Below are 228783 nucleotides of genomic sequence, written 5' to 3'. Positions count from 1 at the left end.
TCGACGTGCAGGAGCGCCCCGATGTCGTGCAGCGCCCGGTGGAGGCCGTCCGCGGGGCCGACGGAGGACGAGCCGCACACGATCGTGAGGTCGTTGCCGGCCGGTACGGACGTCAGGGCCGTGGCGAGCGCATCGCTCGGGTGGTCCGGTACGCGCCGGAGTTCGGGCCGCCGCGCGCCCCAGGCCGTCAGCAGGCCGGTCAGGAGCGGGCCGACGGCGTCGCGGACCTTCCCTCGCTCCGGAGATCCGCTGGTGACGATCTCGTCGCCGGTGATCAGGATCCGTACCGCCGGCGGCCGGTGGACGGTGACGGTGTCGACGCCGGCCCCGGCGGCGAGCCCGATCCCGGCCGGGGTGAGCAGGTGGCCGGCGGGCAGCAGCTCGTCGCCGGTCGTCACGTATTCGCCGCGGCGGCGCAGGTGGCGCCGGGGGCCGGGATCCGCGGAGACGACGTCGCCGATGCGGGTGGTGACCTCGTATTCGACGACCCGGTCGGTGCCCGCCGGCACGGGAGCGCCGGTGGCGATCTCCGCCGCCTCGCCCGGGGCCAGCTGGACGGCCGGCCACTGCCCGGCCAGCACCCGGTCGACGACGCGCCACGGGCCGGGTCCGCGGGTGGCGTAGCCGTCCATGGCGGCGTTGTCGAAGCCCGGCAGCGTGGTGGCGGCGCGCAGCGGCAGCGCGAGCGTGCGCCCGGCGGCGTGCTCCACGGGCAGCCGCTGTTTCCCGGTCGGGTGCGGGAGGCGGTGCGCCAGCGCCCGTGCCTCGTGCCACGGCATCGCGGCGGCCGGGTGGGCGCACCCCTGGCGAGCTTGCACGGCGATGCCGGTCACGTGCCGCCGCCCGCGCGCGTCCCGCCGCGGTACTCACGCATGGGCGGCCTCGTTCATCGGGCGCCGGCCGGTCCGGGCGACCGAGAGGACGGTCAGCAGGAGGGCGGCGAACGCCACCAGGCCGAGCAGCGCCAGGCCGAGCGTGTAGGAGTGGTAGTAGCCGTAGATGCTGCCCATCACCAGCGGCGGGACGAAGCCGCCGAGGCCGCCCGCCGCACCGACGACGCCGGTGACCGCTCCCACCTGGTTCGCCGGGGCGAGCTGGGCCACGAGCGCGAACGTGGCGCCGCTGCCGGCTCCCAGGGCGGCGGCCATGGACAGGAACGCGGCGGTGCCGAGCGGCGCGAGGCCGGGCGTGAACGCCTGGACCGCCGCGCTGGCGACGATCACGACGAGGGCGGCGCCGAGCACCCGGCCGGGCGTGAGGCGGTCGGAGAGCCAGCCGCCGATCGGGCGCATCAGCACGGCGAGCACGACGAACCCGGCCATGCGGTTCGCGGCGTCGGCCTGGGTGAGCCCGTAGGCGGTCTTCAGGTAGGCCGGCAGGTACACGGAGAAGGCGACGTAGCCGCCGAACACGACCGCGTACAGGGCCGCGGCCTGCAGGGTGACGCGCAGGCGCAGCGCGGCGCCGAGGCGGCCGGCGAACGAGCCGGCCGGCCCGGTCGGCACGGTGCGGTTGGGGGCGTCGCGCAGCACGAGCCAGGCGACGAGCGCGTAGGCCGCGAGCACGATCGCGGTGATCACGAACGGGGTCCGCGTGCCGTGCGCGGTGACCAGTTTGACCGTGGTCAGGGCGCTGATCGCGGTGCCGCCCATGCCCATGCCGAAGATGCCGACCGCGAAGCCGCGGCGCTGCGGCGGGAACCAGGCGTTGACGAACGGGACGCCGACGGCGAAGGCGGTGCCGCCGATGCCCAGGAAGAATCCGCCGATCAGCAGTCCGGCGAGCGAGTCGTGGCCGGCCAGGCCGAGGTACAGCACCGGAACGATGGTCGCCAGGGACACCAGGGGGAACATGATCCGGCCGCCGAACCGGTCGGTCAGGGCCCCGACCGGGATGCGCCCGACCGAGCCGACCACGACCGGGACGGCGACCAGCAGGGCCTGCTGGAACGCGCTGAGGTGCAGGGCGGTCTGGAACTTCACGGCGAGCGGGCTGAGCAGTGCCCAGGCCCAGAAGTTGACGGCGAACCCGATGGTGGCCAGGGCGAGCATCACGCTGCGCCGGGTCTGCATTGTGCTCATGGCGTCTCCACTGTCTGTGGTCGTGAAATCGGGTCTCAGCGGCCGGACGGCACCGATTGCCGGCCGGTGTCGCGGACCGCGGCGGGCGCGGGCGGTGGCACGGGTGCCGGGCCGCGGCGGGCGCGGTAGACGACGTACGGGCGCCACAGGTAGGCGATCGGCGCGGACCAGACGTGGACGAGCCGGGTGAAGGGCCAGAGCGCCAGGAAGAGGAACCCGCCGATCGCGTGGAGCTGGTAGACCAGCGGCGCCCCGGTCATCAGTGCGGTGTGCGGCCGGAACCAGAAGATGCCGCGGAACCACACGGCGACCGTCTCCCGGTAGTCGTAGCCGTCGCCGAGCAGGTTGGTGGCCACCGTGGCCGTCATCCCCAGGGTCACCATCACCGCCAGCGCGGCGTAGAGAACCTTGTCCATGCCGGTGGTGACGCGGCGGATCCGGCCGCTGACGAGGCGCCGGGCGATCAGCAGCGCGAGGCCGGCGACGAGCGCGGCACCGGTGACGGTGCCGCCCCAGACGGCGGTCTGGTGGTACACGTGCTCGCTGATGCCGATGCGTCCGGTCAGCGACGCGGGAACCAGCAGGCCCATCGCGTGGCCGCCGATGACCCCGAAGGCGCCCAGGTGGAACAGCGGCGAGCCCAGGCGCAGCAGCCGGTGCTCCAGCAGCTGGCTGGTGTGCGTGGTCCAGCCGAACTGGTCGTGGCGCCAGCGCCAGACGTGCCCGGCGGCGAACACCGCCAGGCAGGCGTACGGCAGGACGATCCAGACGAGGGTGTTCATCGCGACGCCTCCGGCACGGAGCAGGTGGGGTACGGGGCGAGGGCCGCGACCGGATCGGGCCCGTGGCCGATGGTGTCGAGGCCGACGGACTCGGTGGGCGGGCCGTCGACGGCCAGCGCGGCGACGGCGGCGCGGTCGGCGTCCGTGAGCTCGGGAAGCAGGGCGCAGACGAGGTCGAGCAGCAGCCGGTAGGGCGTGCCCGACTCGGCCAGCGCGGTACGCAGCAACTCCAGGCCCTGCCGATGCTGGCGCAGCGGCGCCTCGCCGTCGCCGGGACCGGCCGCAGCGGCGAACTCCAGGACCACGGGCAGCAGGTCGGGCAGTTCGCCGTCGGCGAGCCGGAGGCCGTGTGCCCGGTACCGCTGCTTGAGCATGAGCAGCGCCATGCCGCGCTTGCGGGTGTCGCCGTGCAGGTAGTAGGTGAGGTAGAGCCCGCAGCGGCGGCGCAGGTCGAAGGTCTGCACGTAGTGCCGTTCGACCTCGATCGGCGTGGTGCCGAGCAGCCAGTCCAGGAACTCGCCGGTCTGTTGCCGGGCGGTCTCGTCCTCGAGCCGGGCCGCGGCCGCGCGCAGCTCGTCCCCCGCGCCGAGCAGCTCGGCGTCGGGATAGGTGAGCAGCAGCGAAATCAATGAGAAAAGGTCGGCGCGGGCGGTCATGCGCCCTCCGCTTCGCTCCGGCCGCACGACCTTCGAACTGAGCCCATGATGACCGGCCCCTCCGCTCCGCTCCGGACCGGTCATGGCCGGCTCCGCAGCGGGTTGAGGGTGAGGCCGCGCCGGCCGTCGGTCATGCCCGGCCCGCCCGCGCGGTCCAGCGCGCAGCCGTCGTGGGCGGCGGCCTGCGCCTCCAGCGCCGCGGCGTCCTCGCGGTGCGCGGCGGGGATGACGTACCGCTCGTCGTACTTCGCGATGGCCAGCAGCCGGTACATCGACTCCACCTGGGCGGCGGTCATCCCGATGCCGGCGAGCAGGTCCTCGGCGACGGTGCCGTCCAGGGAGCGGGCCCGCATGTAGGAGCGCATCACGGCCAGCTTCATCAGCACCCCGGCGGCGGCGTCGGCGTCGCCGGCGGTGAACAGCTCGGCCAGGTACTCGACCGGGATGCGCAGCTCGCGGATGGTGTGGAAGACGTCGTCGGCGTCGGTGTCGTCGCGACCCGCGGCGCCGGCGGCGTCCAGGACCGGCGACAGCGGCGGCACGTACCAGACCATCGGCAGCGTGCGGTACTCCGGGTGCAGCGGAAGGGCGATCTTGTACTCGGCGATCAGCCGCCACACCGGGGACCGCTGGGCCGCCTCGATCCACTCGGGCGGCATCCCGGCGTCCCGGGCGGCCTGCCGCACCGCGGGGTCCGCCGGGTCGAGGAACACGCCGCGCTGGGCGTCCAGCAGGTCACGCTCGTCCGGGACCGACGCCGCGGCCAGCACCGCGTCCTCGTCGTAGAGGACGATGCCCAGGTACCGCAGCCGGCCGACGCAGGTCTCCGAGCAGATGGTCGGCAGTCCCGCCTCGATCCGCGGGAAGCAGAGGGTGCACTTCTCCGCCTTGCCGGTGGCGTGGTTGACGTACACCTTCTTGTACGGGCACGCCGAGACGCACATCCGCCAGCCCCGGCAGCGGTCCTGATCGACCAGGACGATGCCGTCCTCGGCGCGCTTGTACATGGCGCCGGACGGGCACGCCGACACGCACGCCGGGTTGAGGCAGTGCTCGCAGATGCGCGGCAGGTGGAACATGAACGTCTTCTCGAACTCGAACTTGACCCTGGCCGCCGCCTCGGCCGGCATGCGGGCGATGTTCGGGTCCGCACCGGCGTGCTCGTGCGCACCGCCGAGGCTGTCCTCCCAGTTGGCGCCCCACGTGACGGCCATCGGTTCGCCCGTCAGCGCGGAGTGCGGGCGCTTGACCGGCGTGTCGCTCAGCCCGGCCGGCGCGTTGACCAGGATGTCCTTGTCGAAGATGGCGGGTTCGTAGTAGTCGTCGATGGACGGCAGGTCCGGGTTGGCGAACAGCCGGGTGAGCCGCTGCACACGCCCGCCCGAGCGCAGCCTGAGCCGCCCCTTGCCGTCCAGCTGCCAGCCGCCGTGCCAGCGGTCCTGGTCCTCGTAGTGCTTGGGGTAGCCGATGCCGGGCTTGGTCTCGACGTTGTTGAACCAGACGTACTCGGTGCCGTCGCGGTTGGTCCAGGTCTGCTTGCACGTCACCGAACAGGTGTGGCAGCCGATGCACTTGTCCAGGTTCATCACCATGGCGACCTGCGCGCGGATCCGCATCAGTACTCCACCTCCTGCGCACGGCGGCGGATCACGGTGATCTCGTCGCGCTGGCTGCCGATCGGGCCGTAGTAGTTGAAGGCGTAGGTGAACTGGGCGTGCCCGCCGGCCAGGTGGGTCGGCTTCACCAGCAGGCGGGTCATCGAGTTGTGGTAGCCGCCGCGGCGCTTGGACCGCTCCGCCTTGGGCACGTTCACCGTGCGCTCCGGCGAGTGGTACTGGAAGACGGTGCCCTCCGGCATCCGGTGGCTGACCACGGCCCGGGCCACCACGACGCCGTTGCGGTTGTGGGCCTCGATCCAGTCGTTGTCGCGCACGGCGATCTTGGCGGCGTCCTCGACGCTCATCCAGATCACCGGGCCGCCGCGGGACAGGGCCAGCATCAGCTCGTTGTCGTGGTACATCGAGTGGATCGACCACTTGGCGTGCGGGGTGAGGAACCGCACCGTCACACCGCCGTCGACCGGCTCGCCCGGCCGGCCGAAGTGGCGGGCCATGTTCAGCGGTGGCCGGAACGCGGGAAGCTGCTCGCCGAGCTCGGCCACCCAGTCGTGCTCGACGAAGAAGTGCTGCCGGCCGGTGAGGGTGTGCCATGGCTTGAGCCGCTCCACGTTGAGCGTGAACGGTGAGTAGCGCCGCCCACCCTTCTCCGAGCCCGACCACTCCGGGCTGGTGAACACCGGCTGCGGGGCGTCCTGGGTCTGCGGATACGTGACCCGGTCGTCCTCGTGGCCGGCGATCAGGTCGGCGAACGGCCTGCCGGTGCGCTGCTCCAGCGCCGCGAAGCCGGCCGCGGCCACCCGGCCGTTGGTCGTTCCGGACAGGGCCAGGATCGCCTCGCACATCCGGTCGGCGGTGGCCAGCGACGGCCGCCCGGCGAACGGGCCGTCGGTGATGACGCCGTTTCGGTGCCGCAGGTACTCCACCTCGGCGGTGACGTCTACGGTGATCGCCTTGGTGGTGGTGCCCAGCGTGTCCAGCAGCGGCCCGACGGCACGCATCTTCGCGCCGATCAGCGTGTAGTCCCGCTCGACCTCGATCAGCTTCGGCATGGTCCGTCCGGGCACCGGCGCGCACTCGCCGGCCTTCCAGTCGCGCACCCGCCCGTTCGGGGTGGCCAACTCGTCCGGGGTGTCGTGCTGCAGCGGCGCGGCCAGCACGTCGCGGCGCACCCCGAGGTGGGTGACCGCCAGCTCGCTGACCTTATCGGCCAGGGCCAGGAAGGTGTCGTAGTCGGTGTGCGCGTCGGCCGGCGGCGCGACGGCCGGGCTGAACGCGTGCACGAACGGGTGCATGTCGGTGGTCGAGATGTCGTGCTTCTCGTACCAGGTGGCGGCGGGCAGGACCATGTCGGCGTGCAGCCCGGTGTTGGTCATCCGGAAGTCCAGGGCGGTGAGCAGGTCGAGCTTGCCGACCGGCGCCTCCGCCCGCCACACGACGTCGCGCGGCCGGTGGTCCGGGTCGCACTCCTCGGCGGTCGCGGACGAGGAGACGCCGAGCAGGTGGCGCATGAAGTACTCGTTGCCCTTGCCGGACGAGCCGAGCAGGTTGGCCCGCCACAGCGTGAGGCAGCGGGGGAAGTTCGCCGGGTCGTCGGGGTCCTCGGCGACGGCGCGCAGGCGGCCCGCCCGCAGTTCCGCGACGACGTACTCCTGGACGGTGCGGCCGGCCGCGGCGGCCTCGTCGGTGAGGTCAAGCGGGTTGCGGTTGAACGCGGGGTGCCCCGGGCTCCAGCCCATGCGCTGGGCGGCCGCCACCGTGTCGGCGAAGGTCATGCCGGCGAACCGGCCGGTGCCCAGCGGCGACGACAGCTCGTCGGCCGGGACGCGCTCGTAGCGCCACTGGTCGGTGTGCAGGTACCAGAAGGGGGTGCTGGCCTGGTGCCGCATCGGCCGCTGCCAGTCGAAGGCGAACGACATGTGCTGCTGGCCGGTGATCGGCCGGGCCTTCTCCTGCCCGACGTAGTGCGCCCAGCCGCCGCCGTTGACGCCCTGGCAGCCGGTCAGGGTGACCAGCGAGATGAACGCTCGGTACGTCATGTCCGAGTGGAACCACTGGTTCGCCCCCGCGCCCAGGACGATCATGGACCGGCCCCCGCTGCGCTCGGCGTTGCGGGCGAACTCGCGGCCGATGCGGGCGGCGAGCGCGGCCGGCACGCCGGTGATGCGCTCCTGCCAGGCCGGGGTGTTCGGCGCGTCGGCGTCGTCGTAGCCGGTGGGCCACTGCCCCGGCAGGCCGTCGCGGCGGACCCCGTACTGCGCCATGACGAGGTCGAAGACCGAGGTGACGACGTGCTCCCCGACGCGGATCACCGGCACGCCGCGGCGCATGACGGCGCCGCCCTCGGTGTCCCCGACGTCGAAGCGGGCCAGGTCGATCTCGACCGCCTCGCCGGTCCGCCCGAAGAGGCCCAGCGCGGGAACCACGTCGCCGAGGTCCAGGTTCCAGCGGCCCGCACCGTCGTCGGCGTACCGGAAGCCCAGCGAGCCGTTCGGGACGACCAGTTCACCGGTGCGCTCGTCGACCAGGACGGTCTTGTGCGCTCCGTGGGCCTGGCCGGGATGGGTGTTGCCGAGGTCTTCGGCCGTCAGGAACCGGTCCGCCGCCCACCCACCGGCCGCGGTCTCCCGTAGCGTGATTAGAAAGGGCAGGTCGGTGTACGTGCGCGTGTAGTCGGCGAAGTACGGCACCTGCCGGTCGCGGAAGAACTCGGTCAGCACCACATGGCCCATCGCCATCGCCAGCGCGCCGTCCGTGCCGGGGTGCGGGGCAAGCCAGTCGTCGGCGAACTTGACGTTGTCGGCGTAGTCCGGGCTGACCGCGACCACCTTGGTGCCCTTGTAGCGGGCCTCGGCCAGGAAATGCGCGTCCGGGGTGCGGGTCACCGGGATGTTGGAGCCCCACATCATCAGGTACGTGGCGTTCCACCAGTCGCCGGCCTCCGGCACGTCGGTCTGGTCGCCCCAGATCTGCGGCGAGGCGATCGGCAGGTCGGCGTACCAGTCGTAGAAGCTCAGCAGCGTGCCGCCCAGCAGCGCGTGGTAGCGGGTGCCGGCGGCGAACGACGCCATCGACATCGCCGGGATGGGCGAGAACCCGACGACCCGGTCCGGCCCGTATGTCCTGGTGGTGTAGACGTGCGCGGCCGCCGTCATGCTGATCGCCTCGTCCCAGGTGGCACGGACGAAGCCGCCGCGGCCCCGCTGGGTCTTGTAGGCGCGCGCCTTCAGCGGGTTCTCGACGATGTCGGCCCACGCGAGCACGGGATCGCCGAGGCGCCCGAGCGCCTCGCGGAACATCTCGGCCAGGACGCCGCGCACGTACGGGTGCCGCACCCGCGAGGGCGAGTACTCGTACCAGGAGAAGGACGCTCCGCGGGGGCAGCCGCGGGGCTCGTAGTCGGGCGAGTCCGGGCCGGTCGTCGGGTAGTCGGTGGCCTGGTGCTCCCAGGTGATCAGCCCGTCCTTGACGAACACGTTCCAGGAGCAGGACCCGGTGCAGTTGACGCCGTGGGTGGAGCGGACGACCCGGTCGTACCGCCACCGATCGCGGTAGAAGGCCTCCCACTGCCCGCCGTCCACCTGGTGCAGGGTCCGGCCGTGGTCACCCACCGTCTCCCTGGTCAGGAAGCGACGAGCGGCCAGCAGAGGCGCCACGCCCGGCACCGTGTCCGTCGAGGGGGGAAGGGCGGCGTTCGGCGACGGGCGTGGCGGCACGGTTGATCACTCCTCGGCGCTGATCGGCGCGCTGCCACGCCGATGCGGCACACCCGGTGCCGCGTCACCCAGCGTCGTGCAGCCAAACCGGCGCGACATGTGCCGCCCGTCCCGAGGAGGTCGGGACCAAAGCCCCGCGGCGTTGCTGACCCTGGCCCTGCACGGGCTGTCATGATGGTCAGCTGGGCAGCATCTCCGGCCCGAAGACCTCGTAGGCGATCCGTTCGCCCGGCACCCCCCGCCGCAGCAGGCCGGCGCGCACGTGGCTCATGAACGGCAGCGGCCCGCACAGGTGCACGTCGGCGTCGGCCGGCACGGGGATGAGCGCGGGATCGACCAGGCCGGTGTCGACGCGGGCGAGCGTCGCCAGCGCCGCGTCGGGGCCGCCGTGCTCGTACCACAGGTGCATCCGCAGCCGCGGCAGGGCGCGGCGAAGCGCGGGCAGGTGCCGGCGCAGGGCATGGGTGGCACCGGTCCGGTCGGCGTGCACCAGCACGACCGGGCGTTCGGCGTCGCGCCGGGCCAGGTGGTGCAGCGCCGACATCGCCGGCGTGATGCCGATGCCGGCGCTGACCAGGACCAGCGGGCCGTCACCGGGCACGCTGCTGACGTCGCCGAACGGCGGGCTCAGGCGCAGCAGGTCACCGGCGGCGACCCGCCCGTACAGGAAGCTCGACACGGCCCCGTCGGGGGCGCCGGCCTGACCGCGCACCCGCTTGACGGTGATCTGCCACGTGGGCAGCCCCGGTGCGCCGGACAGGCTGTACTGGCGAATCTGCCGGCCCGCGCCGTCGCCGAGGTCGACGGCGACCGAGACGTACTGTCCCGGCACAAACTCGCCGGCCGGTGCGCCGTCGGCGGGGGCGACCGTGAAGGAGACGACGTCGTCGGTCTCCGGGGTGCGCTCGACGACCCGGAAGGCGCGCCACACCGCCGCGGGATCGTCCAGGCCGGCGGCGTGGTACAGCCGTGCCTCGCGGGCGATCAGCTCGCAGGCGAACAGCCAGTAGACCTCGTCCCAGGCGCGGGCGACCTCGTCGGTGACCGCCTCGCCGAGCACCTGCCCGACGGCGGCCAGCAGGTGCCGGCCGACGATCGGATACTGCGCGGGCGCGATGCCCAGCGACGCGTGCTTCTGGGCGATGCGCTCGACGACCGGCCCCCAGGGCACCGCGCCGTCGCCGATCAGGTGTCCGGCGTAACCCACGACGGCCGCGGCCAGGGCCTGGCGTTGCCGGCCGGTGGCCTGGTTGCCCCGGTTGAACAGGTCGAGCAGGTCGGGGTGGGCGGCGAACATCCGCGAGTAGAAGGCGCCGGTGATCGCTTCGCCATGCTCGCGCACGACCGGCAGGGTCGCGCGGACGATGGCGGCGGAAGAGGGGCTGAGCATGACTCTCCTTGTGTTGCCGTCCATGGTTTTTATGCCGTTTGCCGTTATAACGTTACCTACCATGGAAACACCGCGGAAAGGTCCCACCGGGGAGACGAACGACACCCCCCGCCACCGGGCGCTGGGCTCGGCGAGCCGGGCGACGATCATGCGGCTGGTCCGCGCCGGGCTGCCGGTGGCCGGCGGGCTCACCGCCGCCGAGGTGGCCGCCGCCACCGGGCAGCACCTGTCCACCACCCGCGCCCACCTGGACCGGCTGGTCGCGGCCGGGCTGCTGGTGAAGGCCCGGCCCAGCGGCGGCGCGCCGGGCCGCCCGGCCTGGCGCTACCGGGCCGCCAGCGTCCGCCGCGCCGCCGATCCCGCCCCGGCGCCGTACCGGACGCTGGCGGCCGCCCTGCTCGCGCACCTGGCTCCCGTCCGCGGCGACGTCCGCGAGGCGGCCGCCCGCGTGGGACGGGACTGGGGAAGGCAACTGGCCTCAGCTTCGACCCGGGCAGCCGCACCGCACGCCGACCCGGTCGACGCCGTCATCACGGTGCTGCGCGGCCTCGGCTTCGACCCGCGCCGGCAACCCGAGCCGGCCGGCGGCACCGGTGTCGAGGTGCGTCTGCGCGCCTGCCCATTGCTGGACCTGGTGGGACAGAACCCGGACGCGATGTGCGGCCTGCACGCCGGCGTGGTGCGCGGCGTGCTCGAGCACCACCGCGTCGGCGACAGCGCCGTCCTGGAGCCCTTCGGCGCCCCCGACGCGTGCGTCGTGCGCCTGTCCCCGGCCCGCCGCCGCGACTAGCGGCTCACGGCAGGAGGAGGTTCACATCCCCGAACTCGTGCCACAGATACCCGCACCGCACCGCCTCCGCATAGCAGTCGCGCAGCGTGTCCGGCTCCGCCACGGCCGCCAGGAGATCCAGGTGCGACGCCCGCGGCTCGTGGAAACCGGTCAGCAGCCCGTCCACCACCCGCACGCCCCGCGACCGCGTCACCACCAAGTCGGTGTAGCCCTCCCGCTCCGCGACCCGCCCCTCGGGCCCGGCGGCGCTCTCCAACGCCCGCACCGCCGTCGTGCCGACCGCGATGATCCGCCCGCCGGCCGCCCGGGCGTCGTTGACGACCCGCGCCGTCGTCGCCGGCACCGAGAACCACTCCGGGTACGGCCGCTCGTGCGCCTCCGGCGACGCCACCCCGGTGTGCAGCACCAGCGGCGCGAACTGCACCCCGGCGGCGACGAGCCGGGTGACGACGCGCTCGCTGAACGGCCGCGCGGCGCTGGGCATCTCCGCGCTCCCGGGCCGGTTCGCGAACACCGTCTGGTAGGCGGACAGCGGCCACCGCCGCCGCACGTACGGGTAGCGGATCGGCTGGCCGTACCGCTGCAAATATTCCGGGACGGGCAGCGCGGCCCGGACGGTGGCCGACCACAGGCGGCCCCGGGTGTAGGGCTCCTCGAGCGTCGCGGTGGCGCGGCCGGGCAGCGGCAGCACGCCGGCCCGCCCCGGCCGCGGCCGCAGGTCCCGCCCGCGCACCTCGACCGCCCACCGCCCGTCCGGCAGCAGCGTCGAGAAGTGCAGCCGCATCGGTACCCCCACCACCGGCACCGAGGCCGCGAGCGTCCCGGAAGTGTTGACCACGAGCACGTCCCCAGCCCGCAGCAACTCCGGCAGCTCGGTGAACCGGTGGTGCGACACCCCGGCCGAGGACCCGGCGAGCAGCCGCACCTCGTCCCGGGCGAGCCCGCGCGCCTCGGGCGGCTCGTGCGCCTCGAGCGCCGTCGGCAGCTCGAACTCGGGCACGACGGACACAGCACTCACAGCCGGACCCGCCCCGACGCGGGCCGGCGTGCGAGCAGGTCGAGGAACGCCGGGGTGACCGTGGACGGCAGCGGCCGGTCGCTGATGTCCTCGCCGGGGAACGCCTCGGCGTGCATCTGCGTGCGCAGGTCGCCGGGGTCGACCCACCAGACCCTCAGCTTGGGCTCCTCGGCGGCGAGCACGTTGCTCATCTGCTCCACGGCGGCCTTCGCCGCACCGTAGCCGCCCCAGCCGGGGTAGGCGCCGACGGCCGCGTCGGAGCTGACGTTGACGACGGCGCCGCCGTGGTCGCGCAGCGCCGGGAGCGCGAGCTGGGTCAGGGCGAGCGGCGCGAAGAGGTTGACCTCGAACACGCCGCGAAGCGCGTCGAGCGGGTAGCCGGCGAGCGCCGGCTGCGGGCTGGGCCCGAGGATGCCGGCGTTGTTGACGAGCAGGTCGAGGCGCCCGGTCTCCAGCGCCGTCTCGACGAGGAGCCCGCGGTGCCAGGAGTCGGTGACGTCGCCGGGGACGGGCACCACGCCGGGGATCTCGGCGGCGATGCCGGGTTGGAGGGTTCGCCCGTCGGCGACGATGATCCAGCCGGCGCCGGCGAGCGCCTCGGCGAGGGCCCGGCCGAGCCCGCGGGAGGCGCCGGTGACGATGGCCGTGGGCGCCGGTGCTGCTGGGCGGATGACGGTGTCGGACATGCTCCCGACGCTATGGAGCGCCCGGCCGCGTGCCATCGGCCCGCGGACCGGCAAGCGCCTAGGCCCTTGGTCGTAGGACCTTCAAGACCGAACCCCGGCATCGGTACCGTGGATTGCGTGGCCGGGTGCGATCGGGAGGAGCTGCGCGAGGTGAGCGCGGCGGTGTTGGCCGTCACCGCCCACCTCTCGGTGCGGGAGGTGCTGCAGACGATCGTCTCGGCGGCGCGGCGGCTGCTCGGCGCGCGGTACGCGGCGCTGGGCATCCCGGACGGCAACGGCTCGTTCCGCGAGTTCCTCGCCGACGGGCTCAGCGCCGAGCAGTGGCGGGCGATCGGCCCGATCCCGCGCCAGCACGGCCTGCTGGGGGCGATGCTGCGCGACCCGAGCCCGGTGCGCTCGACCGACATCCGCACGCATCCGCGGTTCGAGGGCTGGCCGGCGGCGCACCCGGAGATGGTCGACTTCCTCGGCATGCCCATTGTGGACGGTGCGGAGATCCTCGGCGAGCTGTTCCTGGCCAACAAGCAGGGCGGCGCGTTCGACGCCGGCGACGAGGAGCTGCTGAAGCTGCTGGCCGGGCACGCGGCGATCGCGATCGTCAACGCCCGCCTGTACGAGCGCAGCCGGGAACTGTCCATCGTGGAGGAACGGCAGCGCATCGCGCGGGAGCTGCACGACGCCGTGACGCAGAAGCTGTTCAGCCTGCGCCTGACCGCGGAGGCGGCGGCCGCGCTGGTGGAGCGCGACCCGGCGCGGGCGTCGGCGGAGCTGGACACGGTACGCCGGCTGGCGGCCGAGGCCACGGCGGAGCTGAAGTCGATCGTGGTGGGGCTGCGCCCGGTGGACCTGGCCGGCGACGGCCTGGCCGCGGCCCTGCAACGGCAGGCGGAGCTGCTGGACCGGGTGCACGCCGCGCGGGTGTCGTTCGCCGCGGACGCGGTGCCGCGGCTGGCGGCGTCGCGGGAGGAGGCGGCGTACCGGGTGGCGCAGGAGGCGCTGCACAACGCGCTGCGGCACGCGGGCGCCGCACACGTGGCCGTGGAGCTGCGCCGGGCCGGCCCGGGCGTGGTGCTGACGGTGTCGGACGACGGCCGCGGCTTCGACGTGCACGGCACCCCCGCGAACGGGGCGCCGCAGCCCCGCCTGGGCCTGGCGTCGATGCGGGAGCGGGCCCGGGCGGTCGGCGCGCGGCTGCTGGTGCGCTCGGGGGCGGGCGAGGGGACGGTCGTGACGCTGGAGGTGCCGGGTGCCTGACCGGATCCGGGTGCTCGTCGTGGACGATCATCCGGTGGTACGCCAAGGGTTGCGCACGTTCCTCGACCTGCAGGACGACATCGTCGTCGTGGGCGAGGCGCACGACAGCGCGTCGTGCGTGGCCGAGGCCCGCCGCACCGCGCCCGACGTGATCCTGCTGGACCTGCGCATGCCCGGCGGCGACGGCGTCGAGGCCCTGCGCGGGCTGCGCGCCGCCGCGCCGACGGCAACGGGCGCCGCCGCGGCCCGGCCCGGCGAGCCGGCGGCACCCGCTCCGGCCCGGGTGCTGGTGATCACGAGCTTCACCGACCCCGCGGCCGTCCTCCCCGCGGTCCGCGCCGGGGCCGCCGGCTACGTGTACAAGGACGTCGACCCGCCGGCCCTGGCCGCCGCGATCCGTGCCGTGCACGCGGGCCACGTCCTGCTGCACCCGGACGTGGCCCGCATGCTGGCCGACGGCGGCCCGGCGCCGGAGGCCACGCACCTGACGGCCCGGGAGCGCGAGGTGCTCGCCGAGGTGGCGCGGGGCCGCTCCAACCGGGAGATCGCCCGCGCCCTGGGCCTGGCCGAGAAGACGGTGAAGACGCACGTGAGCGCGATCCTGGCGAAGCTCGGCGTCCAGGACCGCACCCAGGCGGCCCTGTACGCGGTCCGCAGCGGCCTCGACCACCCCGACCACCCCGGCTGACCCGGCTGACCCAGCCCGGGGTGGCCGGGTCAGCCACCCGTCAGGCGGTCGCCCCGGTGAGCGCCTCGTCGAGGATCGCCAGCCCGCGCTCGATCTCCTCGTCGCTGCTGGTCAGCGGCGGCGCGATGCGGAACGTCCCGCCCATTCCCGGCAGCTGCACGACGTTCATGTGCAGCCCGAGCGCCAGGCACCGCCGGGTCACCTCGGCCCCGAGCCGGTCCGCGCCCGCCCGCGCGTCGTCGCCGTCGGTGAGCTCGAGCCCCTGCAGCAGCCCCCGCCCGCGCACGTCGCCGACGACGGCGTGCCGGTCCTTGAGCTCGAGCAGGCCGCGGCGCAGCTGGTCGCCGAGCTTGGCGGCGCGCTGGTCGAGGGCGTCACGCTCGAGGATGTCCAGGACCGTGTTGCCCACGGCGGCGGGCAGCGGATCGCTGACGTGCGTGGTGTAGAAGAGGAACCCCCGCTCGTGCGCCCGCTGCTCGATCGCCGCGGTCGTGACCACGGCGGCGAGCGGCAGCCCGGCGCCCAGCGTCTTGGACAGCGTGATGATGTCGGGGACGACGCCGTCGCGCTGGAACGCGTACCAGGTCCCGGTCCGGCACAGCCCGGTCTGCGCCTCGTCGAGGATGAGCAGCATGCCGCGCTCGCGGCACTTGCGCCGCAGCGCGGCGAGGTACCCCGGCGGCGGCTCGATCACCCCGCCGGAACTGAGGATCGGCTCGACCAGGCAGGCGGCGGGCGCGCCGACGGACTGGGCGTCGAACAGCTCGAAGGCGTAGTCGAGCTGCCGCCGCCAGTCCAGCGCGCCGTCGGGCGTGGTGAAGTCCGGCCGGTACGGGTTCGGCACCGGGATGGCGAAGTTCCCGGGCGCCGGGGGCCCGTACCCGCGCCGCCCCGCGCTGTAGGTGGCGCCGGCCGCCGCCTGGGTCATGCCGTGCCACGACCGCGCGAACGACACGATCTCGTGACCGCCGGTGACGAGCTTGGCCATGCGCACGGCGGCCTCGTTCGACTCGGCCCCGGTGGTGAGCAGCAGCACCTTGTCCAGTCGCGCCTGCTCGCCCGGCGCCTGCCCGCCGTCCGGGCCCCCCGCCGGATCCTCCTCGATCGCGTCCTGCGCGGCGGCGAGCGACTCCGCCAGCCGCCGGGACAGGTCCACCACCGGCCGGGACAGCATCCCGCTGAACAGGTGGTCCAGCTCCCCCACCTGCCGCCGCACGGTGGCCACGATCTCGGGGTGCGCGTGCCCGAGGATGGCGCTCATCTGCCCGGACGTGAAGTCGAGGATGCGCCGCCCGTCCTCGGTGTACACGTGGCTGCCCTCGGCCCGCGCGATGATCTCCGGCGTGAAGGCGCCGCCGTAGCGCACCACGTGACGATCGACGTCACTCCAGAAGTCCGTCATGCACCGACGGTACGGCCGGCCGCTGTCCGCCTCCAGCGCACGTTCCCGCACAGCTTGTACGGCACAATCGAACAATGCTCGACCCCTGGCGGCTGAAGCTGCTCGGCGACCTCGCCTCCCTGGGCACCGTGCGCGCCGTGGCCCAGGCCGCGCACCTGAGCCCGTCGACGGTCTCGCAGCAGCTGGCGGTCCTGGAGCGGGAGGCCGGCGCCCGGCTGTTCGAGCGGGCCGGCCGCCGCCTGCGCCTGACCGGGGCCGGCGAGGCGCTGGCCCGCCACGCCCGGGCGATCCTCGACCAGATGGACGCCGCCCGGGCGGAGGTGGCCGCGCTGGACGACACCGCCGGCGCCCGCGACGGCGGCGGCCGCGCGGGCGCGGAGCCGGCGGGCCGGGTCACGGTCGGCGCGTTCACCAGCGCGGCGAACACGTTCGTGCTGTCCGCGGTCCTGCTCCTGCGCCGGCGGTACCCCCGGCTGCGCGTCGACGTCTGGGAACTCGACCCGGTGGAGAGCGTCCCGGCCCTGCGCCGCGGCGAGTGCGACGTGGTGGTGACCGCGGACCTGTTCGACGGCTCCACCCCGGTCGGCGACGAGATCGTGCACACGGACCTGGCCACGGACCGCATCGTCCTGGTGACCGCGAACGCCCGCCCGCCCGCGGCACCGCACCCGCCGGCCCCGGCGCCGGTGGACCTGGCCGGCTACGCGGAGCGGGCGTGGTCGGCGGAGCGCCCCGGCAGCTGGACCCACGGCCTGATCACCCGCGCCTGCCGGCGCGCCGGCTTCGAGCCGGATCTGGGCGCCCTCTTCGGCTCGTACGGCCCGCTCCTCGCCCACGTCGAGGCCGGCCTCTCGGTGACGCTGCTGCCGGAGCTGGCCGTGGACCCGCGCTACGACGTGGCCGCGCACCCGCTCCGCGACCCCCTCGAACGCCGCATCACCGCCGCGGTCCGGGCGACGGCGGCGGCCCGCCCGTCGGTGGCCGCGGTGCTCGCCGCGCTCGCCGAGACGGCGGTCGAGTCACTCCCCGGATGAGGCGGCCCGCAGCTGGGCGAGCACCAGCGGGTCGATCGCGCCGTCCACGAGCCGCTCCTCGAGGTTCTCCACGCCCGCCCAGCCGGCCAGGTCGCCGTGGCCGAGGGCGGCCAGCCGGTCGCGGACCTCGTCGGCGAGCGCGCCCTCCAGGGGCAGCAGCGTGGCGGGGTCGGGCTTGCCGAAGTACAGCTCCCAAAGGCCGATGAGGCCCCCCATCCGGGTCACCGGATCCGGGTCGTCGTCGACGCGCAGGTCGACCTCGACGTCGCTCAGCCCGCCGTAGCCGGCGCCGCGGCGCACGACGAACAGGGCGGCGCTCTGCCGGCCGCGGCTGTCGCCGCCGGCGGCGTCCCCGGCGGCGAGGGCGGCGTGCAGCCGGCGGGCCAGCGGCAGGCCGGGGGCGGCGAGCCAGGCCCGCTCCATCTCGGCGACGACGGCGGGGCCGGCGAGGATGTTGCCCTGGATGGCGTACCCGTCGCCGGCGACGCCGCCGGCCCAGGCGAAGCACTCGCCGCCGGTGTAGGTGGCGCCGTCGCCGGCCGGGCCGACGACGCCGAGCTGGCGGGTGGCGCGGCCGGGGTCGGCGGCGGTGAGTCCGGCGACCACGTCGGCGGCGGCGGTGCCGGTGCGCAGCATGGCGAGGCCCTGGGTGCGGTACGCGAGGTTGGCGAACGCCTGCGTGGCCAGCGCCCCGACGCCGGCCTCGGCGGCCGGGACGGCGGCGCCGACGGCGAGGAACTTGCTGGCGACGGCGATGCCGATGGACTGGCCGTCGGCGGAGCGCCCGACGATCGAGAACGTCATGGGCAACACCGTAGTGCAATGTTTCAGTCTGAAAGTACTCCCGGTGGCTGGGACAAGCAGACGAACGGGCCGCGGACGCCGGCGCTGAAGCGTTCGGCGGCGCGCAGGGCGATCTCGACGCGCCGCTGCGGGGCCATGCGGGACTGGGCGGTGGCGAAGAGGGCGCCGAGGGCGATCTCGTCGCCGACCCCGACGGCGGCGTACCCGTCGGCGGCCTCGGCAACCTGGTAGTCGTCGTGGACGGTGAAGAGCCGGCCCTTGACCCCCACGAGGAACGTGCCGCCCTCCTCGCGCTCGCTGTCGCGGCGGGCCCAGCCGCCGGCCTTGAGGCACTCGCGGACGGCGTCGATGAACCGGGTTGCCATGAAGCGTTCGATGTCGCCGACGGGCCTCGGGGGTTTGAGCGAGTACCGGATGAGCTGCCCCATCCGGAACGACGTGGTGAAGCCGAACAGGTACCCGTTGTTGTGGAAGACCTTGCTGTCGGCCCGGACGGTGAGGCTCCAGCCGGACGCGCCGGCGCTGTCGCCGCCGACATACACGGTGCCCTGGTGCACGAGACCCACGATGGCGGTCACCGCGCGTCACCGCCGCGGGCGTGCCGGGCGAGGCCGCCGACCATGAGGTCGATGGCGAAGGCGAACCGCTCGTCGCCGCTGCCCTCGATCATCATGGGGGCCATGGCGACGAGGTTGGGGAACTCGTCGGCGGGCAGGCCGGCGAGGTAGTCGCGGACCTGGGCGAGGTACGGCGCGGCGTCGGCCTCGGTGGCCCGGCCGCGCTCGGCGTGGATCGCGGTCTCGACGGCGTCGGCGACGATGACGAGCGACAACTGGTCCATGCCCCAGGCGGCGATCCGGTCGGGGACGCCGGCGCCACGCAGGACGGCGAGCAACGCCTCGGTGTACCGCAGCGCGTTGGGGCCCAGCGGCAGGTTGGCCCGGGCGACCTTGACGAGGTCGCGGTGGGCGCAGAAGACGGCGCGGCTGGCGTAGCAGCTGCGCTTGACCTCGGCGACCCAGTCGGGCGCGGCCGGCGACGGCAGCGGGATCTCGCCCACGACCCGGTCGAGCAGCTGCTCGAGCAGCTCGTCCTTGTTGGCGAAGTACGCATACAGCGAAGCCGCGCCGGTGCCGAGCTCCTGGGCGACGCGCCGCATGCTCAGCGCGTCGAGGCCGTCCCGGTCGACGATGCGCAGGGCGGTGCTCAGCACCGCCTCCGCGCTCAGGGGCTGGCGGGCGGCCGGTGTCTTCTTCGGCGCCCGCCATGGTGGGGCGGGGATGGCGGCTGCGGGCACCCGGCAATATTACTTGACACGAACAGTGTTCGAAACTAGAACGATGTTCGTGAACAACGAACACCGTTCGAAGCCCGATCCCTATCGCTGGAGATGGGCCGTCCTCGCCGTCGTGCTCGCCGCCGAGGTGATGGACCTCCTCGACGCCACGATCATCGCCATCGCCGGCCCGTCCATCCGCGCCGACCTCGGCGGCGGCACCGCGTTCCTGCAGTGGCTCGCCGCCGGCTACACCCTCGCGTTCGCCGTCGGCCTCGTCACCGGCGGCCGCCTCGGCGACGTCTTCGGCCGCCGGCGCATGTTCCTGGCCGGCGCCGCCGGGTTCACCCTCATGTCGCTGCTGTGCGCGGTCGCCCCCGGCCCGGCCTGGATGGTCGCGTTCCGCGTGCTGCAGGGCCTGTCCGGCGCCGTGCTCATCCCGCAGGGCCTCGGCCTGATCAAGGCCGCGTTCCCGCCCGAGCGGATCGGCGCCGCGTTCGGCGCGTTCGGCCCCGTCATGGGCCTGTCCGCCGTCTGCGGGCCGATCCTCGCCGGGGTGCTCGTCGGCGCCGACCTGTTCGGCACCGGCTGGCGGATGATCTTCCTGATCAACCTGCCGGTGGGCCTGGCCGCGCTGGCCGGGGCCGCGCTGGTGCTGCCCCGCCCCGCCGAGCGCGACGCCGCGCCGCGCCTGGACCTGCCCGGCACCGCGCTGCTCGGCGCGGCGGTGCTGCTGCTCGTCTTCCCCCTCGTGCAAGGGCGCGAGCTCGGCTGGCCGTGGTGGTGCTGGGCGGCGATGATCGCGTCCCTGCCGGCCTTCGCGCTGTTCCAGCGCTACGAGCGCCGCCGCCTGCGGGCCGGGCGCAGCACCTTGGTGGAGCCGTCCCTGCTGGCCAAGCGCCGCTTCAACGCGGGTCTCCTGGTCGGGCTGATCTTCTTCGCCGGGCTCATGGGCCTGACCCTCATCCTCAGCGTGTACCTCCAGCTCGGCCTCGGCTACTCCCCGCTGCGCGCCGGCCTCGCCCAGGCGCCGTGGGCGTTCGGCACCGCCCTGGGCGCCGTCGCCGCGCAGGCCCTCGGCGCCCGGTTCGGCGGCCGGGCGCTGCTCGTCGGCGGTACCGCGGTCGTCGGCCTCGGCGCCGCCGGGCTGCTGGCCACCCTCGCCGCCACCGGCGGGACCGGTCTCGGCACGCCGTGGCCGCTGGTGCCGGCCCTGCTCGTGCTCGGCGCCGGCATGGGCGCGTCGATGGCGCCGTACTTCGACCTCGTCCTCGCCGCCGTCGACGAGCACGAGGTCGGCTCCGCATCCGGCACCCTCACCGCCGCGCAGCAGATCGGCGGCGCGGTCGGCGTCGCCGTGCTCGGCACCGCGTTCTTCTCGTGGCTCGGCACCGGCGGCGGGTTCACCGGCTCGCTGGAGCGCGTGCTGTGGCTCGAGCTCGGCCTGCTCGCACTCGCCGGCGGGCTCGCGTTCCTGCTGCCGGCCCGGGCGAGCGGGCCGGCCCGCGAGGAGCCGGAGCCGCCGCACGGGACGCCCGGGGCCGGTGGGGCTCCCGCGGCCACAGTTACGGGTTAGACCCTGGCCCGGGCGGGAATCAGGGAAGCACGGCCGAGAGGAGAAGCCATGACGTACACCCTGAACGACCGCCCGGCCGCCGCGCCGCGCGTACAGAACCCGGTCGCCAGCCTGGCGCCGCCGGTCGGCGACCGGTCCACGGCAGAGCTCGTCAGGCTCGCCGCCGAGCAGATGTCCACGCTGGTGCGCGACGAGTTGAAGCTCGCCCAGATCGAGCTCACCCAGAAGGGCAAGCGGGCCGGCGTCGGGGCCGGGATGTACGGCGGCGCCGCCGTTGTCGCGTTCTACGGCGTCGGCGCGCTGCTGGCGGCCGCCATCATCGGCCTGGCCGCGGCCTTGCCGGCGTGGCTGTCGGCCCTCATCATCGGCGCCGTACTGCTGGTCATCGCCGGCGTGCTGGTGCTGCTCGGCCGCGGCCAGATGCGCAGGGCGGGATCGCCGATGCCGCAGGACGCGGTCGCCGGCGTGCGCGCCGACATCGACACCATCACCACCTCGGTCAAGCACGGGGGGCAACGATGACCGCAGCCGAGCCCAGGCACGGCCGCTCCGGCCAGGGCGGCGACCGGTACAGCCACAACGGGCATGGCGCGGCCGTCGACGTGGCCGCGCTGCGCGAGGAGATCGCCCGGACCCGCGCCGGCCTCGGCGCGACCGTCGAGGCGCTCGCCGCGAAGGCGGACGTGAAGGCCCGCGCCCAGGAGGCGATGCACTCCTCGGTCACGGCCGCGAGGCTGCGCATGCGCGAGGGCGTCGAGCAGGTGGCCGTCAACGCCGCCTACGTGGGCCGCGAGCTGCGCACCAACCCACGGCGCAGCGTCGAGGACGGGCTGCGGCGGATGGTCCGCTCGGCGCGGGAACGCCCGGCGCCGTGGGTCGTCGGCTCCGCGCTGCTGATCCTCGCCGCGCTCATCCGCTACCGCAACCACCGCACGTGACGCCGCCACCCCGACGGATGGAGCCCAGGTGAGCAAGCTCTTGTACAAGCCGTTCAGCATCGCCTCCAGCGTCGCCGGCGGGGTGGCGGCGGGCTTCGTGTTCAGGCAGGTGTGGAAGCGCCTGGCCGGCGAGGAGGACGCGCCCGAACCGACGTCGCGCGACTACAGCTGGGCCGAGGTCCTGGCCGCCGCCGCCCTCCAGGGGGCGATCTTCGCGGCGGTGAAGGCGGCCATCGACCGCGGCGGCGCCGCCGGCGTGCGGCGGCTCACCGGCGACCGGCAGGCCTGACGCGCCCGGTCGCCGGGGCCGCGTCGCGCGTCCCCCGGTCGTACGACACCGCGACCCCGGCAACGCCCGCGCTCCCGGCCGGGAACCGTCGCGCGCAACCGGGGCGTCCCAGAGTCGTTGCTGCGAACGTGATCCAGCGCCCGGCCGGATGAGGGAACGGCCCGGCGCACGGGATTCCGGCGCCGGGCCGTTGGCGGACGATCCGGCGCCGGAACCCGCCGCACGACCCGCGGTGCGGGGCCGGGGCGCGAACCCCGGCCTCGTCACCCCGGCGGCCACGTCATCCCGGCGCCCTTGTCACCGCAGGAGGGCTTGAGCGCGGTCGCGCACCTCGGCGTACACCTTGCGGATCCCCTCGGCGGGGACGGCGGTGACCTCGGCCGCGGCCACCGGCCACGCCGGCGCCTCGGCCGAGCCGCGCAGCGCCCACGCCGCCTGGCGGGCCGCGCCGAGCGCCACGTACTCTCCCGGCTCCGGCACGCTCACCGGCATCCCGAGCAGCGCCGGCGCGATCGCCCGGACCGCCGCCGAGGCCGCCGCGCCGCCGATGAGCAGCACCCGATCCACCGGCACGCCGACCGCGCGGACCGCGTCGAGCCCGTCGGCCAGGCCGCACAGCATGCCCTCATACGCCGCGCGGGCCAGGTTGGCCGGCCCGGCGTTGGCGCGGGTGAGGCCGTTGATCAGGCCGCGGGCGGCGGGCAGGTTGGGGGTGCGCTCGCCGTCGAGATAGGGCAGCAGCGTCAGCCCGCCCGCGCCCGGCTCCGCCGACAGCGCCAGCTCGTCCAGTTTGGACAGTGGCACGCCGAGCAGGTCCGCGGTCGCGGTGAGCACCCGGGCCGCGTTCAGCGTCGCGACCAGCGGCAGGTGCCGGCCGCTCGCGTCGGCGAATCCGGCGACGGTACCGCCGGGGTCGGCCACCGGCGTCTCGCAGACCCCGAACACGGTGCCGGACGTGCCCAGCGACACCACCACGTCCCCGGGGCGCAGGCCGAGGCCGAGCGCCGCGGCCATGTTGTCGCCGGTGCCGGGGGCGAGCAGCGCGCCTCCCTCGGTCTCGCCGACGACCTCGGCCGGCCCGGCGACCCGGGGCAGCGCGAGGTCCCGGCCGAACGCCAGGCGCACCAGGTCGGTGCGGTACCGCCCGGTCGACGGCGACCAGTACCCGGTCCCGGAGGCGTCGCCGCGGTCCGTGGTCGGCTCGGCGCCGCGGCCGGCCCGCAGCCGGTGCGTGATCCAGTCGTGCGGCAGCATGACGGCCGCGGCGCGGGCCGCGACGTCCGGCTCGTTGCGGGCCACCCAGCGCAGCTTCGTGACGGTGAAGCTGGCCACCGGCACCAGCCCGACGGCCTCGGCCCAGCCGGCGGCGCCGCCGGGCAGCTCGCCGATCAGGTCCTCGGCGGCGCCGGCGGAGCGGGTGTCGTTCCACAGCAGCGCGTCGCGGACCACCTCGCCGGCCTCGTCGACCAGGACCATCCCGTGCTGCTGCCCGCCGACGCCGATCGCGGCGACCCCGTCGAGCAGCCCGCCGGCGGTCGCCGCCTGGAACGCGCGCCACCAGTGCTCGGGCGCGACCTCGGTCCCGTCCGGGTGCCCGGCGCGGCCCTCCCGCAGGACCGCGCCGGTGTCCGCGTCGCACACGAGCACCTTCGTCGACTGGGTGGACGTGTCCACCCCGGCGACAAGGGTCATGCCAGAACCTCCGCCCAGTCTGGCTCGATGGGGCTTCGCGCGGATCGACCCAGACCAGGCGCCACTTCGCTCCGGCTGTGGCATGACTTGAACCTGAGCCAATGATGACCGGCCCCTACGCTCCGCTCCGGACCGGTCATGACCGCACCCCGAGCAGGTGCTCCATGGCGAGCTGGTCGAGGACCTCGAACGCGCCGCCGCGTGCGGCGAGCTTGTCCACGTCGAACTCCTCGGCGCGCAGCGACTCGATCGTCTCGCCCTCGGCCACCGTCGGCTCGTAGAGCTCGTCGACCCGGGCCGCCGCCAGCGCCGCGGCCACCTCGGGGTCGGCGCGGAACGAGCGCACCCGCTCGCGCAGGATCAGGTAGTTGCGCATGCAGGCGCGGGCGGTCTCCCACACCCCGTCGTAGTCCTCGGTGCGCGGCGGCTTGTAGTCGAAGTGGCGGAAGCCCGTGTACCCGCCGTTCTCGAGCACGTCGACGGTCCAGAAGGCGCCGCGGAGGTTGCCGGCGCCGAAGCGCAGGTCCTGGTCGAAGCGCGGCCCGTGCTGGCCGTTGAGGTCGATGTGGAACAGCTTGCCGTGCCACAGGGCCTGGGCGATGCCGTGGGCGAAGTTGAGCCCCGCCATCTCCTCGTGGCCGACCTCCGGGTTGAGCCCCACCCGCTCGGGCTCCTCGAGCGTCGCGATGAGCGCGAGGGCGTGGCCGATGGTGGGCAGCAGGATGTCGCCACGGGGCTCGTTGGGCTTGGGTTCGAGCGCGAACCGGATGTCGTACCCCCGGTCGCGCACGTAGGCGCAGAGCAGGTTGAGCCCTTCACGGTAGCGATCCAGCGCCGCGGCGACGTCCTTCGCCCCGCCGGACTCGGCCCCCTCGCGCCCGCCCCACAGCACATACGTCTCGGCCCCGAGCTCAGCGGCGAGGTCGATGTTGCGCAGCACCTTCTTCAAGGCGAACCGCCGGACCGCGCGGTCGTTGGAGGTGAACCCGCCGTCCTTGAAGATCGGGTGGCCGAACAGGTTGGTGGTGACCATCTCCACCCGCATGCCCGTCTCCTGCAGCGCATCCTTGAAGCGCCCGATGAGCTTGTCGCGGGTCGCGTCGTCGCTGCCGAACGGGAACAGGTCGTCGTCGTGGAACGTCACCGCGGCGGCGCCGAGGTCCGACAGCCGGTGCACGGCCTCGACCGAGTCCAGCGGCGCGCGCGTCGGCCCGCCGAACACGTCCTGGGCCTGCCAGCCGACAGTCCACAGCCCGAAGGAGAACTTGTCCTCGCGGCTGGGCTGGTAATCGTTCATGAGCTACCTCTTCGCGGGCGGGGTGTTGGCGGATGTGGGCCTCAGGCTACGCCGCAAGCCGGGGTTAGTTCAAGAAAAGAACTAACCCCGGCACGGGGGGGTTCCCGGGAACTTTCCGGCGTTTGGTCGCCCGCAGGGGGTCAGGCGCGGAAGACCACGCGGTAGTACGTCTCCGAGTGCTGCAGGGCGAGCAGCACCGCGCCGCGAACCTCGGCGTCCGGGCCCAGGACCGAGGCGCGGATCTCCACGCCGCGCAGCGCGGGCGACAGCGCGTGCCGGGCCGCGGCGGCGCGCAGCGGGTCGAGCAGGAGGTCACCGATCGCGGCGAGGCCGCCGCCGACCACGACGAGCGCCGGGTTGTACGCGTTGATCAGCCACGACGCGGCCAGGCCGAGATGCTCACCGACCCCGGCGATGACCCGCCCGGCCACATCGTCGCCGGCCTGCGCGGCCGCCGCCACGTCGCGGGCGTCGAACTCGTCCACCTCCGCCAGCGCCGACGCCTCCCCCGCCGCCAGCGCACGCCGCGCGGCGCGCACGATCGCCGGCCCCGAGGCCACCGTCTCCAGGCAGCCGATGTTGCCGCAGTTGCACGGCTCGTCGATGCCCGGCACCGCGTTGTGCCCGATCTCCCCGGCGGTGCCACCGACGCCGTGGAAGACCCGGCCGTCGGAGAGGATCCCGGCGGACAGGCCGGTGCCGGCGTACAGCAGCGCCAGGTCACCCACCCGCTCCCCCGCCCCCTCGAGGTTTTCGGCGACGGCCGCGGCCTGCCCGGCGTTGTGGACGTAGACGGGCGCGCCGAGCTCGGCGGCGAGGATGTCGCGGACCGGTACGTCGCGCCAGCCCAGGTTGGGCGCCAGCAGGCACACGCCGGTGTGGAAGTCGGTGAGCCCCGGCAGCACGGCGCCGACCGCGGCGATCTTCGCGCCCGGCAGCCCGGCCCCGGCGATCGCGGCGCGCACCTCGGTGGCCACGAGCCGTAGCACCGCCCGGGGATCGGCGGGCGCGGGGGGTGCGCCGGCGGGGGGCGCCGCGCCGGGGCGCGGGGTCGGGAACTCGCGGCGGGCGATCTCCTCGCCGGCGGCGTCGCCGATCGCGATCGCGGTGCGGCGGGCGCCGATGTGCACGCCCACCACCAGCTGGGAGCGGGCGTTGAACTCCAGCAGGATCGGGGGGCGGCCGCCGCTGACCGCGGTGGAGCCGGGGCCGATCTCACGGACCAGGCCGTCGGCGATGAGCTCGTCGACGATCGCGGACACCGTGGGCTTGGCCAGGGTCGTCGAGCGGGCGATGCTCGCCCGCGAGACCGGGCCGCCCTCCTTGACCAGGGCCAGCACCAGTGAGCGGTTGACCTCCCGCATCACATTGTGGTCGGCGCCGCGGCGTGGCTCATCGGATCGCATAATCCGACAACGCTACCCCGGCGATCCCGCGCGGCCGGGCACCCTACATTGGTACCGGACAACCTGTGCCACAAGCCCGGCCGGAAAGGCAGTTTTTCGATGCACATCTCGGCGCGCGGGGATTATGCGGTGCGGGCCTCCCTCGGGCTCGCCGCCGCCTATCCGGCGGTGGTGTCGGCCGCCGGCCTCGCCGACGAACAGGACATGCCCCGCAAGTTCCTCGAGGCGGTGCTCGGCGACCTGCGCCGGGCCGGCCTGGTCCGGGGGCAGCGGGGCGTCGACGGGGGGTACGTGCTCACCCGCCAGCCCTCGGAGATCATGGTCGGCGACGTGCTGCGCGCCGTCGACGGGCCGCTCGCGGAGGTCCGCGGGGTGCGGCCCGAGGAGGCGATGTACTCCGGGACCGCCGAGCACCTGCAGCAGCTGTGGGTCGCCGTGCGGGCCGCGGTGCGCAACGTGCTCGACGAGGTCAGCCTCGCCGACGTGGTACGCGGGCGGATGCCGGCCCACGTGCGCCGCCTGACCACCCCGCCGGCGGCCTGGCAGCCCCGATAACACGGCGCACCGGGGGCAGACCCGATCGGCGCCGGGGCGCCGATCTGGGCGAACGGCGCCCTGGAGTGCGGGGCGGCGACCTACGCTCGGGTCATGTCGAAAGCGCACGACCCCTACCTGCAGGCCGCCGAGGGCTTCCTGCACAGCATCCGCGCCGAGCTGGACATGGCCGACGATCTCGAGATGGACCGGACGCTGCGGGTGACGCAGACCTATGCGCTGGTGAGCATCGCCCGGTCGCTCAACGAGCTGATCGAGAGCGGCGCCGGCGGCGCGGCGGCGCCGATGGTGGTCGCCTCGCTGCACAACTGACTTCGGGCCGCCGAATCCTCGGCAGCGGCGGCGCCGGTCAGGACAACCCGGCCGCGGTGAAGGAGTCGCCGATCCGTTTCACGTACTCGGCGGCGGCGGTGCCGGCATTGGCCAGCTCCGGCTCCACCACGGCCAGGCCGGGCAGCACGGGCACGGCGCCGAGCTCGGTGAGCAGCTCGTGCAGGTGGCGTTCGGTCGCCTCGGCCTGGGGGCGCACGCCGGCGGTGACGACCGTGACGGCGGCGACGTCGCGCAGGCCGTCGGCGGGGAGCTGGTCGAGCAGGACCTTCAGGACGCCGGTGTAGGTCCCCTTGTACGTCGGGGTCGCCACCACCAGCAGGCTCGCGCGGCGCAGGCGGCCGATCGCGTCGAGGACCACGCCGTCGCCGGGCTGCAGCAGGCGGGTGCCGAGGGCAGCGACGTCGATGGTGTGCGGTACGGGCTGGGACAGGCGCTCGGCGAGCGCGGCGCCGACCTCCTCGGCCAGGTGCAGCGTCCGCGAGTGGGGGCGCGGGTTCCCGGAGAGCACGACGATCATGCGCCGATCCTATCTCCTATTAACCCGATCGAAAATAGCGAGTACTGGCTCTTGGCACCGCGGGCCTGGCAGGGAGGCGCCCCGGCGCCGACCGGTGTCTGACGGGAGCAACGGTCGTGCGTTGCACGGACCGGAGTCCCGGAGAATGCCCCTCAGACCCAGGCGCGCGGGTCGGCGACCAGGTCGCGCACCCGCTCCGGCAGTTCGCCCGTCACCACGTCCTCGATCGTGACCGTCTCCAGGATCAGGCGTTCGTTGGCGCGCAGCGCGATCCACACGTCCTGCAGGGCCGAGGCGGCGCCGTGGTAGCCGAGCTCCTCCGGGCGCTGGCCGCGGACGTTGGCGAGGGGGCCGTCGATCACGCGGATGATCTCGGCCAGGGAGATGTCGCCGGCCGGGCGGGCCAGGCGGTAGCCGCCCTCGGGGCCACGCTGTGCCACGACGACGCCGCCCCGGCGCAGCTGCAGCAGGATGCTCTCCAGGAACTTCGGGGGGATCTGCTGGGCCGAGGCGAGGCGGTCCGCGGTCACCAGCTTGCCGTCGGCGGAGGTGGCCGCCAGCTCTGCCACCGCGCGCAGCGCGTAGTCAACTCGGGCCGAAAGGCGCATGTCCTCATCCTCCCACGCGTCGCAACAGGCCTTCCTGCACGGCCGTTGCGATGTGGCGGCCGTCAAGGGTGAACATGCGGCCGGTCGCCAGGCCGCGGGCGCCGGACGCGGACGGGCTCACGCAGTCGTAGAGGAACCACTCGTCGGCGCGGAACGGGCGGTGGAACCACATCGCGTGGTCGAGGCTCGCGCCGACGAAGCCGCCGGGGCCCCAGACGGCGCCGTGGGCGGACAGGACCGAGTCGAGCAGCGTCATGTCGGAGGCGAACGTGAGCACGCAGGTGTGCAGGACCGGGTCGTCGGGCAGCTTGCCGTCCAGGCGCATCCAGACCCGCTGACGGGCCTCGGCCGGACGGTCGCCGGGGCGGACCCAGCCGGGCTCGCCGACGTAGCGCACGTCGATCGGGCGCGGGACGATCGACCAGATGCCGGCCCGCTCCTCATACTTCGCCAGGCGCTCCGCCATCGTCGGCACCTCGTCGGGCGGGGGCACGTCCGCGGGGGCCGGCTCGTGGTGGTCCAGGCCCTCCTCGTGGCGGTGGAACGAGGCGGACATGAAGAAGATCACCTCGCCGTGCTGCTCGGCGACGGAGCGGCGCACCGAGAACGACCGGCCGTCACGGATCTTCTCCACGGAATACGTGATCGGCACGTCCGGGTCGCCCGGGCGCACGAAGTAGCCGTGCAGCGAGTGCACCTGCCGCTGCGGGTCGACGGTGCGTCCGGCCGCGACCAGCGCCTGGCCGGCTACCTGCCCCCCGTAGACACGCTGGGGGCCGACCGGCGGGCTGATGCCCAGGAACCGGTCGTCCCCCAGCGCCTCGAGATCCAGGAGCCGGACGAGGTCGTCCACCGCGGCCTGCCCGCTCACCAGTTCGGTCACACGGACAATCTACGCAAGGGCCAGCCCGCCGGGCCCGCTCAGTCCTGTGACAGTGCTCCCAGCTGGTGCACCCGCAGCGTGTTCGTCGAGCCCGGGGTGCCGGGCGGGGAGCCGGCGACGATGACCACGTCGTCGCCGGGCGCGAGCCACGGCAGCCCGACGAGGGCCAGGTCGACCTGCTTGAACATCTCGTCCGTGTGCTCCACGAACGGCACGTCGAAGGTCTGCACGCCCCAGCTGAGGGTGAGCTGGTTGCGCACCGTGGGCTCCGGGGTGAAGGCCAGCAGCGGCAGCTCGCAGTGCAGCCGGGCGAGGCGGCGCACCGTGTCGCCCGTCTGGGAGAACGCGACGAGCGCCTTCGCGCCGATGTTGCGCGCGATGTTGGACGCCGCCGAGGTGAGCGCGCCGCCCTTGGTGCGCGGGTCGTGCTGCAGCCGGGGCACGGACAGCGAGCCGGCCTCGGTGGTCGCGACGATGCGGGCCATCGTGGAGACGGTCAGGACGGGATACTTCCCGACGCTGGTCTCGCCGGAGAGCATGACGGCGTCGGCGCCGTCGAGCACCGCGTTGGCGACGTCGGAGGCCTCGGCCCGGGTCGGCCGCGCGTTCTCGATCATCGAGTCGAGCATCTGGGTCGCGACGATGACCGGCTTGGCCTGCTCGCGGCACAGCTGCACGGCGCGCTTCTGCACCAGCGGAACCTGCTCGAGCGGCATCTCCACGCCGAGGTCGCCGCGCGCGACCATGACGCCGTCGAACGCGTTGACGATGGCCTCGAGGGCGGCGACCGCCTCGGGCTTCTCGACCTTCGCGAGGACGGGGCGGCGGATGCCCTCCTCCGCCATGATCTCGTGGACGAGCTTGATGTCGTCCGGCGAGCGCACGAAGGACAGCGCGATCCAGTCCGCGCCGAGGCGCAGCGCGAAGCGCAGGTCCTCGGCGTCCTTGTCCGACAGCGCCGGCACGCTCACGGCCACGTTCGGCAGCGAGACGCCCTTGTTGTTGGAGACCGGGCCGCCCTCGGTGACGAGGACGGAGATGTCGTTGCCGGTGACGGCCATCACCTCGACGGCGACCTTGCCGTCGTCGATGAGCAGCCGGTCGCCCGGCTTGACCTCCTGCGGAAGCTTTTTGTACGTGCACGAGACGCGGTCGGCGGTGCCGAGGATGTCATCGCTGGTGATGACGACCGTGTCCCCGTTCCGCCACTCGTGCGGACCGTCTGCGAAGCGGCCGAGACGGATCTTGGGACCCTGGAGGTCCGCGAGAATGCCCACGGGGCGGCCGGCGGCGATGGCGGCCTCCCTGACGAGGTTGTACACCGAGGCGTGGTCCTCGTGGCTACCATGGCTGAAATTAAGCCGCGCGACGTCCATCCCGGCGTCGACTAGGCCACGGAGCCGCTCGGCCGACGATGTGGCCGGGCCGAGCGTACAGACGATTTTGGCGCGTCGAGTCACATTACGAGGCTAGCCCCTTCGCCACCGCGCGTTTCGGCTGCCCCGGCCCCACGCCATCAGTTGAGACGCCGTCCACCGGGGCTTTCCCCGATACTGGTCCGTTGTCCACCATCCCCGGCGCGTTCGAGGACCGGCCCGGGATCGTCACGCTCGGTTACGCCATCGGCCGCGGAACGGCGAATGGCTGGCCACTTGTCGGATTTTGTCGTGATATGTGCGACTTTTATGGGTCCGGTGCTGCCGGCCGCGGCCCGGATCATTGCTCGGGGCCGGTGAACGCCTCCGCGCGGGCCCGGCCGTCGACGCTGTGGCTGAACACCCGCGAGTCCCCGTCGGTGGTGACGGTCTGACCGGTGAGCGTCGCGTGCAACGGCATCGCCGAGGTCATCTCGGCCCGCATGCGCGGCAGGGCCGACGGGTGCGCGTCGCGCAGCCAGGTCACCAGGTGCTCGCGCACGAAGCAGCGCAGGTCCCACAGCTTCGGCGCGTCCGGGGCGCTGACCAGGGCCCGCAGCCGCATCGCGGGGCCGGTGGCCTCGACCACCTGCAGCACCGACACCCGCCCGTCCCACAGGTCCGTCGACTCCAGCGCCCGGCGCAGCTCCTCGCGCATCTCCGGCACCGGCAGCCACCAGTCCACGTCGAACAGGACCGCGCCGAGCAGCGCCGACTCGGTGCGGGTCCAGTTCTCGAACGGCTTCTCGGTGAAGTACGACGTCGGCAGGATCAGCCGCCGGTCGTCCCACACGTGCACGACCACGTGCGACAGGGTGATCTCCTGAATCCGCCCCCACTCGTTCTCGACGATGACCACGTCGCCGAGGCGTACCGAGTCGGAGAACGCCAGCTGCAGTCCCGCGAACACGTTGCGCAGCACGCTCTGCGCCGCGAGACCGGCGATGACGCCCACGAACCCGGCGCTGGCGAGCACGCTCGTGCCCACGATCCGCGCCTGAGGGACCGTCATGAGCATCACCCCACCGGCCAGCACCGCCACGACCGCCACCGTGACCCGCCGCAGCATCACCACCTGCGTGTGCACGCGCCGGGCCGTACGGTTGTCCGGCACGTCGGTGCGGACCCGCGACAGCGCGGTGTCCTCGACCACCACGAGCAGCGACACCAGCAGCCACGCCGCCGCCGCGATGATGATCAGCTGATCGGCGTACAGGAACGGGTGCCGCCACCCCGCCCCGTCGGCGGTGGCGCGCACCGCGAAGTACACCGCGCAGAGCACGACGACCCACTGCATCGGCCGGTGGACCCGGTTGGCAAGCTCGCAGAAGAACTTCGACTGCCGCCCGACCCGCAGCATCACCTTATGCACGACTTGCACCGCGAGCAGCCCCAGCAGCGCGGCCCCGAGCGCAACCCCCAGCGGCGCGAGCGTGTCAACGACCGTGTTCCCCATTCTGCGCGCGTTACCCGCCAGGGGTGATCTACACACGCCACCCTGGAGTGATCAATCTCGCGGTAGCCGCCACCTCCGCACCGCGATCACCAGCCCCCCGACAAGCACCACCACCCCACCGACGAGCAGGACGGCCTTCACCGCCCCACCACCCCCCACGGGCGGCGCACCGGCGCCCCCCGCCCCCGAGCCACCCCCCGACGGCGCCGCCGCCGCGGACGGCACATCGGCGGTGAGCGCGGCAACGGGGTTCACGATCCCGAACCCGTACTCGTCGTCCCGCCCGGGCTTACCCTTGTCGGTAGCGGTGGCCGTGATCCGCCGGACCACCTCAGCCCCGGAGAGCCGGGGAAACTTGGCCCGCACCAACGCCACCACCCCAGCCACGATCGCGGTAGAGTCACTCGTCCCCGTCCCGAGGGCGTACTGCCCCGACGGCCGGGTCGAAACGACATCCACCGCGGGCGCAACGACCACCAGTTCCGGCCCGGTCACGGACACCGCCGCATGGTCACCGTTGCGATCGGTACCACCGACAGCCACCACGCCGGGCAAATTCGCGGGAAACCCAACCTTGGTCTGATCCGGTGTGTTGCCGGCCGCCGCGACCACCACCACGTCCGACCGCAACGCACGCTCGACCGCCTCGCGCACCTGCGGGTCCTCGCTGGTGTCCACGGAAAGGTTGATGACCTTCGCGCCGTGGTCAACCGCCCAGTCGATTCCCTCCGCGAAGGTTGCGGGTGCGCCAAGTCCGAACTCGTTCCGCAGGACCTGCAGCGGCAGAATCATGGCCTTCGGTGCCACGCCGAGCACACCACCGCCGTTCGGAAGGCCGCGCCCGGCGATCAGGCCGGCCATTGCGGTGCCGTGGCCGAGGAAGTCGAACCGGCCGTCCGTGTCGTTGCCTTCCCCGAACCCCTTTCCCGGCAGCACCGCCCCGGCCAGTTCCGCGTGCTTGGCCTCGACGCCGGTATCCAGCACGGCGACCACGACCCCGTCGCCCTGGCTGATCTTCTGTGCCTGGGGAATCCCGAGCGCCGTGAGGTGCCACTGTTGATCTCGAATGTTGTCGGCGGCCGCCGGCCGGACGGTCACGAGCAGCACCACGACAACCGCCAACACGCACGCGCTCAGGCGCCGAAGGGAAGCGATCAACGATCGATCCCCAACACACCTGGGCCAGGGTCGTGGCTGCGCTCGGTCGTCGCGTCGAGCACGGGAGACACACCCTCCTCGACCGACCACAGCTCGTCGTCGTCGCCACGGCGCTTCGATCGGCGGCGCTCCGCGTACGCCTCGAACGAGCGGTCCCGGTACCCTCCGGAAATGCCGCTGGCTCCCCGCGATTCCAGCGGATTGGACGATACGGCCGACCTTCCGGTCTGACGCCGCGCCGCCTGTGTCGAGCCCGTGCGCGGGCCGATACCGGTCATCGGCGCACCGGTGATCTGTCCGCCCGCTGGGTTGTACGGCCGTGGCTCGCCGATCACACCGCCCACGCCGACGCCTCCAGGACGGAAGCCGACGGCGCCGTTCGGGCCCGATGCCGACTGACCTGGACCGGCACCGCCGCCGATCAGTCCTACGGGGCCCGAGCCCGGATAGCCGACCGAATTCCCACCGCCGGGCGTTGGCGGCTGGGCGGTCGGTTCGCCCGCCAGGACCGGCCCGTCGGCGAAGCCTCCGGTGCCGTTGCCGACAGGTGCGGACGGCTGCGGCGGGTCGAACACAGGAGCACGTAGCACCGCCGACTGGTTGCCTCCTCCCCCCGACTGACCGACGGTGGGGGATCCCGGCGCATTCGCATCCGAGGCGATCAGGGTTGTCGACTCCCCCGAGTCCCGGATCCGGCGATACGGCGGCAGGCTGGAGTTGATCATCCCCGACGCGTCGGCTACCTTCGCGTCGGCTGCGATTAGGACGTCACGGCCCCGCTGGTCCAGCTCCGCGTGGCGTGCGTTCCCAACCTGCAAGCCCCGGCCCGGGCTGCGTTTCGAGTAGTCCGCCATCATCGGTTCCATCTGGCGCCTCGCGTCGCGGATCGCGGCGAACACCCCGTCGACGCCCGTGCAGATACGGCCGGCCGCACTCGCGGTGTACGTCATCACATCGATCATGTCGTTGATTCGCCCGACGAACGCCGTCGCGGCCTCGCTGCGGTCCGGGGGCCAGCCTTCAATCAGGCGGTCCCGCTGCGCCCTCAGGTTGTCGCGTTGCTGTTCGAGCGCCGTTCGCAGGCGGTTCAGGGTGTTGACGTGCGCGAAGCCGGTCTCGGGGTCCTCGCCCTCGAGCATCTCCCAGAGCTTGGGCAGCGTGTAGTCGTTGTAGGTCTGGGCCATCAGATCGGCCTACCCGTGTCCGGGTCGACGGCGCCGGCGTCCGCGGTCGCCGCTTCCTTCGCGCCCCTGAGGGCGGTGGAGATGTCATCGCCGGAGAGGGTGTCGGCTTCGCTGTACGCGTCGGCGATGGTGTGGGCTGCGCGTGCCATCACCTCGCCGTTGTAGAGCAGGGCGTCCATCACCTCGTACAGTTCCAGCAGGCGCGCGTGGTAGTCCTTCGCGGCCTGTTGTACGGCCGGGCTTGCGGTCCGGGTGCCGAACGTCGGGAGTTCGGCGAAGATGTGCAGGGTCTGGGCCTTCTCCGACGACAGGTGGACGTCCAGGTCGTGCCGGAGCTCGGTGCCGAAGCCGTGTACCGCCCGCGGGTCCACCGTGAAGCCCTGCTCGCTCATCGCGCCCTCCCCGCCACGAAGCGCATCGAACACCGTGACCGTACCGGAGGGCCGGCGAGGCCGGCGACCCCGCGCGTACGATCCCGCAGAACGCGCAAATCGGAGGGGGACCGGCCACGACGGCCGCTCCCGGAAGCGGTGACTCAGGCGGACAGGGCCACCGCGGACGGGTCGACCGGTGAGGGCAGGTTGCCGTCGCCGCCCAGGTAGGCGTGGATCGACGCGGCGGCGGCGCGGCCCTCGGCGATCGCCCACACGATGAGCGACGCGCCCCGGTGCATGTCGCCGGCGACGAAGACGCCGGGGGCGCTGGTCTGCCAGTCGGCGCCGGTGTCGATGCCGCCGCGGCGGTTGCGGGTCAGGCCCAGCGTGGTTAGCAGCGGGCCCTCCTCCGTGCCCGCGAAGCCGATGGCGAGCAGGACGAGGTCGGCCGGGTACTCCCGCTCGGTCCCTTCGACGACGGTGACGACCCGCCGTCCGTCCACCCTGGACACCTGGACCTCGGCGATGCGGACCGCGGTGAGGTTGCCGTCCGCGTCGCCCTCGAAGGAGGTCACGGCGACCGCGAAGGCGCGCTCGCCGCCCTCCTCGTGGGCGGGGTAGTTGCGCAGGATCCACGGCCAGGTCGGCCACGGGTCGCGGGACTCGTCGCGCTCGTGCGGGGGCAGCGGGTACTGGTCGAGCTGCAGCACCGAGCGCGCGCCCTGCCGGTGCGCCACGCCAAGGCAGTCGGCGGCCGTGTCGCCGCCGCCGATGATGACGACGTGCTTGCCGGCGGCGGTGATCGACGCGGTCGGCTGCTTGCCGGCGACGACGCGGTTGGCCTCGACGAGGTGCTCCATCGCGAGGTGGATGCCGCGCAGCTGCCGGCCCGGCGTCTCGGGCGTGTCCCGGCCGGCGAGGGCGCCGCAGGCCAGCAGCAGCGCGTCGTGCGACGCCTGCAGCTCCGCCACGGAGACGGTCACGCCGACGTGGACGCCGGTGCGGAAGTGCACGCCCTCGGCGCGCAGCTGCTCCAGGCGCCGGTCGATGTGCTCCTTCTCGAGCTTGAAGTCCGGGATGCCGTAGCGCAGCAACCCGCCGAGCGCGTCGTCGCGCTCGTAGACGGTGACGTCGTGCCCGGCCCGGGCCAGCTGCTGCGCGGCGGCGAGCCCGGCGGGGCCGGAGCCGACGACGCCGACGCTCTTGCCGGTGCGCTCCGGGACGGGGCGCGGGGTGACCCGCCCGGCCGCCACGGCCCGGTTGATGATCTCGACCTCGACCTGCTTGATGGTGACCGCCTGGCCGCCGGCGATGGACAGTACGCAGGCGGCCTCGCACGGCGCCGGGCACAGCCGGCCGGTGAACTCCGGGAAGTTGTTCGTGGCGTGCAGCGCCTCGATCGCGAAGTCCCAGTCGCCGGTACGGACCAGGTCGTTCCAGTCCGGGATGCGGTTGCCCAGCGGGCAGCCGTCGTGGCAGAACGGGATGCCGCAGTCCATGCAGCGGCCGGCCTGCTCCCGGATCAGCTCGTCGGAGGCGGACGGGTACACCTCCCGCCAGTCCTGCAGCCGGACCGGGACCGGCCGGCGGGCCGGCAGCCGCCGCTCGTGGCGCAGGAAACCGTTCGGGTCAGGCACGTGCCACCTCCATGACAGCCGCATCGACGTCGCGGCCGGCAGCCTCGGCGGCCCGCATTGCCTCCATCGCGCGCTCGAAGTCGCGCGGCATGACCTCGGTGAACTCCGCGACCGCGGAGTCCCAGTCCGCCAGCAGCCGCTCGGCCACGGCCGAGCCGGTCTCGGCGAGATGCTCGCGCACGTGGGCGCGCAGCGCCTCCGGGTCGGACACCGGGCGCAGGTCGACCAGCTCCGGGTTGACCAGGGCGCGGTCGAGCCGCCAGACGAAGGCGACACCGCCGGACATGCCCGCGGCGAAGTTGCGGCCGGTGGGGCCGAGCACGACGACGGTACCGCCGGTCATGTACTCGCAGCCGTGGTCGCCGACGCCCTCGACGACCGCGACGGCGCCGGAGTTGCGCACCGCGAAGCGCTCGCCGGCGCGGCCGCGCATGAACAGCCGGCCGGCGGTCGCGCCGTACAGCACGGTGTTGCCGCCGATGATCTGCTCCTCGGCGACGAACGGCGCGCGCTCATCGGGCCGCACGATCAGCCGCCCGCCGGACAGGCCCTTGCCCACGTAGTCGTTGGCGTCGCCGATCAGCCGGAGGGTGATCCCGAAGGGGACCCACGCGCCGAACGACTGGCCGGCGGTACCACGCAACGTAATGTCCACGGTGTCGTCGGGCAGGCCGGCACCGCCGACCCGCCGTACGATCTCGCCGCCCAGCATGGCGCCCACCGAGCGGTGCTCGTTGCGCACCGCGATCTCGAGCCGGATCGACTCGCCGGCGTCCAGGGCCGGCGACACCGCCGCGATGAACTGGTTGTCCAGCGCCCGCTCCAGGCGGTGGTCCTGCTTGGTGGTCTGCCGCCGCACGGCGTCGTCGGCGAGAGGGGGAACGTGCAGCAGCGGGGTCAGGTCCAGCCCGCCGGCCTTCCAGTGGTCCACCGCCGGGCGCACGTTGAGCAGCTCGGTGTGCCCGATCGCCTCGTCGAGCGTGCGGAAGCCCAGCTCGGCCAGGTAGCCGCGGACCTCCTCGGCCAGGAACCAGAAGAAGTTCTCCACGAACTCCGGCGAGCCGTTGAACCGCTTGCGCAGCACCGGGTTCTGCGTGGCGATGCCGACCGGACAGGTGTCGAGGTGGCAGACCCGCATCATGATGCAGCCGGAGACGATCAGCGGCGAGGTCGCGAAGCCGTACTCCTCGGCGCCCAGCAGCGCCGCCACGATCACGTCCCGGCCGGTCTTGAGCTGCCCGTCGACCTGGACGCTGACCCGGTCGCGCAGGCCCGACAGCAGCAGCGTCTGCTGCGTCTCGGCCAGGCCCAGCTCCCACGGCGTGCCCGCGTGCTTGAGCGAGTTGAGCGGCGACGCGCCGGTTCCGCCGTCGTGCCCGGAGATCAGGATGACGTCGGCCTTGGTCTTGGCCACGCCGGCGGCGACGGTCCCCACGCCGACCTCGGAGACGAGCTTGACGTGCACACGCGCCTCGGGGTTGACGTTCTTGAGGTCGAAGACGAGCTGCGCCAGGTCTTCGATGGAGTAGATGTCGTGGTGCGGCGGCGGGGAGATGAGCCCGACGCCGGGGGTGGCGTGGCGGGTCCTGGCGATCCACGGCCACACCTTGTTGCCGGGCAGCTGCCCGCCCTCGCCGGGCTTGGCGCCCTGGGCCATCTTGATCTGCAGGTCGTCGGCGTTGACCAGGTATTCGGTGGTCACGCCGAAGCGTCCGCTGGCGACCTGCTTGACCGCGGAGCGGCGGCGCGGGTCGTGCAGCCGGTCCGGGTCCTCGCCGCCCTCGCCGGTGTTGGACCTGCCGCCGATGTTGTTCATCGCGATGGCGAGGGTCTCGTGGGCCTCGGCCGAGATGGAGCCGTAGGACATGGCGCCGGTCGCGAACCGCTTCACGATCTCCACGGCCGGCTCGACCTCGTCGATCGGCACGGCGGGCCGCGCGCCGGTGCGCAGCTCGAACAGCCCGCGCAGGGAGCCGGCCCGCCCGGCCAGCTCGTCGACCTTGGCGGTGTAGCGGCGGAAGACGTCGTACTGCCCGGACCGGGTCGCGTGCTGCAGCAGGAACACGGTCTCCGGGTTGAACAGGTGCAGCTCGCCCTCGCGGCGCCACTGGTACTCGCCGCCGACCTCGAGCCGCCGGTGCGCCCGCTCGGCCTCGTTGGCCGGGTAGGCCCGGGCGTGCCGGGCGGCGATCTCGGCGTGCACCTCGGCCAGGCCGATGCCGCCGATCTTGCTGGGGGTGCCGGTGAAGTATCGCTCGACGAAGCGCGGGTCGAGCCCGACGGCCTCGAAGACCTGGGCGCCGCAGTACGACGAGACGGTCGAGATGCCCATCTTGGACATGATCTTCAGGACGCCCTTGCCGAGCGCCTTGACGTAGTTGTGGATCGCCTTGTCCGCGTCGATACCGTCGAGCGCCCCGGTGGCGATGAGGTCCTCGACGCTCTCGAACGCCAGGTAGGGGTTGACCGCCGACGCGCCGAAGCCGGACAGCAGCGCCACGTGGTGCACCTCGCGGCAGTCGCCGGACTCGACGACGAGCGACACCTGGGTGCGGGTCTGCTCGCGCACCAGGTGCTGGTGGACCGCGGCGGTGAGCAGCAGCGACGGGATCGGGGCCAGGTCGGTGGTGGAGTCGCGGTCGGACAGCACCAGGATCCGCACGCCGTCCTCGATGGCCTCGGACACGCCGCGCATGATCTCGACGAGGCGGCGCTTGAGGCCGGCCGCGCCGTCGCGGACCGGGTAGAGGCCCGACACCCGCACGGCCTTGAAGCCGGGCAGGTCGCCGTCCTCGTCGATGTGCAGGATCTTCGCGAGATCGTCGTTGTCGATGACGGGGTACGGCAGGGCGATCTGCCGGCAGGAGGCCGGACCCGGCCGGAGCAGGTTGCCCTCCGGCCCGATGGTGGACGCGACGCTGGTGACCAGCTCCTCCCGGATGGCGTCCAGCGGCGGGTTGGTGACCTGCGCGAAGAGCTGGGTGAAGTAGTCGTACATGAGCCGCGGCCGGGTGGAGAGCACCGCGACCGGGGTGTCGGTGCCCATGGAGCCGAGCGGCTCGGCGCCGGCCCGGGCCATCGGGCCGATGAGGATCTTGAGTTCCTCCTCGGTGTATCCGAACGTCTGCTGCCGGCGCTGCACGGAGTCGTGCGTGTACACGATGTGCTCGCGCTCGGGCAGCTGGTCGAGGTCCATGAGCCCGGCGAGCAGCCACTCCTGGTACGGCTCGGCCGAGGCCAGCTCGGCCTTGATCTCGTCGTCGGTGCGGATGCGCCCGGCGGCGGTGTCGACGAGCAGCATCTTGCCGGGCGCCGAGCGGCCCTTGGCCACGATCGTGGCCGGGTCGAGGTCGAGCACGCCGGCCTCGCTGGCCAGCACGACGAGCCCGTCGCTGGTCTGCCACCAACGGCCGGGGCGCAGGCCGTTGCGGTCCAGCACGGCGCCGACGACGGTGCCGTCGGTGAACGCGACGCTGGCGGGGCCGTCCCAGGGCTCCATGAGACAGGCGTGGAAGCGGTAGAACGCCCGGCGCGCCGGGTCCATGCGCGGGTCGTTCTCCCACGCCTCCGGGATCATCATCAGTACCGCGTGCGGCAGGCTCCGCCCGGCCAGGTACAACAGCTCCAGGACCTCGTCGAAGTTCGCCGAGTCGGACGCCTCGGGCGTGCAGATCGGGAACAGCCGGCGGATGTTGCCGGGCAGGTTCTCCGAGGCCAGCAGCGCCTCGCGGGCGGCCATCCAGTTGCGGTTGCCGCGGATCGTGTTGATCTCGCCGTTGTGGGCGATGATGCGGTACGGATGCGAGAGCTCCCACGACGGGAACGTGTTGGTGGAGAAGCGCGAGTGCACCAGGGCGATCGCCGAGGCCACCCGCTCGTCGGACAGGTCGGGGTAGTAGGACACGACCTGGTCCGGGGTGAGCATGCCCTTGTACGTGATCGTGCGCGAGGACAGCGACGGCAGGTGCAGCTGGAGGCCGCGCTCGCGGGTCTCCCGCTCGGCCTGCTTGCGCACGCAGTAGACGACGCGATCCAGCTCCAGGCCGGACAGCACGACGCCGGGCGAGCCGAGCCGCTCCGCGCTGACGAACACCTGGCGGATGCGGGGCATGGCGGCCAGGGCGGTGGCGCCGAGGTCGGTGGCGTCGGTGGGCACGTCCCGCCAGCCGAGCACCTGGGCGCCCTCGACCAGCGCGTATTTCTCCAGCACCCGCTGGGCGCGCTCGGCGGCTTCGTCGTCGGCCGGCAGGAAGGCCAGGCCGGTGGCGTACTGCCCGGCGGGCGGCAGCGCGAACGGCACCACCTCGCGCAGGAACGCGTCCGGGATCTGGATCATGATCCCGGCGCCGTCGCCGGTGTTGGGCTCCGCACCGCGCGCGCCACGGTGGTCCATCCGGCGCAGCGCCGAGAGCCCCTTGAACACGACGTCGTGGGACCTGCGACCGTGTATGTCGGCAACGAAAGCGACCCCGCACGCGTCGTGCTCAAAGGCAGGGTCATACAGGCCCTGCCGCTGCGGTCCGGGGTACGACACCATCGGGCCTCCTGACGTCATCGAGTGCAAATCGGGACAACGTCGGCCCTAAGGAGCGGTCTACCAGTGTACGCGAAGAGCGGGCGCAAGTTGCATGATCGGTACTCGAGTCCGTACCGCATCCAGCGCGCCCGCCGCGTGTGGTGCGCAACAACGTACCGTGCGCACCGGCGACCGACCTACACGCGAGGTCGTGACAAATCCCACGAGCGACAGGTCCAGCGGCAGGTCCGGAGCCCGTTACCGAACTGTCACGCAACCTCACGCAGTCCGGAAGACGTCGAATGAGCGGATGGCTGTGACCATCTGTTACTTCCTACGATGATGCACGGCAAGATCGCCGCCACCAAGTGGTTCGCGCAAGTTTGAACCGGTGGCACAAACACGGGATTCACCGGCGTTGCAACCGGTGCATGCTCTAGCCCAACGAAGGAGGTGTGGACATGGGAGTCTCCGCACGCGCACTGGCCACGATCGCCGCTCTCACGGGCGTCGCCGTTCTCGCTGCGGGCTGCAGCAACGACAAGCCGAAATGGACCGGCGCTGACGGCAGTGCCGGCGGCCCCTCGGCTTCCGCGTCCGCCGAGCTGCCCAAGGCGACCATCGCCGATCCCGCCGACGGCGCGAGCGACGTCTCCACCGCCACCGAACTGTCCCTGCAGGCCGCGCCGGGCTCCAACGCCCAGGTGACGCTCACGGACGACTCCGGTGCGACGGTGGCGGGCGGGCTCCGCTCCGACGGGACGGCCTGGGTCCCTGCCGCGCAGCTCAAATACGGCACGCAGTACACGGCTACCGTGACCTCCGCCGGCGACACCGCCGGTAAGAAGATCACGTTCACCACCATGGCCAAACCCGGCAAGACGGTCAACGTCTCGACGGCGATCTCGGACAACAAGACATACGGCGTGGGCATGCCCATCGTCGTGCGGTTCGGCTCCAGCGTCCCGCAGGACCTGCGGGCCTCGGTGGAGAAGCGGCTGCTCGTCACGTCCGACCCGCCGCAGGTCGGCACCTGGTACTGGTTCAACGGCGGCGAGGTGCACTACCGCCCGAAGGAGTACTGGAAGGCCGGCACGAAGATCAAGGTACGGCTCGCCGTCGGCGGCCTCCAGCTCACCAAGACCGGCTGGGGCACCAAGGACGTCACGAGCACGTTCAGCATCGGCGACAAGATCGTGATGACCACGGACGACAAGACCCACCAGATGACGGTGGAGCAGAACGGCCAGGTCATCAAGACGCTCCCGGTCAGCCTCGGCAAGGCCAAGACCCCCTCGTCCAGCGGGCACATGGTGGTCATGGACAAGAACCAGTCCGAGCTGTTCGTGGGGACCGACCCGTCCGACCCGTACCGCGAGACCGTCTACTGGACGCAGCGCATGACCAGCGGCGGCGAGTACATCCACTCCGCCCCGTGGTCGGTCGACGCGCAGGGCAAGCGCAACGTGTCGCACGGCTGCACGAACGTGTCCGAGTCGAACGCGAAGTACCTGTACAACCTGACCAAGATCGGCGACGTCGTGATCGTGAAGAACACGACTCGCAAGCTCGCCTGGGGCAACGGCTGGACCGACTGGGACAAGCCCTGGAACGAGTACGTGAAGGGCAGCGCGCTGCCGCCGCCGGCCGACACCGCGAGCCCGGACGCCTCGGCGCCGGCGAGTGCCCCGGCCTCGGCGCCCGCCTCGGCCTCCGCGTCCGGCTCGGCCTCCGCGCCGGCCGCGTGAGCAACAGCGCAACATAAGGGAACGGCACCGCAGGACAGCAACAAGCGTCGGCGGGGCCGCCGCCCGCTCCACACGGGGCGGGCAGCGACCCCGCCCTACGCTGCGGGCCGTGACCCGAGCCGGCGGGCCCGAAGGAACGAGTTCAGGCTGGACGATCCCCGGATGATCCGGCGCATCGACGGGCCTTATCCTCTCGCGCATGGCACTGGTCCGGCGCAACGCCGTTCTCGGCAACACCAGCAACCGGGTCGTGGCCGCGGCTGCGGTCGCACCGCCCAACCTCGTCCGGCCGCCCCTACCCGCCCAGCCCAGCCCGGCCGACGACGTGACCCAGCGTATCCCCGCCCCCGGCGCCGCGCCCTGGCCGGTCGCGGGAGTGCCCGGCCCGGATGCGCCCGGTGCGCCCGGCGCCGAGATCGGCGCGGCCGTGGCGGCGGTCGGGGGCGACGGCGCGCCCGGCGGCGAGGCGGCCGCGGTGGCGTCGCAGCCGGCCAGCATCGGCGCGCTCATCACGGCGTTCCTGCTCGTCGCGGCGGGCGGGGCGGGCTCCTGGGCGCTGTACCACTTCGGCGTCAACGCCGAGGAGATCCACCTGCCGGACGCGACCGCGCTCTTCGGCGTGCTGTTCGCGTTCGCCACCGCGGTCGAGCGGGTGCTCGAGCCCTTCGCCCGGTTCATGCCCGGTCAGCACGCGAAGGGCGAACTGGAGCGGGCCGTGGCGAACATGGCGAACAAGTACCACGACGCCACCCTCGACGACCTCATCCAGGTCGCGCACGCCAAGTCACTGGTCGACAAGGGCCGGGCCAGCCGCGGGCTGATCTCGTGGGGCATCGCGGTCGCGCTGGCCACCGTCGCCTCCGCGTCCGGCGGGCTGTACCTGCTGCACTCCATCGCCGGCGACGGCTGGCAGGGCATCCCGGTCTGGGTCGACGCGATCATCACCGGCGTGGTGGTCGGCAGCGGGACGAAGCCGCTGCACGACGTCATCAGCAAGGTGCAGAAGAACAAGGAGAAGTCCGAGGACACGACGGCCGGGTGAGCCTGCCGGTGCGCCCGAGGCCGGGCTCACAGCACCAGCAGGCCGTCGGACTGGCCGCGCTGGGCGAGCCCGGCCAGCGCGGCGTCGGCCTCCAGGAACGCCAGGTACGGCAGGTCGTGCGGATGCCCGCGCAGCACCTGCGTCGCGTGGTGGGCCGGGACGGAGCCGGACGGGTACGCGCGGGCGCACCGCCCGTCGACGAGCGCGTGCCGGGTCCCGAACGCGGCCACCGCCTCCCACTCCGCGAGCGGCGCGGTCGTCGGCAGCGGCACCCCCGGCGGCTCCGGCAGCACGTCGACCGACGTGAACGGCTCGCTGCCGGCCAGCCACCACGACACCGCGCGCACCGCGGAGCGCAGCGGGTGCTCGCACCAGTACGGCACCAGGCCCGCCCGCACCACGTGCCACGGGTCGAACAGCCGGCCGCACTCGACCACGAGCCGGTTGCCGGTGCGGGCGCCGGCGCGCAGCCAGTCGCGGTAGAGGTCGGCGACCGAGCCACTGAGCACGTCGGGGTGGCGGTAGAGGATCTGGCGGACCGGATGGCCGTGCGCGGAGGCGTACCGGCGCAGGTCCTCGACGAACCCGCGGTCCACGCTGCGCTCGCCGTCGCTGTCCTCCGGCAGGTCGCTCTGCAGGGGCGCGGTGCGGCGGTCGTAGTAGTCGGACGCGGCCAGGCCGGTGGAGCGGCTGCCGAGCTGGAAGGAGTACCCCTCCGGGCCGGGGACGGTCAGCCAGCGGCTCACGTCGCGGGTCACGACGATCGGGGCGCCGGGGCGCAGCCGGTCGGCGATGAGGTCCCGGTAGGCCTCCGGCAGCCGCCGCCAGCGGACCGCCGCGTAGGCGGTCGCGGCCGCGTTCCAGCCGCGCCACACCGGGTCGTAGACCTGCCGGACCGTCACGTCGGGGTTGGCGTCGAGGACAACGCGGGCGTGGCGCTCGCCGGCCGCCGCCGCCCCGCTGCTCTCGCCGGCGGCGATGTCGGACGTCGGCAGCTCGAACGCCGCCGGCAGCCACGGCACGCCGAGCGCCGCCGCCAGGTGCAGGCCGGCGCCGTGCGGGGAGCCCACGACCAGGCCGTTGTAGCGGCCCGGCGGCAGCTGCCCGACCAGCCAGCGCGCGACCACGCCGGCGTCGAGCGTGGTGCCGGGGTCGCGGCGGGCGTGCCGGCCGCGGGCCGTGCTCCAGCGGGGCGCGGCGACGACCGGGCGAGGCACGCCGCGGCGGTACGACAGCGCACGGCCCGAAGCGATGGCGAGGGCGGTGCCCAGGCCGGTCGGCCACTGCAGGTCGACGTCCCGCGCGGCCTCCGACCGCCGCCTCATGCCCGCCACCAAGTCGTCCAAGTCCGTTCCTGCCGCGCCATCCCGCCCGCTCCCCCGTCCCGTGTGTGCGACGGGACTTCCCAGCGGCAGGGCGGCTAAACCCCTGCCGTGGCGCGGCGGCGCGCTAACCCGTAGACTCGCTACACATGAAGGCGGACGCGCTGCGCGGGCATCTCGACGCACTCCTGCTCGCGGTGCTCGACGGCGAACCCCGCCATGGGTACGCGATCATCGAGGCCCTGCAGTCACGCAGCGGCGGTTCGCTGTCGCTGCCGACCGGCACCGTCTATCCGGCGCTGCGGCGGCTCGAGCGGGCCGGTTACGTGGAGAGCGCGTGGTCCACGGTCGGCGGCCGGGAGCGGCGCACGTATCGCCTCACCAACGCCGGGCGGCGGGTCCTGTCCGAGGAGCGCTCGGCCTGGCAGGAGTTCACGGCCACGATCGGCTCGGTACTGCTGCCGCCGCCCGCCCCGTCGGCGTGACACGGCCCCGACAAGGCGGCGCGGCTCAGGCGGCCCAGCTCAGGCGATGGCGGCCTGGCGGTTGCGCAGGGCCGTACGGGCGAACTGGACGCAGCGCACCGCGAGCAGGCCGGCGTAGCCGAACGCGGCCGTGTTGACCGTCATGCCGACCAGCACCGGCGGCCACGTCGCCGCGGCCGGCCACTGGTAGACGCTCAGCCCGAACACCGCGGCCCCGACCAGCCCGTGCAGCCCGAGGAACGTGACCGCGCCGAGGCCGACGACCCGCGTGTACCGCACGCCGTCGCGCAGATACCGGCTGCCCCACGAGAAGCCCGCGACCACCAGGGCGGCGATGCCGGCGGCGAGGAACGACGTGTACTTGAAGTGGTCGACGAGCACCCAGTACAGGTGGCTGGCGTGTTGGGCCGCGCTCCACGGGCTGTCCCACCACATCAGCGGCTCGAGCACGTTGACCAGGGGCAGGGCGAGCGCGATCCACATCGCCGTGCGGCGGCCCTGCTGCGCGGCGAGCTCGGCCTGGTATCCGGGGACGACCTGCCCGTGCGCGCCGAACTCGCGCACCGCCCGGTGCCGCGCGTCCAGCGGCTCCAGGCCCTCGTCCTCGAACGCGGCGGCCGCGTCCTCCAGGCTGTGCCGCGCCTCGGTGATCATCTCGGCGCGCGTGCGGCTCGGCCCGCGCAGCGCGGCGGCCAGGCCCGTGACGTAGTCCCCGATCGGATCAGCACCCATCCGGGTCGTGTGACGCTGCGGCACACCCTCCACGGGTTCCAGGGTCGCATACCGGCCGCCGGTCGCGTCAACCGCTCGCCGGGGCGTCAGCCGGTCGCGGGGCGCGCCAGCCGGCCGCCCTCGACCGTCACCACCTCGTCGAAGCGGGCCAGGTCGGCCCGCCGGTGGGTGACGACCACCACCGTGCGCTCCCCCGCCGCCCGCAGCGCGGTCGCCAGCACGGCGTCCGCCGCCACCGGGTCGAGGCCCTCGGTGGGCTCGTCCAGCAGCAGTACCGGCGGCGCGTCCACGAGCGCCCGGGCCAGCAGCAGCCGCTGCCGCTGCCCGCCCGACAGCCGCCCGCCGTCCTCGCCGACGAGCTCGTCGAGACGGTCGCCGTACTCCGACAGCCCAGCCGACTCGAGCGCGCCCCGCAGCTCGCGGTCGCCGAACCCGTCCCGCCCGAGCGTGAGGTTGTCCCGCACGGTGGCGTGGAACACGTGCGCGTCGGCGAACACTCCCCCGGCCACCTGCCACGGCTCGGCCCCGGCGGGCATCCCGTCGACCCGCCCACCGGCGACCGGTATCCGCCCGGCGATGGCGTCCAGCAGTGTCGACTTCCCGGCCCCGCTGCTGCCCACGACGGCGACCCGCCGGCCCGCGGGCAGGTCGAGGTCCACTCCGTCGAGCGCGGCCCGCGTGCCGTGCGGATAGCGGACCGTGACCTCGCGCAGCCGCACGCTCACGGGCCCCCGCAACGCCCGCCGCTGCGGTCCTTCGGCCACGCCGGCACCGTCCCAGCCGCCGATACGGCCGCCGACGAGTGCCCGGACGCGGTCGACGGCGCCGCGGACCTCGCTCTGGCGGGCGGCGGCCGCGGCGAGCGGGGTCACCACCTCGCCCACGGTGAGCGCCACGAGCGCGAGCACCGGCGCGGCGGGGCCGTGCACGAGCGCGGCGATGCCCACGGCGGTGGCCGCCGGTATCACCGCCGCCACCCCGGCCACGAGCCCGGCCACGGCCGCGGCGCGCGCCTCCAGGCGGGCCAGCCGCCGGCCGCGCGCCGACGCCTCCGCGAGCGCGGCCGGCATGGCGCCGAACGCGGTCAGCTCCGCGGCCCCGTGCACCAGGTCCACAGTGGACTCAGCGACCTCGCCGCGGGTGCCGGCGATCGCCGCCGCCGACGCGGGCCCGGTGCGGGCGAGGGCGTTGCCGAGCAGGGGCAGCGCGACGCCCGCGACGAGCAGGCCGGCGGCGAGCAGCGCAGCCGCGCGGGCGTCGGCGGCGCCGACCCCGGCCACGGCGGCCACCCCGACGACGGCCGCCACCCCGGCCGGCAGCACCGCGCGCAGCAGCAGGTCCTGCACGGCGTCCACATCGGACACCACGCGGCTGAGCGCGTCGGCGTGGGAGGCGCGCTGCGAGGAGACCTCCGAGGCCGGGTCCCGGCGCGCGGCGAGGGCGGCGAACGCGCGGGCGCGCAGGTCCGCGAGGACGCGCAGGACCACGTCGTGGGAGGCGAGCCGCTCGGCGTACCGGATGCCGCCCTTGAGCAGCGCGAAGGCCCGCACGGCGGCGATGGCCACGGCGAGCGCCGCGAGGGGCGGCTGCTCGGCGGCACGCACGATCATCCAGGTCGCGGTGCCGACGAGCCCGATGCCGGCCACCTCGGTGAACACCCCGAGCAGCCCGGCGAACACGAGCCGCACCAGCGCCCCTGGCGTCAGCAGGCCGGTCACGGGGCCGCCACCGCTGGGCGCAGCTCGGTGAGGCCGCCGTCGACCGTCACCGTGCGGGTCGCGATGGACAGCAGGGCCGGGCGGTGCGCCACGAGCAGGGCGGTGCGGCCGGCCGCCAGGCGGGCCGCCGAGGCCACCACCGCGGCCTCGCTGGCCGGGTCGAGGCGCGCGGTCGGCTCGTCGAACAGCAGCACCGAGGCGTCGGCGCGCAGCCAGGCGCGGGCCATCGCCAGCCGCTGCCGCTGCCCGCTGGACAGGCCGTGCGCGCCGAGATCGGTGTCGTACCCGCGCGGCAGCGCCCGCACGAACCCGTCCGCCTCGGCGGCCACCGCGGCGGCGACCACCGCGTCGAGTGGTGCGTCCGGGGCGCCGAGGCGGATGTTGTCCGCGACCGTGCCGGCGAGCAGGTGCGGCCGCTGCGGCATCCAGGCCAGCCGGGCGCGCCACGCGGCCAGGTCGAGGCCGGCGAGGTCGGCGCCGCCGACCAGGACGCGGCCCGCGGTCGGGGCGGTGAAGCCGAGGATCAGCGACAGCAGCGTGGACTTGCCGCCCCCGCTGGGGCCGACCAGCGCGATCCGGTCGCCCGACTCGATCTCCAGGGTCGCGTCGCGCAGCGCGACGACGTCGCCGTAGCGGACCTCGACCCGGTCCAGGGCGATGGTGGCGCCGGGCGGGGGCAGGCGGGGCTCGGTCGTGGCGGAGGGGCGATCCAGCAGTACCGCATGGATCTCCGCCGAGGCGGCGAGCCCCTCCTGGCTGGCGTGGAATTTCGTGCCCAGCGCCCGCAGCGGCAGGTAGGCCTCGGGCGCCAGCAGCAGTACCACGAGCGCGGCGCTCAGCGTCAGCCCGCCGTGCAGCAGGCGCAGGCCGACCGGCACGGCGACGAGCGCGACCGAGACGGTGGCGACGAGCTCCAGCACCAGCGCCGACAGGAACGCCAGGCGCAGGGTGCGCATGGTCGCGGCGCGGTAGGCCTCCGCGGTCTCGCGCACCCGCCGCACGTAGGCCGGCTCGCGGCCGAACGCGCGCAGCGTCGGCAGGCCGCGCACGGTGTCGAGGAAGTGCCCGCCGAGCCGGCTGAGCAGGTGCCACTGCCGAGAAGTCCGCGCGCCGGTCGCCTTGCCGACGAGGACGCCGAAGACCGGGATGAGCGGCAGCGTCAGCGCGACGACGACCGCGGAGGTGAGGTCGGTGAACGCCAGCCAGGCCAGCGTGGCGAGCGGGACGAAGGCGGCGAGGAACACCTGCGGCAGGTAGCCGGTGAGGTACCCGTCGAGGCCGTCGACGCCGCGCCCGGCGAGGGTGGCCAGCTCGCCGGCGCGCCGGCCGGTGAGCCAGGCCGGCCCGCGGCGGGCGGCGGCATCGAGCAGCTCCTCGCGCAGGTGCGCCTTGACCCCCGCGGCGGACCGCCCGGCGATCGCGCCGAGCGCGCCGGCGTGCAGGCCCCGCAGCAGTACCGCGGCCAGGCACACGACCAGCCACCCGGCCGTCTGCGGGCGGTCGAGCCGACCGGCGACGGCCGTGGCGAGCAGCGTGGCGAGGCTCACCGCCTGCGCCACGACGAGCACCGCGGCCAGCAGCGCCGACCCGGCCAGCACCACCGCGTAGCGCCGCACCGGGCCGAGCCGCAGCAGTCGTCTGTCCACGTGTCGTGACCTACCAGTACAGAGACGTCCGGCGTCTGCCGCCGGCTCGGAAGAGCCACCAGCAGGCGGCCTGGACGGCGACGAGCACCGGAAGTAGCGGCGCCGCGCCGAGGGCGAGCAGCCGTAGCGTGTCGCCGCCGGCGGCCGCGTCGCCGACGGTCACCGTCGCGCCCGGGTCCATCGTGGACGCTAGCACGGCCGGGAACAGCGCCGACGCGGCCGCGATCACGGGTAGGGCGCACGCCACAGCGCTCGCCGCGAACACCCGCCCGCCACCCGTCTTCGCCGCGAGTCCGGCGGCGACGACGGCGAGGGCGATCGCGAGGGCCAGGACGGTCCCGGTGACCGGGTGGCGGATGCCGGGTGGCGCCTGGAGATACCAGCCGCCGAGGACGAGCACGGCGACGCCGCCCGCGGCCGGGCCGAGCCGGGCGACGAGCCGGCGCATCCTCTCCCGCACCGGCCCGGCCTCGAGGCGCCAGACCAGAAAGGCTGCGCCGTGGACGAGGACCAGCAGGACGTTGGCGAGCGCGGTGAACCAGACCTGCGGGTCCCGCAGCGGCGCGAAGCCGTGCACGTGGCCGTCGGCGTCGAGCGGGACGCCGTGCAGCAGAACGCCGAGCAGCAGGCCCCAGCCCAGCGCCAGGGCCAGGCCGCTCGCGGCGATGAGGGCGTCGAACCCGGCCCGGCGCCGGCCGCGGCTGCGCAGCTGGACGCCGGCGTTGAGGGCGAGCAGGCCGACCACGATCGCGATCACGGCCGGGTACGCGGCGCCGTACAGCTCGCCGTCCAGGCGCGGGAACGCGGCGACGAGCACACCCGCGGCGCCGACCGCCCAGACCTCGTTGCCGAGGAACATCGGGCCGATCGCGTTGAGGGCCGCGCGCCGCTCGCCGTCGCCGCGCAGCGCCGGCAGCAGCATGGCGACGCCCTGGTCGAGCCCGCCGAGGACGAAGTAGGCCACCAGGCAGAAGCCCAGGATGCCGTACCACAAGTCGCTCATACCGTGGCCTCCTGCAGCTCGAGCGGGGTCTCCTCGTCGGTGCCGAACTCGCCGCCGGGCGTACGCGCGGCGGCCCGGGCCAGCAGCCACCAGTCGGCGACGGCCAGCGCGACGACGGCCGCGGTGAAGCCGAACGTCGACCACCGCAGCGCCCCGGCGCTCATCGGCGACACCGCGTCGACGGTGCGCAGCAGGCCGTACACGGCCCACGGCTGGCGGCCCTCCTCGCGCACGATCCAGCCGAAGATCGCGGTGACGAACGGCAGGGGGATGAGGACGGTGAGCATCCACAGCGCCGGCCGGGCCCAGCGGCGGCGGATCAGCGTGTCGCGGAACGTGAGCACCTGCGCGACGAAGAGCAGCAGGAACAGCAGGTTGGCGATCCCGGTCATCGCCCCGAGGGAGGTCCCGACCCAGTCGCTGGGCAGGTAGTCGCCGGGGCCGAACCGGGCGACCATCGCGGCCTGCTGGGCGATCGCGTCGTCGCCGCCGGCGAGCTTGGTCGGCTGGTTGTCGCCGATCGGGCCGAGTTGCGCGTAGCCGAAGCCGATGGTGAAGAAGGTGCCGATCAGCCCGACCCGGATGCCGAGGCGCAGCGAGCGGCGGAACAGTTCGTGGTCGTCCGGCCCGAGGGCGCGCCGCCGCCGGGCTCGATATGCGCCGCTCAGCCGCCAGGCGCTGACGCCGGCGAGCAGGATGCCGGCGGTCGTCATCGCCGCGGACACGGCGTGCAGCAGGGCGAACCACAGGGCGCTGTTGGACAGCAGCGCGCCGAAGTCGGTGAGCCGGGCGGTGCCGTCGGCGTCGAGGGCGTACCCGACCGGGTGCTGCAGGAACGCGTTGCTGACCATGACCCAGAACGCGGACAGCATCGCGGTCGCGGCGACGCCCCAGATGAGCGCGAGGTGCAGCCGCTTGCCGAGCCGGCCCCAGCCGAAGATCCACATGCCGAGCAGGGTGGACTCGAGCACGAACGCGATGAGCGTCTCGAGGGCCAGCGGCGCGCCGAACACGTCGCCGGTGAGCCGGGACAGGCCGCCCCAGTTGAGCCCGATCTCGAACTCCATGACGAGGCCGGTGGCGATGCCGACCGCGTAGTTGATCGCGTACAGCAGGCCCCAGAAGCGGGCCATCCGGCCGTACGCCGGATTGCCCGACACGACGTACCGCGTCTGCATGACGGCGACGAGCACGACCAGGCCGAGTGTGACCATGACGAACAGAAAGTGCAACGATGCGGTGAGCCCGAACTGCAGCCGGGCGTACTCAAGGGCACTCATGCGTCGCCCCCCGACATGTACCCAACCAACATGTCGTCACCCTACACGTAGACGGACACGACTAGAAGCGCCCCCTCGATCGACGAGGGGGCGCTCTCAGCGTGTCCTCAGGCCGCCGTGTGCTTCGCGGCCACGCGGGCGAGCTCGACCAGGGCCTGGGCCCGGGCGTACTCGGCCGGGGTGAACGCCGGCGCCGGCCGCCGCACGTACAGGGTGCCGCCCGCCGGGTCCTGCAGCTGCATGCCGGTGGCGGTGAAGCCGACCGCGCCGGTCGAGGCGCCGGCCCGCCAGGAGATGTCGCAGTCGCCGAGCAGCGCCGCGATCGCCTCCTCCAGGGTGGCCGAGCCGTCGAGGACCTTCGCGGCCAGCGCGAGGACCCGCGTGGGCTCGTCGATGAGGCCACGGACGTCGGCCGGGGCCACCCACGGGTCGCGGCCGCGGCCGCGCTGCACGGCGTCGACCAGGTCGGCCCGGGTGAGGGCGTCGGGCGCCTCGACGAGGAAGTCGTCGACCGCGCCGGACTCGGTGGTGTGCACCTGCACGGAGAGGATGTTGACCTTCCGCAGGGCGAGGCTCGCGGTGAGGACCGACAGGAAGCCCGGACGGTCGTCGACCGTGGCCCGGATGCGCCAGAGCGTCATCCCCGGTACCTCCTGCTGGCGGTTCAGGCCGCCCATGACGATCTTGTGCCGGCGGGAGCGGGGGTTCCGGCAACGGAACTCCCCGCCGTACCCGGTTCCGCCAAACCGGGCCCCGCCAGCCGTTCCCCCAGCACAGATGCGGTTGCACCGACCAGCTGCGCCAGCCGTTCCACCTCGGATCCGTGAAACGGTGGTGCTCCAGCGTCGCCTTCCGCCCCGCCGCGGCCGACGACAAGGACCAGCCCTCCACGCTGGAAAGGCGCGACAGCGAGATGAACGCCGTCAGCTGCACTCAACGCGCGGGGCCGGAGTGGTGCGATGTCCACCTGAGGGGGGACATCCGGAGCGCGCCAACTGGCGCATACCACCGAGGAGTCGGACCATGCCTGGGCACGCGCGCCGCCGCCCGCCCAGTCCGATCCGACGAGGATCGCGACCGCCCAGTCCGCGCCGAACAGTGCCGGCGCCGCGTCCACGACCGTCGCCAGGCCGTGGTCCGGGTTTGCCGCCACCTGTCCGATCAGCGCGACCTCGCGGCCGCTGCTCGGCTCCGAAAGCTCGGTGCCGCGCCACACACCGTCCACGCGCACGCCTGGGATCGCCGCGAGGCCGGTGAGTACGCGGTCGACCGCGGCCGAAGCCGGCCACACCACGGTGAAGTCGTCCACCGCACGGCCGCTGACCCGTTCCAGAACGACCACCGAAACGATGTCCGCGCCGACCACACCCAGCGTTCGGGCGACCTGCCCGAGTGAGCCGGGACGGTCGGGCAGCGCAACCCGCAGCCTGAGCAGCATAGAGTCGACCTCCCATTCGTCCTTGGCTGAGGATGTACGCCGCCGTTGGTGTACGCCTTGCTCTCCGGTACTGCGAACAGGTTGCCTACCGTGGGTTTCCGCCCCGTTTCGCAGCGGTGTCGATGCCGGAACGTTTGACAACGTTTGACCCGGCGTTTGGCCCGGCCCGAAAGCGGACAGACCTTGACAGAGAATGTGTCTCACCCATGGACTGATCGGATGACCACGCCACCCGGTCTCGACCTCTCCAGCCTGCAAAGCTACCTCGACGACAAGGCCCCCGGCCTGGTCGGCGCGCCGCTGACGGCGGAGCTCGTCCCGGGCGGGCGGTCCAACCTCACGTACGTCCTCAACGAGGTCTACGTGCTGCGCCGCCCGCCGCTGGGCCACGTCCTGGCCACCGCGCACGACATGGCCCGCGAGTTCCGGATGATCTCGGCGCTGGGCGCCACCGCGGTTCCGGTGCCGGAGGCCCTGCTGCTGTGCGAGGACGACGCCGTGATCGGCGCGCCGTTCTACGTCATGGCCCGCGTCCCCGGCGTGGTGCTGCGCCACCGCGACCAGACCGACCCGCTCGGCGATGACAGCCGGCGGCGGATCGCCTTCGCCATGATGGACACCCTGGCCGAGCTGCATCTGGTCGATCCGGCCGCGGTCGGGCTGGCCGAGTTCGGCCGGCCGGAGGGCTTCCTGGAGCGGCAGGTGCGCCGCTGGAGCAAGCAGCTGGCGAACTCCCGCAGCCGCGACCTGCCGGCCGCCGACACGCTGCGCGACCGGCTCGCCGCCACCGTCCCGGCCACCCGGCGCACCGGCATCGTGCACGGCGACTACCGGCTCGACAACCTCATCGTCGATCCGGGCACGCTGCGCGTCGCCGCCGTGCTGGACTGGGAGATGGCCACGATCGGCGATCCGCTGACCGATCTGGGGCTGCTGCTGGCGTACTGGAACGTGCTGGACCGCATCACGACGGGCCGCAACCCGATCGCGGACGGGCTGGGGGCCGCCGCCGGCTTCCCCTCCGGCGACGAGCTGCTGGGCCGCTACGCCCGCTCGGCGCCGCTGAGCGACGATCTGCACTGGTACGTCGGCATGGCCTGCTACAAGCTGGCCGTCGTGCTCGAGGGCATCCACTACCGCTACACGCAGGGCCAGACCGTGGGCGCGGGCTTCGACGAGATCGGGCAGCTCGTCCCGCCCCTGCTCGAAGAGGGCATCGCAGCGATCAACGGAGAGAGCTGATGGACTTCGGTTTCGACGAGCGCACCGCCGAGCTGCACGAGCGGCTCACCGACTTCATGGAGGAGGAGGTGTACCCCGCGGAGCGCGTCCTCGAGGAGCAGACGGCCGCCCTGGACGATCCGTGGGCCCGGCCTCCGATCATCGAGGACCTCAAGCGCTCCGCCCGCGAGCGGGGCCTGTGGAACCTGTTCCTGCCCGACGCCGCGCACGGGGCCGGGCTCACCAACCTGCAGTACGCCCCCCTCGCGGAGATCACCGGCCGCAGCCCGCACCTGGCCCCCGAGGCGCTCAACTGCGCCGCGCCGGACACCGGCAACATGGAGGTGCTGGCCCAGTTCGGCTCGCCGGAGCAGCGGGACCGCTGGCTCAAGCCGCTGCTGGAGGGCCAGATCCGCTCCGCGTTCTGCATGACCGAGCCGGACGTGGCATCGTCGGACGCGACGAACATCTCCACCCGCATCGAACGCGACGGCGACGGCTACGTCATCAACGGCCGCAAGTGGTGGTCGTCGGGCGCGATGAACCCCAACTGCGCCCTGTTCATCGTGATGGGCAAGACCGACCCGGCGGCGGAGCGGCACAAGCAGCAGAGCATGGTGTGCGTACCGCGCGACACCCCCGGCATCACCGTCAAGCGCGGCATGCACGTCTTCGGCTACACCGACGCCACCCACGGCGGCCACGCTGAGGTCATCTTCTCCGACGTCCGCGTCCCCGCCGACGCCCTCATCGCCGGCGAGGGCCAGGGCTTCGCGATCGCCCAGGCCCGCCTCGGCCCCGGCCGCATCCACCACTGCATGCGCCTGATCGGCATGGCCGAGCGAGCCTTGGAGCTGCTGTGCGGCCGGGTCAGCCAGCGCGTGGCGTTCGGCCGCCCGCTGGCCGAGCAGGGCGTGATCCAGGAGTGGATCGCCGAGTCGCGGGTCCGCATCGAGCAGGCGCGCCTGCTGGTCCTCAAGACCGCGTGGCTCATGGACACCGTCGGCAACAAGGGCGCCCACACCGAGATCCAGGCCATCAAGATCGCCGTCCCGTCCATGGCCGAGTGGGTCATCGACAAGGCCATCCAGGCCCACGGCGCCGCGGGCGTCAGCCAGGACACCCCACTGGCGCAACTGTGGTCCAACGCACGGACCCTGCGCCTGGCCGACGGCCCGGACGAGGTCCACCGCGCGTCCCTGGCCCGCCGCGAGCTGCGCAAATACAGCTAACCCCGCCTGACCCCCACCCCACCCCACCCCGCGCCCGCCGCCCACCAAGCGTTGATCTTGCACTTGTGGTGCCCGGACACGCCGCTGCTGTCCGGTTTGTCGCCACCACAAGTGCAAGATCAACGGCGGCCCAAGGCCGCCGCTATCGACTCGATCACGCTTGCGGGGAACTGGTAGAGGTCGGTTGCCGTGAAGTAGCGCATGGTCCAACCGGACTGGGCCAGCCAGTTCATGCGCCGGCGGTCCGCGGCCAGGCGCGAGCGATCGGTGTGTGACCTACCGTCGTACTCGATGCCGACCTTGCGCTCCTCGTAAGCGAGGTCCAGGCGGTAGCCGCTTTCGCCGGAGGGGCCACTCACCCATACCTGGGTCGCGGGCACCGGTAGGCGGCCATCGATGAGCAGCAGCCGAAGGTGGCTCTCCTGCCGGCATTCCGCGCCGGCGTCGGCCAGCGGCACGAGATCGCGGGCGTGCCGGACGCCGCGCAGCCCGTGGTGCAGCAGTGCCTCGTCGGCCAGTTCGTCGGCAGTACACAGTCGGGCCCGCAACGCGGCGTCCAGCGTCGCCAGCGCGTCGGGTCGCCGGTAGGACCGCGCCAGGTCGACCGCGACCCGGGCCGGCGGCGCGCACCTGACGCCGAACGGGTGCTGGACGGCGGTGACCGGTAACGCCGACTCGTGCGCGGTCACACCTCGAATCCGGGGTTTGGCCATGCCCGCTGGAAAGGTGACGTGAACGCGCTCGGCGCCGATGACGGCGAAGCCGTACAGCGCGGCGGCCGACTGGTGGCTGAGGACGACGTCGCCAGGCAGGCGGAGCAGGACCGCCCGAAGGTGATCTATGTGGTCGTTGACGGCAGGCCCGTAGACGCCGCGGCTGACGATCGCGATCCGGCCGTCCGTGACGCGATCCCTCAGCCGCTGCCGCGGCACCCCGAGCTCGAGCAGCTCCCGATACCCCCGCACCCGCGCCACCCCGCCACCCTGCCGACCCCCTCCCACCCGGCACAACACCCCACATGTCCCTGTGGACAACCATCGTCGATCTTGCAGTTGTGGTGGCGACAAACCGGACAGCAGCGGCGTGTCCGGGCACCACAACTGCAAGATCAACGCGCACCTGTCGGGCGGGGCGGGGTGGGTGGGGGCGGGGTGGGTGGGGGCGGCGGGCGGGTCAGGCGGAGGCGCGGCGGACCAGGTGCGTCTCCACCATCACCGACGAGGACGCCGCGCCGCCGATGCGGGCGATCAGCAGCCGCGCCATCTCCCGGCCCATCGCCTCGACCGGCTGGTGCACGGTGGTCAGCGGCGGGTCGGTCTGCCGCGCGATCGCCACGTCGTCGAAGCCGACCAGCGCCACGTCGTCGGGGACCCGCTTGCCGATGGTGCGCAGGGCGCGCAGGGCGCCCACGGCCATGAGGTCGGAGGCGGCGAAGACGGCGTCGATGGACGGGTCCGCGGCGAGCAGGTCGTGCACCGCGCGTTCGCCGCTGGCCTCGGAGAAGTCGCCGTACGCGATGAGCCGCTCGTCGACGCCGAGCCCGGCCCGTTCGAGGGCCTCGCGGTAGCCGGTCAGCCGGGACACGCCCACGGCCATGTCCTGCGGGCCGGCGATCGCGGCGATGCGCCGGCGCTGGCGGTCCAGCAGGTGGCCGACGGCGATGCGGGCGCCGCCCTCGTTGTCGGCGTCCACGTAGGACAGCTGCGACAGCTGGGCGGTGAAGTTGAGCTGCTCGTCGTCGGCGAGCATCTGGGCGGGGCGGCCGCCGAGCACGACCGGCAGGCCACGGCCCTCCAGCAGCAGCGGCAGCGGGTCGGCGTCGTGCAGGGACAGCAGCATGACGCCGTCGACGTGCTGGTTGGTCAGGTGGTGCTCGACGCGCTCGCGCTCGGCCGGGGACTGCGCCATCGCCAGCCACAGCTGCAGCTGGGTGTCGGCCAGGGTCGAGCTGATGCCGCGCACGATGCCGGCGAAGAAGGGCTCGCCGAAGACGCGCTCCTCCGACTCGGACACCACGAGCGCGACCGAGTCGGTTCGCTGGGTGACGAGCGCCCGGGCCGCGCGGTTGGGCACGTACCCGAGCTCGTCGATCGCCTTCTGCACCGCCGCGCGGGCCTCGGGGCTCACCTGGGGCGAGCCGTTGACCACCCGCGACACGGTGCCGCGGCCGACGCCGGCCCGCAGGGCGACCTCGTCGAGGGTGGGCCGGCCGGCGGAGCGCGGGCGGCCCGGGGACGGGATGTTCACGCCCCATTGTGCGCACATTCCGTCATCGGGCCACCCGGCAGCCCCGCGATCTTTTTCAGGAAATCGTCAGAATCACCTCAACCTCGGCGCCTTCGGGCGCGATCGGCAGTACCGAATCCGGGTCCGCCGCGACCCCGTCGACCGTGAGCGACCGCTCGCCGCGCCGCACCTGGATCCGGTAGGTCGCGCCGCGGTAGCGGCGGACCGCCGTGAAGCCGGACCAGTCCGCGGGCAGCGCCGGGGCGAGCCGCAGGCCGGTCAGCTCCGGGCGGATGCCGAGGATCCACTGGGTGATCGCGGCGTAGTTCCACGCCGCGGTGCCGGTCAGCCACGAGTTCTTCGCCTCGCCGTGGGTCGGCGCGTCCCGGCCGGCGATCATCTGCGCGTAGACGTACGGCTCGCAGCGGTGCACCTCGCTGATCCCCTCGCGGGCCGAGGGGTTGATCCGCTTGTAGTAGTCGAACGCGCCGTCGCCGTTGCCGACGATCGCCTCGGCGATCATCAGCCACGGGTTGGTGTGGCAGAAGATGCCGGCGTTCTCCTTGTACCCGGGCGGGTACGACGAGATCTCGCCGAGCTCGAGGCGGTAGGAGCTGTAGGCCGGCTGCTGCAGGATGATGCCGTGCGGGGTGGCGAGCCGCTCGCGCACGCTGGCCAGGGCCGTGGCCGCGGTGCCGTCCTCGACGCCGACGCCGCCCATCACGCACATGCCCTGCGGCTCGATGAAGATCTGCCCCTCATCGTTGGACGCGGAGCCGATGAGGTTGCCGTGGAAGTCGTACGCCCGGCGGAACCACGCGCCGTCCCAGCCGTGCTCGGCGATGGTGCCGGCCATCTTCTCGGCCGCGTCGAGGTACTCCTGCGCGGGCTTGCCGACGCACGCGGCGATGTCGGCCAGCTCCCGCGCGGCCAGCACGAACTGCCCGGCGATGAACACCGACTCGGCGACGCCGCCGGTGGCGTTCTCGGTGGTCTGGAAGGGCTCGCCGGGCGTGTCGGAGAAGCAGTTGAGGTTGAGGCAGTCGTTCCAGTCGGCCCGCCCGATCAGCGGCAGCCCGTGGGGGCCGAGGCGCTCCAGGGTGTACCGCAGGGAGCGCTGCAGGTGGTCGTAGAGCGGCTGCTCCGTGCCCGGCGCGTTGTCGTACGGCACGGCCGCGTCGAGGATCGACAGGTCGCCGGTCTCCTTGAGGTACGCGGCCACGCCGAGGATCAGCCACAGCGGGTCGTCGTTGAAGCCCGAGCCGATGTCGTTGTTCCCGCGCTTGGTCAGCGGCTGGTACTGGTGGTACGCCCCGCCGGTGGACAGCTGGGTCGCGGCGATGTCGAGGATCCGCTCGCGGGCCCGCTCCGGGATCATGTGCACGAAGCCGAGCAGGTCCTGGTTGGAGTCGCGGAAGCCCATGCCGCGGCCGATGCCCGACTCGTAGAACGACGTCGAGCGGCTCATGTTGAACGTGACCATGTTCTGGTACGCGTTCCAGATGTTGACCATCCGGTTCGTGTCGCCGTCGGGGGTCTGCACCTGCAGGCCGCCGAGCAGGGTGTCCCAGTTCTCCCGCAGCGCTCGGATGCCCTCGTCGACGGCGTCCTGGCGCAGCCAGCGGGCGATGACCGGGCGCACCGTTTGCTTGTTGATCGTCTGCGAGCCCGGCGGGTCGAACTTGGCGTCGCGCGGGTTCTCCCAGTAGCCGAGCACGAAGCCGATCTCACGGGTCTCCCCGGGCTGCAGCGTGACCCGCACGTGGTGCGAGCCGTGCGGCTGCCAGCCGTGCGCGATCGAGTCGGCGGAGCTGCCGCGCTCCACCGCGATCGGGCGGTCCCAGGAGCGGTACGGGCCGAGGAACGCCTCGCGGGCGGTGTCGAAGCCGGCGAGGGGCTCGCTGCAGGCGAAGTACGCGAAGTGGTCGCGGCGCTCGCGGTACTCGGTCTTGTGGTAGATGACCCCGTCGACGACCTCGACCTGGCCGGTGCTGAAGTTGCGCTGGAAGTTGGTGGCGTCGTCCTGGGCGTCCCACAGGCAGAACTCGACCGAGGAGAAGACCGACAGCTCGGCGGCGGAGGCGCGCTCGTTGGTCAGCCGCAGCCGCCAGACCTCCAGCGTCTCGCCGAGCGGCACGAAGTACGACACCCGGGCCTTGATGTTGCGGTAGGCCGAGGAGATCTGGGTGTAGGACAGCCCGTGGCGGCACTCGTACTCGTCCAGCTCTGTCTGCGTCGGCTGCCACGTCGGCGACCAGAACTCGCCCGTGGCGGCGTCGCGCAGGTAGAGGTAGCGGCCGCCGAAGTCGAAGGGTGCGTTGTTGTAGCGGTAGCGGGTGAGCCGGCGCAACCGCGCGTCGCGGTAGAACGAGTAGCCGCCGGCGGTGTTGGAGATGATGCCGAAGTACGCCTCGGTGCCCAGGTAGTTGATCCAGGGCAGCGGGGTGTCGGGCCGGTCGATCACGTACTCGCGACGTTCGTCGTCGAAGTGGCCGAAGCGCACGGTTGCCTCCTGCGGGATGGGTCAGGCCGACTCGCGCACCACGAGGTGCGTGTCGAGCACAGTCGAGTGGGCCGGCCCGCCGGCGATGCGGGCCAGCAGAAGCCTCGCCATCTCGCGACCCATGCCCTCCACCGACTGGTGCACTGTGGTGAGCGGCGGCAGGGTCTGCCGGGCCACGGCGGAGTCCTCGAACCCGACCACGGCGACCTCGGCGGGGATGTGCCGGCCCTGCTCGCGCAGGGCTCGGATGGCCCCCGCGGCCATCAGGTCGGAGGCGGCGAAGACGGCGTCGAGCCCCGGGTTGAGATGGAGCAGGCGGTACATCGCTTCGGCGCCGCTCGCCTCGCTGAAGTCGCCGTATGCGATGAGTCGGTCGTCGTACGGCTGGGACGCCAGGCGAAGCGCCTCGCGGTACCCGCGCAGCCGCGCCTTGCCGACCCCCATGTCCTGCGGGCCGGCGATCGCCGCGACGCGGCGGCGCCCCAGGTTGAGCAAATGCTCGACGGCCGTGCGGGCGCCGCCCTCGTTGTCGTTGTCGACGAAGGCGACGCTGTGCCCGTCCGGGCGGCCGTCGGTGGTGCCCGTCTCGAGCATGTGCGCGGTGCGCCCGCCCAGGACGGTCGGCAGCCCGCGCCCGGCCAGCAGGCCGGGCAGCGGGTCGTCATCGTGCAGCGACAACAGCAGCACGCCGTCGACGTGCTGGTCCGACAGGTGTCGCTCCACGAGCTGCCGTTCCGCGGTGGACTGGGCCATCGCCAGCCAGAGCTGCATCTGGGTGTCGGCCAGGTGCGAGCTGACGCCGCGGACGATGCCGGCGAAGAACGGTTCGCCGAAGACCCGCTCCTCGGACTCGGAGACGACCAGCGCCACCGAGTCGGTCCGGCGGGTGACCAGTGCACGGGCGGCGCGGTTGGGCACGTAGCCCAGCTCCTCGATCGCCTTGCGCACCGCGGCCCGCGCCTCCGGGCTCACCTGCGGCGAGCCGTTGATGACCCGGGAGACGGTGCCGCGCCCGACACCGGCCAGGGCAGCGACCTCGTCAAGTGTCGGGCGGTGCACGCTACTCGGCCAGGCCGTTGCGCTTGACGACCTCGCGGTACCGGTGCCCGCTGGCCTTGATGGTGCGCTGCTGGGTGGCGTAGTCCACGCCGATCATGCCGAAGCGCTTCGAATATCCCCATGCCCATTCGAAGTTGTCCAGCAGCGACCAGGCGAAGTAGCCCCGCAGCGGGGCGCCCTGCGCGATCGCGGCGAGGCAGGCCCGGTAATGCGCGTCGAAGTAGGCGACCCGCCCCGCGTCATCGATCGCCCCGTCGGCACCGGGGGTGTCGACGTAGGCGGCCCCGTTCTCGGTGATGTACAGCGGGACGCCCGGGTAGTCCCGCGCGACCCGCACCAGGGTCTCGGTGAGCCCGGGTGCGTCGACCTCCCAGTCCATGTCGGTGACCGGGACACCGGGCCGCTTGAGGAACCGCACGTCCTCGCTGCCCGGCCAGGACGTCGGCGCGCGCCAGTAGGGCTCGGCCGGCGCGTCCGGGTCGGGCGCGGCGACCACGTGCCGGCTGTAGTAGTTGATGCCCAGCAGGTCCAGCGGCGTGGCGATGGTCTCCAGGTCGCCGTCGTGGACGAAGCCGAAGTCGCTGACCCCGGCCAGGTCCCGCCGCACGTCCTCGGGGTAGGCGCCCCGCAGTACCGGATCCAGGAAGATGCGGTTGGCCAGGCCGTCGATGCGCCGCGCGGCGTCCAGGTCGCCGGCGTTGCCGGGGTCGGCGGGCGAGATCGCGTACAGGTTCAGCGTGACGCCGAGCTGCGCGCCGGGGTCGTTCGCGCGGATGGCGCGAACCGCCTCGCCGTGGCCGAGCAGCAGGTGGTGCATCGCGGCGAGCGCGTCCGGGGCGTGCTGGCGGCCGGGGGCGTGCACGCCCGAGGCGTAGCCCAGGAAGGCCGAGCACCACGGCTCGTTGAGGGTGGTCCAGTGCCGGACCCGGTCGCCGAGCGCGCCGTGCACGAGCGCGGCGTATTCGGCGAACCGGGCGGCGGTGTCGCGCGCCGGCCAGCCGCCGGCGTCCTCGAGCTCCTGTGGCAGGTCCCAGTGGTACAGCGTTACCCACGGGGTGATGCCCCGCTCCAGCAGCTCGTCCACGAGCCGCTGGTAGAAGTCGAGTCCCTTGGGGTTCATCGGCCCGCGTCCGCCCGGCTGCACGCGCGGCCACGCGATGGAGAACCGATAGGAGCCGAGCCCCAGATCGGTCATCAGCGCGACGTCCTCGCGGTAGCGGTGATAGTGGTCACACGCCTCGTCGCCGGTGTCGCCGCCCTTTGTCCTGCCGGGGGTGTGGCTGAACGTGTCCCAGATGGACGGGGTGCGGCCGTCTTCGGCGACCGCCCCCTCGATCTGGTACGACGCGGTGGCCGCCCCCCAGAGGAAGCCGGGTGGGAACGTCAGCGGGTCGATGATGGTCACGCCTTGACCGAACCTTCCATGATGCCGCCGATGATCTGGCGGCCGAATGCGATGAACACGATGAGCAGCGGCACGATCGCCAGAGCTGTCCCGGTAAAGACTTGCACGTAGTCGGTCTTGTAGTAACCGGTCGCCAGAATGTTCAGCGATACCTGCACGGTCGGCGTGTCACCGTTGAGCACCACGTAGGGCCACAGGAAGTCGTTCCAGGTCTCCATGAACGTCAGCAGGCCGAGCACGGCCGCGGCCGGGCGCAACGCCGGGAGCACGACGCTCCAGTACGTCCGCCAGGTCGAGGCGCCGTCCATCCGGGCCGCCTCGATCAGCTCGTCGCTGATGGCCGACTCGGCGTACTGCCGGATCATGAAGACGCCGAACCCCTTGACGAGGAACGGCACGATGACCGCCTGGAGCGTGTTGGTCCAGTCGAACTTCACCATGAGCAGGTACAGCGGGATGATGTTGATCTGCGTCGGGATCATCATCGTCATGATGATGATCAGCAGCAGCGCGTTCTTGCCGCGGAACTTCAGTTTGGCGAACGCGAATCCGGCCAGGGTCGAGAAGAACACCACCGACACCGTCACGCAGCCGGCCACGATGGCCGAGTTGACCAGGCCGTAGATGAAGTTCGCGTCGGTGTTCTCCAGCACCCGGGAGGCGTTGGAGAAGAAGTTCGGCCCCGGCGTGAGCGGCGGCGGGATGGCCGTCACCGCGCTGTTGTCCCGCGAGGCCACGATGAACGACCACACGATCGGGAACACGGACAGCACGATCGTGATGATCAGCGCCAGGTAGGTCAGCGGGCTGGCCTGCCACAGCGCCGCCGAGGCGCTGCGCACGCGGCCGGACCGCTTGTTCGGGGCGCTCGGCGCCCGGTGCGGGGCGGCGGTCCGGGTCGTCGGGGTCATCGTGCTCATGTCGTGTTCCCTCGAACCGAGCGGCGCACCAACAAGAAGTTGATCAGCGCGAAGAGGAGGATGATCAAGAACAGCAGCCACGAGATCGCCGCGCCCTTGCCCACGTTGAAGTTGTTCGTGAACGTGGTCTCGTAGATGTACATCGCGACGGTCTGGAACTCGTTGAGCGAGCCGCCCTGGATCCGGCCGTAGTTGAACAGCAGCGGCTCGGTGAACAGCTGCATGCCGCCGATGGTCGAGATGATCACCGTGAAGAGGATCGTCGGCTGGATGAGCGGTACCGTGATCCGCCAGAACCGCCGGAAGGCCGAGGCCCCGTCCAGCGAGGCCGACTCGTACAGCTCCTTCGGGATCGCCTGCATCGCGGCGAGGTAGATGAGCGCGTTGTAGCCGGTCCAGCGCCAGTCGACCATGAAGGCGATGGCGGTCCACGACGACCAGCGGTGGTTGCGCCACTCGACCGGGTGCAGGCCCACCGTCTGGATCAGCCAGTTCGCCAGGCCGTAGCGGTCGGCGAAGATCAGGCCGAAGACGATGCCGACGGCGGCGACCGACGTGATGTTGGGGATCAGCACGCCCATGCGGATCGCGGTGCGGGCCCGCATCTTCTTGTTGAGCCAGCTGGCGATCATGAGCGCCAGGATCAGCTGCGGCACCGTCGCGACGATGAACAGGCCGAACGTGTTGTAGATGACGGTCCAGAAGTGCTCGTCGACGAGGACCTTGCGGTAGTTCTCGAAGCCGACGAAACCCGCGTCGCCGCCGGTCAGGGTGTTCTTGCGCAGCGACAGCACGGCCGTGTAGACGAGCGGGTACGCCCCGAACACCGCGAACAGCAGGAAGAACGGCGCGACAAACATGTAGGGCGAGAGCTTGAGGTCCAGCCGGCCGAGACGCACGGAGCGCCGCCTCGGCGGCGTCACCGGGTCCTTTCGCCCGTGACGAGGCTGGGCGGCCTCGACGTTGGTGGTCATGGTGGTGGTCCTTCTTCCGTAGCGTGCGGGTTGCCGGTCGCTAGGAGGCGGAGGTGGCGTGTCGACGCCACCTCCGCCCGGTGTCGATCGGTTCCCGATCAGCCCTCGGCCAGCGCCTTGCTTTCCTTGATGGCCTTGTCCCAGCCGTCCTTGGCGCTCAGCTTGCCCTGCTCAGCAGCCTGCATGGCCGGCTCGAACGCGTTCTCCCACAGGGCCTGGTGCTTCGGGCCCAGGTAGATCGGCTTGAGGTCCTTCGCCGCACCGACGTAGATCTGCCCGACCGGGGCGTTGTTGAAGTACTCGTTCGTGGCGGAGGCCACGGCCGGGTCGGCCAGCGCCGACACGGACGACGGCAGCGGGCCGGCCTCCTTGAAGGCGTCGACGCCACCCTGCTTGCCGGTCAGGAACTTGATGAGCTCGAACGCGGACTTCTTGTTCTTGCTCTGCTCCGGGATGGCCAGGTACGAGCCGCCCCAGTTGCCACCCTTGCCGGGGATGGTGGCGATGTCCCACTTGTTCTTGCCGGCGTCGCCGGCGCGCTCCTTGATCACGCCGGTGTACCACGGCGGGCACGGCACGGTCGCGAACGCGGCGTTCTTGAACGCGGCGTCCCAGTCCGCCTGCCAGCGCTGCAGCTTGGCGGTCAGGCCCTTGCTGGCCATGTCCATGCCCAGGTCGTAGGCCTTGCGCACGGCCGTGTTGGTGTCACCGATGTACTTGTCGCTCTTGTCGTAGAACCAGGTGTCGCTGTTCTGCATGATGTACGGCTGCATGATCGACGTCGCGGAGTCGATCCAGGCCGCGCCGGTGTTCTTCGCCTTGAAGGTCTCGCCCTGCTTGACGTAGTCCTCCCACGTCGGCCACAGCTTGCTGACCTCGTCGCGGGCGGTGGGCAGGCCGGCCTTCTCGAACAGGTCGGTGCGGTAGCACATCGCGAGGGGGCCGACGTCGGTGCCGAGGCCGACGAGCTTCTTGCCGTCCGCGGTGAACGCGTTCTTCCACTTGAACGACAGGTACTCGCTCTCGAGCGAGGATGCGCCGAGGTCGAGCAGGTTGGCGAACGGCTTGTTGTCCTTCAGGTACTGCAGCAGCATGCCCTCTTCGAGCATGACCACGTCGCTCGCGCCGCTGCCGGCCGAGAGCTGCTGGGCCAGCTTCGGCACGAAGTCCTTGGTCTGGCCCTCGTTCTTGACGTCGACCTTGATGTTCGGGTTGGCCGCCTCGAAGTCCTTGACGGCCTGGGTGAAGCCGGGCGAGCCGAAGTAGGACAGCGAGATGGTGACCGGGCCGCCGGTGCTCTCGTCGGAACCGGCGTTGTTCTTCTTGGCACTGCAGGCGCCGATGCCGAGGGCGAGCCCGACGGTCAGCGCGGCCGCGGCGACGGATCGCATGCGGCGCGGGGTGAAGCTCATCCTGACCCCTCTCTCTCAGGTCGTGATGCGGTGTTTGGGTGTGGGGTGTTGATGCGTCGCGGCGGGCAGGGTGAAGCCCCGCCGGGGTATGGCGGACATGCGAATTGATGCCCCCCACGGCTGCGGGGTGTGTCACCGGCCACAGCCGCGGGAGCGCTCCCATGAGATTGGACCGCGAACGGCGACGTGTCAATGGGGCGATGGGAGCGTTCCCATTTCGTTACCGCAAGATTTCTACGGAGAGTTTGATCCGCCTTTATCGCGCCATGTACCTTTTGCGCTGTCACGCACGGTGACCTGGGCGCCGAGGGCCACGTAGCCCTCGTTCGCATCGAATTACGTGGATTTATTGCCCCCGGTTCCGCGAGGACGGGGCGAGGGGTCGAAACTTACAACGATCATCGATCACGGCGGCTGTGGCCGGCGCCGCCGGCCGGCCCCGATCAGGTCATCCGGCGCAGCAGGGTCGTCGGCGGGGCCGGGTCGAAGGCGGCCGGATCGAAGGCGCGGCCCAGCCACACGCGCATCGCGAGGTGGTCGGGGTGGGCCGGATCGGTGTACGCGGCCAGGAAGTCGCGGTAGCCGTCCGGGCCGCCGACGTCGTCGGGCGGGCAGGCGCGCTCGCCGCCGGTGCACATCGGGTAGCGGGTGTCGGGGTCGGCGGGCACCACGTCCTCGATCGCGACGTCGTGCTCCCACCAGTCGCCGAAGTCGTAGGTGTACCGCAGCCGGGTGCCCTTGCCCGCCACCGCGTCCAGGCGGGTGTCCAGCTCGTCGCGGACCTCGAGCAGGCCGTCGGGGTCGGGCACGCCGTACTGCACGCCGTCGATGTCGAACACGTGCAGGTGGCGGTCGCTCCAGCCCATCGCGAACTGAATCACCCGGTGCAGGCGGTCCAGGGTGAAGGCGCCGGGCACGAGGACGCGGCGCCAGACCGGCGGGTCGACGCCGTCCAGCGCGATGCGCAGCTGGTAGATCATGCGAGCCATGGTGGAGACATTGTTGACCGGGCGGGCCCGTCGGCGCAGCCTGAAATTGTGATCTGTCAAGCGTGCCGCGACAAACGGCATGCCGAGTGCCGCGGCGGCAACTGGTGCGACTGCCAGCATCGGCAGCCGAAGCCCACGCCACCGGCCACGGGCCCGGCCGGCGAGTAAGGTCGTCGGGTGCAGCTGCTGCGGCCCTCGCCAGACGAGCTACCCGACCTCGCCGAGCTCTACCGCACGCCGCCCGGCCCGTGGCTGCGGCTGAACTTCGTGTCCAGTCTCGACGGCGCCGGGCACGTCGACGGCCGCAGCGAGCCGCTGTCCGGGCCCGCGGACAAGCGCGTCTTCGGCATTCTGCGGATGCTGTGCGACGCGCTGGTGGTCGGCGCCGGGACGCTGCGTGAGGAGGGCTACCACGCGCTGCGGCTGGACGCCGAGCGGCGGGCCTGGCGGGTGGGGCACGGCATGAGCGAGTACCCGACCCTCGTCGTGGTCTCCGCCCGCTGCGACCTCGACCCGGCGCACGAGGCCCTCGCCGACGCCCCGGTGCGCCCGATCATCGTCACCCGGGCCGCCGCCGAGCCGGGCCCGCTCACCACGGTCGCCGACATCGTGGTGGCCGGCGACGAGCAGGTCGACCTCCCCGCCGCCGTCGCGCTGCTGCACGAGCGCGGGCTGCGGCAGATCCTCAGCGAGGGCGGGCCGCGCCTGTTCGGCTCGCTGACCGCGGCCGGGCTCGTCGACGAGCTGTGCCTCACCCTCTCGCCGCTGCTGGCCGGGCCGGGCGCCGGCCGGATCATCGCCGGGCCGCCGATCGACACGCCGCAGGCGCTCACGCTGCGTCACGCACTCCTCGCGGAGGGTCTGCTCCTGCTGCGGTACAGCCGGTGAGCCCGCAATCCACAGCGTCGTCCACAAGCCTGTGGACAACCCACCCGAAGCCTGTGGACAACCGTGGATTGTGTCCGACTTTGCCCCGATTCCTGACCATGAATCGGACACTCACCCATCCACCGCTGGCGTGGTGCCTTCGACCCGCGGCCGATGGTGGGGCACGATGCACAGGCGAACACATGTACTGGGGGTCGACACCATGGAGGACGAATCCGCGCCCACATCGGGCGGGCCCGTCGTCGGGCGCGTGCTCGGCACCGCCGACGCGACCCCGCTGACCTTCTGGGTCGCCGTCGAGGAGGGCGCCTACCTCCAGCTCGACGACGTCGTCGTCACGAAGCGTGACCTTCCCGCGCACGACCCGGTGACGATCGCCGGGGTGGTGACCGCGGTGCGCGCCCGGCACGAGGGCGTCGTGTTCGACTCCGACGTCTTCCTGGTCGCCGACGGCACGCTCCCGGCGACGATCCAGGAGGCCGCCGAGATCACCACCACCCGGGTCGACCCGGAGGTGTACGTGCCGCCGACCCCCGGCGCGCTGGTGCACCGCGCGCAGGGCGACGCCCGGGCCGGCGCGCTGTACTTCGACCGGATGGACCGCACGATCCCGATGGGCTTCGGCCGCGACGGCGCGCCCATGTTCCTCAACGCCGACTTCCTCGACGGCTCCCGCGGCGCGCACGTGTCGATCTCCGGCATCTCCGGTGTGGCGACGAAGACCAGCTTCGCCACCTTCCTGCTGTACTCCGTGTTCCGCTCCGGCGTGCTCGGCGGCGCCGGCGAGACCGCCAACACCCGCGCGCTGATCTTCAACGTCAAGGGCGAGGACCTGCTGTTCCTCGACCACCCCAACGCCCGGCTCAACGCGGCCACCGAGGACGCCTACGCCCGGCTCGGCCTGGTCGCGGGCCCGTTCCCGGACGTGCGCGTCTACGCGCCGCCGCGCGCCGGGGACTCCTCCGGCACCCCCGACGTGAGCAGCCGCCTCACCGGCGTCGACGCGTTCTACTGGACCCTGGCGGAGTTCTGCGCCGACCGGCTGCTGCCCTACGTGTTCGCCGACGCCGACGACGAGCGCCAGCAGTACACGATGGTGGTGCACTCGGTGACCGCGCACCTGGCGCGCGTCGCCCAGCCGGCGGAGGGCGGCGTCGCGATCGACGGCACCCGGCTCAACTCCTACGCCGACCTGGTCGACCACCTCGTCGAGCAGCTCAACGACGACGCCACCCGCGGGCAGTGGGCCGGCAGCGCGGTCGGCCTGGGCACCGTCAACGCGTTCGCCCGCCGGCTCATCGGCAGCAAGAAGGACCTGTCCCGGCTCATCCGCGGCGACCTCGCCACACGCAAACCGCACCAGATCAACACCGCCGAGTCCGCCCAGGTGACCGTCGTCGACCTGCACAACCTGCCCGACCGAGCGCAGCGCTTCGTCGTCGGCGTGACGCTGCGCACCGAGTTCGAGCGCAAGGAGAAGGCCGGCACCGCCAAGCCGCTGCTGTTCGTCGTCCTCGACGAGCTGAACAAGTACGCGCCGCGGGAGGGCAGCAGCCCGATCAAGGAGGTGCTGCTCGACATCGCCGAGCGGGGCCGCTCCCTCGGGGTCGTGCTCATCGGCGCGCAGCAGACCGCCAGCGAGGTGGAGCGGCGCATCGTGGCCAACTCGGCGATCCGGGTCGTCGGGCGGCTCGACCCGGCCGAGGCGTCCCGGCCGGAGTACGGCTTCCTCCCGCCCGCGCAGCGCCAGCGCGCGCTGCTGGCCAAGCCCGGCACCATGTTCGTGTCGCAGCCGGAGATCCCGGTGCCGCTGTGCATCGAGTTCCCGTTCCCGTCGTGGGCGACCCGGCCCGCCGAGGCCGGCACCCCGCCCAGTTCGACGCTGCGCTCGATCGTGCAGTCCAGCGACCCGTTCGCGGTCGTGGCGCGGGTCGGCGCCGGCGGCGTGTCCGACGACGACATCCCGTTCTAGAAGGAGTCGGCTTGCGCATCCTCCACACCTCGGACTGGCACGTCGGGAAGGTCCTCAAGGGACAGTCGCGGGCGGCCGACCACATCGCGGCGATCAACGGGCTCGTCGACGTCGCCAAGGCCGAGCGGCCCGACCTGGTGATCGTCGCCGGCGACCTCTACGACACCGCCACCCCGACCGCCGACTCGACCCGGATCGTCACCCGCGGGCTGTCCGCGCTGCGCCGCAGCGGCGCCGAGGTCGTCGTCATCGGCGGCAACCACGACAACGGCAACGCCCTCGACGCGCTACGCCCGTGGGCCGACGCCGCCGGGATCACCATCCGCGGGGCGATCGGCAAGCCCGAGGAGCACCTGCTGTCCGGCACGACCCAGGGCGGGGAGGAGTGGCGCCTGATCGCGCTGCCGTTCCTGTCCCAGCGGTACGCGGTGCGCGCCAGCGAGATGTTCGAGCTCTCCGCCGCCGAGATCACGCAGTCGTACGCCCACCACATCGGCGAGCTCATCGGCCGGCTCGCGCAGGGCTTCGGCGCCGGCACCGTCAACCTCCTCACCGCGCACCTGACGGTCGTCGGCGCCACCATGGGCGGCGGCGAGCGGGAGGCGCACACCATCATGGGCTACGCGGTGCCGGCCAGCGTCTTCCCGTCCTCGGTGCACTACGCGGCCCTCGGCCACCTGCACCGCGCCCAGCAGGTCAGCGGGGCGTGCCCGATCCGCTACAGCGGCAGCCCGCTGCCGATCGACTTCGGCGAGGAGGAGAACCTCATCTCGGTGAGCGTCGTCGACGTGACCGCCGCGACCGCGGCGCGGGTGCGGGAGGTCCCGCTGCCGGTCGCGACGCCGCTGCGCACCGTCCGCGGCACCCTCGCCCAACTGTCCACACTGGACACCGGCGAGGCGTGGCTTCGGGTGTACGTCCAGGAGGCGCCCCGCGCCGGGCTGCGCGAGGAGGTACAGCAGCTGCTGCCGAAGGCGCTCGAGGTGCGCATCGACCCCAAGCTGCTGCCCGGCCCCGGCGCCGGCGGCAAGCCCGAGCGGGCGCGGGCCGGGCGCTCTGCCGGGGAGCTGTTCGCCGACTACCTCGCCCAGCGCGGGCACGCCGACGAGGCGACCGAGGCCCTGTTCCACCGCCTGCACGACGAGGTGATCCACTCATGAGCGGTCCGGAGCGAAGCGGAGGGGCCGCTCATCACGGGCGCAGGTCACCCTCATGCCGCCGCCGGAGCGAAGCGGAGGTGACGGCATGAGGCCGATCCGGCTGGATCTCGACGGGTTCACCGTGTTCCGCGAGCCGACCACCGTCGACTTCACCGACACGGACTTCTTCGCGCTCGTCGGGCCGACCGGCTCCGGCAAGTCCACGGTCCTCGACGCGATCTGTTTCGCGTTGTACGGCACGGTCCCGCGCTGGGGCGACCGGCGCGCGATCGCCAACGCGCTCGCCCCGTCGGCGGCCGAGGCGCGGGTGCGGCTGGTGTTCGAGTCCGCCGGGGTGCGCTACGTGCTGTCCCGGGTGGTGCGCCGCGACGCCAAGGGCGCCGTCACCACCAAGCACGCCGGGCTGGAGGCGCTCGCGCCCGGGCTGGACCTGTCGAAGCTGGAGTACGGCCTGGACGCCGACGACGTCGCCGAGGTGCTCGCCGGCACCCCCAGTGAGGTCGACGAGGCGGTGCTGACCGTCGTCGGGCTGCCGTACGAGCAGTTCACCAAGTGCGTGGTGCTCCCGCAGGGCGAGTTCGCGGCGTTCCTGCACGCCAAGCCGGCCGAGCGGCAGAAGATCCTGGTCAACCTGCTCGGCCTGGACGTGTACGGGCGGATCCGGGAGCGGGCCGCGGCCGAGGGGTCCGCCGCCGAGGCCAAGCTCAAGGTGCTCGAGGAGCAGCTCGCCGCGCTGTCCGACGTCGACGAGGCGGCGCTGTCCGCCGCGGCCGCGCGGGTCGAGGCGCTGCGCGGCGTCGCCGCGGCCGTCGACGCGACCGCGCCCCGGCTGGCCGACGCCGGCCGCCTCGCCGAGCAGGCCACGACCACGCTGGCCAGCCTCGACGCGGAGATCGACCGGCTGTCCGCCGTCGCGGTGCCCGCCGACGCGGCCGGGCTGGCCGCCGCGGCCGCGGCCGCGCGCGCCGCCGTCGCCGGGGCCCTGGAGGGCGCCCGGGCCGCCGAGGAGCGCGAGGAGAAGCTGCGCGGCGAGCTGCAGGCCGCCGGCGACGCGACCGCGCTGCGCCGCCTGCTCGACCGGCACGCCGAGCGGGCGCGGCTGGCCACGGAGGCCGCCACGGTCCACGATCGGGTCGCCTCGGCCTCCCAGGAGCACGACCGGGCCGCGCAGGCCGCGGAGTCGGCACGGGGCGAGGCTTCGGCGGCCAAGCGGGCATTGGAGGCGGCCTTCGAGGCGTACAACGCCGCGATGGCCGTCGACCAGGCCGCGGCCCTGCGCCCGCAGCTGCGGGCCGGCGAGGCGTGCCCGGTGTGCACCCAGACCGTCCACGACCTGCCCGATCTGCCCCACGAGCCGGCCGTGGTCGCGGCCAAGGCCGCCGGTGAGCTGGCACGAAAGCGCAGCAACGCCGCGGACCGGACCGTGGAGGAGCGCGACCGGACGCTTCGCGACCTCGACCGGACCCTCGCCGCCGCCCGCGCCCATGCGCAGCAGGTCGAGCAGCGAATCGTCGTTCTGGACGCCGACCTGGACGGCGCTCCCCCGCCCGAGGCCCTGCAGCGCGACCTCGACGGCATCGCCCGGCTCACCAAGGGCCTGGAGAAGGCCGGCGCCGAGGTGCGCAAGGCTCGCGAGGCGCACCGCACCGCCGCCGGCGGCGCCGACCGGGCCGAGGAGCGGCTACGGGCCGCGTGGCGCTCCTTCGACACCGCCCGCGACGGCCTCGCCGCGTTCGGGCCGCCGCCCGCCGACCGCGACGACCTCGCCGACGCCTGGGCGACGCTGCACGGCTGGGCCACCGGCGAGGCGGGCCGCCGCCGCGCCGGGCGGCCGGCCGCGCTCGACGAGGTCCGCGGGGCCGAGCGGCGCGTCGCCGGCGTGCGCGACGAGCTCGCCGCGCTGTTCATCGGGGCCGGGCTGGCCGCGCCGGGCGGGGACCCGGCCCGGGAGGCGGCCGTCGCCGTCGAGCGCGCGGAGGCGGCGCGGCGGCGCATCGAGGAGCGGCGCGCCGACGCCGAGCGGCTGCGCGCCCAGCGCGACACGATCTCCCGGGAGGGCCAGGTCGCCAAGGCGCTCGCCCAGCACCTGCGGGCCGACCGGTTCGAGCGGTGGCTGCTCGCCGAGGCCCTCGACACCCTCGTCGAGGGCGCGTCGCGGACCCTGCGGGAGCTCTCCGGCGGCCAGTACGACCTCGGCCACGACAAGGGCGAGTTCTACGTCGTGGACCACCACGACGCCGGGCTGCGCCGCGCGGTGCGCACGCTGTCCGGCGGGGAGACGTTCCAGGCCTCCCTCGCGCTCGCGCTCGCGCTGTCCGAGCAGCTCGCCGGCATGTCCGCGGCGTCGGCGAGCCTCGAGTCGATCGTGCTCGACGAGGGCTTCGGCACCCTCGACGCGTCCACGCTGGACACCGTCGCGGTGACGCTGGAGAACCTCGCCGCCCGCGGCGACCGCATGGTCGGCGTCGTCACCCACGTCGGGGCGCTCGCCGAGCGGATACCGGTGCGCTTCGAGGTGCGCCGCGACGCCCGGACCGCGCGCATCGAGCGGGTGGGGCTGTGAAGCTCCACGTCGACGCCTGGGACCCGGCGTACGGGCTGTCGTTCGAGGCGGCCGAGACCTCCGGGCCGCAGGCGCAGAGCAGCGCCCAGATCCAGCCCGACGTCGAGCTGCCCGCGGACGCCTGGCGCCCGGTCGACCCGCCGGCGGGCCTCGACCCGCCCGGCACCGTGCTCATCGTCGACGGGGTGCAGCGCATCGACGCCCGGGTCTGGATCACCGACGACGCCGGCACCACCCACCCCGGGGTCGCGGCCTCCTACGCCGCCGGGGTGGTGCGCTGCGAGCTCGGCCGCGGCGCCGCGCAGGTGGCCACCACGCGGATCGAGCGCGGGCTGTTCACGCCCGTCGAGGACCTGCCGCCGGTCGTGGCGGGCAACATCCGGTACCCCGGCCGGCGGGTCTCCCGCGGCGAGCCGAAGGACCTCGCGCTGGGCGTGCAGCGGCACATGCGCGCCCTGGAGGTGGGCGTGTCGAACGAGGAGCGGGCCGACGGCGACCTGCTCATCGTCGACGGGCCGCTGCAGGAGCGCGCGCACCTGCCCCGGGCGCTGGGCTACATCAAGACCCACCGGGTGGAGTACCTCCCGGCCGGCCTCACCGCCGTGGTGACAGCGCTGCGCGGCGGGCAGCGCACGCCCGTGTTCCTGCTGGGCACGTCGTGGCACCGTTTCGCGTGGTACCTGCGGCTGCCCGGCCCGGCCGGGGCGCCGTGGTCCGGGATCGTGCGGGCGGAGTGCTCGGCCGACCTGACGCACGCCGGGGCCGTCGCGCTCGCGCACCTGTCGGCGGTGACGCTGCCGCGCTTCGCATCGCAGGCGTACAAGGACCCGCGGGCGCCGCAGAACCTGGTGCCGATCGCCGGGCTGGAGCGTAAGCTGCGCGCCATGCTCGGCGACGCCCGGCTGCTGCACCGCGCCCTGTCCCGGGTCGCGGCGTGAGGGTCCCACCGCGCTACGACCTGGTCCGGACCATGCGCGGCCTGGCGCTGATCCAGGGCGACCCGACGCTGTCGATCTCGCCGCGCTCGTGCTGGTTCGCGACCCGCACCCCCGACGGCCCGGGCACGCTGCGGCTCGTGCTTGGCGGCGACGAGCTCTCCTTCGAGGCGTACGGCCCGGGGGCGGACTGGCTCCTGGCGCGGGCCGACGCGATCGCCGGGCTGCGCGACGACGTCACCGGCTTCGCCGAGCTCTCCCGGCAGCACCCGCTGGTCGCCCGGCTCGCCCGGGAGCACGCCGGGCTGCGCATCGGCGCGACCGGGCGGGTCTTCCACCACCTGGTGCCGGCGATCCTCGGGCAGAAGGTGACCGGCAAGGAGGCTCACCACGGGTACGTGCGGGTGCTGCGGAAGTTCTCGCAGCCGGCGCCCGGGCCGCGGGAGGGGCTGCTGCTGCCGCCCGAGCCGGAGGTCGTCGCCGCCGCGCCGTACTGGGCCTTCCACCCGCTGGGCATCGAGCAGAAGCGGGCCGAGACGCTGCGCCGGGCGGCCGCGCAGGCGGCGGCGCTGGAGCGGTGCGCGGACGCGGCCGGCTGCACGGCGCGGCTGGTGAGCATCCCCGGCATCGGGCCGTGGACGGCGGCCGAGGTGACCCGGGCCGCGTACGGCGACGCCGACGTGGTGTCCGTCGGCGACTACAACATCAAGAACAACGTGGCGTTCGCGCTGACCGGGGCGGCCCGCGGCACCGACGAGCACATGCTCGAGCTGCTGGCGCCGTTCGCGCCGCATCGGGGGCGGGTCTGCGCGCTGATCGCCGCCGCCGGGATCGGCGCGCCCCGATTCGGGCCGCGGATGCCGATCCGGTCGTTCGCGCGCTTCTGAAACCGGCTCCGAAAGTTGTCGTACCTGTGTGGTTGACTTGGCGGCGTGGAGCTGCCAGTCCTGCCACCAGTCGAGCCGATGCTCGCCAAGAGCATTCCCAGCCTGCCCAGCGCGCCCGGCATGAGCTACGAGCCGAAGTGGGACGGATTCCGCTGCATCGTGTTCCGCGACGGCGACGAGGTCGAGCTCGCAAGCCGCGGCGGCAAGACCCTGACCAGGTATTTTCCCGAGGTCGTAGAGCAGGTGAAGGCCCAGCTGCCCGCCCGCTGCGTCGTCGACGGGGAGATCATCGTGATCCGGCGCGACGGGGCCGGCCCGGACCAGTCGCCTCGGCTGGACTTCGAGCTGCTCGGCCAGCGCATCCACCCGGCCGCCTCCCGCGTGCGGCTGCTCGCCGCGCAGACACCGGCCTCGTTCGTGGCGTTCGACCTGCTGGCGATCGACGATGAGGCGCTCGTCGGGCAGGGCTACGCCGAGCGCCGGGCCCGGCTGGTCGAGGCGCTCGACGGGGTCAAGCCACCCGTGCACGTCACCCCCGTGACGACCGACATCGAGGTGGCGCGGGACTGGTTCGAGCGCTTCGAGGGCGCCGGGCTCGACGGGGTCATCGCCAAGCCGGCCGAAGGCGTCTACGAGCCGGGGAAGCGCACGATGTACAAGATCAAACACTCCCGGACGGCGGACGCCGTGGTGGCCGGATTCCGCTGGCACAAGGACGGGCCGATCGTGGGATCGCTGCTGCTCGGCCTGTATGACGACGAGGGGCGCCTGCACCACGTCGGCGTCGCCGCGTCGTTCACCCGCGAGCGCCGCGCCGAGCTGGTCGAGGAGCTCGCGCAATATCGCGAGGACGTCGTCGACCACCCGTGGAACTGGGCCGGCCAGGCCCCCGGCAGCGCCGCGGAGAGCATCGAGTCGGTGCCGGCCGGCGACGCGGGCACCCGGCTGCCCGGCGGGGTGAGCCGGTGGACCGGCAAGAAGGACCTGTCGTTCGTGCCGCTGCGCCCCGAGCTGGTCGTCGAGGTCGGCTACGACGCGATGGAGGGCGACCGGTTCCGCCACACCGCGCAGTTCAAGCGCTGGCGGCCCGACCGGGACCCGCGCTCGTGCACCTACGAGCAGCTCGACCGCCCGCTGCGGTTCGACGTCGAGTCGGTGCTGGCGGGTCGTCCGTGAGGCTGCCGAAGATCGGGCGGGCCCGCCGGTTCGCGCCCCTGCTGCTCGTCGCCGTCCTGCTCGCCGGCTGCACCAATCCCCCGCAGTTCACCACGCCGACGTCCGGCCGCGCGCTGGGCAGCCCGTCCGCGGCGCCGTCGGGCCCCGTGTCCCAGTCGGGCGGCCTGGAGATCCCGCCGGCCGACTGGCGGCCGTGCCCGGACGCCTACAAGGGCGTCTTCTCGACCCCTCCGCAAAACGTCACGTTCAGCTGCGCCACCGTCAAGGTCCCGCAGGACTGGGCGCACCCGAAGGACTCCGGCACGTTCGACATCTCCCTGGTCCGCGGCCGGTCGTCCACCCAGCGCGACCGGGTCGGCTCGCTGTTCATCAACCCGGGCGGCCCCGGCGGCTCCGGCTTCGACTACGGCGTCTACCGGGCCGTCTACCTGCCGGCCGAGATCACCCGGCGCTTCGACATCATCGGCTTCGACCCGCGCGGCGTGGGCCGCTCGTCGCCGGTCAAGTGCTTCTCCGACGCCGACCTCGACCAGAACTTCGGCCTCGACCCCGACCCGGTCAGCGACCAGGGCTTCCAGCAGACCGAGGCGCTGGGCCGGAAGCTGGCGCAGTCCTGCGGCGACAAGTACGGCGACAAGCTGCCGCTGTTCTCCACCGAGGAGGCCGCCCGGGACATGGACGCGCTGCGCGCCGCGGTCGGCGAGCGGCAGCTGACCTACCTCGGGTACAGCTACGGCACGCTGCTCGGCGCCGTCTACGCCCAGCTGTTCCCGAAGAACGTGCGCGCGCTGGTCCTCGACGGCGCCGTCGACCCGACGCTGTCGATGGAGCAGTCGGCGGAGAAGCAGGCGGCCGGCTTCGAGCTGGCGTTCTCCAACTTCAGCACGTGGTGCTCGAAGAATCCGACCAACTGCCCGATCGGCCCCGACGCCCGCGCCGTGGTCATGAAGGCGATCGCCGACTCCCGCACCGCCCCCGTGCAGGGCACGGGCCGCAAGGCGACCACGGGGTGGGTGTTCACGGCGGTGGTTTCGTCGCTGTACAGCGAGTCGTCGTGGCGCCTGCTGGCCCAGGCGATGCAGGACCTGCGCAACGGCAAGCCCGACAAGATGTTCGCGCTGGCCGACTCCTATGCCGAGCGCGACCCCGACGGCCACTACACGAACATGTTCGACGCCAACTCGGCGGTCAGCTGCGCCGACAGCGACGACACCCCGACGGTCGAGCAGGCCCGCACCCTGCAGAGCCAGTGGCGCGCGAAGTACCCCCTGTTCGGCGGCGCACTGGCCCTGAACCTGATCTGCGCCCAGTGGCCCGGCAAGCGCGACCCCTACCCCACCGGCCCCGCGACGGGCTCCGCTCCCATCATCGTGATCGGCACGCTCGGCGACCCCGCGACCCCGTACGAGCAGGCCCCCGCCCTCGCCAAGATGCTGGGCGTCGGCAACCTGGTCACGTGGAAGGGCGAGGGCCACACCGCCTACCCCCAGACGGGCTGCATCATCGACGTGGTCGACCGCTACCTGGTCGACCTGAAGGTCCCCCCGGCCGGCACAACCTGCGAGAAGTAACGCCATCCCCCGCGCCGCCGCCCTCTGGGCCGGGGCCGGGCCGCCCCCCAGGAGGCCGGGGCCGCTCCCTGGCACCCAGGCGCCGCAGCCTGGCACCCCGCCGCCCGCGTGTCCGCCGTCCGCCGCCCGGGGGCGGCCGCCCGGAGGCCCACTGTCTGTCACCCAGGGGCCGGGGTGCGCCCGGTCATCTGGGCGCCGATCGCCCGGCGACGCAACCCGCCGCCCGCCGCGCGCCCGTCACCCGGGATGCCGCCTCCCAGGGGCTCGCGCCGGGGTCGCTGCCCGAGGCGCGCTGTCCGCGGTCGTAACCCGCGGCCGCGGCATGCCAGCCGGGCCTGGGGCCGCGCATCGCGTGGTTCGCGTCAGGAGTCGGGCTTCTTCGCGCGGCTGGGCTGGACGCGCATGGGCTCGCCCTCCATCTTTGGATACTCCGGGGGGTACGGCATGTCGCCCTCGCCGTTGGCGGCGTCGCGCTCCGACCATTCCAGGAGTTCGGTGATGTCGTGTGCCACCTCGTCGATGCCGGCGTGGGGGTCGCCGAGGGTGGCGATGCGGGCCGGTACCGTGCGCAGGTCGAAGTCGTCCGGCTCGACGTCCGGGAGCTCGTCCCACCGTAGCGGGGTCGACGCGGTCGCCCTCGGGTTGGCGCGCAGCGAGTAGGCGCACGCGATCGTGCGGTCGCGCGCCATCTGGTTGAAGTCTACGAACACCCGCTCGCCGCGCTCCTCCTTCCACCACTTCGTGGTCACCAGGTCGGGGCGGCGGCGTTCCACCTCGCGAGCCAGCGCGATCACCGCCCGCCTGGCCTCGACGAACGTCCACTTCGGCTGGATCCTGACGTACACATGGACGCCCCGGCCGCCGGAGGTCTTCGGCCAGCCGGTGAGGCCGAGCTCGTCCAGGACCGCCTTGAGCTCGCCGGCCACGACCGCGGCGTCGGCGAAGTCGGTGCCGGGCTGCGGGTCGAGGTCGATGCGCAGCTCGTCGGGGTGGTCGACGTGGTCGCGGCGCACCGGCCAGGGGTGGAACACGATGGTGCCCATCTGCGCCGCCCAGGCGACGTGCGCGAGGTCGGCCGGGCACAGCTCGTCGGCCTTGCGGCCGCTGGGGAAGGCGATCTTCGCGGTTTCGATCCACGGGGGTACCCCACGGGTCGGCACCCGCTTCTGGAAGAACGCCTCGCCGCCGATGCCCTCGGGGAAGCGCTGCAGTGTCGTCGGCCGGTTGCCGAGGGCGCGCATGATCCCGTCCCCGACGGCCAGGTAGTACTCGAACACGTCCCGCTTGGTGTACCCCCGCTCGGGGAACACGATCCGCTCCGGGCTACTGAGGCGCACCGCCCGCCCCGCGACCTCGATCTCCAGCGCATCGGCCATGCCAAGGACCTTACGCCGCCGGACCGCCCCGCGGCCGGTACACGACGGGCGGGACGAGCATCAGCGGGCGCGCCGGGTCGGCTGCGGGCGTCCGGCGCGGCCTGGGCGGCAGTGGCCAGGGAAGTGATGCCGGCGGCGCCCAGCGCGCCCACCGCGACAGCCTTGTGCAGCAGCCTCATTGTCGTCCCACACCCCAAGAATCGTCCGTTGCACCACAAAAGTTCGAATCACGGCTTTCAAGGGGGAAAACGAGGCAGGGGCGGTGAACGACTCGGCCAAGTTTCCGGCAAATACGGACAAATGCCGAGGATCGCGGCGGTGGCACGTTGTTGGGCCGTAATGGTCAGGGCGCGGGGGGCGGCCTACCGTTGAGGCATGACCGAGCCACTTGTCAGCCTGCCCACGACCGACGCGGAGTGGCGGGTGCGGCTGTCCCCGGACGAGTTCCGGGTGCTGCGCCTCGCCGGGACCGAGGCCCCGTGGAGCGGGGAGTACGTCAACACCAAGACCGACGGCGTGTACCGCTGCCGTGCCTGCGGTGAGCAGCTGTTCGAGAGCGGCGCCAAGTTCGACTCGCACTGCGGCTGGCCCTCGTTCGATGACGCCATCCCCGGCACCGTCAAGGAGATCGAGGACCGCTCGCACGGCATGGTGCGCACCGAGATCCGCTGCGCGCGCTGCGACTCGCACCTCGGCCACGTGTTCCGGGGCGAGCGGATGACGGCGAAGGACACGCGGCACTGCGTGAACTCGCTCTCGATCAGGCTCGATCCCAAGGAGTGACGATCTAGGCCGCCGGGCGGCGCATCGGCACGTGCTCGATGCCCTCGTCGTCGAACGCCGGGCCGCAGACGGCGAACCCGAGCCGCTCGTAGACGCCGGTCACGGTCGTCTGCGCGTCGAGCACGACGTCGCGGCCCGGGCCGATGCGCTCCAGCGCCTCGGCGAGCAGCTTGCCGGCCAGGCCCCGGCCGCGGTGCGCCGATGCGGTGACGACGCGGCCGATGCGGGCCCCGCCGCCGGGCTCGTCGAGAATGCGCAGGTACGCCGCGATCGAGCCGTCCGGCGCGTCCAGCCACAGGTGCAGCGTGCCCGGCTCGTCGTCGCGGCCGTCGAGCTCCGGGTAGGCGCAGTGCTGCTCCACGACGAACACGTCGCAGCGCAGCTTCAGCAGGCGGTACAGGTCGCGGGTGCCGAGGGACGCGAAATCCGAGATCACCGGCTCAACCTACCGAGCGCGCCGCCAGCGCCTCAGCGGCCTTGCGCGCGGCGATGAGGATCGGGTCCCAGACCGGGGCGAACGGCGGCGCGTACGACAGGTCGAGGGAGGTCATCTCCTCCACCGTCATGCCGTGCCACAGCGCGACGGCGAGCGCGTCGATGCGCTTCGCGGCGCCCTCCCGCCCGACGATCTGGGCGCCGAGCAGCCGGCCAGACGTACGCTCGGCAATGATCTTGGTTTTGACCTGCCGCGCGCCGGGGAAATAGCCGGCGCGCGTGGTGGACTCGGTGACCACGCTGAACGGGTCGAACCCGGCGGCCTCGGCCTCGGCGGTGCTCAGGCCGGTGCGGGCCACCTCGTGCGCGCAGAGCTTCGACACCGCGGTGCCGACCACGCCGGGAAACGTGGCGTAGCCGCCGCCGATGTTGATGCCCACGGCGCGGCCCTGCTTGTTGGCGTGGGTGCCGAGCGGGATCGCCACCGGCCGCTGCGACACGAGGTGAAACGTCTCGACGCAGTCGCCGGCGGCCCAGACCCCGTCGGCCGAGGTGCGCATGCGCCGGTCGACCCGGATGCCGCCGGTCTCGCCGATCTCGATGCCGGCGGCGCGGGCGAGGTCGCTGTCCGGCCGCGTGCCGAGCCCGAGGATGACCAGGTCGGCGGGGATCTCGCCGGCGGAGGTGTGCACGGCCTCGACCCGCCCGCCGGTGCTGGCGAAGCCTCGCAGCGTCTCGCCGAGGCGCAGGGTCACGCCCTCGTCGCGCAGGGCGTCCGCGACGAGGGCGCCCATGTCCGGGTCGAGGGTGCGCATCGGCTGCTCGGCGGCGTCGACGAGGGTCACCTCGAGGCCGTGGCGCAGCATCGCCTCGGCCATCTCCAGGCCGATGTACCCGCCGCCGACGACGACCGCGCGGCGCGGGCCGTGCCGGTCGAGGTACCCCAGCAGCCGGATGCCGTCCTCGAGCGTCTGCACGCCGTGGATGCCCAGCGAGACGGCGCCGGGCACCTCGGGCCGCCGCGGCGCCCCGCCGGTGGCGATGACGAGCTGGTCGAACGGCTCGCGGTACTCGCGGCCGCCGGCGCGGACGAGCACCTCGCGCCGGTCGGTGTCGATCGCCGTGACCTCGCTGCCCAGCCGCAGGTCGATCCGCTGGCGCTCGCGGAACTCGGCGGGGTGCCGGGCGACGAGGTCGTCGGGGTCGGTGACGTCGCCGGCGACGAGGTACGGGATGCCGCACGCCGAGTAGGAGACGTGCTGCCCCCGCTCAAAGGCGACGATGCCCAGGTCGTCGGCGCCGCGCCGGCGCCGCGCCTGGGACGCCGCGCTCATTCCCGCGGCGTCGCCGCCGATCACCACCAGCCGCTCGGTCACTCATCCATTGTGGTCAGTCGTGCCGGTTCGGGGCGGGGATCGGCGCGCCGGTGTCGTCCCAGACGTTGCCGGTGTTCTGCGTCAGCGTGGTGCGGGTGCTGACCAGGATCGGGCAGACGTACACGGTGGCCCGGCCGAAGCGGTTGCCCAGCACCGCGATGCCGGTCATCGGCGGGCCGCCCTGGTGCGAGAAGTTCAGCGTGCACGCCCCGCCGTCCAGCCAGTTGCCCTCGACGCGCAGGTCGGCGCTGGTGCCGCCGCCGGTCTGGCGCACCTGGTAGGCGGCGTTGCCGTGGGCGCCGACGACGAGCACGTTGTGCCGCAGCGTGATCCGCCGCTGCCCGACGCTCTCCACGGCGTCGGTCTCGGTCTCGCCGCCGCCGGGCACGCCGGTGACGAAGTACGCGAGGTCGTGCACCCACGAGTCCTGCAGCAGCACGTCGGGCCCGGTGGCCTTGACGCCGTTGACGCCGCCGTGGACGTTGACCCGCGTCAGCGACGCCGCGGTCGCCCAGATCCCGTCGAGGCACGGCCCGCCGGCGGTCGGGGCGATCTCCACGTCCTCGAGGACCGCGCTGGCGCCCGCCTCGATCTGCACGACGGCGCCGCACCGGGGCGCCCCGCCGCGCACGACGGCGTTGCGGAGGGTCACCCGCCGGCCGGTGATCCGGACATAGCCGTGGATGTCGACGTTTTCAATGACTTTCCCATCGGTACCGTAGGTCTGGTCGCCACGGACGACGGTGAGCCCGATCCCGGGGATGGCGCCGGTGTTCGCCGCGGACGGCCGTCCCCCGGGCCGGGCCGGCCGCGACGCGGGCGCCGAGCGCAGCGCGGACGCGGCGCTCTCCGAGGCCGGCACCGAGGCCGGCGCGGAGACGGACGGCGAATCAGACGTTTCCGAAATATCCGAAATGTCGCCGACCGCCGCGGCTGAGGCGGCCCCGGCGCCGGGCGCCTTCCGTGGCGCGGGCTGCGTCAGGGGGTACACCAGAATCGCCGCCACGGTGATGAGCGCGACCCCGCCGGCGGCGACGGCGATCGGCCCCCACCGTGTCGTCACAAAATGTTTCTAGTGTGGCTGGAGTGACAGCGCCATGCCCGCGGGCGGTGTGGGGTCCTATGCCAGTTCTTTCGACATCTGCAAAGCGGTGGGCTCGTAGCCCAGGCTCTCGTAGAGCCTGCGGGCGACCGTGTTCGGGCCGAAGACGTTGAGCCCGAGCCGCGTCACCCCGCGGGCCTTGAGCTCCTCCTCGGCGGCGAGCATGAGCGCCCGGCCGTAGCCCTCCCCACGGTGGGCGGCGTCGACATGTATGTCGTACACCCACGCCTGTGGCCGCTTCCCGTCCGGCAACGCGAGCCAGATGTGCCCGACCACCACGCCGTCGGCCTCGCCGGCGAACATCAGGTGCCCGGCGGTGCCGACGCCGTCGGGCAGCAGCCGGGCCATCATCGCCTCGACGTTGGCGTGCACCGTGTCCGGGTGGTCGCGGCCGGCGCGGACCTCCTCCTCGGCGTACTCCCGGTTGCGGACGGGCAGCAGGGCGTCGAGTTCGGCCTGGGTCATCGGGCGGAGTGTCAGCATGCCGCCCACAATACGAAGGGCCTCACAGTACGAAGGCGTCCGTCCACAGCTGGCGGGAGCGGCCGGACAGCGCCTCCAGCAGCCCGACCGCCTGCCCGTCGGTGAGCGCGGCGACGAAGTCGACGATCGCCCGGCCGCGGGCCATCGCCACCACGTCGAGGGTCTCGAGGCCGTAGTCGGCGGGGGTGAGGGTCTCGGTCTCCGCCTCGGCGAGCTCGACCAGGTCGTGCAGCCGGCGGGGCAACCGCGCCTCCTCCTCGGGGTCGGCGAGCCAGGCGTGCAGCGCCTCGACGAGCGCGGCGAGCAGCCGCGCCTGGCCGCGCTGGTGCAGGGCCAGGTCGGGGCGCTCGAGCACGAACCGGTGGTGGATCAGCTTGAGCACCTGCACCTCGTGCCACTGCGCCTGGGCCAGCAGCACGTGGCCGGAGCGCACCGGCGGGTCGGAGCGCACCTGCACGGCGTCGATGAGGCGGCGGGTCCACCGGGCGGAGAAGTGCGCCACCGCCTGCTCGGCGTCGATGGAGCCGTCGAACGGCGCGGCGAGCAGCCCGTCGGCGAGCTCGGCCCGCACGTGCTCGACGGCGGCGGAGAACGCGTCGTCGTCGCAGATCCAGCCGTCCTTGCGCCGAAGCTCGCGGAGCAGCTGCTCCACCGAGCGGCCGGGGCGCCGGACGCTCGCGCGCAGCTGGACGTCGCCGAGGGCGCGCAGGGCGGCCGCGTCGCGCTGCCAGGCGACCAGTTCGGCGGCGACGGAGCCCTGCTGCAGCACCCCGACGCGGTGGAAGTCCTCGAGGTCGTGGATGGCGTAGGCGATGTCGTCGGCGGTGTCCATCACCGACGCCTCGACGGTCTGCTGCCAGTCGGCGAGCCGGCCGGCGAACGGGGCGCGGGCCTGGCGCAGGTCGGCGACCTCGGTGACGTACGCGCCGAACTTCAGCGAGCCGACCTCGGGGTCTCCCCCGGCGCCGCGCGGCGTCGGGTGCAGGTGCATCGGGTGCGGGTCGGGGTGGGTGCGGCGGGTCCACGGGTATTTCAGCAGCGCCGCCCGCACCGCCGCGGTCAGGTCGAGCCCGATGGCGGCGCCGCGCACCTGGGTGCTGGTGACGATGCGGTACGACTGGGCGTTGCCCTCGAAGCCGTCGGGCAGCCCGAGCCGCTCGCGGGCCAGCCGGTCCAGGACCCGCTCGCCGAGGTGGCCGAACGGCGGGTGGCCGAGGTCGTGGGCGAGCGCGGCGGCCTCGACCACGTCGGCGTCGCAGCCGCCGAGCTTGTCCAGCAGGGCCCGCTGCTCGGCATCGGCGCACAGCCGCTCGACGATGCCGCGGGCGACGCTGGCGACCTTGAGGCTGTGGGTGAGCCGGTTGTGCACCAGCAGCCCGGAGCCGCCGGGGCTGATCACCTGCGTGACGCCGGCGAGGCGGGCGAAGAACGGCGAGGCGACGATGCGGTCCCGATCGACGCGGTAGGGGCTGCCGGCCAGGTCGCCGGGGGCGACCACGGCCCCGCCGAAGAGCCGCTGCGCGCGCTGGTCTTCCATCCCCAAGTTCTATCAGGGCCTTTTCATCCGGGCCTTCGGACCTCGATCACAAACCCGCTGGCCGCCTGCGCCGCCATCGGATGGTGTTCGAGCAGCTTCAGCGGGGACAGCACCCAGGTCAGCGGCAGGATCGCCCGGTAGAGCCGGCGGCTGCCGAACGACAGCACCATCGCCAGCCACTCCTGCAGCACCCACAGCAGGCCGGAGGTGGGGCCGGCGCCGACCCGCACGGAGAGCACCTCGAACGCGCCGAACTGCTCGCGCAGGCCCACCTCGGTGTATCGCTGGAAGTCGTACGGCGAGGCGTGGAACGGCTGCAGGAACGGCACGAAGACAGACGGCGGCGGGCCAGGCGAGCACGAGCAGCGGCGCGCCGATCGCGCGGGCCGGGACGTAGGCGAGGACCTCGCCGGCGTAGCCGATGGCGAGGCCGGCGGCGAGGTCCTCGACGAGCCAGCCGGAGCGGCCGCGGGTCGCCCGCCAGATCAGGGTGCCGGGGTGCGACGATGCCCAGCAGCACGTACAGCGCGAAGACGGCGGTGGCCGGGTACGGGACGCCGTAGTACTTCAGGCCCGCGGCGACAGGCGCCGGCGAGGACCGCCGGCGGCGCCCAGGCGGCCGCGGCCCGCCGGGGCGGGGTCGCGGCGACGGCCACCGGCGTCCGCCTCTCGACCGTTGCTGTCACACGCTCCGCCGTTCCTCGAGATTTGTGACGCAACGTATGCAACGCGTGACATCCGGGTGAGGCAGCGGGGGAGTTTCACTCGATCAGGCGGTCTTGCGGCTCCCGATGAGGGCCTCCAGGCCGTCGAGGAAGCGCGCCAGGCCGAACTCGAAGTCGTCGTCGGGTCCTGCCTCCGGCGTCTCCAGCACGCCGGAGGCGATGAGCTCGCCGACGGCCGGGAACCGGGCCGGGTCGGCGAGGCGCTTGAGCAGCCGGCCGTAGCCGAACATCGCCTGTTCGGCGGTGACCCCGCCGGCCTGCGCGGCGGCGCTGATGTCGGCGGCGATGAGCGCCCAGTTCCGCACGATCCCGCTGACGATCATGATCGTGTACAGCCGTTCGTCCTGGCGCAGCGCGGTGCCGGCCATCGTCGCCAGGCCGTAGTTCATCCAGGCGATCTGGTTGGGCGTGATCGGCGGGGAGTTGATCGGCACCCGGATCACCCACGGCTGGCGGCGCAGCAGGTCGAGGTAGGTGTGCGCGAAGCGGGTCAGGCCGGCCCGCCAGCCCTCGCCGGGCGGCAGTGCGGGCGGCTGGCCGATCGCCGCGTCCACCATGAGGTCGAGCAGCTCGTCCTTGGCCGTCACGTAGCGGTACAGCGACATCGTCGACGCGCCGAGCTCGCTCGCGACGCGGCCCATGGAGACGGCGCCGAGCCCCTCGGCAGCGGCCACCCTCACCCCGGCGGCGACGATGCGCTCGAGCGTCAGCCCGGGCCGCGGCCCCTTGCCCGGCCGCTCGCGCAGCCCCCAGGCCGCGGCGAGGACCGGGGGAATGTCGTCTTCGTGCGCGCTCATGCCGTCACCTCCGCTCCGCTCCGGCCGCGGCATGAGCTAAACCTGCGTTCCCGATGAGCGGCCTCTTCGCTTCGCTCCGTACCGCCCATTGACTGCCGATTCTACTTCTGCGTATAACATACGCATCAGCGTATGACATACGCAGAAGGGGGAGGGCGTATGGACGCCGCCATCGAGGCAACCGGCCTCACGAAGTCCTACGGCAGTCTCGCGGTGCTCACCGGGGTGGACCTGCGGGTGCCCGCTGGCACGGTGTTCTGCCTGCTCGGGCCGAACGGCGCCGGCAAGACCACCACCGTGCGCATCCTGGCCACGCTCGCCCGCCCCGACGCGGGCACCGCCCGGGTCGCGGGCCACGACGTGGTCCGCGAGCGGCACCTGGTGCGCCGCGCGATCAGCCTCACCGGGCAGTACGCGGCCGTCGACGAGCTGCAGACCGGCGCCGAGAACCTGCGGATGACGGCCCGGCTGTCCGGGCTGTCCCGGCGCGACGCCCGCCGGCGCGCCGCCGAACTGCTGGAGCGCTTCGGGCTGACCGAGGCCGCTCACCGGCGCGTGGGGCAGTACTCCGGCGGCATGCGCCGCCGGCTCGACCTCGCCGCCGGGCTGACCGGGCGACCCTCGGTGATCTTCCTGGACGAGCCGACCACCGGCCTGGACCTGACCAGCCGGCAGGCGATGTGGGACGTCGTCGACGGGCTCGTCGGCTCCGGCGCCACCGTCTTCCTCACCACGCAGTACCTGGAGGAGGCCGACCGCCTCGCCGCCCGCATCGCCGTCGTCGACCACGGCCGGGTGGTCGCCGAGGGCAGCCCGGCCGAGCTCAAGCGCCGCTTCGGCGACCAGCGCCTCGACCTGGACCTGGCCGACCGGGCCGCGTTCGACGCGATCGCCGCGCGCCTCGGCGCCCGGGTCGTGCAGCGCGACGACGCCCGGCTCACCCTCGGCGTGACCACCGACGGCAGCGCCGCGCACGTGCGCTCCGTGCTCGACGAGATCGACCCCGAGGGCTCGGCGGTGCGCCGCTTCTCCCTGCACAGCGCCACGCTCGACGACGTCTTCCTGTCCCTGACCTCCCGGAAGGAGCTCGCCGGTGTCTAGCACCGCGCTCACGCACTGGACCGTGCTCGGCGGCCGCTCGCTGCGCCTGGGCCGGCGCAACGTCGAGGCGCTCATCATGTCGGTGGCGCTGCCGGTCATGCTCATGATCGTCTTCGTGTACCTGTTCGGCGGCGCCCTGCGCGTCGGGACCGACTACGTGACGTACGTGGTGCCCGGCGTCATGCTGCTGTGCGTCTCGTTCGGCTCGGCGATGACCGCGGTCTCCGTCGCCAACGACCTCACCGGCGGCATCGTCGACCGACTCCGCTCCCTCGACGTCGGCGGCGCGGCGCTGCTGTCCGGCCACGTCGTCGCGAGCCTGGCCCGCAACATGCTGTCCAGCGTGCTGGTCCTCGGCGTCGCGCTCGCCATCGGCTTCCGCCCGCGCGCCGACGCCGGCCAGTGGCTCGCCGCCGCCGGCATCCTGGTCCTGGTCATCGCCGCGGTGTCGTGGCTGTCCGCGGCGCTGGGGCTGCTGGCCGGCTCGGCCGAGGCGGCGAGCGGCTACACGTTCGTGATCACCTTTCTGCCATACGCCAGCAGCGCCTTCGTCCCGATCGACACCATGCCGTCGTGGCTGCGCGGCTTCGCCGGCAACCAGCCGGTCACGCCGATCACGGAGAGCCTGCGCGGACTGCTGCTCGACCAGCCGGTCGGATCGGCCCCGTGGCGCGCGGCGGCGTGGTGCGCCGGGATCGTGCTCGTCTCGGTGGTCGCCGCAGGGGTGCTGTTCCGCGCCAAGACCCGCGGATGAACGGCCGTTTTGTCATAGTCTGACCCAATCCGCCCCCTGCTGGCCGCCGCCCTGCTCACTTGCCTGTTTCTCGGCCTGTCCGGGGTAGCGGCCCCGGCCCGCGCGTGGGACCCGCCCTCCGGCGGGGGGCCACGCGCAGGCCGGGGCGCATCGGGCCGAGGCCGGCGCGGCACCGGGCCCGCAGTACACCGTCCGGGGCATCGACGTGTCCAGCCACGACCACAGCACCTTCAGGACCATCGACTGGGCGGCGCAGGCCGCCCAGGGCGTCGCCTTCGCCTACGTCAAGGCGACCGAGGCGAACAACTACGTCAACCCGTACTTCGCCCGGGACATCGCCGACGCCAAGCGGGCCGGGCTGCTCGCCGGGGCGTACACCTTCGCCCGGCCCGACCACCGCGACCCGGTCGGCGACGCGAACATCTTCATCGACAACGCCGCCTGGGTGAACGACTCACGGACGCTGGTGCCGTTCGTCGACCTCGAGGCCGTACTTCAACACCGTCGGCCCCTGCTACGACCTCGACCAGGCCGCCATGCGCGCCTGGATCCAGACGTTCCTGGACCAGGTGCAGGTGCACATCGGGCGCAAGGCGATGATCTACACGGCGGCGAGTTGGTGGAACCAGTGCGTCGGTTCCACCACCCAGTTCGCGTCGTACCCGCTGGACGTGGCGAGCTGGAGCGGCACCGCGCCGAGGCTGCCCAACGGCTGGTCGCGGTGGACACTGTGGCAGTACGCCGCCGGCGACAACCGGCAGTACGGCATCTACGACAGGAACGTGTTCAACGGCGACCTCGACCAGTTGCAGCGGCTGGCCGGGATCGACCCGCCGGAGCCGCTGATCGCGCGGCCGGGGCGTCGTCGCGCACGCCGCGACCGCGCAGGTGCAGGTGTACGCCGACGCGGGCCACGGGCGGTACTGGAGCCCCGGCTACGGCTGGTCGAGCTGGAGCAACTTCGGCGGCGGGATCGCCGGCACCCCGCACGTCCTGCAGAACCCGGCGGCCGGCACCGTCGAGGTCTACGCCCGCACCCGGGACGGCCGGCTGGCGCAGAAGTACTGGAAGGGCGGACGCTGGTCGGGCTGGACCGACCTCGGCGGCACCCTGGCCGGCGACCCGGTCGTGTTCTACAGCCCGCGGTACGGCTCGACGGAGATCTACGCCCGCGGCACCGACGGGCACCTGTGGCAGCGCTTCTACGCCGGCGGCTGGTCCGGCTGGAACGACCTGGGCGGCGACCTCGCCGGCGACCCGTCCGAGGTGCTCTACAACCCGACGTACCGCACCACGGAGATCTACGCCTGCGGCGCGAACGGCCACCTCATCCAGAAGTACTATGGCGCCGCTTGGTCGCCCTGGAACGACCTCGGCGGCCGCCTCGCCGGCGACCCGGCCGTCTTCCGCAGCCCGGTGTGGGGCTCGACCGAGATCTACGCCCGCGGGCCTGGCGGACGGCTCGTGCAGCGCTACTACGCGGGCACGCAGTGGTCGGCGTGGAACGACCTCGGCGGCTCGATCAGCGGCGATCCGGCGGTGTTCTACAACCCGCGGTACCGCTCGACCGAGATCTACGCGGTGTCCGGCGGCAACCTGGTGACCCAACTGTGGCTGCCGGCCCCGGCGGTGTGGACGGGCTGGTCGACGATCATGACCAACCCGTCCTGACCGCTGCGCAGATCGGGCCAACAGCCGCCACTGGACGGGGGCACCACCGGACGTTTCGCATCCGGGCGGGGCGAATGCATCCAGACGCTCGGCGTCCGGATTTATACCGTTCCAGGCGAAAAATCCGTTAAGTCATGATGCCGTCAGCCATCGCGACCAGACGACTCCATCGATGAGCCAGCGGCGATCTGCACGCGAGCGCCGCGGCAACTCAGGTCTCCACGAACCGCGCACGCAGCGCTCGCGACGGGCCGGATTTCCATGATCACGGCGAGAAAGTGCTGCTCAGGGTACATGCTCACTCCGTGATCATGAAAAACGCCGCATCCACCGACAGCCCCGGCGCCATCAACACTCAGCAATCGCCTACCAAGCGAAAAATGATAGATATGCCGGATGAGTCAGGCCACGGAGTGGCCGGGCTTATCCGGCGCTGCCGGCGGCGGCACCACCGAGAACAGCCGCCACTCCCCGCGGAGCACTGCGTCCATCTCCACCGCACGACACTGTCAACGCCGTCCATGCGGCACTACCAACACCTCGCCCCACGCAGCACTGCCAACACCTCACCGCGCGACATCGCCAACGCCGGCCCGCACGGCGGCACTGTCGACACCTCACCCCCCGCCACCGCCGACGTCGGCCTCTGAGGCACTGCCAACACCTCGCCTCGCCCTGCGCGGCGCTGCAAACGCCTCCGGCGCGACACTGTCGACACCTCGCCCTGCGCGGCACTGTCGACCTCGCCCCACGCGACACTGTCAGCGTCTTGCCGCGCGTGACACTGTCGGCGTTCGGGTGTCAGTAGGACGAGCGCCAGCGTGGCCAGCCGTGGTCGCCGGCCAGCTGGGACAGGCGCGAGCCGAGCATCAGCGTCGTCGCCGGCTCGAGGCCCAGCAGGCGGTAGTGGACCTGTTCAGCGATCTCCGGCGCACGGTACTCCGCATGCTCCAACAATTGCAGTGTCACCGACCACCAGTATCGATCATCATCGGTGGCGTGCGGCGCGCCCGCCCGAAACCAGTCGGCCAGGCCGTCCAGCAGATCGCCGCCGACACCGTCAGGGTCGGTCAGGCGCAACGCGGCGCACACCCGTGCCACCACGTCATCATCCCAGCCCGAAAGGTGGCCGCGCACGAGCGTGTGCAGTGAGGCATGTCCCAGGGCGCCGGCGGCGTCGATCTCCAGGGAGTACACGTTGTCCCGCGACAAGCGCTCGTGCAGCACCGGCAGTGCGCGGTCGTCGCGGCGGCGGGCCAGGCCCAGCAGCGCCTCGCAGCGCGTGTCGTCGTGCGGGTCCTCCAGGCGTGCCGCGAGGGCGTCGCGAACCACCGGGTCGTCGAACTCCGACAGCTGGGTACCGAGCGCGAAGCACGCCCAGTCACGCACGTCGTCGTCGGCGTCGGCGCTGAGCACGACCAGCGCGCGAACAGTGTCGCCGGGCTCGGCGTCGCCCAGGACGCTCGGCAGCGCCTGGGCCACGGCCCGCCGCACGCCGGCGTCGGGGTGGCGGGCCAGCGGCAGCAGCAGCGGCAGCGCGGCGTCGTCGTAGCACCATGCCACCGCGTCGGCGAGCTCGGCCGCCGGCGTCATCGGGGCCTCCAGCAGCGCGGCGATGGTGCGTGCCGTCGGTTCGGTGTCGTCAACGGCATCCCCGAACGGCGCACTGTCACCGAACGAGGCGCCGCCGCCCAAAGAGACACTGTCACCAAACGAGGCACCGCCGCCCGGCGAGACACTGTCACCCAACGAGGCCCTGTCGCCGAACGTGACACTGTCGCCGAACGAGATGACATCTCCGCACGGGGCACTGTCACCGAACGGGGCACTGTCACCGAATGCGACGACATGTCCGAACGAGGCAGTGTCACCGAACGAGGCGGCGTCGGCGAACTCGCCGAAGGAGCCGCCATCCCCGAAATCGGGCGACGCCGATGACGCGGCCGAAGACGAAGACGGGGACGAGGAAGGGGACGGCGACGGGGACGAGCCCGAGGCCGGATCGGGGGACGAGGCGGACCGCCCCGCCAGATCGACCAGATCGGCGATCACCTCGGCCAGCGAGTTCAGGGCGAACCCGTCCAGGTCGTCCGGCAGCGCGTCGGCCGGGTCCCGCGCCGCCGGTACGAACAGCTCCGACGCCCGTGGGAACAGCCCGGACACGTCGGCGGGGCCACCGGGGCGCGGGTCCGGCGGCTCGTCGGGCGCGGGTCGGGAGGACGCGAGGTCGCTCATCCCCGAGAGTGTGCGCGCCTTCGCGGAGATCTTCCAGGGGGGTTCGCCCCTCAGATGGACATCGCGAGGCGGACGATCACCCTACTCGACGACATATCGACGCACATCGGGAACCGACAGTGCCACACCATTGACGAAGCCGCTGCGCGCCGGGTCAGCCCGAAACGGCGCACTGACAGCATGCCTCAACGCGCCCGGCTGGACAGGCGCAGCGACTGCCACGAACCGTCCACCGCCCAACCGCCGTCGACCGACAGCGCCGCGCCATTGACGAAGCCACTGCGCGCCGGGTCGGCCAGAAACGCCACCGCGCGGGCGATGTCGTCGGGCTGGGCGAAGCGCGCCATCGGCACGTGCTCGATGATGTCCCGGTCACCGTACGCCCCGGAAGCCTGCGACTCGTCGTCCATCTCGGTCTTCACCCAGCCGGGGCACACGGCGTTGACCCGCACGCCGCGCCCGCCCCACTCCACGGCGAGGGTGCGGGTGAGCCCGATCAGCCCGTGCTTGCTGGCGTTGTACGCGACCCGGTCGGCGACGCCCATGAGCCCGGCGACCGAGGCGATGTTGACGATCGAACCGCTGCCACGCACGAGCATCGCGCGGCCGAACGCCTGGCACAGCAGGAACGGGCCGGTCAGGTTGACCTCGAGCACGCGCCGCCACTGCGCCGCGGTGGTCTCCTCGGCCGGCGCGATCGAGGCGATGCCGGCGTTGTTGACGAGCACGTCCGCCCGGCCGTACCGCGACTCGACCTCGGCCGCGAACCGCAGTACGTCGCCCTCGTCCGAGACGTCGCCGACGAACGACAGCCCGTCGAACGCCGGCAGCGGCTCCCGGTCGATGACCGCGAGGAGGTACCCCTCCTCGGCCAGCACCTCGGCAGTGCGCCGCCCGATGCCGTGAGCCGCCCCCGTGATCACTGCCACTCGCTCGTCACCCATGTCGCGACAATAGACTTGCGGACATGACACTGCGCGTCGTGGTCGTCGGTGGGGGCATCGCCGGGCTGGCCGCGGCGCACCGGTTGCGCACACTGCGCCCGACGCTCGATGTGATCGTGCTCGACCAGCGGGACCGCCCCGGCGGCAAGCTGTCCACCGGCACCCTGGCCGGCGGCCCGGTGGAGCGCGGCGCGGAGTCGTTCCTGGTCGGCGACCCGGCCGGCGGACCGAGCGCGGCGCTACGGCTGGCCGAGGAGGTCGGCCTGGCCTCCGCGGTGGTCCACCCGACACCGGCGCGCGCGGCCGTCGCCCTGGACGGCGGCCTGCGCGACCTCCCGTCGGGCACCCTGATGGGCATTCCTTTCAAAGCCCCGGATTCGGTACCCGATGTGCCGTCCGACGCCCCCCTGCTGCCCCCAGGCGGCGACGTCACGGTCGGCGCGCTGGTCCGCCCGCGCCGCGGCGACGCCGTCGTCGACCATTACGTCGAGCCCCTGCTGGGCGGGGTCTACGCCGGCCGCGCGGATCGCCTGTCGCTGCGGATGGCACTGCCCGCCCTCGCCGCCGCGGCTGAGCGCGCACACACGCTGACCGGCGCGCTCGCGGAGGCGGTCGCGGCGAGCCGCCGCGCCCCGGGCGCCCCCGTGTTCGGCACGATCGAGGGCGGCATGAGCCGGCTCGTCGGCGCGGTCGCCGCGACGCTGCCAGACGTGCGCAGTGGCGTCACCGTGCGCGCCGTGCACCGCCACGGCGGCGGCTGGCGGCTCACGCTCGGCTCGACCCGCGACGCGGAGACCCTCGACGCCGACGGCCTGGTCCTCGCCGTGCCGGCCGCGCCCGCCGCGCGGCTGCTGGCCGGCGTCGAGGGCGTCGAGCCGGTACACCTGGAATATGCCAGTGTCGGCCTCGTCGCCCTGGCACTGCCGGCCACGAAGCTGCCCGACCTTTCCGGGTTTCTGGTGCCGGCGACGGAGGGCTTGGCGGTCAAGGCCGTTACGTTCTTCGACCGCAAGTGGGCGCACCTGCAACGCCCCGGCGTGACCGTGCTGCGCGCCTCCGTGGGCCGCTTCGGCGACGAGGAGCAGTTGCAGCGCACCGACGCCGCCCTGGTCGAGGTCGTGCGCCGCGAGGTCGCGCGGCTCATCGGCGTGGACGCGCTGCCGGACGAGCTCGACCGGGGCGTCTTCCGCTGGGGCGGGGCGCTCCCGCAGTACCAACCGCATCATCGAGACCGGGTGGGCGCGCTGCGCGAAGGCCTCGACGCGCACCCGGCGATCGCCGTGGCCGGCGCGGCCTACGACGGTGTCGGCATTCCGGCGTGCGTCACGTCCGGCCGTACCGCCGCCGAGGCGGTGCTCGCGAAGCTGGAAGGATAGGCACATGACGACCACGAACGCCGCGCGCATCCGCGAGCTCAACGACACCATCCGGTACACCATGTGGTCGGTCTTCCGGCTCGCCACCCCGTACGGCCCGGACCACCGCGACGCGACCCAGGTGGCCGCGTTCTTCGCCGACCTGCCCGCCAAGGACGTCGTGGTGCGCGGCACGTACGACGTGGCTGGCCTGCGCGCCGACGCCGACCTGATGATCTGGTGGCACGCGCCGAGCGCCGAGGCTCTCCAGGAGGCGTACGCCGGGTTCCGCCGCACCGACGTCGGCCGGCGCATGGAACCCGTATGGTCGCAGATGGCGCTGCACCGCCCGGCGGAGTTCAACAAGAGCCACATCCCCGCGTTCCTGGCCGACGAGCACGCCCGCGAGTGGGTGTGCGTCTACCCGTTCGTGCGCTCGTACGAGTGGTATCTGCTGCCGGACGAGGAGCGCCGCACGATGCTCGCCGAGCACGGTCAGCTGGCTCGGGGCTTCCCGGACGTGCGCGCCAACACCGTGGCAAGCTTCGCCCTGGGCGACTACGAGTGGATGCTGGCCTTCGAGGCCGACGAGCTGCACCGCATCGTCGACCTGATGCGCGAACTGCGCGCCTCCCGGGCTCGCCGCCACGTACGCGAGGAGATCCCCTTCTACACCGGCCGCCGCCGCGACATCGCCGACCTGGTGGCGAACCTCCCGTAGCCGCCGCCAGGCCCCCGCTGTCCGGTCACCACCGCTCTCACCGAGGGCCGTCCGGCGACCAACGCTGACACTGTCACAAGCACCGCAACACCGTTCCGACCGCCGCCAGCCCCACCAGGCCGGGCCGTCCGGCGACCAACGCTGACACTGTCACCGGCACCGGCACCGGCACCGGCACCGGCAACACCGTTCCGACCGCCGCTGGCCCCACAAAAGCCGTCCGGCGGCGAACCCCGACGCTGTCACAAGCCTGCAACCCTGACAGTGTCGCGCGGCCCCGACGCCGGCATTGCGCTGCACGGGGAGAACCGTGGTGGCGACGCGGCCGACCAGCCCTGACCCGACGGGCCGGCCGCGCCGCGGCTGAAGGGACCGGCGATCAGGAGTGCAGGGCCGTCACGCCCGGCGGCGGGAGGCCGGCGGTCGACGCGAGCAGGGCGCACCAAGCGTGCACGTGGGCCTGCATGTCGTCGTCGGTCGGGGTCCACGAGGCGCGGATCTCGATGTCCGCGGCGGCCGGGGGGCCGGCCAGGTCGCCGAAGCGGGTGGACATGGTCTGTGTGACAGTGCCGCCGATCGCCGTGTACGCCGCGCTGTGGCCGTCCAGCGCGTCCACCAGCCAGCTCCAGCCCACGCCCGGCAGGAGCGGGTCGGTGGCCAGCTCCGCCTCGAGCTCGGCTGTCACGTACGTCACGAGTCGCATCGTGCCGTCCCACGCTTCGTGGCCGGCGGGGTCGTGCAGCAGGATCAGCCGGCCGGTGGCCACCTCGTCGCCGTGGCGCAGGACCGTGCCGCTGATCGCGTAGGCGTACGGTGCCAGCCGCTGCGGGGCCGGGACCTCCTCGATCGTGATCTCCGGCCGGGTGGTCACGGCGCGCAGCTCCTCCACCGCCCGGGTGAATGTGGGCGGAGTCGCGGTAGATGGCGCCATAACGGAAGACTAAGACCGAAACGAGCGCAGGGGGTGCCGCCGCGCCGCCGGTGCACACTGAGTGAAACGATGGGCTCGCTATGGACGACACGACGAAGCTCTTGCTGCGCGCCGCGCGCGGCGAGGCCCTGCCGCACGCGCCGGTCTGGTTCATGCGCCAGGCGGGCCGATCCCTGCCCGAATACCGCGAGCTACGCGCCGATATCGGCATGCTGGAGTCCTGCCGCCGGCCCGACCTCGTCTGCGAGATCACCCTCCAGCCGGTACGCCGGCACGGGGTGGACGCCGCGATCCTGTTCAGCGACATCGTGGTACCGCTGCAGGCCGCCGGCATCGACCTGGACATCGTCGCCGGCACGGGCCCCGTGGTGGCGACCCCGGTACGCACGATGGCCGACGTCGAGGAGATCCGCGAGCTGGACCCGGCCGCCGTGGGCTTCGTCGCCGAGGCGATCCGCCTGCTGCTGGCCGAGCTGGACCGCACGGCCCTGATCGGCTTCGCCGGCGCGCCGTTCACGCTGGCCAGCTACCTCGTGGAAGGCGGGCCGTCCCGCCACCACGCCAAGACCAAGGCCCTGATGTACGGCGCCCCCGACGTCTGGCACACCCTGTGCGCCGCGCTGGCGGACATCACCCGCACGTTCCTGCAGGTCCAGGTCGACGCGGGCGTCGATGCGATCCAGCTGTTCGACTCCTGGGCCGGCGCCCTGTCGGAGGCCGACTACCGCCGCTACGTCCTCCCCCACTCCCGAGCGGTCCTCGGCGGCATCGTCGGAAAAATCCCAAAAATCCATTTCGGCGTCGGTACCGCGGAGCTGCTGCCCGCCATGTCCGAGGCCGGCGCCGACGTGGTAGGCGTGGACTGGCGCACTCCCCTGGACGTGGCCGCCGGCCGTGTCCCCGGCAAGGCCCTGCAGGGCAACCTGGACCCGTGCGTCCTGCTGGCCCCGTGGGAGGTCGTCGAGCAGGAGGCCCGCCGCGTGCTGGCTGAAGGCACGAAGGCCCCGGGCCACATCTTCAACCTGGGCCACGGCGTGCTCCCGGAAACCGACCCGGACATCCTCACGCGCCTGGTCGACTTGATCCACTCAACCTGACCGCCACCCGACACTGTCACGTCCCGTCGCGCAACAGCGTCACCACCCACCACCGCAACACTGTCACGATCAGCGCGGCGTGACAGTGTCACACCGTCGGCAACCGCACCACTGCCACGGTCAGCGTGTGTGACCGTGTCGCCGTCGGCGGGCCGGACGGGCGTCAGCGTCAGCGTCAGCGATCGCGATGGACAGCGTCACCGCCTTTCGCCGCCGACCAACCGGTGGCAAGAGCAGGGGCGGTGACGCGGGTCCGGACATGGATCAGGGCCGACACCCGTTCGGGGGCCGGCCCTGATCCATCGGAACTCTGAGCGCTGTCGGCAAATCATCTAAAGAGCGACCGTCACGGTCTTCGGCGTCGGCGGCACCCGCCTGGACCTGGACCCGGACGCCGAGCCGTCAATCGGGCCGTTGGCATCCCGAGAAGCCAAGTCCGGGCGGCGCTGGCCGCGCCTGCGATCTGCGCCGGTCGGCCGGCGCGTTCGCCGTGATCACGGAGTGGAACTGTACAAGGAGCAGCACGTTCACTCCGTGATCATGGAGACCCCGCGCACCGCGGCCGCCGGCGGGCGCTCTCGCGGCGCTGGCTGCGTCAGATGCCGAGGATTCCCTGGGCCTCGTTGCAGGGCTTGTCCATCTCTTTGATTTTGTTCTGGGTGGTGGTCTTGTCGCCCGAGGCGGAGGCGTCCAGCGCCTCGAGCAGCAGCTTCAGGCACGTGCCGATGACGTCGCGCTGGCGCTTGGCCTCCGTGCTGTCGGCCTGGGTGCCGCGCAGGTCCTGCTGGGCCTTCGTGAGCTCGTCGGCCTTGGCCTTCAGGTCGTTGCGGGTCTGATCGAGGTCCTTGTTGGACGCGTCCAAGGATGCCTGGCGCTGCGCCGACTGGGTCTCGGACTTGGTGAGCTTGCTCGACTTGTCGACGTACAGGCCGACGAAGACGCCCGCGGCGATGACCGCCAGCGCGAGCAGGCCGGCCAGCAGCGGGACCGCCACGCCGCGCTTCTTCGTTGGCCCGACCGGCGGGTAGGCCATCGGCTGGCCGGGGAAGCCGGTGGTCGGCGGGGCCGAGACCGGGCCGTACGCGGCCGGCGGGCCGGACATCGGCGGGCCCGACATGGGCGGCGCGGACATGGGGGGCGCGGACATCGGCGACGCCTGCTGCTGCATCGGGGCCGTCGGCGGCGCGGAGACCGACGGGTCGAGGCTGTAGGAGGCCTCGCCGTAGGTCGGCAACTGCATGGTGCCCTGGTCGTGCACCGGCTGGGGCTGCGGCGGCACGGGCTGGCCGTACTGCGGCGCCGGCTGCTCCCCGTAAGCCGGAGCGGGCTGGCCGTACTGCGGCGCGGGCTGCTCGCCGTAAGCCGGGGCCGGCTGGCCGTACTGCGGCGCGGGCTGCTCGCCGTAAGCCGGGGCCGGCTGGCCGTACTGCGGCGCGGGCTGCTCCCCGTAAGCCGGGGCCGGCTGGCCGTATTGCGGGGCCGGGGCCTGGGGCGGCGGGTACGCGCCGGCCGGGGCGTTGGGGTCGGGGTAGCCGTACCCCTCGTTCGGGCCCCCCTGGGGGCTGCCGGGATATGTCATGATCTCTTCCTCCTGATGGTCCCGGCCGGGCAGCGCCCCGGCGGGAGTGGTACGGCCGGCGCTCCGGGTTGCGCCGGCTGTGAAGCATCCCGACCGGGGCCGGGACGGACGGTCTTGGGCGGCGAGGGGATCAGCAGACGCTCGGGATGGTGTCGCACACCACCGAGATCGGGATGGCGAGGCCGATGCCCTCGGCCTGCTGGGCCTTGAGCGTGGCGACGCCCACCACCTCCTTCTTGGCGTTGAACACGGGGCCGCCGGAGTTGCCGGGGTTGATGGCCGCGTCGAACTGCATGAGGGACTCGCCGCTGAGGGTGCGGAAGGCGCTCACAACGCCGGTGGTGACGGTGTCCTCGAGGCCGAGCGGGGAGCCGATGACGAGCACCGGATCGCCGACCTTCGGCACGGCGGAGGCGGGCGCGAGGCGGGTGAACTCCTCGTCGGTGTGCAGCACGGCCAGGTCCTTGTCGGGGTGGACCTCGACGATCTTGCCGGGGAAGCGCTGGTCGGTGCGCTCCAGGCTGACGTCCTTCTCGCCCTTCTGGTAGGCGTCCGCGACAACGTGGTAGTTGGTGATCAGGTCGGTGCCGCCGCCGGCCGGGGCCTTGCCGAGGGCGAAGCCGGTGCCGGTGGCGTACTTGGTGGCGACCCGGAACACGCTGGGGCGCACGCTCGCGGCGACCTCGGCGGCGTCGAGACTGCCGCCGGTCTTCTGCTCGAGCTTGTCGGCGCGGTCCTCGAGGGCCTTGAGCCGGGAGGCGTCGCCGGCCTGCGCGGCCTTGGCTGCGGCGTCGGCCCGGTCGACCCGCTTCTCCAGGTCGACGATGAAGGCGGCCTGGACGCCCACGACGATCAGCAGCAGGATCGCGAGCACCATCGCTGTCGCGCCGAGCGGGCTGCGGCGGGTGGCGACCGGCGCGGGCGGCACGCTGTGCGGCGGCACGGGTGGCCCGGCCGGCCCCGACACGGGCCAGGAGCCGGTCGGCTGCGGGGGGATCGAGCCGGTCAGCACGGGACCGCTGGGGATGGCGGCCGTGGGGATGGCGGCCGTGGGGATGGTGCCGGTGACCGGCGCGAACGAGCCGGTCGAGGTCATCCTGGGGGGAAGTGGGCCGAGTCGTTCCGGGTCGTCGCCGATGCCGGCCGCGTAGCGCGGGCGGTCGGGGTCGTACGAATCAGAACTGCCGGAAGCCACCGGGTTGGAGGGGTCATACCCGGCCGTCATGCTTCTCGTTTCCTTCCTGTCACGGATCCACCCGTTTCGACGGACATGTTCACCTCAGCGGGGGGTCGTCCGGCGATACCGCGGTCGGCCCTCACCCTAGACGGCCTGCACAAGGCTCGCGACCTTCGAGGCAACCACTCGACACAACCGGTCGCCCGCGAACCGTACCGGCAACCATCCCCCTCTGTCCGTCCCGTGCGGCGGTCCGAACGCACCCCCGAAGATCCCAAGAACGCCGACGCGCCGGACCGGCTGCACCGGGGGACCTATGGCGCAACGTACGGTTGTCGCGTGACCGACGAACCCCCCATGCGGCGTCGGGACGAGGAGCCAGACAGTCCGGGCAATCCGGACACACAGACCGAGCCCGTCCTGCTGACCGCCCCCCGAGACGGGACCCCGGAGCCAATCGTGGACCGGGCCGAGCTGGCGCGCGCCGTCGAACGGTTCGCCCAGGGCACCGGCCCGGTGGCCGTGGACGCCGAGCGCGCCTCCGGCTATCGGTACACCCACCGGGCGTACCTGGTGCAACTGCGCCGCGCCGGCGCCGGGACGGTGCTGATCGACCCGTTGCCGTTCGGCCAGTTGCCGGAGCTCGACGAGGTGATCTCCCCCACCGAGTGGATCCTGCACGCCGCGAGCCAGGACCTGCCGTGCCTGACCGAGCTCGGGCTGCGCCCCACCCGGCTGTTCGACACCGAGCTCGCGGCCCGGCTGTGCGGGTTCGAGCGGGTCGGGCTGGCGGCGCTGACGGAGTCGCTGCTGGGGTACACCCTGGAGAAGCACCATTCCGCGGCCGACTGGTCGACGCGGCCGCTGCCGCCGGCGTGGCTGACCTACGCGGCCCTGGACGTCGAGCTGCTGCTGCAGCTGCGCGACACGCTCGCCGCGGAGCTGGCCCGGCAGGGCAAGACCGACTGGGCGGCGCAGGAGTTCGCCGCGCTGGTCGCCTCCGCCGGCGACCCGCCGCGGGTGCGCGCCGACCCGTGGCGGCGCACTTCCGGCATCCACCGGGTGCGCGGCGCTCGCGCCCTGTCCCGCGTGCGGGCACTGTGGACGGCCCGGGACGAGATCGCGCAGCGCCGCGACGCGAGCCCCGGCCGGGTCCTCGCGGACGCCGCGATCATCGCCGCCGCCGAGGCCGACCCGAAGGACGAGCGGTCGCTGCTGGCCCTGGCCGGGTTCGGTGGGCGTTCGGTGCGCCGGCTCGCCCCGACGTGGCTGGGCGCACTGTCCGACGCCCGCGCACTGCCGGACAAGGAGCTGCCCACGACCCCGCCGTCGGAGGGGCCGCCCCCGCCGCACCGGTGGGCGGAGCGCGACCCGGTCGCCGCGGGGCGTCTGGCCCGGTGCCGGGAGCTGGTGACCGCGCTGGCGTCCGCGCACCAGCTGCCCCCGGAGAACCTGATAACCCCGGATTCGGTACGCCGCCTGGCCTGGTCGCCGCCCGAGGAGCTCACGGAGGATGCCGTCGCGGCGGTGCTCTCCGGCTACGGGGCGCGGCCGTGGCAGGTGGCACTGGTGACCCCCGGACTGACGCACGCACTGAAACCAGCACCGTGACGGCCGCCGATAAACACCATGAAAAGGGTGAACGCACTGAAACCAACACCATGATGTCGTGAAAGGGTTCACAGCACCGGGCGACCTACTGGCGAGTAACATTGCCGGTAATTCGTTGCTAGGAGGACTCCCGTGCCCCGTGCTGTCCGCGACGTCGTCTTCGTCGACGGCGTGCGCACCCCGTTCGGCAAGGCCGGTGGGATGTATGCCAACACCCGCGCTGATGACCTCGTCATCCGCTGCATCCGCGAGCTGCTGCGCCGCAACCCGCAGCTGCCGCCGGAGCGCGTCGACGAGGTCGCCATCGCCGCCACCACGCAGACCGGCGACCAGGGCCTGACCATCGGGCGCACCGCCGCCCTGCTGGCCGGGCTGCCCAAGACCGTGCCCGGCTACGCGATCGACCGCATGTGCGCGGGCGCGCTGACGGCGGTCACCACCGTGGCCGGCGGCATCGCGTTCGGCGCCTACGACGTGGCCATCGCCGGCGGCGTCGAGCACATGGGCCGCCATCCGATGGGCGAGGGCGTCGACCCCAACCCGCGCATCCTCGCCGAGAAGCTCGTCGACCCGTCCGCGCTGGTCATGGGCTCCACCGCGGAGAACCTGCACGACCGGCTGCCCGGCATCACCAAGGATCGGGCCGACCGGTTCGGCTACGCCTCGCAGGTGAGGACCGCCGCCGCGTACGCCGCCGGCAAGCTGCAGCCGGACCTGGTCAGCGTGGCGACCCGCGACCCGGAGGCGGGCTGGGGCCTGGCCACCGTCGACGAGGCGCCCCGCGAGACCAGCATGGAGAAGCTCGCCACGCTCAAGACGCCGTTCCGCCCGCACGGCCGGGTCACCGCGGGCAACGCGGCCGGCCTCAACGACGGCGCCACCGCCTCGATCATCGCCGCCGAGGAGGTGGCCCGCGAGCTGGGCCTGCCGATCGGCATGCGGCTGGTGTCCTACGGCTTCGTCGGCGTCGAGCCCGAGGTCATGGGCTTCGGCCCGGTGCCCTCCACCGAGAAGGCGCTGCGCCTGGCCGGGCTCACCATCGACGACATCGGCCTGTTCGAGCTCAACGAGGCCTTCGCCGTGCAGGTGCTGGCGTTCCTCGACCACTTCGGCATCGCCGACGACGACCCGCGGGTCAATCAGTGGGGCGGCGCGATCGCCGTCGGCCACCCGCTCGCCTCCTCGGGCGTGCGGCTCATGACGCAGCTGTCGCGACAGTTCGCCGAGCGGCCCGACGTGCGCTACGGCCTCACCGCCATGTGCGTCGGCATCGGCATGGGCGCATCGGTGATCTGGGAGAACCCGAACTGGGAGGGCGGCAAGTGACCGCAACACTGACAAACCCGAACGAGGTCGTGACCAAGGCGCTGCTGCGCTTCGTCACCCTGCCCGGCCGCGAGCGGGCCGCGCTCATCACGCTCGACAACGGCTTCGACCACACCAAGCCCAACTCGTTCGGCCCGGCCGGCCTGGCCAGCCTGGAGGCCGCGATCGACGAGGCGGTCGCCGCGGCGCCGAAGTTCATCGCGCTGACCGGCAAGCCGTACATCTTCTGTGTCGGCGCCGACATCACCGGCATGCCGCTGCTGACCCGGCGCGAGCAGGCCGTTGAGCTGGGCCGGTACGGTCACCGCGTCTTCCGCAAGCTCCGCGACTCGGCCGTGCCGACGTTCGCGTTCATCAACGGCGCGGCGATGGGCGGCGGCCTGGAGGTGGCGCTGCACTGCCACTACCGGACCGTGTCCTCCGGCGCCGCGGCGCTGGCCCTGCCCGAGGTCGCGATCGGCCTGGTGCCCGGCTGGGGCGGCACGCAGTTGCTGCCCAACCTCATCGGCATCGCCCCGGCCGCGCAGGTCATCCTGCAGAACCCGCTCACCCAGAAGCAGCTCAAGCCGGCCCAGGCGCACGAGCTCGGCATCGCCGACGCGATCTTCGAGCCCGCCGACTACCTGGAGCGCTCCCTGGCCTGGGCCGAGGGCGTGGTGAACGGCGAGATCACGGTCACCCGGCCGGAGATCGATCGGGACATGTGGGACGGCGTGCTGTACTTCGCCCGGCACCAGCTCGACGAGCGGCTGCACGGCGCGGTCGCCAGCGCCAACCGGGCGCTCGAGCTGCTGGCGCTGGCCAAGGACGCCACGTTCTCCGACGGCACCGCGGCCGAGGACGAGGCCCTCGCCGACCTCATCATGGGCGACCAGGCCCGGGCCAGCCTCTACGCGTTCGACCTGGTGCAGCGGCGCGCGAAGCGGCCCGCGGGCGCGCCGGACGCCGGCCTGGCCCGCGACGTCACCAAGGTCGGTATCGTCGGCGCCGGCCTCATGGCCTCCCAGCTGGCGCTGCTGTTCGTGCGCCGGCTCGAGGTACCGGTGGTGCTCACCGACCTCGACCAGGAGCGGGTCGACAAGGGCGTCGGCTACGTGCACGCCGAGATCGACAAGCTCGTGTCGAAGGGGCGCCTCGACGCCGGCAGGGCGGCGAAGTACCGGGGCCTCGTCGGCGGCTCGGTCGACAAGTCCGCGTTCGCCGACGCCGACCTCGTGCTCGAGGCCGTGTTCGAGGACCTCAAGGTCAAGAAGCAGGTGTGGGCCGAGGTCGAGGCGATCGTCCGCGACGACTGTGTGCTGGCCACCAACACCTCGTCGCTATCGGTCACCGAGCAGGCCGCCGACCTCGCCCACCCGGAGCGGGTCGTCGGGCTGCACTTCTTCAACCCGGTCGCGATGATGCCGCTGCTGGAGATCGTGCGGGCGGCGCAGACCGACGACGCGACCCTCGCCACCGCCTTCGCCGTCGGCAAGGCGCTGAAGAAGTCCTCGGTGCTGGTCAAGGACGCCCCGGCGTTCGTGGTCAACCGGCTGCTGACCCGCTTCCTCGGCGTCGTCACCGCCGCCGTTGACAACGGCACGCCGATCGGCGTCGCCGACGCCGCGCTCGACCCGCTCGGCCTGCCGATGCGCCCGATGGCGCTGCTGAGCATGGTCGGGCCGGCCGTCGCGCACCACGTGGCGGAGACCCTGCACCACGCGTTCCCGGACCGCTTCGGCGTCTCGGCCAACCTCGCCAGGGTCGTCGGCGCCGGCAAGCGCGGCTTCACCGACGCCGAGGGCAACCCCGACCCCGAGGTCGTCGCCCTGCTGGAGGTCGGCGACTCCCCGTCGACCACCGAGCAGCTGCGGGCCGAGGCGACCGAGGCCCTCGCCCGCGAGATCCGGCTCATGCTCGACGAGGGCGTCGTCGCCGACCCGCGCGACATCGACCTGTGCATGATCCTCGGCGCCGGGTGGCCGTTCCACCTCGGCGGCGTCACCCCGTACCTGGACCGGGAGGGCGTCTCGGAGCGGGTCACGGGAGCGCGGTTCCTGCCGGAAGGCGTCGCAAACGCCCCGAAAGAGTGACAAGTTCCTGAAATATCGGATCCCGGACCCCGCCCGCGCCTAGCGTTGGCGGGGTTCGCGGTCCCCCGGCCCGAGCGCACCAGTCAGCTCGTCCCGGGGGTGCACCATGCGCAAAACGATCATCGTCATCGCCGCCGTCGCCGCCGCACTGGTACCCCCGGTCAGCGCCCACGCCGCCACGAAGGCCACGGTCGTCTCGCCCGAGCGCCCGCTGAACGTGCGGGCCGGCGCGGCCGTGTGGAGCGCGTCGCTGCGCACCCTGCCTCACGGCTCCGCGGTCGACATCGACTGCCAGGTCAAGGGTCAGCGCATCGACGCGGGCCCGGTGCGCGTCACGGACCAGTGGGACCGGCTCACCGACGGCACCTACGTCAGCGACGCGTGGGTCCGGCGGGCACCCGGGGTACAGGTCCCGGCTTGTGCACAGGCGACGGCGCCGCCGGCCGCCCCCGCGACCCCGGCCACCGCGGGCGCCGTGGCGTCCGGGGCGATCCCGCTGAAGACCCGCAGCGGCCCGGCCCGCACCGCGCAGCTGCTCAGCTCGCTGGGCGACGGCACGCCGCTGTCGATCGTGTGCCAGGAGCGCGGCGAGTCGATCGCCGGCGCGGTGCGCTCCACCGACATGTGGGACCGGCTGGCCAGCGGCGTCTACGTGTCCGACGCCTACGTGCGCCGCGAGGCGACCCCGCCCGCCTGCACCGCCGCCGCCGCGCCCGTGCCCGCCGCGCCGGGGGCCGAGGCCGGCCGGTGGGTGAGCCCGCTGCCCGGGTTCACCGCGCGGCCCGGCTTCCGCACGCCGACCAACCCCAACCACGTCGGCGTCGACCTCATGAGCTTCGTCGGTACTCCGATCCACGCCGCCGCCGCGGGCACCGTCGTCGAGGTGGTCTGCAACATCGAGGCCGGGCACAGCTGCGACCAGCCCGGCGGCGCGTCGATCGGCGGCTGCGGCTGGTACGTGAAGCTGCAGCACGCTGGCGGGATCTCCACCCTGTACTGCCACATGGTCCGCCGCGGCGTCGTACGACCCGGCCAGAAGGTCGCCGCCGGGCAGGTCATCGGGTACGTCGGCAGCTCCGGCAACTCCTCCGCGCCGCACCTGCACTACGAGGTCCACGTGAACACCCCGCCGACGTCGCCGGGCAACGCGATCGACCCGCTGCCGTTCATGCGCGCCCACGGCGCCCCCATCGGGTAGACGCATAACCCCACTGGGGGTATATAGGGGGTATGCCGAAAATCAACGTGTACCTCCCCGACGAGCTGGCCGAGGCCGTCCGCGAGGCCGGCGTGCCCGTCTCCGCCGTCTGCCAGCGCGCCCTGGAGCAGGCCGTACGGCGGGTCACCGCGATCCGCGAGACCGTCCTCGGCGACCTCGACGACGCCGCCCTCGCCGCGCGGCTGCCGAACTTCACCGCCCGGGCGCGCACCGCGCTGCGCCTGGCCGCCGATCAGGCCGGCGCAACCGGCGACGCCGCGGTCGGCACCGGGCATGTGCTCGGCGGCCTGGTCGCCGAGGGCGGCAACTTGGCCCTGCACGTGCTGCGGGCGATCGAGATCGAGCCGGACCGGATCGTGCGCGAGCTCGCCGCCCGGCCGCTCGCCGAGGCCGGCGGCGACGACGCCGCGCGGCACTTCAGCGCCCCGGCCGCCGGCGCCCTCGAGCTGGCCGTCACCGAGGCGACCGCGCTCGGGCACAACTACGTCGGCTGCGAGCACCTGCTGCTCGGGCTCGTCGCCGAGCCCGACGGCGCGGGCGGCCAGCTGCTGCGCTCGCTCGGCGCCGAGCTGCGCCTGACCCGCCGGGCGGTCGCCGCCGCCCTGGCCGGATACGTACACCTGCGGGCCACCCAGGCCGGCCCGCCCGCCGCCGATCAGGTCATGGCGGCGCTGGCCGCGCTCACGGAACGCATCGAACGGCTGGAGCGGCTGGAGCGGCGGGACACGGCATGACGCGGCGCGTGCTGCTGCTGGCCACCAAGGACACCATCGCGCACCGGCACGGGTCGATCGCCACCGGCGCGGAGCTGCTCGCCACGATCCCCGCCGACCGGCTCGCCGCGGACGTCGCCGTCGAGGACGTCCTCGCCGAGCCCGGCTGGGACATGTCCCCGGGCACGATGCTCGCCCTCGCCCGCCGGGCCCGCGCCGCGATCGCCGAGGACGGCTTCGACGGTGTCGTCCTCACGCACGGCATCGACACCCTGGAGGAGACCGCGTACCTCGCCGACCTGCTCGCCGGGCCGGCCGCCGCGCGGGGCGCGATCGTGCTCACCGGCGCGACCCGGTCCCTCGACGAGCTGTCCAGCGACGGCCCACGCAACCTCGCCGCGGCGATCGCGGCCGCCGCCGACCCCGCGCTCGCCGGGGCCGGCGCGGTCGCCTGCCTCAACGACGAGCTGCACGCGGCCCGCTGGGTCACCCTCGCCGACGCCGCCGGCGTGGCCGCGTTCTCCTCCGCGCCGCACCCGCCGCTCGGCCGCGTGACCGGCGGCAAGGCCGGCGAGGGGGTCGAGCTGCTCGCCGCCCCGCCGCCGCGCCCGCCCGACCCGCACGGCGACCCGGAGACCGACATTGCGCTGATCAAGACGTACCCGGGCATCGACGGGGCGCTGCTCACCGCCGTGGTCGACGCCGGGGCGCGCGGCGTGGTGCTGGAGGGCACCGGCCTGTGCAACGTCCCGGCCTCGCTGCTGGCCGCCATCAGCGACCTCACCGAGTGGGACATCCCGGTGGTCGTCGCCTCCCGGTGCCGCACCCGCCCGGTCGCCCTCGACGCGCTGCCGCTCGGCACCGGCATGGCCGGCCAGGTCGGCGCGATCGGCGCCCGCGACCTCGCCCCCGCCAAGGCCCGCGCCGCCCTCATGGTCGCCCTGGGCGGGGGCGGCGTCGCGGCCGCCCGCGACTACTTCGACCGGCTCTGAACGAACTGGCGCTGAAAGAACCGGCGCAGCTCGGCGCCGTCGTCCGGGGCGGCGTGGCCGACGGCACGCCGGACGCTGAGCGTGGCGTCCGGCAGCACCCCGGCGAGCCGGCGCAGGGTCCGCCGCAGATACCGGGGGCTGCGGCCCCCGCCGAGCAGCAGCACCGGGACGGTCAGGCCCCGGTAGGCCTCGATGGTTCCCTCGCTCTCGGCGACGAGCCGTGCGTCGTAGCGCATGGTCGCGACCAGGTCCCGCAGCGACACGGCCCCCGGCGTGACCGGCGCCCGGCGGCGGTTCACGCGCCGCAACGGCCACAGCAGCAGCCGCAGGATCCGGTGCCGCCCCGACCGCGGGCCCGTTGCGGCGGGCGTCGCACCGGGCGTGGCGGCAGCCAAGGCGCGCGACACCAGCCGGCGCGGCACCAGCCGCAGCAGCGGGCCGCCGGTGCGGGTCCCGCGCATCACGGTGAGGGCCGCGGCGGCGACGTCGCCGGCGGCGAGCTCTTGCTCGTAGCGGGCGACCCAGCCCAGCGGCGTCGAGCCGTCGATCGACAGCGGCGGCTCGAACACCGCGACGGCACGCAGGCCCGGCAGGTGCCGGGCGGCGTCGAGGACGATCAGCCCGCCGGAGCTCATCCCGAACAGCAGCCCGGCGCCGGTGTGATCCATCAGCGCGGCGAGGTCGGCGCGCTCGGTCGCCGCCCCGTACCCGTCGCCGGGCGGCCCGCTCGCGCCCCGGCCGCGGCGGTCGGGCACGTAGACGGTGAAGTCGCCGGCCAGGTCCGCGGCGAGCCGGTCGAGGTGCGCCGCGGCCTGGCCGCCGCCGTGCACCAGGATCACGGCCGGGCCCGCGCCGCCGTAGCGGCGGTGCCCGATGACCGTCCCGTCCGCCGAGGTCACCACCCCGGCCGTCCATGCCGACATGTTGTCAACCATAGTTGACACGAACGGCGTCTGTCAACCAAGGTTGACGCGGCTCCGGCCGTACTCGGCGAGGGCACGGAAGGCGGCCTTGGCTCCCAGGTGCCTTGCGGCCGTCTTCCTGCCGCTGGTCCGCGGCCGCGGGGAGGCCGGCTAGGGACGGCGGGTCAGGGATCGCCGCCGGCGAGGGCGGGCAGGGCGCGCGCCGCGGACTGCACGGCGGCGACCGCGGCGTCCACCGCCTCGGCGTCGCCGGCCGCCCGGACCGTCAGGCGCACCTCGTGGGTCAGCGGCGCCTCCGGGACGCCGCTGACGACCGGCACCCAGCGGAACCGCTCCGCGTGCCGGCCGCCGAACTCCATGCCGGGCTTGAACGCCAGCGCCGCGTCCGACGGGGCGACCAGCACGCGGCCGTCCCAGTCCGGGCCGCCGGCCTCGTGGCGCAGGCGCAGCACCGCCGTCGCGGTGTCCGGCGGGCCCGACGGCGCCCGGTCCAGGCCCCACTCGGCGACCCGTTCGTCCGGCACGCCGGTGAGGTGCAGCTCCGGGTGGTACCGCCGCAGCAGCTCGGGCAGCGGGAGCCGCACGTCCGCGAAGTGCGCGGCCGGGACCATCGCCTCGAGCCGGGCCGTGTAGAGCGGCACCGAGCGGACGCCCGCGCGGTGCGGCGGCGGGCCGACGAGCAGCGCGTGGCGGCCCAGCTCGGCGGCGCGGTAATGCGGCTCCAGGTAGTCGACGGCGACCCGCGGCCCGCCGAAGCGCTCCCGCAGGCGGGCCTGCGCCGGCTCGACGAACAGGGCGTGGTGCGGCAGGCAGGCCAGCCGCGGCAGGCCGGCGTCGCGGGCGGGGCGGCGCATCAGCCGGTACTCCCCGACGACCCCGCGGGCCGCCCGCTCGAACTCGCGGCCGCGCTCGGTCAGCCGCAGCTGGCCCCGGTTGCCCTCGAACAGCGGCTCGCCGCACCAGCGCTCGATGCGCTGGATGGTCTTGCCCACCAGCTGCCGGGCATACGGCCGGTCGCGCAGGTGCCTGGGGCGGGTCGGCGACAGCGCCTCGGCCGCCTTCGTGTGCTGGCGGTGCTCGACAACGGCGAGGAACACGCGGCACTCCCACTCGTCGGGCGCCACCTCGTCGCTCACGGCCAAGCGCAGCGCCGAGCGGTTCATGGAGATGCCGACGCCGCCGATGGCCAGCAGCAGCGCCACGCTGACGCCGACGACGAGCCAACCGCGCAGGCGCATCCGCCGCCTCCATCACCCCGTAGCGCCGACCTGGAAACACCGGCAGCATCGGCGCCCGGCGGGTCAGGGCTGAGCCGGAGTGCCGGCGATCACACGCGTCAGGCCGCGGGCCGTACCGTCGCCGTGCCGCTCAGCACCGGGGTGACCGCGGCGGCGGGCAGCGACACGGTGACCTCCAGGCCGCCGCCGTCCAGCGCGACCGCGCTGACCCCGCCGCCGTGCGCCTCGCAGACCGCCCGCACGATCGACAGGCCGAGCCCGGTGCCGCGGGCCCCGGTGCGCTCCCGCCCGCCGCGGCGGAACGGCTCGAACAGCGCCGGCAGGTCGGCCGGCTCGACCTCGAAGCCGGTGTTGCCCACGACGAGCCAGGCGAGGGTCTCGTCGGTGCCGGTGCGCACCCAGATGCGCCCGGCGAGGTGGTTGTAGCGCACCGCGTTCTCGATGAGGTTGCCGGCCAGCCGTTCCAGCAGGCCCGGGTCGCCGACCACGTTGGCCGGGGTCAGTTCGGTGCTGACGCCGAGGTTGAGCCGCTGGATCTCCTTGCCCATCGCCGACAGCGCCACGGTGACCCCGGTGGCCAGGTCGGTGCTCACCTTGCGGCCGAGCCGCCGGCCGGCTTGCGCCTCGGTGCGGGCGAGCAGCAGCAGCGACTCCACGAGCGCGTTGGCGCGCATGGAGGCGTCGCGGACCACGGTCGCCATCCGCCGGTACTCCTCGACGTCGGCCTCGGGGTCGGCGAGGGTCACGTCGACCTCGGTGCGCATCACCGCGAGCGGGGTGCGCAGCTCGTGCGAGGCGTTGGCGACGAACCGCTTCTGCGTCTCGAACGTCGCGGTGATCCGGTCCAGCATCGCGTCGAAGGTCTTCGCCAGCTCCGACACCTCGTCGTCGGCGCCGTCGTAGTTGATCCGGGCGTCGAGCGACTCGCCGGACAGCCGCTGGGCGGTGCCGGTGACCTTCTGCAGCGGCCGCAGCGCCCGCCCGGCCACGACGTAGGCGCCGGCGACCCCGACCGCGCCGATGAGCAGCAGGGCCAGGCTGCCGCGGGTGAGCAGCTCCCACTCGGCGGAGTCGACGAGCTCGTTCTGCCAGGTGTGCGCGTCGACCTCGGCGCCGTTCTCCAGCACCACCCGGGTGCCGGGCTGCAGCTGGTCGGCGGGCTTGAGCGCGCCGTCGACGAGGATGTAGGCGAGCACGACCAGGACCAGCCCGGCCCCGATGAGCAGGATGCCGTTGAGCAGCGTGAGCCGCAGCCGCAGCGTGGGGCGGAACACGGCGGCTCGGCGCGCGTCGTAGATGGTCATCGGGCGGGCCTCATCGCGGTGGTCTGGTCCGGTACCCGGCGCCGACGACGGTCTCGATGAGCGCGGGCTCGCCGAGCTTCTTGCGCAGGGTCATCATCGTCACCCGCACGGTAGTGGTGAACGGGTCGGCGTTGGCGTCCCAGACCCGCTCGAGCAGCTCCTCGCTGGACACCACCGCGCCGCGGGCCTTGAGCAGCTCCTCCAGCAGGCCGAACTCCTTGCGGGTCAGGTCCAGCGGCTGCCCGCCGCGGGTGGCGACCCGCTTGGCCTGGTCGAGCACCAGGTCGCCGATGGTGAGCACCGGCGGGGCGGCCGGGGTGGCCCGCCGGCCCAGCGCCTGCACCCGGGCGACGAGCTCGTCGAAGGCGAACGGCTTCGGCAGGTAGTCGTCGGCGCCGATCTGCAGCCCCTCGACCCGGTCGGCGACGCTGCCGCTGGCGGTCAGCATCAGCACCCGGGTCAGCGCCCCCGAGGCGACCAGGTCGGCGCAGATCTCGTCGCCGTGCACGCCGGGCAGGTCCCGGTCGAGCACCACGACGTCGTAGCGGGTGATCATCGCCATCTCGTGCCCGCTCGTCCCGTCGTAGGCGACGTCGACGGCCATGCCCTGCCGCCGCAGCCCCCGGACGATCGCATCGGCGAGATTCGTCTCGTCCTCGATCACCAGCACGCGCACGCCCATCACCCCCTAAGCCCAGTCGCACCCCGAGCCCAAATCCGAGCCAGTCTGGTGCAGGGGACGTGAAGTCCCCGTGAAAGCGCCGTCGAGCCAATGTAGCTAGCCGGGCAACCGCCACAGGTGTACCGAGTCGCCGGCCGCCAGGCACGACAGCCGGTGTTGGCGCACGGCACAGCGCGCCGGGAGGGCCCCGACCCGGCCCATCGGCGTGATCGCGCCGGTGCCGAGGTCGATGCGGGCCAGCCGCGACCCGTCGCCCTCCGGGCGCTGGACCAGCGCCGCGGTGGCCCGCGTGGTGCCCAGGTCGTCGTCGTCCGTGCCGTCGCTCGCGGTGGGCACGACCGCCCAGCCCTCGAGGTCGGCGCGGTCGGCGCCGGTGCGCCAGTCCACCACCCGCACCCGGGTGAAGTCGTCGCGGTCGCGGGCCACCAGCACGCCCGGGCCGGCCGCGTCGAGCTGCACCGGCCGGCGCCACGCCTGCTCGCCGGTGGCCGGGTCGAGCACGGCCAGGTCGCGCCAGTTGGGCACGCACACCATCGGCCCGCACGCGACGACCACCGGGCCGTAGGCGATCTCCGCGATCGGCGCCTGGTCGGTGGAGGAGAACATCCGGTGCCAGCGGTAGCGCAGCGCGTCGCTGCCGTACGCGGTGATCAACGCCCCGTCCGCGCCCACGGCGACGATCACCAGCAGGGCGCCGACGATTCGCACGCTCGTCGGCGGGGTGTCGGCGAGCTCGGGCAGGTCGGCGGCGGCCGTCACCGCCCCGGTCGCGGCGGAGCGCACCTCGGCCCGGCCGCCCGGGTACCAGACCGCGAACCAGCCGCCGCCGGGCACGTCCGGCGCGACGAGCCGGGCGCCGCCCGGCAGGTCGAACGCCCAGCGGATGGCGCCGGTCTCGGCGTCGAGGCCGGCGAGGTGGACCGGGTTGGGCGTGGCGTTGCGGGGCGCCACGACCGGCGGGCAGACCGCGCCGCGGTCGTCGATCGTGAGCAGCCCGGGCGGGGCGCCGGGCGGCCCGGCGACGACGGCGATCGGCGCGCCGGCCCGCGACCACAGCTGCCGCCCGGTGGCCGGGTCGAGCCGCTCCAGGCTCCAGCCGACGGTCTCGGTGCACGGCCGGTGCCGCAGGTAGGCGCGGTCCGCGGCGAGGTACACCTGGCCGCTGCCCGTGGGCAGCGAGCGGCTCCAGCGCAGCCGCCCGGTGCCCCAGTCGTACGCGCTGATCGCCGGCTCGTCGCGCAGGGCGTAGACGGCGCCGCGGTCGGCGACGAACGCGGACGCGTGCTCGGCGAGCACGCCCACGTCCTCGATGCCCGCCTCGGGCCGGGACCCGGTGGCGAACAGCACCACCAGCGTCAACACCGCCACGATCGGCCACGTCCGGCGCCCGGCCGCGCCCGGCGCCGGCCACTCCAGCACGTCGCCGTCGATCGCACCGTGCGACTCACCCAGATCGATCAGTTCGCCACGCCCCCAGTCGTGCTCAGCGGCACGCATGCATTGTGCTAACCGGCCGCGGTCCCCGGCAGCCTCCAGACGGTCAGGTCTCCGAGCACGCCGCAGGCGACGACGCCGCCACCGGTGATACACGTAGGCTGCCCGCCCCAGGCGTCGCCCCGGCCGAAGACCGCGATCCGCCCGGACGCCGGGTCGAGCAGGCCGACCACGGTGGCCCGCTGCCCCTCCTCCCGCCGCCACACCACGACCCGCCCGCCCAGCGCCTGGATGGCGTGCCAGCCGTCGATGCGGTAGTGCGGTGCGCCGGTGCGCCCGTCGACGACCAGCAGCTCCGGCAGCGACACCAAGTCCTCGCCGAGGCCGCCGAGCACCAGGTCGTTCCCGGCGCCGCCGAAGGTCATGTGGTACGTCTCGACGCGCCACACCTGCTCGCCGGTGCCCGCGTCGTGGGCCGTCAGCCAGTGGCCGTCGTCGGTGCACCAGCGCCCCGGCGCGCAGCCGATCAGCCCCGCGTACGGCTGACTGTCCAGGTGCCACAGCCGCCGGCCGGTGGCCAGGTCGAACACGTCGTCGCCGGGCTCGTTCCCGCTGGAGACGGCGACCTGCCCGGCGCGCGCCCCGGGCGGCAACAGGCTGCCGGGCCCCTTGTCGCCGAGCTCGAAGGACCCGACGGCCCCGGAGGGCTCGATCCGGTAGGTACGGGCGACCGCCCCGGAGGCCGGGTCGTACACGCGCAGCGTGCCGTCCGGGTCGAGCACGCTGAGCGAGCTCAGGCCGTACGGGTCGCGGTGGTCGCGGCCGAAGGAGGCCTGGGAGCCGGGCGGCACGGTCAGCGTCCACACCACCGCGCCGGTGCGCGGGTCGACGGCGAATATCCGGTAGTCCGCCGGGAGCGGGTCCGGGCCGGCGCCCGGCGCCGGCTCCGGGTCTTTCCGCGACCGGTACCCGCTGACGTCCAGCAGCAGCAGCCGGCCGCCGGCCGTGCCGTCCACGACCGCCCCGCCGCGGCGCCACAGCTCGGCGCCGGTGCGCGCGTCGCGCACCACCACGGTGCTCAGCGCCGGGGCGTGGTCGCCGTACTCGCCGGTCAGTACCACCACGCCCGCGTCGGCGAAGGCGAGCTGCTGGCCGTCCTCCAGCTCGGTGCTCCACAGCGCGCCGCCGCCGGCCGTGTCGTGGGCGTCGAGCCGGTGCGGGCCCTCCCCGGTGTACCGAGTGACGAACAGCCGGCCCCCGCCCAGCACCGCGTTGTGGACCCCGGCCTCGATGTACAGCACCGGCCCGCCGGCCGGCCCCGCGTCCGCGGCCGGCAGCCCCGCGGCGAGCGCGGCGACGAGCAGCAGCGCGGCGAGGCGCGCCGCCGCACCCGAGCGGCGACGCGGCCCTCGTCCGCGGCGGGGCGTGTCCGGCGGCGCCCACGGCTCGGCGTGCCCGAGGTCGATGAGGACCGGCTCCGGGCCGGTCGCGGCTCCGGTCACGGCCACCTCCACACGGTCAGCGTGCCGCTGGCGACGCAGGCGATGACGCCCGCCCCGGCGTCGCACGTCGGCCCGACGGTCGCGGGGGCGCGGCCGAGCACGGCGACCCCGCCGGAGCGCGGATCGTAGACCCCGACGAGCCCGGTGCGGCGCCCGGGTTCCGGCCGCGTCACGACGGCCGGCCGGCCGGGGCCCCACGCGCCGTACCAGCCGACGAGGCGGTGCCGCACCACGCCGGTGCGGCCGTCGACCGCGAGCACCACCGGCTCGTGCGACGCCGCCGCGGACGTGCCGAGCCCGCCGAGGACGACGTTGTCGCCGCCGAGCCCGAAGACGCGGTTGTACTCCGGGATGCGCCACACCTGGCGTCCGGTGCCCGCGTCGTAGGCCCGCACACCGTCCCCGCCCACGCCGCACCAGCGCCCGGGCGCGCAGGCGAACAGCGGCGAGTAGAAGCCGACGTCGCGCTGCCACAGCAGCCGTCCGGTGCCCCGCTCGTAGGCGCCGACGGTGGCCTGCGCACCTGCCGTGGCGACGACGACCTGCGCGGCGTCGGTCGTGTAGCTGTACACGGGGCCGGACCGGTCCAGCCGCTCCCGGCGCACGACCGCGCCGGTGGCCAGGTCGTGCGTCTGCAACACGCCGTCCGGGCCGAGCTGGGTGAGCGACTCCGGCCGGGCTGGGTCGGCGGCGGCGCCTCCGCGCAGCTCGACCTGGGCCCCGACCGGCGCCGTCACCGTCCACGCCGCCGCGCCGGTGCGCTCGTCGACGGCGACCAGCCGCGTCTCCGCCTGCGGCTCGCCGCCCCCGGCCCGACCGGCCCCGCCGGTGACGTCCTCCAGGAGGATCCGCCGGCCGGCCGGGCCCCAGTCCTCCGCCGCGTCGCGCCGCCACAGCTCGGCGCCCGTGCGCGCGTCGCGCACCACGACCCGGCTGCGCGCGAAGGCCTGCGGGCCGTACCGGTTGGTCAACACCACCACCCCTTCGGTGGCGAACGAGAACGCCTGGTTGGGCTCCAGCGGGGCGTCCCAGAGCAGCCGGCCGCCGAACGTGCGCGCCTCCACCCGGTGCGCGCCGCCGTCCTCCGCCCGGGTCACGTACAACCGGCCGCCGGTCACGCTGACGTCGAACACCCGATCGGTGAGCGTGAACACCGGCCCGCCGGCCGGCCCGGCGTCCGCGGCCGGCAGCAGCGCGGCGAGCGCCGCGGCGGCCAGCAGCGCGGGCCCGCGCGCCCGCCGGCCCGCCGAACCCGACCGGGCCGGGCGGCGCGGCGGCGGCTCCGGCGCCCAGCGCTCGACGATGCCCAGGTCGATCACGGGCCCGGTCGCGGCGCCGGTCACGGCAGCGCCCAGACGTGCAGGACGCCGATGGCGAGGCAGGCCAGCCGCCCGGCGGTGGCGGCGCACACCGGCGTGCCGTAGAAGTTCGCGGCCCGGCCGATCACCTCGACGGTCCCGCCCCGCGGGTCGAGCCGGCCGATCACGGCGTCGGTGTTGCCGACCGGCCGCCAGACGAAGTAGTCGCGGGCGGCGCCCATCCGCATGACGTAGCCGCTCGCGAGGAGCCATCCCCGCTGGTGCCAGGCGACCGCGCCGGTGCGCGCGTCGAACGCCGCGACGTCGACGGGCCGGAACTCGCCGGCGACCTCCCGGTAGAGCAGCAGCCGGCCGGTCGCGGCGTCGAGCATCGAGGTGTAGCCGTCGGCGCGCCAGAGCCGGGCGCCGGTGGCCGCGTCGAGCACGTCGGTGCCGTCCTCGTAGAAGAGGCAGTAACGGTCGCCGAGGCAGGGGTACGGCCCGTTGTACGCCGGCGCCGGCCCCGGCCGGTGCCAGAGCAGCCGCCCGGAGGCGCGGTCGTAGACGTCGGCGCCGGTCCCGCCGGCCCGCCACACCACCTCCTGTCCGGGCGTGCCGGCCTGGTGCCCGGCGATCGCGCCCGACCAGTCCAGCCGGTACGTGCCCGTGACCGCCCCGGTGGCCAGGTCGCGCTCCCGCAGCACCCCCGCGGCGTCGAGCTCGCTCAGCCGCGTCACCCACGGGTAGTCGGAGAAGAACAGGCTCGGCACCGTCCCCGGCGGCGACTCGGCCCGCCAGGCCTCGGCGCCGGTCTCGGGCTCCAGCGCGACGTACCGCACGTGGTGCGGCAGCAACGGCAGCGCCACCGCCGGGTCATCGGGGTTGCCGTACGCCGGATCGAACCCCTCCGGCTCGTCCGGCCAGGCCAGGTCGTTGGCGAGCACCCGCCCGCCGGCCAGCCCCGCGATCCGGGCCCGTGGCCGCTCCCACAGCTGCGCGCCCGTGGCGGCGTCCAGCGCGACGAGCCGCCCGGCATACTCGCCGTCCTCGTCCGCCCGCTCGATCTGCACCAGCGCGATCCGCTCGGTGAGCGTGACGAACGCCTCGTCGTTCTCCGTGGTCCGCCGCCACAGCACCGTGCCGAGCCGCGCGTCGAGGGCCTCGATGACCGGCTGCCCGCCGCCGGCCTGATACCGCGAGACCAGGAACCGCCCGCCCGCGGCCTGGAACGACAGGACCTGGAAGTCGGTGCTGTAGAGCGGCTCGAGGTCTCGCGGCGCGGCGCCCGTGGTAAGCAGGCTCGCGGCCGCGGCCAGGACAAGCGCGCCCAAGCCCCACCGCCGCCGGCGCCACCGCCCGGCCGGCCGCGGCACCGGCTCCCAAGGCGTGCTGATGTCGAGCTCGATGATCGCTTCGGGCACGGGCCCCCTCTCCTCGCCAGAGAAGAGTCGCACGCGCGCTCAACGGTTTCTGCCCCGTCGGCGACCGCGGTGCGCGGGTTGTCACCGATCACGCAGTGATCATGGACAACACGAACGCGGACGCCCGGGTCGCCGCAACATGGCGACGGCCCGGGCGCAGACGATCAGCGGCGTGGAGCGCGGGCGCGGGCGGCCGGGGCGGCCGGCGCGGCGGCCGGCAGCGGGGCGGGCTCCTCGATCCGGCTCACCCACTCGGTGACCTGCCGGGCCACGTCCTGGGCGGTCAGGCCCAGGTCGGCCAGGATCTCGTTGCGCGCGCCGTGCGGGTGCCAGCCCTGCGGGACACCCAAGTCGCGCAGCGGCACCCACACGTCCGCGTCGCGCAGGGACTTGGCGATCGCGTCGCCCACGCCGCCGGTGCGCACGCCGTCCTCGAGCGTCACGACCAGGCGGTGCTCACGGGCCAGGCCGACCAGCTCGACCGGGACCGGGCGCACCCAGCGCGGGTCGACGACCGTCACGCCGTAGCCCTGCTCGGCCAGGCGCGCGGCCACGTCGACCGCCATGTGGGCGAACGCGCCGACGCTGACCAGCAGCACGTCCTTGCGGGCGTGCTCGGCGAGCACGTCGACGCCGCCGAAGCCGTCCACGCCGCCGACGCGGCGCAGGGCCGGCAGGTCGGCCGGGACCGAGCCGGTCGGGAAGCGCAGGATCGTCGGGCCGTCGTCGATGCCGACCGCCTCGCGCAGCTCCTCGCGGACCGTCTGCGCGTCTCGGGGGGCGGCCAGGCGCAGGCCGGGCACCACGCCGAAGACCGACATGTCCCAGATGCCGTAGTGCGACGGGCCGTCGGGGCCGGTGATGCCGGCCCGGTCGAGCACGAACGTGACCGGCAGCCTGTGCATGGCCACGTCGAGCAGGACCTGGTCGAAGGCGCGGTTGAGGAAGGTCGCGTAGACGGCCACGACCGGGTGCAGGCCGCCGATGGCCAGGCCGGCCGCGGAGGTGGCGGCGTGCTGCTCGGCGATGCCCACGTCGAAGGCGCGGTCCGGATACTTGCGCATGAGCTTGGCGATGCCGGTCGGCTCGGCCATCGCGGCGGTGATGCCGACGATGTCGGCGCGCTCGTCGGCGATCGCGACCAGCTCGTCGGCGAACACGCCGGTCCACTTGACCGACGCCGGCGCCAGCAGCTTGCCGGTCTCGATGTCGAAGGCGCTGCCCGGGCCGTGCAGGCAGTCGGCCTCGTCCTCCTCGGCGGGGCGGTAGCCGAAGCCCTTGCGGGTCACCGCGTGCACGATCACCGGGCCGCCGAAGTTCTTCGCCTTGCGCAGCGCCGACTCGACGGCCTCGCGGTCGTGGCCGTCGACCGGCCCGACGTACTTGATCCCGAGGTCCTCGAACATCGCCTGCGGCGCGACGGCGTCCTTGATGCCCTTCTTGACCGCGTGCAGCACCTCGTACAGCGGCGGCCCGACCAGCGGGGTGCGCCCCAGGTTGTCCTTGACCAGGTCGAGGACCTTCTCGTAGCCGGGGTTGAGCCGCAGGTTCGACAGGTGGTCGGCGAGGCCGCCGATGGTCGGCGAGTAGGAGCGGCCGTTGTCGTTGACGACGATGACCAGCGGGTTTCGGGCCGCGGCGATATTGTTCAGCGCCTCCCAGCACATGCCGCCGGTCAGCGCGCCGTCGCCGACGACGGCGACCACGTGCCGGGGCTCGCCGCGCAGCGCGAAGGCCTTGGACAGCCCGTCGGCGTAGGACAGCGCGGTGGAGGCGTGCGAGTTCTCGATGATGTCGTGCTCGCTCTCGGCCTGGCTCGGGTAGCCCGTGAGCCCGCCGCGGCGGCGCAGGAGGTCGAAGCCGTCCTGGCGGCCCGTGACGATCTTGTGCACGTACGCCTGGTGGCCCGTGTCGAAGAGAATCCGATCCTTCGGCGAGTCGAAGACGCGGTGCAGGGCGAGCGTCAGTTCGACCACACCAAGGTTAGGGCCCAAATGACCGCCGGTGCGCGAGACCTTCGCGATGAGGAAGTCGCGGATCTCCGCGGCGAGCACGTCGAGCTGCTCGGCGGTAAGTTTCCGAAGATCACCCGGGGCCCGGACCGTGCCAAGCAGGGACGCGGCCTCGTTCTCTTCTGTGCTCATGCCCGCCGAGTCTAGTGTGGTCGTGCCGTAGCGCACCTTGGCCGATCGAATCTTGACAGGTTCCACACATCCGCGTCACACCCGGGAGCCGGCGACTGCGCCGAGCTCGCCGAGCAGCACGTTCTCCAGCACGTGCTGCTGGGTCCAGGCAGGGCCGATGGACAGCGGGGTGAGCCCCCGCCGGGTGATCGCGTCGGCCTGGGCGAGAAACTCCGCCCAGGTCGACGGCGGCAACGGGCAAGCCGCACCCGCGCCGGCCTCGGGGCGTCAGGACGGCGGCGAGACCCACTCCGCCTGCGAGGCCGGGGTGATGCCGATCTCGGCGGCCAGGATCGCGGTGGACAGCGGCTCGATCCGGGCGCGCATGTCGGCGTAGGCGGTCACGACGAGCACGTCGGTGAGCGTCCGCATGCCGGCCGAGAGCAGGCCCGAGACCACGGCGCTGGCGATGACCGCGGTCGCCGACACGGCCACCGCGATCCGGGTGCCGTCCTGGAACACCGGGGCGTCGGCGGGGAGGGCCACCTCGATGACCTGGCCGATCACGTACGCGACGAAGCCGGCCGCGACCAGCAGGCCCACGATGGTCGCCACCCGGGCGATCGCGCCGCCGAAGTCGCGGTGGAACAGCTGGAAGCAGCGGCCGATCCCGGCGCCGCCCCGCTCGAACGTCACCGCGGCCGGCAGGACGAGGAAGACCGCAAACAGGTAGACGCCCGGCAGGAGGCAGGCGCAGAACCCGACGATCATGATCAGCGAGGCGAGCAGCTGCCAGCCCCACAGCGGCAGGCACCGGCGCGCCACCAGGCCCAGCGCGGCGCCGAGCCGGGGCGGCTGCCCGGCGGCGACCGAGACCGCGATGTGGTTGCCGGCGACCGTGACCGCGGCGCTGACCAGGGTGCCCGCCAGCAGCGCGCCGACGGCGACGGCGAACGCGCCGAACAGCGGGGAGAAGTCAGGCATCACCGCGGGATCCGCGGCGTTGGCGGTCCGCATGAAGTCGTCGATGGCCTTGACGCCGTACAGGCCCTCCGGGATCGCCACGGCCAGGCCGGCGATGAAGCCGACGAAGTGCAGCGCGAGCAGCTGCTGCCAGGCGCTGCGGAAGATCGCCAGGCCGCGCTGCCACCAGCCGGAGTAGTCGGGGCTGATCATCGGGTCGTAGCCGGCCTGCTGCCCGGCGACGGGCACCCCGTACCCGCCGGCCGGCGCGGCCTGGTAGACGACGTACGCCTGCGACGGGTCGTACTGCCCGCCCTGCTGCGCCGCCATCGGAACGGCCGGGCGCGGCCCCGACGGCGGCGCGAAGCTCGCGTCGCCGGACGGTGGGGCGAAGCCCGCCGGCGGCTGCGGCTCACCGGACGGCTGCGGCGCATCGGCCGGCTCGTCGGGTCCCGGTGTCGTCGGGGGCTGCGTCATGTCTCCTCCGTATCGCTGGCCGCGCGGCGCGGCACGACACAGAAGATAGGGGCAACCCGCCCGCCGCGACGACCCGTCCGGCGCTCAGCGCGACGGCGCGGGGACCATCTCGGCGTACACGATGGTCAGGACGAGTCCGGCCAGCCACACGGCGGCGCACCACCACGCGGTGGCCCGCCCGGTCACGGCGGGTGCCCGCCCGCGCAGCATCATGACCGCGGGCACCGACGCGGCGACCATCAGCGCGACCCCGGCCCCCCACACGGCCCACGCCGCGGGGGTGCGGTGCACCTTCACGCGGCTGAGGCCGAACGCGGCCTGGCCGATCGCGTAGACGAACACGAGCGTGAACACCACGATGCTCTGCGCGATGGTCTTGCGCAGCGCCCGCAGCGGGTCGCGCCGCGGCGCCTCGTCCTCCGCGGGCGGTTCCGGCTCCGTCACGCGGCATCCCCCGCCCGGCGGCGCTCGGCGTAGCGCGGCGAGAACGTCTCCAGCAGCCGGACGGTCTCGGCGAAGGGCAGCTGGCCCGGGGCCGGGCGCCCGCCGATCGCGGAGTACGTGATCCGCGAGCCGAGCAGGGGGAAGAAGACCCGCGATCCCGCGCCCTCGGCGCCCATGCCGATCACGATCATGGAGTCGTACCGCACGAGCAGCCCGGCGAGCACCCGCAGGTCACCCGGTCCGCGCGCCATAGTGCTGATCTTGACGAGGTCGGCCCCCGCGGCCACGGCGGCCTCGACCGTCGCGCGCAGCGCCGTCTCGTCCGGGGTCGTGTCGAAGTCGTGGTAGGAGACGATCACCAGCCGGTCGGCGGCGCGCGCCGCGGCGACCACGCCGGGCAGGATCGCCGCCGACGACAGCTCCACGTCGACGGCGTCGATCTCGGGCATGACCGCCTCGAACAGCGCCAGCCGCTGCGCGTCGTCGCCGGGCCAGTAGCCGCCCTCGGCCTTCGAGCGGATCGTGGCGAGGGTCGGCAGGCCGGCGGCGCGGAACGGCGCGACCGCACGCAGGACGTGGGCGGGGTCGGTGCTGCGATGCCAGTCGATGCGCAGCTCGGCGAGGTCGACCCCGAGCGCGCGGGCGCGCGCCGCGTCACCCTCGGCGTCGTCGTCGCCGAAGCTGACGGCGACGAGCGGCACCTCGCCGGCCAGTCGCTCACGCAGCGTTGCCATGGACTCCCCCTGCCTTTCGACAGGGAGTCTACGGCCCGGCCTCGAAATATCGGATGCCGTCCCCTCCGGTATTGCCGCATCCTGGCCGAATGACACGCTTCGACCTGCGCGCGGCGGACCTTCGGGTGCTGAGGTCAGCGCGGGGTCAGCAGGCCGATCGTCTCGAAGTGTTGGGTCATCGGAAAGCTGTCGAACGCGCGTAGTGACGTCAGGGCGTAGCCCTGTTCGCCGAAGGTGCGCACGTCCCGTGCGAAGGCCGCCGGGTCGCACGCGACGTACGCCACGGCGCGCGGGCCGCGGGACGCGATCCATGAGACCACCGCGCGGCCGGCGCCGGAGCGTGGCGGGTCGAGGACCACCATGTCGACAGTGCGCCAGCTCGGGTTGGACAGCACCTGCGCCACGTCGCCGCGGACGAACGTCACGTTGCGCAGGTCCCGCAGGGCGCGCCGGCCCGACGCCACCGCCCGGTGGTCGGACTCCACGACCGTGACGGGGCCGCAGTGCGGGGCCAGGGCGGCGGCGAAGACCCCCGCACCGCCGTACAGGTCCCACGCCCGCTCGCCCTCCGCCGGGCGCAGCATGTCCAGGACCGTGGTCGTGAACGCCTCGACGGCGTGCGGGTGTACCTGCCAGAAGGCGCCCGGGTCCAGCGTCCACTCGCGGCCGGCGGCGTGCTCGCGGACCGGGGCGGCGGGGGATGTCACCCGGCCCGTGCGGGAGGCGCGGGTCACGGCCGCGGTGTCGCCGGACGAGGACGCGACCGCCTCGATGATGGTGCCCGGGGGCCAGGTGCGGTCGAGGATCGGCAGGGCCTGGATCGCGGGGTGGGCGATGCGGCAGCGGTCGACGGGGACGATCCCGGAGGAGCGGTGGCGGTGGAACCCGGCCCGGCCGTCGGCGCCGACGGCGTACTGGACCCGGGTGCGCCACGACAGCGGCCCACCGGGCAACGCCTCCACCAGTTCCGACAAGTCCGACACAACCGATAAATCGGAGAAATCCGAAACACCGCCGAGCCGCGTCAGCTGCTCGAGCAACACCTGCGACTTCAAGCGCCGCTGGGCGGGCCACGACGCGTGCTGCCAATCGCAGCCGCCGCACGCGCTCGGGCCGGCGAACGGGCACGGCGGGATGACCCGATCCGGCGACGGCAGGAGGATCTCCACCGCGTCGGCGCGCAGGAAGCCCTTGCGGCGGTCGGTGACCCGGGCCCGCACCCGCTCGCCCGGCAGCGCGTGGCGGACGAAGACGACCTGCCCCTCGTGCCGGGCGACGCAGATCCCGCCGTGCGCGACCGGCCCGACCTCGAGCTCCAGCAGATCGGTGACCATGCTCACGCCTCGGGGGTGCCGGTCGAGCGCGGCCCGCGCTTCGGGCCGCGGCTCAGGGTCGCGTCAAGGCGGTCGATGTCGACCTCGCCGATGGAGCTGAGCTGCCACGGGACGCTGGTCACCATCACGCCGGGCTCGAAGAGCAGGCGGCCCTTGAGGCGCAGCGCGCTCTGGTTGTGCAGCAGGTGCTCCCACCAGCGGCCGACGACGTACTCGGGGATGAAGACGGTCACCACGTCGCGCGGCGAGTCGCGGCGCTTGCTGCGCACGAAGTCGAGGATCGGGCGGTTGATCTCGCGATACGGGCTCTCGACGACGGTGAGCGGGACGGGGATGCCGCGCCGCTCCCAGTCGTCCTGCAGCGCGCGGGTGTCGTGGTCGTCGACGTTGACGGTGAGGGCGGTCAGCGTGTCCGGCCGGGTGGCCTGCGCGTAGGCGACCGCGCGCAGCGTCGGGCGGTGGACCTTGCTCACGAGTACGACCGCGTGATTGCGCGCGGGGAGCACCGGCCGGTCCTCGGAGGGCGTGAGCTCGCGGGCGACCGTGTCGTAGTGCTTCCTGATGCCGACCATGAGGAAGTAGATGACGATCATCGCGATGATGGCGATGTACGCGCCGAGCAGGAACTTGGTGACGAGGACCACGACGAGCACGGCGCCGGTCAGGGTGAGGCCGATCATGTTGATCGTGCGGGACCGGATCATGCGGTTGCGGGCCTGCTTGTCGCGCACGGTGCGCAGCAGCCGGTTCCAGTGCCGGATCATGCCGGCCTGGGAGAGCGTGAACGACACGAAGACGCCCACGATGTACAGCTGGATGAGCCGCGTGACCTCGCCGTTGAAGCCGACGATGAGCACCATGGCGGCCAGCGCCAGCAGGATGATGCCGTTGGAGAAGGCCAGCCGGTCGCCGCGGGTGTGCAGCTGGCGCGGCAGGTAGCGGTCCTGGGCGAGGATCGAGCCGAGCACCGGGAAGCCGTTGAAGGCGGTGTTGGCCGCCAGGAACAGGATGAGCGCGGTGATGACGCCGACCACGTAGAGCATGATCGACCCGGCGCCGAAGACGGTCTGGCCGAGCTGGGTGGTGACGGTCTTCTGCACGTAGTTGGCCGGGCCGCTCTCGATCTGGCTCGGGTCCTCGACGAACTTCAGGCCGGTCTTGTTGGCCAGCAGGATGATGCCGAGCAGCATCGTGATCGAGATCGTGCCGAGCAGCAGCAGCGTGGTCGCCGCGTTCCTGCTCTTGGGCTCCCTGAACGCCGGTACGCCGTTGGAGATCGCCTCGACGCCGGTGAGCGCCGCGCAGCCGGAGGAGAAGGTGCGCAGCAGCAGGAAGGCCATCGCCAGGGTGGTCATGTTGGTGTGCTCGGCATGGATGACGAGGTCGGCGCTGGGCGCCTTGAGGTCGCGGCCGAGCACGAAGATCTTGAAGAACCCGGTGATGATCATCCCGATCATGACGATCATGAAGCCGTACGTCGGGATCGCGAACGCCGCCCCGGACTCCCGGATGCCGCGCAGGTTCATGGCCGTGAGCAGCGCGATCGCGATGATGGAGATGGCGACCTTGTGGGTGGCGACCCACGGCACAACCGAGCCGAGGTTCGCCACGCCGGAGGCGGTCGACACCGCCACGGTGAGCACGTAGTCCACGAGCAGGGCGCTGGCCACCGCCACCCCGAAGCGCGGGCCGAGATTGACCGTCGCCACCTCGTAGTCGCCGCCGCCGGACGGGTACGCGTGCACGTTCTGCCGGTAGCTCGCGACGACTGTGAGCATCACCACGGCGACCGCGGCCCCGATCCACGGCGAGATCGTCAGCGCCGTCGCGCCCGCGATGGACAGCGTCAGCAGGATCTCGTCCGGCGCGTACGCGACCGACGACAGCGCGTCAGAGGCGAACACGGGCAGCGCGATGCGCTTGGGCAACAGCGTGTGTTTGAGCCGGTCCGAGCGGAACGGTCGACCCACGAGCAGCCGCTTCATCAGGGAGGTGGGACTGGCCACGACGCCTAAGCGTACGGGCCGCCCCTCCTCCCGATGCACCGGTCGGGCCCGCGCATGACATCCTCGTGTCTGAGTGCCTAGGGACACGGAGGCGGGGACGTGCACGTCGTGATCATGGGTTGCGGTCGCGTGGGTTCCACGCTGGCGCAGAGTGTGGAGCAGCGCGGACACACGGTCGCGGTGATCGACGCCGACGCCGACGCGTTCCGCCGGCTGGGCTCGGAGTTCCAGGGCACCACGGTCACCGGGATCGGCTTCGACCGCGAGGTTCTGCTGCAGGCCGGCATCGAGCGCGCCGATGCCTTCGCGGCCGTCTCCTCGGGCGACAACTCGAACATCATCTCGGCCCGGGTGGCGCGCGAGACGTTCGGCGTGAGCCGGGTCGTGGCCCGCATCTACGACCCGAAGCGCGCGGAGGTCTACGAGCGCCTCGGCATACCGACCGTGGCGACGGTGCGCTGGACGGCCGACCGGATGCTGCGCCACCTGGTGCCCGAGGGCAACGTGGAGGTCTGGCGCGACCCCACCAGCACCGTCTCCATCGTCGAGGTACCGATGCACCCGGACTGGATCGGGCACACCGTCGGGCAGCTGGAGCGGCGCAGCGGCGCCCGGCTGGCCTATCTCATGCGCTTCGGCCTGGCGATGCTGCCCACCGAGTCCACCGTGATCCAGGACGGTGACCTCGCGTTCATGCTGCTCACCGACGAGATGTCCCGCTCAGTGACGAAGATCACCACCTCGGCGCCCGAAGGGGGACATTGATCATGCGTATCGCGATCGCCGGGGCCGGCAACGTGGGCCGCTCCATCGCCAAGGAGCTCATCGACAACGGCCACCAGGTCATGCTGATCGAGCGGGTGCCGCGGATGGTGCGGCCGGAGCGGGTGCCCGCCGCCGAATGGATCCTCGCCGACGCGTGCGAGCTGTCCAGCCTGCAGGAGGCCGACCTCTCCTCGTGTGACGTGGTCGTCGCGGCCACCGGCGACGACAAGGTCAACCTGGTGGTCTCGCTGCTGGCCAAGACCGAGTTCGCCGTACCGCGGGTGGTCGCCCGCATCAACCGCGCCGAGAACGAGTGGCTGTTCAACGAGCAGTGGGGCGTCGACGTCTCGGTGAGCAAGCCGCGGCTGATGGCGGCGCTGGTCGAGGAGGCGGTGTCGGTCGGCGACCTGGTCCGCCTGATGACCTTCCGGCAGTCCGAGGCCAACCTGGTGGAGATCACGCTGCCGGACAGCGCGCCGTACGTCGGCCACCCGGTCCGCGACGTCCCGCTGCCGCACGACTCGGCGCTGGTCGCGGTGCTGCGCGGCCGGCGGGTGCTGGTGCCGACCCCGGACGACCCACTCGAGGCGGGCGACGAGCTGATCTTCGTCGTCACGGCGGAGATGGAGGACGCGGTCCGGGCCGTGATCCTTGGTGAGGACAGCGTGGAGAAGGCCCGCGACCGGCGCAGTTCCTAGGCAGTTCCTAGCTCGGCGGCGCCTTCGGCGCGGCGCCGGCGGGGGGGTTCCCACCCCGCACCCCCCATGCCCGCTCCGCCGGCACTTCTACCTGCGCTCCGCGCGAACGCAGGTAGTTACCAGCCTGGCGGCGCGGGGGGTTCCCACCCCGCACCCCTCATGCCCGCTTCGCGGGCACTGCTGCCTGCGCTCCGCGCGAGCGAGGCGGCGCAGTTTCCGGCCTGGCGGCGACTGCGCTTCGCGTGTGGCTGGGCCTAGGCCTCCTGCTCGGCGGTCTCGGCGGGCTCGTCGCGCAGGATGCGGCGGGCCTGCCAGACCGTGAGGGCGGCCAGCAGCGCGTACGGCGGCCAGCCCAGCGCCAGCCGGGCGACGCCGAGCAGGTCGTCGGAGCCGGCGCTGTTGTCGCGGTAGAGCAGCACCTGCACGCCGAGCTTGAGCGCGTAGACGACCGCCCACAGCACCGTCAGCCAGACGAAGGCGCGACGCAGCCGGATGTTGTCGTACCAGCGGGTCGTGCCGCCGTCCAGCGTCACCGCCCAGAGCCAACCCACCAGCGGCCGGCCGATGAGCACCGAGACCAGCATGCCCACCACGTAGCCGACGGTGAGCAGCATGCCCGGCAGGTAGACGTCCTTGGCGTCGCCGCTCTTCCAGGCGAGGTAGGCCCCGATCGCGATGCCGAACACGCCGTTGAGCGCGTGCCGGGTCGGCTCGCGGCGGGCGAGGCGGTAGATCCCCATCGACAGTGCCGCGCCGACGGCCACGATGAGCGAGGTGCGCAGCGACCACCACTTGTAGTGCCCGCCCAGGAAGTTGACCACGATGAACAGCGTGATCGGGACGCTGGACTCGATGAGCCCCCGCACGCCGCCGAGCTGCTGGGCCATCTGCACCGAGAACGGCGGTAGCGGCTCTTCCTCGTCCGCGGTGGTCTCGGCCTTGGTCTCGTTACCTGGTTGCATCCGGCCTCATCGTGGGTTCTCAAGCTCGTAGTACGGGTTGTAGAGCACCTTACGGCCGTCGCGGACCGCGATGCGGCCCTTGGCCGTAATGGCTCGACCCGGCTCGATGCCGGCGATGTGCCGCCGGCCCAGCCACACCAGCGTGACCAGGTCGCTGCCGTCGAAGAGCTCCGCCTCCAGGGTCGGCAGGTTGGTGCGCGGGGTGTAGACCACCGTGCGCAGCCGGCCCTTGAGGCTCACTACCTGCCCCCGCTGACACGACAGCGCGGGCATGCTGCCGCACTGCTTCGCGTCACGCTGCAGCTCCTCCGCGTCGAGCTCGGAGTCGCTCGCGGTCAGCCGGCGAAGAAACTTTCGCAGCCCCCGCTCCTGCACCGCGTCACTGTCCGTGGCCATGATGACGGTGCCACCCTTCCCTTCGGCCGTCATGACACCCTCACTAAGACGGTACGCGTTTTTCCTCTATTTGCGACGGGGCCTGGGTGACGGCTTCCGGCCGGTGGCCTCCGCGCCGTCGGCACCCTCCTCGCCGGCCTCGTCCTCGCCGGCCTGCGGCTGGGCGCCGGCCTCGGTGACCTCCTTGGGCAGGTGCAGCGGCAGCGCCTCGCGCACCGGCATCGCATCGTGACCGCGCTCGACGACCAGGTTGCGCAGGCACTCCAGCAGCGCCGGGGCGACGGACGGGTCGACCGCGGCCGGGCCCTGGAAGACGGCGCGGACGAGCCAGCGCGGGCCGTCGACGCCGACGAACCGGATGTCGGTCAGGCCGTCGGGGGTGCGGACCCGGGCGCGCAGCTCGGTGCCGTAGTCGCCGTCGGCCTCCTCCGCCGCGACGCCGTCGTTGAACAGCTGCTTGCGGATCTCGCCGCGGACCTCGTCCCAGATGCCCTCGCTGCGCGGCGCGGCGAACACGCCCAGCTGCAGCGCGCTGTCCTGGGAGACCAGCACGATCTGCTGGATCTTGCCGTCGTTGTCGGCCTGGACCCGCACCTCGACGCCGTCGACCGCGGGCACCTTGAGCGCGCCGAGATCGAGCTGGGCGATGCCGGCGGGCGCCTCGCTGACGTCGTACGGGCCCTCGGCGCGCGCCGACTTGCCGGTGCGGGGCTCGTCGTCCTCGGCCGCGGCGGCGTCCAGGTCGTCGTCGAGCTGCTCGTCGAACGCCTCCCGGCCCTGCACGTCGCGCGCGTCCGGCTTGGCGTGCCGCCCGCTCCCGCGATTGCGCGAGAAGATCACTGCTCTGCCTCCAAGATCGCTGCCGGTACGAGCCCGGCATGCCCGCCGGTGGACCCGTGGCCGCCGGCCCCGCGCACAGTATCGGGAAGGTCCTCGACGACGTGGAAGTGTGCCCGCTCCACGCGCTGGATCACAAGCTGGGCAATTCGGTCACCACGACATATCTTCGCCGAGATCACCCGATCGTGATTGATGAGATTCACCAGGATTTCGCCCCGGTACCCCGCATCCACGGTGCCTGGCGCGTTGAGCACCGTCACACCCATCCGCGCGGCGAGCCCGGAGCGCGGGTGCACGAGGCCGACGTACCCGTCGGGCAGCGCGATCGCGATCCCGGTGCGCACCAGCACCCGCTCGCCCGGGCCGATCTCCACGTCCTGCGCCGCGAACAGGTCGGCCCCGGCGTCGCCCGGGTGCGCGTAGGCGGGCAGCGGCACGCCCGGATCGAGCAGCCGCACGAGCACGTCCATCCCCATGCCCTCCATCCTGCCGGGTCCCCTCCGCGCGCGAGCACGTACCCTCGCCTACGTGGCACAGCCGAACCCGTACCGTGAGCGACTCAGCCTGTCCTGGTGGCTGTGGCTGCCCGCGGTCGCCGTCGCGGCGGCGCTGGCCGCCGAGGTGAAGCTGGGTGCCCCCGGGGCGGCCACGTGGGTCGCCTACCTGGTGCTGCTGCCGCTGACCGTCGCCGGGCTCTGGCTGCTGGGCCGCATCCGCATCGAGGTGTCCAACGGCGAGCTGCGGGTCGACGACGCGCACATCCCGCTGCGGTACGTCGGCGAGGTGACCCCGCTGAGCGCCACGGACAAGCGCGACCTGATGGGGCCGTACTCGGACCCGGAGGCGTTCGTCGTCCAGCGGCCGTGGATCGGCGGCGCCGTGCGCCTGGAGGTCCGCGACGAGGCCGATCCCACGCCGTACTGGCTGGTCAGCACCCGGCGGCCGGAGGCCCTCGCCGAGGCGCTGCGCGAGGCTCAGGCCTCGATCACGCGCTGATCCGGCGGCGCGGCCAGGTCCTTGCGGATCTCGTGGCCCAGCGCCAGGGTGGCGCGGCGGTTCAGGAAGCCGCCGACCGCGGCACCGGTCAGGAACGGGCCCAGGGTGCTCAGGTTGCGCCCGAAGCGCCGCAGCAGCCGGTCGCGCAGCTCCTTGCGCAGCGCGGTGCCCATGGCGGCGGCCACGCTGCCGCCGACCCGCAGCGGGTTGACGCCGCGGCGCTCGGCCCACGCCTGGATCAGCGTGAACGCGCGCTGGGTGCCGTTGCCGGGGATGGGGCGTTCGTACACCGCGTGCAGCTCGCCGATGAGCTTCATCTCCACCGCCACGACCGCGACGGTCTCGGCGGCCAGCAGCACCGGCGCGGAGAGCAGGCTCGGCGTGGCGACCCATTCGACCGCGGCCACGCCGCCGCCGGCCGCGCCGATGCCGGCGGTGACCCGCGAGGCGTTGCGGATGAGCCGCTCGGCCAGGGCCTCGCGGTCCAGCCCGGGGTGGTGCGCCCGCAGGGTCTCCAGGTCGCGCACGGGGATGTACGGCGCGACGCGGGTCACCGTGTCGGTGATCCAGCCGATCGCCTTCCGGGGCCGGAACAGGTCCTTGACCCCGCGCTCGCCGATTTCGATCCGGACCAGCCGGCCCAACAGGCGCCGGCGGTCCGCGGCGGGGATGTCCTCGTCGGTCAGCGCGACGACGGCCTGCGACAGCTCCGCGTCGTCGGCCGGGCCCGCGGGGGCGCCGGCCCACCCTTCCGGCTGGACGGGGGCGTTCTCGGCCGCCTCGTCGGCGGGCACCGGCTCGACCATCGTCAACCTCCGGGGGTACGGGAACGGTCGCCCTTCAAACTGAAGCACGCCGCCGCCAGATTCGCGTGATCAACTCGTCGTCACGACGATCACAGCACCGGTCCTGCCGCGTGTGTGCGGCCACGCGGCAGGACGGTCAGGCGCACTCGCGGCAGATCAGCTCCCCGTTGCGCTCGGCGGCCAGCTGGCTGCGGTGGTGCACCAGGAAGCAGCGCGAGCAGCGGAACTCGTCGGCCTGCATCGGCAGGACCTTCACCGTCATGTCCTCGTCGGCGAGGTCGGCGCCCGGCAGCTCGAAGTTCTCGGCGAGGTCGGAGTCGTCGACGTCGACGGTCGCGGACTGCGCGTCGGTGCGGCGGGACTTGAGCTCCTCGAGGCTGTCCTCCCCGAGGTCGACCTCGTCGCGACGTGGCGCGTCGTAGTCGGTGGCCATCGGTGTTCACACTCCCAATTTCATGTCGCCGGTCAGGTTGGGCGCCCGAAGCAACGTTGTCTTCTACGTCCAAGGGCGGCGTACCTTACCGCCCTCGGACGTTTGTTGTACGCCCACGCGCGGAAACTTGTTCCCACTGTGACCGAGGCGACACAACGATCTTGCCGGAGCGTGTCCAGGGACCCGCCGCGCGGCGATGCGACGATACCGCCCGTCCGAGTTTTCCGTGGGGAGTCATCCCGCAACGGCGAGTAGGAACTTCGTGGTATGTCCGGTGGGGACTTCAGCAGCGCCTGCGCGCAGGCGCTAACCTCTCCGGCAGCCAGAGCGTCTTCTCTGGTGACAGAGCAAGGTTCGAGGCGGGCGCGGGGAGCGAGCCATGAGTTTTGCGCGGGTGAGAGCACTCGCGGTGGTCGGCGTGCTCATCGTCGCCGCGGCGGTGTTCGTGATCGTCGCCGTGGTGAAGGACCGCCAGGGCGGACCGGCCGGGGATGCGAAGAAATGCGCCGAGGGATCGGTGATGGCCAACGCCAAACTGCCGACGCAGGAGGAGGTCAAGGTCACCGTCTACAACGCCACCAACCGCTCCGGCGCGGCCTCCGACGTGGCCAGCGACTTCCTCAGCCGGCGGTTCAAGGAGGCGAAGGTGGTCACCGCCGCGCCCAACCCGCCGGTCAACAAGCCCGGCAACGTGGTCGCGGTGATCCGCTTCGGCCCGCAGACCGTCGGCGCGGCGTGGCTGGTGCGCGCCTACTTCCTCAATGAGGCGGAGAACGAGTTCGACAAGGCCCGCCAGGACGACAAGGTGGAGATCATCCTGGGCGGCAGGTTCCGGCAGTTGCCGACGACGACCGAGGTCAACCAGGCCATCGCGGCGCTGGGCAACCCGGTACTGCCCGAGGGCACCTGCGCCCGCGACGACACCTGAGCGACGACACCTCGGCGACCGCACCCGAGCGCAGCCGAAACCCGACACTGCTGAGACCTGAGCCCCGACGAAGCCTGAGGCCCGACGACGCCCGAGCCACGTGACCGCGCAGCCCCCGGAGGCACCGGGGGCCGGGCCGGCGCGCCACGGGTCGGCGGCGGTCTTGCGAAGGCTGGCGGCCGGTCACGGACCGCCGGCGGCGTCCAGCTCGCTCAGGCGGTCGTGGAGGGCGGGGTGCAGCCCGGGCGGGGCGGCGATGACCATGTCCGGGCCGGGCGGCGCGCCGTCCAGGCCGGTCACCAGCGCGCCCGCCTCGGCGGCGACCAGCCCGCCGGCGGCGTGGTCCCAGGGGTTGAGGCCCTTCTCGTAGTACGCGTCGAGGGTCCCCTCGGCGACCATGCACAGGTCGATCGACGCCGCGCCGAAGCGGCGGATGTCGCGGATGTGCCCGATCAGCCCGGCCAGCACCCGGGCCTGGTGCAGCCGGCGCTGGGCGGCGTAGCCGAAACCGGTGCCGACCAGCGCCTGGGCCAGGTCGGTCTCGCCGGACACGGCGAGCCGGCGGTCCCCGGCGAACGCCCCGCCGCCCCGGGTCGCGGTCCACTCCCGGCCCGTCGCCGCGTTGCGCACGACGCCGGCCACCACGACGCCGTCGACCTCGGCGGCCAGGGACACCGCGTACTGCGGCAGGTCGTAGAGATAGTTCACGGTGCCGTCGATCGGGTCGAGGATCCAGCGCACGGGGGCGCGGTCGCGCTCGCCGCCGTACTCCTCCCCGAGCACCGCGTCGCCAGGGCGCGCCTCGTGCAGCCGTTCGCGCACGTGCCGCTCGACGGCGCGGTCGGCGGCGGTGACCACATCGGTGGCCGTCGACTTGGTGGCGACGGCCGCGACGCCGTCGGCTCGCATGCGCCTGGCCAGGTCGCTCGCGGAACGGGCGACGGAGACGGCAAGGGCCAGAAGTTCGACCGGTCGGTCCATGGTCACCATCCTTACAAAGTCGCCTCGGGCCCTCCGCAGCCCATCCGTTCGGTCACAAGACGTGCGTTCAGCCCCCTCAAGAGGGGATGTTGGGGCGAGAGAGCGTTACAATTCACGCGCTGCCCGCTGTCGCCAGTGAATCCGCCGGAGTCACTGCACACGGGCGCCACCAAAGCAAACCTGGCCACTCAGCACGGCCGCGCCGTGCGCGAACCCGGCCGCACCGGCCGTCGCTCGCTCATCGCACCGGAAGGTCGTTCGTGACAGCAGCTCACCAGCCCAGCGTTGACGTACGCTCCCTCGCCGACACGCTGATCGCGCGTGCGGCCGCCAACGGCGGTCATCTCACCTCGGCGGAGGTCGCGCAGGCGGTCGACACCGCAGACGTAACCCCAGCGCACGCCAAGAAGCTGCTGAGGAGCCTGGCCGAGGCGGGAGTGACCGTCGTGGTCGACGACTCCGCCCACGGCCGGCGCCGGGTGGCCGCGGCCCGCTCCGCCACCCCGGCGTCCAAGGCGGCCACCGCCAAGGCCGCGCCGGTCCGCAAGGCACCCGTTGCCAAGCCGCTCACAGCCGTCGGGTCCGCACCGGAGCCGGCGGCGGCGAAGAAGGTCCCAGTGAAGAAGGCCGCGCCATCGGCGCCCACCGCATCCGCCGCGGCTGCCGCCGCGCCCGCCGCCGTGGCCCCGGCCGCGGCACCGGCGAAGAAGGCCCCGCCCGCCAAGAAGGCGGCGAAGAAGGCCGCGCCGGGCAATGCCGTGCCCGCCGCGAAGAAAGCATCCCCGGCCGGGTCGGCCGAGCCGGGCGCCCCGACGGCGGGCGCCGGCGACGAGCCGGAGCTCGAGGACCTCGACGACGCGGCCCTTGCCGCCGAGATCGAGGACGTCGTCGTCGAGGAGCCCGTCGAGGAGACCAAGGCCGCCGAGGCCGACGCCGAGGCCACCGCCACCGACGACGACTTCGCGTGGGACGACGACGAGTCCGAGGCCCTCAAACAGGCCCGGCGCGACGCCGAGCTCACCGCCTCCGCCGACTCGGTGCGGGCGTATCTCAAGCAGATCGGCAAGGTCCCGCTGCTCAACGCCGAGCAGGAGGTCGAGCTCGCCAAGCGCATCGAGGCCGGCCTGTATGCGGCCGAGCGCCTGCGGGCGGCCGAGGAGGCCGGCGAGCCGATGACCCTGCCGGCCAGCCGCGACTTCATGTGGATCTCGCGGGACGGCGAGCGGGCGAAGAACCACCTGCTCGAGGCCAACCTCCGCCTGGTCGTGTCGCTCGCCAAGCGGTACACCGGCCGCGGCATGGCCTTCCTGGACCTCATCCAGGAGGGCAACCTCGGCCTCATCCGCGCCGTGGAGAAGTTCGACTACACCAAGGGCTACAAGTTCTCCACCTACGCCACCTGGTGGATCCGCCAGGCCATCACCCGCGCCATGGCCGACCAGGCCCGCACCATCCGCATCCCGGTGCACATGGTCGAGGTGATCAACAAGCTCGGCCGCATCCAGCGCGAGCTGCTCCAGGACCTGGGCCGCGAGCCCACCCCGGAGGAGCTGGCCAAGGAGATGGACATCACGCCGGAGAAGGTGCTGGAGATCCAGCAGTACGCGCGCGAGCCCATCTCCCTCGACCAGACCATCGGCGACGAGGGCGACAGCCAGCTCGGCGACTTCATCGAGGACTCCGAGGCCGTCGTCGCGGTCGACGCGGTCTCCTTCTCGCTGCTGCAGGACCAGCTCCAGCAGGTCCTGCAGACGCTGTCGGAGCGCGAGGCGGGCGTGGTGCGGCTGCGCTTCGGCCTCACCGACGGCCAGCCGCGCACCCTGGACGAGATCGGCCAGGTGTACGGCGTGACCCGCGAGCGGATTCGCCAGATCGAGTCGAAGACGATGTCGAAGCTGCGCCACCCGTCGCGTTCTCAGGTGCTGCGCGACTACTTGGACTGAACGCTCGTTTTCGCTGTGCGCGAACCCGGGCCGTCCCATTTGGGACGGCCCGGGTGTGTTTCCGGTCACCGAGGGCATTACATGAGCCGTGGCGGCGCGCCAACCCACTTGTGATCGCAAGCAAGGCGCGATAGGAAGCACGTAGCGGGTAGTTTGGATCCGCACTTGGAGCGGACTGCCAGTAGGACGGAAATGTGACATCGGTCCCGCGCACCGGGCGGGAACGATGTCGGGCAACACGGTGTTGAACCATCTGTGAACGACGCAAGGAAGCGTTCGTCGGTGACGATCAGAGGAGGAAGGCGATGACCCCGACCCTCACGCCGCCGCCGGAGACGGCGGCGCCCCCCGCCGCCGAGGAACGGTGCGACCGCTGCAACGCGGCAGGGAAGCTTCGAGTCAGGCTCGCCGAAGGTGGCGATCTGATCTTCTGTGGACATCACGCCAACAAGTACGCCGACCAGCTGGTCAAGATCGCTGTTGAGTACGCCGTCGCCCCGGACTTCTCGTGGCGCGGTTCGGAGCTCTCGGCCGGCTGAGACCGATACGGTTTACCGCAGGGCGTCCCTTCGGGGATGCTCTGCGGTCGTTTTCAGGCCCTGGAGATCCCCGACGCCGCACGCCAGGGCCCTCGGAGGCCACCACAACGCCCCGAAGAGCCGAGGGGCCGGCCGGCCGTCACAGGGTCTGGATCGTGGCGATGCGCTCCTCGAGCTGCTCGATGGTCGCCTGGGCGCTCGGCGGGCCCCCGCACAGCCGGCGCAGCTCGGCGTGGATCTTGCCGTGCGGCAGGCCGGTGCGGTGGTGGTGCGCCGCGACCAGCGTGTTGAGCTGCCGGCGTAGCACGATGCGCCGCTCCCCTGCGGTGCGCGGCTGCGGCGGGATGTCGGGCGCGGCCGTCGCCGTCGCCGCGGACCCGCGCCGCCGCTCGGCCGCGGCCTGCTCCGCCTGCCGCTTGGACAGCAGCGCCGAGACCTGGTCCGGGGTCAGCAGGCCGGGCAGCCCGAGGTACTCCTCCTCCTCCGGCGTCCCAGTCTGCGCCGGCAACCCGAACGTCGCCCCGTCGAAGATGACCTGATCGAGTTCGGCGGTGGCGGACAGCGCCTCGAAGCTCTTCTCCAGCTCACCCGAGGCCTTCTCCTCGCGGTTGGCCCGCTCCAGCTCGTCGTCGTCGAAGCCGTCCTTGCGCTTCGGCTCGCCGAGCACGTGGTTGCGCTGCGCCTCCAGCTCGCTGGCCAGCTCGAGCAGGTGCGGCACGCTGGGTACGAAGACCGTCGCCGTCTCGCCGGTCCGGCGGGCGCGCACGAAGCGGCCGATCGCCTGGGCGAAGAACAGCGGGGTGGAGGCACTGGTCGCGTACACGCCGACGGCCAGGCGCGGGATGTCCACGCCCTCGGACACCATCCGGACCGCGACCATCCAGCGCTCGTTCGACCCGGAGAACGCGGCGATGCGGCCGGACGCGCCCACGTCGTCGGAGAGCACCACGACGGCCTTCTCGCCGGTCATCTCGCCCAGGACCTTCGCGTAGGCGCGGGCCGACTGCTGGTCGCTGGCGATGACCAGGCCGCCGGCGTCCGGCATGCCGTCGGCGCGCAGCTTCTGCAGGCGGGCGTCGGCGGCGCGCAGCACCTGCGGCATCCAGTCGCCGGTCGGGTCGAGCGCGGTGCGCCAGGCCTGCGCGATGAGGTCCTGGGTCATCGGCTCGCCCAGGCGAGCGGCCAGCTCATCGCCGGCCGACGTCCGCCAGCGGGTCTCCCCGGAGTACGCCAGGAAGATGACCGGGCGGACGACGCCGTCGCGCAGCGCGTCCGCGTAGCCGTAGACGGTGTCCGAGCGCGACCGGGCGATGCCGTCGGGCCCGCGCTCGTACTCCACGAACGGGATCGGGTTGTCGTCCGAGCGAAACGGCGTGCCGGTGAGCATCAGCCGCCGCACGGCCGGCTCGAACGCGGCCTTCACCCCGTCGCCCCAGGACTTCGAGTCGCCGGCGTGGTGGATCTCGTCCAGCACCACCAGCGTGCGCCGGGTGACCGTCCGCCGCTTGTGTACGGCGGGAGCGATGCCGACCTGCGCATAGGTGACCACGGTGCCGTGGAAGTCGGAGGCGGCGTGCACGTCGGAGTTGCGAAACCCCGCGTCGAGGTCGATGCCGACCCGGGCCGCGGCCTGCGCCCACTGCGTCTTGAGGTGCTCGGTCGGGGTGACCACCGTGAGGTTGTCGATGGTGCCATCGCCGAACAGCTCCAGCGCGACACGCAGCGCGAACGTGGTCTTGCCGGCGCCGGGCGTCGCGACGGCCAGGAAGTCCTCTCGCTTGCCCCGCAGGTACTCCATCAGGGCCTTGCGCTGCCACACCCGGAGCGTCTGACCTTGCTGCACCACCGGACGCGGCGGCATGCGGCACCCCTCCCCGTCGATACGTCACATCGCGTCGTCCCGTCGCACCGGCCCGGCCGGCGGGCGCGCGGCCCGGCTCGTCCGTCCCGGCGCGCCACCCGGCCCCCACGTCCGGTTTGTCCCCTCGGCCCGTTTGATCCCGGGCTTGGGCACATGAAAACGCCCTCGCGTCAGCGCGGACCGCGAAGGCGTTGACAGCCTAGCGGGCATCGGCCCGGCGAGGCGCCGAACCGAGCCGAACGTCACGAAGTCGGGTCGTCGTTATGGACCACGTTTTCGTAGAGGTCTTTGCACACGGGGCAGACCGGGAACCGGCTCGGGTCGCGCGAGGGCACCCAGAGCTTGCCGCACAGCGCCCGCACCGGTGTCCCTTCGATCATGGCCTGCATGATCTTGTCCTTCGGCGCGTAGTGCGAGAACTTCTCGTGGTCGCCGGCGTCGTAGCGGTAATCGGTGCTGGTCTGCTCTTCGACGCGCTCGTCGGTGAGAGTCCCGCCACCGTTCTCGGGAGTGGTCGTCACGGGTCCCAGTCTGCCAGGCTCGGCGCGAATTGGCCCGCACCGGCGGGGCTATGGTGGGCTGGTGATCAACCACGCCATCCGCTTCGGCCCGCACGTCGAGGCCGCCCGCACCGCCGGCGCACCGATCGTCGCGCTGGAGAGCACCATCATCTCGCACGGCCTGCCCCGCCCGGCCAACCTCACCGTGGCGAAAGAGATCGAGGCGACGGTCCGCGCCGCCGGCGCCGTGCCCGCCACCATCGGCATGATCGGCGGCGAGATCGTGGTGGGCCTCGACGAAGCCGAGATCGGGCACCTCGCGGCGAGCGACGACGTGGTCAAGCTGTCCGTGCGCGACCTCGCCCCGGCCGCCGCCGCCCGCGCCGACGGCGCCACGACCGTCGCCGCCACCTCGGCGATCGCGACCCGCGCCGGCATCGCCGTCTTCGCCACCGGCGGCCTCGGTGGCGTGCACCGCGGCGCGTCGTCCACCTTCGACGAGTCCGCCGACCTGACCGCGCTGTCCCGCCTGCCGATCGCGATCGTCTGCGCCGGCGTGAAGTCGATCCTCGACGTCGGCGCGACGCTGGAGCGCCTGGAGACGCTGGGCGTCAGCGTGGTCGGCTACGGCACCCGCCGCTTCCCCGGCTTCTACCTGACCGACGCCGGCTACGACCTGGACTGGTCGGCCGGCGACCCGGACGCGGTGGCCGAGATCATCCGCGCCTCCCTCACGCACGACCTGCACCGCGGCGCCCTGGTCGTGGCCAACCCCCTGCCGGAGGAGGAGCAGCTCGACCCGGCCCTGCACGACCGGGTGCTGGCCGAGGGCCTGGCCGGGCTGGAGCGCGACGGCATCACCGGCAAGGAGGTGACGCCGTACCTCCTGTCGCACTTCCACGCCGCGACCGAGGGCCGGAGCCTGGACGTGAACGTGCGCATCATCCTGCGCAACGCCGACCTGGCCGCCCGCATCGCCGCGGCCCTGTGAGCCGGCATCGCCGACATCGGCGGTATCGGCCCGGCGGCGGCGCGCGGTGAGCGTCGTGGTCATCGGCGACGTCGTCACGGACATCCTGACCGTGCACGAGGGCCCGCTCGCCATCGGCTCAGACACCATCGCCAGCGTGCGCATCGGCGGTGGCGGGTCGGCCGCCAACACGGCGGCCTGGCTGGCTGCGGCCGGGTGCCCGGTCGTCTTCGCCGGGGTCGCGGGTGACGACGAGCCGGGCGACGCGCGGGTCGCCGAGATGCGCGCCGCGGGCGTGACGACGAGCGTGCGGCGGGTGGCCGGGGCCGCGACCGGGACCGTGGTCGTGCTGACCTCCGACGCCGAGCGCACGATGTTCACCGACCGGGGGGCGAACCGGCTCCTGGACCGCTCCGACGTCGAGCGGGCGCTCGGGCTGCCCGGGGTGGGGCATCTGCACCTGTCCGCCTACGTGCTCTTCGACGCCGACTGCGCCCCGGCCGGGCGGTACGCGCTCGCGGAGGCCCGCCGCCGGGGGCTGACCACGAGCCTGGACGCCGCGTCGGCCGCGCCGCTGGAGCGCATCGGGGCGAGCGCGTTCCTGGCCTCGGTACCCCGGCCCGGCATCCTGTTCGCCAACCTGGACGAGGCGCGGGTGATCGCCGGGCCCGGCGGCGGGGCGGACACCGCGGCGCTGGCGCGGGCCCTGCTGGCCCACGCGGACGCGGTCGTGGTCAAGTCGGGGCCCGGCGGCGCCACCTGGGCGGCCCCGGGCGAGGTCGAGCACGCGCCGGGGGTCGCGGTGGCCGGGGTGGTGGACCCGACCGGGGCCGGCGACGCGTTCGCCGCGGGCTTCCTGGCGGCGTGGCTCGGCGGCGCCGGCCCGGAGGCGGCGCTGCGCCACGGCAACGAGCTCGGGGCGCGAGCGGTGTCCCGGCTGGGCGGGCGCCCCTGACCGGGGCCCGCACCTCAGTCGGCGTCGATGACCCGGTGCTCGCGCTCGTCGAGGGCGTGGCCCGGGTCCGGGTGGGACGTCGGGCGGCGGCGCAGCCGGTTGCGGAGCCGGTTTTCGGGGCGCGGGGGCGCGTCGTTGGCCAGCAGCACCGCGATCATCGGCAGGCTGACGCCGCCGACGATGCAGAGGGTGAGCCACAGCCACAGCAGGGGCGGGCGGGTCGCGACCAGGATGGCGGCCACCACGACGCAGGCGGCACGCAGGAGCATCATGAACACATACCGCACCTCACGGGCGCGAAGCTCCTGTTCGGGGCTGCGCGCCGCGTCGGTGATCAGCTGCGGTCGTACCCTACGGGCCATTAATCCGAGTCTGCCACGCCCCCGCGCCCGACCGTGACTCAGGTGTCGGTCGGTTTCGTGGGTGGATTCTGCGCCCCGGAGTGGGCCATGCCCGCGCCCTGCTCGCGGGCCGTGGTTCCGGTGGCCAGCAGGTCGCGGATCTCGGTCAGGAGGCGGATCTCGTCGCTCGGCGCCTCCGGTTCGGGCTCGATGCCGCGCTTGCGGCGCTCGGCGAGCTTGTTCATGGGCACCACGATCAGGAAGTACACCGTCGCGGCCGTGAGCAGGAAGGTGATCACGGCGTTGACGAAGGTGGGCCACTCGAGCACCTGCTTGCCGATCTTGAGGCCCTGGGCGCCGTCGATGCCGATGCCGCCGCTCAGCTTGACCAGCGGCTGTAGGAAACCCTCGGTGAACGCGGTGACGACGCCGTTGAAGGCGGCGCCGATGACGACGGCGACGGCAAGTTCGATGACGTTGCCGCGCGAGATGAAATCCCGGAAACCCTTCAGCACGTAGGCACCTTACGAGAGGGCGGGGCGCCACGCACATCGCCGTCCGATCGAAGAGCGCTCAGCCCACCCAGCCGACGAAGCTGCCCGTGCGCCCCTGGTCGCGGCGGGGCGGGCGGGGCGCCGGGGCGCCGGCCAGGAGGGTGGTCACCGCGCGGGTCAGCCAGGCGTTGACCGACAACCCCTCGCGCGTCGCGGCCTCCTCGATACGCTGCTTGAGCCGCTCCGGCGGGCGGAAGTTGATCCGGCCGACCGGGCCGTCCGCGGGAGCCGGTTCGGCGGCGTTTGGCTCGGGGCGCGGCTCGGCGGGGTCGGCGTCGGGGGTGGTGACCACGAAGTACGGGTTGCGGTCGCGCACGCGGACCTCGACCGAGCCCGGCGCCAGGTCCCGGGTGATCTCGTCGGCGGCGTCGGAGAGCACGTCGAACATGGCCAGCCGGGTCGCCGAGGCCACCGCGGCGGCCAGGCGCTCGGCCAGCGCCGCCTCGTCCGGCCCGGCCGCGGCGAGCAGCTCGGCGCGCAGGCCGTCGACGTACCGGGTGAGGTCCATGTGGCAAGTATGGCAAATTCGATGGCGCCATCGGCGCCATCGATGCCGCCGTCCACGAGAAGATGATGATGATGATGACGCTTTGAACGGGGAGGGTTCATGATCCAGCTGCTGTCGCCCGACGGCACGCTACGCGCGGACGAGCGCGCGCCGCTCGACGTCACCCCGCGACTGTGCCGCGACCTGCTGCGCGACATGGTGCTCGCCCGGCGTTTCGACGAGGAGGCGCTCGCCCTGCAGCGCCAGGGCGAGCTGGGCCTGTGGCTGATGTCGCTGGGGCAGGAGGCGGCGCAGGTCGGCTCGGTACGGGCGCTCGCGCCGGGCGACTACGTGTTCCCTAGCTACCGCGAGCACGCCGCCGCGCGCTGCCGGGGCGTCGGCGCCGCCGAACTGCTGGCGCAGTGGCGCGGCGTGACGCACGCCGGCTGGGACCCGGCCCGCTACCGGTTCCACATCTACAGCCTGGTGCTGGGCACGCAGGCGCTGCACGCCGCCGGATACGCGGTCGGCGTCCGCCTCGACGGCGCCGCCGAGATCGTGCTCGCCTACTTCGGCGACGGCGCCAGCAGCCAGGGCGACGTGAGCGAGGCGCTGAACTGGGCCGCGGTGGCCGGCGCCCCGGTCATCTTCTTCTGCCAGAACAACCAGTGGGCGATCTCCACCGGCACGAGCCGGCAGATGGCCGCCCCGCTGCACCGCCGCGCCGAAGGCTTCGGCCTGGAGGCCCACCTCGTCGACGGCAACGACGTGCTCGCCGTGCACGCGGTCACCGCCAAGGCCGCGGAGTCGGTACGGCGGGGCGGGCGCCCGGTCTTCATCGAGGCGACCACCTACCGCATGGCCGGGCACAGCACCTCCGACGACCCGCGCCGGTACCGCTCCGACGACGAGGTCGAGGCGTGGCGCCAGCGCGACCCGATCGCCCGCCTGGAACGGCTCGTGCGTGCCCAGGACTGGGCCGACCAGCGCTTCTTCGACGAACTGGAGGAGGAGGCGGCGCAGGTCGCGGCCGAGACCCGGGCCGCGTGCCTGGCGCTGCCCGACCCGAAACCCGAGGACATCTTCCGGTTCACCCTGGCCGAGGAGACCGAGCTGCTACGTGAACAGCGGGAATGGATGGAGGCATACCGCACGTCGTTCACGGCACACTGATGGCGCCACTCACGGCGTCATAGTGATGTCATGACCGATGCGGGCATCGCTACCGCCGGGCTGCGCAAGGCATACGGGAACAAGGTCGTGCTCGCCGGCATCGACCTGGAAGTCCCGGCGGGCACGATCTTCTCGCTGCTCGGCCCCAACGGCGGGGGCAAGCCCACGATGGTGCACATCCTGTCGACGCTGCCGCCGGCCACCCACCCGCCGCGCCCGCGCTGACGCGGCTCAGACGGTGCTGCCGCAGATCGGCAGGGAGCGCAGGCGATCACCGTAGTGCCTGGCAAGGGCTTCGAAGCGCGCGTTGGCTTCGTCGAGCAGTTCACCGCGCCACGATTCCCTCATCCGCTCAACGGTCTGGGCGACGGCGTCCGCCGTCACGTCGGGGTCCTCGCCGATCCGCTCGGCCAAGCGGCGAAAGTCGTCCAGCGTGATGCCGGTCGGGCTCTTCTGGCTGTTGATGCTCAGAGCGAGCGGATCGTACTTGTACGCCGAGTAGATCGTCAGCGAGTGGAAGTCGTAGACCGGCGCCAGCCGGGGCGTGTGGCCGTCGGGGTAGAGCAGTGCCCAGTTCTTGAGGTGCGCGTCGGTGTTGCCAACGATGATCATCGCGGCCAGCCGCCGTACAAAGTCAAGGTAGCCTTCGGTACCGCAGAGCTGGGCGACCACCGCGCCGAGGCCGTCGTAGGACTGACCCGGTTCCCCGTACTTGAACATGGGCCCGACGTCCGCGACCTGCGCGAAGTCCTCCACGTGGACCCGTCCGCCCGGGGTGCGGTCGAACCGCTCGATGATATAGAGCAGGTCACTCGGGTCGGCCAGGCCGTCAGCGATGCCCTCGATCCGCCCGGCCGCGACCAGGTCGACGACCGGGACCTCGAACCCGGCAGCGGCAAGCCAGCGCATGGTCAGGTACTCGTTGGCCGGCAGGTCGCGGAAAACGCGGTCGGGCAGCTTCACGATCCACCAGCCGCCGTCGCCGCTCACCGGCGAGGTCAGCCTCGATCCCGCAACCGAGAACTTGAGCTGGACCCCGGCGAGCGAGTGGCGAAGCGGATGGTCGGGAGCCCCGCCCGAGGCCTCCGGTACGAAATCGTCATCCGGCTCCGCGTCGGCGTGGACGGAGACCGCGCCCGGTAGGTAGGCGCCCAGACGTATCAGCAGGGTGTAGTCGCCGACGTTGCCGCCGCCCATCTCGCGGATGATCTGCTTGCGCAGGGCGCCTTCGGGCAGCAGGTTGGCGAACCACGCCGGCACGCCGGTGCGCGCACGGCGGACGGTCCGGGGGTCGTCCTCAAAGATCTGCCCGAGCGTCCGGTGGGCAGGTGCGGAGAGATCGTCCTCGTAGGCGAACTCGCTGCGGCCCTTCAGGTAACGCAGCATGCCGACCCGGCGGTCGTGCAGGCGGACCTCGGCCGTCGTCGTTGCCGGCATTCAGACCGCCTTGAGCAGGTCGGCGACCGACCGGCCGTCGCGCGCGCCCCACTCCGCCATCCGGTCGACGTGCGCCTCGATCGCGGAGGTCAGGGCGGCCCCGCGCCGTTCGAGAAACGCATCCGCCGAATGCTCGCGCAGCAACCGCTGAGCCTCTTCGTCGACCAGATGGCTCGCGGCCACCTCCGCCGGTGCCGTCGCGAGTTGGCGACGCAGGAGCATGGCGGGGCCCGCCGTTACCACCGCCCGGTTGGCCAGCGTTGCCGGTGGCGCGGGGGCGACGTTGTCGAAGATCGGCCGCAGCGGGTTGCCGTCTTCCAGGAGCCGGACGAGGTCGAGCGGGCTGCCAGTCGACGGGTCACGAGGCTCGGCCGCGCAGAGGCAGAGAACGTTGATCTTCGTCATCGCCTGGTTGAAGTGCACCTTGTCCAGTTCGGCAGCGAAGTCCGCGGTCCGTGGCACCTGTTTGAGCAGCGCGCTGGCCGCTCCCACCTGGTCTGGCCCGGCAACCGCGCCGATCTGGCCCCGCATGTCGGCCACGCTCTGCCCGCGGGCGCGGGTGCCCGCTACCGCGCCGCGCCAGATCCACCGCCGCAAGAGCGTGGCGGCGCGGCCTTCCGGCGCTCCGTGCAGCCGGACGAACCGGACGAGGACCGGCACCACGTTGGAGTACGGCAGGAGCTTCATGTGAGGAATCTCCGCCACGTCGCGCAGGAAACCAACCACGTCCCGCAGGGCCACCCCGAGCCCCCGGAACGTTTCCGCCCGGTCCTCCGGCGACTCGAACTCGTGCGTGAAGTCGTCGCGGAAAATGTCACCGCCGCGATAGGCGAGCACACACCGCAGGACCAGCTGGTCGTCCATCGCACCGAAACCGAGTTCCGCCGAGATGCGGCCGATCGCCGCCAGGGTCAGCGGCTCGTCGGCCGCCGTCTGAGAGTGCAGCGCCTGGAAGACCTCGGCCTTCGTGAGCCGCTTCCCGGCGTTGTTCATGCGGGTGAAGATGTCCAGCAGCGGCTCCTCGTCGTCCGTGGTCACCACGTACGTCGGGATCTGGTACTCGCGGATCGCCTTGGCGGCCTGGTCCGCCAGCGCGAGATGCGCGTCGGAAAGCCAGTCCGTGTTCTCCCGCATCCATCGCAGCAAGGTCGCGGTGTCGAGCAGGAAGCTCACCGGAATCCAGGTGTACGGCGCCAGTTGCCGCGCACCGGCGGTGTGGAACTCGCCGGTGTCCAGGTCGAGGTGTACCCGGAACCGGGCGTCGGTCGCGACATGCGCGGCGCTCAGCGCACCGACGAGCGAGGTGATGCGCTGCTGGCCGTCCACCACCCACAACGCCGAGTCCAACTCCGGTGCCTCGACGGTCAGCGGGCCGACGTGCAGCGTCTGGGCCTTGGCAGGCCGGCGCCAGAGCAGGAGGTTGCCGATCGGGAAGCCCCGCAGGATGCTGTCGAACAGCTTGACGATGTCGCCCGCGTCCCACTTGAAACCCCGCTGGAACTGCGGGATCCGAACGAGGCCGCGCTGGACGTCGAGGACGAGGTCCTCCGGGGTGCGCTGCTCGATCCGCGGCCGCTCCAGGGTTGCCATGCCACCTCCAGCATCGTGTGGCCCAAGCCTAGTCGTCACGCGCCGTGCCGAACCCGTTCCGCCACGGCGCCCGGCCGGGCCGATGCCGCCGTGGCCGCGCCGGGGGTCGTGGTGGTCCTCGACGCCCCGGAGGCGCGGCGGTTGCTCGGCGTGGCCCGGACCCGATCACCCGACGCCCGCGCTTACTACGACCAGCAACGCACCCGCAGCGGCAGGCAGCGAACAGCCTTACATCAATGTGCCACCTGCCTTGCCGACTCAAGCCCACTCAAGGCCAGTCCCGCAAGACGCACGGCTGCCGCTGGACAGCCCGACGCTCATCACTTCGGGCCACATCGAGCCGCAGGGCTCCCGATCTGAGCCCTGCAGGCTAGCACGTCCGGCCACCGCGCCCTACACCGCATGGCAGTGCCCTCGCCCGGTCCAATCAGCGCGGCTTGCGCTCAGTAAGCGCTTCGACACGACTAGGTCATCTTGGTTGTGGCCCTCGATTTGACATTGCCGCACCTCAGCCGTTGGCGATTGGCGCATGATAGCTGATCAACATCGATTAATGTAACCGTAAGCAACAGAGTGACGTCTCATTGTGACTATCATCTCACTCGACTGGGCGTTATCGATGGCCCACGATGTTGGGCACAGGATGATCCTCTAGCCGACCGAGTCGATAACCAACCGCGCTGCCCGAATCGCCGAGCACGCCGAATGCGACGCCCGTGGCGTTAGCAGCACCCAAACAACAGGCGCGATCAACCCGAACGCCATGCGTAGGACGTAGGCAGACGCGAGGCTTAGCCGATTTGATCAACCCCCGGGAGGACCGGTTCATGGACGGCTTGTCCGTTTTCGAGCACTTGGGTGGCCAATTAACACGCTTGTGCGATGTGGCTGGACTTGATCCGGATGCACCAATGGACCTGCTGAGGGACCTTCTCGGTCCCGTCGGACCGCGTCGATTGTCCGAGCCGCCCGCGTGGCCGTCGGACGTCGCTGACGATCACACGCCCGTCGAGTTCTCGATCGCATACAACGAGGGAGAGCCTCCCTCGCTGAGGATTCTTGGTGAGACGATCGGCTCACCACCCGGCGTGCTGACGAACCTGTCCGCCTCATATGAATTTCTCCGCACGCAGGCTGATCGGTTCGGCCTGTCCACGTCCCGCTTGGAGCAGGTCCAAGATCTCTTCGACACGGAGCACCCCCAGGGGGAGTTCGCCCTGTGGTGGTCGCTGGTGTTTCGCAGCGGCCGGCGGCCCGAGCTCAAGGTGTACTTCAATCCTGAGGTCAAGGGCGTCGAGCGCGCACCGGAGCTGGTGGCCGAGGCGTTGCACCGGCTCGGGCTGCACAAGGCGTACCGGGCCATGCTGGACCATGCTGTCCGGCCAGGCGAGCTGGGCCAGGGTGATCGGCTGACGTTCTTCGCGCTGGACCTGCACGACGGGCCGCACGCCCGCGTGAAGCTCTACGTCACCCATCACGACACCGAGGTTGAGGACGCGGTCCGGGCAGCCGGCGCGGTCGACGGCGTCGACCTGAAGGCGCTCGCCGAGTTTTGCACGGTCGCCAGAGGCGGCCCCCGCCCTTTCGATGGCCGCCCGCTTGTGGGCAGCTACACCCTCACGGAGGGCGTCGACACGCCGGTTGGCTACAGCGTGTATGTACCTATCAGAAGCTACGTCCACGACGACGAGGAAGCCCGGGACCGGGTGGTGGCGTTGCTCGCCCGGCACGGGTTCGACAGCTCAGCGTTCGACCGGGCGGTCACTGCGGTCACGCAGCGGCCGCTTCGCGCCGGCGTCGGGCTGATCGCGCACGTCTCGCTGCGGCTGGGCCCGCCGCGACCAGGTGTGACCGTCTACCTCTCCGCCGAGGCGTACCAGGTGGCTCCGCCGCGTCCACGGCAGGCGCCGGCGATTCGGAGCATCGCGAAGCGCCGGGCCACACAGACCGCCGCCTGAAACCTCTGAGTGCGAGGAGTGCGTTGTGAATACCCACCTGCCGCCGCCATGGCGGATCAAGGTCGTCGAAGAGATTCCCTTCCTGAGCACGGAGGAACGTCGGCTGGCATTAGCCGAAGCCGGCTACAACCCGTTCAACCTTCGCGCCGACCAGATCACCATCGACCTGCTGTCCGACTCGGGCACGGGCGCCACCTCGGCCGCGCAGGAAGCCGCCGCCGCGCTCGGCGACGAGTCCTACGCGGGCGCACGATCGTGGTTCCGGTTCCGCGACGAGGTCGGCGACCTCACCGGGTATCCGCACATCCTGCCGGTTCACCAGGGCCGGGCCGGCGAGCGCATCCTGTTCACCAGCCTGCTCAAACCTGGCCAGATCTGCATCAGCAACACCCACTTCGACACCACCCACGCCAACGTCGAACTGGTCGGCGCCGAGCCTCGGGACCTGCCCTGCCCCGAGGCGGCCGACCTCGACAGCGCGGAACCGTTCAAGGGCAACATCGACCTTGATGCCTTGGAACGGATCCTGACCGGGCCCGAGGGAGGCAAGGTCGGGCTGGTATTGATGACCATCACGAACAACGGCCTCGGTGCGCAGCCGGTGTCGATGGCCAACCTCGAAAAGGTCGGCGAACTGTGCCGGCGCCACAGCGTGCCGTTCTTTCTCGATGCGGCGCGGTTCGCCGAGAACGCCTGGCTGGTACACCAGCGGGACCCGGCGTACAGCGACTGGACGCCGCGGCAGATCGCCACTCGTGCGTTCCAGCTCGCCGACGGATGCCTGGTGAGCCTGAAGAAGGACGGGCTGTCGGCCATCGGCGGATTCATCGGCCTGCGCGACGACGACCTGCACGCCGCGTGCGAGGCGAACCTGATCGCCACCGAGGGGTTCTCCACGTATGGCGGGCTGGCCGGCCACGACCTCGAACGGCTGGCCCAGGGGCTACGGGAGGTGGTCGACCCGGCGTACCTGCGCTCGCGCGCCGAATCCACCGCCCGGCTGGCGCAGATGATCAACGACGCCGGCGTGGACACCGTCCAGCCGGCCGGCATCCATGCCCTGTACCTCAACGCGGGCCGGCTCCTGCCGCACCTGACGCCACAGGAGTTCCCGGGGCATTCCCTCGGCTGCCAGCTGTACCTCGACGGTGGCATCCGCTGCGCCGAGCTGGGGTCGCTCTACCTCGGCGGCATGGACGACAAGCACCGGCTGCTGACCCCCGCGCCGTTCGAGCTGGTGCGGTTGGCAATCCCGCGCCGGGTCTACACCGACAGTCATCTCGAGTACGTGGCCGAGGTGCTCGCCGGCATCGCCAAGGCGCCCGAGCGGGTCCGCGGGTACCGGATCGTCTCGTCGCCGCGTCTGCTACGCCACTTCAAGGTGCGACTGGAGCCACTGGCTGGATAAGTCCTCTCTCCCCTACCCGACTCCAGCTTCTGCACGCCGCCCAAAAACATGATCTCGATTTCCCGAGAAGGGTGCAGCGATGCGCAGAATCCTGATCGTGGGCGCCGGCCAATGCGGCCTGCTGCTCGGCCACGGCCTGCTCCAGGCAGGCAACTACGAAGTGACCATCCTGACGGCGCGAAGCCCCGACGAGATCCGTCGGGCTTCGCCCACCTCCACCCAGGTCATGTTCGGCCCGGCGGTGGCCATCGAACGGCAACTCGGACTCGACCTGTGGGCCGACGAGACGCCGGACATCGCCGGGCTGCACTGGACCGTCGCTCCACCCACCGGCGACCGCCTCGACATCTACGGCGCCCTGGACGCGCCGGCGCGAAGCACCGACCAGCGGGTCAAGATGGCCGGCTGGCTGGAGTTGTTCGAGGAGCGCGGCGGGACCGTCCACACCACGAACATCAGCATCGGCGAGCTCGACGAGATCGCCGAGTCCCGCCGTTACGACCTGATCGTCATCGCCGCCGGCCGCGGCGACCTGACCGCGCTGTTCGACCGGGATCCGTCCCGTTCCCCGTACACCACGCCGCAGCGTGGCCTGGCCGCCGCCTACGTCAACGGCATGGGCCGCGAGCCGAACACCGATCTCTGGCCCAACGTCACGTTCACCGTCATGCCCGGCGCTGGCGAGCTCATCCTCATCCCGGCGCTGACCACGACAGGACTGTGCGACATCCTGTTCTGGGAGGCCGTCCCCGGCGGGCCGCTGGACGTGTTCGGCGACCGCCCCGACCCGGGCGAACACCTGACGCGGGCCGTCGGACTGGTCCGCGAGCACACGCCCTGGCTGTACGAGCGCTGCGCCCACGTCGAGTTGACCGACCCCAGCGCCACCCTGACCGGCCGCTTCACCCCCACCGTGCGGCAACCGATCGGCGAACTGCCCTCCGGCGGCCTCGTCCTGGGAGCCGCCGACGTGGTTGTGACCAACGACCCCGTCGTCGCGCAGGGCGCCAACGCCGCCGCACATTGTGCCGTCGCCTACCTGACCGCGATCCTCGACCGCCGCGACGGCGATCCGTTCGACCGTGACTGGATGCACAGCACCTTCGAGCGGTTCTGGGTGGACACCGCCGCGCAGGTCACCGACCTGAGCAACGGGATGCTCCAGCCGCCACCCGAACACGTCCAGCGCATCCTGGGCACGGCGGCGCAGCACCCGGAGGTGGCCAGTCGCCTCGCCAACGGGTTCGCCGACCCGAACCGGCTCATCGACTGGTTCATGACACCCGACGGCGCCGACCGCTACCTCAGCGAGGTCGCGGCCCGTACGCCGATCGACACCAGCCGCTAGTGCGATGCCCGGCCGGCCCGCGGCGGGCCGGGCACGCCGGGCCGTCGATCAACCGACCGGCATGCGTGCCATCGCATGCCGGATCAGCGTGATCAATGCCTGCTTGCTGGAGGCCCGATCCCTGGCATCGCACCACAAGAGTGGAACGGAGGCGTCCAGCTCCAGGGCCGCACGAATTTCCTCCGCGGTGTACAGGCACTCGCCGTAGAACCGGTTGACGGCGGCGACGAACGGGATGCCTCGCCGCTCGAAGTAGTCGATGGCGGGAAAGCTGGTGCCGAGCCTTCTGGTGTCGACCAGCACGATCGCACCGACCGCACCCTGCGCGAGCTCGTCCCACATGAACCAGAATCGGTCCTGTCCCGGTGTGCCGAACAGATACAGCACGACATCGGGGCTGATGGTGATGCGCCCGAAGTCCAGGGCAACCGTGGTGTTCGTCTTACCCTCCACGCCCGTCACGTCATCGACGCCGACACTGGCCTGGGTAAGGACTTCCTCCGTGGTCAACGGCGGAATCTCGCTGACCGATCCGACCAAGGTGGTCTTGCCGGTGCCGAAGCCGCCCGCCACAACGACCTTGACCGATTTGCGATCCACGTGTATCAGTCCCTTTGCCTAGATTCGTTCGAGACCGGCGAGAACCTCTTGCAGCACCCAAAGATCCGCGATCTGCTCCTGGGCCGGAGATCCGACGCCTAGATACCCTTGATCGAGGAGCACATCGACCATCACTTTCATAATGGCGAGCGGGAGATGCAAATACGCCGAAAGCTCGGCAATGGACATCCAATTCACACACCGACTGACGATCTCCTCGTACTCCGGCTCCAGCCGTTGCCCACGAGGCAGGATGGCGATGACCTGGGTCGCCAAGTCCAGGTTGGTGTTCCGCGGACTTGTCTGCCCATTGACAAGGATGTAGAGGGGGACGAGCCGCCCTGCCTCCGCCGGGTCATCGCCGTCCCAAACGTCATACGCCATGGCCCGTGCCAGGTTGACCGTTGACGGACAGCGCGGCCGGGCGTGCTTCGGTGCCGAGATACTCGCCGATGCGGGTCACCAGGCGCCGCACCTCATAGGCGACCGTTCCCATGTCGACACTCGGCTCACACAGCACAGCCAGGCGAGCGTGCTGGCCGGCGGCGGCAAGGAACAGGATGTGATTGTGATATTCGATGACGATCTGATCCACCAGCCCGCTGCCGATACGCCGGCCCGTTCCCGCCGCGACGCTGTACATCGAAGATGAACCGGCGGCCAGGATTTCCGCGGTTTCCTGCGCCAACAACGTGGATTTCTGAACGATCAGCCCGTCGGTGGACACCACCACGGCAAAGGCAACATGCGGGACCTCGACAAGACCGTCCAGCATCCAGGCCAGATCATTATGCTGTGTTGAGTGGTTCACACTATCCCGCCTTGATCAGCTCTCGTAAGTGTGTCGTTGTTGCTCGCAGCAAGCCCATCGGCCCGTCCCCGTTGGTACCGCGCATACCGATCCCGAGAATCCTCCGGCGACCTCGTGGACGGCGTTTCATCCTGCGGGCCCGTTACCGGCGGCTCGTCATCGCGCAGCTCGGGCACCAGGTGCTGTTGCGGCTGGCGGTGCGGTAGCACCGGCCGGTCAGCGCCTTTCGGTGCGGGCGAGTCGGTGCCGACCACGGGCGCCACGGCGGAATGCCGGGGAACGCCGGCGCTGCCGTTGAGTCGATGGTCGTTCATCATGCCGCCCGCAGGGTCGGGTCGTCCGCTTGCGCCGACGTTGGTATCGCGCACACCCAGTACTGATCCGTTCGAGGCCGTCGCAGCCGCGGCGGCGGGGCGCACATCGTAGCGAGGGACCTCGTCCAGCGGAGAGGCCGAAGCCGATGCCGGAAGTGCGCCGGCGTTCACCAACTCCAGGTCGGGCACGCCGACTTCGAGAGGCTGGCTGAGGTCGCCGAGCTCCTGGGCGAGCACCCGCTCGGGCAGGAGCACGATCGCCAGCAGCCCACCATATGCCGATTTGCGGAGCCCGACCTGCACACCCTCACGCTTGGCCAGCTCGGCCACCACGTACAGGCCGACCTGTTTGCCGCCCTCCAGCTCGGTCACATCCGGCGTGGGCGCGGTCGCCAGCAGCACATTGGCGCGCTCCACGGCCTCGTGCGTCATGCCGACGCCGGCGTCCTCGATTTCCACCGCGACGCCGTGTCGCACCTGGACGCACGTGACCCAGACCGTTGTCGTCGGCGGGGAGAAGGCGAGCGCGTTGTCCAGCAATTCGGCCAGGAGGTGGATGGTTCCGGCGACCGCCGGACCCGCCAGCGCCACGTCCGGTGCGCTGCGCAGCGAGACTCGCTGGTACTGGTGCGTTTCCGCGAATGCCGCCAGCAACGCCCGGCGCAGCGGCACCGGATTCTTGAACCGCCGGCCGATCTGCCCACCGGCCAGGATGACGAGGTTTTCCAGGAAGCGCCGCGTCTGGTTGAGCTGGTGGTTGACGTCGAACAGCTGCGTGAGCAGTTTCTCGTCGCCGATCCGGCTCTCCAGGTCCTCAATGATCATGAGGCCGCGCTGCAGCGGACGCTGCGGGCGGCGAGCGACGCCCATCAGCATCTCGGTGCTGGCAGCCCGGGTCCTCGCCTCGTCGATGGCGGCACCCGCCGCGGCCCGCATCGACCGGTTGATGACGTCGGCGACCTGGCCGATCTCGTCGGCTCCGTAGTCCCGTGCCGGAAGCTCGACCTCGAGGTCAACCGGTTCCCGCCGACGCAGCCGGTTCATCATGGCCGGCAGCCGCTGATCGACCGTCTCCGTAGCCTCCCTGCCCAGCCGGGCCAAGCGGACGGACAGCCCCTGGTCCACGAGGACCTGCGACCGACGGACCGACCACAGGATCGCGCCGGCGGCGATCGCCAGTGCGATCAGACTTCCCAATGACGCGACGAGCAGCTGATTGTTACCGGTGCTCAGCGTCCGGGCCGAAACCTGATCGGCCTGCAGGATGGTCAAGTTGATCAGTTCGTCGGAGACCTGGCGGGTGAGCGCCTGCCAACGGGCCAGGTCAACGGACAGCGCGCGAGGCACGCCATTGCGCCACGGCCCATTGGCGATGACCGAGTTCTCCGCGGCGATCAACTGCTTCCACGCGTCGCCCGCGATGAGGCTCTCATACCGTTGACGTACGTCTGGCTCCATGTGCGGCTCGACGGTGGTCAGGCCGAAATGGTAGGAGCCCGCCAGGCTCACGAATTCGAGATGATCCTGATCGTTGAGCGCGCGAGCGCCGAACGCGGCCTCAATCATCGATCCGGCCCGGGACATCAGGTCGCTGGCCCGCCACACCTCGGTCGCCGCGATGCCGCCCTTGGTCGCCGTGGCATCGGGCACCATCCGGGCCTGAGTGTCGAAAAGGGCGGTCGCGGCGTCGAGCAGCTCGTTGTAGAAATCGTACGCGGGCTGTACGCCCCCCGACCTGGAGTCCACCGTGGTTCGAACACCTGGAAGCCGGTCCAGGTAGTCCGCCACCGCCTTCCATCGCGTCTGGATGGACTGCGGAGCGCTCGCCATCCCCGCATCGGCGACGGTGCGTAGCTCGGACAGTCGCTCATCAGTCTGCTGCCGCTGCTTGAGCAGCTCCTGCGTGTCTTTCGAGGGCTGGCTGAGGAAGGCGACGGTCAGCCGCCGCTCCTGCTGGATCGACGCCAGGGCGGAAACCGCCGGAATCGACACCTGGCGGACGCCGCTGGCGACCTCCCGGTTGTAGAAGCCCTCAAAGACCAGGTATCCCGACGCCACGAGCCAAAGGATCACGGCGACGGCACTGGGTATCAGGACCAGCCTGATGACCTGACGCTTGATGGACTGCTGCCGGCCACCCGAACGGCTCGGCGCCGTCGACTGATCGTGCTTATCCGAACCAAGTTGTTTGCTCACGGGGTCGGCCTGCTTTCGCGCCAACTCGAATCCAATCATGGGCAGCCCAAAGAAGCCGGCGGGCGACAACTGCTGGCCAACGCCGATGCGAGTGCAAACCCTACCGGTGTCTCTCCGCTCGCACTACCCGGCATTCTGCCGCACACCTCACCCATGGCTTTTGCACTGGTCAGCGTGAATTCGTCCGCGAGCTGTCGCCGCGGACCCTACCGACTTGGTGATCTCCAGCCCACACTGTCAACTACGGTCTTCTGAAGACCCGGCGCCAACCCGGCGTCGGCGTGCCAACGGTCCTCATCTCCAGCCGCCTTGCGGCGCAGCACACTGCGGGAGTGTCGTGAACACACGGGAGCAACACCTGGTCGAGCTGGTCGGCACTGATGGCACCCCGATCGGCGAAACCACCGTCGACCAGGCGCACCGCGCGCCCGGCCAGCTGCACCGCGCCTTCTCCGTGCTGCTGGTCTCCCCCGACGGGAAGCTGCTGCTGCAGCAGCGGGCCGCGGTGAAGACCCGGTTCCCGCTGCGGTGGGCCAACGCCTGCTGCGGCCACCCGGGTCCGGGCGAGGCGGTGGTCGAGGCCGCCGGCCGCCGGCTCGTGGAAGAGCTCGGCGTGACGGCCGTGCCCCTGCGTGAGGTCGGCGTATATGTCTACCAAGCGGGCGACCCGGACACCGGGCGGATCGAATTCGAATACGACCATGTGCTCGTCGGCGACTACTCCGGCAACCCGGCGGACGTGGACCCCGGCGAGGTGGCGGCCGTCGAGTGGGTCGACCCCGCCGAGCTGGAGCAACTGATCGCGCGGTTCCCTCACTCGTACGCGCCATGGCTGGCGGGGGTCCTCGAGGCTTGGCGGGCGGCCGCGCAGTGAGCCGCCGCACATTCTGCTGACGTTGGGAGACGATGTCGGTATGGCATTTTCGTTACCGATTCCCGCTGAGGCGAACGCGCTGCTGGATCGTGATGCGCTGGCACTGGTGACGGGTCTCACACTTGATCAGCAGATCACGTTGGAGAAGGCGTTCACATCGCCGTGGGTGCTGGCGGAGCGGCTCGGCCACGAGCCGACCGCGCAGGAGCTCGCCGACTTCGACCCGCAGGCGCTGGTGGAGGTCTTCGCGACGCCGCCGGCGTTGCACCGCTTCCCGAAGGCGATGGCGGCTCGGGTTCAGGAGGTCTGCCGGGTGATCGTCGACCGCTACGACGGCGACCCCGCCGGGATCTGGGCCGGCGTCACAGACGGCGCGGAGCTGCTGCGGCGGGTGCTGGAGTTGCCGGGATTCGGCAAGCAGAAGGCGCAGATCTTCGTGGCCCTCCTGGGCAAGCAGTGCGGGGTGCGGCCCGAGGGCTGGCGGGAGGCCGCCGGGGGGTACGGCGAGGAGGGCTCGTTCCGGTCAGTTGCCGACATCGTGGACCAGGATTCGCTGGTCAAGGTGCGCGAGTACAAGAAGCAGGTCAAGGCGGAGGCGAAGGCGGCCAAGAGCTGAGGAGCGGGGGCGCACGAACCCGCTGCTGGAGGCCGCCGTCGAGTCCGCCCCCGCCCTAGCCGGGCAGCGGCGCGCCGGTCTCCAGCACGGTCTTGAGGCCGCTGACGATCCGCGACCACGCGTCGTCGCGCTCCGGGTCGGGCCACGGGTCGAGGTCGTCGCAGGTCAGCGCGGCACGGGTGAGCGCCGGCTCGACGGGGGCGAGATCCCAGGTGAGCCAGCAGTGGGCCTCCTGCTCCGCACCGACCCCCGTGTAGAGGTTGTGGATCAGCTGTACACCGGGTATCACATGGATGATCTCGCCGTGCAGGGCGTCGGGGACGGGCCCCTGCGTGGTGCGGAAGACGATCGGGGCGCCCGGGCACCAGCGCGACTCGACGGCGAGGCCGAGGTAGTACCGGCGGGTCTGCGCCGGCTCGGTGAGGGCCTGCCAGACCCGGTCGGGGGTGGCGGCGATGTAGAGCGTGAACGTCCGGGTTCTCATGCTGCAGAATCCTCCGGGCCGGACTTGCCGGCGACTTGAGCGCGGCTTGGTTCGCCGCGGGACGAGGAGCGCACACCGTGGAGGAGCTGATCACCGAGCTGGAGGCGCAGGAGGAGCGGCTGCAGTTCGACCGGTTCGACAACGACGACGCATGGGCGCTGGGCAGCATGCTGGTGGAGGCGGCGCGGGAGCGCGCGCTGGCGATCACGATCGACGTGCGCCGCGGCGGGCAGCAGCTGTTCCACGCCGCGCTGCCGGGCACGACGCCGGACAACGACCGCTGGATCGAGCGCAAGATCCGGGTGGTGGAGCGGATGCACGCCTCGTCGTTCCTCGTCGGGCGGCGGCTGGCGGCGAAGGGCGCGGCGTTCGACGCCGGATACGGGGTCGACCCCGCGCAGTACGCGGCCCATGGCGGCGCGTTCCCGATCCGTGTCCGCAATGTGGGCGTTGTCGGCGTCGTCACAGTGTCGGGTCTGCCGCAGGCGGACGATCACGCGCTGGTCGTCGAGGTGCTCAGTCGCTTCCTCGGCCCCCTGTCATGATGCCGACAAGCGCGCGGCACGGCCAGGCCTCAGCATCCCGCATGTGAATACACGAATCGCGTTACCCGTCGCCGTCTCGGGCATGCTTCTGGCGACCGTCCTGGCCGGCTGTTCCGACGACACGCCGGCCGATACCGCAGCGGCCGCCACCACCGCTGCCGCCGCGCCGTCCAGCGTGGCGGCCGAGGCGAGCAGCGCGGCGCCGGGCGACGCCTCGTCCTCGGTGAAGGCCGGGTCGAGCGCGGCGTCGGCCGGCTGCCCGGTCACCGTGGCCACGCTCGAGAAGGCGTTCCGGGCCAACGTCAAGGTCGCCTCGGCGATCGTGCTGGGCAAGGGGCTCAAGGACGTCAGTTGCTACGGCGGCTGGGCCACCGCGGTCACCCAGCCGACCAACCTCGAGCCGGCGGTGGTGCTGTTCAAGTACGACGCCGCGAAGAAGAGCTGGGCCGCGCTCGTCGGCGGCACCGACGGCGTCTGCCGGGACACCGTGCCCGCGGATGCCGCGACACACCTCAAGGGTTGCCAGAACTAGTCGATCGGCTGTCGTAAATTGCCGGGGTGAGATACACACTCCTCGCTGTCTTCGCCGGAGCGGCCGCCACCCTTGCGGCCTGCTCCGGCGGCTCAACCGGACCCACCAAGCCCCCCGCCGTCCCCACCCCCGATCAGCAGTCCCTGGCCCCGCAGACCGGCCCGGCGCCGCTCAAGCCCGGCGCGAGCCCGCAGGCCGGCTGCCCGGTCGACGCGGCCGGCCTCGAAAAGACCCTCGTCGCCGACGCCCAGCTCGCCGCGGCCGTGCAACTCGGCAAGGGCCTCACGGACATCAGCTGCGTGCAGGACTACGCCACCGCCCGCACCGAAGGCGACCGCGCGACGGTGCTGTTCCACTACGACAGCACCCAGCAGCTGTGGGTCGCGCTCGCCGGCGGCACCGCCAACGCGTGCGACAAGGCGCCCCAGGACATCCGCAAACAGCTCAAGAACTGCGGCTGAGCGCTGGTACAAATTCCCGCTTTATGGTCATATAGAGCATGGAGCGTGAAGTACTGCTCCGGCTCCTCGCCGAGGAGCCGGGAGCGGCCTTTCAGGCGTGCCGCGCCGCGATTCGGGCCGGCGCTGAATACGTTGTCTGGGACGACACCCTGCCCGCCGACCAGCTCGCGCGCAGCTACTCCCGCCGGGCGCAGCACATGGCGAAGATCGGCAACCCCATGCTCGGCGGCGCCGAGGCGATCGAGCAGCTGCAGACCTCGGGCAACCGGCCACTGCGCATCGGCGAGGCGAAGGTGGCCAACCCGCCGACCCACTTCCAGCTGTTCCTGACCGCCGACGCGTCCCGGGTCGTGGCCTGCATAGGCATCGATCAACGCTGAAGTACCAGGATGTCAGGGTGGACGCACTGCTGGACGGCACCGCACTGGCATTGCTTCGCGAGGCGCTGGCCTCGGCGGGGTACACCTCGGAAGGCATCAAGGCCCACCTCGGCGAGGAGGCCGCGGCGGCGTGCGCGCGCAACGACTTCCGCGCCGCGCTGCGCATCACCGAGGCACAGGGCGACCGGCTCGCCACGCTGATCCGGCTCTTCGTCTGCGGGCAGACCGAGCCGCCGGACCGGGTCGCGACGGCGCTCGCGCCGCTGCCGCTGGAGTCCGCGCGGCCGCTGCTGGAGCCCGACGGCAACGGCCTGCGCGCGGCGCTGGAGCTCGAGCCGTACGGCGACTGGTGGGTCGTCGCCGACCTCTCCGCCGGAATGCGCCCCGGCCGTCCGCTGCCCGGCGACCACGTGCTCGGCATCGGCGGCGCCTCCACCACCCTCGCCGCCGCGACCCTGCGCCGCCCGGTCGGCACCGCGCTGGACCTGGGCACCGGCTGCGGCGTGCAGGCCCTGCACCTGTCCACGCACGCGGGGCGGGTCACCGCCACCGACGTGCTGCCCCGGGCGCTGCGGTTCGCGGCCACCACCGCCGCCCTCAACGGCCTGGACTGGGAGCTGCTGGAGGGCGACCTGACCCGGCCGGTCGAGGGCCGCCGCTTCGACCTGGTCGTGAGCAACCCGCCGTTCGTCGCCGGGCCGGGGACGACCGCGCACACGTACCGCGACTCCGGCCGCCCCGGCGACGCCGTCTGCGCGGAGCTGGTCGCCGCCGCGCCGGGCCTGCTCGCCGAGGGCGGGCACATGCAGTTCCTGGCCAACTGGCTGCACGTGGCCGGCGAGGACTGGCGGGACCGGGTCAACGAGTGGCTCGCCGGCACCGGCCTGGACGCCTGGGTCATCCAGCGCGAGATCTCCGATCCCCTCGCGTACGTCAACCTGTGGCTCGCCGACGCCTCCGAGGACCCGGCGCGCCAGCCGGCCCTCGCCGCAGCCTGGCTGGACTGGTTCGACGCCCAGCAGGTGGACGCGGTCGGCTTCGGCCTGATCACGCTGCGCGCCGCCGGCCACGACGACCCGACCGTGCGCATCGAGGACCTCCGCCAGGGCGTCGAGGGCCCCCTGGGTCCGCTCATCGGCGACTGGTTCGACCGGCAGGACTTCCTGCGTCACGGCGACCTGCTGCGCACCCGGCTGGTCGCCGCGCCCGGCCTGCGGCTGCGGCAGGAGGCCGGCCTGGGCGCGGAGGGCTGGGAGGTCGAGCGGCAGCTGCTGGTGCTGCCGGACGGCCTGCGGTGGGTCGAGGAGGTGGACCCGGTGGCCCTGGCGCTCATCGGCGCGTGCGACGGGTCGGTGACCCTGCGGGATCAGGTGGACGTGCTGGCGGCGGCCCATGAGGTACCGCCGGAGGTCCTCGCCGACGTGGCGGTGCCCCTGGTGGCCCACCTCGTCGAACGCGGCATTCTGCTCCCGGCAGAGTCCCCCGCAGAGTCCACCTGATGCGCGCCCTGGTCCAGACGGTCAGCCGGGCCAGCGTGACCGTCGACGGCGCGGTGGTCGGCGCGATCGAGGACGGACTGCTGGTGCTCGTCGGGGTGACCCATTCGGACACTCCCGAAATTTCCGGAACGCTCGCCCGAAAGGTGCACGAGCTGCGCATCCTCGACGACGAGCAATCGGCGGCCGACACCGGGGCGCCGCTGCTCGTTGTCTCGCAGTTCACCCTCTACGGCGACGCGCGCAAGGGGCGACGGCCCACCTGGATCGCCGCAGCCCGGCCCGAGGTCGCCGAGCCGCTGATCGAGGAGTTCTGCAAGGCGCTCCGCGACCGGGGCGCAACCGTCGAAACCGGGCGATTTCGCACCCACATGCTCGTCGAAAGTGTGAACGTCGGACCGCGCACCGTGCTGCTGGAGGTCTGAGACTCACGGTTTCGTGCCACGGCTCCGCCGCCTCACCGCCACTTCACGCCCGCTCAGCGAAGCTACTTCTCGCAGGAATGATCGCGCCACTTGTCAAACCACGGGAGGCGAGCGAAAGTGGCCCAGCCGCTGAGTGACACCACGGAGTTCAACGCCGTCGACGTTGAGGCCGACGAACAGCACGAGCAGGAACACGGCGCGCTCGACAACACGGGCGTCTCAGCGGATCTGGTTCGCGCATACCTCAACACGATCGGCCGCACCAAGCTGCTGACGGCCGAGCAGGAGGTCGACCTCTCGAAGAAGATCGAGGCCGGCCTGTACGCCGAGGAGAAGCTCTCCGCCGGCATGGTGCACCCGGCGTGGATGAACACCTACGAGATCGTGGTCCGCGAGGGGCGCGCCGCCAAGGCCCACCTGCTGGAGGCCAACCTCCGGCTGGTCGTGAGCATCGCCAAGCGGTACACCGGCCGCGGCATGGCCTTCCTGGACCTCATCCAGGAGGGCAACCTCGGCCTCATCCGCGCCGTGGAGAAGTTCGACTACACCAAGGGCTACAAGTTCTCCACCTACGCCACCTGGTGGATCCGCCAGGCCATCACCCGCGCCATGGCCGACCAGGCCCGCACCATCCGCATCCCGGTGCACATGGTCGAGCAGGTCAACCGCATGGTCCGGGTCCGCCGCGACCTGTCCGCGACGCTGGGCCGCGAGCCCGTCGTCGCCGAGGTCGCCGCCGCGCTGGGCGTCGAGGAGTACCAGGTCATCGAGCTGATCTCGTACGACCGCGAGCCGGTCAGCCTCGACCAGGCCGTCGGCGAGGACGGCGAGAGCGCGCTGGGCGACTTCGTGGCCCGCATCGACCCGAGCGAGGAGCCGGCCGACAGCGTCTCGCAGGGCATGCTGCGCTCCGAGGTCGAGATCGTCCTGTCCACCCTGTCGCAGCGCGAGCAGGCGGTCATCCGCCTGCGCTTCGGCCTCGACGACGGCCGGCAGCGCACGCTGGACGAGGTGGGCCGCGAGTTCGGCCTGTCGCGCGAGCGCATCCGCCAGATCGAGAAGGTGACCCTGCTGAAGCTGCGCCACCCGTCGCGGGCGAAGCGCCTCGAGGCGTACGCCTCCTGATCCCGCACACGCGAAGTTGGCCGCCCTACGGGGCGGCCTTTTGCTGTGTGGCTGTTCCTTGCCGCGCCGGTTCGCCATGATCAGAGGCGGCGGGGGCCGCTGTCGGGGCGGGGCTGGTGCGGGGCGAAGTCGGCGCTCGCGTGCAGGACGGCCAGGCCGGTCGGGCGGGCCAGGACCGGGTTCAGGGTCAGCGACGACAGGGACGGCTGCTCGTCGACCAGGCGACCGATGCGCAGCAGCAGGTCGGCCAGGGCGTCCAGGTCGACGGGGGCGGCGCCGCGGTAGCCGGTCAGCAGCGGGGCGGCGCGCGGGGCGCGGACCAGGGCGGCGGCGTCGCGGTCGGTGAGCGGGACGGGGCGCCAGGCGCGGTCGCCCAGCAGGTCGGCGGCCTCGCCGCCGAGGCCGAAGCCGACGACGGGGCCGAACGAGGGGTCGTCGACGACCTCGACCACGCACGCCACGCCGGGGGCGACCATCGGCTGGACGACGACCTCGACGCCCAGGCCGAAGAGGCGCTCGAGCTCCAGGTACGCCTCCGCGACGAGGGCCGGCGAGGTGAGGTTGAGGCGTACCGCGCCCAGGTCGATGCGGTGCCGCCAGGGTTTGGTGGCGACCTTGAGGGCGACCGGGAAGCCGACCTCGGCGGCCACGTCGGCGACCCGGTCGCCGGCGGCCCAGCGGGACGGTACGACGGGGATCCCGTACGCGGCCAGGAGCTCGTCGGCCTCGCCGCGGTCGCCGGCGCCGGCCGCGGCCAGGCGGGCGGCGATCTCGGTGCCGCGGGGGGCGTCCACGCCGGGGAGGGCGGGCACGGCGCCGACCGGCTCGCGGCGCCACGCGGCGTAGCGGGCGACCCGGCCCAGGGCGCGGACCGCCTCCTCGATGGCGGGGTACATCGCCAGGGCGGGCGGGTCGTCGTCGCCGTAGGCGGGTGCGACCGCGAACGACGGGTCGGCCGGCATCACCACGGCGAGGGGGCGCGGGGCGGCTGCGGTGGAGACCCGTAGCAGCTCCGCGACGCCGAGCGTGTCGCCCTCGGCGAGGGCGGGCGCGTACGCGGCCACGACGGCGTCCACGCGCTCGTCGTCGAGGGCGGCGTGCACGGCCCGGACGAAGTCGACGTCGGACACGGTGGGGCCGAGGTCGCGCGGGTACCCCTCGGCGACGCGCAGCCCGGCCGCTGGGGCCTTGGCCACGGTGAGCACGCCGAGGGCGGCGGCGTTGGTGACGACGGCGATACGCTCCCCGGTCGGCAGCGGGTGCCCGGCGATGAGCAGGCCCACGTCGAAGAGCTCGGCGACGGTGTCCACGCGGATCACGCCCGAGCTGGCGAACAGCGCGGCCACGCCGCGGGCGTCGGGGCCGACGGTCACCGCGTCCAGCGCCGGCGGGCGGACGGGGCTGGCGACCGCGGCGACCGGCTTGCGGCGGGCCAGCTCGCGGGCGATCCGGGCGAACTTGCGCGGGTTGCCGAAGGTCTCCAGGTAGAGCAGCACGGCGTCGGTGTGCGGGTCCTCCCGCCAGTACTGCAGCGCGTCGTTGCCGGACACGTCGGCGCGGTTGCCGGCGGAGACGAACGCGGACAGGCCCAGGCCCCGGCGGTCGGCCTCGGCAAGCAGTGCGGTGCCCAGCGCCGCTGACTGGCTGAAGAACCCGACCCGGCCGGCGCGGGGCAGCAGCGGCGCCAGCGTCGCGTTGAGCCGCACGCCCGGGTCCGTGTTGGCGATGCCGAGGCAGTTCGGGCCGACCAGGCGCATGCCGTGGTCCCGCACCGCGCGCAGCAGCGCGGCCTGGGCCTCGGCGCCGGCCGGGCCGGACTCGGCGAAGCCGGCCGAGACGACGACGAGGCCGTGCACGCCCGCCGCGGCGCAGTCGGCGACGACCGCGGGCACCGCGTCGGCGGGGACGGCGACGACGGCGAGGTCGATTCCCGCGGTACCGCTGAGGGATGTCACGGCGGGAAGACCACCGACCACCCCGGCGGACGGATGGACCGGGACCAGACTGCCGGCGAAGCCGGCGCCCCTGAGGTGCGACAGCAGCGCCGCGCCGATGCCGGAGCCGTCCGCGCGGGCCCCGTAGACGGCGACGCCGCCCGGGTTGAGCAGCCGCGCGATCGAGCGGGCCTCGGCGCGCTGCTCGCGGGACCGCTGCACGCGCATCGAGTCGGGGGTGGCCGCGATCGGGAACCACAGGTGCACGACCCCGTCGGCGAACTCGCGCTCGATGTGGAAGCCGGCCGCCATGAACACGCGCAGCATCGCCTGGTTCACTGGCAGTACGTCGGCCTCGAACTCGGTGATGCCCTCGTCACCGGCCGCGGCGACCAGGTGCTCGATGAGCACCGAGCCGATGCCCCGGCCCTGGTGCGCGTCCTCCACCACGAACGCGACCTCGGCCTGGTGGGAGCCGGCGCCGAGGCGCTCGTAGCGGCCGACCGCGATCAGCTCGCCCGCGTGCTCGACCACGAACGCCTCGCGGTCGTGGTGGTCGACGTTGACGAACCGCTCCAGGTCGCGCTGCGGAATCCGGGGGTACGCCGAGAAGTACCGCAGATATCTGGTCCGCTCGGAGAAGCGGGAGTGCAGCGCGACGATCCGATCCGCGTCGCCAGGGCGGATCGGTCGCAAGTGGACGGTGGTCCCGTCGGAGAGCAGCACGTCGGCCGCCCGGTCCGAAACGTCGTTCACCCGCCTAGTTTCCCACCCGGTTGGGTTACGGTGTCTCGCATGATGCTCACCCCGGCGGATGTGCAGGCCCTGCGGTTCGCCAAGGCGCCGTTCGGCAAGCGCGGATACGACGAGGACGAGGTCGACCAGTTCGTCGACGTGGTCGCGCAGACGCTGATCGCGCTGCACGACGAGATCACGGCGCTGCGGGGGGTCGCGGACGAGGCCCCGTACGGCACGTCGAAGGCGGCCGAGACGGAGATGCTCGCCGAGCTGGACCGGATCAAGCAGCGCCTCGCCCGCCTCGAGGAAGCGGTGCAACGCTAGGGCCTCGTTCCAGGGGATCAGTCGCGCGGGTCGTGCGGGTCGAGGCCGAAGAACGGGAACACGGCCCGCCGGGTCGCCATGACGGCGCGGTCCACGGCGTCCGGGGACTCGCCCGGCACCCACGGCGTCCACGTCGCGTCGCCGCCGTCGGTCATCGTGGTCGGCAGCGGGTGCTCCGGGCGCCGGGCCGTGGCCAGGTCCTGCCACTCCTGCGGGATCGGCAGCCCCGGGTCGAGCGGCTCCCCGGTCATCACCGCCAGCAGGTGCGTCCAGGCCCGCGGCACACACTCGACCAGCGCATACCCGCCGCCCCCGCTCGCCACCCACTTCCCGCCCGCGACCTCGGCGGCGAGGTCGCGCAGGGCCAGGTACGCGGCGCGCTGGCCGTCGATGGTGAGCCACAGGTTGGCGAGCGGGTCGTGACGGTACGTGTCGGCGCCGCACTGCGTGAAGAGCAGCTGCGGGCGGAAGGCGCGCAGGACCCCCGGTACCACGGCATGGAACGCGCGCAGCCAGCCCGCGTCGCCGGTGCCGGGCGGGAGGGCCACGTTGACCGCGGAGCCGGGCGCGCCCGGGCCGCCGGTCTCGTCCGGGTACCCGGTGCCGGGGAACAGCGTGCGCGGCGACTCGTGCAGGCTGATCGTGAGCACGCGGGGGTCGTCGTAGAACGCGTCCTGGACGCCGTCGCCGTGGTGCACGTCCACGTCGACGTACGCGACCCGCTCGGCGCCGAGCTCGAGGACGCGCTTGATCGCCACGGCCGGGTCGTTGTACACGCAGAAGCCCGACGCCCGGTCGTGCATCGCGTGGTGCAGGCCGCCCGAGATGCTCACCGCACGGTCGGCCTGCCCGAGCCACACCGCCTCGGCCGCCCGCCGGGTCGCGCCGGCGATCAGGGCGCTGGCCTCGTGCATGCCCTCGAACGTCGGGTTGTCCGTGGTACCGAGGCCCATGATGCTGATCCGCCGGCCCGTCGAGGCCGCCTTGACCACGGCGATGTAGTCGCGGTCGTGGACGGTGGCGAGCATCTCGTCGGTCGCCGGCTCGGCCCGCTCCAGCACGACGCCGGGCCGGTCCAGCACGCCGAGGCCGCGGGCGAGCGCCATGGTCAGCTCCACCCGCACGGGGTCGAGGGGATGATCGCCCATGTCGTACCGCAGGAGCCGCTCGTCCCACACCACCAGCGTGCTCATGCCGAGACCTCCGCTTCGCTCCGGCAGCGGCATGAGTTGCACCTGCATTCCTGATGAGCGGCCACTCCGCTGCGCTCCGTACCGCTCATGTGTTGTCACCCTTCGCGACGGTGCGGCCGGGATCGGTGATCCAGTGGCTCCAGGAGCCCACGTACAGGGCGGCGGGCACGCCCCGCTCGTGCAGCGCGAGCACGAGCTGCGCGGCGGTGACGCCGGAACCGCAGTAGGCGCCGATGCGATCCCCGGCGATGTCCGGCGGGCGCAGCAGCCCGCGCTCGTCGACCGTCTCGGCGGCGGGGATGTTGCGCGCGGCGGGGATGTGGCCGGCGACGGGATCGACCGGCTCGATCTCTCCGCGGTACCGCTGCGGGATCCTCGCGTCCAGCAGGACGTTGCGCGGGTCGGACGCCTCGGCCTCGGTCCACACCGGCATCCCGCCGGGCGTGACCGTGACATCGCCCAGGGCCGGCTCGACGGGGTCGGTGGTCACGGGCCGGCCGTCGGCCACCCACGCCGCGTAGCCGCCGTCGAGCACCCGCACGTCGTCGATGCCCGCCCAGCGAAGCGTCCACCAGGCTCGGGCCGCGGCACCGGTAGGATTGGGGCCGCCTGCGTCGTACACCACCACCGGGTGACCGGCGCGGACCCCAAGTCTCCGCAGCGCGGCCTCCAGCGCGGCGGGATCGGGCAGTGGATGGCGCCCACCGGCGCCCGGCTGCCCACAGAGGTCTTCGTCGAGGTCGGCGAAGACCGCGCCAGGCAGATGTCCGGCCGCGTAAGCGGCTCGGCCGTCTTTCGCAAGGGTCCAGCGCACATCGAGAACAGTCGGCGGTTGGGCGGACCGCACCAGCTCGGCGAGCACGGACACGTTCAAGATCGCCCGGTTGGCTGTCACGCTCCAATCTTGTCGTACGCAGCGAGTACCATCGCGTACCGGGAGGGCAAGGCAGTGAACGACCTGGTTGACACCACCGAGATGTACTTGAAGACGATCCTCGAGCTCGAGGAGGAGGGCGTCGTCCCGAAGCGCGCCCGGATCGCCGAACGGTTGCACCAGAGCGGACCCACCGTCAGCCAGACCGTCGCCCGCATGGAGCGCGACGGCCTGCTCATCGTCGAGGGCGACCGCCACCTGGCGCTCACCGACCAGGGCCGCGAGCACGCGGTCGCTGTCATGCGCAAGCACCGCCTCGCCGAGCTGCTCCTCGTCAACGTGATCGGGCTGCCCTACGAGGAGGCCCACGAGGAGGCGTGCCGCTGGGAGCACGTCATGAGCGACGCCGTGGAGCAGCGGGTCTACGACCTGCTCGGGCGGCCGACCCGCTCGCCCTACGGCAACCCGATCCCGGGGCTGGAGGGCCTGCTGGGCAGCGGGGCGACCGACAAGGCCGCCGATCGGGAGCGCAACCTCGCCTTCCCGGGGCTGGCCGGCGCGGTCGTGGTGAGCCGCATCTGCGAGTCGGTCCAGACGGACGCCGACGTGCTGCGGCAGCTGCACACGGCCGGGATCGACCCAGGGGCGACCGTGACGGTCGCCCAGGAGCGGGACGGGGTCAGCATCGATCGCGAAGGGGAGCGGATTCGGCTTCCCCGGGAGGTTGCGTCGCGGGTGTTCGTCGCGGCGGCGTGACGGTCGCCTGCGGATCGTGGGTCCGGGGGCGGGGGCATCGGCCCCTCCCCGGCCCGAGCAGGCACCAGGGCCGGATCCGTCGGCCGCCGCCAGGCTGTCTGCCGTCTGGCACGATCCGTTGGCCCGCGGTCCGACGTTCCGGGAGGCGTGAGCAAGTGCCGTTGGATGACATGCCGGGCGCTGCCTGTGGTTCGTGTTCCGTTGAAGAGGTCATTGATCGCGTCGGGTCCAAGTGGAGCGTCGGCATACTGCTCGCCGCGGCGGACGGGCCCATCCGGTTCTCCGGGCTGGAGCGGGCCATTCCGGGGATCAGCCGGCGGATGCTGACCGTTACGTTGCGCAATCTCGAGCGCGACGGGCTTGTGGTCCGGACCATTCATCCGACCGCGCCGCCGCGCGTCGAGTACTCGCTCACGCCCATGGCGCTCGAGCTCCGGGCGGCGCTCGTCGCCCTCGCCGGCTGGGCGCGACGGCACAGGGGTGATATTGCGGCCGCGCGGGTTCGATATGACGGGCGCGGGGGCTGAGCGGGCCTCTTCCGCGCCTACGCTGAGCCGGTGGGGCTTGATCTTGCCTTCTCCGACGAACGGCTCGAGAAGGCGCTCTGGGCGCTTGCCGACGATGCCGAGGCCACGCCCGCGCTGGAGCTGATCGCGGGCATCGATGACGTACACGAACGGGAGCGCGCCGTCAGCGTGCTCGGCGCCGGCGGGGCGCGGCGGCTCGACCTGCTGCGCGAACTGGCGCGACAGCAGGCGTACCGCCGCGAGCAGTGGCTGCTGCTCGGGGCCTCGCTCGCGGCCGCGGCCTGGGAGGTGCGCGACCCAGCGGCGTCCGACAAGGCCACCTACCGGCAGACGATGGAGCAGCAGGCGCTCGTCGCCGAGGCGCGCTCGGCGCTGCGGCACGCCGCGGCGCTCGGGCGGGACGATCCGGTGGCGTGGAGCGAGCTCGCGGGGGTCGTGGTCGGCGCGCCGCTGCACGCCACGGAGGCGGCCGACATGTTCAAGCGGGCCGCGACCATCGCGCCCGACCTGTACCTCGCGCACGCGCGGCGCCTCATGGGGCTGACCCGGCGCTGGTACGGCACCCCGGACTACTTCCTGGCGTTCGCCCGCACGCGGGTGGAGGGGCGGCCCGACGGGCATCCGCTGCACGCGCTCGTCGCGCTCGCCCACATCGAGGGCTGCGTCGACGGGCTGCTGCGCGGCAACGTGCTCGGGCGGTTCTGGCGGGCGTGGCGGTACTTCGGCGATCCCGAGGTCCGGCGCGAGACCGACGCGGCCGCGGACCGGCTGCTCGCGGGGGCCGGCGAGTTCCGCTCGCACCCGTGGGCGATGCCGGCGCACCAGGCGTTCGCGGCGCTCTACCACCAGGCCGGCGACACGGGGCGGACCCGGGCGCACCTGGAGCTCGCCGGAGACCGGGCCGCGGTGTGGCCGTGGCGGTACTTCGGCGACCCGGGGAAGCTCTTCGCCGCCGCCCGCAAGTCCGCCGGGCTCAAGGGCGTCCTCACAGGCTGCTGAGGTCGATGAGCTTGGCCAGCTCGACGACCTTCGGCACGGCCTCCTCCGCCTTCTCGTCGGGGGTGCCGGGGGCGAAGCGCAGCGACAGCTCGATGATCCGCTTGTTGCCGGCCAGCCAGCCGACCTCGACGCCGGGGCCTGCCTTGTCCGCGGCCGGGGTCGGCATCTGGTAGCCGACCACGCCCAGGCCCGGAACCGGGGTCGCGTCCTTCGGCTGGATCATCGAGCTGAACACGTCGGCGCCGATCGTCGTCGAGCTCACCGACAACACCAGGTCGGGGTAGCTGGCGCCGCTGGCCTGCAGCACGCAGCTGAACGTGTTGTCCTGCGACGCGCCCGCGGCGACGCTCAGGTCGAGGCCCAGCTTGGCGTTGACCATGCCGAAGTCGAGCAGCTGGCAGGCGCCGCCGGCGGCCGCCGCCGGGGCGGTCGAGGCCTTGGCGCCCGGGCTCGCGCCGGCGTCGTCGCAGCCGGCGACGAGAGCGACGGACAAGGCAATGACGGCCATCAGCACCCTTCGCACATCGGGCACCTTATACCGGCAGGCGCGCGGTGATGTACTTGGCGATCTCCAGCGAGCTCGTCGCGGCCGGCGACGGGGCGTTGAGCACGTGGACCTGCCGGCCCTCGGCGACGATGAGGAAGTCGTCGACGAGGTCGCCGGAGGGCGTGATCGCCTGCGCCCGCACGCCCGCCTCGGCCGGCACCAGGTCGTCGGCGGTCACCGCGGGCACCAGCCGGGCCAGGCTCTGCGCGAAGCGCCGCTTCGACAGCGACCGGCGGACCTCCGTGACGCCGTACCGCAGATGCTTGCGCGCCAGCTGCCACAGCCCGCCGTAAGTGGCGGCGTCGACCACGTCGCGGGGGCGGATCTTCCCCCACGTGTAGCCCTCCCGCGCCATGGCCAGCACCGCGTTCGGTCCGGCGTGGACGCTCCCGTCGACCATGCGCGTCAGGTGTACCCCCAGAAACGGGAACTGCGGGTCCGGCACCGGATAGATCAGGCCGTTGACCAGGTGCCGGCGATCCTCGCGCAGCTCGTAGTACTCGCCGCGGAACGGGATGATCCGGGCCGGCGGCCGGATCCCGGCCATCCGGGCCACCCGGTCGGCGTACAGGCCGGCGCAGTTGACCAGCACGTCCGCGACGATGTCCCCGGTCGTGGTGCGCACCACCACCTCCCGGTCGGTGGCGCGGATGCCGAGGACGGCCGTGTTGAGCCGCAGCGTGGCGCCCGCCTTCTCGGCGATCTCGGCCAGCTTGTCGCACACCGCCTTGAAGTCGGCGATGCCGGTCGACGCGACGTGGATGCCCTCGACGCAGGCGACCTCCGGCTCGTACTCGCGCGCCTCCGCCTGGTTCACCATGCGCACCGGCAGCCCGTTGGCCTGCGCCCGCTCGAACAGGGCGTGCAGCCGGGGCAGCTCCTCGGCGTCGGTGGCGACGATGAGCTTGCCGGTCACCTTGTGCGCGATCCCGTGCTCGGCGCAGAACTCGACCATCGAGGCGCTGCCGGCCTTGCAGAGTGTGGCCTTCAGGCTACCGGGCTTGTAGTACACGCCGGCGTGGATCACGCCCGAGTTGTGCCCGGTCTGGTGGGCGCCCCAGACGCCCTCCTTCTCCACGACCGTGACCCGGGCGTCGGGTCGGTCCAGGACCAGCCGGTGGGCGGTGGCCAACCCGACAATTCCCCCACCGATGACCACGTACCGCACGCTGACTCCTCTACGTCGGATCGCTGCATCTTAGGGGTCCGAGATGGCGTGCTAGCGTGACCGACCGTGAGTGGTGAGCCCGAGACGATCACCGGAGCTGCGATGGACGACGGGCCGGTCACTCCCGCCGAACCGGCCGCCCCGGCCGAGCCGGGCGACCTGGTCGCGCCGCCCGCGACGACCGGCCGGAAACCGTGGCGGGCGCGGGCCGTCCAGGCGGTGCGCATCCTCGCCGCCATAGGTATTGCGTACTTCATCGTGGCCACTACCGTCCAGCAGTGGTCCGACGTGTCGGCGACGTTCCGCAACCTGTCGTGGCCGTCGCTGGGCGCCTCGCTCGCCGCCGCGGTCGCCTGCCTGTGGGCGACGATGATGGCCTGGCGGGCGATGGTCGGCAACCTCGACCACCCGCTGCGCATCCGCGACGCGGCGCCGATCCAGCTCATCGGCGCGCTGGGCAAGTACCTGCCCGGCACGGTCTGGGCGTACGTCGTGCAGATGGAGCTCGGCCGCCGCGTCGGCGTGTCCCGGGCGAAGGTGTTCATCGGCTCGGCCGTCGTCACCGGCCTCGGCGTCACCGTCGGCCTGGTCCTCACCTCGCCCGGCTTCGGGGTCGCGTTCGACGGCGCCGACGCCACCAAACACCAGACGTTCGCCGCCATCGCGGTGTGGTGCGCGGTGATCCTGCTGCCCTTCGGCCTGGTCTGCTGCTACCCGCCGCTGCTCACCTGGCTCGTCGGCCGGGCGATGCGGATGCTGCGCCGCCCGGCCCTGGACCGCCCGATCACCTGGCGCCCGATCCTGGTCTCCAGCGCCTGGTGCGCCGTCGGCTACCTGGCCGCCGGCGTGCACATCTGGCTGCTGGTCCGCTCCCACCTGCCCGGCGTGCACGGCCTGATCGGCAGCGTCTTCGCGATGGCCCTGGCGATGAGCATCAGCACGTTCGTCATCGTGGCCCCGTCGGGCCTGGGCGCCCGCGAGTTCCTCATGGGGATCGCGCTGGCCGGCCTCGGCGTGCCGTGGCCGACGGCGTGGGCCCTGACCCTGGTCTCCCGCCTGCTGTTCACCATCGCCGACGTCGCCGCGGCGGGCGTCTCCGCCGCGGTGGGCCTGCGCCGCATCCGCCACTCGGCCCCGCCCCCGGCCGCGCGGTAGGCCACCGGCATGATCCGGCGCCAGGTGGCCGCCGGCCCGGTAGCCGAGCAAGACGTGACGGACTGCGCGCCGCGTCTCATTCTGGGGTGACGGCCGCGGGGGCGCGCTGACCAACCTCTTACATCGGGCCGCGGGTTGCGCTTACCCGCGGCCCGCAGCATGTGCGGCATGAGACGAACCCTCGCCATCGCGCTGGCGGCCGGGCTGCTGTTCCTGGGCGGCTGCGGCCGGGCGCGTGCGCATCAGCCCGCGGCGCCGGCGGCCCCGCCGGCGCCGGCCTCGACGACGGCCGGGGCGGCCGCAAACACCGGTGACGCCTCCGTGGACGGCCTGCTCGACCAGGTCGGGCAGCAGCTCAGCAACGAAGCCCAGCCCGCCGAGGACGAGGACTGACCGTGAACCGAATCGCACGTACCACCGGAGTCCTGCTCGCCGCGCTGGCCGCCACGCTCGTGACCGCCGCCCCGGCCGGCGCCGCGCCGTCGCCGGGCGCCGGGCTGGACGCCGCCAAGACCGCGGTGGCGGCCCGCATCGACAAGCGCCTCGACGCCCTGAAGCGGTTCGAGGCGACCGTGAACGGCGCCGCCCAGCTGCAGGCCGGCCACAAGGCGACGCTCACCGGGCTCATCGACGAGCAGCGCTCGGGCCTGACCGCGCTGAAGACGAAGGTCCAGGGCGAGGCCACCGCGGCCGACGTGAGGGCCGACGCGCGGAGCATGGTGTACGACTACCGGATCTTCATCCTGACCGGCCCGAAGGTGCGCCTGACCGCGGCGATCGACACGGAGCTGGCGGTGGTGGCGAAGATGCGCGCCGAGCCGGGCGCGGACACGGCGAAGCTGGACGCGATCGCCCGGTCCCTGCAGGGCAAGGCCGACGTGCTGCTGGCCCTGCAGCCGGGCCCGGACGGCGACGCGATCCGCGCCGCGGTGACCCCGGTCCGGCAGGCGGCGAAGACCGCCCACGCGGAGCTGAAGGCGCTGCGCAAGTCGAAGTGACCGTCAGAGGGCGATCACCCCGGCCGCGGTCGGGGTGAAGCCGCACGCGTCGAGGTAGTAGGCCGTCAGGTGCGGCTCGAAGTCGACGTGCAGCCACTCGCAGCCCGCCGCCCGCGTCTCGGCCGCCGCCGTCTCCACGAGGCGGGTGCCGACGCCGCGGCGGCGGGCCCGCTCGGCCACCCACGTGTCCAGGATGAACGCGTGACCGCCGCCGTCCCAGGCCACGTTCACGAAGCCCACCAGGGCACCGGCGGCGTCGCGGGCGCAGACCCAGCCCAGGCTGTGCCGGTTGACCCGGACCCACCAGCCGGGGGAGGCGGTCGCCACGGCGGACAGCTCGGCGTCGTCGAATGGGGCGCGCCAGGCGTACGAGATCGTCATCGCGCCAAGGTTAGGCGCCGGGCCGGGGCCAGGCGGTCCTTCAGCGACAGGGCCGGGCGCTCCACGAGGTGCCACGAGCGCGAGGACCAGCCGGAGCAGGCCCAGCCCGTTGCTCTTGGGGTCGTACCGGTCGCGCAGGGTGGCCACGTGGGAAAAACGCAAGACCGGAAAATCCGTTATACCGGCGTGCCGGACACCACCCCCAAGCACATCGCCGCGCCCGGGCGGCTCGACGCGTCCGTCACCGCCGTGCCCGGCCCGGTCCGACTGCTGGCCCTCTCCGACGCCGCCGAGCGCCGCGCGATCGAGGTGCGGGACCGTCACCGGGGGTCGCGCATCGAGGTCGTTCGGGTATAGCTTGCGCGACGGCTGTCATTGGAGGTCGCCATGTCCAAGGTGAAGGGTTCCCTGTTCGGTCTCGCGTTCGGCGACGCGCTCGGCGCGCCGACGGAGTTCCTGAGCTACGAGGAGATCCTGCGGCGGTACGGCGACCGCGGCCCCCACGACCTGCCCCCGAGGGCGATGGTCACCGACGACACGCAGATGACCCTCGCCGTCGCCGACGGCCTGCTGAGCGCCCTGGCGGAGCCGCCGGTGACGGCCGAGCGCCTCGAGCCGCGCCTGCGCGGCCGCTTCCTGCAGTGGTGGCGCAGCGACGACAACGACCGCGCCCCCGGCCGCACCTGCATGGACGCGTGCGCCGCGATGGCCGGCGGCAAGCCCTGGTGGGAGGCGACGATCGCCGGTTCGAAGGGCTGCGGCGCCAACATGCGCGTCGCCCCGATGGGCCTGGCCCCCGGCCTGACCGACGACGAGCGCACCGGCGCCGCCCAACTCCAGGCGGCGCTGACCCACGGCCACCCGACCGGCCTGGCCGCCTCGGAGCTGACCGCCCTAGCGGTGCGCTGGCTCCTGGACGGCCTGCCGGTCGCCGACCTGCCGGCCGCGTTGCGCGCCCGCTGCGACTCCCAGCGCGAGGTGTACCGCGGCGACTGGCTCGGCGACCACCTGTGGCGCCGCCCGCTGGTGGAGTCCCCCGAGCAGTTCATCGCCACCGGCTGGGACGAGTGCCAGGCCGCCCTGTCCGGCCTCGAGGACGCCGTGCGCTACGTCGGCCCGGACGCCGACCCGTGCTCGGCCGCCGGCGCCGGCTGGGTCGCCGAGGAGGCCCTGGCCACCGCCGTGTACTGCCTGCTGCTCTTCCCCGACTCCCCGGTCGACGCCATCGCGAGGGCCGCCGCGTCCTCCGGCGACTCGGACTCGATAGCCTCCCTGACCGGCGCCTTCGCCGGCGCCGTCCACGGCGAGCACGCCTGGCCGGCCGAGTGGTACACCCGCATCGAGTACCGCCCGGACCTGGACCGCCTCTCCACCGCCTGGACCGCCTAGCTCCGCGCCATGGTCTCGCAGAAACGCCCGCGCCGCTTTGTCGAAGCCCATGGGCGTGACCCTAAGCGATTCAGCGCGCACAGAGTGTTCCCCATGTGAACCGGTGCACTTCCTCTTGCTCACGGTGCGGTCAGCCGGATTGGGTCGGCGCATGGCTCTCATCGCGTACAACAGTGAGGACGCGGCGGCATTCACAGAGACCCGGCACCTGCGGGACGACGACCTCGCCACCTGGCGAACGGCAATCGGCCGCTACTTCGAGCCCCGTCCAGGGGCGCGTCTGCTCGACCTCGGATGCGGCACCGGCAGCTGGGCGCGGGCATTCCACACCTGGTGGCCCGGTATCGACGTCGTGGCGATCGACCCCTCCGCGGCGATGCGCGAGCGCGCGGTGTTCCAGCCGGTCGCGGCCGGTGCCGCCGACGACATCCCGTTCCCGGACGCGAGCCTCGACGGGGTCTGGCTCTCCACGGTGATCCACCACGTTCCTGACCTCGAGGCGGCCGCCCGCGAGATCCGGCGGGTGCTGAAGCCGGGCGCGCCGGTGCTGATCCGCTCCGCGTTCGCCGGCCGGCACGAGGCGATCAACCTGTTCCGCTGGTTCCCGGAAGCCGTCGCCGTGCTCGACCGCTACCCGAGCATTCCTGGCGTCGAGGCGGCGTTCGCCACCGCCGGATTCACGACCGCCGGCTGCGAACCGGTCCCGCAGGTGACCGCCCCGTCGGCGGCCGACGCCGCCGCCCGCCTGCGGCGCGAGGCACATACCCCGCTGCAGCTGATCAGCGACGACGCGTACGCCGCAGGCGTCGTCCGCCTGCAGGAGGCTGCACGAACGGAGTCCGGCCCGGTCGTAGATACCCTCGATCTGCTGGTACTCCGGTGACCACCCGGCTGGCAGTGATCACGGGCAGCGGCCGGGGGCTCGGCGCCGCCCTGACCGAGCATCTCGCCGACCGGGGATGGGACATTGTGACCGCCTCGCCGTAAAGCTCCTGGCAGCCCGGTTCGGCATGCGCAACGGAAAGTCCCCCGGACGGTAGCGCCCGGGGGACATCCCTTGGTCAGACTCGTCGATGACTCTGCAATCTCAAGGTGCCCCTGGAGGGGACACGCTGAGAATGGTCACACTCAGCTGCAGCCGCTGGTGGAGCCGCAGCCCTCGCAGACGTAGCAGCTGCCCGCGGGGCGCATCTTCGTGCCGCAGGTGAAGCACAGCGGCGCGTCGGCGGCCTTGCCCTGGACGAGTTCGAGCAGTTCCGTGGACGAGCCGATGCGGCGCGGGGTCTCGATCTCGACGGGCTTCGAGGCGGTCGCGGGCTTCTCCGCGGCGGCCGGCCTCTCCACCGGGGCCGAGTTGCGCATCTCGGTGAGGTCGACGTCGGACTCGCCGGCCTCGGCGCGCAGCTGGGCCGCGCGCTCCGCCGAGGTCAGGATGCCCAGCTCCGAGCGGGTGTCGAAGTCGAGGAAGTCCAGCGCCAGGCGGCGGAAGATGTAGTCCATGACGGACGAGGCCAGGCGGATGTCCGGGTCGTCGGTCATGCCGGCCGGCTCGAAGCGCATGTTGACGAACTTCGAGACGTAGGTCTCCAGCGGCACGCCGTACTGCAGGCCGATGGAGATCGCCACCGAGAACGCGTCCATGACGCCGGCGAGGGTCGAGCCCTGCTTCGACATCTTGAGGAAGACCTCGCCGAGGCCATCGTCCGGGTAGGACGAGGCGGTCAGGTACCCCTCAGCGCCGGCGACCGAGAACGAGACGGTCGAGCTGGGCCGCTTCTTCGGCAGCCGCTTGCGCACCGGGCGGTACTCGATCACCTTCTCGGTCTTGACGACCTCCTGGACGACCGGCTCGGGCGCCGCGTCCTTCTTCTTCGACACGGCCGACAGCGGCTGGCCGACCTTGCAGTTGTCGCGGTAGATCGCCAGGGCCTTGAGGCCGAGCTTCCAGCCCTGGTAGTAGATCTCCTCGACGTCCTCGACGTTCGCCGACTCCGGCATGTTGACCGTCTTGGAGATGGCGCCGGAGATGAACGGCTGGATCGCCGCCATCATCCGCACGTGGCCCATCGGGGCGATGGCCCGCTCGCCCATCGCGCAGTCGAACACGCTGTAGTGCTCGGTGCGCAGGCCCGGGGCGTCGACGACGTGGCCGTGCGCCGAGATGTGCTCGACGATCGCCTCGACCTGCTCCTCCTGGTAGCCCAAGGTGCGCAGGGCCCGCGGCACGGTCTGGTTGACGATCTGCATCGAGCCGCCGCCGACGAGCTTCTTGAACTTGACCAGGGCCAGGTCGGGCTCGACGCCGGTGGTGTCGCAGTCCATCATCAGGCCGATGGTGCCGGTCGGGGCGAGGACGCTGGCCTGCGAGTTGCGCCAGCCGTTCTTCGCGCCGATGTCGTTGCCCAGCGCCCACTGCGCCGTCGCCGCGTCCTTGATCGCGGCGTCGACGGCGCCCACGGTACCGATGGCGTCGTTCGCGGCGGCGTGCTTGTGCATGACCCGCCGGTGCGCCGAGGCGTTGCGGGCGTAGCCGTCGTACGGCCCGACGACGCCGGCCAGCTCGGCCGAGCGGCGGTAGGCGGTGCCGGTCATCAGGCTGCTGATCGCCGCCGCGACGGCCCGGCCGCCATCGGAGTCGTACGCCAGGCCGCTGGCCATCAGCAGCGCGCCCAGGTTGGCGTAGCCGATGCCGAGCTGGCGGTACGCGCGGCTGGTCTCGCCGATCTTCTCGGTCGGGAAGTCGGCGAAGGAGATCGAGATGTCCATCGCGGTGATGACGAGCTCGACGGACTTGACGAACTTCTCGACGGCGAACGTGCCGTCGGCGTTGAGGTACTTGAGCAGGTTCAGCGAGGCCAGGTTGCAGCTGGAGTTGTCCAGGTGCATGTACTCGCTGCACGGGTTGGAGGCGGTGATGCGGCCGGTCTCCGGGCAGGTGTGCCAGTCGTTGATCGTGTCGTCGTACTGGATGCCGGGATCGGCACACTCCCATGCGGCCTGGGCGATCTTGTGGAACAGCTCCTTGCCCTTGACGGTGGAGATCACGGTGCCGTCGAGGCGGGAGCGCAGCCCGAACTCGGCGTCGTCCTCGACCGAGCGCATGAACTCGGCGGAGACGCGCACCGAGTTGTTGGCGTTCTGGTACTGGACGCTGACGATGTCCTTGCCGCCGAGGTCCATGTCGAAGCCGGCGTCGCGCAGGGCGCGGATCTTGTCCTCTTCGCGCGCCTTGGTCTCGATGAACTCCTCCACGTCCGGGTGATCGACGTCGAGGATCACCATCTTGGCCGCGCGCCGGGTGGCTCCGCCGCTCTTGATGGTGCCGGCGGACGCGTCGGCGCCACGCATGAACGACACCGGGCCGCTGGCGGTACCGCCGCTGGACAGCAGCTCCTTGGAGGAGCGGATCCGCGACAGGTTGACGCCGGAGCCGGAGCCGCCCTTGAAGATCAGGCCCTCCTCCTTGTACCAGTCGAGGATCGAGTCCATCGAGTCGTCGACGGCGAGGATGAAGCAGGCGCTGACCTGCTGCGGCGACGGCGTGCCGACGTTGAACCAGACCGGCGAGTTGAAGCTGAACACCTGGTGCAGCAGCATCCAGGTCAGCTCGTGGCCGAACACCTCGGCGTCGTGGTCGGTCGCGAAGTAGCCGTGCTCCTGCCCGGCCCGCTGATACGTCGAGACCACGCGGTCGATCAGCTGGCGCAGCGACTGCTCGCGCGCCGGGGTGCCGACCGCGCCGCGGAAGTACTTGGTGGTGACGATGTTGGCGGCGTTGACGCTCCACGTCGCCGGGAACTCGACCCCCCGCTGCTCGAAGTTGATCGAGCCGTCCCGCCAGTTCGTCATGACGATGTCGCGGCGCTCCCACGCCACCTCGTCATACGGGTGTACACCCTCGGTCGTCCAGACCCGCTCGACCCTCAGCCCCTCCCGCTGGTCCTTGCGTGCCGACGCCTTCGTCTTCGTCTCCCCCGCCATCCGCGGCCCCCTCATCAGCGTTGTGTCGTCGTTCGTCGTGCGTGGTCGTTCGCGGCCGGGCGACTTCGCGCCGTCCGCGGGTGATCTCTTCCCCTGTTTGGTACCGCGTGATGCCGCCGCCCTGGTCAGCCCGTCCCGCGCGCCACGCGGGCGGCGCCGCTGGTGCTGAGCGCGCCCTCGGCCGGCTCGCCGGCGCGGGCGGGCGGGGCCGGCGGGCCCTCCCCTCGTACATGCTGGTCCGGCTTCGCCGGCGCCGATTGGCCCTGTGCCGGCGGCGCGTCCGCCTTCGGCGCGCCCGCCCGCAGCGCCGCGATCTCGCGCTCGAAGTCGCTCAGCGAGTCGAACGAGCGGTACACGCTGGCGAAGCGCAGGTAGGCGACCTCGTCCAGCTCTCGCAGCGGCGCCAGGATGGCCAGGCCCACCTCGTGGCTGGGCAGCTCGGCGGCGCCTCGGGCGCGGACGGTCTCCTCGACCTTCTGCGCGAGCAGCGCGATGGCGTCCTCGTCGACCGGCCGGCCCTGGCACGCCTTGCGCACCCCGGCGATGATCTTCGATCGGCTGAACGGCTCCGTCACCCCGCTGCGCTTGACCACGGCGAGCACGGCCTCCTCGACGGTCGTGAACCGCCGCCCGCACTCCGGGCAGGACCGGCGCCGCCGGATGATCTGACCATCCTCGGCCTCGCGGGAGTCGACCACCCGCGAGTCGGCATGCCGGCAGTACGGGCACCGCATCTCGATGGACCTCTTTCCATGGTACGCCGGACAAATCCGCGCAAAAGGGCATGCCAATCCCGGCGAGCGCCCCTCTGAGCGGGCTTCGCCGGACAACTACGTTCGGTGATGGGTAACTGCCGAATCCACAAGCTATGGACGACTTACACCCCTGTAACTACTACATCTAGGGGTAGACGCTATGCCGACGCCTACGCTGACGCAAGTCAAACGCCGATCCCGACACGTTTGTGTCGCGGGTCTCAACAGGCTGGACGGTGCGGCCGCGGGATCCCCGCAGGTCAGCGCGCGCGGGGCAGGATCAGCCGCTGCCCGGCGTCGATACTGTAGCCGTCCAGGTGGTTGAGACGGCGGATCTCCTCGACCGTGGCGTCGCGCCCCCGCCGCCCCCGGCGCTCGCTCGCGATGCCCCAGAGCGTGTCGCCAGGCTGGACGATGACGGTCGGCACCGGCCCCGGCGGGTCTGCGGCCTGCCCCGGCGCGGCGACGAGCCCGACGAGGCCGCCGGCGAGCGCGAGCAGGAAGCAGAACAGCACGATCCGGCCGCGCCGCGTGAGGCGGACCGGCGCCCTTCCGTGCCCGTTTGCGGCCCATCGCCCCATGTCGGCCCCCTTTTCCGTACACCCGTTCGATAGAACAGTCGTACGATGGTGTACCAGAGCGGGAAGACCCGTGTCGAGCGGACTCGCCGAAAAATCGGCGCGCCACGTAGTACAGATGTTTGAAACTGTCGTACCTCGGCGATACGGTGATCCACACACGATCAAGCCCTTTGATCGGGATTATCGGAACTGTGCGACAACCGGCTCCCCCGCACCCGCGGGAAGCCCGGGTGACGGACCACCCCACGGCCCGTCAGCAGGCGCGGCGCCAGCCCGCTCCTGCCAACACGAGGGAGGACGACGTGTCAGCCGACGACCGCACCGACGCATCCGCGAGCGAGCCGGACGAGATCATCGACGGCCCCGGCGCCGAGGTCACCGCCATCAGCGGCCGCTCCGGCACGAAGCGCGCCACCCGCCGCCGCGGCGGCGAGCCGGAGATGCGCGCGGTCACGGCGGTGGTCAGCGCCTTCCCCGACCTCTTCGCCGCCGACCTGACCGTCCGCCAGCGCCGCATCCTGGAGTTCATCCGCGCCGCCGTGGAGCGCAACGGCTACCCGCCGAGCGTGCGCGAGATCGGCGAGGCCGTGGGCCTGGTCTCCCCGTCGAGCGTCGCCTACCAACTCAAGGAGCTCGAGCGCAAGGGCTACCTGCGCCGCGACCCCAACCGCCCGCGCGCCGTCGACGTCCGCCCGCCGAGCGAACTGGTCGCGGTCGACGAGGAGGCCGCACGCGCCGCCCGCCCCGCCCCCGCATACGTGCCGGTCCTGGGCCGCATCGCCGCCGGCGGCCCGATCCTGGCCGAGCAGGCCGTCGAGGACGTGTTCCCGCTCCCCCGCGAGCTGGTCGGCGAGGGCACCCTCTTCATGCTCCAGGTCAAGGGCGACTCGATGCTGGACGCCGCCATCTGCGACGGCGACTGGGTCGTCGTGCGGCAACAGCCCAACGCCAACAACGGCGACATCGTGGCCGCCATGCTCGAGGGCGAGGCCACCGTGAAGACCTACCGCAACCGCGACGGCCACGTCTGGCTGATGCCCCAGAACGCCGCCTTCGACCCCATCCCCGGCGACCACGCCACAATCCTGGGCCGCGTCGTAACAGTGGTCCGCCGCATCTGACCCCCGTCCCCCGGCCTGGGCGGGCCCCCGGGCCGGGCGGCGAGCGGCCGGGCTGCGGCGGGACGGCAGTTGCTGGGTTGGGCACCGGCCGGGCGGGCCCCGGGCCGGACCACGGGCGGCCGGGCTGCGGCGGGACGGCAGTTGCTGGGTTGGGCACCGGCCGGGCGGGCCCGGGCCGGACCACGGGCGGCCGGACTGCGGGAAGCCGAGCTGCGGCGGCCGGGACGGCAGTGCAGAGTCGGGCAGCGGCCGGGGCAGGGCCCGGGCTGCGACGGGCCGGACGGCAAGGCGGAGTCGGACAGCGGCAGGGCAACGCAGCGGCGGAGGGTCAGGCAGGGCAGGGCTGGGCGGCGGCGTAAAGGTGGTGAGGCTGCGCCGCCGTGGGCGACGTCGGGCTCAGGACTACACCAGGCGCGAACTCTTGCGCACCGCGACTCCGGTTGCGGCCGATCGACCCCGAGCACGAATAACCCTGCTTGCCGACTGGTGGCGCCCAACCGCCGCCCGGCCTCGCGATCATGCGGACTCCCGCCGGCCGAGTCGCCGTTTTCCACTCTCGTGGACATTTGGTTGCCCTGGGTACCACAACGCTCCGTGATCATGGGATTGCAGCTTTTGCAGAGTCGCACAAATCGGACGGCGGGCGCGGCGACGAAGGGCCATCGTGACGCGAGGCGACCACCCGCGGCCAGTAGGCGGCATGCGAACCGGCTGCCGCAAACCGGCGGGGTGACCACCTGCGAACGCGACGCGAGCACGCGCGGACGCCACCTCGCGGGTGCGAGGCAGCCCGGCAGGCACCGCGGGCGCGAGACAGCCAGGCGGCAGGCGCGAACGCCAACGCGCGGACGGCTAGCCGACGGGCGCGCGGATGTGGAGAGCGGTGAGGGCTGTGTCAGCGGTGTGGGGCGTAGCCGCGGTCGTAGCCGTTGTGGTCGGGGTGGCCGTAGCCGCCGCGTTGGTCGTACGCGGACGGTGGGGAGCCCTGGGCGAAGCCCTGTGCGGACTGTCGGCCGTAGCCGCCCCTCGGCTCGCCGCCGCCGTACGCGTTGCCGTCGCCGCCCGCGCCGCCCATACCGCCCGAGCCGCCGTACACGCTGCCGCCACCGCCGCCCGGGCCGCCGCCGGGGCCGCCCGGGCCCCCGCCGTAGACGTTGCCGCCGCCGGCCGGGCCGCCGCCATAGACGTTGCCGCCGCCCGAGTTGCCTGGGCCGGCCGGGCCGCCGCCGTAGACGTTGCCGCCGCCGGCCGCGCCGCCGCCTGGGCCGCCGCCGTAGACGCCGCCGCCGGCTGGGCGGTTTGCGGGGGTTGAGGGCTGGCGGCCACCGCCGCCGTAGACGTTGCCGCCGCCGGAACCGTCAGGGCCGCCGGGGCCGCCGCCCGGGCCGCCACGGCCGGCGCGCGGACCACCGGGGCCGTAGGGGTCGGCGGGGGTGAAGGGGTCGTTGCCGTATGCGCCCACCGTGGCCGGCATGGCCAGGTCGTCGGGCGCGGCGTTCAGGCCGGCGGCGCGACGGGCCGCTCGGGAGCGGCGGATGCCGACCACGCCGGCGATCACCAGGCCCAGGCCCAGAACGCCGATGAAGGCGACCGCGTAGGTGATGTCCTGCAGAGTGAGGGACTGCATGAAGCCCTGGTCTTTCCCCTTGGGCGACGGAGTGCCGTTGCCGGTGCCGGTGCCGACCGTGACGTTGGTCGGCGTGTACTTCAGGAGCGGCGCCCTCTTCGAGGATTCCACGTCGGAGATGGTGATGTAGTGCTTGCCGTCCGGCGTGTAGGTGATCGACTCGCCCTGGGGCTCGTTGGGCAGCGGGGTGATGCGTGGCTTGCCCGCCGTGATCGCCTTGACCACGTCGCCGCCGGGGACGTCGAACTCGTAGGCGTCAGAGTAGGTGCGGACGACGACCTTCGAGCCGTCCGGGGAGGACGCCGCGCCGGTGACCAGCTTCCAGCCGAGCAGGCCCAGCGGGTTGGGCGTCTTCGTCTCCAGGGCGGTGAAGGTGCCGACCTTCTTGAGCTTGACGCCCTTCTCGGTGTTGGGCACCAGGGCGGCCTCCGGCACGTACACCTCGCTCGGCGGCGCCTTGGTGATGATGATCGGCAGGCCGTCACCGTCGATCAGCAGCGCCTCGGCGTCGTGCTTCTTGCCGTCGGGGTAGGTCAGCCGGTTGATGGTGGGCTGCTTCGCGCCGTCGGCCATGGTCCAGATCGCCACCGTCGGGCGCGGGTCCTTCGAGCCGCCGCTGGCCTCGTCGTTGTCGCCGATGTCGGCGATGTATAGCGTGCCGTTCTTGTCGATGGCGGCGTCTTCGGGATCGAGCGCCTTCGTCGGGTAGTTGATCGTGTTGATGAGCTTGCAGGCGTTGTCGAGGACGAAGATCTTCGGTTTGCCGGGGGGCGGCTGGCTGTCCTGGACGGCGTAGTAGCCGGTCTCGGTGGCGACCAGGCCGGAGATCTCGCTGACTTCCTTCGAGTTGGGCGTGCAGACGGAAGTGCCCGGGGCCGGGTCGGCCGTGGTTGACGGTGCGTGAGCCGCGGCCGGTGCGGGGACGCTGGTCGACAGGCAGATCACCGCAGCCGCCCCGAACACCACCCTTCGTCGCATCGCACAAGTCTGGCAGAGCCGGACCAGGATTGGGGGCGCCCGGTCCGGCTGTCACTCCAAGTAATCGTCCAGCGTGACGCTACGTAATCACACGGCGAAAGGCGCGAGCTCGGCGGCGAGGCCCTCCGTCACCCGGGCACGCAGCCGCGTGCCCTCGGCCAGGTGCGAGGTCTCCAGGACCTCGCCGATCGAGTGCACCCGCGCGACCAGGTCGCCGCGCTCGTACGGCACCACGGCCGTCAGCTCGATCGCCGGCCACGGCAGCCGGCGCTCGATCGCGGCCCGCACGTCCTCGATGCCGGCGCCGGTGCGCGCGGAGGCGAAGACCGCCTCGGGCCACAGCCGCTTGAGGCGCAGCTGGGTCTCCTCGTCGGCCGCGTCCACCTTGTTGATCACCAACAGCTCCAGCACGGCGTCGGCGCCGACCTCGGCCAGCACCTCACGGACCGCCCTGACCTGCGCCTCGGGGTCCGGGTGCGAACCGTCGACGACGTGCAGTACAAGATCTGCCTCGGCGACCTCTTCGAGGGTGGACCGGAAGGCCTCGACCAGCTGGTGGGGCAGGTGGCGGACGAACCCGACCGTGTCGGACAGCGTGTAGACGCGCCCGTCCGCGGCCCGGGCCCGCCGGGTCGTGGTGTCCAGCGTGGCGAACAGCGCGTCCTCGACCAGCACGCCCGCCCCGGTCAGCCGGTTGAGCAGGCTGGACTTGCCGGCGTTGGTGTAGCCGGCGATGGCCACCGCGGGCACTCGGTTGCGCCGGCGGGTGGCGCGCTTGGTGTCGCGGATCGTCGCCATCGCGGCGATCTCGCGCTTGAGCCGCGCGATGCGGGTGCGGATGCGCCGCCGGTCGATCTCCAGCTTGGTCTCACCAGGGCCGCGCAAGCCGACGCCGCCGTTGCCGCTGGCCGAGCCGCCGGCCTGCCGGCTGAGCGCCTCACCCCAGCCCCGCAGGCGCGGCAGGAAGTACTGCAGTTGCGCCAGCTCGACCTGGGCCTTGCCCTCCTTGCTCTTGGCGTGCTGGGCGAAGATGTCCAGGATCAGCGCCGTGCGGTCGATGACCTTGACGTTGACCTGCGACTCCAGCGTGCGCAGCTGCGACGGGGACAGCTCGCCGTCGCAGATGACGGTGTCCGCGCCGCTGCTGGCCACGACGGCGCGCAGCTCCTCGACCTTGCCCCGGCCGATGAAGGTGGACGGGTCGGGCCGGCCGCGGCGCTGGATGAGGCCGTCGAGCACCTGGGAGCCGGCCGTCTCGGCAAGCGCGGCCAGCTCGGTCAGTGAGTTTTCGGCGTCGGTGACGCTGCCCTCGGTCCACACGCCGACCAGCACGACGCGCTCCAGGCGCAGCTGGCGGTACTCGACCTCGGTGATGTCGGAGAGCTCGGTGGACAGTCCGGCGACGCGCCGCAGGGCGTGCCGCTCCTCGAGTTCGAGACCGCCGTCGTCAACGAATTCCTCGAACTCCTCTGCGTCCGCGTCGTAGGCGTCTGCGGAAAAGCTCGTTCGTGCGCGCAAGATGATCTCCTCGGTGAAACTGTATCAACCCTGCAATCCTGACACTTCGCGCCCGCCGAGGCACTTGATATCGGCGGCAGCGCATCGACGCGCCACAATCCGGGCGTACCGGGTGGCCGAGCGGGTGATCGCCGGGGTGAGAATGGGGTCGTGACACCTGCCACACACAGACTGCCCAGCGCCGGGTTCTCCATCACCATTCGTGTCTCCGTCATCGCCGACGCCTCCGCCATCGGCCGCCTGACCACCGCGGTCGGCGAGGCCGGCGGGATCGTCACGGCGGTCGACGTCGTCGACTCCGACAGCGCCAACGTCGTGGTCGACCTCACCTGCGACACCGCCGACTCGTCTCACGCCGAGCAGGTCGTAGCGGGCCTCGAGAAGCTCGACGGGGTCGACGTGCGCAAGGTCTCCGACCGCACGTTCCTGCTGCATCTCGGCGGCAAGATCGAGGTCGCGCCGAAGGTCGCGCTGCGCAACCGCGACGAGCTCTCCCGCGCCTACACCCCAGGCGTGGCCCGCGTGTGCCTGGCCATCGCCGAAAACCCGGACGACGCCCGGCGCCTGACCATCAAGCGCAACACGGTCGCCGTGGTCACCGACGGCTCGGCGGTGCTCGGCCTCGGCAACATCGGGCCCTACGCCGCAATGCCGGTCATGGAGGGCAAGGCCGCCCTGTTCAAGCGCTTCGGCGGGGTGGACGCCTGGCCGGTCGTGCTCGACACGCAGGACACCGACGAGATCATCTCGATCGTGCGGGCGATCGCCCCGGCCTACGGCGGGATCAACCTCGAGGACATCGCCGCGCCCCGCTGCTTCGAGATCGAGGAGCGGCTGCGCGACCAGCTGGACATCCCGGTGTTCCACGACGACCAGCACGGCACCGCGATCTGCGTGCTGGCCGCGCTCACCAACGCGCTGCGGGTGGTGGGCAAGCCGATCAGGCAGGTCCGGGTCGTCGTCAGCGGCGCCGGCGCGGCCGGTACCGCGATCATGAAGCTCCTGCTGCGCCAGGGCGTCGGTGACGTGATCGCCACCGACCGGCCGGGCGCGCTGCACCGCGGCATGACCGGGCTGTCGGCCAGTTGGCAGTGGCTGGTGAACAACACCAACAGGGACAACTACTCCGGCGACCTGCGCGGTGCGCTGCGCGGCGCCGACGTCTTCATCGGGGTGAGCGCGCCCAACCTGCTCACCGGCGACGACATCGCCACGATGGCGCCCGACTCGATCGTGTTCGCGCTGGCCAACCCCGACCCGGAGGTCGACCCGCGGGAGGCGCGCGAGCACGCCGCGATCGTCGCCACCGGCCGCTCCGACCAGCCCAACCAGATCAACAACGTGCTCGCGTTCCCCGGCGTGTTCCGGGGCATGCTCGACGCCCAGGCGCGCGAGTTCACCGACGCGATGGCCCTGGCAGCGGCGCAGGCGATCGCCGACGCGGTGGGTGAGGACAAGCTCAACCCGACGGTGATCGTGCCGAGCGTGTTCGACGCGCGGGTCGCCCCCGCCGTCGCCGCGGCGGTCCGGGCCGCGGCCAAGGGGCCGCAGCTGGACTCCATGCCCGACGGCGTGGTGCGCAGCTACGAGGAGTAGGTGGGAGCGAGCTGCCGGATGGCCTGCGCGTCGACGTCGCCGTGGGCGACGATGACCGCAGGCCCCTGCAGCAGGCACTCCGTCGGCGTCATGGTGACGGTGAGCCGGCCGCCGAGCAGGTCGACCACGACCACGCCGCCGTCGAGGCCCGCGTGGTGCAGCGCCGCGGCGGCCACCGCGCACGCGCCGGAGCCGCACGACTGGGTCTCGCCGGAGCCGCGCTCGTACACCCGCATGCGCCGGTACAGGTCGGCGCCCGCCGGGGCCGGGCCTACGGCGGCGAACTCGACGTTGACCCCCGCCGGGAAGATCAGCGGGTCGACCGCGGGTGCGCGGGTCAGGTCGAGCCGCTCCAGGGTGGGCTCGTCGACGGCGCAGACCAGGTGCGGGTTGCCCACGTCGACCGCCGTGCCGGTGAAGCTCGCGCCGCTGGTGCCGGCCTCGCTCTGCACGTAGACCCGCGGCAGCGGCATCCCGGCCGAGATCTCCTCGCCCATGGTGACCGACACCACGCCCGCGCGGGTGACCAGGTCGAACGAGCCCTCCGGGTCGACCAGGCCGGCCTCGGCGAGGTACCGCGCGTAGACCCGCACCCCGTTGCCGCACATCTCCGCCTGCGAGCCGTCGGCGTTCCAGTAGTCCATGAACCACTCCGCGCCGGCGGCGGACGCCTCGGCATCGGGGTGGGCCGCGCTGCGCACGACGTGCAGCACGCCGTCGGCGCCGATGCCGCGGCGCCGGTCGCACAGGGCGGCGACGAAGGCCGGGGTCAGCGGCAGGGTGCCGTCCGGGTCGGGCAGGATGACGAAGTCGTTGCCCGTGCCGTGGCCTTTCGCGAAGCGCATGGCGTCAATCTTGCCGCACCGCGCCCAGGGCCGCGTCGGTGACGTCCGCCGCGGCGCCGTCGAGCCAGCGGATCCGCCCGTCCCGGCGGAACCAGGACCGCTGCCTGCGCACGAAGCGCCGGGTGGCGCGCACGGTCTCCGCCCGCGCCTCCTCCTCCCCGCACAGTCCGTCCAGATAGTTCATGATTTGGCGGTACCCCAGGGCGCCGCCGGCCGTGCGCCCCTCCCGCAGCCCGGCGCGCAACAGCCCGCGCACCTCCTCGACGAAGCCGGCCGCCCACATCGCGTCCACCCGCGCCTCGATCCGCGCGTCGAGCACGGCGGTGTCGACGTCAACGCCGAGCTGCACCGCGTCGTACACCGGGCGCGGCTCCGGCAGCGCCGCGGTGAACGTCGTGCCGGTGAGCGCGTTGACCTCCAGGGCGCGCACGATCCGGCGCCCGTTGCTGGGCAGGATCCGCCCGGCGGCAACCGGGTCGGCGGCCCGCAGCCGGGCGTACAGGGGCGCCGGCCCGGCCTCGGCCAGCTCCCGCTCCAGCTCGGCGCGCAGGCCGGGGTCGGTGCCCGGGAAGTCGAAGTCCTCGAGCACCGCCCGGACGTACAGGCCGGAGCCGCCGACGAGCAGCGGCACCCGGCCGCGGGCGGCGATGTCGTCGATCGCGGCGCGGGCCAGGCGCTGGTAGACCGCGACGCTGGCGGGCTCGGTGACGTCCCAGATGTCCAGGACGTGGTGGGGCACGGCGCCCCACTCGGCGGGGGCGAGCTTGGCGGTGCCGATGTCCATCCCGCGGTACAGCTGCATGGAGTCGGCGTTGACGACCTCGCCGCCGAGGGCCTCGGCCAGGCGCAGGCTCAGCGCCGTCTTGCCCGCCGCCGTGGGCCCGACGACGGCGAGGACCTTGTTCATCGAGAATTCACCTTCGGTTACTGCCAGGTTGCCACGAAGTAGCCGACACCGTACGGGGCCGCCTCGTACAGCAGCTCACCGGCCATCTTCCGGTCCGCGGCGCCGGCCAGCACCTGCCAGGGCGCGCGGCCCGCGACCAGCAGCTCGTCGGCCTCGCCTGGGTCGATCGCGGCCAGCGCGGCGGCGTCGGCCCCGGCCAGGGCGGCCGCCACGGCGGCGTCGAAGGGCTCCGCGCGGGCGTCGAAAAAGCCGGGAGCCTTCTCGGTACGGCAGGACGAACCGTCGCCGAGCACCAGCAAGCCGACGCTCTCGGCCTCCCCGGCCAGCGCCCGGCCGAGCCGCGCGCACTCGGCGGGCGGGGCGTCGGCGGCGACGCTCTGGAAGTTTCCGGCGTGCGGGGCGAGCCACGCGCCGATCAGCAGGCTGAGCGGGAGCTGCTCGCCGGACGGGTCGCCGACCGGCAGATCGATGCCCCACGGGGACAGGGCTCCCCCGAACGGCGGGTCACGGCGTACCGTCGTGGTATCGGAACCGACGACGATGAGCGAGTCGACCGAGGCGTTCGTCAGGTGCGCCACCGCGGCGCGGCAGGCAACCCGCAGGTCGTCGAGTTCGTCCGCCGCCCCGGCGGCCACCTCCGGCACGAGTAGTGGTGGATGTGGGCAGACTGCGGCGGCGACGAGTGACACGGCCTAACGTTATCGGGGACGGTCTCTGCGCAGCCGTGCGACCCGTGAATGGCACCGGAATGGTCACGGTTCGGCCGCAGGCACTCGACCGCCCCCGGGGCACACCTGTGAGAATGCCCTGGGGAACTTTGCTGTGCGATGGCGGCGTGACGGTGGGATACCCGATCCTGCAGGCGCCGGGAGCGAGGATGGGCAGATGAGCGACCCTACGGAGTTTGGACGGATCGACACCGACGGCAACGTCTTCGTGAAGACGGCCGCCGGTGAGCGGGCGATCGGGTCCTGGCAGGCAGGGACACCCGAGGAGGGCCTGGCCCACTTCGCGCGCCGGTTCGCCGACCTGGTGACCGAGGTCGACCTGATCGAGGCTCGGCTGGGCAGTGGCGCCGCCGACGCCGGCCAGTCACTGTCCACCATCCGCCGCCTGCGCAGCGGCCTCGACGAGGCGCACGTCGTCGGCGACATCGACGGGCTCGCCGCCCGCCTCGACAAGCTCACCTCGATCGCGGAGGAGAAGGCCGGCGCCGCCCGGGCCGCCCGCGACGCGGCGCGCGCCGAGGCCCTCGCCCGCAAGACCACCCTGGTCGAGGAGGCCGAGGTGCTCGCCGCCGATGCGACCGGCTGGAAGACGGCCGGCGACCGGCTCAAGGAGATCCTCGACGAGTGGAAGTCGATCCACGGCGTCGAGAAGAAGGCCGAGAGCGAGCTGTGGAAGCGCTACGCGGCCGCCCGCGACGCCTTCACCCGCCGCCGGGGCGCCCACTTCGCGACCCTCGACGCGAGCCGCAAGCAGGCCCAGGGCCGCAAGGAGGAGCTCGTCGTCGAGGCCGAGTCGCTGTCGGAGTCCACCGAGTGGAACGCGACGGCCACCCGGCTCAAGGAGCTCATGACCGAGTGGAAGGCCGCCCCGCGCGCCGCGAAGGACAGCGAGCAGAAGCTGTGGGAGCGGTTCCGGGCCGCGCAGGACGCCTTCTTCAAGCGGCGCAGCGAGGTCTTCTCGGCCCGCGACGCCGAGTTCAAGGGCAACCTCGACCGCAAGCAGGAGCTGCTCACCCAGGCCGAGGCCCTCGACGTCGACGGCGACCCGAAGGGCGCGCAGAACAGGCTCCGCGAGATCCAGGGCACCTGGCACGACGTGGGCCGGGTGCCGCGCGAGGCACAGGCCGGCCTGGACCGCCGCCTGCGCGCGGTCGAGGACAGGGTGAAGTCCGCGATGGACGCGGCGTGGCGGCGCACCCCGCCCGAGGCGAGCCCCCTCCTCGCGCAGATGCGTGAGCAGGTGGCGCGGGCGGAGCAGCAGCTGGCGAGCGCCCAGGCCGCGGGCGACCAGCGCCGCATCAAGGACGCCGAGAAGGCCCTGGAGTCGAAGCGCAAGTTCCTGGCCATGGCGGAGCACACCGGCTGACGGACTTCTCCTGTGACGGGCAGGGTCCCGTCCGACATAGAAAAGTTGACCACTACACGCCGTCGTGCGTGTAGTGGTCAACGCTTTTCGGCGCCTGTTCGCAAGGCCTGTTCGCCATGCGACAAATCACCCGCAAGCTCACCGCGCGGGGCTCACCCCGCCGGTGGGAGGTCAGCAGTGGGAGGCGGGCTGCGGCGGCGGGGCGCCGATCGCCGGCATGCCCAGGGACACGCCGGGGGTGCGGGTGACCCGGCCGGCCTCCCACGCGTCACCCGCGCGGGTGCGGCGGTGCGCGACGAGCGGGCCGTCGGCGTTGAGGTGGTGCGGCGCGGCGTAGGTGACGGTGGTGTGCACGACGTCGCCGGGGCGGATGCCCGCGTCCGGGTCGGCGGCGAAGTGGACCAGCCGGCCGTCGCGGGCGCGGCCCGAGAGGCGGCCCGTCGCGGTGTCCTTGCGGCCCTCGCCGACGGCCACCAGGACCTCCAGCGTGGAGCCCACGAGCCGCTTGTTCTCCGCCCAGCTGATCTCCTCCAGCGTGGCGATCAGGCGGTCGTACCGCTCCTGCACGACCCGCTTCGGCACCTGCTCGTCCATCGTGGCGGCCGGGGTGCCGGGGCGCTTGGAGTACTGGAAGGTGAAGGCGCTGGAGTAGCGGGCCGCGCGGACCACCTCGAGGGTCTGCTCGAAGTCGGCGTCGGTCTCCCCGGGGAAGCCGACGATGATGTCGGTGGTGATCGCGGCGTCCGGCATCGCGGCGCGGACCTTGTCGATGATGCCGAGGTACTTCTCGGCGCGGTACGAGCGGCGCATCGCGCGCAGCACGGCGTCGGAGCCGGACTGCAGCGGCATGTGCAGCGAGTGGCAGACGTTCGGGGTCTCGGCCATCGCGGCGATCACGTCGTCGGTGAAGTCCTTCGGGTGCGGGCTGGTGAACCGGACCCGCTCCAGGCCGTCGATCTCGCCGCAGGCGCGCAGGAGCTTGCCGAAGGCGTAGCGGTCGCCGAACTCGACACCGTAGGAGTTCACGTTCTGTCCGAGCAGCGTGACCTCGAGTACACCCTCTGCGGCTAGGGCCCGGACCTCGGCCAGGACGTCGCCGGGGCGGCGGTCCTTCTCCTTGCCACGCAGCGCGGGCACGATGCAGAACGTGCACGTGTTGTTGCAGCCGACGGAGATCGACACCCAGCCGGCGTAGGTCGACTCGCGGCGGGTCGGCAGCGTGGACGGGAAGACCTCGAGCGACTCGAGGATCTCCACCTCGGCGGCGGCGTTGTGCCGGGCGCGCTCGAGCAGCACCGGCAGGGAGCCGATGTTGTGCGTGCCGAAGACGACGTCCACCCAGGGCGCCTTCTTCACGATGTCGCCGCGGTCCTTCTGCGCCAGGCAGCCGCCGACGGCGATCTGCATGCCGGGGTGGGCGAGCTTGGTGGGGCGCAGATGGCCGAGGTTGCCGTACAGCCGGTTGTCGGCGTTCTCCCGCACCGCGCACGTGTTGAACACGACGACGTCGGGCTCGCCGTCGCCGTCCGCCGGCACGTAGCCGGCCTCCTCCAGCAGCCCGGAGATGCGCTCGGAGTCGTGCGCGTTCATCTGGCAGCCGTAGGTGATCACGCGGAAGGTGCGGTTGTCAGTCATGGCAGGACGAATACTAGCCCCCGATGTGCTCACCGGCCGTATCCACGAGGCCGGGCAGGTGCACGTCGGCCGCCTCGCCGCTCGCGCAGCCCGCATGACTATGCACCCGAAGCATCGTCGTTGGTCACCATGATCCGCTTGTCGCCCACTGTGCCCAAATCCGGCCCGTCGGGCATAGGTCAGGCAAATCGTCCGTTGTTATCGCCCCGTGACCAGTGTGTCGGGGATCAACGCCCTTTGCCCCGCTAACGTCGTTCGAACCGGAGAGGGAGACGGCCATCGTTATGCAGTGGGGCGGATGATGACTGACCAGCCTTTGATCGTGCTCAGTGGCGTGAACAAGTGGTTCGGCGAGCTGCACGTGTTGAAGGACATCAACCTGTCCATCGGGCGGGGCGAGGTCGTGGTCGTCGTCGGACCGTCCGGCTCCGGCAAGTCGACGCTGTGCCGGGCGATCAACCGGCTGGAGCCGATCAACGAGGGCGAGATCGTCTTCGACGGCACCCGGCTGCCCGAGGAGGGGCGGCCGCTGGCCAGGTTGCGCAGCGAGGTCGGCATGGTGTTCCAGTCGTTCAACCTGTTCGCGCACAAGACCGTGCTCGAGAACGTGATGCTCGGCCCGGTCAAGGTCCGCAAGGAGAAGCCGGCCGTGGTCCGGGAGCGGGCGATGGGCCTGCTCGAGCGGGTCGGGATCGGCAAGCAGGCGGAGAAGTACCCGGCCCAGTTGTCCGGCGGCCAGCAGCAGCGCGCGGCGATCGCGCGCGCCCTGGCGATGCAGCCGAAGGCGATGCTGTTCGACGAGCCGACGAGCGCCCTGGACCCGGAGATGGTCGGCGAGGTGCTCGACGTGATGACGACCCTGGCGGGCGAGGGCATGACCATGGTCGTGGTCACCCACGAGATGGGCTTCGCCCGGCACGCCGCCAACCGGGTCGTGTTCATGGCCGACGGGCAGCTGGTCGAGGAGGCCACGCCGGCGGAGTTCTTCGCCAACCCGCGCACCGAGCGCGCCAAGGACTTCCTGTCGAAGATCCTCACCCACTGACGTTCAGGCACACCTCGGCACACGAGATCAGGCGTACCGACCCTGGTGCGCCCGCGGCCGGCCGGCATGCCCGGACGGCCATGAAGTTATGGAAGGAGCAGCAGAAGATGCGAATCACGCGGATTGCGGCCGTCGCCGCGGTCGCCACGCTTTCGCTCGGCCTCGCCGCTTGCGGCAAGGACGGCACCCCCACCCCGGAGACGCCGGCCGGCCAGTCGGGCGCGCCCGCCGCGGCGAGCGACGCGTGCACGTCCTCGGGCACGTCGTTCACGCCGGCCAGCGGTGTGGACATCGCCGGCAGCCCGACGTTCGACAAGATCAAGGCGGCCGGCAAGGTCGTCATCGGCGTCAAGTTCGACCAGCCGAACCTCGGTTACAAGGACGCCTCGGGCAAGCGCTGCGGCTTCGACATCGAGATCGCCCAGCTGATCGCGTCGAAGCTGGGCATCGACCCGGCCAAGATCGAGTACAAGGAGATTCAGTCCGCCAACCGCGAGACGGCGATCAAGGGCGGCGAGGTCGACTACTACGTCGGCACGTACTCGATCACCGACAAGCGCAAGGCCGACGTCTCCTTCGCCGGCCCGTACTTCATCGCGGCCCAGGACCTGCTGGTGCGCAAGGACGACACGTCCATCACCGGCGCGGACTCGCTCAAGGGCAAGAAGGTGTGCTCCGCGACCGGCTCGACGCCGATTCAGCGGGTGCGCGACCAGAAGCTCACCGAGGACAGCAACATCGTGGAGTTCAAGACGTACTCCGAGTGCGTGTCGCAGCTGATCGACAAGAAGGTCGACGCGGTCACCACCGACGACGCGATCCTCAAGGGCTACGCCGCTCAGAACCCGAGCATGCTCAAGGTCGTGGGCAAGCCGTTCATCAACCCGGCGACCAGCCAGCCGTACCCGGAGAAGTACGGCATCGGCCTCGCGCACGACGACAAGGCGCTGCGCGACTTCGTCAACGGCGCGCTGGAGACCGCCGAGAGCGACGGCACCTGGCAGAAGATCTACGACGGCACGCTGGGCAAGTCGGGCTCCTCGGCCACCGCACCGCCGCTCGAGAAGTACTGATCCTGACATCGGGACGCCGCTCCTGCCGGGGCGGCGTCCCGCCTCATTTCCCTCCGATGGGCAGCGGATGAACGAGTTCTTTCATGTCCTGACGGACAACTGGGACGTCATCGGGTCGCACTTCCTGGCCACGATCGAGCTGTTCCTGATCGCCGCCGCGGGGTCGCTGGTCGTGGGCACCCTGCTGGCCGCGATGCGCGTGTCCCCGGTGCCGGCGCTGCGCGCCTTCGGCACCTCCTACGTGCTGCTGCTGCGCAACTGCCCGCTGACGCTGGTCTTCGCACTGCTGGTGTTCGCGGTACCGAAGCTGGACGTCAACCTCGACTACTTCCCCAGCGCGTGCGTCGCGCTCATCGCCTACACCAGCGCGTTCGTCTGCGAGGCACTGCGCTCGGGCATCAACACGGTGCCGATCGGGCAGGCCGAGGCCGCCCGCGCGCTGGGCATGACGTTCACCCAGGTGCTGGGCACGGTCGTGCTGCCGCAGGCGTTCCGCACGGTGGTGCCGCCGATGATCAGCGTGCTCAACGCCATGCTGAAGAACACGACGATCGCGGCCGGCTTCTCGGTCGCCGAGGCAGGCGCGATCCAGGCATACCTGTCCGAGCGTGGCGAGAACCAGATCTACGCCCTGCTGTGGGTGACGATCGGATTCCTGATCCTGGTGGTACCGCTGATCGCCCTGCAGCGGATGCTCGAGCGACGCTGGAGGGTCGCGCGATGACCAACGTGCTCTACGACCTGCCCGGCCCGAAGGCGCGGCTGCGCAACCGGATCCTCGGCGTGGCGAGCGCCATCGGGATCCTGGCGCTGCTGGGGTACATCGTCTCGCGCTTCTACGACACCGGCCAGTTCGAGCCGGTCAAGTGGCAGCAGTTCGAGTACACGGCGATCCAGCAGCAGCTGCTGGACGGCTACCTGACCACGCTGCGCGTCGCGGGCACCGCGGCCGTGCTGGCGCTGCTGCTCGGCGCACTGCTGGCCGCCGTACGGCTGAGCGACCACGCCTGGCTGCGGGCGCCGGCCACGTTCCTCGTCGAGCTGTTCCGGGCGATCCCGCTGCTCGTGCTCATCTTCTTCGCCTACTACGGCCCGATTCAGCTCGGCTACAAGGTCGGACCGTTCTGGCCGCTGGTGATCGGCCTCGTGGTGTACAACGGCGCCGTGCTCGCCGAGATCTTCCGGGCCGGCATCCTCGCCGTGGCGAAGGGCCAGTCGGAGGCGGCCTACGCGCTGGGCCTGCGCAAGACCCAGGTGATGCTGTCGATCCTGCTGCCGCAGGCGGTGCGCGCCATGCTGCCCGCCATCGTCAGCCAGCTCGTGGTGCTGCTCAAGGACACCGCGCTCGGGTTCATCATCGCGCTGCCGGAGCTGCTGTACGTCGGTAAGCAGATCGGCGGACGCCTGCCCTTCGGCCTGCCGTACGTGCCGAGCTACCTGGTGGTCGCCGCGATCTACATCACCACCTGCGGCCTTCTGTCCTGGTTCGCGTTCTGGCTGCAGAAGCGTCTGATCGGCGGCCCTCGCCGCAGGACAACCGCAGATCCGGTGCCGCTGACGACGGACCAGGGGACCGCCGGTCCGGCGCTCTAGGGTGGAGATTGGCAAGGTTGCGCCCGCTGCGTACGCTGCGCGAGTGGCGGACACCGGCTTCAGGTTGGGCATCGACTTCGGCACCTCCAACACGGTTGCGGTGCTGCGCTGGCCGGACGGGCGCACCAAGCCTCTGCTCTTCGACGGCTCGCCGCTGCTGCCGTCGGCGGTGTATGTCAACGCCGACGGCACGATCCTGACCGGTCGCGACGCGGTGCACTCCGCGCGGCTGCAGCCGCACCGGTTCGAGCCCTACCCGAAGCGCCGCGTCGAGGAGGGCACCGTCTGGCTCGGCGAGCGGGACGTGCCCGTCGGCGACCTCGTCACGAGCGTGCTGCGCCGGGTCGCGGCCGAGGCCGAGCGGGTCGCCGGCGCGAAGCCGTCGCAGGTGATGATCACTCACCCGGCGACCTGGCCGCCGCAGCGGCGCCAGACCCTCTCCCAGGCCGCCGTCGCGGCCGGGCTGCCCGCGCCGCTGCTGTCCTCCGAGCCGGTCGCCGCCGCCTCGTACTTCGTCAGTACGGTCGGCACCCACGTGCCGGTCGGCGGGATCGCGGTCGTCTACGACTTCGGCGCCGGCACGTTCGACGCGAGCGTCGTGCGCCGCAACGCCGGCGGCGGCTTCGACGTGCTGGCCAGCGAGGGCCTGCCCGACGCCGGCGGGCTCGACGTGGACGCGGCCGTGGTGGCCTACCTCGGGCGCAACTTCGCCGGCCGTGAGGGCGACCAGTGGCGCCGGCTGACCAACCCGGAGAGTGAGGCCGACCGGCGAGCCGCCTGGCAGCTGTGGGAGGACGCGCGGCTGGCCAAGGAAATGCTCAGCCGGGCCGCCACCACGTACGTCCACGTGCCGCTGTTCGACGAGAGCGTGCCGATCGGCCGCGAGCAGCTGGAGCAGCTGGCCCGGCCGATCCTGGACCGCACGGTCACGGCGACGCAGATCGCGGTGACCGCCGCGGCGCTCGGCGACCGCCCGGTGTCGGCGGTGTTCCTGGTCGGCGGCTCCAGCCGGATCCCGCTCGCGGCCACGCTGCTGCACCGCGCGATGGGGCTCGCGCCGACCGCGATCGAGCAGCCGGAGCTGGTCGTCGCCGAGGGCGCGCTGCACCTGGCCCCGCCGACCGGGCGCGCCCCGGTGTCGGGCGCCGCCGGCGGCGCCTCCTCGCCGATCTCCGGGCCGCCGATCTCGGGCGTCCCCGGCATGGAGCCCAGCGCGGACGTGGCCGCGGCGCCGGTGTCGGGCTCCCCCGTCTCCGCGCAGCCGGTGTCGCCGGCGTTCTCCATGCCGTCGAACACGCCGCACCTGCCGCCACTGCTGCAGACGAGCTCGATGCAGGCGGTGCCGCCGCAGCCCACCTCGCCCCCGGTCGCGCCGCCGCAGCCCACCTCGCCGCCGCCCCAGCAGCGCCCGGCCGGCTTCCCGCCGCAGCAGCGCCCGCCGGCGCAGCCCACAGCGCCCACGGTGCCCGCGCAGCCCGCCGCCTACGCCCAGCCCCGGCCGCCGGTCGTGCCGCCGCAGCCCGTGACCGGGCCGCCGGCGAGCCCCGCTCCGGTGTGGCAGGCCCCCGTCTCCGCCCAGCCCATTTCCGCCCAGCCCATGTCGGCCCAGCCCGTTTCCGGTGGGTACGGGCCGCCCGGGGTACGACCGCCGAACAAGCGCAACGGCGGGCTCATCGCGGCCGCCGGCGTCGGCGCCCTCGTGCTCCTGCTCGCCATCGGCGGGATCGTCTGGCTCGGCACCAAGGGCGATGACGGGGGCGGCCGGGCCGGCGACAACCCGTCGGACCAGGCGGCGCCGGCCGTGTCCCCCGCGTGCGGGCACAAGATCGGCTACCTCGGGATGTCCAGCGGCGACAACTCGGACGACGGCGTGATGATGCGCAACAGCGTGAAGCTCGCCATCGACGACTTCAACGCCAAACACCCGAACTGCCACGTCGACTTCAAGGAGTTCGACACGACGGGCACCGAGGACGGCAGCAAGACGAAGGCGCAGAACGCGGTCGACGACCCGGAGGTCATCGGCGTGGTCGGCCCGGTGTACGACAACGAGATCCTCGCCGCGGGCCCGATCCTCAACAAGGCGAACCTGCCGATGATCGCGCCGTTCGCGCCCGACGTGAAGCTCGCCAAGCAGGGCTGGGCCACGTTCCACCGGATCATCGGCTCCGACGAGGACCAGGCGCGGGCGGGCGCGCAATACCTGAAGAACACCCTCAAGGCGAAGAAGAGCGCCATCGTGTACGACGACTCGGATTTCGGCACGATCGGGCGCCAGCAGGTGTCGAACGAGCTGGGCAGCGGCACCGGCCAGACGGTGCACATCCGCCAGACCGACACCGACTTCACCTCCGCGGTCAAGCAGGTCACGGACTCCAACCCGGACGCCGTCTACTTCGCGGGCCAGTCCGACGACGGCATCGCTTTCGTGAAGGCGCTGCGGGCGGCGAAGCCCAACCTGCCGGTCGTCGGCTCGGACAAGCTGTTCACGCAGAACTTCGTGATCAAGACCGAGGGCAAGGCCGAGGGCGTCGTCGTCACCTGCCCGTGCGTGCCGTCGAAGGAGGCGGGCGCCGACTTCGCGTCGAAGTACCAGGGCGCGTTCGGCACGTCATCCAGCTACTACGGCCCGGAGGCGTACGACGCGGCGGGCGTCTTCCTGGCCGGCTTCCTGGCGGGCAAGGGCACTCGCGACGAGATGGTCGAATTCATGTCGACGTACAACGCCAAGGGCGTGGCCACGGGCCGCCAGATCAAGTTCGACGGCAGCGGCAACCTGTCGGCGCCGGATCCGCTGATCTGGGCGTACAAGGTGCAGGGCAAGTACATGGTGCAGGACTCCCTGATCCAGCCCTGATCCTCACGCGGGCCGCACGGCGAGCGCGCAGGTGGTGTGGCCCACCCCGCCGTGCGGCGCTCGGGGTGGGCGCGGCGGTCAGCGGGCGATCTCGGTGACCCGCGACTCCCGCACGACCGTGACGCGGATCTGCCCCGGGTAGGTCAGCTCCTCCTCGATCTGCTTCGCCACGTCGCGGGCCAGGACCGCCGCCCCGATGTCGTCGACGTCGTCGGGCCGGACCATGACCCGGATCTCGCGCCCGGCCTGCATCGCGAAGACCTTCTCCACGCCGGACTTGCCGGCGGCGATCTCCTCGATGCGCTCGAGGCGTTTGACGTACGCCTCCAGGCTCTCCCGCCGCGCGCCCGGGCGGCCGCCGGAGCACGCGTCGGACGCCTGCGTCAGGACGGCCTCGATGGTCTGCGGCAGGACCTCGTTGTGGTGCGCCTCGATCGCGTGGACGACCTCGTCGTGCTCGCCGTACTTGCGCGCCACGTCGGCGCCGATCAGCGCGTGGCTGCCCTCGACCTCGTGGGTGAGCGCCTTGCCGATGTCGTGCAGGAAGGCGCACCGCTTGATCAGCGCCGGGTCCAGCCGCAGCTCGGCGGCCATGATGCCGGCGATGTGGGCGGTCTCGACGAGGTGCTTGAGGACGTTCTGGCCGTATGAGGTCCGGTACCGCAACCGCCCGAGCAGCGTCATCAGCTCGGGGTGCAGGTCGGTGATGCCGACCTCGACCAGCGCGTCCTCGGCGGCCCGGTGACACAGCCGCTCGACCTCGTGCTTCGCCTGTTCGAAGACCTCCTCGATGCGGTGCGGATGGATCCGCCCGTCGAGCACCAGCTTCTCGAGGGTGAGGCGACCGATCTCCCGGCGTACCGGATCGAAGCAGGACAGCAGCACCGCCTCGGGCGTGTCGTCGATGATCAGGTTTACCCCGGTCGTCGACTCGAACGCGCGGATGTTGCGCCCCTCGCGCCCGATGATCCGGCCCTTCATCTCGTCGCTGGGCAGGTGCAGGACGCTGACCACGCTCTCTGCGGTCTGCTCGCTGGCGACCCGCTGGATGGCGTCGACGACGATGTGCCGGGCCCGCTGCTCGGCGGTGTTGCGCGCGTCGTTCTCGATGTCCCGCACGAGCAGCGCCGCCTCGCGCTTGGCCTGCGCCTCGATCGTCTCGACGACCTCGATCCGGGCCGCGTCGGCCGTCAGCCCCGCGATGCGCTCCAGCTCCTCGCGGTGCCGCTCCTCACCCTCGGCGAGCTCGGCCTCACGTCGGGCAAAGGACGCTTCGCGTTCCGAAAAATCCGTTTCGGTACTGCTGATGCGCCGGTCCCGCTCCGCCAGCCGCTCGGCCTCCTCGGCCAGCAGCCGCTCCCGCTCGTCGAGCCGGCGCTGCCGGCGTTCGGCGTCCTGCGACTGCTCCTTGGCCACCGCGGTGAGCTGGTTGACCTCGCGCTCCCCCGCCCGCCGCGCCACTGACCGCGCCTGCTCGGCGTCGATCTCGGCCTGCCGGTGCGCGCGCTCGATCAGCGAGTCGGCCTCGGCCCGGGCCGCGTCGAGGATCCGCCGCGCCTCCGACCTGGCCGAGCTGGCCTCCGCCTTCGCCGCCGCCGCCTCGGTGCGCGCCGCCGCCGCGGCCGCCCGCGCCTCGTCGACGGCCGCCGTGGCGTCCTCGGCCGCGGTACGCAGCGACGCCAGCGAGTGCTCCTGCCGGTCCTTCTCGGCGAGGAAGGCGGGATCGTCCCCCGCCGGCGCCACGGGCGGCGCGCTCACGCCGAGCCGCCGGACCACCTTCAACGCGACCACGAGCGCCACAACCACGACGACGCCGAGCACGGTCATCGCCACCGTCAGCGCGATCTGAAACCCAGTCACGCCGCCACCTCACCGGCCGCCGCACGGTACACGCCCGCCCGGTTCCCACACGCTGTGTCCACAACTACCGCCCTGTCCGCACGGGCGGTCCCGCCCCCGGTTGCAACCCTACTTGGGTCGGCGGCCCGGGTTCGTCGCTCGAGCGCGAAGGAGGCGGTCGGGCCTCGACCGTCGCGCGCCACGAGCCGGTCGCCGCTCGCGTCGGGGTCCCGGTCACTCGCGGTAGCGACCACCCGGAGGTGCGGGCCTGGGGCTCGGCTTCCCTCGCCGCTCTCGTCGCCGTCGGCATCCGGCGCCGTGCCGGACCATCCGCCGTTGCGGGTTCGTCCCGCGCTCGCTCCCGTGGCCGTCAGGCCGCCGGGGCTTTCGGGGTCGCAGAGGATGACACGGGCGCACTCCGTCACGACGTCACCTCGCTCCGCTCGGCGCCGCGCATCTGCGACGGCGGGTGATGTGGAGGAGACGCCCGACCACTGCGCATCAAGGGGTATCGATATCGAGGCTTAGAACGCCCCGCTGCTGGGTCGCCGCTAGCGCCGACACCTCCCGCAAGGCGTGGCGCTCATTTCCGGTATGAATGTGGTAAGTGTTGCTGATCTGTGACGCGATCTATGTTGTGCGGTAAACCCGCGGTGGTTGGGCGGTCTCCATCTGGTAACGCCGAGGCTAGGTCGTGAAGGGCGCTTCGGTCAAGGACTCATGATCGGGCACCATACGGGACGTAAGTCCGCCAAGTACCGTTGCCAGCCGAAACACCCCAGCGACAACATTTGGCCGGATCTTTCCGGCATGTCGGTCGCCGAGTTCCACCCCGCGTGACGAACTCTTCGACGCAGCGCACACGCGCCTCGCCAAGCCTGCAACCATTCCACCACAGACCGTGGCCCCCACCAACACCGCCATCGACGCCCGTCACGCAAGCCATACGGCGCATGGAGAGGCGGCTGACCTGATTCAGGGTGGCAGCCGCACACCTGGACCGATGGCAGCACGCTGCATGACGGATGGCGTCCCCGACGAACCCGGCTGCCACCCCATCCCGGACCGGAACAGCGAAGTGGCGGGGATATGACACCCGCCGATCGGATGGCCTGACGAACCGCGATACAGCAGAACAGGCGATGCAGAGGGGATCGGCGGTTACTGAGCGTCGGGATCGAGCGCGGCGTCGGCCAGCGCGTCGGGGTCGATGCCGTCGGCGAACTCGGCGGACTCCTCCCGTTCGGCCATGGCCTCCTTGACCACGCGGATGGCGAGGCCGGCCGGGTATCCCTTGCGCCCGAGCATCCCGACCAGGCGCCGGAACACGGCCTCCGGCCCGCCGCGCGTCTCGGTGCGCAGGCGACGGGTTACGAGCGCCCGCGCGGTCTGCTCCTCGACCTCCGGGGCCAGCTGCTCGAGCGCCTCGCCCACCTCGTCCGCGGAGACACCCTTGCGCCGCAGCTCGCCGGCCAGCGCGCGGCGGGCCAGCCCGCGCCCGTGGTGGCGGCTGGCGACCCAGGCCCGAGCGAACGCGGCATCGTCGATGATGCCGACATCGTCGTACCGCTCCAGGATCTCCGCCGCGATCTCGTCCTCCACCCCGCGCTTGCGCATGGCTGCGGCGAGCTCGGCACGCGTGCGAGGCCGTACGGCCAGCTGCCGCAGGCAAATCTCCCGCGCCGCCTCCCGCGGATCGACCGGCGCCGCCGGCTGCGAATCGCGACGCTCCCGGCCACGCTCCCCGCGCCTGCCCCGCCGATCCCCGGCTCGACCGCCGCCCCCGCCACCACGCTCGCCGCTTGAATCGGGAATTCCTGAAATATCCGAATCGTCCGCGGAATGCCGCTCAACCTCACCCCGCGAGAAGGACAAACCCTCAGAGCGCGAGGAGAACGCCTCAGGCAAACCCCGCGGGGAGGACGAACCCCGCGAAGCTCCACCCTGCGAGGAGGATGCGGCCCCGCCATGCGAAGGGGACGCGGCCTCACTCCGCGAGGAGGATGCGCGGCCGGGTGCACGCCGAGAAGGCGAGCGCGTCGAGGCCGAGCGTGATGCGTCGGCGTCCGCCCACGGGTTGCCCGGCCCGGGCTCCCACGCCGGCCCCGGCGCCGACTCGGGCCGGGGATCGCCGGCCGAGGTCCAGGGATTGTCCGAAGAGGTCTCGGGACGATCGCCCGTAGACGCCCCGGGACGGACAGAACGCTCTCCGGGACGGCCCGAAGAGGTGTCGGAACGGCCGGAAGAGGCCCGCGGATCGCCGAAGGAGCTCGGGTGAGCCTCGATCGGGAAGCCGCCGCCGGGGCCGACCGGCGGCAAGGGCGCATCGCCGCGCGGGGCGGAGGCAGCCGGGCCGGCGGGGTCGGGCGAGGTCGCGAGCCAGGGGTTCTCGCCGCCCGGGTCATCCCAGGGCAGCACCGGAGCCGCGGCCGCGGGGCGCCGAGGCGGCGCGGGCCGTGCGGGGTCGCCGGCGGCGAGCCACGGGTTCTCCTCGTCCGACCCGGACTCGGCCCAAGGCTCGGCAGCGGCGGCTTCATCCCCGCCGGGCATCTGCACACCTCCGACAACTGCACCGGCTCCAGGGCCGGATCCACCTGCAACCTCACGGCGGACCGGCCACCGCGGCCCCTGGAGAGACCCGGTGCCGGCCAAGCGGCTTGGCCCACCTGGCCAGCACCGGGAGTCATGAACGGAACGAAGACCAACGCAACGCCGACACCGACGCCGCCGAGCCGCAGTGACCGCAACCGCGACACCGCAGCGACCACACCACCACAACGCGACGCCGCCGCCGGCCGACCGCAACCGCGACGCCGAAGCGGCCGCGGCGCGACACCGTCGCCCGCGACCCACGGCGACCGCGGACCCGCGTCACCGCAGCGACCACGCCGCCGCCGAGCCACGGCAACCACGACTGCGTCACGGCGCCACCGCCACCGCGACCGCGACAACCATGACTGCCACACCGCAGCGACCGTGACCAGCACCGCCGCGACGACCACGACCGCGACCACCGCGGCGCGAGGGCGGGCCCCCGTGCGGCGGTGGGGGTGGGTCAGAAGTCGACCGGGGCGGCCTCGGGGCCGCCGGCCGCGTCGGTCGCCTGGCCGACGCCGACGCCGAGCTTCTCCTTGATCTTCTTCTCGATCTCGGCGGCCACGTCCGGGTTGTCACGCAGGAACTTGCGCGAGTTCTCCTTGCCCTGGCCGAGCTGGTCGCCGTCGTACGTATACCACGCGCCGGACTTGCGGATGATCGCCTGCTCGACGCCCACGTCGATGAGCGAGCCCTCGCGGGAGATGCCCTTGCCATACATGATGTCGAACTCGGCCTGCTTGAACGGCGAAGCGACCTTGTTCTTGACGACCTTGACGCGGGTGCGGTTGCCGACCACGTCGGTGCCGTCCTTGAGGCTCTCGATGCGGCGCACGTCGAGGCGGACCGAGGCATAGAACTTCAGCGCGCGGCCACCGGTCGTGGTCTCGGGGCTGCCGAACATGACGCCGATCTTCTCGCGCAGCTGGTTGATGAAGATCGCCGTGGTGCCGGAGTTGTTGAGGGCACCGGTGATCTTGCGCAGCGCCTGGCTCATGAGGCGGGCCTGGAGGCCGACGTGGCTGTCGCCCATCTCGCCCTCGATCTCGGCGCGCGGCACGAGGGCGGCGACGGAGTCGATGACGATGATGTCGAGGGCGCCGGAGCGCACCAGCATGTCGACGATCTCGAGGGCCTGCTCACCGGTGTCGGGCTGGGAGACCAGCAGCGCGTCGGTGTCGACGCCCAGCGCCTTGGCGTAGTCGGGGTCGAGCGCGTGCTCGGCGTCGATGAACGCCGCGATGCCGCCCGCGGCCTGCGCGTTGGCGATCGCGTGCAGGGCGACGGTGGTCTTACCGCTCGACTCCGGGCCGAAGACCTCGATCACCCGGCCGCGCGGCAGGCCGCCGATGCCCAGCGCCACGTCGAGGGCGATGGAGCCGGTCGGGATCACCGCCTGGGGCTGCTGGACGCGCTCACCGAGCCGCATCACGGAGCCCTTGCCGAACTGTTTGTCGATCTGCGAGAGGGCGAGCCCCAGCGCCTTCTCCCGGTCCGGTTGCACTGCCATGTCCGTCACCCCTGGGTTCGCGGTCTTCGTCGGCGTTCGCTTGGTCACGCTGACACGTTAAGCGCCGGGTATGACAAAAACTGCCGCGTGACGCCCGACCAGCGAGAAGAGTACCCGTACATCTGTACGATCAACATGCCAACACGCCGAAAAACATCAGCGTAGGCGGGCAGGAACACGCTCCGGGTATGCCGCGACCACAGCGCGCCACACTTCCGCGGTCTCGAAGCCGCCGGCGAGGGCCTCTTCGATCGTGCGGCCGCCCAGCTGCGACAACACCTGATCGTGGGCGATGCTTTTCGCGTAGGCCGGGCCGAACACCTGCTCCAGCCGCTGCCAGAAATCCGTCAGACGCACGCTTGCCAACCTAACGGAGGACACGGGCGACGAGGGGGACCACCGCCACCGCGGCGAGCAGCGTGAGCACCGGGTACCCGAACAGGTCGACCACCAGCCCGGACAGCGCCCCCGCCGAGGCGCCCGCCACGCCCATGACGACGTCGGAGAGCCCCTGGACGCCGGCGCGCCGCTCCAGCGGTACCGACTCGGAGAGCAGGGTCGAACCGGCGACCATCGTGGCGCTCCAGCCCAGCCCGAGCAGGGCCATGCCGATCGAGAGCCGCCAGGTGTGCTCGCCGGCGGTGCCGCTGAGCGCGCAGGCGAGCACCAGCAGCGCGGCGCCGCCGAGGATGACGGGGCGGCGCCCGAAGCGGTCCGCGAGCCAGCCGACCAGCGGGGACAGTGCGTACATCCCGGTGATGTGGATGCTGATCACCAGGCCGACGATGCGCAGCAGGTCGCCGTGGTCGTGCACGTATGCGCCGATGTGCACCGGCGTCATGGACATCACGCCGACCATCACCACGTGACCGACGGCGACCGCGGCGACACCGGTCCGGGCGCCGGCGCTGTCGCGGATCGTGCGGGCCGCCTCCCGCCAGACGCCCCGCGCGGGCGTGGCGGTCTCGCCGGCGAGGCCCCGCGCCGTCAGCAGCGGATCCGGGCGCAGCACCGTCAGCAGCACGACCGCCCCGAGGCCGAACGCGACAGCGCTGAACAGGTATGGCCCGCCGTACTCCGGCATGCCCCACGGCGCCAGCAGCCGATCGGTGAGCGGGGCGAGGTTGGGCCCGGCCACCGCCCCGATCGTCGTGGCCCACACCACGATCGACAGGTGCCGCGCCCGCCGGTCTGGGGCGGCGAGGTCGACGGCCGAGTACCGCGCCTGCAGGTTCGCCGCGCTCGCCCCGCCGAACAGCAGCGTGCCGAGGAACAGCAGCGGCACGCTGGAGACGACTACGGCGAGGGTGACGAGCAGCGCGCCGGCGGCGCCGGTGGAATACGCGAACACGAGCCCGGGCCGCCGCCCGCCGGTGCGCATCAGCCGGGTCGCCGGGATCGCGATCAGCGCCGCGCCGATGACCGCGCAGCTGCCGACGAGCCCCGCGGCCCACGGCCCGGCCAGCGACGCGGCGAGCAGCGCGCCGACGGAGACGCCGCTGGCCACCCCGAGCCCGCCCACGATCTGCGTGCCGACGAGCAGGCTCAGCGTGCGCCGCTGCAGGGACGAGACATCGACGGGCGTTGCGGTGGATGTCACGCCGGGGGTCACGCCGGTCATCCTCGCGTACGGACCGCGGCCCGCGCCACCCATTACGCCACGGCGGAGAGGGCCAATACGACGGCCGCGGCCGCCTCGTCCGCGTCGTCGCCCCGGGCGTGGACGAACACCGTGGAGCCCGCCGTCGCGTTCAACCCCATGATCGCCAGCACGCTGCGCGCGTTCGCCCGCTTCTCGTTGAAGATCACTTCGACGGTACTGCGGAAACGCGCCGCCACCCGCACCAGCGCCCCGGCGGGCCGGGCGTGCAGATCCTCGGGCAGCACCACGGAGCGCTCAGAGCTTGCGGACATCGCGGGCCTCCACCGCCGCCTGCGTGACCTCGTCGAGGTCGGCGCCGGTGCCGGCCAGTACGGCCGCCGCTACCGCGCCCTCGACGAACGGCGCGTCGACGAGCACGGCGTCGTTGGCGACCCGGTCCTCCAGGACGGTACGCGCGGTGAGCACGGCGCTACCCAGGTCGGTCAGCACGAGGACCCCGGCGCCGCGGTCGGCCCGGTCGATGGCGACGAGAATCCGGTCGTAGCTGGTGCCCAGCCCGCCGTCGTCGGTCCCGCCCGCCGCCTCGATCGGCACCTCCTCGCCCGCGACCTGCACCAGCATGTCCCGCAGCCCGTGTGCCAGCCGCTCGCTGTGCGAAACCAGGACGATTCCTACCAACTGCCCACCCGTTGCTCCCATGTCGGGCAATGCTATGTGCCCGCCGTACCGCCAAAATGGCAGGCATGAAGAAGTTCATCAACGACCCGGCCGACGTGGTCCGGGAGGCGCTCGCCGGGATCGCCGCCGCGCACCCGGAGCTGCGGGTGGACCTCGAGGCGCAGTTCGTGGCGCGGGCCGGCGCGCCCCGGCCGGGCAAGGTCGGCCTGGTCTCCGGCGGCGGCTCCGGGCACGAGCCGCTGCACGCCGGGTTCGTCGGGCCGGGGATGCTCGACGCCGCCTGCCCCGGCGAGGTGTTCACCTCTCCCGTGCCCGACCAGATCCTGGCCGCCACCAGGGCCGCCGACGCCGGCGCCGGGGTCGTGCACGTCGTGAAGAACTACACCGGCGACGTCATGAACTTCTCCCTCGCCGCTGAGCTCGCCGACGAGGAGGGTCTGCGGGTGGAGACCGTGCTCGTCGACGACGACGTCGCGGTCGAGGACTCGACCTGGACCGCCGGGCGCCGCGGCACGGGCGCCACGCTGCTGGTCGAGAAGATCGCCGGGGCGCTGGCCGAGGAGGGCGCCCCGCTCGACGCCGTCGCGGCCGCCGGGCGCCTGGTCAACGAGCGCTCCGCGTCGTTTGCCGTCGCGCTGACCGCGTGCACGACGCCAGCCGCCGGAAAGCCGGGGTTCGACCTCGCCGACGACGAGATCGAGGTCGGCGTCGGCATCCACGGCGAGCCCGGCCGCAGCCGCCAGAAGATGCGCCCGGCGCGCGAGATCGTCGCGCTGGTCGTCGACGCCGTGCGGGCCGCGAAACCAATCGGTCCCGAGCCGCTCATCGTCCTGGTCAACGGGCTCGGCGGCACGCCGTTGATGGAGTTGTACGTCATGTTCGGCGAGATCTCCCGCCTGCTGGACGCCGCCGGGGCGCGCATCGCCCGCTCCCTCGTCGGCAACTACGTGACCAGCCTCGACATGGCGGGCATGTCGCTCACCGTGTGCCGGGCCGACGACGAGCTGCTGCGGCTGTGGGACGCCCCGGTGCGCACCCCGGCGCTGCGCTGGGGGGCGTGAGCATGGACGAGGCGCTGGCCCGGACCTGGATCACCGCCGCCGCCGAGGCGGTGCGCGCGGAGGCCGACCGGCTCACCGATCTCGACGCCGCGATCGGCGACGGCGATCACGGCGTCAACCTGCGCCGCGGGTTCGACGCCGCGGTCGCGGCGCTCGAGTCGCTCGAGCCGACGACCGCGGGCGACGTGCTGGGCAAGACGGGCACGACGCTGCTGTCGAAGGTCGGCGGCGCCTCCGGCCCGCTGTACGGCACGGTCTTCCGCGCCCTGGGCAAGACCCTGCGACAGGGCGGCTCGCTCGCCGACGGCCTGCAGGCGGCGCTGGACGGGGTACAACAGCTGGGAAAGGCGGTCGTCGGCGACAAGACCATGGTCGACGCGCTGTCCCCGGCGGTGGCCGCCTACGCGGCCGCGGCCGGCGAGGGTGAGGCGGCCGCGGCCCGGGCGGCGGCGGACGCGGCGGCCGAGGGCGTCCGCGCCACCGTGCCGCTGAAAGCGCGCAAGGGCCGCGCCTCCTACCTGGGCGAGCGCAGCATCGGCCACCCTGACCCGGGCGCCACCTCCACCGCGCTGATCCTGGCCGTCCTCGCCGAGGTGACGGCCGGGGGCGTCACAGCCCGAGACTCCGCCCGATGATCTCCTTCATGATCTCGGTGGTGCCGCCGTAGATCGTCTGGACCCGGCTGTTGAGCCACGCCTTGGTCACCGGGTACTCCAGCATGAAGCCGTAGCCGCCGTGCAGCTGCACGCACCGGTCCGCGACCTTGTTCTGCAGCTCCGTCGTCCACCACTTCGCCTTGGCCGCGTCGGCGACGCTGAGCCGCCCCGCGTTCTGCTCCAGGATGCACTGGTTGAGGAACGTGCGGGCGATCGTGACCTCGGTGTCGAGCTCGGCGAGCAGAAACCGGTTGTGCTGGAACTTGCCGATCGGCCGGCCGAACGCCTCGCGCGTCTTGGCGTACTCCAGCGTCATCGCCAGGATGTGCTCCGCCGCGGCGACGGCGGCCACGGCGATGCCGAGGCGCTCCCGCGGCAGGTTGGCCGTGAGGTGGTAGAAGCCGGAGTTCTCCTGGCCGATCAGGTGGTCGGCCGGGATCCGGCAGTCGTCGAAGAACAGCTCCGCGGTGTCGTTGGCCTTGAGCCCGACCTTCTCCAGCCGCCGCCCCCGCGTGAAGCCGGGCGTGCCGGTCTCCACCGCGAACAGGCTGATGCCGTGCGCGCCCCGGGCGCGATCGGTCTTCGCCACCACGATCACCAGGTCGGCCATCTCGCCGTTGGTGATGAATGTCTTCTGCCCGTTGAGCACCCAGGCGTCGCCTTCGCGCACCGCGCTGGTGCGGATGCCGGCCAGGTCGCTGCCGGCCCCCGGCTCGCTCATCGCGATGGCGGTCACGATGTCGCCGGAGCAGAAGCCGGGCAGCCACCGCTTGCGCTGCTCCTCGGTCGTCAGCTCCGTCAGGTAGGGCGCGACGACGTCGTTGTGCAGACCGAACCCGAGCCCCGACGCGCCCGCCGCGGTGATCTCCTCGACGAGCACGGCGTTGAACCGGAAGTCCCGCTGCCCGCCGCCGCCGTACCGCTCGTCGACGTCCATACCGAGCAGCCCCGCGGCGCCGGCCTTGCGCCAGATCTCCCGGTCGACGATCCCGGCCTTCTCCCACTCGTCGTTGTGCGGCACGGCCTCGCGGGCGAGGAACTCGCGGCACAGGTCCCGGAACGCGTGGTGCTCGGCCTCGTACAGATGCTGCTCCATGCCGGCCAGTGTGCGACGCGAGACACCGTCTCGCCCAGCGTAACTTTGCCCGGGCCGTCAGAGTCCCAGCATGCCGTACAGGTGGTCCGGCAGCGGCTCGGCCCCCTTCGGCTCATCGACCGTCACCGGCGCGCCGAAGTCGGAGTACGTGGCCTCGACCGTGTCGTTCGGGATGCTCACCTTCACGGCCGTGATGCGGTCCCGTTCGTCCACGGTGGCCTCGAACGGGATCGCCCGCGCCGCGTCGCCCAACCGCTGCACCTGCGCGACGTTCACCGGCCCCCAGGCCACCACCCGCGTCATGTCGACCGTGCCCCGATACGTCCGACCGTCCCGCCGCACGTCGTGGGTCGCCGCGATGAGCGCCTGTACCCCGGTCGGGTCCTTGATCGCGCTGAGCCCGAGCGCGCCCGGCCGCGTCACGCGCGCCGGGTCGACCCGATACCAGGTCCCGCCGTCGAACCCCGGCAGCGGCAGCCCCGTCAGCCGCGTATACGCGGATCCCCGCACCGCCACGGTGTCGATCTTCAGCGACGCCCCGCTCGAACTCACGCTGACCGACGCGTCGAGCACGTCCGCGAACGGGTCGATCCGCCCCTCGTAGCTGCCCTCGTTCACCATCACCTTGAACCGGTAGCTGCTGTTCGCCAGCTCCCCGACCCCGGCGGCGAGCCCCGTGGGCGAGGCCTTCACGCTGACGGTGGGCGCCGGTCCGGCGTTTTCTCCGGCGGTACACCCGGAAAGCGCCGCCGTCGCGAGCACCGCCGCCACGAGCAGCGCCCGCCTGCCTGCCGCTGCGGTCCGGCTCATCTGATCCCTTCCACGGATCCCTGGGATCCCTGCGCCGCGCGGAGGATGTCGACTGCCGGAGTGTATTGGTCGCCCGTCCGGCGGGCTGAGCCCGCAAAGCCAAAGTTCAGTTGTTCAACAGGTTGTACACAGCGGCCGTGGCCGGCGCGACCTCCCCCGTCTTGGGCACCGTGACCCGCACCGGCTGGCCCTGGTCCGTGTAGTCGACGGCTGGGTGGCGGCACCGCACGCCCCCGTATTGCGCGCGGTGCCCCGATGGGTGGGGACGCTAGCGGGAGGGTCTGACATTTTTCGGTTGTGGCTGGTCAGGAGGCGGCTGCTATTGTACTGCCACAGTTCGCGTTTTGTACTAGTACAAAGGAACCCACGTGGAGACGTACCAGCAGACGGCGCGGAACACCCCGCGGCGCATGCCCGAACGGGCCTCCTACGACGTCGAGCTCGCCCACGCCGTGCTCGACGAGGCGTACGTGTGTCACCTCGGCTTCGTCGCCGGCGGCGAGCCGCGGGTGCTGCCGACCCTGCACGCCCGGGTCGGCGACACGCTCTACCTGCACGGCTCCACTGGCAGCCGGCCCCTGCTGGCGGCCCGCGACGGCGGCCTGCCGGTCTGCGTCGCGGTCACGGTCATCGACGGGCTGGTGCTGGCCCGCTCGCAGTTCAACCACAGCGCCAACTACCGGTCCGTGGTCGTGCACGGCATCGCGCGGCTGGTCGAGGACGAAGCGGAGCGGGCGAACGCGTTCGCCGCGCTGGTCGACAAGGTCGCGCCGGGGCGGGCCGCCGACAGCCGCTCGCCGGACCGCAAGGAGTCGGCACAGACGGCGGTGCTGGCCGTGCCGCTGCGGGAGGTCTCGACGAAGGTGCGGGCCGGCGGGCCGAAGGACTCCGCACAGGACGCGGACCTGCCGCATTGGGCAGGTGTCGTACCGCTGCAGCTCATCCGCGGACTCCCGGTGCCCGCGGAGGCACTCGCGGTACAACTGCCGGAATATCTGAGGCCGGAGCGGGACGCCTGGCACAGTCCAGCGACGCTGCGTGGCCGGCACGTCACGCTCGATCCGCTCGATCACGCACACGCCCCCGAGCTGTTCCAGGCGCTCGACGACGCCGAGGTGTGGACCCACCTGACCTCCCCGCGGCCCACGTCCGTGGCCGGGATGGCGGCGATCGTGGCGACGGCCCTGGCCGACCCCGACCGCGTGCCGTTCGTGCAGCGGGAGCCGGCGACCGGGCGCGTCATCGGCAGCACGTCGTACTACGCGCCGAACGCGGTCCATCGCTCGGTCGCGATCGGGCACACGATGGTCGGCCGTCCCTGGTGGCGCACCGGCGTCAACACCGAGTCGAAGCTGATGTTGCTGCGTCACGCCTTCGACACGCTGGGTGCGCTGCGCGTGGAGTGGCACACCGACGTGCGCAACGAGCGCTCGCAGCGGGCGATCGAGCGACTCGGCGCGCAGCGCGAGGGGATCCTCCGAGCCCACCGGCAGCGCCCGGATGGAAGCCAGCGCGATACCGTGCTGTACTCCATGATCGCCGACGAATGGCCCGCCGCACGGGACCGGCTGGCCGCGGCGCTGGAAGCGGGAGGCGTTTCGTGCTCGGTGTCACCAACCCCCTGACGTACGTGCTCGGCACGGCGGCGATCGTGCTGCTGCCCGGGCCGAACTCGCTGTACGTGCTGACCGTCGCCGCCCGGCGCGGGGTGCGCGACGGCTATCGGGGCGCCGCCGGCGTCTGGCTCGGCGACGCGGTGCTGATGACGCTGTCGGCGGGCGGCGTGGCCTCGCTGCTGCACGCGTATCCGTGGCTGTTCGGGATCGTGAAGTACCTGGGCGCCGGATATCTGGCGTACCTCGGCGTCCGGCTGGTCGTCGGCACGCTGTGGCGACGGCGGCAGGCCGAGGCACCCGCGCAGGAGCAGCCGGCGCCGGCGGACCGGCCGTTCCGGCGGGCGCTGGTGATCAGCCTGTTCAACCCGAAGGCGATCCTGTTCTTCGTCTCGTTCTTCATCCAGTTCGTGGACCCGGCGTATCCGCACCCGGCCGTCAGCTTCCTGGTGCTCGGCACCATCGCGGAGGTGCTCAGCGCGCTGTACCTCACCCTGCTGATCTTCGGCGGGCGGTTCCTCGCCGGGCAGTTCCGGGCCCGGCGACGGCTGGCGGCGGGGCTGACGAGGCTGGTCGGGGCCGCGTTCCTGGCCTTCAGCGTGAAACTGGCGACGGCCAGCCTGTCCTGAACCGCATGGGGGTCCCCCGCCGGGGCCGACGGGGGACCCTTCGGTGCCCGGCCAGGCAAGTCGCGTCGGGGGTGGGTGCGCCGGGTTCCCCCGGCGGGATTGAGACACAGTAGCCAACCGGTTCAATTCGGGCAAATCGCCGCCGCCTCCAGGAATTGTCGTACCCCCGGGGCAGGATGGGGGCATGGCAGAGCTGGAGGGTTTCGGGGCGGCGACGCGCGAGTGGTTCCGCGCGGCGTTCGCGGCGCCGACCAGGGCGCAGGCGGGCGCGTGGCGGGCGATCAGCGCCGGGCGGCACGCGCTGGTCGTGGCGCCGACCGGCTCCGGCAAGACCCTGGCCGCGTTCCTGTGGTCACTCGACCAGCTGGCCGCGCACCCGCCGGCCGACCAGGCACGGCGTTGCCGGGTGCTCTACGTGAGCCCGCTCAAGGCCCTCGCCGTCGACGTGGAGCGCAACCTGCGCGCCCCGCTCGCCGGCATCCGGCAGGCCGCCGCCCGGCTGGGTCAGGATCCGCCCGACATCCGGGTCGGCATGCGCACCGGCGACACGCCGGCCGACGAGCGCCGCGCGTTCGCCCGCACCCCGCCGGACATCCTGATCACCACGCCCGAGTCGCTGTATCTGCTGCTGACCTCGCAGGCGCGGGAGGCGCTGCGCGGCGTGGAGACGGTCATCGTCGACGAGGTGCACGCGGTCTGTGCGACGAAGCGCGGAGCCCACCTCGCGCTGTCCCTGGAGCGGCTCGACGCGCTGCTGGAGCGTCCGGCGCAGCGCATCGGGCTGTCGGCGACGGTCCGGCCGATCGACGAGACCGCGCGGTTCCTCGGCGGGTCGGCCCCGGTGGAGATCGTCCAGCCGCCCAGCGCGAAGACGATCGAGGTCGAGGTTCAGGTGCCGGTCGAGGACATGACGGCGCTCGGGGAGGCCGCGCCCGGGGAGGACGACGACGGGGCGCCACGGCAGGTCTCCATCTGGCCGGCGGTCGAGGAGCGGGTGCTCGACCTCATCGAGGGGCACCAGTCCACGATCGTGTTCACCAACTCGCGGCGCGGCGCCGAGCGGCTCTGCGCGCGGATCAACGAGCTGGCCGGGGCCCGGGCCGGGGTGCCGCAACCGGAGGCGGCCCGCACGCCGGCCGAGATGATGGCCCAGGCAGGCACCGCCAACGGCGCCCCGCCCGTGGTGGCCCGCGCGCACCACGGCAGCGTCTCGCGCGAGGAGCGCAAGCACATCGAGGAGGCGCTCAAGTCCGGGCAGCTGCCGGCCGTGGTCGCCACGTCCAGCCTGGAGCTGGGCATCGACATGGGCTCGGTCGACCTGGTGGTGCAGATCGAGGCGCCGCCGAGCGTCGCGGCCGGGCTGCAGCGGGTCGGCCGGGCCGGGCACCAGGTCGGCGCGGTCTCACGGGGCGTGGTGTTCCCCAAGCACCGCGGCGACCTGGTCTCCTGCGCCGTCGTCGCGGAGCGCATGGTGGAGGGCGGCATCGAGGAGCTGCGCTACCCGCGCAACCCGCTCGACGTGCTGGCCCAGCAGGTCGTGGCGATGGTGTCGATGGAGCCGTGGCAGGTCGACGACCTCGCCACGCTCGTGCGCCGCGCCGCGGTCTTCGCCGACCTGCCCGACTCGGCGCTGTTCGCGGTGCTGGACATGCTGGCCGGGCGCTATCCGTCGACGGCCTTCGCCGAGCTGCGCCCGCGCGTGGTCTGGGACCGCACCGACGGCGTGCTCACCGCCCGGCCGGGCGCGCAGCGGCTCGCGGTCACCAGCGGCGGCACGATCCCCGACCGGGGCCTGTTCGGGGTGTTCCTGGCAGGCGCGGAGAAGGCGGCGCGGGTCGGCGAGCTCGACGAGGAGATGGTGTACGAGTCGCGGGTCGGCGACGTGTTCCTGCTCGGCTCGACGTCGTGGCGGATCGAGGACATCACGCCCGACCGGGTGCTGGTCTCCCCCGCGCCGGGCGCCGCGGCGAAGATGCCGTTCTGGAAGGGCGACTCGCCGGGACGGCCGGTCGAGCTGGGCCGGGCGATCGGCGCGCGGCTGCGCGGGTTCGTGAAGTCCGGCGACGAGGCGGCCCGGGCGCACCTGCGCACCGGCGGGCTGGACGACTGGGCCGCCGACAACCTGCTGGCCTACCTGCGCGAGCAGCGCGAGGCGACCCGGCACCTGCCGGACGACCGGACGGTGCTCGTCGAGCGGTTCCGCGACGAGCTCGGCGACTGGCGCATGACCGTGCACTGCGTCCTCGGCGCCCGGGTCAACGCGCCGTGGGCGCTGGCGATCGCCCGGCGGCTGGGCGAGCGATACGGCGTGGACGCCCAGGTCATGCCCAGCGACGACGGCATCGTGGTCCGGCTGCCCGACGTGGCCGACGAGCCGCCCGGCGCCGACCTGGTCGCGTTCGACCCGGACGAGATCGCCGGGATCGTGGAGGAGACGGTCGGCACCTCGGCGATGTTCGCCGCCCGGTTCCGCGAGTGCGCGGCCCGGGCACTGCTGCTGCCGCGCCGTGACCCGCGCCGCCGCCAGCCGCTGTGGCAGCAGCGGCAGCGCTCCGCGCTGCTGCTGGACGTGGCCCGGGAGTATGCGGACTTCCCGATCACGCTCGAGGCGGCCCGCGAGTGCCTGCAGGACGTGTTCGACGTGGCCGGCCTCGTCGGGGTGATGCGCGACATCGCCGGGCGGCGGCTGCGCCTGGTCGAGGTCGAGACCCAGCGGCCGTCGCCGTTCGCGCGGTCGCTGCTGTTCGGATACGTGGGGGCGTTCCTCTACGAGGGCGACGCGCCGCTGGCCGAGCGGCGGGCCGCCGCCCTCGCGCTCGACCCGACCCTGCTGGCCGAGCTGCTGGGCAGAGTGGAGCTGCGCGAGCTGCTCGACCCGGCCGTGGTCGCCGAGACCGAGCAGGGCCTGCAGTGGCTCGGCCCGCGACGCACCCCGCGCGACGCCGAGGACGTGGCGGAGATGCTGCGCGTCCTGGGCGACCTCTCCGACGCCGAGCTGACCGCGCGCGGCGCCGACCCGGCGTGGGCCGGCGAGCTGGCCGCGCGGCGGCGCGCGATCCAGGTCCGCGTTGCCAGCGAGCCGCGCTGGATCCCCGTCGAGGACGCCGGGCGATACCGCGACGCCCTCGGCGTGGCGCTGCCGGTCGGGCTGCCCACCGCCTATCTCGAGCCGGTCGCCGACCCGCTCGGCGACCTCGTGAGCCGGCACGCGCGCACCCACGGGCCGTTCACCGCCGCGGCGGCCGCGGCCCGGTTCGGGCTCGGCGTGTTCGTGCTCGAGCAGGCGCTGCGCCGGCTGCCCTCCGTCGTCTCCGGGGAGTTCTCACCCGGCGGCGCGGGCACCGAGTGGTGCGACACGGAGATCCTGCGCCTGCTGCGCCGCCGCTCGCTCGCCGCGCTGCGCCGCGAGATCGAGCCCGTGCCGCCCCGGGCGCTGGCCCGGTTCCTGCCGCAGTGGCACCACATCGGCGCCTCCCGCGCCCGCGGGGTCGAGGCCGTCGCGTCCGCGATCGAGCAGCTGCAGGGCGTCGCCATGCCCGCCTCGGCGCTGGAGCGGCTCATCCTGCCCGCGCGGGTGGCCGACTACAGCGCGGCGCAGCTCGACGAGCTCACCGCCTCGGGCGACCTGGTGTGGGCGGGCACCGGCGCGATCGGCGAGCACGACGGCTGGGTCAGCCTGGCCTTCGCCGACGCCGCGCCACTGCTCCTGCCACCGCCCTCCGACGTGGGCGGGCCCCTGCACGAGGCGGTGCTCGACGCCCTCGCCGGCGGGCAGGCGCTGTTCTTCCGCGCCATCGCCGAGCACATCCACGCGCCCGAGGAGGAGCTCATCGCCGCCCTGTGGGACCTCGTCTGGGCCGGTCGGCTGTCCAACGACACCATCGCACCGCTGCGGGCCAAGCTCAGCGGCGGCGGGGCGCACCGGTCGCGGCCTTCGGCGCCGCGGTCGCGATACCGGCGCCCGGGCGGGGCGTCGCTCGGGCGCATGTCGCTGGCCGTGGCCCGCACCGGGCCCCCGCAGGCGGCCGGGCGGTGGTATCTGCTGCCCGAGCGCGACCTCGACCCGACCCGCCGCGCCACCGCCAACGCCGAGCTCCTGCTCGACCGGCACGGCGTCGTCACCCGCGGCGCGGTCATGTCCGAGGACCTGCCGGGCGCGTTCGCCGGCGTCTACCCGGTGCTCGCCGCGATGGAGGAGCGCGGCGCGGCCCGGCGCGGATACTTCGTCGAGGGCCTCGGCGCCGCGCAGTTCGCGCTGCCGGGCGCCGTCGACCGCCTCCGCGGCGGCACCGAGCACCGCGACGCGCTGGTGCTGGCCGCGACGGACCCCGCCAACCCCTACGGTGCGGCCCTGCCCTGGCCGGAGCGCGTCGTCGACGCCGGCGACGGCGAGCGCGCCGGGCACCGCGCGGGCCGCAAGGCCGGGTCCCTGGTCGTCACCGTCGGCGGCGACCTGATCCTCTACGTCGAACGCGGCGGCCGCACCCTGCTGTCCTACGCCGACGACCCGGAGCTGCTCGCCCTCGCCGCCAAGGCCCTCGCCGACGCCGTCCACGGCGGCGCGCTGGGCGTCCTGTCCGTCGAGCGCGCCGACGGCGAGTCGATCCTGCACTCACCCCTGCGCGACGCCCTGGCGAGCGCCGGCTTCCGCAGCACCCCCCGCGGTCTGCGCCTCCGCGGCTGAACCGATCGGTCGACCCCGCGCCTCCGCGACCGAGCCGATCGGACGGCCGGCGCCTCCGCGGCCGAGCCAGTGCGGAGACAGCGCACCGTCGCGGGCGGGCGAGCGCCGGCTGCGGGTCGATCCTGCCCGCCGCTGCGCGACGCCCTGGCCGATGTCGGCTTCCGCCGCGTCCACCCGCGGCCCGCGCCTCCGCGGCCGACCCGGCCGATGGGACGGCGCGCTGCCGGGAACGGGCGGGCGGGCTGACGGCGATCCGATCCTGCGCCCGCTGCCCGCGCGACGCCCCGGTCGTGGTCAGGAGGTGATGGTCACCCGGTCGCCGGGGGCGAGTGAGAGGCGAGCGGCCGCGTCGCCGCCGTTCACGGCCAGGGCCAGGTGGCCGGCCGAGTCGGCGAACACCACCAGGGCGCCCGCGGGTGCGTCGCCGAACGTGTTCGTGCGCGTCGCGGGGGTGCCGTTGACCGTGAGCTCGCGCGGGGCGTCGGGCAGCAGGTCGGGCGTGGCCGCCAATTGGACGTTGCCGAAATGGTCGACGGTCAGGACCTCGGCCACCAGGCGGCCGGGGGCCCGCTCGACGTGGGGCGCCGGCAGCACCACCAGGTCGTCGATCTCCTCGCCGGCGTCCGGCAGCGCCGCGCCCGAGCACAGGCGCGCCGCGACCGGGGCGAAGATGTCGCGGCCGTGGAAGGTCGCGGAGACCTCCGGGGCGAACCACGCGCGGTTGGTGAGGTGCACCGCGGCCTCGATGCCGCCCAGCGCCTCGGCGGCCGGGACCAGCAGGCCGTTGTCGGGGCCGACCAGGAAGCCGCCGTCCGCCGCCGCGATCGCGATCGGACGCCGGGCCGTGCCCACGCCGGGGTCGACGACCGCCAGGTGTACTGACAGTGGCAGCGACGGTACCGTCTGCGCCAGAACGGCGGCGCCGCGGCGGACGTCGCCGGGCGGGACCAGGTGGGTGACGTCGATGATCCGGGCCCGGGGCGCCAGGCGCGCGATCGTGCCGTGACAAGCCGCGACGAAGCCGTCGCTTAGGCCGTAGTCGGTGGTGAACGAGATCGTGCTCAGCGTCATCACGATAGTGTCGGGTCTCATGCGGCTTTGCGTGTTCACCGAGCCCCAACTGGGCGCGACATACGAGGACCAGCTTGCCATCGCGCAGCGGGCCGAGCAGCTCGGATTCGAGGCGTTCTTCCGTTCCGACCACTACGTGACCACGCTCGGTGACGGGATGCCCGGGCCGACCGACTCGTGGGTGACGCTCGGCGCGCTGGCGCGCGAGACGTCGACGATCCGGCTGGGCACGCTCGTGACGTCGGCGACGTTCCGGTACCCCGGGCCGCTCGCGATCGCCGTCGCGCAGGTCGACGCGATGAGCGGCGGGCGGGTCGAGATCGGGCTCGGCGCCGGATGGTACGAGCGGGAGCACACCGCGTACGGCATTCCGTTCCCGCCGGTGGGCGAGCGGTTCGACCGGCTGGGCGAGCAGCTGGAGATCCTGACGGGGCTGTGGTCGACGCCGGCCGGCTCGACGTTCAGCTTCGAGGGGCGCTACTACGACATCGTCGAGTCGCCGGCGCTGCCCAAGCCGGTGCAGCAGCCCGGACCGCCGGTGATCATCGGAGGCAAGGGGCCGAAGCGCACGCCGCGACTGGCCGCGCGGTACGGCGACGAGTTCAACGTGCCCTTCTCGTCGCTCGCCGACACCGATGCGCAGTACCAGCGGGTCGTGGAGGCGATCGAGCGCGAGGGGCGCGACGGCCGGGCGCCGATCGTGTTCTCGTTCACCCAGACGATCGTGTGCGGCCGCACCGAGGCGGATGTCCGGCGCCGCGCCGAGTCGGTCGGGCTCGACCCGAACGGTCCGCGGGAGCGGGGCGGGCAGCTGTACGGCACGCCCGAGCGCATCGCCGAGCAGCTGCTCGACTTCGTGAAGGCGGGCGCGTCCCGGGCGTTCCTGCAGGTGCTCGACATGCGGGACCTGGAGCACCTGGAGCTGATCGCGGCGGAGGTCGCGCCGCTGCTGCCGTAGCGGCAATGCCCTCCTGATCACGGCGGAGGCCGGTAAATCACGAAAAATCCGGGCAGAGGCTCGGAGTGGTGCTGCGGAAGAGGCCGCCGGGCGAGGATCTGGAACACCAACCGCCGCCCGGCGGGCCCCAACGCGACGAACCTCATCCCGACGCGGCCTCCAACCGCGACGAAGCTCAGCCTGACGCGACCGGGGACGACGAGCGCGAGCCAGACACGGACCCCAACGAAACGGATATTTCGGATATATCCGAGAGTGTGGAAGCGTCGGAAACAGCGCTGGACGACGCGGACATAGCGGATATATCGGAAGCGGACGTACCGAGGACGGTGCCGCGGGTTTCCAGGAGTCCCGGGCGGCGCCGGGAGCCTCGGGTGCCGCTGATACTCCGCAAGGGCCCGGCGCTGGTGGCGGTGATGCTGCTGCTGGTGGCGGCGGTCGCCGTACCACTGGAGAATCCGCGGCCGGTGCGCGTCCTGTGCGTGGCCGACGACGTGCAGGCCCGGGCCGTGGCCGGGCTCGCCAACTTCTCCGCCTGGCTGCGCCGCGAACACGCCGCCGGGTTCATCGGCGAGATCGGGTGGCCGTCGGACAAGGACCAAGCGCAGTGGAGCGCCGTCGCCGAGGCCTGGTACGAGGCCGCCGACGCGATCGGGCTGCCCGTCACGACGTGGGCGGCCGGGGCGTGGCCGGCCAACTACCCGATGGCCGTCTACCGGCCGGTCGCGCAGGGGCTGCAGGTCGACGTCGCCGGGCCGCAGGCGCAGATCGTCGAGCGCCATGGGAGTACACCCGGATATCTGCGCGGCGTGAACCTCGCCGCCGGTTCGTTCGGCAGCTCGGACGCCAACGGCAGCTTCGGCACCGGCAATCCTGGGCGCTACGGCCTCGACTACACGTACGAGACCCCGTCGAGCTACACATTCCTCGCCGGGCGCGGGGTGCGGCTCGTGCGCCTGGCCGTGAACTGGGAGCGGCTGCAGCCGCGGCCGTTCGGGCCGCTCGACGCGACGGAGGTCAACCGGGTCCGCGACGCGCTCACGCACGCGCGGCAGGCGGGCCTGGCGGTGATCATCGACCTGCACAACTACGGCGACTACGCGCTGGGCGGCGGCAGCGAGGGGCCGCTGCGCATGCTGCGGCTGGGCGACGCCGAGCTGCCCACGACGGCGCTCGCGGACTTCTGGCGACGGATGAGCAGCGCGGCCGACAACCCGTCCGTCATCGGGCTCGGGCTGCTCAACGAGCCGACCCGGCTGGCCGCCGACGGGCGCGCGGGCGCGCTGATCTGGGAGCGGGCCTCGCAGGAGGCCGTCGACGCGATCCGGGCGAACGGGGACCGGCGGGCGATCCTGGTCAGCGGGTACGTGCCGATGGGGCCGCCCTCGTGGGGGCAGATGCACCCACACGCGTGGATCGATGACCCGGCGGACCGGGTGGCGTACGAGTCGCACGCCTACTTCGACCACGACGGCAGCGGCCACTACTGGATGTCCTACGACGACGAGCTGCGCAGCGTCACCTGGCCGCCACCGGCGCACTGCCAGCGCTTGACGCCGATGGTCCGCCAGGTGCTGACGGGCTGACACAGTGTCGGCATGACACTGGTGGTACGCCGGGCTGCCCCGGCCGACCTGGAGGCGGCGCTCGACGTGTGGCGGGCGGCGAACGAGGCCCGCGGCCGGGCGCCCTCGCCGGCCCGGGTCGAGCGGGTACGGACGAAGCTGGCGGCCGCGGACGCGGTCGTCGTCATCGGCACGGACGGTGACGAGGCGGTCGCGATGGGGCTCGCCGAGCCCGGCCGGGCCGACGACGGCGCGGGGGCGCCCGTCGCCGGGTACGGTCACGTGTCCATGGTGTTCGTCCATCCCGGAAGGTGGGGACGCGGCCACGGCGCGCTGATCGTCGCCGCGCTCCACGAGGGCTGGGCGCGCACCACGCTGTGGACGCGCACGGACAACGCGCGGGCGCGGCGGCTGTACGAGAAGGCCGGCTACCGCCCGACGGGGCGGACATCGACGCTGGCCGAGGGCGACGGGATCATGCAACTGGAGTGGGTCCGCTAGCCTCTAGGCAACATGTTGAGGCGTTGGTCAATGCTCACGATCGGGCTCGGTGTCGGGCTGTTCGCCGGCTCGCAGCTCGCCTCGTCCAAGGCGCAGGAGACGGCGCTGTGGGCCGGCGTGGCCGCGACCGTCGTCGGCATGGTGATGTTCGCCGCCAGCCGGCCGGAGCCCGACGGCGACGCCGACGCCCTCGACCCCGAAGAGCATTCGTGGCCCACGCTGTCCGGGCTCGGCACGCGCGTCGAGCAGATCCTGCGCACGGCCGAGCAGCAGGCCGCCGACCACCTGCGGCAGGCCGAGAAGGACGCCCGCAAGGTCCGCGCGCGGGCCGAGGCCGGGCTGTGGGTGGTGCTGCGGCAGGGCGACGACGGCGAGCGGTACGAGGTCGCCCGGCTCGAGTCCCGCTCCGACGCGGACTCGGTCGTGGCCGCGCTCGAGGCCCGCGGGCACCTGCAGCGCTACTCGGTCGCCCCCGCGGCGGAGGCGTAGTCCAGGCCGTCCCACGTCCAGCGCCGGGTCGGGCGACGTACCGTGCGGAGTGACGGCCGGCTCATACCAGCGGCTGTGTCACAGATCGGAGGCGTCGGGTGCCGGAGGGCGACACCGTCTGGAACACCGCCCGCGTGCTCGGCGAGGCGATCGCGGGCCGGGTCGTCGAGCGCAGCGACTTCCGCGTCCCGCGGCTGGCCACGGCCGATCTGTCCGGCTGGACCGCCGCCGAGTCCGCCTGCCGCGGCAAGCACCTGCTGCTGCGCCTGACCCGGGAGGGTCGCGAGCCGCTCACCCTGCACTCACACCTGCGCATGGACGGCGCGTGGCGCACGTACGCCCCCGGGGAGCGCTGGTCGGGCCGCCCGGCGCACCTGATCCGCGTCGCGCTGCACACCGCGGCCGCGGTCGCCGTCGGCTACCACCTGCACGAACTCGAAATCGTGCCGACCCGCGAGGAGGAGCGGCTGATCGGACACCTCGGGCCGGACCTCATGGGCCCGGACTGGGACGCCGCCGAGGCGGTCCGGCGGCTGCTCGCCCGGCCCGAGCGGTGGATCGCCGACGCGCTGCTCGACCAGCAGAATCTGGCAGGCATCGGCAATCTGTACAAGGCCGAGACGCTGTTCCTGCGCGGCGTGTCACCCTGGACGCCCGTCGGGCAGGTCGCGGACCTGACCGCGCTCGTGGAGAAGGCGCACGCGCTGCTCAACTCCAACCGAGGCCGGTGGACCCAGGTGACGACGGGCTCGCTGCGCCGCGGCGAGACCAACTGGGTCTTCGGGCGCGCCGGTCAGCCGTGCCGCAGGTGCCGCACGACGCTGCGACGGTGGACGGGTGGCGACCACGAGCGCATCACGTACTGGTGCCCGCACTGCCAGCCGGGCGCCCTCCCGCCGGGCTGACCGCGCCGCCGCACGAGCACGAGATCACCACCATCGTCGATGTCGAAAAGCCAAAGCCCTGGATTTCGTACCGCATGTGCACGCCGTGACGCTACGCAACCCACCCTCGCGTGAGACCTTGCCTCAGGGAAACTTCAGGGCGTGTTATCCCGCCCGACCACGCGGGGACGGCTGGCGAGAACGCGATAGTGTGCTGGACGTAATCGGCATGGGCGTCTCATGGGGAGGGGCGATGCGCAGCAGGGGGTCCGCGACCGCGCGCGGGGTGGCGAGCCGGTGGACCTCCGGCTGACCCGGCGCGGCCTGCTCGCCGGCGTCCTGACGACGGCCACGCTGTCGGCGTGCGAGAGCGCGCCCAGCGTCATGCCGACGACGCCCACCCCGTCGTTCGACCCGCCCGGCGACGCCCCGGTCGCCGTCTGGGAGCTGACCGGCGGGCTGAGCGCGGCCGGCACGGCGGCCCTGCGCCCGCCCCGCCTGGTCGTGTACGGCGACGGCGACGCGATCGCGGACGCGGCGTACCGGTCCCGCCTCGACCCCGACCAGCTGCGCACCCTCGCCGGCGTGCTGGCCGACGACCTGCGCTCGACCGCCGCCCAGAAGAAGCCGACGGTCACCCCGACGATCCTCGACGCCCCGGTGACGAAGGTGTCGGTGTGGTCGCCCTCCGGGACGCTGACGTTCACCGCCGAGGGGCTCGACGAGCTCAAGGCCGATCACCTGTACGCCGACGTGCTCTACGACGCCCGCGACCGCCTCGCCGCCGTGCACAAGACGGTGTCGGCGACCGCGCAGCCCTACCTGGCCACGCGCGTGCGGGTCGTCGCGGTGCTGGCGCTGGACGGCACGGCCGGCTCGACGGGCATCGGCTCCCCCGTCGCGGCCGACCCGAGCGCCTCCTCCTCGACGACGTCGTGGCCGGCGGACGTGCGGCTGCCCGCCCCCGACCGCGAGGGCCTGCGCAAGGCCGACCTGGACGGCGACGCGGCGCGCGTGGCGGTCCGGATGCTGACCCGGGATCTCGACCAGCGGGGCGCCTGGCCCGTATACCGCATGCCCGACGGCACCGTCGTCCGCGCCAGCTGGCGCTACCTGCTCCCGAACGAGTGAACCGACGCCCCGCCGGGTCGGTCAGGCGGTCTGCGGGCGCGGTGCAGTGTGCGGGCTGCGCAGGTCGGCCAGGCCCTCGGCGACGCCGCGCAGGAACGCGGTCGCGTCCGTGAGGCTGCCCACCGCGGCGCTGTCCTCGGCCACGCAGCCGGCCGCTGCGGTCACGAACTGTTCGTACGCGGTCACGCCCTGCTCCAGCTGCTCGCTGAGCGCCCGGTGGGCGGGGCGTAGGCCCTCGCCGGCCGGGCCGATGCTCATCGCGCGCTCGACGGACGCGCAGCGCTGGGCGAGGTCGCGCAGCTGGCGCTCGGCGACGGTGGCGTCGAGGACCGCGGCCTCCGCGGCCGGGCCGAGCCGGCCGACCAGGCCGCTGAGCATCCCGGAGGCGCGGTCCAGGCGGCGCCACGGCTCGGCGACGGTCAGGCCGCGCAGCTTGAACGACTCGCGTTGCCGGTCGAACTCGGCGACCGCGGTGCGCCCGGCGGGCAGCCGCTGCACCAGGCCGATGAGCTTGTCGCGGGCCATCGCGCCGGCCAGGGCGGGGTCGGGCTCCGGCGGTATCGGCAACGCCCGGAAGGCCCGGTAGTCGATCCACCGCCAGATGGCGATGGCGATGGAGCCGCCGGCCGCGGCCGCCCAGAACGCGTCGGCCAGGCCGAGGCCGGCGTAGGGCACGAGTACGGCGGTGGCGCCGGTGAGCAGCCCGGCCCGCACCGACCATCCCCGCGCGGAGCGGTGCAGCCTCCGCAGTCGCTTCAGGTGCTTGGTCCGATCGCTGGCCATGACCGCCCCCCGGGTCGTACCTCGTCTTGGTTCAGCCGGCGCTGGCCGAGTCCCCCGCCTGCTTGTCCTTCATGCTCGCCCGGATCTCGTCCAGGCGCGCCACGCTGGCGTCCTTGGGCCCGGCTGAGGCCACGGCGGGCGTCTCGGGCGCGGCGGCGAGCTTCTCGCCGGCCATGCTCGCGCGGATCTGGTCGAGGCGGGAGCTGCCGGCCATGTCGAGGGTCGAGCGCTGGACCTCGAGCATCCGCCCCTCGACGGAGTTGGAGGCGAGCTCGGCGCGGCCCATGGCGTTGGCATACCGCCGCTCGATCTTCTCCCGGACCTCGTCCAGCGACGGGGTGTTGCCCGGGGCGGCGAGGCCGCTCATCGACTCCAGCGACTTGGCGACGGTCTCCTGCATCTTCGCCTGCTCCAGCTGGCTGAGCAGCTTGGTGCGCTCGGCGAGCTTCTGCTGGAGCATCATGGCGTTGTTCTCGACCGCCTTGCGCGCCTGGGCGGCCGCGTTGAGCGACTGGTCGTGGAGGGTCTTGAGGTCCTCCATGCCCTGCTCGGCGGCGACCAGCTGGGTGGCGAACACCTGCGCGGTCTGCTCGTACTGCGTGGCCTTGGCCTCGTCGCCCTCGGCGCGGGCCTTGTCGGCGAGCACGAGCGCCTGCCGGGCCGACCCCTGCAACTTCTCAACCTCGGACATCTGCCTGGACAGCCGCATCTCCAGCTGGCGCTGGTTGCCGATCACGGCCGCGGCCTGCTGCACAAGCGCCTGGTGCTGACGCTGCGCGTCCTCGATCGCCTGCTGGATCTGCACCTTCGGATCGGCGTACTCGTCGATCTTGGCGCCGAACAGCGCCATGAGGTACTTCCAGCCCTTAGCGAACGGATTCGCCATCTCGCGGTCCTCTCTCGGCCAGCACTTGGACGTGCAGGCTTCCATGGTGTCAGGCTCGCGCTAGAGCGTCACGCCCACCTCGAAGGCAACGGCCGGGAAATTAGCGCTAAACCCGGGTATTACGGACACAAGTCAGGGAGAACTCAGGGCTGTGCGCCCGGGACATCCCCGCCCGACAGCGCGGACCGCGACAGCCGCTCGGCCTCGGCCAGGCCTGCACGCAGTCCTTCAAGATCGTTGGTGAGCTCCGCCACCTTCGACGCCGTAAACGGCGTGCCACCGACCGTGGTCGCGTGCAAGGCGACCAGCTCCGCCATCCGCGCCACCAATCCTTCCATGCCCAGTACGGCGGACTGCATGCGAGCCAGGAGCATCTCGCGGGCCTCCTGGAGCCGCTTGCCGACGTCGAGCTGGTCGGCCACCGCTCGCCGGGCCCGCTCGCGCTCGTCGCGCAGCGGCCCGGCCTCCAGCCCGGACAGGCCGCGCTGGAGCTGGTTGTAGTCCTGGCGCAGCCGCTGTGTGTTGATGCCCGACGCGGTCTGCTCGATGAGCGTCACCTGCCCTGCGAAGCGGGCCAGGTCGGCAAGCGCGCCGGCGGCCTGGTCGTCGACCTCGGCGATCTGGCCGCGCAGCACCGGGTCGCCGGTGCCCTCGGACTGCCGGCGCAGCGTGCGTACCGCCGCTTCGGCCCGGCGCAGCCAGCGCTCGGCGTCGCTGCCGCGTGGCGGGGTGGGCAGGCTCGGCGGGGGCGCCGCGGTCACCGCCCGGGGCGAGGAGCCGCGATCGGTGAGGGCGCCGAGGCCGACCCGAATGCCGTACACCGCCCCGGCGACCGCCAGCCCGACCGGCACGCCCACCAGCAGGCCCGCCGGGGCGAGTGCGGCCGCGACCGCCCCGCCCATGCCGCCCAGCACCCCGGCCGCGACGAGGCCCCACGGCTCGGTCAGCTGCTCCTTGACGCCCACGCCCGTAAGTGTGCCTTCTCCGCCGCGGGATCAGAAGTTGCTCAGGACGTTGACGAGAACCTTGTCGATGGTCGTCGGGTCGCTCGCGTCGTAGGCCGCGGCCCGCGACGCCGCGGAGATCCGCTGCAGTACCCCGAGGTCGGCCTGCCCGGCGTACGCGATCGTGAACACGCGCACCGGGATCTCCTTGTCCGACGTGTCGATGTCGCGCACGAGGGCGTCGAGATCGCTGTCCTTCGAGTACTCGTTCTTGCCGTCGGTGAGCACCACGACCGCGTTGATCCGGTTCGGGTCGGCGAGCTCGGCCATCTTGCGCTGCGCTGCGCGCGTGGTGGCATACAGCGCCGTGCCACCGTCCGCGCTCAGCCCGTTGATCATCTGTTGCAGCTGTGGCCGGTTGCTGCTCAGCGGCCCGACTGGGACCTGTTCGGTGTACGGCGTGCTGGCCCCTGCGATCTCGGTCGAGAACGTCCACAGCCCGACCTCGTCGTCCGGCGCGAACAGCGTCAGCGACTGCAGCGCGGCCTTCTTCGCCAGCTCGATACGCGAGTGCCCGTTGCCGGTGTCGTAGTTCATCGACCCGGACACGTCGAGCACCAGCAGCACCTTGGCTCGCTTGCGCTGCGCGTCCCACGTCGTCAGGGCCTTCTCCAGCACCTGCGGCGACGGCGGGTCGATCACCGTGAACTTCGCGTCCGGCGAGAGCCCGTTCTCCCGGGTGAGCCCGGCGCCAGGCTTGCCTTCGTACGTGCGGAACGCCAGGTCGGTGAAGCGCTTCTGCTGCGGCGCGTCGCGCACGTAGGCGAGGAAGTCCTCGGCGGCCGCCTTCTGCTCGTCGCTGGCGTTGCTGAGCACCACGTACGGGTGGTCGCTCAGCAGGGTGCCCTCCTTGGGGTACACCGCGACCAGCGGTACACGCGGCTTCTTGCCCTTGCCCGCGAGCGCCGGGTCGCCGGTCGGGTTGCCGCTGTTGTAGTCGTACACCGACTTCTCTTCGATCGCGACCGCGCTGATGTAGTTGAGCCCGCGCCCGGCCTGGTCGGCGGCGGCCAGGTTGGACAGGAACGTCAGCGAGATGTCGCCGTAGTGCACCACGCCCGACTCGACGGACTTGACGTACTGCAGCACCTTGGGGTCGGCGAGATCCTTGTCCGTCAGGTCGGTCGAGCGCCCGGTGGCGGCGAAGTACGCGCCGACCGTCGCGTTGAGCCCCGACGTGGAGAAGTGCGGGTTGGTCTTGCCGAGCTTGAACTTCCCCCACTCCGGGTGACCCTTCGAGCCCCACCCGTTCGGGTCGTTCGTCAGCCCGAGCACGTCGCCCCAGCCGATC

205 protein-coding genes and 4 pseudogenes (2 of these 209 cut by a window edge) are annotated in these 228783 nt (G+C 72.8%); 90 read left to right on the top strand and 119 right to left on the bottom strand.

Annotated features, from left to right (window positions below; all coding sequences use genetic code 11):
* From ACGFI8_RS03255 to ACGFI8_RS03225, 7 genes are all read right to left on the bottom strand, one after another.
* Positions 1-833 carry the 5' portion of a molybdopterin molybdotransferase MoeA gene (locus ACGFI8_RS03255; protein ID WP_392799196.1) on the bottom strand. The gene continues 361 nt to the left of window position 1, outside the view, so 833 of the gene's 1194 nt are visible here — the first part of the coding sequence; it begins with the start codon at positions 831-833; the stop codon falls past the left edge of the window.
* A 33-nt stretch (positions 834-866) separates the two neighbouring features.
* Positions 867-2081 carry an MFS transporter gene (locus ACGFI8_RS03250; protein WP_392799193.1) on the bottom strand — a complete coding sequence of 405 codons (1215 nt, stop codon included), beginning with the start codon at positions 2079-2081 and terminating at the stop codon, positions 867-869.
* A 35-nt stretch (positions 2082-2116) separates the two neighbouring features.
* The gene (gene narI / locus ACGFI8_RS03245) at positions 2117-2863 is read right to left on the bottom strand and encodes a respiratory nitrate reductase subunit gamma (protein WP_392799190.1); all 747 of its coding nucleotides are present in this window, start codon (positions 2861-2863) and stop codon (positions 2117-2119) included.
* Positions 2860-3519 carry a nitrate reductase molybdenum cofactor assembly chaperone gene (gene narJ, locus ACGFI8_RS03240; RefSeq protein ID WP_392799188.1) on the bottom strand — a complete coding sequence of 220 codons (660 nt, stop codon included), beginning with the start codon at positions 3517-3519 and terminating at the stop codon, positions 2860-2862. Before narJ ends, narI begins: the two co-directional genes overlap by 4 nt.
* Positions 3520-3599: 80 nt before the next feature.
* Positions 3600-5135 (bottom strand): nitrate reductase subunit beta, encoded by a 1536-nt coding sequence (gene narH / locus ACGFI8_RS03235; RefSeq protein WP_392799185.1) that lies wholly within the window; start codon positions 5133-5135, stop codon positions 3600-3602.
* Positions 5135-8782: a nitrate reductase subunit alpha gene (locus tag ACGFI8_RS03230; protein ID WP_392799658.1), complete on the bottom strand. Its 3648-nt coding sequence runs from the start codon at positions 8780-8782 to the stop codon at positions 5135-5137. The genes narH and ACGFI8_RS03230 overlap by 1 nt, the downstream gene beginning before the upstream one ends.
* 247 nt (positions 8783-9029) lie before the next feature.
* On the bottom strand, positions 9030-10241 hold the full coding sequence (locus tag ACGFI8_RS03225; RefSeq protein WP_392799182.1) for a globin domain-containing protein: 1212 nt from the start codon (positions 10239-10241) through the stop codon (positions 9030-9032).
* 61 nt (positions 10242-10302) lie between these two features.
* Here ACGFI8_RS03225 and ACGFI8_RS03220 point away from each other — a divergent pair, with 61 nt between their 5' ends.
* Positions 10303-11031 carry a helix-turn-helix transcriptional regulator gene (locus ACGFI8_RS03220; RefSeq protein ID WP_392799180.1) on the top strand — a complete coding sequence of 243 codons (729 nt, stop codon included), beginning with the start codon at positions 10303-10305 and terminating at the stop codon, positions 11029-11031.
* A 4-nt stretch (positions 11032-11035) separates the two neighbouring features.
* On the opposite strand, the gene ACGFI8_RS03215 is transcribed toward ACGFI8_RS03220, so the two are convergent.
* Both ACGFI8_RS03215 and ACGFI8_RS03210 read right to left on the bottom strand, forming a co-directional pair.
* A complete protein-coding gene (locus tag ACGFI8_RS03215; RefSeq protein WP_392799178.1) occupies positions 11036-12031 on the bottom strand; it encodes an S-adenosylmethionine:tRNA ribosyltransferase-isomerase in 996 nt (331 codons plus the stop codon).
* A 14-nt stretch (positions 12032-12045) separates the two neighbouring features.
* On the bottom strand, positions 12046-12735 hold the full coding sequence (locus ACGFI8_RS03210) for an SDR family NAD(P)-dependent oxidoreductase (RefSeq protein WP_392799176.1): 690 nt from the start codon (positions 12733-12735) through the stop codon (positions 12046-12048).
* A 117-nt stretch (positions 12736-12852) separates the two neighbouring features.
* Between ACGFI8_RS03210 and ACGFI8_RS03205 the strand changes: the two genes are divergently transcribed.
* Both ACGFI8_RS03205 and ACGFI8_RS03200 read left to right on the top strand, forming a co-directional pair.
* Complete coding sequence (locus ACGFI8_RS03205; protein WP_392799174.1) at positions 12853-13989, top strand: GAF domain-containing sensor histidine kinase; 1137 nt, start codon at positions 12853-12855, stop codon at positions 13987-13989.
* Positions 13982-14677 carry a response regulator gene (locus ACGFI8_RS03200; RefSeq protein ID WP_392799171.1) on the top strand — a complete coding sequence of 232 codons (696 nt, stop codon included), beginning with the start codon at positions 13982-13984 and terminating at the stop codon, positions 14675-14677. The genes ACGFI8_RS03205 and ACGFI8_RS03200 overlap by 8 nt, the downstream gene beginning before the upstream one ends.
* Before the next feature lie 40 nt (positions 14678-14717).
* On the opposite strand, the gene ACGFI8_RS03195 is transcribed toward ACGFI8_RS03200, so the two are convergent.
* Complete coding sequence (locus ACGFI8_RS03195) at positions 14718-16079, bottom strand: aspartate aminotransferase family protein (RefSeq protein WP_392799169.1); 1362 nt, start codon at positions 16077-16079, stop codon at positions 14718-14720.
* Positions 16080-16153: 74 nt separating this feature from the next.
* Between ACGFI8_RS03195 and ACGFI8_RS03190 the strand changes: the two genes are divergently transcribed.
* Positions 16154-17113 carry a LysR family transcriptional regulator gene (locus tag ACGFI8_RS03190; protein ID WP_392799167.1) on the top strand — a complete coding sequence of 320 codons (960 nt, stop codon included), beginning with the start codon at positions 16154-16156 and terminating at the stop codon, positions 17111-17113.
* On the opposite strand, the gene ACGFI8_RS03185 is transcribed toward ACGFI8_RS03190, so the two are convergent.
* The 3 genes from ACGFI8_RS03185 to ACGFI8_RS03175 are packed head-to-tail and all read right to left on the bottom strand — an operon-like array spanning position 17099 to position 19214.
* Positions 17099-17917: a DUF1028 domain-containing protein gene (locus ACGFI8_RS03185; protein ID WP_392799164.1), complete on the bottom strand. Its 819-nt coding sequence runs from the start codon at positions 17915-17917 to the stop codon at positions 17099-17101. The two genes, ACGFI8_RS03190 and ACGFI8_RS03185, sit on opposite strands and share 15 nt — an antisense overlap.
* A gap of 23 nt (positions 17918-17940) precedes the next feature.
* On the bottom strand, positions 17941-18495 hold the full coding sequence (locus ACGFI8_RS03180) for a hypothetical protein (RefSeq protein ID WP_392799161.1): 555 nt from the start codon (positions 18493-18495) through the stop codon (positions 17941-17943).
* Positions 18492-19214, bottom strand: coding sequence for a TetR/AcrR family transcriptional regulator (locus tag ACGFI8_RS03175; RefSeq protein WP_392799158.1), 723 nt, complete (start codon positions 19212-19214; stop codon positions 18492-18494). Before ACGFI8_RS03175 ends, ACGFI8_RS03180 begins: the two co-directional genes overlap by 4 nt.
* 49 nt (positions 19215-19263) lie before the next feature.
* On the opposite strand from ACGFI8_RS03175, the gene ACGFI8_RS03170 reads away from it, so the two are divergent.
* From ACGFI8_RS03170 to ACGFI8_RS03155, 4 genes are read left to right on the top strand one after another with little or no spacing between them, the layout of a single operon-like run.
* Positions 19264-20769 (top strand): MFS transporter, encoded by a 1506-nt coding sequence (locus tag ACGFI8_RS03170; protein WP_392799155.1) that lies wholly within the window; start codon positions 19264-19266, stop codon positions 20767-20769.
* A gap of 48 nt (positions 20770-20817) precedes the next feature.
* A complete protein-coding gene (locus ACGFI8_RS03165) occupies positions 20818-21291 on the top strand; it encodes a phage holin family protein (protein WP_392799152.1) in 474 nt (157 codons plus the stop codon).
* Positions 21288-21707, top strand: coding sequence for a DUF3618 domain-containing protein (locus tag ACGFI8_RS03160; RefSeq protein WP_392799149.1), 420 nt, complete (start codon positions 21288-21290; stop codon positions 21705-21707). The genes ACGFI8_RS03165 and ACGFI8_RS03160 overlap by 4 nt, the downstream gene beginning before the upstream one ends.
* Positions 21708-21735: 28 nt before the next feature.
* Positions 21736-21996: a DUF4235 domain-containing protein gene (locus ACGFI8_RS03155; protein WP_392799146.1), complete on the top strand. Its 261-nt coding sequence runs from the start codon at positions 21736-21738 to the stop codon at positions 21994-21996.
* 297 nt (positions 21997-22293) lie between these two features.
* On the opposite strand, the gene xylB is transcribed toward ACGFI8_RS03155, so the two are convergent.
* From xylB to ACGFI8_RS03140, 3 genes are all read right to left on the bottom strand, one after another.
* Positions 22294-23688 (bottom strand): xylulokinase, encoded by a 1395-nt coding sequence (gene xylB / locus ACGFI8_RS03150; protein WP_392799143.1) that lies wholly within the window; start codon positions 23686-23688, stop codon positions 22294-22296.
* Positions 23689-23824: 136 nt separating this feature from the next.
* The gene (gene xylA, locus ACGFI8_RS03145) at positions 23825-24985 is read right to left on the bottom strand and encodes a xylose isomerase (protein ID WP_392799141.1); all 1161 of its coding nucleotides are present in this window, start codon (positions 24983-24985) and stop codon (positions 23825-23827) included.
* Positions 24986-25125: 140 nt separating this feature from the next.
* Complete coding sequence (locus ACGFI8_RS03140) at positions 25126-26391, bottom strand: ROK family protein (protein ID WP_392799138.1); 1266 nt, start codon at positions 26389-26391, stop codon at positions 25126-25128.
* Between the two features lie 99 nt (positions 26392-26490).
* Here ACGFI8_RS03140 and ACGFI8_RS03135 point away from each other — a divergent pair, with 99 nt between their 5' ends.
* Together ACGFI8_RS03135 and ACGFI8_RS03130 are read left to right on the top strand one after the other, a co-directional pair.
* On the top strand, positions 26491-26946 hold the full coding sequence (locus tag ACGFI8_RS03135) for an Rrf2 family transcriptional regulator (RefSeq protein ID WP_223102116.1): 456 nt from the start codon (positions 26491-26493) through the stop codon (positions 26944-26946).
* A gap of 93 nt (positions 26947-27039) precedes the next feature.
* Positions 27040-27258, top strand: coding sequence for a hypothetical protein (locus ACGFI8_RS03130; protein WP_392799135.1), 219 nt, complete (start codon positions 27040-27042; stop codon positions 27256-27258).
* Between the two features lie 37 nt (positions 27259-27295).
* Here the strand turns inward: ACGFI8_RS03130 and ACGFI8_RS03125 are convergent, their stop codons facing one another.
* From ACGFI8_RS03125 to gltB, 10 genes are all read right to left on the bottom strand, one after another.
* Complete coding sequence (locus ACGFI8_RS03125; protein WP_392799132.1) at positions 27296-27796, bottom strand: NADPH-dependent FMN reductase; 501 nt, start codon at positions 27794-27796, stop codon at positions 27296-27298.
* A 152-nt stretch (positions 27797-27948) separates the two neighbouring features.
* Positions 27949-28404, bottom strand: a complete 456-nt coding sequence (locus ACGFI8_RS03120) for an RrF2 family transcriptional regulator (RefSeq protein ID WP_392799129.1) — start codon at positions 28402-28404, stop codon at positions 27949-27951.
* 4 nt (positions 28405-28408) lie between these two features.
* Positions 28409-29278, bottom strand: a complete 870-nt coding sequence (locus ACGFI8_RS03115) for an acyl-CoA thioesterase (RefSeq protein WP_392799655.1) — start codon at positions 29276-29278, stop codon at positions 28409-28411.
* Between the two features lie 47 nt (positions 29279-29325).
* Positions 29326-30747: a pyruvate kinase gene (gene pyk, locus ACGFI8_RS03110; protein ID WP_392799127.1), complete on the bottom strand. Its 1422-nt coding sequence runs from the start codon at positions 30745-30747 to the stop codon at positions 29326-29328.
* 256 nt (positions 30748-31003) lie between these two features.
* Entirely contained in the window at positions 31004-32158 is a 1155-nt protein-coding gene (locus ACGFI8_RS03105) for a mechanosensitive ion channel family protein (protein ID WP_392799124.1), read from the bottom strand.
* A 51-nt stretch (positions 32159-32209) separates the two neighbouring features.
* A complete protein-coding gene (gene mycP, locus ACGFI8_RS03100) occupies positions 32210-33268 on the bottom strand; it encodes a type VII secretion-associated serine protease mycosin (RefSeq protein ID WP_392799122.1) in 1059 nt (352 codons plus the stop codon).
* 44 nt (positions 33269-33312) lie between these two features.
* A complete protein-coding gene (locus tag ACGFI8_RS03095) occupies positions 33313-34500 on the bottom strand; it encodes a hypothetical protein (RefSeq protein WP_392799119.1) in 1188 nt (395 codons plus the stop codon).
* The gene (locus ACGFI8_RS03090) at positions 34500-34892 is read right to left on the bottom strand and encodes a hypothetical protein (RefSeq protein WP_392799116.1); all 393 of its coding nucleotides are present in this window, start codon (positions 34890-34892) and stop codon (positions 34500-34502) included. Before ACGFI8_RS03090 ends, ACGFI8_RS03095 begins: the two co-directional genes overlap by 1 nt.
* A 143-nt stretch (positions 34893-35035) precedes the next feature.
* Positions 35036-36511, bottom strand: a complete 1476-nt coding sequence (locus ACGFI8_RS03085) for a glutamate synthase subunit beta (RefSeq protein WP_392799114.1) — start codon at positions 36509-36511, stop codon at positions 35036-35038.
* On the bottom strand, positions 36504-41066 hold the full coding sequence (gene gltB, locus ACGFI8_RS03080; protein ID WP_392799112.1) for a glutamate synthase large subunit: 4563 nt from the start codon (positions 41064-41066) through the stop codon (positions 36504-36506). Before gltB ends, ACGFI8_RS03085 begins: the two co-directional genes overlap by 8 nt.
* 422 nt (positions 41067-41488) lie before the next feature.
* On the opposite strand from gltB, the gene ACGFI8_RS03075 reads away from it, so the two are divergent.
* Both ACGFI8_RS03075 and ACGFI8_RS03070 read left to right on the top strand, forming a co-directional pair.
* Positions 41489-42775: an Ig-like domain-containing protein gene (locus ACGFI8_RS03075; protein ID WP_392799109.1), complete on the top strand. Its 1287-nt coding sequence runs from the start codon at positions 41489-41491 to the stop codon at positions 42773-42775.
* A 199-nt stretch (positions 42776-42974) separates the two neighbouring features.
* Complete coding sequence (locus ACGFI8_RS03070) at positions 42975-43817, top strand: hypothetical protein (RefSeq protein ID WP_392799107.1); 843 nt, start codon at positions 42975-42977, stop codon at positions 43815-43817.
* 26 nt (positions 43818-43843) lie between these two features.
* Here ACGFI8_RS03070 and ACGFI8_RS03065 read toward each other — a convergent pair whose 3' ends face one another.
* Positions 43844-45142: a hypothetical protein gene (locus tag ACGFI8_RS03065; protein ID WP_392799104.1), complete on the bottom strand. Its 1299-nt coding sequence runs from the start codon at positions 45140-45142 to the stop codon at positions 43844-43846.
* A gap of 146 nt (positions 45143-45288) precedes the next feature.
* Here ACGFI8_RS03065 and ACGFI8_RS03060 point away from each other — a divergent pair, with 146 nt between their 5' ends.
* Positions 45289-45624, top strand: coding sequence for a PadR family transcriptional regulator (locus ACGFI8_RS03060; protein WP_392799101.1), 336 nt, complete (start codon positions 45289-45291; stop codon positions 45622-45624).
* 39 nt (positions 45625-45663) lie between these two features.
* Here ACGFI8_RS03060 and ACGFI8_RS03055 read toward each other — a convergent pair whose 3' ends face one another.
* From ACGFI8_RS03055 to ACGFI8_RS03025, 7 genes are all read right to left on the bottom strand, one after another.
* A complete protein-coding gene (locus ACGFI8_RS03055) occupies positions 45664-46356 on the bottom strand; it encodes a permease prefix domain 1-containing protein (protein ID WP_392799100.1) in 693 nt (230 codons plus the stop codon).
* An 86-nt stretch (positions 46357-46442) separates the two neighbouring features.
* Positions 46443-48074, bottom strand: a complete 1632-nt coding sequence (gene cydC, locus ACGFI8_RS03050; protein ID WP_392799097.1) for a thiol reductant ABC exporter subunit CydC — start codon at positions 48072-48074, stop codon at positions 46443-46445.
* Positions 48071-49720 (bottom strand): thiol reductant ABC exporter subunit CydD, encoded by a 1650-nt coding sequence (gene cydD / locus ACGFI8_RS03045; RefSeq protein ID WP_392799094.1) that lies wholly within the window; start codon positions 49718-49720, stop codon positions 48071-48073. Before cydD ends, cydC begins: the two co-directional genes overlap by 4 nt.
* A 10-nt stretch (positions 49721-49730) precedes the next feature.
* Positions 49731-50723: a cytochrome d ubiquinol oxidase subunit II gene (locus tag ACGFI8_RS03040; protein ID WP_392799091.1), complete on the bottom strand. Its 993-nt coding sequence runs from the start codon at positions 50721-50723 to the stop codon at positions 49731-49733.
* On the bottom strand, positions 50720-52003 hold the full coding sequence (locus tag ACGFI8_RS03035; protein ID WP_392799088.1) for a cytochrome ubiquinol oxidase subunit I: 1284 nt from the start codon (positions 52001-52003) through the stop codon (positions 50720-50722). Before ACGFI8_RS03035 ends, ACGFI8_RS03040 begins: the two co-directional genes overlap by 4 nt.
* Positions 52004-52110: 107 nt before the next feature.
* Positions 52111-52680: an ACT domain-containing protein gene (locus ACGFI8_RS03030; RefSeq protein WP_392799085.1), complete on the bottom strand. Its 570-nt coding sequence runs from the start codon at positions 52678-52680 to the stop codon at positions 52111-52113.
* On the bottom strand, positions 52668-53441 hold the full coding sequence (locus ACGFI8_RS03025) for an amino acid-binding protein (protein ID WP_392799082.1): 774 nt from the start codon (positions 53439-53441) through the stop codon (positions 52668-52670). Before ACGFI8_RS03025 ends, ACGFI8_RS03030 begins: the two co-directional genes overlap by 13 nt.
* Positions 53442-53660: 219 nt before the next feature.
* Here ACGFI8_RS03025 and ACGFI8_RS03020 point away from each other — a divergent pair, with 219 nt between their 5' ends.
* Together ACGFI8_RS03020 and ACGFI8_RS03015 are read left to right on the top strand one after the other, a co-directional pair.
* Positions 53661-54683: a phosphotransferase family protein gene (locus tag ACGFI8_RS03020; RefSeq protein WP_392799080.1), complete on the top strand. Its 1023-nt coding sequence runs from the start codon at positions 53661-53663 to the stop codon at positions 54681-54683.
* The gene (locus tag ACGFI8_RS03015; protein ID WP_392799077.1) at positions 54683-55894 is read left to right on the top strand and encodes an acyl-CoA dehydrogenase family protein; all 1212 of its coding nucleotides are present in this window, start codon (positions 54683-54685) and stop codon (positions 55892-55894) included. Before ACGFI8_RS03020 ends, ACGFI8_RS03015 begins: the two co-directional genes overlap by 1 nt.
* Before the next feature lie 119 nt (positions 55895-56013).
* Here the strand turns inward: ACGFI8_RS03015 and ACGFI8_RS03010 are convergent, their stop codons facing one another.
* The 9 genes from ACGFI8_RS03010 to ACGFI8_RS02970 all read right to left on the bottom strand — a co-directional run bounded on the left by ACGFI8_RS03010 (position 56014) and on the right by ACGFI8_RS02970 (position 67382).
* Entirely contained in the window at positions 56014-56868 is an 855-nt protein-coding gene (locus ACGFI8_RS03010; RefSeq protein WP_392799074.1) for a DUF559 domain-containing protein, read from the bottom strand.
* A gap of 199 nt (positions 56869-57067) precedes the next feature.
* Positions 57068-58135: a LacI family DNA-binding transcriptional regulator gene (locus tag ACGFI8_RS03005; RefSeq protein ID WP_392799652.1), complete on the bottom strand. Its 1068-nt coding sequence runs from the start codon at positions 58133-58135 to the stop codon at positions 57068-57070.
* Positions 58136-58196: 61 nt separating this feature from the next.
* Entirely contained in the window at positions 58197-60623 is a 2427-nt protein-coding gene (locus ACGFI8_RS03000) for a GH36-type glycosyl hydrolase domain-containing protein (protein WP_392799071.1), read from the bottom strand.
* A gap of 21 nt (positions 60624-60644) precedes the next feature.
* Complete coding sequence (locus ACGFI8_RS02995; RefSeq protein ID WP_392799069.1) at positions 60645-61682, bottom strand: LacI family DNA-binding transcriptional regulator; 1038 nt, start codon at positions 61680-61682, stop codon at positions 60645-60647.
* Between the two features lies 1 nt (position 61683).
* Positions 61684-63087, bottom strand: coding sequence for a GH1 family beta-glucosidase (locus ACGFI8_RS02990; protein WP_392799066.1), 1404 nt, complete (start codon positions 63085-63087; stop codon positions 61684-61686).
* Positions 63084-64007: a carbohydrate ABC transporter permease gene (locus ACGFI8_RS02985; protein WP_392799063.1), complete on the bottom strand. Its 924-nt coding sequence runs from the start codon at positions 64005-64007 to the stop codon at positions 63084-63086. The genes ACGFI8_RS02990 and ACGFI8_RS02985 overlap by 4 nt, the downstream gene beginning before the upstream one ends.
* Positions 64004-64981, bottom strand: coding sequence for a carbohydrate ABC transporter permease (locus ACGFI8_RS02980; RefSeq protein ID WP_392799061.1), 978 nt, complete (start codon positions 64979-64981; stop codon positions 64004-64006). The genes ACGFI8_RS02985 and ACGFI8_RS02980 overlap by 4 nt, the downstream gene beginning before the upstream one ends.
* A gap of 98 nt (positions 64982-65079) precedes the next feature.
* A complete protein-coding gene (locus ACGFI8_RS02975) occupies positions 65080-66393 on the bottom strand; it encodes an extracellular solute-binding protein (protein WP_392799058.1) in 1314 nt (437 codons plus the stop codon).
* A 443-nt stretch (positions 66394-66836) separates the two neighbouring features.
* Complete coding sequence (locus tag ACGFI8_RS02970) at positions 66837-67382, bottom strand: plasmid pRiA4b ORF-3 family protein (RefSeq protein WP_392799055.1); 546 nt, start codon at positions 67380-67382, stop codon at positions 66837-66839.
* Positions 67383-67559: 177 nt separating this feature from the next.
* On the opposite strand from ACGFI8_RS02970, the gene ACGFI8_RS02965 reads away from it, so the two are divergent.
* From ACGFI8_RS02965 to ACGFI8_RS02930, 8 genes are all read left to right on the top strand, one after another.
* Positions 67560-68270 (top strand): pyrimidine reductase family protein, encoded by a 711-nt coding sequence (locus ACGFI8_RS02965; protein ID WP_392799052.1) that lies wholly within the window; start codon positions 67560-67562, stop codon positions 68268-68270.
* A gap of 202 nt (positions 68271-68472) precedes the next feature.
* Complete coding sequence (locus tag ACGFI8_RS02960) at positions 68473-70242, top strand: ATP-binding protein (RefSeq protein ID WP_392799049.1); 1770 nt, start codon at positions 68473-68475, stop codon at positions 70240-70242.
* 11 nt (positions 70243-70253) lie between these two features.
* A complete protein-coding gene (locus ACGFI8_RS02955) occupies positions 70254-71402 on the top strand; it encodes an exonuclease SbcCD subunit D (protein WP_392799048.1) in 1149 nt (382 codons plus the stop codon).
* Positions 71403-71487: 85 nt separating this feature from the next.
* Entirely contained in the window at positions 71488-73965 is a 2478-nt protein-coding gene (locus ACGFI8_RS02950; protein WP_392799045.1) for an AAA family ATPase, read from the top strand.
* Complete coding sequence (locus ACGFI8_RS02945; RefSeq protein WP_392799042.1) at positions 73962-74903, top strand: hypothetical protein; 942 nt, start codon at positions 73962-73964, stop codon at positions 74901-74903. The genes ACGFI8_RS02950 and ACGFI8_RS02945 overlap by 4 nt, the downstream gene beginning before the upstream one ends.
* Before the next feature lie 32 nt (positions 74904-74935).
* Complete coding sequence (locus ACGFI8_RS02940; protein ID WP_392799649.1) at positions 74936-75787, top strand: DNA-3-methyladenine glycosylase family protein; 852 nt, start codon at positions 74936-74938, stop codon at positions 75785-75787.
* A gap of 45 nt (positions 75788-75832) precedes the next feature.
* On the top strand, positions 75833-76963 hold the full coding sequence (locus ACGFI8_RS02935; RefSeq protein ID WP_392799039.1) for an ATP-dependent DNA ligase: 1131 nt from the start codon (positions 75833-75835) through the stop codon (positions 76961-76963).
* Positions 76960-78534: an alpha/beta hydrolase gene (locus ACGFI8_RS02930; RefSeq protein ID WP_392799036.1), complete on the top strand. Its 1575-nt coding sequence runs from the start codon at positions 76960-76962 to the stop codon at positions 78532-78534. The genes ACGFI8_RS02935 and ACGFI8_RS02930 overlap by 4 nt, the downstream gene beginning before the upstream one ends.
* A gap of 362 nt (positions 78535-78896) precedes the next feature.
* Here ACGFI8_RS02930 and ligD read toward each other — a convergent pair whose 3' ends face one another.
* Positions 78897-79910, bottom strand: coding sequence for a non-homologous end-joining DNA ligase (gene ligD, locus ACGFI8_RS02925; protein ID WP_392799033.1), 1014 nt, complete (start codon positions 79908-79910; stop codon positions 78897-78899).
* A 375-nt stretch (positions 79911-80285) separates the two neighbouring features.
* Between ligD and msrB the strand changes: the two genes are divergently transcribed.
* A complete protein-coding gene (gene msrB, locus ACGFI8_RS02920) occupies positions 80286-80693 on the top strand; it encodes a peptide-methionine (R)-S-oxide reductase MsrB (RefSeq protein WP_392799030.1) in 408 nt (135 codons plus the stop codon).
* Positions 80694-80697: 4 nt separating this feature from the next.
* On the opposite strand, the gene ACGFI8_RS02915 is transcribed toward msrB, so the two are convergent.
* The 7 genes from ACGFI8_RS02915 to ACGFI8_RS02885 form a co-directional block, all read right to left on the bottom strand.
* A complete protein-coding gene (locus ACGFI8_RS02915) occupies positions 80698-81129 on the bottom strand; it encodes a GNAT family N-acetyltransferase (RefSeq protein ID WP_392799027.1) in 432 nt (143 codons plus the stop codon).
* 4 nt (positions 81130-81133) lie between these two features.
* Positions 81134-82504: an FAD-dependent oxidoreductase gene (locus ACGFI8_RS02910; protein ID WP_392799024.1), complete on the bottom strand. Its 1371-nt coding sequence runs from the start codon at positions 82502-82504 to the stop codon at positions 81134-81136.
* 13 nt (positions 82505-82517) lie between these two features.
* On the bottom strand, positions 82518-83567 hold the full coding sequence (locus ACGFI8_RS02905) for a hypothetical protein (RefSeq protein WP_392799021.1): 1050 nt from the start codon (positions 83565-83567) through the stop codon (positions 82518-82520).
* A gap of 57 nt (positions 83568-83624) precedes the next feature.
* The gene (locus ACGFI8_RS02900) at positions 83625-84089 is read right to left on the bottom strand and encodes a GNAT family N-acetyltransferase (protein ID WP_392799019.1); all 465 of its coding nucleotides are present in this window, start codon (positions 84087-84089) and stop codon (positions 83625-83627) included.
* A 22-nt stretch (positions 84090-84111) separates the two neighbouring features.
* A complete protein-coding gene (locus ACGFI8_RS02895; protein ID WP_392799016.1) occupies positions 84112-85626 on the bottom strand; it encodes a deoxyguanosinetriphosphate triphosphohydrolase family protein in 1515 nt (504 codons plus the stop codon).
* Positions 85627-85649: 23 nt separating this feature from the next.
* On the bottom strand, positions 85650-85955 hold the full coding sequence (locus ACGFI8_RS02890; RefSeq protein ID WP_392799014.1) for a hypothetical protein: 306 nt from the start codon (positions 85953-85955) through the stop codon (positions 85650-85652).
* Positions 85956-86395: 440 nt separating this feature from the next.
* Entirely contained in the window at positions 86396-87148 is a 753-nt protein-coding gene (locus tag ACGFI8_RS02885; RefSeq protein WP_392799011.1) for a TetR/AcrR family transcriptional regulator, read from the bottom strand.
* 159 nt (positions 87149-87307) lie between these two features.
* On the opposite strand from ACGFI8_RS02885, the gene ACGFI8_RS02880 reads away from it, so the two are divergent.
* The 6 genes and pseudogenes from ACGFI8_RS02880 to ACGFI8_RS02855 all read left to right on the top strand — a co-directional run bounded on the left by ACGFI8_RS02880 (position 87308) and on the right by ACGFI8_RS02855 (position 91324).
* Complete coding sequence (locus ACGFI8_RS02880; protein ID WP_392799008.1) at positions 87308-88249, top strand: ATP-binding cassette domain-containing protein; 942 nt, start codon at positions 87308-87310, stop codon at positions 88247-88249.
* The gene (locus ACGFI8_RS02875) at positions 88242-89003 is read left to right on the top strand and encodes an ABC transporter permease (protein WP_392799005.1); all 762 of its coding nucleotides are present in this window, start codon (positions 88242-88244) and stop codon (positions 89001-89003) included. The genes ACGFI8_RS02880 and ACGFI8_RS02875 overlap by 8 nt, the downstream gene beginning before the upstream one ends.
* Before the next feature lie 205 nt (positions 89004-89208).
* Positions 89209-89436, top strand: a pseudogene (locus ACGFI8_RS02870) (GH25 family lysozyme); the annotation flags it as partial.
* A 103-nt stretch (positions 89437-89539) separates the two neighbouring features.
* A pseudogene (locus tag ACGFI8_RS02865) lies at positions 89540-89689 on the top strand (GH25 family lysozyme); the annotation flags it as partial.
* Between the two features lie 208 nt (positions 89690-89897).
* Entirely contained in the window at positions 89898-90674 is a 777-nt protein-coding gene (locus tag ACGFI8_RS02860) for a hypothetical protein (RefSeq protein ID WP_392799002.1), read from the top strand.
* A 521-nt stretch (positions 90675-91195) separates the two neighbouring features.
* Positions 91196-91324, top strand: a complete 129-nt coding sequence (locus tag ACGFI8_RS02855) for a hypothetical protein (RefSeq protein WP_392798999.1) — start codon at positions 91196-91198, stop codon at positions 91322-91324.
* 151 nt (positions 91325-91475) lie between these two features.
* On the opposite strand, the gene ACGFI8_RS02850 is transcribed toward ACGFI8_RS02855, so the two are convergent.
* Together ACGFI8_RS02850 and ACGFI8_RS02845 are read right to left on the bottom strand one after the other, a co-directional pair.
* Positions 91476-92909, bottom strand: coding sequence for a HEAT repeat domain-containing protein (locus ACGFI8_RS02850; RefSeq protein WP_392798996.1), 1434 nt, complete (start codon positions 92907-92909; stop codon positions 91476-91478).
* A gap of 185 nt (positions 92910-93094) precedes the next feature.
* Entirely contained in the window at positions 93095-93853 is a 759-nt protein-coding gene (locus ACGFI8_RS02845; RefSeq protein ID WP_392798993.1) for an SDR family NAD(P)-dependent oxidoreductase, read from the bottom strand.
* 23 nt (positions 93854-93876) lie between these two features.
* Here ACGFI8_RS02845 and hemG point away from each other — a divergent pair, with 23 nt between their 5' ends.
* Complete coding sequence (hemG, locus tag ACGFI8_RS02840; RefSeq protein WP_392798990.1) at positions 93877-95229, top strand: protoporphyrinogen oxidase; 1353 nt, start codon at positions 93877-93879, stop codon at positions 95227-95229.
* A 4-nt stretch (positions 95230-95233) separates the two neighbouring features.
* On the top strand, positions 95234-95929 hold the full coding sequence (gene hemQ, locus ACGFI8_RS02835) for a hydrogen peroxide-dependent heme synthase (protein WP_392798987.1): 696 nt from the start codon (positions 95234-95236) through the stop codon (positions 95927-95929).
* A gap of 379 nt (positions 95930-96308) precedes the next feature.
* Here hemQ and ACGFI8_RS02830 read toward each other — a convergent pair whose 3' ends face one another.
* Positions 96309-96860: a DUF3000 domain-containing protein gene (locus ACGFI8_RS02830; protein ID WP_392798984.1), complete on the bottom strand. Its 552-nt coding sequence runs from the start codon at positions 96858-96860 to the stop codon at positions 96309-96311.
* Between the two features lie 80 nt (positions 96861-96940).
* Here ACGFI8_RS02830 and hemE point away from each other — a divergent pair, with 80 nt between their 5' ends.
* Positions 96941-97957 (top strand): uroporphyrinogen decarboxylase, encoded by a 1017-nt coding sequence (gene hemE, locus ACGFI8_RS02825; protein WP_392798982.1) that lies wholly within the window; start codon positions 96941-96943, stop codon positions 97955-97957.
* A 595-nt stretch (positions 97958-98552) separates the two neighbouring features.
* Here the strand turns inward: hemE and ACGFI8_RS02820 are convergent.
* Together ACGFI8_RS02820 and ACGFI8_RS02815 are read right to left on the bottom strand one after the other, a co-directional pair.
* The gene (locus ACGFI8_RS02820) at positions 98553-99536 is read right to left on the bottom strand and encodes a hypothetical protein (protein ID WP_392798980.1); all 984 of its coding nucleotides are present in this window, start codon (positions 99534-99536) and stop codon (positions 98553-98555) included.
* A 130-nt stretch (positions 99537-99666) separates the two neighbouring features.
* Positions 99667-100761 (bottom strand): S1C family serine protease, encoded by a 1095-nt coding sequence (locus ACGFI8_RS02815; protein WP_392798977.1) that lies wholly within the window; start codon positions 100759-100761, stop codon positions 99667-99669.
* A 291-nt stretch (positions 100762-101052) separates the two neighbouring features.
* Here ACGFI8_RS02815 and ACGFI8_RS02810 point away from each other — a divergent pair, with 291 nt between their 5' ends.
* From ACGFI8_RS02810 to ACGFI8_RS02785, 6 genes are all read left to right on the top strand, one after another.
* Positions 101053-102324 carry an HRDC domain-containing protein gene (locus tag ACGFI8_RS02810; protein ID WP_392798974.1) on the top strand — a complete coding sequence of 424 codons (1272 nt, stop codon included), beginning with the start codon at positions 101053-101055 and terminating at the stop codon, positions 102322-102324.
* Between the two features lie 132 nt (positions 102325-102456).
* Positions 102457-103650 carry a thiolase family protein gene (locus ACGFI8_RS02805; protein ID WP_392798971.1) on the top strand — a complete coding sequence of 398 codons (1194 nt, stop codon included), beginning with the start codon at positions 102457-102459 and terminating at the stop codon, positions 103648-103650.
* The gene (locus tag ACGFI8_RS02800; protein ID WP_392798968.1) at positions 103647-105722 is read left to right on the top strand and encodes a 3-hydroxyacyl-CoA dehydrogenase NAD-binding domain-containing protein; all 2076 of its coding nucleotides are present in this window, start codon (positions 103647-103649) and stop codon (positions 105720-105722) included. Before ACGFI8_RS02805 ends, ACGFI8_RS02800 begins: the two co-directional genes overlap by 4 nt.
* A gap of 106 nt (positions 105723-105828) precedes the next feature.
* Positions 105829-106920 (top strand): peptidoglycan DD-metalloendopeptidase family protein, encoded by a 1092-nt coding sequence (locus tag ACGFI8_RS02795; RefSeq protein WP_392798965.1) that lies wholly within the window; start codon positions 105829-105831, stop codon positions 106918-106920.
* A 32-nt stretch (positions 106921-106952) separates the two neighbouring features.
* Positions 106953-107675 (top strand): Clp protease N-terminal domain-containing protein, encoded by a 723-nt coding sequence (locus ACGFI8_RS02790; RefSeq protein WP_392798962.1) that lies wholly within the window; start codon positions 106953-106955, stop codon positions 107673-107675.
* Complete coding sequence (locus tag ACGFI8_RS02785) at positions 107672-108646, top strand: asparaginase domain-containing protein (protein WP_392798959.1); 975 nt, start codon at positions 107672-107674, stop codon at positions 108644-108646. Before ACGFI8_RS02790 ends, ACGFI8_RS02785 begins: the two co-directional genes overlap by 4 nt.
* Here ACGFI8_RS02785 and ACGFI8_RS02780 read toward each other — a convergent pair.
* The 15 genes from ACGFI8_RS02780 to ACGFI8_RS02710 form a co-directional block, all read right to left on the bottom strand.
* Complete coding sequence (locus ACGFI8_RS02780) at positions 108628-109569, bottom strand: alpha/beta hydrolase (protein WP_392798956.1); 942 nt, start codon at positions 109567-109569, stop codon at positions 108628-108630. The genes ACGFI8_RS02785 and ACGFI8_RS02780 overlap by 19 nt on opposite strands.
* 164 nt (positions 109570-109733) lie before the next feature.
* Positions 109734-110807 carry a hypothetical protein gene (locus tag ACGFI8_RS02775; RefSeq protein WP_392798953.1) on the bottom strand — a complete coding sequence of 358 codons (1074 nt, stop codon included), beginning with the start codon at positions 110805-110807 and terminating at the stop codon, positions 109734-109736.
* Between the two features lie 98 nt (positions 110808-110905).
* On the bottom strand, positions 110906-112111 hold the full coding sequence (locus ACGFI8_RS02770; protein WP_392798950.1) for a sensor histidine kinase: 1206 nt from the start codon (positions 112109-112111) through the stop codon (positions 110906-110908).
* Between the two features lie 10 nt (positions 112112-112121).
* Positions 112122-112787 (bottom strand): response regulator transcription factor, encoded by a 666-nt coding sequence (locus ACGFI8_RS02765; RefSeq protein WP_392798947.1) that lies wholly within the window; start codon positions 112785-112787, stop codon positions 112122-112124.
* A gap of 102 nt (positions 112788-112889) precedes the next feature.
* Complete coding sequence (locus tag ACGFI8_RS02760) at positions 112890-114290, bottom strand: PQQ-binding-like beta-propeller repeat protein (protein WP_392798944.1); 1401 nt, start codon at positions 114288-114290, stop codon at positions 112890-112892.
* An 8-nt stretch (positions 114291-114298) separates the two neighbouring features.
* Positions 114299-115735, bottom strand: coding sequence for a PQQ-binding-like beta-propeller repeat protein (locus ACGFI8_RS02755; RefSeq protein ID WP_392798942.1), 1437 nt, complete (start codon positions 115733-115735; stop codon positions 114299-114301).
* On the bottom strand, positions 115726-117072 hold the full coding sequence (locus ACGFI8_RS02750; protein ID WP_392798939.1) for a PQQ-binding-like beta-propeller repeat protein: 1347 nt from the start codon (positions 117070-117072) through the stop codon (positions 115726-115728). The genes ACGFI8_RS02755 and ACGFI8_RS02750 overlap by 10 nt, the downstream gene beginning before the upstream one ends.
* Positions 117069-118448 carry a PQQ-binding-like beta-propeller repeat protein gene (locus tag ACGFI8_RS02745; RefSeq protein WP_392798937.1) on the bottom strand — a complete coding sequence of 460 codons (1380 nt, stop codon included), beginning with the start codon at positions 118446-118448 and terminating at the stop codon, positions 117069-117071. The genes ACGFI8_RS02750 and ACGFI8_RS02745 overlap by 4 nt, the downstream gene beginning before the upstream one ends.
* Positions 118449-118612: 164 nt before the next feature.
* A complete protein-coding gene (dxs, locus tag ACGFI8_RS02740; protein ID WP_392798935.1) occupies positions 118613-120592 on the bottom strand; it encodes a 1-deoxy-D-xylulose-5-phosphate synthase in 1980 nt (659 codons plus the stop codon).
* 75 nt (positions 120593-120667) lie between these two features.
* Positions 120668-120826: a hypothetical protein gene (locus ACGFI8_RS02735; RefSeq protein ID WP_392798932.1), complete on the bottom strand. Its 159-nt coding sequence runs from the start codon at positions 120824-120826 to the stop codon at positions 120668-120670.
* A 33-nt stretch (positions 120827-120859) separates the two neighbouring features.
* On the bottom strand, positions 120860-122011 hold the full coding sequence (locus ACGFI8_RS02730; protein WP_392798929.1) for a hypothetical protein: 1152 nt from the start codon (positions 122009-122011) through the stop codon (positions 120860-120862).
* Positions 122012-122095: 84 nt separating this feature from the next.
* Positions 122096-122455, bottom strand: coding sequence for a hypothetical protein (locus ACGFI8_RS02725; RefSeq protein WP_392798926.1), 360 nt, complete (start codon positions 122453-122455; stop codon positions 122096-122098).
* A complete protein-coding gene (locus tag ACGFI8_RS02720; RefSeq protein ID WP_392798923.1) occupies positions 122452-123189 on the bottom strand; it encodes a type I 3-dehydroquinate dehydratase in 738 nt (245 codons plus the stop codon). Before ACGFI8_RS02720 ends, ACGFI8_RS02725 begins: the two co-directional genes overlap by 4 nt.
* Positions 123190-123323: 134 nt before the next feature.
* Positions 123324-124523, bottom strand: a complete 1200-nt coding sequence (locus ACGFI8_RS02715) for a class I SAM-dependent RNA methyltransferase (protein WP_392798920.1) — start codon at positions 124521-124523, stop codon at positions 123324-123326.
* A 2-nt stretch (positions 124524-124525) separates the two neighbouring features.
* Positions 124526-126529: an APC family permease gene (locus ACGFI8_RS02710; protein WP_392798917.1), complete on the bottom strand. Its 2004-nt coding sequence runs from the start codon at positions 126527-126529 to the stop codon at positions 124526-124528.
* Between the two features lie 99 nt (positions 126530-126628).
* On the opposite strand from ACGFI8_RS02710, the gene ACGFI8_RS02705 reads away from it, so the two are divergent.
* Together ACGFI8_RS02705 and ACGFI8_RS02700 are read left to right on the top strand one after the other, a co-directional pair.
* Positions 126629-127294 carry a potassium channel family protein gene (locus ACGFI8_RS02705; RefSeq protein WP_392798914.1) on the top strand — a complete coding sequence of 222 codons (666 nt, stop codon included), beginning with the start codon at positions 126629-126631 and terminating at the stop codon, positions 127292-127294.
* Positions 127291-127992 carry a potassium channel family protein gene (locus tag ACGFI8_RS02700; protein WP_392798911.1) on the top strand — a complete coding sequence of 234 codons (702 nt, stop codon included), beginning with the start codon at positions 127291-127293 and terminating at the stop codon, positions 127990-127992. Before ACGFI8_RS02705 ends, ACGFI8_RS02700 begins: the two co-directional genes overlap by 4 nt.
* 254 nt (positions 127993-128246) lie before the next feature.
* On the opposite strand, the gene ACGFI8_RS02695 is transcribed toward ACGFI8_RS02700, so the two are convergent.
* The 4 genes from ACGFI8_RS02695 to dut form a co-directional block, all read right to left on the bottom strand.
* Positions 128247-128954 carry a DUF3159 domain-containing protein gene (locus ACGFI8_RS02695; protein ID WP_392798909.1) on the bottom strand — a complete coding sequence of 236 codons (708 nt, stop codon included), beginning with the start codon at positions 128952-128954 and terminating at the stop codon, positions 128247-128249.
* A 6-nt stretch (positions 128955-128960) separates the two neighbouring features.
* Positions 128961-129350 (bottom strand): OB-fold nucleic acid binding domain-containing protein, encoded by a 390-nt coding sequence (locus tag ACGFI8_RS02690; protein WP_392799646.1) that lies wholly within the window; start codon positions 129348-129350, stop codon positions 128961-128963.
* Between the two features lie 66 nt (positions 129351-129416).
* On the bottom strand, positions 129417-130190 hold the full coding sequence (locus ACGFI8_RS02685; RefSeq protein ID WP_392798906.1) for a DUF3710 domain-containing protein: 774 nt from the start codon (positions 130188-130190) through the stop codon (positions 129417-129419).
* A complete protein-coding gene (gene dut, locus ACGFI8_RS02680; protein WP_392798903.1) occupies positions 130187-130675 on the bottom strand; it encodes a dUTP diphosphatase in 489 nt (162 codons plus the stop codon). Before dut ends, ACGFI8_RS02685 begins: the two co-directional genes overlap by 4 nt.
* Before the next feature lie 43 nt (positions 130676-130718).
* Here dut and ACGFI8_RS02675 point away from each other — a divergent pair, with 43 nt between their 5' ends.
* Positions 130719-131186, top strand: coding sequence for a DUF3093 domain-containing protein (locus tag ACGFI8_RS02675; protein WP_392798900.1), 468 nt, complete (start codon positions 130719-130721; stop codon positions 131184-131186).
* Here ACGFI8_RS02675 and ACGFI8_RS02670 read toward each other — a convergent pair.
* Both ACGFI8_RS02670 and ACGFI8_RS02665 read right to left on the bottom strand, forming a co-directional pair.
* Positions 131165-131992, bottom strand: a complete 828-nt coding sequence (locus ACGFI8_RS02670; RefSeq protein WP_392799643.1) for a hypothetical protein — start codon at positions 131990-131992, stop codon at positions 131165-131167. The genes ACGFI8_RS02675 and ACGFI8_RS02670 overlap by 22 nt on opposite strands.
* A gap of 136 nt (positions 131993-132128) precedes the next feature.
* The gene (locus tag ACGFI8_RS02665; RefSeq protein WP_392798897.1) at positions 132129-132425 is read right to left on the bottom strand and encodes a DUF4193 domain-containing protein; all 297 of its coding nucleotides are present in this window, start codon (positions 132423-132425) and stop codon (positions 132129-132131) included.
* A gap of 379 nt (positions 132426-132804) precedes the next feature.
* Between ACGFI8_RS02665 and ACGFI8_RS02660 the strand changes: the two genes are divergently transcribed.
* Positions 132805-133353, top strand: a complete 549-nt coding sequence (locus ACGFI8_RS02660) for a LytR C-terminal domain-containing protein (protein WP_392798894.1) — start codon at positions 132805-132807, stop codon at positions 133351-133353.
* Between the two features lie 183 nt (positions 133354-133536).
* Here ACGFI8_RS02660 and ACGFI8_RS02655 read toward each other — a convergent pair whose 3' ends face one another.
* The gene (locus ACGFI8_RS02655; protein WP_392798891.1) at positions 133537-134334 is read right to left on the bottom strand and encodes an inositol monophosphatase family protein; all 798 of its coding nucleotides are present in this window, start codon (positions 134332-134334) and stop codon (positions 133537-133539) included.
* Between the two features lie 260 nt (positions 134335-134594).
* Here ACGFI8_RS02655 and ACGFI8_RS02650 point away from each other — a divergent pair, with 260 nt between their 5' ends.
* Positions 134595-136277 carry an RNA polymerase sigma factor gene (locus tag ACGFI8_RS02650; protein WP_392798889.1) on the top strand — a complete coding sequence of 561 codons (1683 nt, stop codon included), beginning with the start codon at positions 134595-134597 and terminating at the stop codon, positions 136275-136277.
* 305 nt (positions 136278-136582) lie between these two features.
* Positions 136583-136816, top strand: coding sequence for a hypothetical protein (locus tag ACGFI8_RS02645; RefSeq protein ID WP_350622164.1), 234 nt, complete (start codon positions 136583-136585; stop codon positions 136814-136816).
* Positions 136817-136955: 139 nt separating this feature from the next.
* On the opposite strand, the gene ACGFI8_RS02640 is transcribed toward ACGFI8_RS02645, so the two are convergent.
* Both ACGFI8_RS02640 and ACGFI8_RS02635 read right to left on the bottom strand, forming a co-directional pair.
* The gene (locus ACGFI8_RS02640) at positions 136956-138677 is read right to left on the bottom strand and encodes a DEAD/DEAH box helicase (RefSeq protein WP_392798882.1); all 1722 of its coding nucleotides are present in this window, start codon (positions 138675-138677) and stop codon (positions 136956-136958) included.
* A gap of 242 nt (positions 138678-138919) precedes the next feature.
* Positions 138920-139198 carry a DUF3039 domain-containing protein gene (locus ACGFI8_RS02635; protein WP_392798879.1) on the bottom strand — a complete coding sequence of 93 codons (279 nt, stop codon included), beginning with the start codon at positions 139196-139198 and terminating at the stop codon, positions 138920-138922.
* A 61-nt stretch (positions 139199-139259) separates the two neighbouring features.
* Here ACGFI8_RS02635 and ACGFI8_RS02630 point away from each other — a divergent pair, with 61 nt between their 5' ends.
* The gene (locus ACGFI8_RS02630) at positions 139260-140168 is read left to right on the top strand and encodes a pseudouridine-5'-phosphate glycosidase (RefSeq protein ID WP_392798876.1); all 909 of its coding nucleotides are present in this window, start codon (positions 139260-139262) and stop codon (positions 140166-140168) included.
* Positions 140169-140214: 46 nt separating this feature from the next.
* Positions 140215-141102, top strand: coding sequence for a carbohydrate kinase family protein (locus ACGFI8_RS02625; protein WP_392798873.1), 888 nt, complete (start codon positions 140215-140217; stop codon positions 141100-141102).
* 14 nt (positions 141103-141116) lie between these two features.
* Here ACGFI8_RS02625 and ACGFI8_RS02620 read toward each other — a convergent pair whose 3' ends face one another.
* The 3 genes from ACGFI8_RS02620 to ACGFI8_RS02610 are packed head-to-tail and all read right to left on the bottom strand — an operon-like array spanning position 141117 to position 142505.
* The gene (locus tag ACGFI8_RS02620) at positions 141117-141464 is read right to left on the bottom strand and encodes a DUF3099 domain-containing protein (RefSeq protein ID WP_392798870.1); all 348 of its coding nucleotides are present in this window, start codon (positions 141462-141464) and stop codon (positions 141117-141119) included.
* 38 nt (positions 141465-141502) lie between these two features.
* The gene (gene mscL / locus ACGFI8_RS02615; protein WP_392798868.1) at positions 141503-141958 is read right to left on the bottom strand and encodes a large conductance mechanosensitive channel protein MscL; all 456 of its coding nucleotides are present in this window, start codon (positions 141956-141958) and stop codon (positions 141503-141505) included.
* A 58-nt stretch (positions 141959-142016) separates the two neighbouring features.
* Positions 142017-142505: a toxin-antitoxin system HicB family antitoxin gene (locus ACGFI8_RS02610; protein ID WP_392798866.1), complete on the bottom strand. Its 489-nt coding sequence runs from the start codon at positions 142503-142505 to the stop codon at positions 142017-142019.
* Between the two features lie 99 nt (positions 142506-142604).
* Between ACGFI8_RS02610 and ACGFI8_RS02605 the strand changes: the two genes are divergently transcribed.
* Together ACGFI8_RS02605 and ACGFI8_RS02600 are read left to right on the top strand one after the other, a co-directional pair.
* Positions 142605-143657, top strand: coding sequence for a thiamine pyrophosphate-dependent enzyme (locus ACGFI8_RS02605; RefSeq protein ID WP_392798864.1), 1053 nt, complete (start codon positions 142605-142607; stop codon positions 143655-143657).
* Between the two features lie 30 nt (positions 143658-143687).
* A pseudogene (locus tag ACGFI8_RS02600) lies at positions 143688-143849 on the top strand (ABC transporter); the annotation flags it as partial.
* A gap of 39 nt (positions 143850-143888) precedes the next feature.
* Here ACGFI8_RS02600 and ACGFI8_RS02595 read toward each other — a convergent pair.
* Both ACGFI8_RS02595 and ACGFI8_RS02590 read right to left on the bottom strand, forming a co-directional pair.
* Positions 143889-145094 (bottom strand): type II toxin-antitoxin system HipA family toxin, encoded by a 1206-nt coding sequence (locus tag ACGFI8_RS02595; protein WP_392798861.1) that lies wholly within the window; start codon positions 145092-145094, stop codon positions 143889-143891.
* Positions 145095-146684 carry a DUF262 domain-containing protein gene (locus ACGFI8_RS02590; protein WP_392798859.1) on the bottom strand — a complete coding sequence of 530 codons (1590 nt, stop codon included), beginning with the start codon at positions 146682-146684 and terminating at the stop codon, positions 145095-145097. It abuts the gene before it with no gap.
* Positions 146685-147511: 827 nt separating this feature from the next.
* Here ACGFI8_RS02590 and ACGFI8_RS02585 point away from each other — a divergent pair.
* The 3 genes from ACGFI8_RS02585 to ACGFI8_RS02575 all read left to right on the top strand — a co-directional run bounded on the left by ACGFI8_RS02585 (position 147512) and on the right by ACGFI8_RS02575 (position 151398).
* Positions 147512-148642: a tryptophan dimethylallyltransferase family protein gene (locus tag ACGFI8_RS02585; RefSeq protein WP_392798857.1), complete on the top strand. Its 1131-nt coding sequence runs from the start codon at positions 147512-147514 to the stop codon at positions 148640-148642.
* Positions 148643-148667: 25 nt separating this feature from the next.
* The gene (locus tag ACGFI8_RS02580; protein ID WP_392798855.1) at positions 148668-150050 is read left to right on the top strand and encodes a tryptophanase; all 1383 of its coding nucleotides are present in this window, start codon (positions 148668-148670) and stop codon (positions 150048-150050) included.
* 79 nt (positions 150051-150129) lie between these two features.
* Complete coding sequence (locus ACGFI8_RS02575) at positions 150130-151398, top strand: styrene monooxygenase/indole monooxygenase family protein (protein WP_392798854.1); 1269 nt, start codon at positions 150130-150132, stop codon at positions 151396-151398.
* A 48-nt stretch (positions 151399-151446) separates the two neighbouring features.
* Here ACGFI8_RS02575 and ACGFI8_RS02570 read toward each other — a convergent pair whose 3' ends face one another.
* Genes ACGFI8_RS02570 through ACGFI8_RS02555 form a run of 4 tightly spaced genes read right to left on the bottom strand, consistent with a single transcriptional unit; the run spans position 151447 to position 155319 of the window.
* Positions 151447-151998 (bottom strand): ATP/GTP-binding protein, encoded by a 552-nt coding sequence (locus ACGFI8_RS02570; protein WP_392798852.1) that lies wholly within the window; start codon positions 151996-151998, stop codon positions 151447-151449.
* Positions 151999-152016: 18 nt separating this feature from the next.
* Positions 152017-152382 carry a DUF742 domain-containing protein gene (locus tag ACGFI8_RS02565; protein WP_392798849.1) on the bottom strand — a complete coding sequence of 122 codons (366 nt, stop codon included), beginning with the start codon at positions 152380-152382 and terminating at the stop codon, positions 152017-152019.
* Entirely contained in the window at positions 152372-152809 is a 438-nt protein-coding gene (locus tag ACGFI8_RS02560) for a roadblock/LC7 domain-containing protein (protein WP_392798846.1), read from the bottom strand. The genes ACGFI8_RS02565 and ACGFI8_RS02560 overlap by 11 nt, the downstream gene beginning before the upstream one ends.
* The gene (locus tag ACGFI8_RS02555) at positions 152806-155319 is read right to left on the bottom strand and encodes a nitrate- and nitrite sensing domain-containing protein (protein WP_392798843.1); all 2514 of its coding nucleotides are present in this window, start codon (positions 155317-155319) and stop codon (positions 152806-152808) included. The genes ACGFI8_RS02560 and ACGFI8_RS02555 overlap by 4 nt, the downstream gene beginning before the upstream one ends.
* Before the next feature lie 337 nt (positions 155320-155656).
* Here ACGFI8_RS02555 and idi point away from each other — a divergent pair, with 337 nt between their 5' ends.
* Positions 155657-156193, top strand: coding sequence for an isopentenyl-diphosphate Delta-isomerase (gene idi / locus ACGFI8_RS02550; protein ID WP_392798840.1), 537 nt, complete (start codon positions 155657-155659; stop codon positions 156191-156193).
* 40 nt (positions 156194-156233) lie between these two features.
* Complete coding sequence (locus ACGFI8_RS02545) at positions 156234-156809, top strand: HhH-GPD-type base excision DNA repair protein (protein WP_392798837.1); 576 nt, start codon at positions 156234-156236, stop codon at positions 156807-156809.
* A 55-nt stretch (positions 156810-156864) separates the two neighbouring features.
* Here ACGFI8_RS02545 and ACGFI8_RS02540 read toward each other — a convergent pair whose 3' ends face one another.
* The gene (locus ACGFI8_RS02540; RefSeq protein ID WP_392798834.1) at positions 156865-157293 is read right to left on the bottom strand and encodes an SRPBCC domain-containing protein; all 429 of its coding nucleotides are present in this window, start codon (positions 157291-157293) and stop codon (positions 156865-156867) included.
* A 77-nt stretch (positions 157294-157370) separates the two neighbouring features.
* Between ACGFI8_RS02540 and ACGFI8_RS02535 the strand changes: the two genes are divergently transcribed.
* The 7 genes from ACGFI8_RS02535 to sigB all read left to right on the top strand — a co-directional run bounded on the left by ACGFI8_RS02535 (position 157371) and on the right by sigB (position 162257).
* On the top strand, positions 157371-157838 hold the full coding sequence (locus ACGFI8_RS02535) for a heme-degrading domain-containing protein (protein WP_392798832.1): 468 nt from the start codon (positions 157371-157373) through the stop codon (positions 157836-157838).
* Between the two features lie 43 nt (positions 157839-157881).
* Positions 157882-158370: a hypothetical protein gene (locus ACGFI8_RS02530; RefSeq protein WP_392798829.1), complete on the top strand. Its 489-nt coding sequence runs from the start codon at positions 157882-157884 to the stop codon at positions 158368-158370.
* Positions 158371-158396: 26 nt separating this feature from the next.
* On the top strand, positions 158397-158831 hold the full coding sequence (locus tag ACGFI8_RS02525; RefSeq protein WP_392798826.1) for a hypothetical protein: 435 nt from the start codon (positions 158397-158399) through the stop codon (positions 158829-158831).
* Between the two features lie 38 nt (positions 158832-158869).
* Positions 158870-159211 (top strand): hypothetical protein, encoded by a 342-nt coding sequence (locus ACGFI8_RS02520; RefSeq protein ID WP_392798823.1) that lies wholly within the window; start codon positions 158870-158872, stop codon positions 159209-159211.
* Positions 159212-159228: 17 nt separating this feature from the next.
* Positions 159229-160710 carry a methyltransferase gene (locus ACGFI8_RS02515; protein ID WP_392798820.1) on the top strand — a complete coding sequence of 494 codons (1482 nt, stop codon included), beginning with the start codon at positions 159229-159231 and terminating at the stop codon, positions 160708-160710.
* Positions 160710-161132, top strand: coding sequence for a D-aminoacyl-tRNA deacylase (gene dtd, locus ACGFI8_RS02510; RefSeq protein ID WP_392798817.1), 423 nt, complete (start codon positions 160710-160712; stop codon positions 161130-161132). Before ACGFI8_RS02515 ends, dtd begins: the two co-directional genes overlap by 1 nt.
* A 117-nt stretch (positions 161133-161249) precedes the next feature.
* Entirely contained in the window at positions 161250-162257 is a 1008-nt protein-coding gene (gene sigB, locus ACGFI8_RS02505; RefSeq protein WP_392798815.1) for an RNA polymerase sigma factor SigB, read from the top strand.
* A gap of 80 nt (positions 162258-162337) precedes the next feature.
* On the opposite strand, the gene ACGFI8_RS02500 is transcribed toward sigB, so the two are convergent.
* On the bottom strand, positions 162338-164947 hold the full coding sequence (locus tag ACGFI8_RS02500) for a GNAT family N-acetyltransferase (RefSeq protein ID WP_392798812.1): 2610 nt from the start codon (positions 164945-164947) through the stop codon (positions 162338-162340).
* A 39-nt stretch (positions 164948-164986) separates the two neighbouring features.
* Between ACGFI8_RS02500 and ACGFI8_RS02495 the strand changes: the two genes are divergently transcribed.
* On the top strand, positions 164987-165253 hold the full coding sequence (locus ACGFI8_RS02495; protein ID WP_392798809.1) for a DivIVA domain-containing protein: 267 nt from the start codon (positions 164987-164989) through the stop codon (positions 165251-165253).
* Positions 165254-165270: 17 nt separating this feature from the next.
* On the opposite strand, the gene ACGFI8_RS02490 is transcribed toward ACGFI8_RS02495, so the two are convergent.
* Both ACGFI8_RS02490 and ACGFI8_RS02485 read right to left on the bottom strand, forming a co-directional pair.
* Complete coding sequence (locus ACGFI8_RS02490) at positions 165271-166446, bottom strand: acetoin utilization protein AcuC (RefSeq protein ID WP_392798806.1); 1176 nt, start codon at positions 166444-166446, stop codon at positions 165271-165273.
* 85 nt (positions 166447-166531) lie between these two features.
* Complete coding sequence (locus ACGFI8_RS02485) at positions 166532-167341, bottom strand: sulfurtransferase (protein ID WP_392798803.1); 810 nt, start codon at positions 167339-167341, stop codon at positions 166532-166534.
* Positions 167342-167395: 54 nt separating this feature from the next.
* Between ACGFI8_RS02485 and ACGFI8_RS02480 the strand changes: the two genes are divergently transcribed.
* The 3 genes from ACGFI8_RS02480 to ACGFI8_RS02470 all read left to right on the top strand — a co-directional run bounded on the left by ACGFI8_RS02480 (position 167396) and on the right by ACGFI8_RS02470 (position 169602).
* Positions 167396-168076, top strand: a complete 681-nt coding sequence (locus ACGFI8_RS02480; protein WP_392798800.1) for a metal-dependent transcriptional regulator — start codon at positions 167396-167398, stop codon at positions 168074-168076.
* Between the two features lie 170 nt (positions 168077-168246).
* Positions 168247-168603, top strand: a complete 357-nt coding sequence (locus ACGFI8_RS02475; RefSeq protein ID WP_392799641.1) for a winged helix-turn-helix transcriptional regulator — start codon at positions 168247-168249, stop codon at positions 168601-168603.
* Between the two features lie 30 nt (positions 168604-168633).
* The gene (locus ACGFI8_RS02470; protein WP_392798797.1) at positions 168634-169602 is read left to right on the top strand and encodes a hypothetical protein; all 969 of its coding nucleotides are present in this window, start codon (positions 168634-168636) and stop codon (positions 169600-169602) included.
* Here ACGFI8_RS02470 and ACGFI8_RS02465 read toward each other — a convergent pair.
* A complete protein-coding gene (locus ACGFI8_RS02465) occupies positions 169589-170125 on the bottom strand; it encodes a hypothetical protein (protein ID WP_392798794.1) in 537 nt (178 codons plus the stop codon). The two genes, ACGFI8_RS02470 and ACGFI8_RS02465, sit on opposite strands and share 14 nt — an antisense overlap.
* 10 nt (positions 170126-170135) lie before the next feature.
* Positions 170136-171317, bottom strand: coding sequence for an L-2-hydroxyglutarate oxidase (lhgO, locus tag ACGFI8_RS02460; RefSeq protein WP_392798792.1), 1182 nt, complete (start codon positions 171315-171317; stop codon positions 170136-170138).
* 66 nt (positions 171318-171383) lie between these two features.
* Here lhgO and ACGFI8_RS02455 point away from each other — a divergent pair, with 66 nt between their 5' ends.
* The 3 genes from ACGFI8_RS02455 to ACGFI8_RS02445 all read left to right on the top strand — a co-directional run bounded on the left by ACGFI8_RS02455 (position 171384) and on the right by ACGFI8_RS02445 (position 173470).
* A complete protein-coding gene (locus ACGFI8_RS02455; RefSeq protein WP_392798789.1) occupies positions 171384-172472 on the top strand; it encodes a YbhN family protein in 1089 nt (362 codons plus the stop codon).
* A 168-nt stretch (positions 172473-172640) separates the two neighbouring features.
* Complete coding sequence (locus ACGFI8_RS02450; RefSeq protein WP_392798786.1) at positions 172641-172865, top strand: hypothetical protein; 225 nt, start codon at positions 172641-172643, stop codon at positions 172863-172865.
* A gap of 2 nt (positions 172866-172867) precedes the next feature.
* The gene (locus ACGFI8_RS02445; protein ID WP_392798783.1) at positions 172868-173470 is read left to right on the top strand and encodes a hypothetical protein; all 603 of its coding nucleotides are present in this window, start codon (positions 172868-172870) and stop codon (positions 173468-173470) included.
* Between the two features lie 3 nt (positions 173471-173473).
* Here ACGFI8_RS02445 and ACGFI8_RS02440 read toward each other — a convergent pair whose 3' ends face one another.
* Positions 173474-173851, bottom strand: coding sequence for a GNAT family N-acetyltransferase (locus ACGFI8_RS02440; RefSeq protein ID WP_392798781.1), 378 nt, complete (start codon positions 173849-173851; stop codon positions 173474-173476).
* Between the two features lie 186 nt (positions 173852-174037).
* Here ACGFI8_RS02440 and ACGFI8_RS02435 point away from each other — a divergent pair, with 186 nt between their 5' ends.
* The 3 genes from ACGFI8_RS02435 (at position 174038) to ACGFI8_RS02425 (ending at position 176123) form a co-directional block, all read left to right on the top strand.
* The gene (locus tag ACGFI8_RS02435; RefSeq protein ID WP_392798778.1) at positions 174038-174208 is read left to right on the top strand and encodes a hypothetical protein; all 171 of its coding nucleotides are present in this window, start codon (positions 174038-174040) and stop codon (positions 174206-174208) included.
* A gap of 30 nt (positions 174209-174238) precedes the next feature.
* A complete protein-coding gene (locus ACGFI8_RS02430) occupies positions 174239-175240 on the top strand; it encodes an ADP-ribosylglycohydrolase family protein (protein ID WP_392798775.1) in 1002 nt (333 codons plus the stop codon).
* A 151-nt stretch (positions 175241-175391) separates the two neighbouring features.
* Complete coding sequence (locus ACGFI8_RS02425) at positions 175392-176123, top strand: class I SAM-dependent methyltransferase (RefSeq protein WP_392798772.1); 732 nt, start codon at positions 175392-175394, stop codon at positions 176121-176123.
* A gap of 245 nt (positions 176124-176368) precedes the next feature.
* Here the strand turns inward: ACGFI8_RS02425 and ACGFI8_RS02420 are convergent, their stop codons facing one another.
* The 3 genes and pseudogenes from ACGFI8_RS02420 to ACGFI8_RS02410 form a co-directional block, all read right to left on the bottom strand.
* Positions 176369-179221 carry a vitamin B12-dependent ribonucleotide reductase gene (locus tag ACGFI8_RS02420; RefSeq protein ID WP_392798770.1) on the bottom strand — a complete coding sequence of 951 codons (2853 nt, stop codon included), beginning with the start codon at positions 179219-179221 and terminating at the stop codon, positions 176369-176371.
* 290 nt (positions 179222-179511) lie between these two features.
* Positions 179512-179955: pseudogene (gene nrdR, locus ACGFI8_RS02415) on the bottom strand (transcriptional regulator NrdR); the annotation flags it as partial.
* A gap of 281 nt (positions 179956-180236) precedes the next feature.
* Positions 180237-180557 carry a LysM peptidoglycan-binding domain-containing protein gene (locus ACGFI8_RS02410; protein ID WP_392798767.1) on the bottom strand — a complete coding sequence of 107 codons (321 nt, stop codon included), beginning with the start codon at positions 180555-180557 and terminating at the stop codon, positions 180237-180239.
* A gap of 440 nt (positions 180558-180997) precedes the next feature.
* Between ACGFI8_RS02410 and lexA the strand changes: the two genes are divergently transcribed.
* Positions 180998-181678, top strand: a complete 681-nt coding sequence (gene lexA, locus ACGFI8_RS02405) for a transcriptional repressor LexA (RefSeq protein ID WP_392799638.1) — start codon at positions 180998-181000, stop codon at positions 181676-181678.
* Between the two features lie 895 nt (positions 181679-182573).
* Here lexA and ACGFI8_RS02400 read toward each other — a convergent pair.
* Complete coding sequence (locus ACGFI8_RS02400; protein WP_392798764.1) at positions 182574-184283, bottom strand: hypothetical protein; 1710 nt, start codon at positions 184281-184283, stop codon at positions 182574-182576.
* Between the two features lie 87 nt (positions 184284-184370).
* A complete protein-coding gene (hflX, locus tag ACGFI8_RS02395) occupies positions 184371-185807 on the bottom strand; it encodes a GTPase HflX (protein ID WP_392799635.1) in 1437 nt (478 codons plus the stop codon).
* Positions 185808-185951: 144 nt separating this feature from the next.
* Between hflX and ACGFI8_RS02390 the strand changes: the two genes are divergently transcribed.
* Positions 185952-187397: an NAD-dependent malic enzyme gene (locus ACGFI8_RS02390; RefSeq protein WP_392798761.1), complete on the top strand. Its 1446-nt coding sequence runs from the start codon at positions 185952-185954 to the stop codon at positions 187395-187397.
* Here the strand turns inward: ACGFI8_RS02390 and dapF are convergent.
* From dapF to ACGFI8_RS02375, 3 genes are read right to left on the bottom strand one after another with little or no spacing between them, the layout of a single operon-like run.
* Complete coding sequence (gene dapF / locus ACGFI8_RS02385; protein WP_392798758.1) at positions 187385-188242, bottom strand: diaminopimelate epimerase; 858 nt, start codon at positions 188240-188242, stop codon at positions 187385-187387. The genes ACGFI8_RS02390 and dapF overlap by 13 nt on opposite strands.
* Before the next feature lie 4 nt (positions 188243-188246).
* Positions 188247-189149, bottom strand: a complete 903-nt coding sequence (gene miaA, locus ACGFI8_RS02380; protein WP_392798756.1) for a tRNA (adenosine(37)-N6)-dimethylallyltransferase MiaA — start codon at positions 189147-189149, stop codon at positions 188247-188249.
* Between the two features lie 17 nt (positions 189150-189166).
* Positions 189167-189838 (bottom strand): class III extradiol dioxygenase subunit B-like domain-containing protein, encoded by a 672-nt coding sequence (locus tag ACGFI8_RS02375; RefSeq protein WP_392798754.1) that lies wholly within the window; start codon positions 189836-189838, stop codon positions 189167-189169.
* Positions 189839-190034: 196 nt separating this feature from the next.
* Between ACGFI8_RS02375 and ACGFI8_RS02370 the strand changes: the two genes are divergently transcribed.
* Complete coding sequence (locus ACGFI8_RS02370) at positions 190035-191243, top strand: DUF349 domain-containing protein (protein ID WP_392798752.1); 1209 nt, start codon at positions 190035-190037, stop codon at positions 191241-191243.
* A 171-nt stretch (positions 191244-191414) separates the two neighbouring features.
* On the opposite strand, the gene miaB is transcribed toward ACGFI8_RS02370, so the two are convergent.
* Positions 191415-192878 (bottom strand): tRNA (N6-isopentenyl adenosine(37)-C2)-methylthiotransferase MiaB, encoded by a 1464-nt coding sequence (miaB, locus tag ACGFI8_RS02365; protein ID WP_392798749.1) that lies wholly within the window; start codon positions 192876-192878, stop codon positions 191415-191417.
* A gap of 298 nt (positions 192879-193176) precedes the next feature.
* On the opposite strand from miaB, the gene ACGFI8_RS02360 reads away from it, so the two are divergent.
* The 5 genes from ACGFI8_RS02360 (at position 193177) to ACGFI8_RS02340 (ending at position 199446) form a co-directional block, all read left to right on the top strand.
* Positions 193177-193923, top strand: coding sequence for an amino acid ABC transporter ATP-binding protein (locus tag ACGFI8_RS02360; RefSeq protein ID WP_392798746.1), 747 nt, complete (start codon positions 193177-193179; stop codon positions 193921-193923).
* Positions 193924-194030: 107 nt separating this feature from the next.
* The gene (locus ACGFI8_RS02355; RefSeq protein ID WP_392798743.1) at positions 194031-194996 is read left to right on the top strand and encodes a transporter substrate-binding domain-containing protein; all 966 of its coding nucleotides are present in this window, start codon (positions 194031-194033) and stop codon (positions 194994-194996) included.
* A gap of 67 nt (positions 194997-195063) precedes the next feature.
* On the top strand, positions 195064-195720 hold the full coding sequence (locus ACGFI8_RS02350) for an amino acid ABC transporter permease (RefSeq protein ID WP_392798740.1): 657 nt from the start codon (positions 195064-195066) through the stop codon (positions 195718-195720).
* Positions 195717-196589 (top strand): amino acid ABC transporter permease, encoded by an 873-nt coding sequence (locus tag ACGFI8_RS02345; RefSeq protein WP_392798737.1) that lies wholly within the window; start codon positions 195717-195719, stop codon positions 196587-196589. Before ACGFI8_RS02350 ends, ACGFI8_RS02345 begins: the two co-directional genes overlap by 4 nt.
* A 43-nt stretch (positions 196590-196632) precedes the next feature.
* On the top strand, positions 196633-199446 hold the full coding sequence (locus ACGFI8_RS02340; protein WP_392798734.1) for an ABC transporter substrate-binding protein: 2814 nt from the start codon (positions 196633-196635) through the stop codon (positions 199444-199446).
* A 78-nt stretch (positions 199447-199524) separates the two neighbouring features.
* Here ACGFI8_RS02340 and rny read toward each other — a convergent pair whose 3' ends face one another.
* The 7 genes from rny to dhaM form a co-directional block, all read right to left on the bottom strand.
* On the bottom strand, positions 199525-201273 hold the full coding sequence (gene rny / locus ACGFI8_RS02335) for a ribonuclease Y (protein WP_392799632.1): 1749 nt from the start codon (positions 201271-201273) through the stop codon (positions 199525-199527).
* A gap of 1173 nt (positions 201274-202446) precedes the next feature.
* Positions 202447-203100, bottom strand: a complete 654-nt coding sequence (locus ACGFI8_RS02330) for a regulatory protein RecX (protein ID WP_392799629.1) — start codon at positions 203098-203100, stop codon at positions 202447-202449.
* Positions 203101-204340: 1240 nt separating this feature from the next.
* On the bottom strand, positions 204341-205390 hold the full coding sequence (gene recA, locus ACGFI8_RS02325) for a recombinase RecA (RefSeq protein ID WP_392798731.1): 1050 nt from the start codon (positions 205388-205390) through the stop codon (positions 204341-204343).
* Positions 205391-205546: 156 nt separating this feature from the next.
* Positions 205547-205747 carry a DUF3046 domain-containing protein gene (locus ACGFI8_RS02320; RefSeq protein WP_392798728.1) on the bottom strand — a complete coding sequence of 67 codons (201 nt, stop codon included), beginning with the start codon at positions 205745-205747 and terminating at the stop codon, positions 205547-205549.
* 10 nt (positions 205748-205757) lie between these two features.
* Positions 205758-207002, bottom strand: coding sequence for an MFS transporter (locus ACGFI8_RS02315; protein ID WP_392798726.1), 1245 nt, complete (start codon positions 207000-207002; stop codon positions 205758-205760).
* Between the two features lie 41 nt (positions 207003-207043).
* A complete protein-coding gene (locus ACGFI8_RS02310; RefSeq protein WP_392798724.1) occupies positions 207044-207280 on the bottom strand; it encodes an HPr family phosphocarrier protein in 237 nt (78 codons plus the stop codon).
* A 7-nt stretch (positions 207281-207287) separates the two neighbouring features.
* The gene (gene dhaM, locus ACGFI8_RS02305) at positions 207288-207692 is read right to left on the bottom strand and encodes a dihydroxyacetone kinase phosphoryl donor subunit DhaM (protein ID WP_392798721.1); all 405 of its coding nucleotides are present in this window, start codon (positions 207690-207692) and stop codon (positions 207288-207290) included.
* A gap of 44 nt (positions 207693-207736) precedes the next feature.
* Here dhaM and dhaK point away from each other — a divergent pair, with 44 nt between their 5' ends.
* A complete protein-coding gene (dhaK, locus tag ACGFI8_RS02300; RefSeq protein ID WP_392798718.1) occupies positions 207737-208732 on the top strand; it encodes a dihydroxyacetone kinase subunit DhaK in 996 nt (331 codons plus the stop codon).
* Positions 208733-208734: 2 nt separating this feature from the next.
* The gene (gene dhaL / locus ACGFI8_RS02295; RefSeq protein WP_392799626.1) at positions 208735-209367 is read left to right on the top strand and encodes a dihydroxyacetone kinase subunit DhaL; all 633 of its coding nucleotides are present in this window, start codon (positions 208735-208737) and stop codon (positions 209365-209367) included.
* Here the strand turns inward: dhaL and ACGFI8_RS02290 are convergent.
* Positions 209342-210484 (bottom strand): acyl-CoA dehydrogenase family protein, encoded by a 1143-nt coding sequence (locus ACGFI8_RS02290; RefSeq protein ID WP_392798715.1) that lies wholly within the window; start codon positions 210482-210484, stop codon positions 209342-209344. The two genes, dhaL and ACGFI8_RS02290, sit on opposite strands and share 26 nt — an antisense overlap.
* Positions 210485-210541: 57 nt before the next feature.
* Positions 210542-211294, bottom strand: a complete 753-nt coding sequence (locus ACGFI8_RS02285) for an LppX_LprAFG lipoprotein (RefSeq protein ID WP_392798712.1) — start codon at positions 211292-211294, stop codon at positions 210542-210544.
* A gap of 410 nt (positions 211295-211704) precedes the next feature.
* Between ACGFI8_RS02285 and ACGFI8_RS02280 the strand changes: the two genes are divergently transcribed.
* The 3 genes from ACGFI8_RS02280 (at position 211705) to ACGFI8_RS02270 (ending at position 218220) form a co-directional block, all read left to right on the top strand.
* The gene (locus tag ACGFI8_RS02280; RefSeq protein ID WP_392799623.1) at positions 211705-212919 is read left to right on the top strand and encodes a bifunctional pyridoxamine 5'-phosphate oxidase family protein/GNAT family N-acetyltransferase; all 1215 of its coding nucleotides are present in this window, start codon (positions 211705-211707) and stop codon (positions 212917-212919) included.
* Positions 212895-213536, top strand: a complete 642-nt coding sequence (gene leuE, locus ACGFI8_RS02275) for a leucine efflux protein LeuE (protein ID WP_392798710.1) — start codon at positions 212895-212897, stop codon at positions 213534-213536. The genes ACGFI8_RS02280 and leuE overlap by 25 nt, the downstream gene beginning before the upstream one ends.
* A 184-nt stretch (positions 213537-213720) precedes the next feature.
* Complete coding sequence (locus ACGFI8_RS02270) at positions 213721-218220, top strand: ATP-dependent helicase (protein ID WP_392798707.1); 4500 nt, start codon at positions 213721-213723, stop codon at positions 218218-218220.
* Positions 218221-218514: 294 nt separating this feature from the next.
* Here ACGFI8_RS02270 and ACGFI8_RS02265 read toward each other — a convergent pair whose 3' ends face one another.
* A complete protein-coding gene (locus ACGFI8_RS02265) occupies positions 218515-219312 on the bottom strand; it encodes an S-adenosyl-l-methionine hydroxide adenosyltransferase family protein (RefSeq protein WP_392798704.1) in 798 nt (265 codons plus the stop codon).
* Here ACGFI8_RS02265 and ACGFI8_RS02260 point away from each other — a divergent pair.
* The 6 genes from ACGFI8_RS02260 (at position 219311) to ACGFI8_RS02235 (ending at position 224819) form a co-directional block, all read left to right on the top strand.
* The gene (locus tag ACGFI8_RS02260) at positions 219311-220249 is read left to right on the top strand and encodes an LLM class F420-dependent oxidoreductase (protein WP_392798702.1); all 939 of its coding nucleotides are present in this window, start codon (positions 219311-219313) and stop codon (positions 220247-220249) included. The two genes, ACGFI8_RS02265 and ACGFI8_RS02260, sit on opposite strands and share 2 nt — an antisense overlap.
* Before the next feature lie 374 nt (positions 220250-220623).
* On the top strand, positions 220624-221835 hold the full coding sequence (locus ACGFI8_RS02255) for a glycoside hydrolase family 5 protein (RefSeq protein ID WP_392798699.1): 1212 nt from the start codon (positions 220624-220626) through the stop codon (positions 221833-221835).
* 12 nt (positions 221836-221847) lie between these two features.
* The gene (locus ACGFI8_RS02250; protein ID WP_392798696.1) at positions 221848-222315 is read left to right on the top strand and encodes a GNAT family N-acetyltransferase; all 468 of its coding nucleotides are present in this window, start codon (positions 221848-221850) and stop codon (positions 222313-222315) included.
* Between the two features lie 30 nt (positions 222316-222345).
* A complete protein-coding gene (locus ACGFI8_RS02245; RefSeq protein ID WP_392798694.1) occupies positions 222346-222804 on the top strand; it encodes a hypothetical protein in 459 nt (152 codons plus the stop codon).
* A gap of 98 nt (positions 222805-222902) precedes the next feature.
* On the top strand, positions 222903-223709 hold the full coding sequence (locus ACGFI8_RS02240; RefSeq protein ID WP_392798692.1) for a DNA-formamidopyrimidine glycosylase family protein: 807 nt from the start codon (positions 222903-222905) through the stop codon (positions 223707-223709).
* Positions 223710-223985: 276 nt separating this feature from the next.
* The gene (locus ACGFI8_RS02235) at positions 223986-224819 is read left to right on the top strand and encodes a hypothetical protein (RefSeq protein WP_392798689.1); all 834 of its coding nucleotides are present in this window, start codon (positions 223986-223988) and stop codon (positions 224817-224819) included.
* A 21-nt stretch (positions 224820-224840) separates the two neighbouring features.
* Here the strand turns inward: ACGFI8_RS02235 and ACGFI8_RS02230 are convergent, their stop codons facing one another.
* The 4 genes from ACGFI8_RS02230 to ACGFI8_RS02215 form a co-directional block, all read right to left on the bottom strand.
* Positions 224841-225602 (bottom strand): hypothetical protein, encoded by a 762-nt coding sequence (locus ACGFI8_RS02230; protein WP_392798686.1) that lies wholly within the window; start codon positions 225600-225602, stop codon positions 224841-224843.
* A gap of 31 nt (positions 225603-225633) precedes the next feature.
* Positions 225634-226488: a PspA/IM30 family protein gene (locus ACGFI8_RS02225; protein ID WP_392798684.1), complete on the bottom strand. Its 855-nt coding sequence runs from the start codon at positions 226486-226488 to the stop codon at positions 225634-225636.
* Positions 226489-226631: 143 nt separating this feature from the next.
* On the bottom strand, positions 226632-227453 hold the full coding sequence (locus ACGFI8_RS02220; RefSeq protein WP_392798681.1) for a hypothetical protein: 822 nt from the start codon (positions 227451-227453) through the stop codon (positions 226632-226634).
* Positions 227454-227483: 30 nt separating this feature from the next.
* Positions 227484-228783: the 3' portion of a substrate-binding and VWA domain-containing protein gene (locus ACGFI8_RS02215; RefSeq protein ID WP_392798679.1), read on the bottom strand. The gene runs 524 nt beyond the window's last position; 1300 of the gene's 1824 nt are visible here — the last part of the coding sequence; its start codon lies off the right edge, out of view; it ends in the stop codon at positions 227484-227486.

Source organism: Dactylosporangium sp. NPDC048998, assembly GCF_043197855.1.
Classification (GTDB): Bacteria; Actinomycetota; Actinomycetes; order Mycobacteriales; family Micromonosporaceae; genus Dactylosporangium.
The sequence above is the reverse complement of the archived record's forward strand: the minus strand, read 5'-3'. Positions and strand labels throughout refer to the sequence as shown.

Coding starts and splice junctions, on each gene's coding strand:
- ACGFI8_RS03250 (WP_392799193.1), bottom strand. CDS start 2,081: ATGAGCACAATGCAGACCCGGCGCAGCGTGATGCTCGCCCTGGCCACC.
- narI (WP_392799190.1), bottom strand. CDS start 2,863: ATGAACACCCTCGTCTGGATCGTCCTGCCGTACGCCTGCCTGGCGGTG.
- narJ (WP_392799188.1), bottom strand. CDS start 3,519: ATGACCGCCCGCGCCGACCTTTTCTCATTGATTTCGCTGCTGCTCACC.
- narH (WP_392799185.1), bottom strand. CDS start 5,135: ATGCGGATCCGCGCGCAGGTCGCCATGGTGATGAACCTGGACAAGTGC.
- ACGFI8_RS03225 (WP_392799182.1), bottom strand. CDS start 10,241: ATGCTCAGCCCCTCTTCCGCCGCCATCGTCCGCGCGACCCTGCCGGTC.
- ACGFI8_RS03220 (WP_392799180.1), top strand. CDS start 10,303: ATGGAAACACCGCGGAAAGGTCCCACCGGGGAGACGAACGACACCCCC.
- ACGFI8_RS03210 (WP_392799176.1), bottom strand. CDS start 12,735: ATGTCCGACACCGTCATCCGCCCAGCAGCACCGGCGCCCACGGCCATC.
- ACGFI8_RS03195 (WP_392799169.1), bottom strand. CDS start 16,079: ATGACGGACTTCTGGAGTGACGTCGATCGTCACGTGGTGCGCTACGGC.
- ACGFI8_RS03190 (WP_392799167.1), top strand. CDS start 16,154: ATGCTCGACCCCTGGCGGCTGAAGCTGCTCGGCGACCTCGCCTCCCTG.
- ACGFI8_RS03185 (WP_392799164.1), bottom strand. CDS start 17,917: ATGACGTTCTCGATCGTCGGGCGCTCCGCCGACGGCCAGTCCATCGGC.
- ACGFI8_RS03165 (WP_392799152.1), top strand. CDS start 20,818: ATGACGTACACCCTGAACGACCGCCCGGCCGCCGCGCCGCGCGTACAG.
- ACGFI8_RS03160 (WP_392799149.1), top strand. CDS start 21,288: ATGACCGCAGCCGAGCCCAGGCACGGCCGCTCCGGCCAGGGCGGCGAC.
- xylB (WP_392799143.1), bottom strand. CDS start 23,688: ATGACCCTTGTCGCCGGGGTGGACACGTCCACCCAGTCGACGAAGGTG.
- xylA (WP_392799141.1), bottom strand. CDS start 24,985: ATGAACGATTACCAGCCCAGCCGCGAGGACAAGTTCTCCTTCGGGCTG.
- ACGFI8_RS03140 (WP_392799138.1), bottom strand. CDS start 26,391: ATGCGATCCGATGAGCCACGCCGCGGCGCCGACCACAATGTGATGCGG.
- ACGFI8_RS03135 (WP_223102116.1), top strand. CDS start 26,491: ATGCACATCTCGGCGCGCGGGGATTATGCGGTGCGGGCCTCCCTCGGG.
- ACGFI8_RS03130 (WP_392799135.1), top strand. CDS start 27,040: ATGTCGAAAGCGCACGACCCCTACCTGCAGGCCGCCGAGGGCTTCCTG.
- ACGFI8_RS03125 (WP_392799132.1), bottom strand. CDS start 27,796: ATGATCGTCGTGCTCTCCGGGAACCCGCGCCCCCACTCGCGGACGCTG.
- ACGFI8_RS03120 (WP_392799129.1), bottom strand. CDS start 28,404: ATGCGCCTTTCGGCCCGAGTTGACTACGCGCTGCGCGCGGTGGCAGAG.
- ACGFI8_RS03105 (WP_392799124.1), bottom strand. CDS start 32,158: ATGGGGAACACGGTCGTTGACACGCTCGCGCCGCTGGGGGTTGCGCTC.
- ACGFI8_RS03095 (WP_392799119.1), bottom strand. CDS start 34,500: ATGGCCCAGACCTACAACGACTACACGCTGCCCAAGCTCTGGGAGATG.
- ACGFI8_RS03090 (WP_392799116.1), bottom strand. CDS start 34,892: ATGAGCGAGCAGGGCTTCACGGTGGACCCGCGGGCGGTACACGGCTTC.
- gltB (WP_392799112.1), bottom strand. CDS start 41,066: ATGACGTCAGGAGGCCCGATGGTGTCGTACCCCGGACCGCAGCGGCAG.
- ACGFI8_RS03075 (WP_392799109.1), top strand. CDS start 41,489: ATGGGAGTCTCCGCACGCGCACTGGCCACGATCGCCGCTCTCACGGGC.
- ACGFI8_RS03070 (WP_392799107.1), top strand. CDS start 42,975: ATGGCACTGGTCCGGCGCAACGCCGTTCTCGGCAACACCAGCAACCGG.
- ACGFI8_RS03065 (WP_392799104.1), bottom strand. CDS start 45,142: ATGAGGCGGCGGTCGGAGGCCGCGCGGGACGTCGACCTGCAGTGGCCG.
- ACGFI8_RS03060 (WP_392799101.1), top strand. CDS start 45,289: ATGAAGGCGGACGCGCTGCGCGGGCATCTCGACGCACTCCTGCTCGCG.
- ACGFI8_RS03055 (WP_392799100.1), bottom strand. CDS start 46,356: ATGGGTGCTGATCCGATCGGGGACTACGTCACGGGCCTGGCCGCCGCG.
- ACGFI8_RS03040 (WP_392799091.1), bottom strand. CDS start 50,723: ATGAGCGACTTGTGGTACGGCATCCTGGGCTTCTGCCTGGTGGCCTAC.
- ACGFI8_RS03035 (WP_392799088.1), bottom strand. CDS start 52,003: ATGAGTGCCCTTGAGTACGCCCGGCTGCAGTTCGGGCTCACCGCATCG.
- ACGFI8_RS03030 (WP_392799085.1), bottom strand. CDS start 52,680: ATGGGCGGCCTGAACCGCCAGCAGGAGGTACCGGGGATGACGCTCTGG.
- ACGFI8_RS03025 (WP_392799082.1), bottom strand. CDS start 53,441: ATGCTGCTCAGGCTGCGGGTTGCGCTGCCCGACCGTCCCGGCTCACTC.
- ACGFI8_RS03020 (WP_392799080.1), top strand. CDS start 53,661: ATGACCACGCCACCCGGTCTCGACCTCTCCAGCCTGCAAAGCTACCTC.
- ACGFI8_RS03015 (WP_392799077.1), top strand. CDS start 54,683: ATGGACTTCGGTTTCGACGAGCGCACCGCCGAGCTGCACGAGCGGCTC.
- ACGFI8_RS02985 (WP_392799063.1), bottom strand. CDS start 64,007: ATGAGCACGATGACCCCGACGACCCGGACCGCCGCCCCGCACCGGGCG.
- ACGFI8_RS02980 (WP_392799061.1), bottom strand. CDS start 64,981: ATGACCACCAACGTCGAGGCCGCCCAGCCTCGTCACGGGCGAAAGGAC.
- ACGFI8_RS02975 (WP_392799058.1), bottom strand. CDS start 66,393: ATGAGCTTCACCCCGCGCCGCATGCGATCCGTCGCCGCGGCCGCGCTG.
- ACGFI8_RS02970 (WP_392799055.1), bottom strand. CDS start 67,382: ATGGCTCGCATGATCTACCAGCTGCGCATCGCGCTGGACGGCGTCGAC.
- ACGFI8_RS02960 (WP_392799049.1), top strand. CDS start 68,473: ATGGAGGACGAATCCGCGCCCACATCGGGCGGGCCCGTCGTCGGGCGC.
- ACGFI8_RS02950 (WP_392799045.1), top strand. CDS start 71,488: ATGAGGCCGATCCGGCTGGATCTCGACGGGTTCACCGTGTTCCGCGAG.
- ACGFI8_RS02940 (WP_392799649.1), top strand. CDS start 74,936: ATGCGCGGCCTGGCGCTGATCCAGGGCGACCCGACGCTGTCGATCTCG.
- ligD (WP_392799033.1), bottom strand. CDS start 79,910: ATGGCCGATGCGCTGGAGATCGAGGTCGCGGGGCGGGCGGTGCGCCTC.
- msrB (WP_392799030.1), top strand. CDS start 80,286: ATGACCGAGCCACTTGTCAGCCTGCCCACGACCGACGCGGAGTGGCGG.
- ACGFI8_RS02900 (WP_392799019.1), bottom strand. CDS start 84,089: ATGCTGACACTCCGCCCGATGACCCAGGCCGAACTCGACGCCCTGCTG.
- ACGFI8_RS02895 (WP_392799016.1), bottom strand. CDS start 85,626: ATGGAAGACCAGCGCGCGCAGCGGCTCTTCGGCGGGGCCGTGGTCGCC.
- ACGFI8_RS02885 (WP_392799011.1), bottom strand. CDS start 87,148: ATGAGCGCGCACGAAGACGACATTCCCCCGGTCCTCGCCGCGGCCTGG.
- ACGFI8_RS02880 (WP_392799008.1), top strand. CDS start 87,308: ATGGACGCCGCCATCGAGGCAACCGGCCTCACGAAGTCCTACGGCAGT.
- ACGFI8_RS02855 (WP_392798999.1), top strand. CDS start 91,196: ATGCGGCACTACCAACACCTCGCCCCACGCAGCACTGCCAACACCTCA.
- ACGFI8_RS02850 (WP_392798996.1), bottom strand. CDS start 92,909: ATGAGCGACCTCGCGTCCTCCCGACCCGCGCCCGACGAGCCGCCGGAC.
- ACGFI8_RS02845 (WP_392798993.1), bottom strand. CDS start 93,853: ATGGGTGACGAGCGAGTGGCAGTGATCACGGGGGCGGCTCACGGCATC.
- hemG (WP_392798990.1), top strand. CDS start 93,877: ATGACACTGCGCGTCGTGGTCGTCGGTGGGGGCATCGCCGGGCTGGCC.
- hemQ (WP_392798987.1), top strand. CDS start 95,234: ATGACGACCACGAACGCCGCGCGCATCCGCGAGCTCAACGACACCATC.
- ACGFI8_RS02830 (WP_392798984.1), bottom strand. CDS start 96,860: ATGGCGCCATCTACCGCGACTCCGCCCACATTCACCCGGGCGGTGGAG.
- hemE (WP_392798982.1), top strand. CDS start 96,941: ATGGACGACACGACGAAGCTCTTGCTGCGCGCCGCGCGCGGCGAGGCC.
- ACGFI8_RS02820 (WP_392798980.1), bottom strand. CDS start 99,536: ATGACATATCCCGGCAGCCCCCAGGGGGGCCCGAACGAGGGGTACGGC.
- ACGFI8_RS02815 (WP_392798977.1), bottom strand. CDS start 100,761: ATGACGGCCGGGTATGACCCCTCCAACCCGGTGGCTTCCGGCAGTTCT.
- ACGFI8_RS02795 (WP_392798965.1), top strand. CDS start 105,829: ATGCGCAAAACGATCATCGTCATCGCCGCCGTCGCCGCCGCACTGGTA.
- ACGFI8_RS02790 (WP_392798962.1), top strand. CDS start 106,953: ATGCCGAAAATCAACGTGTACCTCCCCGACGAGCTGGCCGAGGCCGTC.
- ACGFI8_RS02785 (WP_392798959.1), top strand. CDS start 107,672: ATGACGCGGCGCGTGCTGCTGCTGGCCACCAAGGACACCATCGCGCAC.
- ACGFI8_RS02780 (WP_392798956.1), bottom strand. CDS start 109,569: ATGTCGGCATGGACGGCCGGGGTGGTGACCTCGGCGGACGGGACGGTC.
- ACGFI8_RS02775 (WP_392798953.1), bottom strand. CDS start 110,807: ATGCGCCTGCGCGGTTGGCTCGTCGTCGGCGTCAGCGTGGCGCTGCTG.
- ACGFI8_RS02770 (WP_392798950.1), bottom strand. CDS start 112,111: ATGACCATCTACGACGCGCGCCGAGCCGCCGTGTTCCGCCCCACGCTG.
- ACGFI8_RS02760 (WP_392798944.1), bottom strand. CDS start 114,290: ATGCGTGCCGCTGAGCACGACTGGGGGCGTGGCGAACTGATCGATCTG.
- dxs (WP_392798935.1), bottom strand. CDS start 120,592: ATGAGCACAGAAGAGAACGAGGCCGCGTCCCTGCTTGGCACGGTCCGG.
- ACGFI8_RS02730 (WP_392798929.1), bottom strand. CDS start 122,011: ATGACGCAGCCCCCGACGACACCGGGACCCGACGAGCCGGCCGATGCG.
- ACGFI8_RS02720 (WP_392798923.1), bottom strand. CDS start 123,189: ATGGCAACGCTGCGTGAGCGACTGGCCGGCGAGGTGCCGCTCGTCGCC.
- ACGFI8_RS02715 (WP_392798920.1), bottom strand. CDS start 124,523: ATGGTCACCGATCTGCTGGAGCTCGAGGTCGGGCCGGTCGCGCACGGC.
- ACGFI8_RS02695 (WP_392798909.1), bottom strand. CDS start 128,954: ATGCAACCAGGTAACGAGACCAAGGCCGAGACCACCGCGGACGAGGAA.
- ACGFI8_RS02690 (WP_392799646.1), bottom strand. CDS start 129,350: ATGGCCACGGACAGTGACGCGGTGCAGGAGCGGGGGCTGCGAAAGTTT.
- dut (WP_392798903.1), bottom strand. CDS start 130,675: ATGGAGGGCATGGGGATGGACGTGCTCGTGCGGCTGCTCGATCCGGGC.
- ACGFI8_RS02670 (WP_392799643.1), bottom strand. CDS start 131,992: ATGGTCGAGCCGGTGCCCGCCGACGAGGCGGCCGAGAACGCCCCCGTC.
- ACGFI8_RS02665 (WP_392798897.1), bottom strand. CDS start 132,425: ATGGCCACCGACTACGACGCGCCACGTCGCGACGAGGTCGACCTCGGG.
- ACGFI8_RS02660 (WP_392798894.1), top strand. CDS start 132,805: ATGAGTTTTGCGCGGGTGAGAGCACTCGCGGTGGTCGGCGTGCTCATC.
- ACGFI8_RS02655 (WP_392798891.1), bottom strand. CDS start 134,334: ATGGACCGACCGGTCGAACTTCTGGCCCTTGCCGTCTCCGTCGCCCGT.
- ACGFI8_RS02645 (WP_350622164.1), top strand. CDS start 136,583: ATGACCCCGACCCTCACGCCGCCGCCGGAGACGGCGGCGCCCCCCGCC.
- ACGFI8_RS02640 (WP_392798882.1), bottom strand. CDS start 138,677: ATGCCGCCGCGTCCGGTGGTGCAGCAAGGTCAGACGCTCCGGGTGTGG.
- ACGFI8_RS02620 (WP_392798870.1), bottom strand. CDS start 141,464: ATGGCCCGTAGGGTACGACCGCAGCTGATCACCGACGCGGCGCGCAGC.
- ACGFI8_RS02610 (WP_392798866.1), bottom strand. CDS start 142,505: ATGGACCTCACCCGGTACGTCGACGGCCTGCGCGCCGAGCTGCTCGCC.
- ACGFI8_RS02605 (WP_392798864.1), top strand. CDS start 142,605: ATGATCCAGCTGCTGTCGCCCGACGGCACGCTACGCGCGGACGAGCGC.
- ACGFI8_RS02595 (WP_392798861.1), bottom strand. CDS start 145,094: ATGCCGGCAACGACGACGGCCGAGGTCCGCCTGCACGACCGCCGGGTC.
- ACGFI8_RS02590 (WP_392798859.1), bottom strand. CDS start 146,684: ATGGCAACCCTGGAGCGGCCGCGGATCGAGCAGCGCACCCCGGAGGAC.
- ACGFI8_RS02585 (WP_392798857.1), top strand. CDS start 147,512: ATGGACGGCTTGTCCGTTTTCGAGCACTTGGGTGGCCAATTAACACGC.
- ACGFI8_RS02575 (WP_392798854.1), top strand. CDS start 150,130: ATGCGCAGAATCCTGATCGTGGGCGCCGGCCAATGCGGCCTGCTGCTC.
- ACGFI8_RS02565 (WP_392798849.1), bottom strand. CDS start 152,382: ATGGCGTATGACGTTTGGGACGGCGATGACCCGGCGGAGGCAGGGCGG.
- ACGFI8_RS02545 (WP_392798837.1), top strand. CDS start 156,234: ATGGCATTTTCGTTACCGATTCCCGCTGAGGCGAACGCGCTGCTGGAT.
- ACGFI8_RS02540 (WP_392798834.1), bottom strand. CDS start 157,293: ATGAGAACCCGGACGTTCACGCTCTACATCGCCGCCACCCCCGACCGG.
- ACGFI8_RS02520 (WP_392798823.1), top strand. CDS start 158,870: ATGGAGCGTGAAGTACTGCTCCGGCTCCTCGCCGAGGAGCCGGGAGCG.
- dtd (WP_392798817.1), top strand. CDS start 160,710: ATGCGCGCCCTGGTCCAGACGGTCAGCCGGGCCAGCGTGACCGTCGAC.
- ACGFI8_RS02495 (WP_392798809.1), top strand. CDS start 164,987: ATGATGCTCACCCCGGCGGATGTGCAGGCCCTGCGGTTCGCCAAGGCG.
- ACGFI8_RS02490 (WP_392798806.1), bottom strand. CDS start 166,446: ATGAGCACGCTGGTGGTGTGGGACGAGCGGCTCCTGCGGTACGACATG.
- ACGFI8_RS02475 (WP_392799641.1), top strand. CDS start 168,247: ATGCCGGGCGCTGCCTGTGGTTCGTGTTCCGTTGAAGAGGTCATTGAT.
- ACGFI8_RS02450 (WP_392798786.1), top strand. CDS start 172,641: ATGAGACGAACCCTCGCCATCGCGCTGGCGGCCGGGCTGCTGTTCCTG.
- ACGFI8_RS02440 (WP_392798781.1), bottom strand. CDS start 173,851: ATGACGATCTCGTACGCCTGGCGCGCCCCATTCGACGACGCCGAGCTG.
- ACGFI8_RS02430 (WP_392798775.1), top strand. CDS start 174,239: ATGTCCAAGGTGAAGGGTTCCCTGTTCGGTCTCGCGTTCGGCGACGCG.
- ACGFI8_RS02425 (WP_392798772.1), top strand. CDS start 175,392: ATGGCTCTCATCGCGTACAACAGTGAGGACGCGGCGGCATTCACAGAG.
- ACGFI8_RS02420 (WP_392798770.1), bottom strand. CDS start 179,221: ATGGCGGGGGAGACGAAGACGAAGGCGTCGGCACGCAAGGACCAGCGG.
- ACGFI8_RS02410 (WP_392798767.1), bottom strand. CDS start 180,557: ATGGGGCGATGGGCCGCAAACGGGCACGGAAGGGCGCCGGTCCGCCTC.
- lexA (WP_392799638.1), top strand. CDS start 180,998: ATGCGCGCGGTCACGGCGGTGGTCAGCGCCTTCCCCGACCTCTTCGCC.
- ACGFI8_RS02400 (WP_392798764.1), bottom strand. CDS start 184,283: ATGCGACGAAGGGTGGTGTTCGGGGCGGCTGCGGTGATCTGCCTGTCG.
- dapF (WP_392798758.1), bottom strand. CDS start 188,242: ATGCGCTTCGCGAAAGGCCACGGCACGGGCAACGACTTCGTCATCCTG.
- miaA (WP_392798756.1), bottom strand. CDS start 189,149: ATGAACAAGGTCCTCGCCGTCGTCGGGCCCACGGCGGCGGGCAAGACG.
- ACGFI8_RS02370 (WP_392798752.1), top strand. CDS start 190,035: ATGAGCGACCCTACGGAGTTTGGACGGATCGACACCGACGGCAACGTC.
- miaB (WP_392798749.1), bottom strand. CDS start 192,878: ATGACTGACAACCGCACCTTCCGCGTGATCACCTACGGCTGCCAGATG.
- ACGFI8_RS02360 (WP_392798746.1), top strand. CDS start 193,177: ATGATGACTGACCAGCCTTTGATCGTGCTCAGTGGCGTGAACAAGTGG.
- ACGFI8_RS02355 (WP_392798743.1), top strand. CDS start 194,031: ATGCGAATCACGCGGATTGCGGCCGTCGCCGCGGTCGCCACGCTTTCG.
- ACGFI8_RS02350 (WP_392798740.1), top strand. CDS start 195,064: ATGAACGAGTTCTTTCATGTCCTGACGGACAACTGGGACGTCATCGGG.
- ACGFI8_RS02345 (WP_392798737.1), top strand. CDS start 195,717: ATGACCAACGTGCTCTACGACCTGCCCGGCCCGAAGGCGCGGCTGCGC.
- rny (WP_392799632.1), bottom strand. CDS start 201,273: ATGACCGTGCTCGGCGTCGTCGTGGTTGTGGCGCTCGTGGTCGCGTTG.
- recA (WP_392798731.1), bottom strand. CDS start 205,390: ATGGCAGTGCAACCGGACCGGGAGAAGGCGCTGGGGCTCGCCCTCTCG.
- dhaM (WP_392798721.1), bottom strand. CDS start 207,692: ATGGGAGCAACGGGTGGGCAGTTGGTAGGAATCGTCCTGGTTTCGCAC.
- dhaK (WP_392798718.1), top strand. CDS start 207,737: ATGAAGAAGTTCATCAACGACCCGGCCGACGTGGTCCGGGAGGCGCTC.
- dhaL (WP_392799626.1), top strand. CDS start 208,735: ATGGACGAGGCGCTGGCCCGGACCTGGATCACCGCCGCCGCCGAGGCG.
- ACGFI8_RS02290 (WP_392798715.1), bottom strand. CDS start 210,484: ATGGAGCAGCATCTGTACGAGGCCGAGCACCACGCGTTCCGGGACCTG.
- ACGFI8_RS02285 (WP_392798712.1), bottom strand. CDS start 211,294: ATGAGCCGGACCGCAGCGGCAGGCAGGCGGGCGCTGCTCGTGGCGGCG.
- ACGFI8_RS02280 (WP_392799623.1), top strand. CDS start 211,705: ATGCCCGAACGGGCCTCCTACGACGTCGAGCTCGCCCACGCCGTGCTC.
- ACGFI8_RS02270 (WP_392798707.1), top strand. CDS start 213,721: ATGGCAGAGCTGGAGGGTTTCGGGGCGGCGACGCGCGAGTGGTTCCGC.
- ACGFI8_RS02260 (WP_392798702.1), top strand. CDS start 219,311: ATGCGGCTTTGCGTGTTCACCGAGCCCCAACTGGGCGCGACATACGAG.
- ACGFI8_RS02265 (WP_392798704.1), bottom strand. CDS start 219,312: ATGAGACCCGACACTATCGTGATGACGCTGAGCACGATCTCGTTCACC.
- ACGFI8_RS02250 (WP_392798696.1), top strand. CDS start 221,848: ATGACACTGGTGGTACGCCGGGCTGCCCCGGCCGACCTGGAGGCGGCG.
- ACGFI8_RS02245 (WP_392798694.1), top strand. CDS start 222,346: ATGCTCACGATCGGGCTCGGTGTCGGGCTGTTCGCCGGCTCGCAGCTC.
- ACGFI8_RS02230 (WP_392798686.1), bottom strand. CDS start 225,602: ATGGCCAGCGATCGGACCAAGCACCTGAAGCGACTGCGGAGGCTGCAC.
- ACGFI8_RS02225 (WP_392798684.1), bottom strand. CDS start 226,488: ATGGCGAATCCGTTCGCTAAGGGCTGGAAGTACCTCATGGCGCTGTTC.